This is a genomic window from Erythrobacter sp. EC-HK427 (assembly GCF_902498745.1).
GTDB lineage: Bacteria > Pseudomonadota > Alphaproteobacteria > Sphingomonadales > Sphingomonadaceae > Alteraurantiacibacter.
The window spans coordinates 1845414-2071020 of the sequence record NZ_LR701479.1 but is presented as its reverse complement, the minus strand read 5'-3'; the positions used below and the strand labels follow the sequence as shown (position 1 = coordinate 2071020).

The 225607-nt window shown below is 63.2% G+C and carries 227 protein-coding genes, 1 tRNA gene and 1 riboswitch (2 of these 229 only partly in view); of the genes, 97 read left to right on the top strand and 131 right to left on the bottom strand.

The window, feature by feature from the left end; all coding sequences use genetic code 11:
- Positions 1-327: the 3' end of an acyltransferase family protein gene (locus tag GC121_RS10175; RefSeq protein WP_151974174.1), read on the top strand. 864 nt of this gene lie to the left of the window's left edge; 327 of the gene's 1191 nt are visible here — the last part of the coding sequence; the start codon falls outside the window, past its left edge; the stop codon is at positions 325-327.
- Here GC121_RS10175 and putP read toward each other — a convergent pair.
- Complete coding sequence (gene putP / locus GC121_RS10170; RefSeq protein WP_151974173.1) at positions 322-1803, bottom strand: sodium/proline symporter PutP; 1482 nt, start codon at positions 1801-1803, stop codon at positions 322-324. The two genes, GC121_RS10175 and putP, sit on opposite strands and share 6 nt — an antisense overlap.
- Positions 1804-2089: 286 nt before the next feature.
- On the opposite strand from putP, the gene GC121_RS10165 reads away from it, so the two are divergent.
- Complete coding sequence (locus GC121_RS10165) at positions 2090-3853, top strand: cation:proton antiporter (protein WP_151974172.1); 1764 nt, start codon at positions 2090-2092, stop codon at positions 3851-3853.
- A gap of 82 nt (positions 3854-3935) precedes the next feature.
- Positions 3936-4757 (top strand): hypothetical protein, encoded by an 822-nt coding sequence (locus GC121_RS10160; protein ID WP_151974171.1) that lies wholly within the window; start codon positions 3936-3938, stop codon positions 4755-4757.
- Between the two features lie 18 nt (positions 4758-4775).
- On the opposite strand, the gene alaS is transcribed toward GC121_RS10160, so the two are convergent.
- From alaS to dapA, 15 genes are all read right to left on the bottom strand, one after another.
- A complete protein-coding gene (gene alaS / locus GC121_RS10155; protein ID WP_151974170.1) occupies positions 4776-7436 on the bottom strand; it encodes an alanine--tRNA ligase in 2661 nt (886 codons plus the stop codon).
- A gap of 80 nt (positions 7437-7516) precedes the next feature.
- The gene (locus GC121_RS10150; RefSeq protein WP_151974169.1) at positions 7517-8341 is read right to left on the bottom strand and encodes a class I SAM-dependent methyltransferase; all 825 of its coding nucleotides are present in this window, start codon (positions 8339-8341) and stop codon (positions 7517-7519) included.
- 199 nt (positions 8342-8540) lie between these two features.
- Positions 8541-9608 carry a recombinase RecA gene (gene recA / locus GC121_RS10145; protein WP_151974168.1) on the bottom strand — a complete coding sequence of 356 codons (1068 nt, stop codon included), beginning with the start codon at positions 9606-9608 and terminating at the stop codon, positions 8541-8543.
- 127 nt (positions 9609-9735) lie between these two features.
- Positions 9736-11346, bottom strand: a complete 1611-nt coding sequence (locus tag GC121_RS10140) for a DUF4139 domain-containing protein (protein ID WP_199857826.1) — start codon at positions 11344-11346, stop codon at positions 9736-9738.
- Positions 11347-11495: 149 nt separating this feature from the next.
- Positions 11496-13001 carry a DUF4139 domain-containing protein gene (locus GC121_RS10135; protein ID WP_151974166.1) on the bottom strand — a complete coding sequence of 502 codons (1506 nt, stop codon included), beginning with the start codon at positions 12999-13001 and terminating at the stop codon, positions 11496-11498.
- A gap of 199 nt (positions 13002-13200) precedes the next feature.
- The gene (locus GC121_RS10130; RefSeq protein WP_151974165.1) at positions 13201-13812 is read right to left on the bottom strand and encodes a phage tail protein; all 612 of its coding nucleotides are present in this window, start codon (positions 13810-13812) and stop codon (positions 13201-13203) included.
- A 34-nt stretch (positions 13813-13846) separates the two neighbouring features.
- Complete coding sequence (locus tag GC121_RS10125) at positions 13847-14452, bottom strand: phage tail protein (protein ID WP_199857825.1); 606 nt, start codon at positions 14450-14452, stop codon at positions 13847-13849.
- 17 nt (positions 14453-14469) lie between these two features.
- Positions 14470-15060, bottom strand: a complete 591-nt coding sequence (locus GC121_RS10120; RefSeq protein WP_234421195.1) for a phage tail protein — start codon at positions 15058-15060, stop codon at positions 14470-14472.
- Between the two features lie 146 nt (positions 15061-15206).
- Positions 15207-17672: a response regulator gene (locus GC121_RS10115; protein WP_151974164.1), complete on the bottom strand. Its 2466-nt coding sequence runs from the start codon at positions 17670-17672 to the stop codon at positions 15207-15209.
- Positions 17669-18253 carry a DUF2062 domain-containing protein gene (locus GC121_RS10110; RefSeq protein WP_339390185.1) on the bottom strand — a complete coding sequence of 195 codons (585 nt, stop codon included), beginning with the start codon at positions 18251-18253 and terminating at the stop codon, positions 17669-17671. Before GC121_RS10110 ends, GC121_RS10115 begins: the two co-directional genes overlap by 4 nt.
- A 115-nt stretch (positions 18254-18368) precedes the next feature.
- The gene (gene smpB, locus GC121_RS10105; RefSeq protein ID WP_151974163.1) at positions 18369-18851 is read right to left on the bottom strand and encodes an SsrA-binding protein SmpB; all 483 of its coding nucleotides are present in this window, start codon (positions 18849-18851) and stop codon (positions 18369-18371) included.
- Positions 18852-18900: 49 nt separating this feature from the next.
- Complete coding sequence (locus GC121_RS10100) at positions 18901-19320, bottom strand: plastocyanin/azurin family copper-binding protein (protein ID WP_199857824.1); 420 nt, start codon at positions 19318-19320, stop codon at positions 18901-18903.
- Positions 19321-19346: 26 nt separating this feature from the next.
- The gene (locus tag GC121_RS10095; RefSeq protein WP_151974161.1) at positions 19347-19670 is read right to left on the bottom strand and encodes a DUF5615 family PIN-like protein; all 324 of its coding nucleotides are present in this window, start codon (positions 19668-19670) and stop codon (positions 19347-19349) included.
- Positions 19667-19894, bottom strand: a complete 228-nt coding sequence (locus tag GC121_RS10090) for a DUF433 domain-containing protein (protein ID WP_151974160.1) — start codon at positions 19892-19894, stop codon at positions 19667-19669. The genes GC121_RS10095 and GC121_RS10090 overlap by 4 nt, the downstream gene beginning before the upstream one ends.
- A 41-nt stretch (positions 19895-19935) precedes the next feature.
- Positions 19936-20817, bottom strand: a complete 882-nt coding sequence (dapA, locus tag GC121_RS10085) for a 4-hydroxy-tetrahydrodipicolinate synthase (RefSeq protein ID WP_151974159.1) — start codon at positions 20815-20817, stop codon at positions 19936-19938.
- 78 nt (positions 20818-20895) lie between these two features.
- On the opposite strand from dapA, the gene GC121_RS10080 reads away from it, so the two are divergent.
- From GC121_RS10080 to GC121_RS10065, 4 genes are all read left to right on the top strand, one after another.
- Positions 20896-22839, top strand: a complete 1944-nt coding sequence (locus GC121_RS10080) for a lytic transglycosylase domain-containing protein (protein ID WP_151974158.1) — start codon at positions 20896-20898, stop codon at positions 22837-22839.
- Between the two features lie 314 nt (positions 22840-23153).
- The gene (locus tag GC121_RS10075) at positions 23154-23726 is read left to right on the top strand and encodes a hypothetical protein (RefSeq protein WP_151974157.1); all 573 of its coding nucleotides are present in this window, start codon (positions 23154-23156) and stop codon (positions 23724-23726) included.
- Positions 23727-23759: 33 nt separating this feature from the next.
- Complete coding sequence (gene greB, locus GC121_RS10070; protein WP_151974156.1) at positions 23760-24251, top strand: transcription elongation factor GreB; 492 nt, start codon at positions 23760-23762, stop codon at positions 24249-24251.
- Positions 24251-25903: a hypothetical protein gene (locus GC121_RS10065; RefSeq protein WP_151974155.1), complete on the top strand. Its 1653-nt coding sequence runs from the start codon at positions 24251-24253 to the stop codon at positions 25901-25903. The genes greB and GC121_RS10065 overlap by 1 nt, the downstream gene beginning before the upstream one ends.
- Here the strand turns inward: GC121_RS10065 and GC121_RS10060 are convergent.
- The 3 genes from GC121_RS10060 to GC121_RS10050 form a co-directional block, all read right to left on the bottom strand.
- The gene (locus GC121_RS10060; protein WP_151974154.1) at positions 25900-27060 is read right to left on the bottom strand and encodes a patatin-like phospholipase family protein; all 1161 of its coding nucleotides are present in this window, start codon (positions 27058-27060) and stop codon (positions 25900-25902) included. The genes GC121_RS10065 and GC121_RS10060 overlap by 4 nt on opposite strands.
- A gap of 96 nt (positions 27061-27156) precedes the next feature.
- Entirely contained in the window at positions 27157-28932 is a 1776-nt protein-coding gene (locus GC121_RS10055; RefSeq protein ID WP_151974153.1) for a flotillin family protein, read from the bottom strand.
- A gap of 42 nt (positions 28933-28974) precedes the next feature.
- On the bottom strand, positions 28975-29616 hold the full coding sequence (locus tag GC121_RS10050) for an OB-fold-containig protein (RefSeq protein WP_151974152.1): 642 nt from the start codon (positions 29614-29616) through the stop codon (positions 28975-28977).
- Positions 29617-29809: 193 nt separating this feature from the next.
- On the opposite strand from GC121_RS10050, the gene GC121_RS10045 reads away from it, so the two are divergent.
- From GC121_RS10045 to GC121_RS10000, 10 genes are all read left to right on the top strand, one after another.
- Positions 29810-30292 (top strand): hypothetical protein, encoded by a 483-nt coding sequence (locus GC121_RS10045; RefSeq protein ID WP_234421194.1) that lies wholly within the window; start codon positions 29810-29812, stop codon positions 30290-30292.
- Positions 30289-30699 (top strand): VOC family protein, encoded by a 411-nt coding sequence (locus tag GC121_RS10040; RefSeq protein ID WP_151974151.1) that lies wholly within the window; start codon positions 30289-30291, stop codon positions 30697-30699. Before GC121_RS10045 ends, GC121_RS10040 begins: the two co-directional genes overlap by 4 nt.
- On the top strand, positions 30699-31148 hold the full coding sequence (locus GC121_RS10035; RefSeq protein ID WP_151974150.1) for a hypothetical protein: 450 nt from the start codon (positions 30699-30701) through the stop codon (positions 31146-31148). Before GC121_RS10040 ends, GC121_RS10035 begins: the two co-directional genes overlap by 1 nt.
- Positions 31149-31243: 95 nt before the next feature.
- Positions 31244-32500 (top strand): 23S rRNA (adenine(2503)-C(2))-methyltransferase RlmN, encoded by a 1257-nt coding sequence (gene rlmN / locus GC121_RS10030; RefSeq protein WP_151974149.1) that lies wholly within the window; start codon positions 31244-31246, stop codon positions 32498-32500.
- Entirely contained in the window at positions 32497-33090 is a 594-nt protein-coding gene (locus GC121_RS10025) for a bifunctional 2-polyprenyl-6-hydroxyphenol methylase/3-demethylubiquinol 3-O-methyltransferase UbiG (protein ID WP_151974148.1), read from the top strand. The genes rlmN and GC121_RS10025 overlap by 4 nt, the downstream gene beginning before the upstream one ends.
- A 129-nt stretch (positions 33091-33219) precedes the next feature.
- Entirely contained in the window at positions 33220-33684 is a 465-nt protein-coding gene (locus GC121_RS10020; RefSeq protein ID WP_151974147.1) for a glycine zipper 2TM domain-containing protein, read from the top strand.
- Positions 33685-33831: 147 nt separating this feature from the next.
- Positions 33832-35895 carry an NAD(+) synthase gene (locus GC121_RS10015; RefSeq protein ID WP_151974146.1) on the top strand — a complete coding sequence of 688 codons (2064 nt, stop codon included), beginning with the start codon at positions 33832-33834 and terminating at the stop codon, positions 35893-35895.
- Positions 35896-35957: 62 nt separating this feature from the next.
- A complete protein-coding gene (locus GC121_RS10010) occupies positions 35958-36719 on the top strand; it encodes an SDR family oxidoreductase (RefSeq protein WP_151974145.1) in 762 nt (253 codons plus the stop codon).
- A 14-nt stretch (positions 36720-36733) separates the two neighbouring features.
- Positions 36734-37438: a cytochrome b/b6 domain-containing protein gene (locus tag GC121_RS10005; RefSeq protein WP_151975692.1), complete on the top strand. Its 705-nt coding sequence runs from the start codon at positions 36734-36736 to the stop codon at positions 37436-37438.
- A complete protein-coding gene (locus GC121_RS10000) occupies positions 37435-38205 on the top strand; it encodes a molybdopterin-dependent oxidoreductase (RefSeq protein WP_370513748.1) in 771 nt (256 codons plus the stop codon). Before GC121_RS10005 ends, GC121_RS10000 begins: the two co-directional genes overlap by 4 nt.
- Positions 38206-38211: 6 nt before the next feature.
- Here the strand turns inward: GC121_RS10000 and GC121_RS09995 are convergent, their stop codons facing one another.
- Positions 38212-38652 (bottom strand): DUF1801 domain-containing protein, encoded by a 441-nt coding sequence (locus GC121_RS09995; RefSeq protein ID WP_151974143.1) that lies wholly within the window; start codon positions 38650-38652, stop codon positions 38212-38214.
- Between the two features lie 93 nt (positions 38653-38745).
- Between GC121_RS09995 and GC121_RS09990 the strand changes: the two genes are divergently transcribed.
- The 4 genes from GC121_RS09990 to GC121_RS09975 all read left to right on the top strand — a co-directional run bounded on the left by GC121_RS09990 (position 38746) and on the right by GC121_RS09975 (position 44402).
- A complete protein-coding gene (locus GC121_RS09990) occupies positions 38746-40053 on the top strand; it encodes a cyclopropane-fatty-acyl-phospholipid synthase family protein (RefSeq protein WP_151974142.1) in 1308 nt (435 codons plus the stop codon).
- A 77-nt stretch (positions 40054-40130) separates the two neighbouring features.
- Complete coding sequence (locus GC121_RS09985; RefSeq protein ID WP_151974141.1) at positions 40131-41567, top strand: vanadium-dependent haloperoxidase; 1437 nt, start codon at positions 40131-40133, stop codon at positions 41565-41567.
- A 134-nt stretch (positions 41568-41701) separates the two neighbouring features.
- A complete protein-coding gene (locus GC121_RS09980) occupies positions 41702-42916 on the top strand; it encodes an argininosuccinate synthase (protein ID WP_151974140.1) in 1215 nt (404 codons plus the stop codon).
- An 880-nt stretch (positions 42917-43796) separates the two neighbouring features.
- Positions 43797-44402: a septal ring lytic transglycosylase RlpA family protein gene (locus GC121_RS09975; protein WP_234421193.1), complete on the top strand. Its 606-nt coding sequence runs from the start codon at positions 43797-43799 to the stop codon at positions 44400-44402.
- 13 nt (positions 44403-44415) lie between these two features.
- Here GC121_RS09975 and GC121_RS09970 read toward each other — a convergent pair whose 3' ends face one another.
- The 6 genes from GC121_RS09970 to uvrA form a co-directional block, all read right to left on the bottom strand.
- Positions 44416-45336 (bottom strand): hypothetical protein, encoded by a 921-nt coding sequence (locus GC121_RS09970; RefSeq protein ID WP_151974139.1) that lies wholly within the window; start codon positions 45334-45336, stop codon positions 44416-44418.
- Between the two features lie 73 nt (positions 45337-45409).
- A complete protein-coding gene (locus GC121_RS09965) occupies positions 45410-46165 on the bottom strand; it encodes a BglII/BstYI family type II restriction endonuclease (protein ID WP_199857823.1) in 756 nt (251 codons plus the stop codon).
- Positions 46162-46809, bottom strand: a complete 648-nt coding sequence (locus GC121_RS09960) for an MT-A70 family methyltransferase (RefSeq protein WP_151974138.1) — start codon at positions 46807-46809, stop codon at positions 46162-46164. Before GC121_RS09960 ends, GC121_RS09965 begins: the two co-directional genes overlap by 4 nt.
- Before the next feature lie 129 nt (positions 46810-46938).
- The gene (locus GC121_RS09955) at positions 46939-47127 is read right to left on the bottom strand and encodes a hypothetical protein (protein WP_151974137.1); all 189 of its coding nucleotides are present in this window, start codon (positions 47125-47127) and stop codon (positions 46939-46941) included.
- A gap of 53 nt (positions 47128-47180) precedes the next feature.
- Positions 47181-47525: a hypothetical protein gene (locus tag GC121_RS09950; protein ID WP_151974136.1), complete on the bottom strand. Its 345-nt coding sequence runs from the start codon at positions 47523-47525 to the stop codon at positions 47181-47183.
- Positions 47526-47602: 77 nt separating this feature from the next.
- A complete protein-coding gene (gene uvrA, locus GC121_RS09945) occupies positions 47603-50587 on the bottom strand; it encodes an excinuclease ABC subunit UvrA (protein ID WP_151974135.1) in 2985 nt (994 codons plus the stop codon).
- Between the two features lie 329 nt (positions 50588-50916).
- Here uvrA and GC121_RS09940 point away from each other — a divergent pair, with 329 nt between their 5' ends.
- The 5 genes from GC121_RS09940 (at position 50917) to GC121_RS09920 (ending at position 60974) form a co-directional block, all read left to right on the top strand.
- The gene (locus GC121_RS09940) at positions 50917-53406 is read left to right on the top strand and encodes a calcium-binding protein (protein ID WP_151974134.1); all 2490 of its coding nucleotides are present in this window, start codon (positions 50917-50919) and stop codon (positions 53404-53406) included.
- Between the two features lie 112 nt (positions 53407-53518).
- On the top strand, positions 53519-55708 hold the full coding sequence (locus tag GC121_RS09935; RefSeq protein WP_151974133.1) for a CAP domain-containing protein: 2190 nt from the start codon (positions 53519-53521) through the stop codon (positions 55706-55708).
- A 138-nt stretch (positions 55709-55846) separates the two neighbouring features.
- Positions 55847-58129 (top strand): FG-GAP repeat protein, encoded by a 2283-nt coding sequence (locus GC121_RS09930; protein ID WP_199857822.1) that lies wholly within the window; start codon positions 55847-55849, stop codon positions 58127-58129.
- A 33-nt stretch (positions 58130-58162) separates the two neighbouring features.
- Complete coding sequence (gene thpR / locus GC121_RS09925; RefSeq protein WP_151974131.1) at positions 58163-58702, top strand: RNA 2',3'-cyclic phosphodiesterase; 540 nt, start codon at positions 58163-58165, stop codon at positions 58700-58702.
- Positions 58703-58805: 103 nt separating this feature from the next.
- Positions 58806-60974 carry a M3 family metallopeptidase gene (locus GC121_RS09920; RefSeq protein ID WP_151974130.1) on the top strand — a complete coding sequence of 723 codons (2169 nt, stop codon included), beginning with the start codon at positions 58806-58808 and terminating at the stop codon, positions 60972-60974.
- 230 nt (positions 60975-61204) lie between these two features.
- On the opposite strand, the gene GC121_RS09915 is transcribed toward GC121_RS09920, so the two are convergent.
- From GC121_RS09915 to GC121_RS09900, 4 genes are read right to left on the bottom strand one after another with little or no spacing between them, the layout of a single operon-like run.
- Positions 61205-61942: an ABC transporter ATP-binding protein gene (locus GC121_RS09915; RefSeq protein WP_151974129.1), complete on the bottom strand. Its 738-nt coding sequence runs from the start codon at positions 61940-61942 to the stop codon at positions 61205-61207.
- A gap of 13 nt (positions 61943-61955) precedes the next feature.
- Positions 61956-62924, bottom strand: coding sequence for an iron ABC transporter permease (locus GC121_RS09910; protein WP_151974128.1), 969 nt, complete (start codon positions 62922-62924; stop codon positions 61956-61958).
- On the bottom strand, positions 62921-63736 hold the full coding sequence (locus tag GC121_RS09905) for an ABC transporter substrate-binding protein (protein ID WP_234421192.1): 816 nt from the start codon (positions 63734-63736) through the stop codon (positions 62921-62923). Before GC121_RS09905 ends, GC121_RS09910 begins: the two co-directional genes overlap by 4 nt.
- Positions 63737-63780: 44 nt before the next feature.
- Complete coding sequence (locus tag GC121_RS09900) at positions 63781-65670, bottom strand: TonB-dependent siderophore receptor (protein WP_151974127.1); 1890 nt, start codon at positions 65668-65670, stop codon at positions 63781-63783.
- 93 nt (positions 65671-65763) lie between these two features.
- A riboswitch (cobalamin riboswitch) is annotated at positions 65764-65952 on the bottom strand.
- 113 nt (positions 65953-66065) lie between these two features.
- Here GC121_RS09900 and GC121_RS09895 point away from each other — a divergent pair.
- The 13 genes from GC121_RS09895 (at position 66066) to GC121_RS09835 (ending at position 78823) form a co-directional block, all read left to right on the top strand.
- Positions 66066-67163: a cell wall hydrolase gene (locus GC121_RS09895; protein ID WP_234421190.1), complete on the top strand. Its 1098-nt coding sequence runs from the start codon at positions 66066-66068 to the stop codon at positions 67161-67163.
- A gap of 154 nt (positions 67164-67317) precedes the next feature.
- On the top strand, positions 67318-67626 hold the full coding sequence (locus GC121_RS09890; protein ID WP_151974126.1) for a hypothetical protein: 309 nt from the start codon (positions 67318-67320) through the stop codon (positions 67624-67626).
- A gap of 276 nt (positions 67627-67902) precedes the next feature.
- Positions 67903-68865: a malate dehydrogenase gene (mdh, locus tag GC121_RS09885; RefSeq protein WP_151974125.1), complete on the top strand. Its 963-nt coding sequence runs from the start codon at positions 67903-67905 to the stop codon at positions 68863-68865.
- The gene (locus GC121_RS09880; protein ID WP_151974124.1) at positions 68862-69350 is read left to right on the top strand and encodes a hypothetical protein; all 489 of its coding nucleotides are present in this window, start codon (positions 68862-68864) and stop codon (positions 69348-69350) included. The genes mdh and GC121_RS09880 overlap by 4 nt, the downstream gene beginning before the upstream one ends.
- Before the next feature lie 13 nt (positions 69351-69363).
- Positions 69364-70254 carry a succinate--CoA ligase subunit alpha gene (gene sucD / locus GC121_RS09875; protein WP_151974123.1) on the top strand — a complete coding sequence of 297 codons (891 nt, stop codon included), beginning with the start codon at positions 69364-69366 and terminating at the stop codon, positions 70252-70254.
- Positions 70255-70272: 18 nt separating this feature from the next.
- A complete protein-coding gene (locus tag GC121_RS09870) occupies positions 70273-73101 on the top strand; it encodes a 2-oxoglutarate dehydrogenase E1 component (RefSeq protein WP_151974122.1) in 2829 nt (942 codons plus the stop codon).
- 27 nt (positions 73102-73128) lie between these two features.
- Positions 73129-74385, top strand: a complete 1257-nt coding sequence (odhB, locus tag GC121_RS09865; RefSeq protein ID WP_151974121.1) for a 2-oxoglutarate dehydrogenase complex dihydrolipoyllysine-residue succinyltransferase — start codon at positions 73129-73131, stop codon at positions 74383-74385.
- 23 nt (positions 74386-74408) lie between these two features.
- Positions 74409-74735 (top strand): hypothetical protein, encoded by a 327-nt coding sequence (locus GC121_RS09860; protein WP_151974120.1) that lies wholly within the window; start codon positions 74409-74411, stop codon positions 74733-74735.
- A gap of 1 nt (position 74736) precedes the next feature.
- Entirely contained in the window at positions 74737-76155 is a 1419-nt protein-coding gene (gene lpdA, locus GC121_RS09855; RefSeq protein ID WP_151974119.1) for a dihydrolipoyl dehydrogenase, read from the top strand.
- Positions 76155-76976, top strand: coding sequence for a hypothetical protein (locus GC121_RS09850; protein ID WP_151974118.1), 822 nt, complete (start codon positions 76155-76157; stop codon positions 76974-76976). Before lpdA ends, GC121_RS09850 begins: the two co-directional genes overlap by 1 nt.
- Before the next feature lie 5 nt (positions 76977-76981).
- Positions 76982-77395: a VOC family protein gene (locus tag GC121_RS09845; RefSeq protein WP_370513767.1), complete on the top strand. Its 414-nt coding sequence runs from the start codon at positions 76982-76984 to the stop codon at positions 77393-77395.
- Between the two features lie 109 nt (positions 77396-77504).
- Complete coding sequence (locus GC121_RS09840; RefSeq protein WP_151974116.1) at positions 77505-78203, top strand: PepSY domain-containing protein; 699 nt, start codon at positions 77505-77507, stop codon at positions 78201-78203.
- Entirely contained in the window at positions 78200-78823 is a 624-nt protein-coding gene (locus tag GC121_RS09835) for a trimeric intracellular cation channel family protein (protein WP_151974115.1), read from the top strand. The genes GC121_RS09840 and GC121_RS09835 overlap by 4 nt, the downstream gene beginning before the upstream one ends.
- 9 nt (positions 78824-78832) lie before the next feature.
- Here the strand turns inward: GC121_RS09835 and GC121_RS09830 are convergent, their stop codons facing one another.
- From GC121_RS09830 to GC121_RS09640, 39 genes are all read right to left on the bottom strand, one after another.
- The gene (locus GC121_RS09830) at positions 78833-79678 is read right to left on the bottom strand and encodes a hypothetical protein (RefSeq protein ID WP_151974114.1); all 846 of its coding nucleotides are present in this window, start codon (positions 79676-79678) and stop codon (positions 78833-78835) included.
- Between the two features lie 93 nt (positions 79679-79771).
- Positions 79772-80386, bottom strand: a complete 615-nt coding sequence (locus tag GC121_RS09825; RefSeq protein ID WP_151974113.1) for a hypothetical protein — start codon at positions 80384-80386, stop codon at positions 79772-79774.
- A gap of 140 nt (positions 80387-80526) precedes the next feature.
- Positions 80527-82671: a prolyl oligopeptidase family protein gene (locus tag GC121_RS09820; protein WP_151974112.1), complete on the bottom strand. Its 2145-nt coding sequence runs from the start codon at positions 82669-82671 to the stop codon at positions 80527-80529.
- 204 nt (positions 82672-82875) lie between these two features.
- Positions 82876-84234 carry a serine hydrolase gene (locus GC121_RS09815; protein WP_234421189.1) on the bottom strand — a complete coding sequence of 453 codons (1359 nt, stop codon included), beginning with the start codon at positions 84232-84234 and terminating at the stop codon, positions 82876-82878.
- A 99-nt stretch (positions 84235-84333) separates the two neighbouring features.
- Positions 84334-84756 carry a 50S ribosomal protein L17 gene (gene rplQ, locus GC121_RS09810; protein WP_151974111.1) on the bottom strand — a complete coding sequence of 141 codons (423 nt, stop codon included), beginning with the start codon at positions 84754-84756 and terminating at the stop codon, positions 84334-84336.
- Positions 84757-84844: 88 nt separating this feature from the next.
- Positions 84845-85900, bottom strand: a complete 1056-nt coding sequence (locus GC121_RS09805; protein ID WP_151974110.1) for a DNA-directed RNA polymerase subunit alpha — start codon at positions 85898-85900, stop codon at positions 84845-84847.
- Positions 85901-86014: 114 nt separating this feature from the next.
- Positions 86015-86404: a 30S ribosomal protein S11 gene (gene rpsK, locus GC121_RS09800; protein WP_151974109.1), complete on the bottom strand. Its 390-nt coding sequence runs from the start codon at positions 86402-86404 to the stop codon at positions 86015-86017.
- 57 nt (positions 86405-86461) lie between these two features.
- Positions 86462-86830, bottom strand: a complete 369-nt coding sequence (rpsM, locus tag GC121_RS09795; protein ID WP_151974108.1) for a 30S ribosomal protein S13 — start codon at positions 86828-86830, stop codon at positions 86462-86464.
- Between the two features lie 296 nt (positions 86831-87126).
- Positions 87127-87675, bottom strand: coding sequence for an SRPBCC domain-containing protein (locus GC121_RS09790; protein ID WP_234421187.1), 549 nt, complete (start codon positions 87673-87675; stop codon positions 87127-87129).
- 30 nt (positions 87676-87705) lie between these two features.
- The gene (locus GC121_RS09785) at positions 87706-88791 is read right to left on the bottom strand and encodes an acyltransferase (protein WP_151974107.1); all 1086 of its coding nucleotides are present in this window, start codon (positions 88789-88791) and stop codon (positions 87706-87708) included.
- Between the two features lie 61 nt (positions 88792-88852).
- Entirely contained in the window at positions 88853-89503 is a 651-nt protein-coding gene (locus GC121_RS09780) for an adenylate kinase (protein WP_151974106.1), read from the bottom strand.
- Between the two features lie 74 nt (positions 89504-89577).
- Positions 89578-90942 carry a preprotein translocase subunit SecY gene (gene secY / locus GC121_RS09775; protein WP_151974105.1) on the bottom strand — a complete coding sequence of 455 codons (1365 nt, stop codon included), beginning with the start codon at positions 90940-90942 and terminating at the stop codon, positions 89578-89580.
- Between the two features lie 105 nt (positions 90943-91047).
- Positions 91048-91572 carry a 50S ribosomal protein L15 gene (rplO, locus tag GC121_RS09770; RefSeq protein ID WP_151975685.1) on the bottom strand — a complete coding sequence of 175 codons (525 nt, stop codon included), beginning with the start codon at positions 91570-91572 and terminating at the stop codon, positions 91048-91050.
- A 139-nt stretch (positions 91573-91711) separates the two neighbouring features.
- Complete coding sequence (rpmD, locus tag GC121_RS09765) at positions 91712-91888, bottom strand: 50S ribosomal protein L30 (protein ID WP_151974104.1); 177 nt, start codon at positions 91886-91888, stop codon at positions 91712-91714.
- A 5-nt stretch (positions 91889-91893) separates the two neighbouring features.
- On the bottom strand, positions 91894-92697 hold the full coding sequence (gene rpsE, locus GC121_RS09760) for a 30S ribosomal protein S5 (protein WP_151974103.1): 804 nt from the start codon (positions 92695-92697) through the stop codon (positions 91894-91896).
- On the bottom strand, positions 92697-93035 hold the full coding sequence (gene rplR / locus GC121_RS09755) for a 50S ribosomal protein L18 (RefSeq protein ID WP_151974102.1): 339 nt from the start codon (positions 93033-93035) through the stop codon (positions 92697-92699). The genes rpsE and rplR overlap by 1 nt, the downstream gene beginning before the upstream one ends.
- Position 93036: 1 nt before the next feature.
- The gene (gene rplF / locus GC121_RS09750; protein WP_151974101.1) at positions 93037-93570 is read right to left on the bottom strand and encodes a 50S ribosomal protein L6; all 534 of its coding nucleotides are present in this window, start codon (positions 93568-93570) and stop codon (positions 93037-93039) included.
- Positions 93570-93965 carry a 30S ribosomal protein S8 gene (gene rpsH / locus GC121_RS09745; protein ID WP_151974100.1) on the bottom strand — a complete coding sequence of 132 codons (396 nt, stop codon included), beginning with the start codon at positions 93963-93965 and terminating at the stop codon, positions 93570-93572. Before rpsH ends, rplF begins: the two co-directional genes overlap by 1 nt.
- A gap of 11 nt (positions 93966-93976) precedes the next feature.
- Positions 93977-94282, bottom strand: a complete 306-nt coding sequence (gene rpsN / locus GC121_RS09740) for a 30S ribosomal protein S14 (protein WP_151974099.1) — start codon at positions 94280-94282, stop codon at positions 93977-93979.
- Positions 94283-94307: 25 nt separating this feature from the next.
- A complete protein-coding gene (rplE, locus tag GC121_RS09735; protein ID WP_151974098.1) occupies positions 94308-94886 on the bottom strand; it encodes a 50S ribosomal protein L5 in 579 nt (192 codons plus the stop codon).
- On the bottom strand, positions 94879-95199 hold the full coding sequence (gene rplX / locus GC121_RS09730) for a 50S ribosomal protein L24 (RefSeq protein WP_151974097.1): 321 nt from the start codon (positions 95197-95199) through the stop codon (positions 94879-94881). Before rplX ends, rplE begins: the two co-directional genes overlap by 8 nt.
- Positions 95199-95567, bottom strand: coding sequence for a 50S ribosomal protein L14 (rplN, locus tag GC121_RS09725; protein WP_151974096.1), 369 nt, complete (start codon positions 95565-95567; stop codon positions 95199-95201). The genes rplX and rplN overlap by 1 nt, the downstream gene beginning before the upstream one ends.
- Positions 95568-95640: 73 nt before the next feature.
- Positions 95641-95943: a 30S ribosomal protein S17 gene (gene rpsQ / locus GC121_RS09720; RefSeq protein WP_151974095.1), complete on the bottom strand. Its 303-nt coding sequence runs from the start codon at positions 95941-95943 to the stop codon at positions 95641-95643.
- A gap of 10 nt (positions 95944-95953) precedes the next feature.
- A complete protein-coding gene (gene rpmC, locus GC121_RS09715; protein WP_151974094.1) occupies positions 95954-96160 on the bottom strand; it encodes a 50S ribosomal protein L29 in 207 nt (68 codons plus the stop codon).
- Positions 96160-96597, bottom strand: coding sequence for a 50S ribosomal protein L16 (rplP, locus tag GC121_RS09710; RefSeq protein ID WP_151974093.1), 438 nt, complete (start codon positions 96595-96597; stop codon positions 96160-96162). Before rplP ends, rpmC begins: the two co-directional genes overlap by 1 nt.
- Before the next feature lie 14 nt (positions 96598-96611).
- The gene (rpsC, locus tag GC121_RS09705; protein WP_151974092.1) at positions 96612-97307 is read right to left on the bottom strand and encodes a 30S ribosomal protein S3; all 696 of its coding nucleotides are present in this window, start codon (positions 97305-97307) and stop codon (positions 96612-96614) included.
- Complete coding sequence (gene rplV / locus GC121_RS09700; protein WP_151974091.1) at positions 97307-97684, bottom strand: 50S ribosomal protein L22; 378 nt, start codon at positions 97682-97684, stop codon at positions 97307-97309. The genes rpsC and rplV overlap by 1 nt, the downstream gene beginning before the upstream one ends.
- Positions 97684-97959 carry a 30S ribosomal protein S19 gene (gene rpsS, locus GC121_RS09695; RefSeq protein ID WP_151974090.1) on the bottom strand — a complete coding sequence of 92 codons (276 nt, stop codon included), beginning with the start codon at positions 97957-97959 and terminating at the stop codon, positions 97684-97686. Before rpsS ends, rplV begins: the two co-directional genes overlap by 1 nt.
- Before the next feature lie 6 nt (positions 97960-97965).
- Positions 97966-98802, bottom strand: coding sequence for a 50S ribosomal protein L2 (gene rplB / locus GC121_RS09690; protein WP_151974089.1), 837 nt, complete (start codon positions 98800-98802; stop codon positions 97966-97968).
- Positions 98803-98816: 14 nt separating this feature from the next.
- Positions 98817-99125, bottom strand: coding sequence for a 50S ribosomal protein L23 (locus GC121_RS09685; RefSeq protein WP_151974088.1), 309 nt, complete (start codon positions 99123-99125; stop codon positions 98817-98819).
- Positions 99125-99763: a 50S ribosomal protein L4 gene (gene rplD, locus GC121_RS09680; protein WP_151974087.1), complete on the bottom strand. Its 639-nt coding sequence runs from the start codon at positions 99761-99763 to the stop codon at positions 99125-99127. Before rplD ends, GC121_RS09685 begins: the two co-directional genes overlap by 1 nt.
- Before the next feature lie 3 nt (positions 99764-99766).
- Positions 99767-100534 (bottom strand): 50S ribosomal protein L3, encoded by a 768-nt coding sequence (gene rplC, locus GC121_RS09675; protein WP_151974086.1) that lies wholly within the window; start codon positions 100532-100534, stop codon positions 99767-99769.
- A 251-nt stretch (positions 100535-100785) separates the two neighbouring features.
- Complete coding sequence (rpsJ, locus tag GC121_RS09670; RefSeq protein WP_151974085.1) at positions 100786-101097, bottom strand: 30S ribosomal protein S10; 312 nt, start codon at positions 101095-101097, stop codon at positions 100786-100788.
- A gap of 322 nt (positions 101098-101419) precedes the next feature.
- Positions 101420-102610, bottom strand: a complete 1191-nt coding sequence (tuf, locus tag GC121_RS09665; protein WP_151974084.1) for an elongation factor Tu — start codon at positions 102608-102610, stop codon at positions 101420-101422.
- A gap of 93 nt (positions 102611-102703) precedes the next feature.
- Positions 102704-104836 carry an elongation factor G gene (gene fusA / locus GC121_RS09660; protein WP_151974083.1) on the bottom strand — a complete coding sequence of 711 codons (2133 nt, stop codon included), beginning with the start codon at positions 104834-104836 and terminating at the stop codon, positions 102704-102706.
- A 121-nt stretch (positions 104837-104957) separates the two neighbouring features.
- A complete protein-coding gene (gene rpsG / locus GC121_RS09655; protein ID WP_151974082.1) occupies positions 104958-105428 on the bottom strand; it encodes a 30S ribosomal protein S7 in 471 nt (156 codons plus the stop codon).
- 131 nt (positions 105429-105559) lie between these two features.
- Positions 105560-105931, bottom strand: coding sequence for a 30S ribosomal protein S12 (rpsL, locus tag GC121_RS09650; protein WP_151974081.1), 372 nt, complete (start codon positions 105929-105931; stop codon positions 105560-105562).
- Positions 105932-106550: 619 nt separating this feature from the next.
- The gene (locus GC121_RS09645; RefSeq protein WP_151974080.1) at positions 106551-107873 is read right to left on the bottom strand and encodes a hypothetical protein; all 1323 of its coding nucleotides are present in this window, start codon (positions 107871-107873) and stop codon (positions 106551-106553) included.
- Positions 107874-107894: 21 nt separating this feature from the next.
- Positions 107895-108791: a hypothetical protein gene (locus tag GC121_RS09640; protein ID WP_151974079.1), complete on the bottom strand. Its 897-nt coding sequence runs from the start codon at positions 108789-108791 to the stop codon at positions 107895-107897.
- Between the two features lie 498 nt (positions 108792-109289).
- On the opposite strand from GC121_RS09640, the gene GC121_RS09635 reads away from it, so the two are divergent.
- Positions 109290-109856 (top strand): hypothetical protein, encoded by a 567-nt coding sequence (locus GC121_RS09635; protein WP_151974078.1) that lies wholly within the window; start codon positions 109290-109292, stop codon positions 109854-109856.
- Here the strand turns inward: GC121_RS09635 and GC121_RS09630 are convergent.
- The 7 genes from GC121_RS09630 to GC121_RS09600 form a co-directional block, all read right to left on the bottom strand.
- Positions 109853-110677, bottom strand: a complete 825-nt coding sequence (locus tag GC121_RS09630) for a cyclopropane-fatty-acyl-phospholipid synthase family protein (RefSeq protein ID WP_151974077.1) — start codon at positions 110675-110677, stop codon at positions 109853-109855. The genes GC121_RS09635 and GC121_RS09630 overlap by 4 nt on opposite strands.
- Positions 110678-110758: 81 nt before the next feature.
- Complete coding sequence (locus GC121_RS09625) at positions 110759-111967, bottom strand: hypothetical protein (protein WP_151974076.1); 1209 nt, start codon at positions 111965-111967, stop codon at positions 110759-110761.
- Between the two features lie 86 nt (positions 111968-112053).
- Positions 112054-112575 (bottom strand): GNAT family N-acetyltransferase, encoded by a 522-nt coding sequence (locus tag GC121_RS09620; RefSeq protein WP_151974075.1) that lies wholly within the window; start codon positions 112573-112575, stop codon positions 112054-112056.
- Positions 112568-113092: a LuxR C-terminal-related transcriptional regulator gene (locus GC121_RS09615; RefSeq protein ID WP_151974074.1), complete on the bottom strand. Its 525-nt coding sequence runs from the start codon at positions 113090-113092 to the stop codon at positions 112568-112570. The genes GC121_RS09620 and GC121_RS09615 overlap by 8 nt, the downstream gene beginning before the upstream one ends.
- Positions 113089-113712: a cytochrome b/b6 domain-containing protein gene (locus GC121_RS09610; protein WP_151974073.1), complete on the bottom strand. Its 624-nt coding sequence runs from the start codon at positions 113710-113712 to the stop codon at positions 113089-113091. The genes GC121_RS09615 and GC121_RS09610 overlap by 4 nt, the downstream gene beginning before the upstream one ends.
- A 183-nt stretch (positions 113713-113895) precedes the next feature.
- On the bottom strand, positions 113896-114723 hold the full coding sequence (locus GC121_RS09605; RefSeq protein ID WP_234421186.1) for a zinc-dependent peptidase: 828 nt from the start codon (positions 114721-114723) through the stop codon (positions 113896-113898).
- Positions 114724-114751: 28 nt separating this feature from the next.
- Positions 114752-115540: a LysR family transcriptional regulator gene (locus GC121_RS09600; RefSeq protein WP_151974072.1), complete on the bottom strand. Its 789-nt coding sequence runs from the start codon at positions 115538-115540 to the stop codon at positions 114752-114754.
- Positions 115541-115698: 158 nt separating this feature from the next.
- On the opposite strand from GC121_RS09600, the gene GC121_RS09595 reads away from it, so the two are divergent.
- The gene (locus GC121_RS09595) at positions 115699-116979 is read left to right on the top strand and encodes a glycosyltransferase (RefSeq protein ID WP_151974071.1); all 1281 of its coding nucleotides are present in this window, start codon (positions 115699-115701) and stop codon (positions 116977-116979) included.
- Between the two features lie 127 nt (positions 116980-117106).
- Here GC121_RS09595 and GC121_RS09590 read toward each other — a convergent pair whose 3' ends face one another.
- A complete protein-coding gene (locus GC121_RS09590; protein WP_151974070.1) occupies positions 117107-118009 on the bottom strand; it encodes a hypothetical protein in 903 nt (300 codons plus the stop codon).
- Between the two features lie 73 nt (positions 118010-118082).
- Between GC121_RS09590 and GC121_RS09585 the strand changes: the two genes are divergently transcribed.
- The gene (locus tag GC121_RS09585) at positions 118083-120680 is read left to right on the top strand and encodes a M14 family metallopeptidase (RefSeq protein ID WP_151974069.1); all 2598 of its coding nucleotides are present in this window, start codon (positions 118083-118085) and stop codon (positions 120678-120680) included.
- Positions 120681-121021: 341 nt separating this feature from the next.
- Here the strand turns inward: GC121_RS09585 and apaG are convergent, their stop codons facing one another.
- The 3 genes from apaG to GC121_RS09570 all read right to left on the bottom strand — a co-directional run bounded on the left by apaG (position 121022) and on the right by GC121_RS09570 (position 124809).
- Complete coding sequence (gene apaG, locus GC121_RS09580; RefSeq protein ID WP_151975683.1) at positions 121022-121423, bottom strand: Co2+/Mg2+ efflux protein ApaG; 402 nt, start codon at positions 121421-121423, stop codon at positions 121022-121024.
- A 111-nt stretch (positions 121424-121534) separates the two neighbouring features.
- Positions 121535-123526, bottom strand: a complete 1992-nt coding sequence (locus tag GC121_RS09575) for a S9 family peptidase (RefSeq protein WP_199857821.1) — start codon at positions 123524-123526, stop codon at positions 121535-121537.
- A gap of 74 nt (positions 123527-123600) precedes the next feature.
- Positions 123601-124809, bottom strand: a complete 1209-nt coding sequence (locus GC121_RS09570; protein WP_151974067.1) for a PLP-dependent aspartate aminotransferase family protein — start codon at positions 124807-124809, stop codon at positions 123601-123603.
- A gap of 80 nt (positions 124810-124889) precedes the next feature.
- On the opposite strand from GC121_RS09570, the gene GC121_RS09565 reads away from it, so the two are divergent.
- Complete coding sequence (locus GC121_RS09565) at positions 124890-126164, top strand: glycosyltransferase family 39 protein (RefSeq protein ID WP_151974066.1); 1275 nt, start codon at positions 124890-124892, stop codon at positions 126162-126164.
- A gap of 387 nt (positions 126165-126551) precedes the next feature.
- Here the strand turns inward: GC121_RS09565 and GC121_RS09560 are convergent, their stop codons facing one another.
- From GC121_RS09560 to GC121_RS09535, 6 genes are all read right to left on the bottom strand, one after another.
- On the bottom strand, positions 126552-127712 hold the full coding sequence (locus GC121_RS09560; protein ID WP_234421329.1) for a glycosyltransferase family 2 protein: 1161 nt from the start codon (positions 127710-127712) through the stop codon (positions 126552-126554).
- A gap of 183 nt (positions 127713-127895) precedes the next feature.
- Complete coding sequence (gene leuB / locus GC121_RS09555; protein WP_151974064.1) at positions 127896-128954, bottom strand: 3-isopropylmalate dehydrogenase; 1059 nt, start codon at positions 128952-128954, stop codon at positions 127896-127898.
- A 1-nt stretch (position 128955) separates the two neighbouring features.
- The gene (locus GC121_RS09550) at positions 128956-129555 is read right to left on the bottom strand and encodes a DNA repair protein RecO (RefSeq protein WP_151974063.1); all 600 of its coding nucleotides are present in this window, start codon (positions 129553-129555) and stop codon (positions 128956-128958) included.
- Positions 129556-129582: 27 nt separating this feature from the next.
- Positions 129583-129828 carry an accessory factor UbiK family protein gene (locus GC121_RS09545; RefSeq protein ID WP_151974062.1) on the bottom strand — a complete coding sequence of 82 codons (246 nt, stop codon included), beginning with the start codon at positions 129826-129828 and terminating at the stop codon, positions 129583-129585.
- A 29-nt stretch (positions 129829-129857) separates the two neighbouring features.
- Positions 129858-130409, bottom strand: coding sequence for a TspO/MBR family protein (locus tag GC121_RS09540; RefSeq protein WP_151974061.1), 552 nt, complete (start codon positions 130407-130409; stop codon positions 129858-129860).
- A gap of 118 nt (positions 130410-130527) precedes the next feature.
- Positions 130528-131298 (bottom strand): TlyA family RNA methyltransferase, encoded by a 771-nt coding sequence (locus tag GC121_RS09535; protein WP_151974060.1) that lies wholly within the window; start codon positions 131296-131298, stop codon positions 130528-130530.
- 104 nt (positions 131299-131402) lie between these two features.
- Between GC121_RS09535 and GC121_RS09530 the strand changes: the two genes are divergently transcribed.
- The 4 genes from GC121_RS09530 (at position 131403) to GC121_RS09515 (ending at position 134440) form a co-directional block, all read left to right on the top strand.
- Positions 131403-131912 carry a hypothetical protein gene (locus tag GC121_RS09530; RefSeq protein ID WP_151974059.1) on the top strand — a complete coding sequence of 170 codons (510 nt, stop codon included), beginning with the start codon at positions 131403-131405 and terminating at the stop codon, positions 131910-131912.
- Positions 131913-131973: 61 nt separating this feature from the next.
- Complete coding sequence (locus GC121_RS09525; protein ID WP_151974058.1) at positions 131974-132492, top strand: hypothetical protein; 519 nt, start codon at positions 131974-131976, stop codon at positions 132490-132492.
- 393 nt (positions 132493-132885) lie between these two features.
- Positions 132886-133320: a hypothetical protein gene (locus GC121_RS09520; RefSeq protein WP_151974057.1), complete on the top strand. Its 435-nt coding sequence runs from the start codon at positions 132886-132888 to the stop codon at positions 133318-133320.
- Positions 133321-133363: 43 nt separating this feature from the next.
- Positions 133364-134440, top strand: a complete 1077-nt coding sequence (locus GC121_RS09515) for a branched-chain amino acid aminotransferase (RefSeq protein WP_151974056.1) — start codon at positions 133364-133366, stop codon at positions 134438-134440.
- 6 nt (positions 134441-134446) lie between these two features.
- Here GC121_RS09515 and GC121_RS09510 read toward each other — a convergent pair whose 3' ends face one another.
- Positions 134447-135118 carry a glutathione S-transferase gene (locus GC121_RS09510; RefSeq protein WP_234421185.1) on the bottom strand — a complete coding sequence of 224 codons (672 nt, stop codon included), beginning with the start codon at positions 135116-135118 and terminating at the stop codon, positions 134447-134449.
- On the bottom strand, positions 135069-136061 hold the full coding sequence (locus GC121_RS09505; RefSeq protein WP_151974055.1) for a rhodanese-related sulfurtransferase: 993 nt from the start codon (positions 136059-136061) through the stop codon (positions 135069-135071). The genes GC121_RS09510 and GC121_RS09505 overlap by 50 nt, the downstream gene beginning before the upstream one ends.
- A 314-nt stretch (positions 136062-136375) precedes the next feature.
- Here GC121_RS09505 and yghU point away from each other — a divergent pair, with 314 nt between their 5' ends.
- From yghU to GC121_RS09430, 15 genes are all read left to right on the top strand, one after another.
- The gene (gene yghU / locus GC121_RS09500) at positions 136376-137221 is read left to right on the top strand and encodes a glutathione-dependent disulfide-bond oxidoreductase (protein ID WP_151974054.1); all 846 of its coding nucleotides are present in this window, start codon (positions 136376-136378) and stop codon (positions 137219-137221) included.
- Between the two features lie 61 nt (positions 137222-137282).
- Positions 137283-137357 (top strand) — tRNA-Gln (locus GC121_RS09495).
- A 407-nt stretch (positions 137358-137764) separates the two neighbouring features.
- The gene (locus tag GC121_RS09490) at positions 137765-138718 is read left to right on the top strand and encodes a sigma-54-dependent Fis family transcriptional regulator (RefSeq protein WP_199857820.1); all 954 of its coding nucleotides are present in this window, start codon (positions 137765-137767) and stop codon (positions 138716-138718) included.
- A 174-nt stretch (positions 138719-138892) separates the two neighbouring features.
- On the top strand, positions 138893-139255 hold the full coding sequence (locus GC121_RS09485) for a DUF3467 domain-containing protein (RefSeq protein WP_151974053.1): 363 nt from the start codon (positions 138893-138895) through the stop codon (positions 139253-139255).
- A 4-nt stretch (positions 139256-139259) separates the two neighbouring features.
- Entirely contained in the window at positions 139260-143174 is a 3915-nt protein-coding gene (locus GC121_RS09480) for an N-acetylmuramoyl-L-alanine amidase (protein ID WP_199857819.1), read from the top strand.
- 22 nt (positions 143175-143196) lie between these two features.
- Entirely contained in the window at positions 143197-144294 is a 1098-nt protein-coding gene (locus tag GC121_RS09475) for a hypothetical protein (protein WP_151974051.1), read from the top strand.
- Positions 144291-144545, top strand: coding sequence for a hypothetical protein (locus GC121_RS09470; RefSeq protein WP_151974050.1), 255 nt, complete (start codon positions 144291-144293; stop codon positions 144543-144545). The genes GC121_RS09475 and GC121_RS09470 overlap by 4 nt, the downstream gene beginning before the upstream one ends.
- A complete protein-coding gene (locus GC121_RS09465) occupies positions 144542-145321 on the top strand; it encodes a hypothetical protein (protein WP_151974049.1) in 780 nt (259 codons plus the stop codon). The genes GC121_RS09470 and GC121_RS09465 overlap by 4 nt, the downstream gene beginning before the upstream one ends.
- Positions 145276-146820 carry a S8 family serine peptidase gene (locus GC121_RS09460; protein WP_199857818.1) on the top strand — a complete coding sequence of 515 codons (1545 nt, stop codon included), beginning with the start codon at positions 145276-145278 and terminating at the stop codon, positions 146818-146820. The genes GC121_RS09465 and GC121_RS09460 overlap by 46 nt, the downstream gene beginning before the upstream one ends.
- A gap of 74 nt (positions 146821-146894) precedes the next feature.
- Entirely contained in the window at positions 146895-148691 is a 1797-nt protein-coding gene (locus tag GC121_RS09455) for a hypothetical protein (RefSeq protein WP_151974048.1), read from the top strand.
- A 38-nt stretch (positions 148692-148729) separates the two neighbouring features.
- Positions 148730-149782, top strand: coding sequence for a hypothetical protein (locus GC121_RS09450; protein WP_151974047.1), 1053 nt, complete (start codon positions 148730-148732; stop codon positions 149780-149782).
- 31 nt (positions 149783-149813) lie between these two features.
- Entirely contained in the window at positions 149814-151238 is a 1425-nt protein-coding gene (locus GC121_RS15320) for a hypothetical protein (RefSeq protein ID WP_199857817.1), read from the top strand.
- Between the two features lie 13 nt (positions 151239-151251).
- Positions 151252-152544: a hypothetical protein gene (locus GC121_RS09440; protein WP_199857816.1), complete on the top strand. Its 1293-nt coding sequence runs from the start codon at positions 151252-151254 to the stop codon at positions 152542-152544.
- On the top strand, positions 152544-153494 hold the full coding sequence (locus tag GC121_RS09435; protein WP_151974044.1) for a hypothetical protein: 951 nt from the start codon (positions 152544-152546) through the stop codon (positions 153492-153494). The genes GC121_RS09440 and GC121_RS09435 overlap by 1 nt, the downstream gene beginning before the upstream one ends.
- A gap of 3 nt (positions 153495-153497) precedes the next feature.
- The gene (locus tag GC121_RS09430; protein ID WP_151974043.1) at positions 153498-154850 is read left to right on the top strand and encodes a hypothetical protein; all 1353 of its coding nucleotides are present in this window, start codon (positions 153498-153500) and stop codon (positions 154848-154850) included.
- A 3-nt stretch (positions 154851-154853) separates the two neighbouring features.
- Here GC121_RS09430 and GC121_RS09425 read toward each other — a convergent pair whose 3' ends face one another.
- From GC121_RS09425 to GC121_RS09405, 5 genes are all read right to left on the bottom strand, one after another.
- Positions 154854-155540: a TIGR02281 family clan AA aspartic protease gene (locus GC121_RS09425; RefSeq protein ID WP_151974042.1), complete on the bottom strand. Its 687-nt coding sequence runs from the start codon at positions 155538-155540 to the stop codon at positions 154854-154856.
- Positions 155541-155657: 117 nt separating this feature from the next.
- Entirely contained in the window at positions 155658-157028 is a 1371-nt protein-coding gene (locus GC121_RS09420) for an aromatic amino acid lyase (protein WP_199857815.1), read from the bottom strand.
- The gene (locus GC121_RS09415; RefSeq protein ID WP_151974040.1) at positions 157025-158395 is read right to left on the bottom strand and encodes a hypothetical protein; all 1371 of its coding nucleotides are present in this window, start codon (positions 158393-158395) and stop codon (positions 157025-157027) included. The genes GC121_RS09420 and GC121_RS09415 overlap by 4 nt, the downstream gene beginning before the upstream one ends.
- Before the next feature lie 175 nt (positions 158396-158570).
- Complete coding sequence (locus tag GC121_RS09410; protein WP_151974039.1) at positions 158571-159962, bottom strand: class II 3-deoxy-7-phosphoheptulonate synthase; 1392 nt, start codon at positions 159960-159962, stop codon at positions 158571-158573.
- 135 nt (positions 159963-160097) lie between these two features.
- On the bottom strand, positions 160098-163031 hold the full coding sequence (locus GC121_RS09405) for a pitrilysin family protein (protein WP_151974038.1): 2934 nt from the start codon (positions 163029-163031) through the stop codon (positions 160098-160100).
- Positions 163032-163146: 115 nt separating this feature from the next.
- Here GC121_RS09405 and GC121_RS09400 point away from each other — a divergent pair, with 115 nt between their 5' ends.
- From GC121_RS09400 to GC121_RS09370, 7 genes are all read left to right on the top strand, one after another.
- Complete coding sequence (locus tag GC121_RS09400) at positions 163147-163728, top strand: NifU family protein (RefSeq protein ID WP_151974037.1); 582 nt, start codon at positions 163147-163149, stop codon at positions 163726-163728.
- A gap of 45 nt (positions 163729-163773) precedes the next feature.
- Positions 163774-164367, top strand: coding sequence for a malonic semialdehyde reductase (locus tag GC121_RS09395; RefSeq protein ID WP_151974036.1), 594 nt, complete (start codon positions 163774-163776; stop codon positions 164365-164367).
- 20 nt (positions 164368-164387) lie between these two features.
- On the top strand, positions 164388-165008 hold the full coding sequence (gene tsaB / locus GC121_RS09390) for a tRNA (adenosine(37)-N6)-threonylcarbamoyltransferase complex dimerization subunit type 1 TsaB (RefSeq protein WP_151974035.1): 621 nt from the start codon (positions 164388-164390) through the stop codon (positions 165006-165008).
- The gene (locus GC121_RS09385; RefSeq protein WP_151974034.1) at positions 165005-165463 is read left to right on the top strand and encodes a GNAT family N-acetyltransferase; all 459 of its coding nucleotides are present in this window, start codon (positions 165005-165007) and stop codon (positions 165461-165463) included. Before tsaB ends, GC121_RS09385 begins: the two co-directional genes overlap by 4 nt.
- Positions 165464-165640: 177 nt before the next feature.
- Complete coding sequence (locus GC121_RS09380; protein WP_151974033.1) at positions 165641-166078, top strand: MucR family transcriptional regulator; 438 nt, start codon at positions 165641-165643, stop codon at positions 166076-166078.
- 137 nt (positions 166079-166215) lie between these two features.
- Positions 166216-166635, top strand: coding sequence for a Fur family transcriptional regulator (locus GC121_RS09375; RefSeq protein ID WP_151974032.1), 420 nt, complete (start codon positions 166216-166218; stop codon positions 166633-166635).
- Positions 166636-166645: 10 nt separating this feature from the next.
- Entirely contained in the window at positions 166646-167410 is a 765-nt protein-coding gene (locus tag GC121_RS09370) for a 1-acyl-sn-glycerol-3-phosphate acyltransferase (RefSeq protein WP_151974031.1), read from the top strand.
- A gap of 37 nt (positions 167411-167447) precedes the next feature.
- Here GC121_RS09370 and GC121_RS09365 read toward each other — a convergent pair whose 3' ends face one another.
- Positions 167448-167807: a hypothetical protein gene (locus GC121_RS09365; RefSeq protein WP_151974030.1), complete on the bottom strand. Its 360-nt coding sequence runs from the start codon at positions 167805-167807 to the stop codon at positions 167448-167450.
- A 108-nt stretch (positions 167808-167915) separates the two neighbouring features.
- On the opposite strand from GC121_RS09365, the gene miaB reads away from it, so the two are divergent.
- Complete coding sequence (gene miaB / locus GC121_RS09360) at positions 167916-169274, top strand: tRNA (N6-isopentenyl adenosine(37)-C2)-methylthiotransferase MiaB (RefSeq protein ID WP_151974029.1); 1359 nt, start codon at positions 167916-167918, stop codon at positions 169272-169274.
- Here miaB and GC121_RS09355 read toward each other — a convergent pair.
- Positions 169264-169929: a hypothetical protein gene (locus GC121_RS09355; protein WP_151974028.1), complete on the bottom strand. Its 666-nt coding sequence runs from the start codon at positions 169927-169929 to the stop codon at positions 169264-169266. The genes miaB and GC121_RS09355 overlap by 11 nt on opposite strands.
- Before the next feature lie 167 nt (positions 169930-170096).
- On the opposite strand from GC121_RS09355, the gene GC121_RS09350 reads away from it, so the two are divergent.
- From GC121_RS09350 to GC121_RS09330, 5 genes are all read left to right on the top strand, one after another.
- Positions 170097-171140 carry a PhoH family protein gene (locus GC121_RS09350; RefSeq protein WP_151974027.1) on the top strand — a complete coding sequence of 348 codons (1044 nt, stop codon included), beginning with the start codon at positions 170097-170099 and terminating at the stop codon, positions 171138-171140.
- 45 nt (positions 171141-171185) lie between these two features.
- Positions 171186-171476: a GIY-YIG nuclease family protein gene (locus GC121_RS09345; protein ID WP_151974026.1), complete on the top strand. Its 291-nt coding sequence runs from the start codon at positions 171186-171188 to the stop codon at positions 171474-171476.
- A gap of 41 nt (positions 171477-171517) precedes the next feature.
- Positions 171518-172012 carry an rRNA maturation RNase YbeY gene (ybeY, locus tag GC121_RS09340; RefSeq protein ID WP_151974025.1) on the top strand — a complete coding sequence of 165 codons (495 nt, stop codon included), beginning with the start codon at positions 171518-171520 and terminating at the stop codon, positions 172010-172012.
- A gap of 17 nt (positions 172013-172029) precedes the next feature.
- Entirely contained in the window at positions 172030-172986 is a 957-nt protein-coding gene (locus tag GC121_RS09335) for a hemolysin family protein (RefSeq protein WP_151974024.1), read from the top strand.
- Between the two features lie 88 nt (positions 172987-173074).
- Positions 173075-173953 carry a LysR substrate-binding domain-containing protein gene (locus tag GC121_RS09330; RefSeq protein ID WP_151974023.1) on the top strand — a complete coding sequence of 293 codons (879 nt, stop codon included), beginning with the start codon at positions 173075-173077 and terminating at the stop codon, positions 173951-173953.
- Between the two features lie 141 nt (positions 173954-174094).
- Here GC121_RS09330 and GC121_RS09325 read toward each other — a convergent pair whose 3' ends face one another.
- Both GC121_RS09325 and GC121_RS09320 read right to left on the bottom strand, forming a co-directional pair.
- Complete coding sequence (locus GC121_RS09325; protein WP_151974022.1) at positions 174095-175216, bottom strand: hypothetical protein; 1122 nt, start codon at positions 175214-175216, stop codon at positions 174095-174097.
- A 26-nt stretch (positions 175217-175242) separates the two neighbouring features.
- Complete coding sequence (locus GC121_RS09320) at positions 175243-175707, bottom strand: peptidylprolyl isomerase (RefSeq protein ID WP_151974021.1); 465 nt, start codon at positions 175705-175707, stop codon at positions 175243-175245.
- A gap of 114 nt (positions 175708-175821) precedes the next feature.
- Here GC121_RS09320 and mgtE point away from each other — a divergent pair, with 114 nt between their 5' ends.
- The 3 genes from mgtE to GC121_RS09305 all read left to right on the top strand — a co-directional run bounded on the left by mgtE (position 175822) and on the right by GC121_RS09305 (position 178371).
- The gene (gene mgtE / locus GC121_RS09315) at positions 175822-177240 is read left to right on the top strand and encodes a magnesium transporter (protein WP_151974020.1); all 1419 of its coding nucleotides are present in this window, start codon (positions 175822-175824) and stop codon (positions 177238-177240) included.
- A gap of 248 nt (positions 177241-177488) precedes the next feature.
- Positions 177489-177878 carry a DUF1489 family protein gene (locus GC121_RS09310; protein ID WP_151974019.1) on the top strand — a complete coding sequence of 130 codons (390 nt, stop codon included), beginning with the start codon at positions 177489-177491 and terminating at the stop codon, positions 177876-177878.
- Between the two features lie 145 nt (positions 177879-178023).
- Positions 178024-178371, top strand: a complete 348-nt coding sequence (locus GC121_RS09305) for a DUF4168 domain-containing protein (protein WP_151974018.1) — start codon at positions 178024-178026, stop codon at positions 178369-178371.
- A gap of 7 nt (positions 178372-178378) precedes the next feature.
- On the opposite strand, the gene GC121_RS09300 is transcribed toward GC121_RS09305, so the two are convergent.
- From GC121_RS09300 to GC121_RS09285, 4 genes are all read right to left on the bottom strand, one after another.
- Entirely contained in the window at positions 178379-179296 is a 918-nt protein-coding gene (locus tag GC121_RS09300; RefSeq protein ID WP_151974017.1) for a hypothetical protein, read from the bottom strand.
- A 73-nt stretch (positions 179297-179369) separates the two neighbouring features.
- Positions 179370-180044, bottom strand: a complete 675-nt coding sequence (locus tag GC121_RS09295) for a DsbA family protein (protein WP_199857814.1) — start codon at positions 180042-180044, stop codon at positions 179370-179372.
- A 2-nt stretch (positions 180045-180046) separates the two neighbouring features.
- Positions 180047-180934, bottom strand: coding sequence for an NAD(+) diphosphatase (gene nudC, locus GC121_RS09290; RefSeq protein WP_151974015.1), 888 nt, complete (start codon positions 180932-180934; stop codon positions 180047-180049).
- Entirely contained in the window at positions 180934-182178 is a 1245-nt protein-coding gene (locus GC121_RS09285; RefSeq protein WP_234421184.1) for a serine hydrolase, read from the bottom strand. Before GC121_RS09285 ends, nudC begins: the two co-directional genes overlap by 1 nt.
- A gap of 209 nt (positions 182179-182387) precedes the next feature.
- On the opposite strand from GC121_RS09285, the gene GC121_RS09280 reads away from it, so the two are divergent.
- Entirely contained in the window at positions 182388-182609 is a 222-nt protein-coding gene (locus GC121_RS09280) for a hypothetical protein (RefSeq protein ID WP_151974013.1), read from the top strand.
- Here GC121_RS09280 and GC121_RS09275 read toward each other — a convergent pair.
- Complete coding sequence (locus GC121_RS09275; RefSeq protein ID WP_234421182.1) at positions 182606-183652, bottom strand: A/G-specific adenine glycosylase; 1047 nt, start codon at positions 183650-183652, stop codon at positions 182606-182608. The genes GC121_RS09280 and GC121_RS09275 overlap by 4 nt on opposite strands.
- A 29-nt stretch (positions 183653-183681) precedes the next feature.
- On the opposite strand from GC121_RS09275, the gene GC121_RS09270 reads away from it, so the two are divergent.
- The 5 genes from GC121_RS09270 to GC121_RS09250 all read left to right on the top strand — a co-directional run bounded on the left by GC121_RS09270 (position 183682) and on the right by GC121_RS09250 (position 189872).
- Complete coding sequence (locus GC121_RS09270) at positions 183682-184299, top strand: DUF721 domain-containing protein (protein ID WP_151974012.1); 618 nt, start codon at positions 183682-183684, stop codon at positions 184297-184299.
- Positions 184296-184994 (top strand): thioredoxin domain-containing protein, encoded by a 699-nt coding sequence (locus GC121_RS09265; RefSeq protein ID WP_151974011.1) that lies wholly within the window; start codon positions 184296-184298, stop codon positions 184992-184994. Before GC121_RS09270 ends, GC121_RS09265 begins: the two co-directional genes overlap by 4 nt.
- A gap of 152 nt (positions 184995-185146) precedes the next feature.
- Entirely contained in the window at positions 185147-185896 is a 750-nt protein-coding gene (locus tag GC121_RS09260; RefSeq protein WP_234421180.1) for a thioredoxin domain-containing protein, read from the top strand.
- 20 nt (positions 185897-185916) lie between these two features.
- Positions 185917-189333: a chromosome segregation SMC family protein gene (locus tag GC121_RS09255; RefSeq protein ID WP_151974009.1), complete on the top strand. Its 3417-nt coding sequence runs from the start codon at positions 185917-185919 to the stop codon at positions 189331-189333.
- Positions 189334-189350: 17 nt separating this feature from the next.
- Entirely contained in the window at positions 189351-189872 is a 522-nt protein-coding gene (locus GC121_RS09250) for a hypothetical protein (RefSeq protein ID WP_151974008.1), read from the top strand.
- On the opposite strand, the gene soxR is transcribed toward GC121_RS09250, so the two are convergent.
- Complete coding sequence (gene soxR, locus GC121_RS09245) at positions 189869-190306, bottom strand: redox-sensitive transcriptional activator SoxR (RefSeq protein ID WP_151974007.1); 438 nt, start codon at positions 190304-190306, stop codon at positions 189869-189871. The two genes, GC121_RS09250 and soxR, sit on opposite strands and share 4 nt — an antisense overlap.
- A gap of 146 nt (positions 190307-190452) precedes the next feature.
- On the opposite strand from soxR, the gene GC121_RS09240 reads away from it, so the two are divergent.
- Positions 190453-190842 carry a VOC family protein gene (locus tag GC121_RS09240; RefSeq protein WP_151974006.1) on the top strand — a complete coding sequence of 130 codons (390 nt, stop codon included), beginning with the start codon at positions 190453-190455 and terminating at the stop codon, positions 190840-190842.
- A gap of 15 nt (positions 190843-190857) precedes the next feature.
- Here the strand turns inward: GC121_RS09240 and GC121_RS09235 are convergent, their stop codons facing one another.
- Together GC121_RS09235 and GC121_RS09230 are read right to left on the bottom strand one after the other, a co-directional pair.
- Complete coding sequence (locus tag GC121_RS09235) at positions 190858-192243, bottom strand: glutamate--cysteine ligase (protein ID WP_151974005.1); 1386 nt, start codon at positions 192241-192243, stop codon at positions 190858-190860.
- A 78-nt stretch (positions 192244-192321) separates the two neighbouring features.
- Positions 192322-193077 (bottom strand): 16S rRNA (uracil(1498)-N(3))-methyltransferase, encoded by a 756-nt coding sequence (locus GC121_RS09230; protein ID WP_151974004.1) that lies wholly within the window; start codon positions 193075-193077, stop codon positions 192322-192324.
- A gap of 39 nt (positions 193078-193116) precedes the next feature.
- Between GC121_RS09230 and ubiA the strand changes: the two genes are divergently transcribed.
- Positions 193117-194028, top strand: a complete 912-nt coding sequence (gene ubiA / locus GC121_RS09225) for a 4-hydroxybenzoate octaprenyltransferase (RefSeq protein WP_234421178.1) — start codon at positions 193117-193119, stop codon at positions 194026-194028.
- Positions 194029-194163: 135 nt separating this feature from the next.
- On the opposite strand, the gene GC121_RS09220 is transcribed toward ubiA, so the two are convergent.
- From GC121_RS09220 to GC121_RS09200, 5 genes are all read right to left on the bottom strand, one after another.
- Complete coding sequence (locus tag GC121_RS09220) at positions 194164-195522, bottom strand: isoprenylcysteine carboxylmethyltransferase family protein (RefSeq protein WP_151974002.1); 1359 nt, start codon at positions 195520-195522, stop codon at positions 194164-194166.
- An 87-nt stretch (positions 195523-195609) separates the two neighbouring features.
- Positions 195610-196974, bottom strand: coding sequence for a PQQ-binding-like beta-propeller repeat protein (locus GC121_RS09215; protein ID WP_151974001.1), 1365 nt, complete (start codon positions 196972-196974; stop codon positions 195610-195612).
- Between the two features lie 15 nt (positions 196975-196989).
- Positions 196990-197775, bottom strand: a complete 786-nt coding sequence (locus tag GC121_RS09210; protein WP_151974000.1) for a tetratricopeptide repeat protein — start codon at positions 197773-197775, stop codon at positions 196990-196992.
- Positions 197776-197888: 113 nt separating this feature from the next.
- On the bottom strand, positions 197889-199064 hold the full coding sequence (locus GC121_RS09205) for a glycosyltransferase family 4 protein (protein WP_151973999.1): 1176 nt from the start codon (positions 199062-199064) through the stop codon (positions 197889-197891).
- Positions 199061-199933, bottom strand: a complete 873-nt coding sequence (locus GC121_RS09200; protein WP_151973998.1) for an alpha/beta fold hydrolase — start codon at positions 199931-199933, stop codon at positions 199061-199063. Before GC121_RS09200 ends, GC121_RS09205 begins: the two co-directional genes overlap by 4 nt.
- A gap of 66 nt (positions 199934-199999) precedes the next feature.
- Here GC121_RS09200 and GC121_RS09195 point away from each other — a divergent pair, with 66 nt between their 5' ends.
- The 3 genes from GC121_RS09195 (at position 200000) to rarD (ending at position 203893) form a co-directional block, all read left to right on the top strand.
- Positions 200000-201403 (top strand): protein adenylyltransferase SelO family protein, encoded by a 1404-nt coding sequence (locus tag GC121_RS09195; protein WP_151973997.1) that lies wholly within the window; start codon positions 200000-200002, stop codon positions 201401-201403.
- 108 nt (positions 201404-201511) lie between these two features.
- Positions 201512-202930 (top strand): succinylglutamate-semialdehyde dehydrogenase, encoded by a 1419-nt coding sequence (gene astD, locus GC121_RS09190; RefSeq protein ID WP_151973996.1) that lies wholly within the window; start codon positions 201512-201514, stop codon positions 202928-202930.
- A 51-nt stretch (positions 202931-202981) separates the two neighbouring features.
- Positions 202982-203893: an EamA family transporter RarD gene (rarD, locus tag GC121_RS09185; protein ID WP_151973995.1), complete on the top strand. Its 912-nt coding sequence runs from the start codon at positions 202982-202984 to the stop codon at positions 203891-203893.
- On the opposite strand, the gene pyrC is transcribed toward rarD, so the two are convergent.
- Positions 203881-204918 carry a dihydroorotase gene (gene pyrC, locus GC121_RS09180; protein WP_151973994.1) on the bottom strand — a complete coding sequence of 346 codons (1038 nt, stop codon included), beginning with the start codon at positions 204916-204918 and terminating at the stop codon, positions 203881-203883. The two genes, rarD and pyrC, sit on opposite strands and share 13 nt — an antisense overlap.
- Before the next feature lie 102 nt (positions 204919-205020).
- Between pyrC and GC121_RS09175 the strand changes: the two genes are divergently transcribed.
- Positions 205021-205746: a folate-binding protein YgfZ gene (locus tag GC121_RS09175; protein ID WP_151973993.1), complete on the top strand. Its 726-nt coding sequence runs from the start codon at positions 205021-205023 to the stop codon at positions 205744-205746.
- A gap of 164 nt (positions 205747-205910) precedes the next feature.
- Here the strand turns inward: GC121_RS09175 and GC121_RS09170 are convergent, their stop codons facing one another.
- The gene (locus GC121_RS09170; RefSeq protein WP_151973992.1) at positions 205911-206507 is read right to left on the bottom strand and encodes a TetR family transcriptional regulator; all 597 of its coding nucleotides are present in this window, start codon (positions 206505-206507) and stop codon (positions 205911-205913) included.
- Between the two features lie 140 nt (positions 206508-206647).
- Between GC121_RS09170 and GC121_RS09165 the strand changes: the two genes are divergently transcribed.
- Complete coding sequence (locus GC121_RS09165; RefSeq protein ID WP_234421176.1) at positions 206648-207478, top strand: metal-dependent hydrolase; 831 nt, start codon at positions 206648-206650, stop codon at positions 207476-207478.
- 4 nt (positions 207479-207482) lie between these two features.
- Here the strand turns inward: GC121_RS09165 and GC121_RS09160 are convergent, their stop codons facing one another.
- From GC121_RS09160 to rplU, 3 genes are all read right to left on the bottom strand, one after another.
- Positions 207483-208031: a GNAT family N-acetyltransferase gene (locus GC121_RS09160; RefSeq protein WP_151973990.1), complete on the bottom strand. Its 549-nt coding sequence runs from the start codon at positions 208029-208031 to the stop codon at positions 207483-207485.
- A gap of 234 nt (positions 208032-208265) precedes the next feature.
- Positions 208266-208535, bottom strand: coding sequence for a 50S ribosomal protein L27 (rpmA, locus tag GC121_RS09155; RefSeq protein ID WP_151973989.1), 270 nt, complete (start codon positions 208533-208535; stop codon positions 208266-208268).
- Positions 208536-208548: 13 nt separating this feature from the next.
- Entirely contained in the window at positions 208549-208977 is a 429-nt protein-coding gene (gene rplU, locus GC121_RS09150; RefSeq protein ID WP_151973988.1) for a 50S ribosomal protein L21, read from the bottom strand.
- Between the two features lie 232 nt (positions 208978-209209).
- Here rplU and GC121_RS09145 point away from each other — a divergent pair, with 232 nt between their 5' ends.
- Together GC121_RS09145 and GC121_RS09140 are read left to right on the top strand one after the other, a co-directional pair.
- Positions 209210-209716, top strand: a complete 507-nt coding sequence (locus GC121_RS09145; RefSeq protein ID WP_151973987.1) for a hypothetical protein — start codon at positions 209210-209212, stop codon at positions 209714-209716.
- Positions 209713-210396: a Crp/Fnr family transcriptional regulator gene (locus GC121_RS09140; protein WP_151973986.1), complete on the top strand. Its 684-nt coding sequence runs from the start codon at positions 209713-209715 to the stop codon at positions 210394-210396. The genes GC121_RS09145 and GC121_RS09140 overlap by 4 nt, the downstream gene beginning before the upstream one ends.
- On the opposite strand, the gene GC121_RS09135 is transcribed toward GC121_RS09140, so the two are convergent.
- Genes GC121_RS09135 through GC121_RS09115 form a run of 5 tightly spaced genes read right to left on the bottom strand, consistent with a single transcriptional unit; the run spans position 210387 to position 212806 of the window.
- Complete coding sequence (locus GC121_RS09135) at positions 210387-210845, bottom strand: molybdenum cofactor biosynthesis protein MoaE (RefSeq protein WP_151973985.1); 459 nt, start codon at positions 210843-210845, stop codon at positions 210387-210389. The two genes, GC121_RS09140 and GC121_RS09135, sit on opposite strands and share 10 nt — an antisense overlap.
- Before the next feature lies 1 nt (position 210846).
- Positions 210847-211089, bottom strand: a complete 243-nt coding sequence (locus GC121_RS09130) for a MoaD/ThiS family protein (protein ID WP_151973984.1) — start codon at positions 211087-211089, stop codon at positions 210847-210849.
- Complete coding sequence (gene moaA / locus GC121_RS09125) at positions 211086-212087, bottom strand: GTP 3',8-cyclase MoaA (RefSeq protein WP_151973983.1); 1002 nt, start codon at positions 212085-212087, stop codon at positions 211086-211088. The genes GC121_RS09130 and moaA overlap by 4 nt, the downstream gene beginning before the upstream one ends.
- A 9-nt stretch (positions 212088-212096) precedes the next feature.
- A complete protein-coding gene (locus GC121_RS09120) occupies positions 212097-212438 on the bottom strand; it encodes a Rossmann fold domain-containing protein (protein WP_151973982.1) in 342 nt (113 codons plus the stop codon).
- Positions 212435-212806: a dihydroneopterin aldolase gene (locus tag GC121_RS09115; protein WP_151973981.1), complete on the bottom strand. Its 372-nt coding sequence runs from the start codon at positions 212804-212806 to the stop codon at positions 212435-212437. The genes GC121_RS09120 and GC121_RS09115 overlap by 4 nt, the downstream gene beginning before the upstream one ends.
- A gap of 162 nt (positions 212807-212968) precedes the next feature.
- On the opposite strand from GC121_RS09115, the gene GC121_RS09110 reads away from it, so the two are divergent.
- Positions 212969-213841 (top strand): DUF1499 domain-containing protein, encoded by an 873-nt coding sequence (locus GC121_RS09110; RefSeq protein ID WP_151973980.1) that lies wholly within the window; start codon positions 212969-212971, stop codon positions 213839-213841.
- A 27-nt stretch (positions 213842-213868) separates the two neighbouring features.
- Here the strand turns inward: GC121_RS09110 and GC121_RS09105 are convergent, their stop codons facing one another.
- The 11 genes from GC121_RS09105 to coxB form a co-directional block, all read right to left on the bottom strand.
- Positions 213869-214762 (bottom strand): class I SAM-dependent methyltransferase, encoded by an 894-nt coding sequence (locus GC121_RS09105; protein ID WP_151973979.1) that lies wholly within the window; start codon positions 214760-214762, stop codon positions 213869-213871.
- Positions 214762-216174 carry a threonine synthase gene (thrC, locus tag GC121_RS09100; RefSeq protein ID WP_151973978.1) on the bottom strand — a complete coding sequence of 471 codons (1413 nt, stop codon included), beginning with the start codon at positions 216172-216174 and terminating at the stop codon, positions 214762-214764. Before thrC ends, GC121_RS09105 begins: the two co-directional genes overlap by 1 nt.
- Positions 216175-216216: 42 nt before the next feature.
- Positions 216217-216843: an SURF1 family protein gene (locus tag GC121_RS09095; RefSeq protein ID WP_151973977.1), complete on the bottom strand. Its 627-nt coding sequence runs from the start codon at positions 216841-216843 to the stop codon at positions 216217-216219.
- A complete protein-coding gene (locus GC121_RS09090) occupies positions 216840-217196 on the bottom strand; it encodes a DUF983 domain-containing protein (protein WP_151973976.1) in 357 nt (118 codons plus the stop codon). The genes GC121_RS09095 and GC121_RS09090 overlap by 4 nt, the downstream gene beginning before the upstream one ends.
- A 7-nt stretch (positions 217197-217203) precedes the next feature.
- On the bottom strand, positions 217204-217734 hold the full coding sequence (locus GC121_RS09085) for a DUF3291 domain-containing protein (protein WP_151973975.1): 531 nt from the start codon (positions 217732-217734) through the stop codon (positions 217204-217206).
- The gene (locus GC121_RS09080) at positions 217734-218633 is read right to left on the bottom strand and encodes a cytochrome c oxidase subunit 3 (RefSeq protein ID WP_151973974.1); all 900 of its coding nucleotides are present in this window, start codon (positions 218631-218633) and stop codon (positions 217734-217736) included. Before GC121_RS09080 ends, GC121_RS09085 begins: the two co-directional genes overlap by 1 nt.
- Positions 218634-218700: 67 nt before the next feature.
- The gene (locus GC121_RS09075) at positions 218701-219291 is read right to left on the bottom strand and encodes a cytochrome c oxidase assembly protein (RefSeq protein WP_151973973.1); all 591 of its coding nucleotides are present in this window, start codon (positions 219289-219291) and stop codon (positions 218701-218703) included.
- On the bottom strand, positions 219288-219416 hold the full coding sequence (locus GC121_RS15785) for a hypothetical protein (protein ID WP_255478891.1): 129 nt from the start codon (positions 219414-219416) through the stop codon (positions 219288-219290). The genes GC121_RS09075 and GC121_RS15785 overlap by 4 nt, the downstream gene beginning before the upstream one ends.
- On the bottom strand, positions 219413-220378 hold the full coding sequence (locus tag GC121_RS09070) for a heme o synthase (protein ID WP_151973972.1): 966 nt from the start codon (positions 220376-220378) through the stop codon (positions 219413-219415). The genes GC121_RS15785 and GC121_RS09070 overlap by 4 nt, the downstream gene beginning before the upstream one ends.
- Before the next feature lie 150 nt (positions 220379-220528).
- Positions 220529-222253, bottom strand: a complete 1725-nt coding sequence (ctaD, locus tag GC121_RS09065; RefSeq protein WP_151973971.1) for a cytochrome c oxidase subunit I — start codon at positions 222251-222253, stop codon at positions 220529-220531.
- A 54-nt stretch (positions 222254-222307) separates the two neighbouring features.
- Complete coding sequence (gene coxB, locus GC121_RS09060) at positions 222308-223360, bottom strand: cytochrome c oxidase subunit II (RefSeq protein WP_151973970.1); 1053 nt, start codon at positions 223358-223360, stop codon at positions 222308-222310.
- Positions 223361-223561: 201 nt separating this feature from the next.
- Between coxB and pyrE the strand changes: the two genes are divergently transcribed.
- The 3 genes in view from pyrE to GC121_RS09045 are tightly spaced (at most 24 nt apart) and all read left to right on the top strand, a layout consistent with a single transcriptional unit that may run on beyond the window.
- Positions 223562-224140, top strand: a complete 579-nt coding sequence (pyrE, locus tag GC121_RS09055; protein WP_151973969.1) for an orotate phosphoribosyltransferase — start codon at positions 223562-223564, stop codon at positions 224138-224140.
- Positions 224137-225201 (top strand): serine hydrolase, encoded by a 1065-nt coding sequence (locus GC121_RS09050; RefSeq protein WP_234421175.1) that lies wholly within the window; start codon positions 224137-224139, stop codon positions 225199-225201. Before pyrE ends, GC121_RS09050 begins: the two co-directional genes overlap by 4 nt.
- A 24-nt stretch (positions 225202-225225) precedes the next feature.
- A protein-coding gene (locus tag GC121_RS09045; protein ID WP_151973968.1) for a pyridoxine 5'-phosphate synthase crosses the window boundary here: on the top strand, positions 225226-225607 show its 5' portion. 359 nt of this gene lie beyond the right edge of the window; the window shows 382 of its 741 coding nt (coding positions 1-382); it begins with the start codon at positions 225226-225228; the stop codon falls past the right edge of the window.

Below are 225607 nucleotides of genomic sequence, written 5' to 3'. Positions count from 1 at the left end.
CTGACAAGCGGAATGTCGATGCTGTTGCTGCTGGTGGTCGCCGGGCTGTTGCGCACCAAACTGGCACCTTTGCTCGCGCCGCTAAGCATACTGGGCGCGAATGCGATCCTTGCCTTTTCGCTCTCGATTGCCACCGCCGCCTTTATCGCGGTCCCGTTTGGATCAGGCGACACTCCCCAAACAATCGCAGATCGCGGCTTTGAATTCCTGTCGCAATTTATCGCCGATCCCTATCTCGCCTCGCTGGCCTTTGCCTTCAGCGCGCTTGCGTTTGTCTTCGCGTGCATCCTGCCCCTGCACAGGAAGGGGATACATTTGCGGTTATAGCGAGGCCGTTCGGGCGGCACTCCCCGTCGCCAAACTCACCCCCCAAATCGCCAGCCATGCGGCGGCGAACCCCGGAATGATCTCGTACACCCCCGGCCCGCCCATAAACGCCGCGTTCCAGCCGAGGGCGATCCACGCCATCACTACGCCCGCGCCCACAACCAGTCCGGCCACCGCGCCCGCGCCGGTCATGCGGCTCCATGTCAGCGACAGGATAATCAGCGGGCCGAAGGCAGCGCCAAAGCCGGCCCAGGCGTTGCTCACCAGCGCCAGCACGCCGCTATTCGAATCGCTCGCAATCACGATGGCCGCAAGCGCAACGATCACCGTGCTGATGCGCCCGACATTCACCGCTTCGCGCTCGCTTGCGTTCTTCTTCAGGAACAGGCGGTAGAAATCCTCGGTCAGCGAGCTGGAGGCGACCAGCAGTTGCGAGGAAATCGTGCTCATAATCGCCGCCAGCAGCGCCGCCAGCAGGAAGCCGGTGACGAAGGGGTGGAACAGCGTGTTTGCCAGCAGGATGAAGATCGTCTCGGGATCGTCCAGCACAATGCCCGGATTGCGCTCTACATAGGCGCGGCCCGCAAGGCCGATGCCGATCGCGCCCACCAGCGCCACGCCCATCCATGTCATCGCGATATTGCGCGCCATCGGCACCCCGCCAGCGCGCACCGCCATAAAGCGCACGATGATATGCGGCTGCCCGAAATAGCCGAGCCCCCATGTGACGGCCGAGAGGAAGCCGATCACGGTCAACCCGCCGAACATTCCCAGAAACTCCGGATCGACCCCCGCCAGCGTTTCGCGCATCTGCGAAATCCCGCCGCCGCCATCGCCATACAGGATCACCAGCGGCATGATGACGAGCGCGGTCACCATGATGATGCCTTGCACAAAATCGGTAAGGCTGACTGCCAGAAAACCACCAATCGCAGTGTAGGCGAGCACCACCAGCGCGGTGAGCAGCACGCCCGCCATATAGGGGCTGAGGCCCATGATCGTGCCGTCCAGAAACGTGCTTTCAAACAGCTTGCCACCCGCCACCAGGCTCGCCGCCGAATAAACCGCGAAGAACACCACGATGATGATCGCGGAGACAACGCGCAGCGCGGTCGCCTTGTCGGGGAAGCGGTTGGCGAGGAAGGCAGGAATGGTGAGGGCGTTGCCGTAATCGACACTCTGCTGGCGCAGGCGCGGGGCGACGACAAACCAGTTCACCAGTGCGCCTGCAAACAGACCAATGCCGATCCACGCTTCCACCAGCCCGCTCGCATAGAGCGCGCCCGGCAGACCGAGGAGTAGCCAGCCCGACATATCGCTCGCCCCCGCGCTCAGCGCCGCCACCGCCGGATGCAGGTTACGCCCGCCGAGCAGATAGCCTTCGCTATCGTCGCCCGAACGCTTCCACGCATATACGCCTATGGCGAGCATGAGGACGAAATAGAGGGCGAGCGCGATGATCGTTGGTGTCTGCATGGCCCCAAGCATAACGATGCACGCGGTGCTGGCTAGGGGGCGAAGGGTTTTTGCAAGGGGGTTGCGCGGCTGGCGCGGTGAGCGAACGCAAGTAAAGCCGCGCCACCGCCCGCGAAAAATCCTTTCCTACAGACAATCCAACATGGTGGAGCATTGCCATGGAAAAAAGCCTTTGCAGACAGAGCCCTTTTTGCTCCCTGGACTGTGTAACAGGTGTAACAGGTTCGGCAGCGCTCGACGCTTTCGCAGTTGCAGCAATGGCGCGCGCTGTGTGATAGGATAGCCCATGCACCACGCCGAAATCTCGCCGCTGATGTCTGATGCGCTGGTGATCCTTGGCGCGACCGGGATCATCATCCCGCTCTTCGCGCGCTTCCGGGTGACGCCGATCATCGGCTTCATCCTCGTCGGCGTGCTGGTCGGGCCGTATGGCCTCGGGCGGATGACGTTCGAATATGCATGGCTGTCCTACGTCACCATTACCGATCCCGAGCGGCTTGCACCGTTTGCCGAGTTCGGCATCATCCTGCTGCTGTTCAGCATCGGGCTGGAGCTGAGTTTCAACCGCTTGTGGCAATTGCGGCGGCTGGTCTTCGGCCTTGGTGCGCTAGAGCTGATCGTGATCGGCCTGCTGCTCGCTGCCGCGCTTTCGATGATGGGGCAGTACTGGACGGGCGCGCTGGCGCTCGGCCTCGCGCTTGCCTTCAGCTCGACCGCGTTGGTGCTGCCGATTTCGGGGACGAACACGCCGGTGGGCCGCGCCGCGCTCTCGATGCTGTTGTTCGAGGATATCATGATCGTCCCGATCATCTTCCTCCTCGGCGCCCTCGCTCCAACAGCGGGCGATGGCGGCTGGGCGGGCCTTGTCGATGTGCTGTGGAAGGGCGCGCTGGTGGTGGCGGTGATGATGGTTGCGGGCCGCTTCTTGCTGCCCCGACTGTTCGCGCAGGCCGCGCGCACCAAATCGCCCGAGTTGTTCCTTGCAGCCAGCCTACTGGTGGTGATCGGTGCAAGTCTGGCGACCGCGCTGGTCGGCCTCTCGCCCATTGTCGGGGCGCTGCTCGCGGGCCTGCTGATCGCCGAAACCGAATATCACACCGAAGTCGAAGGGATCATGGAGCCGTTCAAGGGGCTGGCGCTGGGCGTGTTCCTGATCACCGTGGGCATGGGGATCGATCTGACCACGATCTGGGACAATCTCGGCGTGATTGCCGCCGCCGTTGTCGGTGTGCTGCTGCTCAAAGCAGTGGTGACCGGCGTCCTGCTGCGCCTGATGGGCGCAAGTAGCGCCACGGCGACCGAGACCGGCATCCTGATGGCAAGCCCGTCGGAAACCTCGCTGATCGTGCTCACCGCTGCCTCTTCGGCATTGCTGATCCAGCCAGGCACCGCGGCGTTCTGGCAAATCGTGATCGCCATCGGGCTGACCGTCACGCCGCTCCTCGCCATGCTCGGCAAGCGGGTGGCGCGCTCGGTCGATCCCGCACCCTCGCTCGACCAGCTCGATGACGGGGGCGAGGTGCCGCGCGTGGTCATTGTCGGACTGGGCCGCGTCGGCCGGTTGGTGGCGCAAATGCTGCAACGCCACGATCAGCCCTATGTCGCCATCGATTCCGATCCCGATCTGGTCGAGCAAGCGCGGCGCGATGGCTATTACGCGATCTTCGGCAATGCGCTGCGCGAAGACGCGCTCGACAAGCTGGGGATCGCCAAGGCTCCGGCGGTGATCCTGACGATGGACGAACACATCCTCGCCCAGCGCATGGTGCGCAAATTGCGCGCCGCGCATCCCGAATTGCCGATCATCGCCCGCGCCCGCGACAGCTTCCATGCCGCCGAACTGTATCGCAGCGGCGCGAGTACGGCGGTGCCCGAAACGCTGGAAAGCTCGCTGCAACTCTCCGAAGCGGCGCTGGTTGATATCGGCGTGCCGATGGGGCCGGTGATCGCCAGCATCCACGAAAAGCGCGACGAATTCCGCGAACGCATCCAGCGCGAAGGCGCGCTCGAACACAAGCCGAAGCTGCGCACGAGCACCGAAGCGGGTTAGCTTTCGCGCCTTCGAACGGATGGTTCACCCTCGGTCAATCGCACGTATTGCACGGTTCACCGGACATCATAGGGGGAAAGTTATGATTGCCAGCACCATCCGCAAAGCCGCTGCCGCCGCAACAATCGCTACTGCCATGCTGCTGACCGCGACACCGGCGCACGCCTCGCTCAACGACCAGTACCAGTGCGACCGGGAGGGCGAAGGCTTCCTGATTGTCGAAATCCAGGCGCTGCGTCACGGCACCGCGATCCTCTACGACAGCCCGGCGCCGGACGCCGATGCGGTGCGCGTCACGCTGCGCGGGCGCGACAATGCGCAGGGCTTCCGCTTCGCGCAGGGCGAGACCGTGTTCGAAGGCTGGGGCCTGGAAGGCACGCTGGAATATGGTGGCAGCTATTACATCTGCCGGATGCCGATTCCCAACGAGCTGGTGGAGGAAGAGCCGCGCACCGCGCCCGGCATCGTGCTGCTCAACGACTGGTTGTGGCTGATGGCGCCCGACGTGGACGATGACAGCGTTCTGGAGTTCGGCGCGAGCAGCGCGGAGGCGTCTGCGGCCCTCTCACCCATACTCGGCACACCGACGGTCAGCGAAGCCCTCGCCGAATGCCCCGCCGGGCCGCTCACGTTTCTCAACTTCGACGGGCTGACGTTGCATTTCCGAGACGATGCGCTGGGAGGCTGGTCGATGGAATATGGCGCGCAGCCGCCGGTTTCGATCCGCTTGCTGGGCGGCGCGCAGCTGGGCGATACGATGGATCGCCTGCCCGAATGGATGCGCCCGATGCCGGAGTCCACACTGGGCGATGAGCATTACGGAGCCGGTGTGCACGCGCTTGCCCGCGACAATAGCAACCGCATCGGGTCACTGTGGGCGGGCATGGCCTGCGTGTTCCGCTAGGCGGGGGCGCCAGCGCGCTCAGGCCGAGACGCGCAGCACCGCTTCCTTGATCGCGGCAATGGCGCTGTCCGCCTTGTCGCCATCGGGCCCGCCGCCTTGCGCCATATCCGGACGGCCACCGCCGCCCTTGCCGCCCACCGCTTCGACACCGGCGCGCACCAGATCGACCGCGCTGATCGTGCCGGTCAAGTCGTCGGACACGCCAACGCCGACCGTCGCCTTGCCGTCGTTCACCGCGATGATCGCGGCAACGCCCGAACCCATGCGCTTCTTCGCCTCGTCAAGCAGGCCGCGCAGTTCCTTGGGATCCATCCCGTCGAGTACTTGCCCGCTGAAGGCAATGCCGCCGACATCCTCGTCCGCCGCAGCTGCCGCACCGCCGCCGCCACCCAGCGCCAGCGCCTTCTTCGCCTCGGCCAGCTCGCGTTCGAGCCGCTTGCGCTCGTCCACCAGCGCCGCCACGCGCTCCTCCACCTCTTCGGGCGAAGTCTTGAGCGTTGCGGCGACGGATTTGAGCGATTCCTCGCGGCCCACGACCCATTGGCGCGCAGCCTCGCCGGTCAACGCTTCGATACGGCGCACACCCGAGGAGACGGCGCTTTCGGAAACGATGCGGAACAGCGCGATATCGCCGGTGGCGCGCACATGGGTGCCGCCGCACAGCTCGACCGAGTAATTGCGCCCGCCCGCGCCGCGCCGCCCCATGGACAGCACGCGCACTTCCTCCCCATATTTCTCGCCGAACAGCGCCAGCGCGCCCGCTTCAACGGCATCGTCCGGGCTCATCAACCGGGTGACGACTTCCTGATTGCTGCGGATCTCGGCGTTCACTTCGGATTCGATCGCCGCGATATCGGCGGCGCTGAGCGGCTTCGGATGCGAGAAGTCGAACCGCAGCCGGTCGCGCGCGACCAGCGAGCCCTTTTGCGTCACATGGTCGCCCAACTGGTTGCGCAGCGCCGCGTGCACCAGATGCGTTGCCGAGTGGTTCGCGCGGATTTCATCGCGGCGACCCGCGTCAATCGCCAGATGCACCGTATCGCCTACAGCGATCTTGCCGCTGGTAATGGTGCCGTGATGCGCGTGCAAGCGGCCCAAGGGTTTGGACGTATCGGCGACCGCGATTTCCAGACGGTGATCGCCCGAAATCGTGCCGCTGTCGCCCATCTGCCCGCCGCTTTCGCCGTAGAATGGCGTCTGGTTGGTAAGCACGATCACGTCCTGCCCGCTATCGGCGGAGGGAACTTCCTTGCCGTCCACCACCAGCGCGACAACGCGGCCCTCGCCTTCGCTGGCGCTGTAGCCGGTGAATTCGGTCGCGCCCTCGCGCTCGGCAATGTCGAACCACAATTCGCCGTCTGCCGCGGCACCTGAGCCTTTCCATGCTGCGCGTGCCGCGGCTTTTTGCAACGCCATGGCGGCATCGAAGCCGTCCTTGTCCACGCCGATATTGCGGGCGCGCAGCGCATCTTCGGTCAGATCGTACGGGAAGCCGAACGTATCGTAGAGCTTGAACGCGGTTTCGCCGGGCAGTTGATCGCCCTCGGCCAGCCCGGCGCTTTCCTCGTCGAGCAAGCGCAGGCCCTTTTCGAGCGTCTGGCGGAAGCGTGCTTCCTCGCGTTCGAGTACTTCGGTGATCAGCGGCTGCGCGCGGCCAAGGTCGGGATAAGCCTGCCCCATTTCGCTCACCAGAGTGGGAACAAGGCGGTGCATCAGCGGCTTTTCCGCGCCCAGCAGATGCGCATGGCGCATGGCACGGCGCATGATCCGGCGCAGGACGTATCCGCGCCCCTCATTCGAGGGCAGCACCCCGTCGGCGATGAGGAAGCTGGTCGAGCGCAGGTGATCGGCGATCACGCGGTGGCTGGCGATGGTGTCTTCGGTGGCCTTGGACTTAAGCAAATCCTGGCTCGATTCGATGATCGTGGCGAAGGTGTCGGTCTCGAACACATTGTGCACGCCCTGCATGACAGTTGCCATGCGCTCCAGACCCATACCGGTGTCGATGCTGGGGCGCGGGAGATTGCCGACAATCTCGTCTGCTTCCTGCACGTGCTGCATGAAAACGAGGTTCCAGATCTCGACAAAGCGATCACCATCCTCGTCGGGCGAGCCGGGCGGGCCACCGGCGACAGCGGGGCCGTGATCCCAGAAGATTTCCGAGCACGGGCCGCAGGGGCCATCCGACCCCATGGCCCAGAAATTGTCCTTCGTAGGGATGCGGATGATCCGGTCTTCGGGCAGGCCGGCAATCTTGCGCCACAGATCGAACGCCTCGTCATCGGTGTGATAGACGGTGACGCTCAGACGGTCCTTCGCGAGGCCCAGTTCCTGCGTGACCATGCCCCAGGCGAGTTCGATCGCGCGTTCCTTGAAATAGTCGCCAAAGCTGAAATTGCCGAGCATTTCGAAGAAGGTGAGGTGGCGCGCGGTGTAGCCGACATTGTCCAGATCATTGTGCTTGCCGCCTGCGCGCACGCATTTCTGGCTGCTGGTGGCACGCGGTGCCGGAGGTGTCTCCATGCCGGTGAAGACATTCTTGAACGGCACCATGCCCGCATTAACGAACATGAGGCTGGGATCATTATACGGCACAAGCGGCGCGGAGGGTGTTACTTCGTGATCGTTCGACGCGAAGTAATCGAGAAAGGCGCGGCGGATATCGTTGGTCGAATTCATGTGAGCCGAGTTAGGCGCAAGAGCGCGTTGCGACAAGCCGAATGCGCGCATTACTGTAAGCGGATTGTGCGATTGGCGGCTTATCCTTTGCGGGCGGTGATGAGCCACATGGCTGCCGGCAGCGAGACGATGCCGCCGAAGCAATGCCGGGATAGCAGCTCGCGCAGCCGGGTGATGAAGCGCTCGCGGGCGGCGGGATCGAGTTCGGCGGCGGCGCGGGCGGCAGGGCCGATCTTCAGGAAATAGGCGACCGCCTCTTCCACGGGATCATCTCCGGCCCCGGCAATCATCGGCAGATCGAGCGGTTTGGCCGCGAAGTCCGCCCATCCGGCGGCGGTCAAAATGCCGCGCACCCGTTCGCTATCGGCGAAGGCGAACGGCCCCGGTGCATCGGCGGGCGCGGGTTCGGGCGCTTGCGGGAGCAGGCGGGTGATTTCGGTGAAGAAGGGATTGCGCACGCGCTCGCGGAAGCAGGAGAACAGCAGGCCTGCGCCTGATTGTGCCTGTCCGGCGAGATGCGCAAAGGCGGCGGCCGGATCATCGAAGAACATCACCCCGTGCCGCGAGATGATGAGATCGGGCGCCTTGTCGGGCGTTGCTGTCCACGCGGCAGCATCGCAGGCTTCGAAGCGGATGTTGGTAAGGTTTCCCGCGCGGCTGTTCGCGACGTCGACCAGCTGCAGGGAAATGTCGATGCCGGTGACTGAGACTTCAGGCCGCCCGCGCGCGATGGCGAGCGCCAACTCCCCTGCCCCGCATCCCACATCGAGCACGGTTTTGAAGCGGAACTGGCGGGTCGCGGCGAGGAGCTGTTCGGTGAGCAGCGAGAAGCTGCGGTCGGTGCGGCGCCATTCGGTTGCCCAGCTTTCGCCGGTGCGGCCTTGCCATTCGCTTGCATCGGTCATTGTCTTGTCCCTTCCTGCGCACCGCACTTGGGGGCGCTTAGGTCGGTTCGCGCGTGGAGGGAAGCACCAACGCGAAGAAGCCGGCTCCGGTGGCTGCTGCACCACCTTTGCCGGCTCCGGTTTCGCAAGGTCGGGACTAACCTGTTACACCTGTTACAGTGTCCAGAGGGAGAAACGCCCCCGCCCGCCTTCTTGAGGATCAGTCTTCGGAGTCCGCGTCCGGCCCCGCCATCATCTCCCCGGCGACCTCGTCGGTTTTGCCGCGAATAGCGGTTTCCAACTTGGCGCAAAGCTCTGGATTTTCCTTGAGGAAGGTCTTCGCGTTCTCGCGACCCTGACCGATGCGGACGCTGTCATAGCTGAACCACGAGCCGGACTTTTCGACCACGCCGGCTTTCACCCCGAGATCGAGAATCTCGCCGATCTTCGAAATGCCTTCGCCATACATGATGTCAAACTCGACCTGCTTGAACGGCGGGGCGACCTTGTTCTTGACCACCTTCACGCGGGTGGTGTTGCCGATAATATCGTCGCGATCCTTGATCTGGCCGGTGCGGCGGATGTCGAGGCGGACAGAAGCGTAGAATTTCAGCGCGTTGCCGCCGGTCGTGGTTTCGGGGTTACCATACATCACGCCGATCTTCATGCGCAGCTGGTTGATGAAAATCACCATGCACTTGGAGCGGTTGATCGAGCCGGTCAGCTTGCGCAGCGATTGCGACATCAGGCGCGCCTGCAGGCCCACATGGCTGTCCCCCATCTCGCCTTCGATTTCGGCGCGCGGCACCAGCGCGGCGACCGAATCGACCACCAGCACATCAATCGCGTTCGAACGCACCAGCGTATCGACGATTTCCAGAGCCTGCTCACCAGTGTCGGGCTGCGAGACGATCAGTTCGTCAATATCCACGCCCAGCTTCTTGGCATAAACCGGATCGAGCGCGTGCTCGGCATCAACAAAAGCGACTGTCCCGCCGCTCTTCTGCGATTCTGCCAGCACATGCAGCGCCAGCGTGGTCTTGCCCGAGCTTTCCGGCCCGTAAATCTCGATCACCCGCCCCTTGGGCAGGCCGCCAATGCCGAGCGCAATGTCCAGCCCCAGCGAGCCGGTGGAGATCGCCTCCACATTCATCGCTTCCTTGCTGCCCAGCTTCATTGCCGAGCCTTTGCCGAATGCGCGGTCAATCTGCGCGAGTGCGGCGTCGAGCGCCTTTTGACGGTCCACGTTGGATTCCTTCTCAACCAGCTTCAGGTTCGCACTTGCCATGACACGGCCTCCGTCGGTTCGCTAGGGGAACATTCCCACTGTCTACAGCGACGCTTGTACCGCCTTTGTTCTATAAGAACAAGAGTGGAACAGAATTTTTGTTGGATTGGCGCAATTCTGCCGAAAATTACTCGGTTACAGGCTGCGGAACGCGGGTTTGCCAGTCGAGTTCGCGCGTGCCGTTCGCCGGAATCCGCAGCTCGGTGATTCGCTGCCCGTCGCGCAATGTCGTACGCACGCCCTGCAGTTCCCAACCGGTCGATGCGCCCAGCTCCACCCGCACCGTCACCGGATGCGGATTGGCGTTGGTGAGCGTGAGGCGCATTCCAGACCATTGCCGCGCCCAGTTCGCATCGCCGAAATTGGCCCGCGAGGCGCAGGTGGCAAACACCTGGCTGCTCGCGCCCATTGGCACTTCGACGTCTTGTCCGGAGGCATAGTCGCGCAGTCGTTCCTCGCGGATCAGCAAATCACCCACGGGGCTTTGCTCGAACACGGCAATCGTGCCCGATGGCAGCGCAACGCCCAGCCCGCTTTCTGCATCATTGCGGGTTTCCAGCACCATGGCGACAGGCATGGGTGCAGGTTCGCCGCCCCAGCTATTGGGCTCGCAGCGGGTTTCATACACAATCTCGCCTTCGACATCCTCTTCGCGCAGGAACATCACCTGCTTTAGCCCTTGCGCGTTGACATCGACCGGAACGGGAATGCGGTAGAGTTTGAGATCGCCGAGGTTTTCCTCGCCCGCGATCACCGGCGGCGGCGCACCAGGCGGGGGTGGAGGTGGCGGAGGCGGAGAAGGCATCGCCGCCATCCGCGCACCCGTCACCGTAATCATATCCGCTTCGGCATAGCTTTCTTCAAAATAGTCATCATAGACCGGCACCGGCGAACCCGTCGCCGTGCTGCCCTGCGGCCAGCATTGCAGCCGCAGCGGCGCGGCATCGGGCGGATCGGCGAGACCGGCAAAATTGCTCACGATATTAAGCGTGCCCGCCACCGCCATCAGCTCGGCCCCGGCAAAACTCTGGCCGTTATCGTTGAGGATGGTGAGCCAGCTGGTCAGATCGAAGCGAATATCATCCGCCGCGCGCCCATCTTGCACGGTGGCGACGTAATCGGCCTGCCAGTCAAAACCCCAAGACAGGTAAGTGAGCGTGACCTGATAGGTGCCGCCCGCATCGCTCGCAGTGTCGATAGTGAACACGGGCTGCGCGGAAAGGCCTGCGGGGATGGAGTCAAAACTCACCCGCTCGGGCAGGCCGGAGCAACGCACCGCCTCGTATCCCGCGCCTGTTTGCAACACCAGCCCGCCATCGGCGCGGGTGCGGACAATCGCGTCCTCGCTTTCGGCAATGCCGGTTGCCGGATTGGTGCGGGTGATGGTGACGCGGTTGCCCAGCGTGCCATCCACCAAAGCGGCGGGGCTGAGCAGATCGGCGTTGCGGTTCTTCTCGATCGTGCCGCCGGGCAGGCCGGTGACGATGGCAGAGACCGCGATCATACCTTCGGACACGCCATCGAAACGGATGGTCGAGCGGCCCTGTGGCAGCGTGACGGTGCGCGTTTCGCTGATCATGGCAAAACCGCGCGGCCAGTTGCGCTGAAGCTGCTGCCAAGGCTGGCGATTGGGGTCGCGATACACCGTAACCGCGAGTGCTTCGGGGGCGGAGGCGGTGACGGTTTGGCGGTCTTGGGCTTGGGCCGGTGCGGCGAGCGCTAAAGAAAGCAGCGCCAAAATCCTCCCCCATCGGGGGAGGTGGCAGACGCGAAGCGGCTGACGGAGGGGGAATGTGGCAAAGGCGGGACTTCCCCCCTCCACCGCCTGCGGCGGTCCCCCTCCCCCGATGGGGGAGGATCGGGTTACGCGGAGCACCGCCCGCCCCCTTAGTACCGCGTCTCGTATGTCACGCGCACCACGCGCTCGCTATTGGCGGGGATCGTCACCTGATAGCGGCGGGTATCGAAATTGAGCTGTTCGCCGGGCAGATCCTCGCTCGTCACGCGGAAATCCTGGCCCCACCAATATTGCGCCAGCCCGCTTTGGGTCAGCTCCACCGTCACCGGCTCGGGCTTGGCATTGGTGAAGGTGTAGCGCATCGTCGTGCGGTAATAGGTAAGCGCGCGCTCCTCGGTGATTTCGCGCACAACTTCGCCGTCCTCGATCACGCGGTAGCGCGCGCTGCGTTCATATTCCTCGCCGGTGATGCGCTGGCGGTTCTCGACCTCGGCCTGCATGAACACGTCGAACGCATTGCCGGTGGTAAGCGCCAGCGTGCTGCCCATCGGCGTGTGGCCGATGCCGTTTTCGCCGATGAATTGCGGGTTGCCCTCGCGGTCGTTCTGGTAAAAGCGCACCGTGCCTGCGGGCAGCGCATCGCCCAGCCCGCCTTCGCTCGCCGAGCTGAAGCTGATCGCGCTGGAAGCGGGGCGGAAATCGCTGTCGTTCTGCAACCAGCCCGAACCGATCGAATAGATGCGCCGCGCGGGCACGCCTTGCACATCAAGGAAGCTCACCTGCTTGGTCTGCGCATTGGCAATCGTGGTGCGGCCTTCGATGGGGTAGAGATAGTAATCGCCCAGCCGTTCGCGGTCTGCCGTTTCGGTGCCGGGGCGCACCATATCGCGGCGCGGGCCTCCGCCATTATACCCGGCATTGGGATTGCCTGCGACCAGCAGCGTGTCAGCGTTATGGAAAGTCGTTCCGGTATTGTTGGTGAGCGTCACCCAGCCCTGCATATCCACCGTGCCGCGCGCTTCGTCGTACAAGGCGACGTAATCGCTCGTCCAGCCGAGGCCGGGGGTGAGATAGCGGATGGTGGCGGGGCGCGTGCCCGACTGGTTGCTGTTGAGCGTGACCGACAGCGTCGGACGGGCGCGCAAGTTGGGCGGCACTTCGTCAAACACCACGCGCACCGGCAGGCCGTCATCGCGCAGCACTTCGATCCGGTCGCCAATACGGATGACGACGCCGCCTGCAACCGAGAGAATCTCCGCGCGCTCGGTCGTCTCGACGCCGGTGGCAGGGTTGGTGCGGATGAGCGTCACCGTTTCGCCCACCGCTTTTTCCATCAGCTTTTGCGGGGTCAGCAAGTCGAAGTCGAAATTCTGCTCGACAATTGCGGTGCCGGCCGCGGCGAAGCTGAGGGTTTGCGGGCGGATTTGCGCGGAGACATCAGGAAATTCGATGCGGGTGGTGCCGCGCGGAATGTTGAGCTGGCGCACATCCTGCACCAGCGCCTGCCCGTTCTGGTAGATCGTCACCGCGACATCGCCCTGCGCGGTCTCGTCAGGATCGGGGAGCGACTGCGCGGCCGCAGGCACGGCGAGAGCCAGCGCGGTGGCAGCGAGCAGAGTGGCGGCAGACAGGCGCGTGCTAGTGCGAATGGTCATTTGAAGAATCCCTCCCAAGGATCGGCTGGCAGGCCGTGCTTGCGATACATTGTATCGCCCGCCTGTATGCCATCTGAATGGGAGAGTGGCGCAAGGTGGCACTACTAGCAACCGCCAATTGCGGGTGGCCTGAAACGCCAAGGGGCGCCCCAAGCGGAGCGCCCCTGCTGTGCCTTGATCGGCTTGCCTATGCGATCCGTCAGGAGCGCGGCGGGAAGATGCCCTGCGTAACCACGCAATATTGCAACACCAGGCTCGGCTGCAAAATGCTGTAGGGCTGGTTGCCGCCAACCAGATCCGACTGGATGGCATCGGCGGCCATCGCGTCACTCGTGGTAGGCTCCTGCACTTCCTCGTGCACATTGGTGGCAGAGCGCGCGAAATAGGCGTTGATCGGGTTGCGCGTGGTGGCGTTCACCCGGCTCACCCGCATGACCGGATTGTGCGAGTGCGAGGGCAAATTGGCGGTGCTGAGCGTGTTGCTCTCGGTACCGGTCATCTCCCCCTGGCTGCGGAATGTCAGGCCAGGCCCTTGGCCGACATGCATCGGCAGCCGCCCGCGCATATCCGGCAGGGCGAAAGTTGTTCGGCCATCGCCGCCATAGGTGGTGCCGAGCAGCGAAAACAGCGCGGTGTTCTGCGAAATCGGAATCAGTCCGCCGTTCGCAGGCAGGGTGTTGCGCGGGCAGAAAGTGTAGCCAGCTTCGTAAATCTCGCCGATGTAGCGATCCTGCGCCTTTGCCGGAGCGGATATCACCAGCAGACCTGTGGCGCAGGCTGCGGCGGCAAGAATGGTGTTCAGTTTCGACATAGTCGTTCCCCCGGAATTCTCTTACTGCGCGCAATCAATTGCGCGACGGGAAGATGCCTTGCAGCGCGATGCAATAGGTGATGACCGCCGTCGGCATCATGTTCGAAATGGCTTGCCCGCCGCCAACCGTGTTGGAGCTGATCGCATCTGCCGCCATCAGATCGCCTGTCGGTTCGGTTGTTTCCTCGAACACGTTCAGCGCCGAGCGTGAAAGATAGGCGTTGATCGGATTGCGCGTGGTCGCGTTCACCCGGCTCACCCGCATCACCGGATTGTGCGCGTGAGCGGGCATATTGGCGACGAGCAGCGTCGTCGTTTCGGTGCCGACCCGCTCGCCAAGATCACGCGGCGTCAGGCCATTGCCACCGCCGATACCCATGGGTGAGCGTCCGCGCAGATCGGGCAGCGCGAAGGTCGTTCGCCCGTCGCCGCCGAAGGTCGTGCCGAGCAGCGCAAACAGTGCCGAGTTCTGGCTAATCGACAGCAATTGCCCGTCGGTGCGAGCAGACCCGCGCGGGCACCAGTCATACCCTACCGGAAACAGCTCTCCGAGCACCTTTTCCTGCGCCTGTGCCGGTGCACCGAGGCAGAGCGTCGAGGCGGCCAGCGCTGCGCCTGCCATCCACATCTTGATTGTCATTGTCATGCCCCCCTGAATCAGCTGCGCGACGGAAAAATGCCGTACAGCACCATGCAATACCGGTTCACCAGAACCGGCTGGATGTTGCTTACCGGAAGATTGCCGCCCACATTTTGCGAGGAAATGGCATCGCTCGCCATGGTGTCCCCCGTGGTCGGCTCCTGCACTTCCTCGAACACATTGTCCGCCGAGCGCGCAAGATAGGCGCCGATGGGATTGCGCGTGGTCGCATTGACGCGGCTGACGCGCATTCGCTCATTATGCGTATGCGCAGGCATATTGGTGATCGAAATGAAGTTTTCTTCGCTCCCGAAACGTTGACCGACAACGCGCGGAGAGAGGCCCGGCCCCTGCCCCGAATGCATCGGCACGCGCCCGCGCATATCGGGCAAACCAAATGTGGTCTGCCCGTCGCCGCCGTAAATTGTGCCGATCAGCGCAAACAGCGCGTTATTCTCGTCAATCGAGAGCAACTGCCCGTTCAGCTCTGCTGTATCTCTCGGGCAAAAGTTCGCGCCCGTCTGCAAAATCTCGCCGATATAGCGGTCTTGCGCCTGCGCCGGTGATGCGGCCATCACCAGACCTGCAACCGAAGCCGCAGCGGCCAAACCAATGCGTTGCCGAAGTTTCCGCAAAGCCCCCTCCCACAATTTTCATGCGTCAGGCATACCCCCGCCGACGCTTCTTGAAAGCGCGGCCTATCAAACCTGAAATGTAAAGGCGAACGGATTCTGCAATGCGCGGTGGAGAACGGTCAGCTCTGCGCGCGCTGTCGCAACACGCCGCCCACTTTCTCGCCGATCTGCTGCACGCTGAAGGGCTTGGGAATGAAGTGCATATTCTCGATATCGATCTGGCTGCGCAGCTGTTCCTCGGCATAGCCGGACATGAAAATAATCGGCAGATGCGGGCGCAATTTGCGCACTTCGCGCGCCATCGCCGGGCCATCCATGCTGGGCATCACCACATCGCTGACGATCAGATCGAAGCGGTCGGGATCGTCGCGGAACGCCTCCAGCCCTTCATCCCCGTCACTGGCAGTGACGATGGTGTATCCCTGCCGCGCCAGCGCCCGTTCGGCGACCGCGCGCACCATATCCTCGTCCTCCACCAGCAGGATTGTCCCGCCGCCAGACCATTCGCGCGCCGCCTCCACCTGTTCGGCCTTCTTCACATCGTCTGCGGTCAGCTCGTGCACCGGAAGATAGATGGTGAAGCGCGCGCCCTTCACCTTGCCGTCCTGCCCCTTGGCGTTGCTTGCGAAAATGAAGCCGCCCGTCTGCTTGACGATGCCATAGACGGTGGAGAGGCCGAGGCCAGTGCCCTTGCCCTGCTCCTTCGTCGTGAAGAAGGGTTCGAACAGCTTGCCGATAATCGCCTGCGGAATGCCGCCGCCCGTGTCCTCGGCAATCAGCACGGTGTAATCACCTGCGGGAATGATCTCGCTGCCCATGCGGCGGATATCCTTCGCCTCGACCCGGCGGGTGGCGAAGGTGAGCGTTCCCGCCGCGCTTTCGCCGCCGCCGCTCGACTGGATCGCATCGCGGGCATTCACCGCCAGATTGATGATGACCTGTTCCAACTGCCGCGGATCGGCGCGGACATGGCCGAGATTGCGATCATGCCGGACGTTGAGCGTGATCTTCGCGCCCAAAAGCCGCTTCAACAGCTGGCTGACTTCGGACAATATATCGGGCAGCTGGATGATTTCGGGCTGCAAGGTCTGCTGGCGACTGAAGGCGAGCAATTGCCGCGTCAGGCTGGCCGCGCGGTTGGAATTGGCCTTGATCTGCTGGATATCGTCGTAATCGCTATCGCCAGGCGTGTGGCGCAGCAGCATCAGGTCGCAATAGCCGATAATCGCGGTCAGCACGTTGTTGAAATCATGCGCCACGCCGCCCGCCAGCTGGCCGACCGCCTGCATCTTGGTCGCCTGCGCCACCTGCCGTTTGAGCCGCGCTTCCTCCGATGTATCGGCAAGGCTCAGCAGCACTGCCGCCTCGCCCAGCCCGCGCACTCCGGCAAGCCCCAGGCTGACAGGATCGTCCGGCTCATGCCGCAACCGCACGGCGATGTCGCCCGAACTGGCCGGGCCTTTGCCAAAGCGGCGCACCGCATCGGACATGGCGGTTTTGTCCCGCGCCACCACCAGATCGCTGGGATAAGGCGGCAGCTCCTCGCTCTCCAGCCCCGCCGCGCGGCGGAAGGCGGGATTGGCGAAGAGGAAATGCCCGTCCCGGTCGGTCGCAGCGAGGCCCAGCGGGAGCTGTTCGAGCAGTGCCTGCAATTGCGCCGATTGCCCCTGCGGCTCGCTTCCGCCCCAGCCGCCCAAGCCGATACCGGCGTCGATCAGCAGCATGAGAGAGGGCGCTTCTGCTGCAGCCTTGCCCGGCACCCGCTCACGCGCGGCCTTTTCGGGATCGGCCAGCGGCACTTGCACCAGCGTTTGCGGCGAGCCCTTCTTGCCCTCGCGGGCGAAATAGATCCGTTCACGCTCGTCCGAGCGGAGCAATTGCACGAATTCCTGCCCCGACATCCGCGCGGTCTCGTCACCAAAGGCACGGCGGGCGAGCGCGGGATTGCCCGCCTTGATGACGCCATCGGGCGCGACCACCGCTGCGGCGATGCCCGCTGCTCCCAGCACCTTTCCCAGCAGGCCGCCGATCTGGGTGCCAATGGCAGCAAAGGGATCCTCGCGGATCACAGGGGCGATGCGCCAGATGAGATAATCCTCCGCCCGCCCGGCGCGCACCGCATCGGCTGTCCAGCTTTTGTCCTCATCGGCAATAGTGACCGCTTCGCCCTTGCCATCGCGCCACGCCGCACGGACGAGCCGGGTCAGCCGCTCGCTGCTGGTGCCATCCACCGGCAGGCTGGGCGGGCCATTGCGCGAGCCAAACCACACTTCGAACGCGGCATTGGCGCAGACGAGGCGATTGGCGCGGTCGGTGATTGCAATGGCGAGATCGGGCCGCTCGATCGCGGCAACCGTCACCGACCAGTCGGGGATATCGCCCACCGCATCGCCGGGAGCCTGCGCGGGTATCCGTCCGGCGACGAAAGCAACCAGACCCAGCACCACCAGACCGCCGGTAAAGGCGAGCGTCACCGTTGCGCTTTGCGCCGCGTAATGGATCAGCGCGACGCTGGCGAGCACCGCCGCAGCGACGGCCAAACCGTCCACCAGTCGCCGTGATTCTTGCAAATTGGCCAGATTCATTCGGCCGCTGGTAGCACCTTACGTGCAGCAGGTCGCCTGCTCCAGCGGCGGGCGACGACAAACCTCCACAGGAAACTTGTCAGCAGATAACCGATAGCCGCCGTTACCACCGACAAGACGACAAAGCCGAACGCGGTCACGCCGGCGGTTTGCAACCACCAGCCGAATTCCGCCCACCAGCCCTGTTCCAGCGCCGCCTTGGCATTGCCCATGGTCGTGGGGTCGATCTTCAGCGTAAACTGCCCCACCTTGTTCGCCACCACCAGCCAGAACGGCAGGGTGAAGGGATTGGTGACAAACGTAATCAGCGCCGCCGTCGGCACATTGGCCCGCGCGGGCAGCGCGAGGAAAGCGGCGAGGAAAATCTGTCCCAGCGGAATAATGAAACCGGCGAAAAGGCCGAGCGCAACGCCGCGCGGCACCGAACGGCGGTTGAACCGCCACAATTCGCTGCGGCCGAAGCGGTGGGCAATAGGCGCAAGATATTTGTTGCGGGCCATCTCGTCCCGCTCGGGCATTTTCGGCAAGCGCGCCGAAAGCCAGTTTTTCGCCCTGTTGATCATATATCCTGCGCGGCTCATACACCTTTGGTGTCTATTCGGTAGATGGGAATAGCCGAGCGGATAACAATGCGAGCTTAACGGAGCGGGAAAAAGTTCGACCTATGTCGAAATACCCGGTCGGCAAGGCGTCCGGTCAGCCCTTGTCGCGCATCAGCCGCGCTTTGTCGCGTTGCCAGTCGCGATCCTTGATCGTCGCGCGTTTGTCGTGCGTCTGCTTGCCCTTGGCCAGCGCCAGCTCCACTTTCGCGCGGCCCCGCCCGTTGAAATAGATGCTGAGCGGCACCAGCGTCATGCCTTTGCGCTCCACCGCACCCAGCAGCTTGTCGATCTCGCGGGCGTGCAGCAGCAATTTGCGCGGGCGTTTGGGTTCGTGATTGTGGCGGTTGCCGTGGCTGAATTCGGGGATGGTGGCGTTGACCAGCCAGACTCCGCCATCCTTCACCTCGGCATAGCTTTCCGCAATCGAGCCTTCTCCGCCGCGCAGGCTCTTCACCTCGGTGCCTTGCAGGGCCAGCCCCGCTTCGAAAACGTCCTCAATATGATAATTGAACCGCGCTTTGCGGTTTTCGGCGACGGTCTTCTGTTTGTCGAAAGTAGCGGGTTTCGGGCGAGCCATAAGGAGCGCGGATGTAGTGCGCGCTTGGCACGATGCCAAGGCGCAACTCTTACCGCACCACAATAGACCCGTTCATGCCGAGGATCGAATGCCCGGTATGCGTGCAATCGACATCATAGCCGCCCGCCGCCGGGATCAGCCGCAGCTCGACACTGGCATTGCCCGCCACTTCGATCAGCCCGTCGCGCACCAGATTTGCGCTGGCCTGCTCCATCTGCGCGGCGGCAAAAAAGCCCGGCGCGGAGAAATTGTGCTCGCCATCGGAGACATTGGTGAACACCAGCACCACCGGCTGGCCTGCCGCGAGAGTGAGCGTGCGCGGCTCGAAATCGAAATTGTCGAGCCGCACCTCGACCCGCTGCGCCTGCGCGAAACTGGCAGAGGCTGGCGCGATGCGCGGGGTGATGATCTGCGGAATGGCGCACGCTGTCAGCGCGAGGGTGGCGGTGAGGATCAATGCGGCTTTCATGGTATTTCCCTTTGTATCGCCCCGCGTCAGACCACTTCGATCAAATGTTCCCCATCGTCCAGCGCATTCTCGACACGCTCCCATCTCGGCTCCAACCATTCAATCAATGCGCGGTTGGTCGCGTTGCCGATCCGCAGCCAAACGACCCGCAATTCCGGATGGGTGAACCGCAACGCGAAATCATCGTCCTTGGTGACGAGTATCATCGCGTTTGCCACCGCATATCGCAGAACCTCTATATCGGGCGTAGCGCCGGGAAGGACTTGGGCCACATGCACCGCCTCATGCCCACGCTTCGCTAATCCCGCGCACAAACCCGGAGGCAATTGTGCATCGACGAGAAATTTCACGCCGCGTCTTTGACGATCCGGTGATCGACTGCGTTCGCTGCGTAGGCGAGGCACGCACGGATGTCCGCTTCCGTCAGATAGGGAAAGTCAGCAAGAATCTCGTCATGCGATGCACCGCCTGCCAACATTTCGAGCACATCGACAACCCGCACACGCGTTCCGGCGACAATCGGGCGACCGCCGCAAACTTGTGGATCAACAACGATGCGCTCGTTCTGGCTCATGTGGTGAAGTTGCCCATTCGGATAACACTTTGCAAGAACTGTCACCCAATCCCCGCAATCTCCATCGCCGCATCCACCGCCGCCTTTGCCGCGTCAGAACACTGGACAATCGGCAGCCGCACTTCGGGGGAGAACCAGTCGAACATCCGGCTCAGCGCGTATTTTGCGGGCGCGGGGGAGGCGTCGGCGAACATGGCCTTATGCAGCGGATAAAGCCGCTCGTTAAGCCCGCGCGCGGTCGCATAATCGCCGCTTGCCGCCGCCGCGTGGAAATCGGCGCACAGCTTCGGCGCGACATTCGCCGTCACCGAGATGCAGCCGACCTGCCCCAGCGCATAGCCCGCCAGCACCAGCGGATCATCGCCCGACAATTGGCAGAAATCCGGCCCCGCCCCCATGCGCTGCGTCACCACGCGCGAGAGGTCGCCGCTCGCATCCTTCAGCGCGATGATCCGGTCGGGAAAGCGCCGGTGCAGCTCGATCACTGTGTCCGGCAGGATATCGGTCACTGTCCGGCCCGGCACGTTATACAACACGATCGGCAAATCGGTGCGTTCGGCCAGATAGCTGAAATGCGCCAGCAGCCCCGCCTGGCTCGGCCGGTTGTAATAGGGCGCGACCAGCAGCAGCGCGTCGGCACCGGCAATCTGCGCTTCCTTCATATGCCACAGCGCCGTCTGCGTATCGTTCGAGCCTGCGCCCGCGATCACTTTGACGCGGCCCGCGGCCTGTTCGGCGCAAATGCCGATGACACGGTGATGCTCGTCATTATCCAGCGTCGCACTTTCGCCTGTCGTTCCGCAGGGCACCAGCGCGGAGGAGCCGCTTTCGATCTGCCAGTCGATAAACTTGCGATAGGCGTCTTCATCCACCTGTCCATCCTTGAAGGGGGTGGCGAGCGCCGGTATCGATCCTGAGAACATTCGTGGAGCCTTTCGCGTCCGCTGCCGTTAGACAACGGTATAATCCATTCAGCGCCTGATAAGGAGCGCCTGCCCAAAATGTCCAGCATGGTTCGTTATTCTCTGCTTTCCGCCGCCGCTCTGGCCGCCCTTGCCACCCCTTTTGCCGCCAACGCGCAGGATGCCCGCGTGTGGGACGAAAACCGCGCCAGCCTGCGCGCCGAGGGGCCGGGGCCGATGGCTCCGCAGATCCAGCGCTGGGAACGGCTGTGGGCCGACCGGCAGGCGCAATTGCCGTTCACGACCTATGCCAACTTCATCATCGAAAACCCCGGTTTTCCCGATGAAGCCACGCTGCGCGCGCGTGCCGAGCGGCGTCTGCGCGAGGAGTTTGTCGATCCCGCTTTGCTGATGGCCTTCTTCGCCGAAGTCGATCCAGTGACCAATTACGCCAAGGCGCATTATGCGCTCGCACTGATGGGTACCGATCGCGAGCAGGCGCAACGTTGGGCGCTGGAGGCATGGCGCGGCGGCGAGATGAGCCCCACTGCCGAAGCCTCGATCTACGCCAATTTCGGCAGCGGCTTCACCCAGGCGGACAATGATGCGCGGATGGACGCGCTCCTGTGGCAGCGCGAGCCCGATGGCGCGGCGCGGCAGATGGCGCGCGTTTCGCCCGATCGTGTGCCGGTGTTCGAAGCGCGGCTCGCCATTCTGCAAGGCGGCGACGGGGCGACCGCAGCACCGGGTGCGACCGGCGATCCGGGCTATCTCTACAATCGTAGCCGCGAATTCCGGCTGGAAGGCTCTCCGGGCAGCGCGGTGCGGCTGATGACAACAGCGCCAGCCCTCTCCGCCCTGCCCTTTGACCGTACCTTGTGGATCGAGGAACTTTTGAGCGTCGCCCGCGCCGCCAACCGGCAGGACAGCGTCCGCGTGGCGCAGCGCGCACCGCAAGCGTTTGCTCCGGGCGAAGACATTTCCGGCATGGGCTTCCAACTGCGCGACGATTACACCTCACTGATGTGGCTGGGGGGCACCAATGCGCTTTGGTATCTGGGTGACGGCGCGGCGGCGGCTCCGCTGTTCTACCAGTATGGCGCGGCAGCACGCACCAGCCAGACGCGGAGCAAAGGCTTCTTCTGGGCAGGCGAGGCCTACCGGCAAGCGGGCATGGTCGCCGAGGCCGAGCGGCATTACGAAATGGCCGCGCAATATACAGACCGGTTCTACGGCTTGATGGCGCTGGAGCGGCTGGGCCGCCCGATCCCGCCCTATGTCGCTGCCCCTGCGGGCGCACCGACCGAGGAGGAACGCCGCGCTTTCCAATCCGCCCCGATTACGCAAGCGACCGCCGAAGTCGCGCGCGATACCGAATGGGCGACCGGCATCCGCTTCTACCGCGCGATCTCCGATCAGGCGGAGACGGTGGGCGAGCATCTGCTTGTGGCCGAACTCGCCCGCGATATCGGGCGGCGCGATCTGGCGGTGAACCTGGCGGACGCGGCGGCAGCCGATGGCCATGCCGGGTTTACCCGCATTGGTTTCCCCACCTTACAGACGCCTCCCGGCACCAATTGGACGATGATCCACGCCATCGCGCGGCAGGAAAGCCAGTTTGCCGAAAACGCCATCAGCCATGCGGGCGCGCGCGGGCTGATGCAATTCATGCCCGCCACCGCGCAGGAGGAATCGCGCCGGGCGAATATGTCCTATTCGCCGAGCCGCCTGCTGACCGACTCCGAATACTCGATGCAATTGGGCAGCAACCATATCGAGCGGCTGATCGCCCAGTATAACGGCAGCTACCCGCTCGCCATCGCCGCCTACAATGCGGGGCCGGGGAACGTGAACCGCTGGCTGCGCGAAAACGGCGACCCGCGCGTGACCGGAGACTGGCTGCGGTGGATCGAGGAGATCGGCTTCTTCGAGACCAAGAATTACGTCCACCGCGTGGTGGAGAACGCCGTGGTCTACGAACACCTCTACCCCGAAAACGCAACCATGGGCCGCAGCCGGCTGGTGAGCGATTTCTTGCGGTGAGGTTGGGGGGACTGCATTCGCTTGCGATTGCAGCCCTTTCGCTGGTGCTTGCCTCTTGCAGCAAAGCGCCAGCTGACACTGGGCCGCCAATCGAAAACCAAGCGGAACCGGCGGGCCTTCCACAAGGCGAACGACAGCCTCGCAATTGGGAGTTCGTGGAGGTCGATCTCAATGGCGATGGCGTTCCAGAACGCCTTCAGCTCGCTCGTGGCCCGGGAGGCTGCGGCGCGACGGGTGCCTGCACTCTTCTGATTTCGACACGCACGGAAGCCGGATACACTGAAATAGGTCGACACCCCACAGTTCGCCCTTGGGTGACTCTGCTTGAAAGCGAGAGCAACGGATGGCGCGATCTCGGATATGTCGTAAAGGCGGATCCGGAAACGCATTATCACGGCGTGATCGCATTGAATGGCCATCGCTACCGCATGCGCGAGACCGAGAGGCGCATCGATTGGAGCGCGCCTTTTGAGGGCCAATTGCTCTTTGATCGGTTGGATGGGTGGTCGGATGATGCTGGCTCTGATGTTCGCGACTTTCTGGCCGAGCAGGGGTTCTCCGGACCGCTCAACGGGCGCGAGCAAATCTATGAGGCCGGAGTTGTCCAAGCGGGGACTGACGCTTATAATATTTACACCTTTCGGGGCGTGCACCAGCCAGTACCCGGTGGTGTCGATCACGGCGTCAACAAGATACTCGTCTTGCGCAATGGCAACGAGTTTTTGGGGCAGTATTCGGTCTCGATGCCCTCGGCGTGCCAAGTTAGCGGGAGGCTAGTCGAATGCAGCACCGGCTCACCGCCAAGCACATTCGAATTCACAGCGGACGGCCCCCCAGCCGAAATATGGTTTGACGGAGAAGCCGTGCCGTTTGAGCGCGCCAATTGAACATTTACGGCTACGACCGCTATAGCTCCGCCCATGCCCTCCCCCGACAAAACCAACCCCATCACCCCTGCTGGCCTCACCGCATTGAAAGCGCGCTACGATCACCTGCTCGGCACCGAGCGGCCCGCGATTGTCGAGATTGTCAGCTGGGCGGCGGGAAACGGGGATCGGTCGGAGAACGGCGATTACCTCTATGGCCGCAAGCGGATGCGCGAGATTGACCGCGAGCTTTCCTTCCTCGCCAAGGTGATGAAGCACGCGAAGGTGGTCGATCCGGCGCAGCAGCCGGACAAGACCCGTGTCTTCTTCGGCGCAACCGTCATCATCGCGGACGAGGATGACACCGAACGCACACTCACCATCGTGGGCGACCGCGAACAGGACGCGAGCGCAGGCCGCGTCGGCTGGTCCAGCCCCATCGCCCGCGCCCTGCGCGGCGCGGAAGTGGGGGATTTGCGCGTGGTGAGACTTCCAAGTGGTTCAAAAGAATGGGAAGTGGTCGGGATCAGCTATCCGGAGGTGTGATGCGCGCTTTGATTCTTGGCCTGCTGGCTCTTTTGCTTCCGGCTTCCGCCCTCTCGCAAGAAGCCCGCTTGCCGATTGCCGCAGTTACGATTGCGCCAGCCGGTGACGATCTGCACGTTACGATCACGCTGGAACAGGCGGTGCAGCAGCTGCATTTCGACCCTGCCGATGTTCTGCGTGATGATGCCATGCACATCGAAACGCCCGGACTTGCCTATGCCGACAATGCCATCACCGGCAATGCGCCGTTCGACCGCGTCGAATTCCGGCTGGTTGAGGATCTGACCGAGCGGGACGCGAAATATCCGCCCTTCTACCGCATCGGCAAAGGGCGGCTGCTCTATGCGCAAACGGTATATCCCGATCTTGCCGCGTGGGACGTGACGCTGGAACTGGCCGGAATGCCCGAAGGCTGGACACGCTGGCCCGAAGCGCCGCTGCCTCAAGGCTATCTCTTCCTCGGCCCCGAAAGCATGGTGGTTGAACAAGGCGGCGTCCGCTTCGTGTTCGACGGCAATGGCGACGCTGCTTTCGAAGCGGAAATACGCGAGATGGTGTCGCAGTCCATCGGGCTGCTTGTCGATACCTTCGGATCGCCTCCCGCCAGCCCTCCATTCGTGGCGACCAGCATTATCGCCTCGGACCGCAGCTTCTCCACCGGAGACGTGACGAGCGAGGCCATGATCGGCCTGCGCTTTATGGGCACCGCGCCCGATCCGACATCGCGGCGCGCGCTCGCTTCCACCCGCTCGCTGATCCTGCACGAAGGGGTGCATTTCTGGAACGGCGGTGTCGCAATGTTCGCGCAAGGCACGCCGCAATGGCTGCATGAAGGCGGGGCCGAATATATCGCCACGCTGGCCGTATGGCGGCTGGGGTGGAGCGACCGTGCGCAGGTGCAGGGCACCTTTGCGAGCTGGCTGGATCGCTGTCGCACGGCGCTCGGCTGGAATGACGAGGTTGCATTGAACGATCTGTCCTTCATCCCTTCCAATATGCGCTATAGCTGCGGCCCGCTGCTGCATCTGCTCGCAGAATTGTATCAGGGAGAGGCAGAGTCCGGTCCGGGCGTCGTGCAAATGTGGCGGGAGACGGTCGGCAATGCCGTGGGCAGCGGCACCGGCGAATACACGCTGGACGACTGGGTCGCAGCATCAGGCGATGCGAGCTTGCTCGATCGCCCCGCCCTCGCCGCGATCCTTGCCACCAGTGGGGCCGAGCGCTGGGATACGGTCGATGCCGAAATGCGACGGATGGGCGTGGTGATCGAACCGCAGACCAATGCGCCGCTGCGCGCGCGGACCGCGCTGATGTTCCTGATCCGCAGTCAGTGCACCGCACTGGCGGAAGGCGAAGGCTATGGCTTTTACTCGGGTGCGGAGTCCTATCGGCTAGACACCCCGGCGGGTTGCGGACTGCTGGCGGGCGGGCCGGTGATCGGCACGCTTGGCGGGCGGCCGCTGACCGCGCTGACCGCCGAGGATTATGCCCATCTCCAGGCGCTGTGCGAAGCGGGCGAGCCGGTGCCCCTCGGCGTAGTGGATGGTGACCCAATCGAGGTGCCTTGCCCGGGCGACCTGCCAGAACCAGCGACGCAACCGGTCATCACCGGATTGCCCGACATTCCCGCCTTCCAAGACCCTGCCACCTAACCCCCAAATATCTCCACCCCGCCCTCGCCGCGCATTCTGGCGCCTTCGGGATTGGTACAGTCATAGGTGATGATCCCGCGCGCCTCGCTATCGCGCCCGGCCCACATCTTGTGGGTTAGCGAGTGGCGCATATCGGCGGCGCCGGTATCCCAGTGTTCGTTCACGCTGGCGCGGCTGAATTCGTAATCCTTGGAATAGCTTTCGTGCTCCTCGCGCCGGTTGATGAGCAGCATGATCCGGATCGCGCCCGGCCCGGCAATCGCGGTGAGCGCCTGGATATCAGGATCCTCGCGCAAGGCCTTGGGCAGCTTCTCGGCCAAGCGGCACGCGGCCAGCCGCAGCGCTTCCAATTGCTGCGCGGCATCGGTGTTGAAGCGGGTGCGACTGGAATAGCGGATATCCTTTTCGCGCTGCAGCACTTCGGAAATATCCTGCGGCATCGCCCCGCGCGCGTGGAACAGATCGACCTGGTAGATCGTCATGTCACACCGGTCTGCCTCGTCGAGCACATATTGCAGCGGGGTGTTGGAAACGAGACCTCCGTCCCAATAGGGCTCGCCCTCGATCATCACCGGCGGGAAACCCGGCGGCAGCGCGCCGCTCGCCATGATATGTTCGGGGCAGAGCCGTTCTTTGGTTGAATCGAACCAGCGGAAATTGCCCGTCAGCACGTTCACCGCGCCAAGGCTCACCCGCATGGGCGAGGCGTTGAGCCGGTCAAAATCGACGAGTTCCAGCAGCGTTTCGCGCAAAGGCGCGGTGTCATACATGCTGATCGCGCTGTGCATCGCCTGTTGCTTGGGGTTGAACCAATTGTGCGGGCGGAAAAAGCCGGGTGCGCCGATCACCGCGACCGTATTGGCGGCGAGTTCGTTAAACCAGCGGCGCGCGGGGCCGTCTGCCACCGGCGGCAAAGCGAGCAATTCGCTGCTCACCCTGTCCCAGAAGGCACGCAGGCGCGGCAGGCGCTGCTCAGGCGCATTGCCCGCGATGAGCGCGGCGTTGATCGCGCCGATGGAAATACCCGCGACCCAATCGGGCTCCAGCCCTTCGCGGTGCATTTCGGCATACATACCAGCCTGATAGGCTCCCAATGCGCCGCCGCCTTGGAGGACGAGGACGTGCGGGGAGGACGGGGTTGCTGCGGGTTTGGCCATGGCGGGCTTACTGCCCCAAGCCATGGTGCAGTGCAAAGCAAAAGGCCTGCGAGGCGCGAACCCCGCAGGCCTTTTCATGCGCTTGGGAGGAGGCGATTACTCCGCCGCTTCGGCACCCTTGGGCTTGCCTTTGGCTTTGCGATCATCCCCCACATTGGCCGCGGCATTATCCTGCGCGAACAGGCCGGGCGATTGCGTCTCGTCGGCAATCGCGGGAGCGGGCTCGAACCCGGTATTCGCCACGCCCAGAGCCGCGCCTTCGACTAGCTGGCCGAGCGATGCACCGGTGAGGCCCAGCTCCTTCATCAGCCCGTCGAGCACCGGGGCCTGCGCACGGTAAGCGAGCGCGGCGGCCACCGCGTCATTGGCAAGGTTGCCCGAACCGCCGCCCGCGCCGCCGGTCGAACCAGCCGCGCCGGTACGCTGGGTGAGGCCATCGACCTGCACGATCTTGATCGAGTCGATCGCTTCCATCGGCTTCGCGCTTTCGCGGATGACTTCGGGCAGCACTTTCAAGAGCGCCAGCTTGGTTTGCAGGCTGATCTGCTCCATCGAGAGGATATTCGCCGCCTCGTTCACCGCGCGCTGACCGGCAGCTTCGACTTCGAAGCGCACCCTTGCGGCTTCGGCGCGCAGCTTCTCGGCATCGGCCTCGCCTTGGGCTTCGAATTTGACCGCTGCGGCGCGGTTGGTGGCGGCGTCCTTCTCGGCCTCGGCTTCCACCTTGATCTTGATCGCGTCCCGCTCGGCGACCTTGGCCGCTTCGATCAGTTCGATCTTCTTTTGCCGCTCGGCAATCTCGCTTTCGCGCGCGGTGGCCACCTGTTCTTCTGCCGCGACAGCTTTGGCCCGCGCTGCGTCTGCCTCGGCCTTGGCCTGGCTTTCTTCGCGCGACTTGTTCTGCACCGCTATCTGCTGTTCCTGCCGGGCGATTTCGAGCGCGCGCACCTGATCGATGCGGGCCTCTTCCACCAGCCGGTCGGCCTCGATCTGCTGCGCATCGACCAGCTTCTTGGCCTCGATCTTGGCAGCATCGGCCTCGCGCTGGCGTTCGGCCTGCTGGCTGGCGATTTCGGCCATTTGCGCGGCGCGGCGGATTTCCACCTCGCGCTCTTGCTCCAACCGGGCGTATTCCTGATCACGCTTGATCTGGAAACTCGCCTGATCCGCCTCCAGATTCTTCGTTTCCATCTGCACGCGGGTGTCCTGCTCGATATCGTTGCGCAGCTTCTTGCGCGCTTCGATTTGCTCGGTCAGCTTGGTGAGGCCTTCGGCGTCAAACGCGTTGTTGGCATTGAAGTGTTCGATGCTCGTCTGGTCGAGCCCGGTGAGCGAGACCGATTCCAGTTCCAGCCCGTTCATCGCAAGATCGTTGGAGGAGACCTGCTGCACCTTCTGCACGAAATCGGCACGCTGTTCGTGCAACTCGTTCATCGTCATCCCCGCCGCGACCGAGCGCAGCGCATCGACGAACTTGCCTTCGACCAGATCCTTCAGCGCCTCGGGCTGCATGGTGCGCTGGCCAAGCGTCTGCGCCGCCATCGCGATGGCTTCGGCATCGGGCTTCACGCGGACGTAGAATTCTGCCTTTACGTCAATCCGCAACCGGTCGAGCGTGATCAGCGCTTCCGCGTCGCGGCGCACCACCGGCAGCACCAGCGTGTTCATATTGACGGGCATGGTTTCGTGGAGGACCGGCAGCACCAGCGCGCCGCCATTCATCACGACCTTTTCGCCGCCCATCCCCGTGCGCACAAAGGCGATTTCCTTTGAAGCGCGACGGTAGAGCTTGATGAGAAAGGTGAGGAAAGAAATCACCAGGATGACGACAACCGCAATCCCGATAAGCCCCAAGTCTAGCAGATTTTCCATGTCGTCTCCTTGTTCACATCCATCTTTGCGCGGCGAGCGCGCCTATTCGACCGGGGCCAGCTTGCGATCAGCCAGCGGCACCCCGAAAAACACTTGCCCCTCGCGGCGGACGAGCAGCACCTGGTCGCCTGCGGGGATGACACTGCCATCCTCGTGCGGCTCGACCATGACATAATGCGCGTGACCGAACCGGTCGCGCACTTTCGCCCGCGCGGGCGAGCCCTTCGCCGCGCGTCCATCCGTGATCTGGCCCCGCTTGCCCAACAGGCTGTCGAGCCCGACGGCGGTGGTTTCATCCTGCGGCATAATCCGGCCGAGCGGCCGGACGATCACCGATGTGGCAGGCACGGCGGCCCCGCCCGCAACCAGCGCAGCGAGCCAAGGATAGAGCGGCGATCCGGTCAGATCAGCGGCAAAGGCCTGCACGCCCAGCCCGATCATGCCAAAGCTGGCGAGCAGCACCATCAGCCACGCAAAAAACGGCACTTTGCCCAGCCCCAGCAAGGTGGTGATCGCACCGCCAAGGCCGGCACTGGTGGGATCGGCAATGGCACCGTCCGCATCAAGATCGACATCGCCGCCGACGTCGAAATCACCAAGCCCGATAAGCTGCAACAGGCCGAGCAACAGCATAGCCCCCAGCGCGATGGCGAAGGGCAGGTTATAGTCGGCAAACAGGCTCATCTCTCCACTCGCCGCTTGGAATTGGGGCCAAGGGCGCCTTTCATTTTGCGGGTTTTCTAGGAGAACCCCCTCCGTTCCGGCTGATATAGGTGAAAGGTCGGAATTTTTCCAGAATAACCGGACTTTGCCGGTACGATTTTTGTCCGATTTTGAGGGATTCACAGTGCAGGCTTTATGCGCCTATATAAGAGGAATGCTTCGCTGGATTGCCCCTGCCTTCGCCTTGGTCGTCTCCGCACCGCTGCTGGCGCATGGCGTGGACCGCGAGAGTCTGGGCGTGTTCGGCGATTGGGGCGCGTTCCGCGATAGCGACGTGCCGCGCTGCTACGCCATCGCCGAGGCCGAGGGGCGCGGCGGTGCCTTCGCCACCATCAGCACATGGCCGCGCCAGAATGTCCGCCAGCAAGTCCATTTCCGCTTGAGCCGCAGCCTCGCCAGCGATCCGCGGATGCAGCTTGCGATCAGCGGACAGCGGTTTGCGCTGTCCGGCAGCGGCACCAATGGCTGGGCGGAAAATGCCGCCGCCGATGCGCGCGTGGTCGCCGCCATGCGCTCCGCCAGCAGCCTGAGCGTCAGCGCCACCGACACACGCGGACGACGCTTTACCGACCGCTACAGCCTCGACGGCGCGGCCACCGCGATCGATGCGGCAGCAGTGGGGTGTGCGAACCGATGAATAACTCCAGACCCGACATCACTGGCCTCAGTTTTGTCCTCGCCGTGCCCGATGCGATGGCGACCGCACGCTGGTGGGTCGATGTGATGAAATTCGATGCTCTGCGCGATTTGGGTGGCTGGGTTTTCGTCCGGCGCGGCCGCTGCACGATCATGCTCGGCTCCTGCCCCGATGCGCCTCCGGTGCCCGAACTGGGTGACCACCAATATTTCGGCTATATCGAGTTCGACGATATCGATGCCTATTTCGCCGAAATAGACCGCGCGAATGTGGACATTCTCAAGGAACCCCGCACCGAGGAATGGGATATGCGCGAATTCGCTGTGCGCACGCATGATGGGCACCGCGTGATGTTCGGGCAGGATCTGATGGCGCGGCCTTTGAGCGGCAAATCGGCGAGTGGCTAATGGATGGGTTTGCAACCATGCATAGGATTTGGCTGATTCCGCTGCCTCTCTTAATTGCGCTGACGGGGTGTCAGTCCGAACAAGATCGGATTGAGGAGTTTCAAATATTCTGTCGTGCCAACGCTTCGACCACCGTGCATGAACCAACTCTTTGGGTCGAATTTATTGAGTTTCTGAAGACAGATAATAAGCGGATCGGCATTCCAAATGGCTCGCCAACGGTGCTTACAACATCTTATGAATATGATTTCGATTTATTTGACATCCCCGAGGACGATGATCAGAAGAATAAATACGCTCCTCAGATATTAAATATTTCAAGAGATGGCGTGCTTTTTGTAGAAATTATTGATTTTGAAGCTATATTATCAGAGGACTTGAATTATAGCAGGTCCACGACCTGCACAAGTGCGACGCCCGAAGTCTATTTTGGCTGGAACCTTTATTAATTTGGGAATGTCCAGCGCAGGTGTTGCCGCGTCCCCGCGCTCCTGAATTGCGCCTCTGGCAAAAGCGCGCGCCCTCGCCTATATGCGCGCCTCCCATGACCAATACGACCCTGATGAGCATTCCCGGGCAGATTGACCCGGTTCCCGTGGCGCGTGACATCACGCCGCGTGCCGATGGCCGCGTGGATCTGATCGGTCTGCCCAAGGCGCGGATTGCGGAGCTTTTCGAGGAAGCGGGGCTCGGCACACGGCAGGCCAAGCTGCGTTCCAAGCAGGTGTTCCACTGGCTTTACCATCGCGGCGTCACCGATTTTGACGCGATGACCGATATCGCGAAGACCATGCGCCCATGGCTGGCCGAGCGGTTTGTCATCGGTCGCCCCGAAGTGGTCGAAGCGCAGCATTCCACTGACGGCACGCGCAAATGGTTGCTCCGCACGGCGGACGGGCACGATTTCGAAATGGTCTTCATCCCCGATGCGGATCGCGGGACATTGTGCGTGTCGAGCCAGGTCGGCTGCACGCTCAATTGCACCTTCTGCCACACCGGCACGATGCGGCTGGTGCGCAATCTCACGCCGGGCGAGATTGTCGGCCAAGTGATGCTCGCCCGCGATGCGCTGGGCGAATGGCCCAAGGGCAATATGAAGTTCGATTTTGGGGCGGACCTCGATGATGCCGAAGATGAGGGTCACTACACCTCGGACGGCCGCCTGCTCACCAATATCGTGATGATGGGCATGGGCGAGCCGCTGTATAATTTCGACAATGTCAAAGGCGCGCTACAACTGGTGATGGATGGTGACGGCCTCGCCCTGTCCAAGCGCCGCATCACGCTTTCCACCAGCGGCGTGGTGCCGATGATGGATCGCTGCGGCGAGGAAATTGGGGTCAACCTCGCGGTCAGCCTGCACGCGGTGACGAAGGATATCCGCGACGAGATCGTTCCGCTCAACCGGAAATACGGCATAGAGGAGCTGCTGCAAGCCTGCGCCGATTATCCCGGCGCCAGCAATGCGCGGCGCATCACGTTCGAATATGTGATGCTGAAGGACAAGAACGACAGCGACGACCACGCGCGCGAACTCGTCCGGCTGCTGAAGACCTACAAATTGCCCGCCAAGGTCAATCTGATCCCCTTCAACCCGTGGCCCGGCGCGAATTACGAATGTTCGACGCCCAAACGGATCAAGCGCTTTTCCGACATCGTGTTCGAAGGCGGCATCAGCGCGCCGGTGCGCACCCCACGCGGGCGCGATATTGACGCAGCCTGCGGGCAGTTGAAGACGGCTGCGGAGAAGAAAAGCCGCGCGGAGCGGGATCGGGAAGCGGCTGAGGCGGCCCAAGGGTGACCGACCCCGCCACAATTGCCTTCTACGAAAAATCTGCGCCGCATTACACGCTCAGCTTCGGGCAAGCGCCTTCCCGCGATCTCGACGCCTTCCTCGACCGGCTTGCGCCCGGCGCGCATATACTTGAACTCGGTTGCGGCGGCGGGCGGGATGCGGCGCGGATGATCGAACGGGGTTTTGCGGTGGACGCGACCGATGGCGTGGCGGCGATGGTGCGCAAGGCCAATGAAAGCTTCAGCCTTGGCGCAAGGCACATGCGGTTCGACCAAATCGACGCCGAGAACGCCTATGACGCCGTGTGGGCCCATGCCTGCTTGCTGCACGTTGCGCGCGACGATCTGCCCGACATCCTTTCCCGCATTCACCGGGCGCTCAAACCGGCAGGATTGCACTACGCCAGCTTCAAACTGGGAACGGGCGAAGGCCGCGATTTGCTTGGCCGGTTGCACAATTTCCCCGCTGCCGACTGGGTGCGCGAACGCTATGCCGCAGCCGGGTTCGCGCCGGTTGGCGAGCGGATTTGGGAAGGCGAAGGGGCCGACGGCACCGTGCGCGACTGGATCGCTGTGACCGTCCAGAAGCTCGGCTGATCGCGCGCGAACAACAGCTTGTCCCTGAACCTGCATTCCAACGAACCGTTCATCTGCGGTTGTGAAAAACTGAACGATACCTCGTTTTACATCAGCACGGGCTGATCGAAGCGAAAGGAGATTGTTCACATGAAAAAGACCTTCCTAGCTCTCGCCGCCGCCACCACGCTGGCGATCCCTGCTGCGCCGGCGATGGCGCAGGGCGGACCGCCTGCCTGGGCTCCGGCCTATGGCTATCACAACGATGATCGCGGGTATGACCGCTATGATCGTTGCGACCGTTACGAGCGCCGGCGCGACCGCCGCGCTTGCCGCCGGGACCAGCGCCGCCACCGTGTCTATGACGATGACGGCCGCTATTACGAACCGCGCCGCGTGCGCCGGGGTGACCGCGTGTGGCAGGGCCGCGACGGGCGTTATTATTGCGAGCGCGAGAACGGCACCACGGGCCTGATCATTGGCGCTGCCGGTGGCGCGCTGATCGGGCGGGAGATCGATGGCGGGCGTGACCGCACCGTCGGCACTGTTCTGGGCGCCGCGCTGGGCGGTTTGCTCGGCCGTGAAATCGACCGCGGCGATGCGCGCTGCCGCTAAACCCCGGGCGCTGCGGATGCTGCGGTAACCGTCAGCAGGGTTGCCGCGAATACCCAAGTGTCCCTGAAGAAGCGCCGTCGCTCTCCCCCTTCGGAGCGGCGGCGTTTTGTTTGGGATAGCGCAGATTTCTGCGCTATGGGCGGCCTTATGAGCGCCAAGACCCATCCGTTCTTCGATATGCACACGCATGGTTTCGTGCGTGTCGCCACCGCCACCCCGCGCAGCCGCACGGCTGATGTGCGCTACAGTGTGCAGGGGATCATCGAGCAGGCGGAGGCGGCCCATGCGGGCCATGTAGATCTGCTGCTGTTTCCCGAATTGTGCGTATCCTCCTACGCCATCGACGATCTGCATATGCAGGCGGCGCTGCTCGACGCGGTCGAGGCGGGGATCGAGACTTTGCGCAAGGCGAGCGAAGCGCTCACCCCCGTGCTGGTTGTCGGCGCACCGCTGCGGCGCGGCGGGCGGGTCTACAATTGCGCGCTGGTGATTGCGCAGGGCGAAGTGCTGGGCGCGGTGCCCAAGAGTTTCCTGCCCAATTACCGCGAATATTACGAGAAGCGCTGGTTTGCGCGCGGCAATGCCTGCCGCAATCTCTGGCTGAGCGTTGCGGGCGAGGAAGTGCCGTTCGGGGTCGATCTGATCTTTGCAGCGGACAACCTTCCCGGCTTCACCTTCGGGATCGAGATTTGCGAGGATTTCTGGAGCCCCACCCCGCCCGGCACCATGGCGGCTTTGGCGGGCGCAAATATCCTGCTCAATCTCTCGGCATCCAACATCACCATCGGCAAGGCGGACGAACGGCATTTGCTGTGCCGCGCCTCCTCGGCGCGCAATGTCTGCGCTTATGCCTATTCCGCGAGCGGCTTTGGCGAGAGCACGACCGACCTCAGCTGGGATGGCCAAGGCATGGTCTACGAACTGGGCGATCTGCTGGTCGAAAGCGTGCGGTTCGAGCTGGAGCCGGAGCTGTGCGTAACCGATATCGACACGCAGCGTATCCGTAACGAGCGGATGCGGATGGGCACGTTCAACGATGCGGCGGAGGATGCGGGCCGACCTGAAGACAGTTACCGCGTGATCGGGTTCGAACATGACCACACGCCGGGCGATATCGGCCTCGTGCGCGCCATCCGCCGCTTCCCCTTCGTCCCCAACCGGCAGGATAAGCTGGACGAGGATTGTTACGAGGCGTTCAACATCCAGGTCGATGCGCTGATGCGGCGGATGCAGGCGACGGGCACGAAAGCGCTGGTGATCGGCATTTCGGGCGGACTCGACAGCACGCACGCGCTGATCGTGGCAGCAAAGGCCTGCGACACGCTTGGCCTGCCGCGCACCACCATCCGCGCCTATACCATGCCGGGTTTTGCCACCTCGGATGGCACCAAGGCCAATGCGTGGAAGTTGATGCAGGCCTTCGGCGTCACCGCCGAGGAAATCGACATCCGCCCTGCCGCCACGCAGATGCTCACCGATATGCAGCACCCCTTCGCCGATGGCGAGCCGGTGCATGATGTGACCTTCGAGAATGTGCAGGCGGGCCTGCGCACCGATTACCTCTTCCGCCTTGCCAACCATCACAAGGGCTTTGTGATCGGCACGGGCGATCTGTCGGAGCTGGCGCTGGGCTGGTGCACCTATGGCGTGGGCGACCAGATGAGCCATTACGCGGTCAATTCGGGCGTGCCCAAGACGCTGATCCAGTATCTGATCCGCTGGTGCACGCGCACCAACCAGTTCGACGCGACCTGCGATGCCGCGCTGGAAGCCGTGCTCGCCACCGAAATCAGCCCCGAGCTGGTGCCCGCCGGTGCCGACGGCGCGATCCAGAGCACCGAGAGCATTATCGGCCCTTACGAGCTCAACGATTTCTTCCTCCACCACACGATCCGCTGGGGGCAGAAGCCCAGCCATATCGCCTTCCTGTGCTGGCACGCTTGGCGGGATGCCGAGGCAGGCCTGTGGCCGCACGCCTTCCCCGATGAAGGCAAGAACGCGTATGATCTCGCGACGATCCGCAGCTGGCTGGAGAAGTTCGTGCAGCGCTTCTTTGCCTTCAGCCAGTTCAAACGCAGCGCGCTACCCAACGGCCCCAAAGTCAGCGCAGGCGGCGCGCTCTCCCCGCGCGGAGACTGGCGCGCGCCGAGCGATGCGGTAGCCGATGTGTGGCTGGAAGATTTGCGCGCCAACGTGCCCGAAGGCGAGTAGCGCGAGGCGCGCTGGCCCCAAGTCCGGCTTGCTCCGGCCGCGTCGCGCTGTAGGGTGGCCGCATGTCAGCCAAGTCAGTCCTCGTCACCGGCGGCGCCAAGCGCGTCGGGCGCGCCATTGTCGAACGCTTTGCCGCAGCGGGGTGGCACGTTGTTATCCATTACAACAGCTCTGCCGAAGCGGCAGAGGCGCTGGCCGCCAGTCTTCCCTCTGCACAAACGATCGGTGCCGATCTCTCCAGCGTCGACGCGGGACGCGCCATGGTGCGCGAACTGGCGGAGCAGCTTCCTGACTGGCGCTGCCTCGTCAACTGCGCATCAATTTTTGAACCCGACGATGTAACCGGACTGGACGCTGCGACGAATGCAGCCGCTATGGGGATCAATGCAACCGTTCCTGTTGCTATGGCGCAAGCCTATTTCGCGCATGGTCGCAGCAATGCGGGGCGGCGCGTGGTGCAGGTGACTGACCAGAAGCTTGCCAATCTCAACCCCGATTTCTTCAGCTACACGATGAGCAAGGCCGCCGCCGATATCGCCGCACAGATGATGGCGATGGCGTTTCACGGCGATGACCGCGTCTACACGCTCGCGCCCGGTGCCATCCTGCCGAGCCATGACCAGACGCCGGAAGAGGCACGGCGCAGCCATTTGCTCAACCTGCTTGTGCGGCAAACGGGCGCTGACGAAATCGCCGATGCGGCGCTGTTCCTTGCCGAGGGGCCGCTGGCTTCGGGGCAGAATATTACCGTCGATTCGGGCCAGCACCTGCTGCGCCAGCCGCGCGACGTGATTTACCTTGATCGGGAGGGGAAAGGCGCATGAGCGATGCTCTGGTAATGGAACCGACGGGTGGCGATCAGGTCACCACCGCCAAGCCCAAAAAGCGCCACGCGCTCAGCACAAGGCTGTGGCATTGGGCCAATGCCGCCAGCATCATTATCCTGTTTATGAGCGGCCTCAATATCTCCAACGCGCACCGCCGCCTGTATTGGGGCAATGACGGTTTCGCGCCCGAAGATGCCTGGCTGGAAGTGCCGCGTTTCCCCGGCTGGGCGACAATTCCCGATCATTACAACCTCGCCGCCGCGCGCGACTGGCATATCGTGTTCGCGCTGGTGTTTGCCTTCGGGCTGCTCGCCTTCATGATCGCCTCGCTGATCAACGGGCATATGAAGCGCGACATTTTCGCCCGCGCGAAGGAGTGGAGTCCGGCGAACATCTGGACGGACATTCGCGAGCATCTCAAGCTCAATTTCGAACATGGCGAGGGCAAGTATAACATCTTGCAGAAGATCGCCTATGCGGGCGTGATCCTGATCCTCATTCCGCTGATGATTGTCACCGGCATGGTGATGAGCCCCGGCATGGAAGCCGCGTGGCCGTGGATGACCGACCTGTTCGGTGGCCGCCAGAGCGCACGAAGCCTGCACTTTATCGCCGCGTGGCTGCTGTGCGGATTCCTTGTGCTGCACCTCGTGCTGGTGCTGCTCGCAGGGCCGATCCACCAGATCAGGGATATGATTTTCGGGGGGAAGGAATGATGCAGCGCCGCAATTTCCTCGTCGCCGCCGGTGCCGCTTTCCTTACCGGGTGCACCGAAATCGGCAAGACCGACTGGTTCGGTAAGATCGCCCAAGGCGCGCAAAACTGGCATCGCGGCCTGCACCGCGCGCTGGGCGGCGGGCGCATCCCCATGGCGCCCGAATATGATCGCAGCGCCATCTCGTCCTATTTTCGCGGCAATGGCAATCTGACGGTCGATAGCGACGCCTATCGCGAGGCCTTGGCTGCGGGCTTTCCCGATTGGCGTTTGACAGTCAGCGGATTGGTGGACACCCCTCTCAGCCTCTCGCTGGAGGATATCCGTGCCCTGCCCCAGCGCACGCAAGTCACCCGCCACGATTGCGTCGAGGGCTGGAGCGCGATCGGCGAATGGACGGGGCCGCAGCTTGCGCAGATTCTGGACATGGCGGGCGTGCAGGAAGGCGCGCGGTTCGCTGTCTTCCGCTGCGCCGATTTCACCATGCGCGGCCCTGCTGATAACCGCCGCCGCGTGGATTACTACGAAAGCTGCGACATGGATGATGCGATGCACCCGCAAACCATCGTCGCGCATATGCTCAATGGCGAGGCGCTACCCGAACGCAATGGCGCGCCCTTGCGGATGCGGCTGGAGCGGCAGCTGGGTTACAAGCAGCCGAAATACTTGACCGGTATCGAACTGGTCGCGAGCCTTGATGGCATCAATGGCGGCCAAGGCGGCTATTGGGAGGATGTGGCGGGCTATCAGTGGTATGCGGGGATTTAGGGTTCGCTACAGGAGCGGATACACCCGCCCCATGGCTTCCCAGTTTACCCGCACCAACTCCTCCAGCACGCCCAAGTCCACATCGGCGAGCTTGTTGATGTAGAGGCAGCTTTTGCCGCGCGAATGCTTGCCCAGTTTCGCCAGCAATTCCTCGTTGCGCTGCGCCGTCAACTCTTCGCAATAGCCGCCCATCAGATACAGCGAATGCTTGGCACTGCGCGGGGAAAAGCCGGTGCGCAGGAAGTCTCCCTCGCGCCCGGTCTCGTAGCGGTAGTGGTAGGTGCCATAGCCGATCATCGTCGGCCCCCACATCTGCGGCTCCTCCCCCGTCACGCGGCGGAACAGCGCGTCGAGCACCTTCGCATCAGCGCGTTTGCCGTCATGCGCGACTGCTTCGATAAACGCCTCGACCGCCATGGCGCTAGGCTGGGTGATATTTCCGTTCATGGGGAAGAGTGTAGCGCGCAATTGACTCTGCAGCAAAGCATCCGCACACGAGCGGTTTGAATTGAACACAAATCTTCAGGGGACGCAGGATTTATGTGGTTGCTCGACAAGTTGCTCAAGCGTGTCATCAAGAATGGCAAGCTGGTCATTACCGACCATGACGGCAAGGTTTACGAATATGGCGCGGGAGGCGAAGTCGAGGGCGGCTATTCGGAGCCGATGCACGTCCGCCTCACCAACCCGAAGGCCGCGATGCATATCGCCCGCTATCCGCAGCTGGGCACGGCAGAGGCCTTCATGTGGGGCTGGATGGACATTGTCGAACCGCATGATCTGCGCGACCTGATCCTGTTCTTCACCGCCCAGTCCAAGGCCATTGGCGATGCCGCGATCCAGCCGCAGAGCAAGGCCAAATGGCTGACGCAAAAGGCGATTGCCAAGGCCGACAGCATCAACCTGCCGGGCAAGGCGCGCAAGAATGCCGAGCACACCTACAATCTCACCCGCCGCCTGTATGAGCTCTTCCTCGACGAGGATCGCCAATACACGATGGGCTACCACCGCAGCCTCGATGTCTCGCTCGAACAGGCGCAGCTCGACAAGAAGGCGCATCTCGCTGCCAAGCTGAATATCACCGCCGAGAACGGGCCCAATATGCGCGTGCTCGATATCGGCTGCGGCTGGGGCGGTTTCGCGCTCTATCTCAACCGGATGTATGGCTGTGAAGTGCTGGGCGTGGCGCTCGCGCCCGACCAAATCGCCTTCTGCAAGGAGCGCGCAGCGGAGGCGGGCGTGTCCGACAAGGTGAAGTTCGCGCTGATGGATTACCGCGAGGTACGCGGCGAGTTTGACCGGATCAGCTCGATCGGCTTGCTCGAACACGTCGGCACGCCGCATTACCCGCAGTTCTACGAGCACACCGCCAAGCTGCTGAAGCCCAAGGGCGTGATGCTGAGCCATGCCTGCGGCCGCGCAGGGCCTCCCGGCTTTACCGACGCCTTCACCCGCAAATACATCTTCCCCGGCGGTTACATTCCTGCCCTGTCAGAGCTCATTACCCAGTCCGAACAGTTCGGCTGGCAAGTGATGGATGTGGAAGCGATGCGCTTCCATTACTGCCACACGCTGGAAGAATGGTACAACCGCACCGTCATGCACAAGGACGAACTGGTCGAGATGTATGACGAGCAGTTCTACCGGATGTGGCTGTTCTACCTCGCCGGGGCAGAGCAGGCCTTCCGCAATGGCGGGCTGGTGAACCACCAGATCGTCTATGTGAAAGACCGCACAGCCCTGCCGATGACGCGCGACTTCATGTACGAAGAAGAGCGCCGCCTGTTTGCGATGGAAGAAGCCCCGAAATGGCACCTTGATCCGGCATTTAAGGAAGCGGCGGAGTAGGCACGCACAGGGGGGAAACAGTGCGCATCAAACGCCGGACTTTGCTCAAAAGCGGTGCTTTCGGACTGGCGGCTGGCATGCCGTTTATGGGAGCCGTCGCCGCGCGCGACCCGGCGGTGCGGGTGCGCCATAGCGGAACGTCGCTCGCGGTGCCCGATGCCTCGCTCGCCTATCGCTGGACGAATGTGCTGCTCGACACTGCGGCGGTCGATGTGCGGCAATATGGCGCGCGGCCCACAGTGCTGGCGCGGGCGATGGGGATTGTCGTCTCCGCCATGTATGAGGCGTGGGCTGCCTATGACGATAGCGCGCAAGGCGCATGGTTCGGCACACGGCTGAAACGTCCGGCGAGCGAGCGCAACCGTTCCAATCAGGAAGAGGCGATCAGCTATGCGGTCGCCCACGCGCTGCGCGATGTCTATCCCGAGAGCGGCTCGGCCATCAGCGCGGCGCTGCTCGACTTCGGCTACGATCCGGATGGCGCCATTCCCAACGCCGTTACCCCGGCGGGCATTGGCACGTTGATTGGCGAGACGATCACCGGCGAATGCCACCGCGACGGGGCTAACCAGCTCGGGGACGAGCCGGGTTCGAGCGGCAACGCCTATTCGGATTACACGCAGTATAATCCCGTCAACCCACCCGACCGTATCCTCCACCCTGATCGCTGGCAGCCGATTACCTTCCGCTTTCCCGACGGCTCCACCCGCGCGCCGGGCTTCCTGACGCCGCACTGGTACCGCGTGAACACCTTTGCGCTGACGTCGTCCGACCAGTTCCGCGCCCCGCCGCCGCCGCTGGTGGGCTCGAACGAATTGCTCGCCGAGGTGCAGCAGGTGCTCGATTTCAACGCCGGGCTGACCAACGAGCAGAAGGCCATTGTCGAATTCATGCGCGACGGCCCCGGCTCGACCGGCCAGTCGGGCCACTGGCTGCGGTTCGCGCAAGACGTCTCGCGCCGCGACCGCAATGGGCTGGACGATGATGTGAAGCTGTTCTTCTCCGTCGGCATGGCCGCGCATGATGCCTTCATCGCCGCATGGGATACCAAGCGGCATTATGACAGCGCCCGCCCGTGGACGCTGGTGCGCCATTACTTCGCGGATCAGACCATTCGCGGCTGGGGCGGTCCGGGCAGAGGCACGATCGAACTGCCGGGCAGCGAGTGGTATCCTTACAGCCCCTACGAATTCGTCAGCCCGCCCTTCCCCGGCTATGTCTCCGGCCATAGCGCGGTGAGCGCCTGCTGCGCCGAAGTGCTGCGTCTGGTAACCGGCGACGATGAATTCGGCGCGGAGCTGACGCGTATTCCCGGCGAGATTACCGAGCCCGAGGCGCTGGGCGAGGAAGTCCGTATGGTGTTGCCGACCTTCACCGCCACCGCCGACATGGCGGGCATTTCGCGCATCTATGGCGGCTACCATATCGAGGCGGACAACCGCGAAGGCCTGCTGATGGGCCGCCGCGTCGCCGCCGTTGTGCATGACAGGGCGCAGGAGCTGTTCGGGGTGTAGCGCAATGCTCGCCGTGCGGGCTTTGCGAGCCGCTGGGCCAACAACCGGTTTCCAAAGAGTCTGGCCGCACATGATTGCAGCGCGCCGCGCCCCCTGCTAACCGCGCCTCCGCATTCAACAGGAAGCCCTTGCCCATGTCCGATATCAAACGAGTTGTCCTCGCCTATTCCGGCGGTCTTGATACCAGCGTCATCGCCAAGTGGCTGAGCGTGGAGCGCGGGCTTGAGGTTGTCACCTTCACTGCCGATCTGGGTCAGGGCGAGGAAATCGAACCCGCGCGCGCCAAGGCCCGGGCGATGGGCATTCCCGACGAGCACATCTTTATCGAGGACCTGCGCGAGGAATTCGTGCGCGATTTCGTCTTCCCGATGATGCGTGCCAATGCGCGGTATGAAGGCGATTATCTGCTCGGCACATCGATTGCCCGCCCGCTTATCTCCAAGCGTCTGGTCGAGATCGCGCGCGAGACCGGCGCCGATGCCATCGCCCATGGCGCGACCGGCAAGGGCAATGACCAAGTGCGGTTCGAACTCAGCGCCTATGCGCTCAATCCCGATATCCGCGTGATCGCTCCGTGGCGCGAATGGGATCTGACCAGCCGCACCGCGCTGATCGATTGGGCGGAGAAGCACCAGATCCAGGTGCCGAAGGACAAGCGCGGCGAAAGCCCGTTCTCGACCGATGCGAACCTCCTCCACACCTCGTCCGAAGGGAAGGTGCTCGAAGACCCGTGGGAAGAGGTGCCCGACTATGTCTATTCGCGCACCGGGCATCCGGAAAGCGCGCCCGACACGCCCGAATATATCACCGTGGACTTCGAACGCGGTGACGGCGTAGCGCTGAACGGCGAGTCGATGAGCCCCGCCACGCTCCTCACCACCCTCAACGATCTGGGCCGCAAGCACGGCATCGGGCGGCTCGATCTGGTAGAGAACCGCTTTGTCGGCATGAAGTCGCGCGGGATGTATGAGACCCCCGGCGGCGAGATCTACGCCCGTGCGCATCGCGGGATCGAGCAGATCACCTTGGATCGCGGCGCGGCGCATCTGAAGGACGAGCTGATGCCCAAATATGCCGAGCTCATTTACAACGGCTTCTGGTTCGCGCCCGAGCGCGAGATGTTGCAGGCGGCGATTGACCTTAGCCAGGAGAAGGTCAGCGGCACCGTGCGGCTGAAGCTCTATAAGGGGCAGGCATCGGTTGTGGGCCGCAAGTCGCCCAACTCGCTCTATTCCGAAGCGCACGTAACGTTCGAGGACGATGCGGGCGCTTACGATCAGGCCGATGCGGCGGGCTTTATCAAGCTCAACGCCCTCCGTCTGCGGCTGCTCGCCAAGCGCGACCGGTAAGCGCGGGGCCGCGAGACTGCAGCAAATGCGAGTCATTTGAGTCACTTCGCGCGGCCAATCGCCACAAAATCGCAGCCGGTTTCACCCGATACGGTGAGCCGTTGACTTATCCACTCTTGTCCACTGGCATTCCGGCCAAAAGTGGATAAGTGCACGCTCGCGCCCTTGCCCGACTCGGTCCGCAGGCGCATTCTCAAAACATCGAAGACGGAAACAGACCGCCACGAAGAACCGCCTGCCGGTTCGGACACAGGGGGAAGCGGAAATCGACGACGCGATGATGGCATCGTTCCTTGTGGAGGAATGGCGGACGAAAGGTCTCCTTCGGGAGAGCGGACAGAAACCGGACTGTTGAGACAAAGAGCAGCGATCAACGGATAGGCCGGATGTGGAAACCGGCGTCGAGGAAACGGAAGCACTGAGGTGCGGAAGGAGCCGCTTGAGACGCCAGCGAAAGCATCCAGTCTCGGAAACGGCGGGAAGCGCAGCTGAGAACCTTCGGGAGCTCGCAGCGTGGAAAACCGGATCCGGCACCGGCGCGAGCGCCGGGCGACATATTCGGCAAGGAACCGGGCCTTCGGGCAACGACCGGACGAAGAAACGCCAGGCGATAAGCATCCCTTCGGGGGTCCACCGCCGGTGAGAGTGGGGTCGGCAGCAATGCCGGCCCCATTTCTCCTTTCCGGCCCCCTTTTCGCCCCCTAATCCCGAGTCCGGCGCGAAAACCGCTGTTCTGACCCCTCCCGCTCTGTGGCCAAATCGGCATTCCGCCGCGTTTCCGGCCCCGATTTCCGATGAAGCGAGCTGCAGCAGCGACGGGCTGCGTGTTACATTTGGGGTCGTTTACCATTCGCCTGTATTGGCGCCTCCCATGAACGGGATGGAACCTCTCCGCACGCCACGCGCCAAGCGGTTGCGCGCCAAGGGCCGGGCCTCGCTCGCCCTCGCTGCGCTGGCGCTGCTGGGCGCGGCTGGCGTCGGGCAAGCGCAACAGTCGCCGCAACAGGCATCGCAGCGCGCGCCGCTCGCCGCCACCCACTCCGCGCCTGCGGGTGCGCCGGTGTTCACCCCCAGCCCCGAAGCCGCGTTTGAAGAGACCTTCGCCCGCTACGCCGATCCGGGCGCGGTGGCGATCCCTGCCCACGCGGTCGACATCGCCACGATCGAGCCCGCCACGCCCCCCGCCGCAGAGGCGCTCGGCAGCGGGGTTGCCTCCTATTACGGCCGCCAGTTCCACGGCCGCCGCACCGCCAATGGCGAGACGTTCGACATGAACGCGCTCACCGCCGCGCACCGCACCCTGCCCTTCGGCAGCCGCGTGCGGGTGACCAATACCGGCAATGGCCGCAGCGTGATCGTGCGCATCAATGATCGCGGGCCGTTCACCCGCGGTCGCACGATTGACCTGAGCCAAGCCGCCGCGACCGAGATCGGCCTGATCCAGCGCGGCCACGGCACGGTGCAGCTCGAACTGCTGCGCGACTAGGCCAGCCCGCGCTCTACCGGCCGGACGGGGACGGGCCGCATCCGGCATCCGCCACCAGCCCCTCCGCCTCGCGGATCGGCTCTGCTGCACTATCCTCCTCCGCTTCCCATGGCGTATCCTCGTCATCCCACAGATGCGCGGTGAACCACTGCTGGCGCTCCTGCTCGAACGCGGCGAGCTGCTTCATCGTGATCGCACGCTCTTCCTCAGGGCTCTTGGCTAACTCGTAGGGCCAGAAGGGCGTATCCAAGGGCCGTTCGCAGTCCATGCAATGCACCCGCTCGTCCAGATCGCACGCCTCGCACAGCCCGAAGTCGCTGTCTTCGCAGACAGGCCGCTGCTGGCACCGCCCGCAAAGCGCCTCCGCCTCGTGACAGGGAGGCGCGGCGCCCGCCCCTCCAGAGGCCGAACCTGTTACACCTGTTACAGTGTCCTGTGAGGAAACCGCGTCCGCATCCTCCGCCGCGATCACCGCCGCCAGATCCTCGCCGCGTTCAAGCGCATCGACCCAATCGTCGAGCCGCGCCTGATCCGCCTGCAGATCGGCGCGCTCGGCCATTTTGTCGAGCCGCGCGAGATGGGCGAGCAGCAGGCGGGAATCGTAGCGCCGCCGCCGCGCCACCTCCTCCCCGTGATAGAACACCGCCTCCTCCACCCCGTTGATCGCCCGGTCCGCCAGCTCCGCCTCCGCATGGACCCGCGCCGCGAGCAGCGCCGCATCCCACGCCCGCGCAAAAGCAGCCGAGCGCCGCCGCGCGCGATAGGCCGTCATGCGAGCGATTTTTGCGTGCGCGCAGGCGATGGAGACATTGCCGACCAGCTGGAGACTGGCAAGGAAAGCGCCTTGCAGCGCGGGCGTGAGGATCGGCTCGGGGCCGGGACGAGCGTGCTCGGCTTGGGGCTGCGGCTGGTCGATGGTGATGAGGGCGTTCATATGCGTGTGTGTCCTTGCGTGGTTCTGGGGGAACCGCGCAGGGAGGCATATTTGGGGGGGTGTAGGAAAGGGGCTAGTCTTCAACGCATTCAGGTGTGATGCCAATGGCTAAGACCGGACACCCACCGTTTCGACCTGCGTCCAATCGGTAGAGCAGCTTGCCCATCCATGTCGTTGAGGCGCCAAATTTCTTGTAGACGTCTGCCGTTCCCTCCTGCCCGTCCTTGGTGAGGACTTTTCCAAGCCCGCGGAGGAAAGACGTGTCGATCGACGACCCGCGAGTTAACACTACGCCCACATCAATTGCCCCTGCCTCATAAAAGGCTGAAAAGGCATAGAGATCCCTGTCATAGGTTTGGTCTTTGCTGTTCCATTCAAGATCCAGCGCTACACGACCCTTCAGGAAATCAATCCGGTGACCGTCTAGAAAGCCGTCGCGGACGTATTCTTCGAGAACTGAATTCTTCTTTTTTGCGTGCAGTAGTTTCACATGAAGGTCGGCAGTAATGCGGGCTTCTCTCCACCCTTCCTCTTCGGTGAAAATCGTGTCGACATACTTGGCGATAGGCCCTTTGCTGCCACCGGGGATTCTTATAAGATCCTTCGAAATGCTGAACTTAGTCAAACCTTCGATAATATCTGAGAATTGTTCAGGAAAGCCAGACGCTAGAATGGTAGCTGCATTTCGATAGCTAAATATCTCGAATTTTTCTCGCAGCGCCTGTGGCATAACACTGGCCACAACTGTGTCCAAATCTGCCCCTCTACCGCTCGACACATCGTCGTCACGGACAGCAGAATCCATCGCTTCGTCGGTTTTTGCAGTCATTCGGCGGCGACACTCAGCGCGCTATTGTAAGAATAAGTATCCCAGCTCGGGCGATAGGTCTCATCAGCTTGATTGCCCCACACTGTCCACTCCTTGCGGGCACCACGGCTGAACAACTCCAAACGTGGCCCCCAACTGCAATCCTCGATAATTTTGTACTGTTCGTCCGGCTTCCGGCTGTGTTCACGCTTGCGGGACTGGATCATGTTAACCTGACTGCGCCCTGGAGCGAGGGTACGCACGTCCTTACCGCGCACACCGAAGAGCAACAATTCAGTGACGTTCCTAAAATAGAAACCGACACCTCGTCCATCTGAACCACCGTCCTTGCGGACCTTGTGCCAAACAATGTTAGAGATATACCGGAATCCCCACTCATCCATCACACGTAGACCATCTGGCAACAATGCGTTGGGAACCCAGAGATATAAATGAGACCTGTCCGCCGCGACATCTTTGACTGGAAGATCGCAAATCTCGTCGAGGGTCATCGTACCATATCGCGATAACCGCTTATGCTCCGGAGCAACTTTCCCGGTCCGATTTTGGAACTGCCAAGGCGGATCAGCCAGAATTGTGCCGAATTGCCGCCCATTGGCGGTTCGAAGCAGGTCAATTCCCGCATCTGATTCTGGTTGGAACATAAGGTGATCATACTCACAAAAGTCGCCCTAAGTCAACGTGAGCGAGACTGATTATCCCAACTTCACTTCCGAGCTCGATCAACCTGAGGGGCATATTGCGCCCGGTACATTTGCTGTCTCACTCCACCCTCACCACTCCCCGCCAGCGTCCTTGATCGCTTGCAGCAGCGCGCGCTTGCTTTCAGTGCGGTTTGTCCCTGCGTTGCGCGGGGGATCGGGCAGGCCAAGCTCGGCCTTGCGCGCGGCGATGCGGCGGCCGAATTCGCCCATGCGAATGACCTGCTCTTGCGGCTTATCCGGTGATGTCTTCGACGCCATATCTGCCTGCGCTTTCCTCGCGGATGCGGGGCATATACGGTATGTCGAGGCCTTCACAAAGACATGAGGAACGACTGCAACGCTGAAGGACTATCGAACCCAAAATCGAAGCCATAGCGTGTCGCCTTCTTCCCTGTATTCTGGCGAAGGTCGAACGAACGCATGTTCGAGTTATGGTAGGGCTTTGATAAAGGCTTAGCCCGTCGCACCCCTTGCATTCCTGCCAATTTGGCAATGCTCGGCCCATGCCTGCCATGAATAACGAGTGGGTGGTCTGTCCCGCCCACTTTCACATAGACTGCTTCTGATTTCTGGCGGTATTCAATCAGCTTCTTGGTGGCGTGGACTTTCACAAAACCCGCCAAAACTAGCCCGCTCTCGATCGCAGATTTGTCCATGTAAGTTCCTTCCGCCGCAACTGTTCCGTACCAGAAAAGAAGCCTTGCCCCGGATCAAGTCCGGGGTGACGGTAGAGCTACGGCGCACCCCGCTCCAACATCGGCTTCAGATACTGCCCCGTATAACTCCCGCTCACCCCAGCGACCTCCTCCGGCGTCCCCTGCGCAACAACCTCACCCCCGCGCACCCCGCCATCAGGCCCCAAATCGAGCACCCAGTCGGCCGTCTTGATCACATCCAGATTGTGCTCGATCACCACGACCGAGTTCCCCTGGTCCACCAGCCGGTGCAGCACTTCGAGCAGTTTGCGCACATCCTCGAAATGCAACCCCGTAGTCGGCTCGTCGAGGATATACAGCGTCTGGCCGGTCGAGCGCCTCGACAGCTCCTTGGCCAGTTTCACCCGCTGCGCCTCTCCGCCTGACAGCGTCGTCGCCTGCTGGCCGACCTTCACATAGCCCAGCCCCACCTCGTTCAGCATATGCATTTTGTCGCGGATGGGGGGGACGGCCTTGAAGAAGCCTTCCGCGTCCTCGATCGTCATGTCGAGCACGTCGGCAATCGAGTGGCCTTTGAACTTCACCTCCAGCGTTTCGCGGTTGTAGCGTTTGCCGCCGCATTGCTCGCAGGTCACATAGACATCGGGCAGGAAGTGCATTTCGATCTTGATAAGGCCGTCGCCGGAGCACGCCTCGCACCGCCCGCCTTTCACGTTGAAGCTGAAGCGGCCGGGCTTGTATCCGCGCGCCAGGCTTTCGGGGAGGCCCGCAAACCAGTCGCGGATCTGGGTGAAGGCGCCGGTATAGGTCGCGGGGTTGGAGCGCGGGGTGCGGCCGATGGGCGACTGGTCGATCTCGATCACCTTGTCGCAGAATTCGAGGCCGGTCACCTTGTCATGCGCGCCCGCGATCACCCGCGCCCCGTTCAGCGTGCGCGCGGCGGCGGCGTAGAGCGTGTCGATGGTGAAGGAGGATTTGCCGCTGCCGGAAACGCCGGTGATGCAGGTGAAGGTGCCCAATGGCAGGCTGGCGGTGACGTTGTTCAGGTTGTTCGCCCGCGCGCCGTGGACGGTCAGCTTGTGGCCGTTGCCCTTGCGGCGCGTCTTCGGAACCGCGATTTCGCGCCGTCCGGTGAGGTAATCGGCGGTGAGGCTGTGTTTGGCCTTGAGGATTTGCTTCAGCGTCCCCTGCGCCACCACCTCGCCGCCGCGCACCCCCGCGCCGGGGCCGAGATCGACGATATGGTCGGCCGCGCGGATCGCGTCCTCGTCATGCTCCACCACGATCACCGTATTGCCGAGATCGCGCAGGCGTTTGAGCGTTTCGAGCAGCCGGTCGTTATCGCGCTGGTGGAGGCCGATGGAGGGCTCGTCGAGCACGTAAAGCACGCCGGAAAGGCCGGAGCCGATCTGGCTGGCGAGGCGGATGCGCTGGCTCTCGCCCCCTGATAGCGTGCCGCTGGTGCGATCCAGATTGAGGTAATCCAGCCCGACATTGTTGAGGAAGCCAAGCCGCTCGACAATCTCCTTCAGGATGGCGCGGGCGATCTGGTTCTGCGTGTCGGTGAGCTTGGCGGGCAGCGCCTCGAACCATGCGAGCGCGTCGGAGACGGAAAAGCGCACCGGGCGGCTGATGTCCGTCCCGTCAATCTTCACCGCCCGCGCCTTCTCGTTGAGGCGCGCGCCGCCGCAGGTCTCGCACGGCTGCGCGGTCTGGAACTTGGAAAGCTCCTCCTGCATCCACGCGCTTTCGGTCTGCGCGAGGCGGCGGTTCAAGTTGCCGATCACCCCTTCGAACGGCTTTTCCACCGTGTAGCTTTTGCGCCCGTCCTTGAAGGTGAGCGGCACGCGGCGGCCTCTGGTGCCGTAGAGGATGATGTCGCGATGCTCTTCGGACAGCTGGTTCCACGGCGTGTCGAGCGCGAAGCCGAACTCCGCCGCCAGACTGCCGAGCACCTGCATATAATAGGGCGATGGCGGGTTGGACTTCGCCCACGGCACCACCGCGCCCTTCTTCAGGCTGAGCTCCTCGTTGGGGACGACCAGCTGCGGATCGAACAGCTGCTTCTCGCCGATCCCGTCGCAGGTCGGGCACGCGCCCTGGGGGGAGTTAAACGAGAACAGCCGCGGCTCGATCTCCTCAATGGTAAAGCCGGAAACGGGGCAGGCGAACTTTTCGGAAAAGACGATGCGGTTGGGGGGGATGCCGGCGCCTTTCATGCCACTCCCCTCCCGCTTGCGGGAGGGGTCGGGGGAGGGCGTGTCAGATGCGCCGCCGGTTACAGGCCCTCCCCCGGCCCCTCCCGTTTCCGGGAGGGGAGATTGCAGTGCCGCCACCGTCCCATCCGCCAAATCCACATAGGCCAGCCCCTCGGCCAGTTTCAGCGCCTGCTCAAACGAGTCCGCCAGCCGCGTCTGCAAGCCGTCCTTCACCGCGAGGCGATCGACCACCACTTCGATGTCGTGCTTGAACTTCTTGTCGAGCGCGGGCGCGTCTTCAATCGCATACATCTCGCCATCGATGCGCACGCGGGTGAAGCCGGCCTTCTGCCATTCGGCCAGCTCGCGCCGGTATTCGCCCTTGCGCCCGCGCACCACCGGCGCGAGCAGATAGAGCCGCGTGCCCTCGGGCAAGGCCATCACCCGGTCGACCATGGTGGAGACGGTCTGCGCTTCAATCGGCAGGCCGGTGGCGGGGCTGTACGGCACCCCCACCCGCGCCCAGAGCAGGCGCATATAATCGTAAATCTCGGTAACGGTCGCCACGGTGGAGCGCGGGTTGCGGCTCGTCGTCTTCTGCTCGATGGAGATCGCGGGCGAAAGCCCGTCAATATGCTCGACATCGGGCTTCTGCATCATTTCGAGGAACTGCCGCGCATAGGCGGACAGGCTCTCGACATACCGCCGCTGCCCCTCGGCATAGATCGTATCGAAAGCGAGACTCGACTTGCCGGAGCCCGAAAGCCCGGTGATGACGATCAGCGCATCGCGCGGCAATTCAATATCGACACCCTTGAGATTATGCTCGCGGGCACCTTTGACGGTGATGTGGGTAAGAGCCATGGCGGGTCACTTGGGGCTTGGCTGGCGCTGAGTCCAGAGGGGCTGATGGGGGTGTTGGGCGTGACGTAGCCGAAGCGGCGATGTTCTGCAAATGTTCGAGCGCGGCCTGAGTCGCGTTTTCCCCTGCCCCCCCCTGTCGCATTTCGCCAAGCCCCCCGCCCGCGTCCCGTTTAAGAACGCCCGCACCAGCCTAGCGATTGGGGCTTTTGCCTATGCCCGGTCGATGATAGGCTTGCGCCATTGTCCGCCCGCGCATTGTGCCTTCCGGCCACGCAGCGCACGCGGGTTACCGGCTTGCCCTTGTGCGGCGGCCATGTGGGGGAAATGTCATGTCGATTACGCCGACAACCTGGTTGCAGGAATTCATCACCAATCTCGTCACTGCCAATAATCAGGCCAATCCGCGCGTGGTCGCGCTGGCCAACGGCAATTTTCTGGTGGTGTGGGAGGATGATTCCAATCCGGTGGGCGGTGGCGCCGGCACCGACATTGTCGGGGTGATTTTCAACGCGCTGGGGCAGCCGATCACCGGATCGCTGTTCCTGAACAATTTCTTCGGCTTCTCGCGCAATGAAGTGCTCAACTCGGTCGCGGCGACACCCGATGGCGGTTTCGTGATGGTCTACACCTTCCCGAATGCTGACGACACCGATCTGATCTTCGGCATTTATGATGCGACAGGCTTTCGCACTGTCGGGGACTTTGCCGTAAACGACTCTGCGGGGAACGGATTGACCTACTCCAACCCCAACGTCGCGGTGCAAGCAGACGGCAGCTTCTTCGTCACCTTCATCCGCGATGACGGCACCAACCAGGATCTCGTGGGGCGCAAATTCACCTCCTTCGGCACGCAAGTGGACAGCGAAGTGGTGATGCGGGAAGACGGCTTCTCGGGCAGTGCCGATAACGAAAACATTGCCGAGCCGGATACCATCGCGCTCGCCAATGGCGGCTTTGCGACGGTCTATACCGAGAACGACACGTTCGGCGGATTCAACCGGCGCACGGTCGAATTGCGGCTGAGCAATGCCAATGGCACCAATGGCGCGCTGGTCAACAACATCTCTTTGCCCGATGACGGCGATGACGACAGCGGCCCGCGGATCGTGCAACTGGCGGATAACCGCCTGCTGATCGCGTGGGTGGAAAGCGGCGACATCCGCGGGCGCATCCTGAACGAGAACGGCACCTCTTCGGTGCCCGAATTCAATATCACCAACAACACCACGCTTAATTTCAGCACCATCGATCTGGTCGCGCTGGAGGATGGCGGGTATTACACGGTGTTCCGCGACGATACCGTGGGCCGCCTGCTCGGCGTGCGCGGGTTTAACGGCAGCCAGCAGGGCGTCACCATCATCATCAGCAATGATGCCGACGGGGTGGGCGGCGATATCGGCGATTTCTCCGCCAGCCTCACCACCGACGGGCGCATTCTCGTGAGCTGGGAAAACGGCGAGATCTACACCGAAATCCTCGATCCGCGCCTGTTCAACACCGCGATCACCGCCGATCCGGGCGATGGCCAGATCACTGACCGGCAAGCGACCGACAATACCCTCAACGGCTCCGGTCTGGATGACATCCTTTACGGGCTCGACGGAAGTGACGTCCTCATCGGCAATAATGGCAATGACACGCTCGACGGCGGCACCGGCAATGACGAGATGATTGGCGGACTGGGCAACGATACCTATTTCATCGACAGCATCGCCGACATTGTGACCGAACTGCCCGGCCAAGGCACCGACCGGCTCAACACTGCAATCAACCTCAACCCCTTCGGCACCCGCTACGCCAATATCGAGGTGTTCGCGCTGATCGGCAGCGCGATTGCGATTCACACGACCGACAATGGCGAAACGATCTTCGCCAACCCGACGCTGGGGAGCCGCATATTCGCCTATGGCGGGGATGATACGATCAATGGCAGCGTCGGCAATGACCGGATCTTCGCCGGCAGCGGTAACGACACCATCTTCGGCGGCGGCGGTAATGATGTTATCGACGGCAATGCCGGTGCCGACACGATGACGGGCGGGGCCGGGAACGACAATTACTTCGTCGACAATCTGGGCGATGTGGTGATCGAGTTCGCCGATGAGGGCACGGACTTTGTCCGCTCCTTTGTCGACTTCACGCTGGGAGAGAATATCGAGCTGTTGCGCCTCGCGCTCACCGCCTCGGTCGGCAATGGCAACGCGCTCGACAACACCATCGTCACCGCAGGCGGCGCGGCAACGCTGCGCGGGTTTGACGGGAATGACAATATCCGTGGCAGCCAGTTCAATGACATCATTCAGGGCGGACGCGGTAACGACACCATCAACGGCCTCAGCGGTGCCGACACAATCGATGGCGGCTCGGGCGATGACGAGATCAAGGGCAGCAACGGCGATGATATCATCGATGGCGGCACCGGCAATGATACGATTTTCGGCGGCAAGGATAACGACACCATCACCGGTGGCGCGGGCCTCGACACCATGCGCGGCGATATCGGCGCGGATATTTTCGTCTTCGATGACGGCCATTTCTCAGGCCTGACCGCAAGTACCGCCGACACGATCACCGATTTCGACCAGGCCGAGAACGACACAATCGATCTTTCATTGGTCGATGCCATTCTGGGCGGCGGCGATGACGCCTTCACCTTCATCGGCAGCGGCGCGTTCAGCGGCACTGCGGGCGAAGTGCGTTTCGAACAATCGGGCGGTGTCACCATGATTTTCATGGACACCAACGGCAATGGTAATGCCAATCTGGCGATCGCGCTGACGGGGCTAATCAATCTGACCGAGGCGGATTTTATCCTCTGATCCGGCTGGCCGGGCCGCTCGCCTTAACCTTGCCTTCTAAGGCGGTGTTCATCTTGTCGCGGCAGTGACTTTGCCGCACTATAGGTGCGCGTGACACGATGAGGCATTCCCGATGAACCCGACGCCGCAAGAGCAGCTGTTTCTCGAATTGATCAACCGTCTGCGGATGGATCCGCATGGCGAATACGCCCGGCTGACCACGGCGGAGGTGCTGGCGGAAATCCAGGGCGCGCTCAATTTCTTCGGGGTCGAGCTGAGTTCGTTTCAAGCGGCTATGCTCGCCTTTGCGCCGGTCAATCCGCTGGCGTGGAACAGTGCCCTCGCCCTCGCCGCGCAGCGCCACAATGACGAAATGATCGCGGCGGACACGCAAAGCCACCAATTGCCCGGCGAATTGGGCCTCGGCGCGCGCATCACCGATGCGGGCTACACCAACTGGTCGCGGCTGGGGGAGAATATCTACGCCTATTCGGATAGCGTGGTCTACGGCCATGCCGGATTCGTGGTCGACTGGGGCTTCGATGACGAGGATTTCGACGGCAACAACGTGCGCTATAACGACTGGCAGACGCGCGGCGACGGTATCCAGGATCCGGCGGGGCATTTGCTCAGCCTGATGAATGCCAATTTCACCGAAATCGGCATCGCGGTGACCGCGGAGACCAATTCCGCGACCAGTGTCGGCCCGCTGGTGGTGACGCAGGATCTGGGCACGCGCTTTGGCTATCAGGCGCAATTTGTCGGCGTTGTCATCAACGATACCGACAATGACGATTTCTACGATATCGGCGAAGGCATGGGCGGCGTAACGGTGACGCTGACGGGCACCAGCGGCACCTTCTCCACCATGACGTGGGATGCGGGCGGCTGGCAGATCGCGGTGCCTGCGGGCACCTATGACATCGTTTTCTCGGGCGGCGGGCTGGTCGGCACGATCACGGCTTCGGCGACTTTGGGCACGGCAAACGTCAAGCTGGATGTCGAAGCCGCAGATGCGGTGGACACGAGCAATGTGCAGAACGGGACGCCCGGGGTCGATACATTAAATGGCGGGGCGGGTGTTGACGTCCTCAACGGGCTTGCGGGCGATGATGTCCTGTTCGGCTTCGGCGGCAACGACACGCTCGACGGCGGGCTTGGCATTGACGACATGACCGGCGGCGCGGGTGACGATAGCTTCTATATCGACAGCGTGTTCGATGTGGTGCGCGAGCTGGCGGGCGATGGCACTGACCGGATTTACACCAGCATCAATCTCAACCCCTTCGGCAACCGCTACGCCCATGTCGAGAGCTTCGCGCTGATCGGCAGCGCCACCGCTTTGCACGGCACCAATAATGGCGAAGAAATCCTCGCCAACCCGACGCTCGGCAGCAGGCTGTTCGGCTATGGCGGGGCAGACACGCTGGTGGGCAGTATCGGCGCGGACAGACTGTATGGCGGCCTTGGCAATGACACGCTCCTTGGCGGTGCGGGGCGCGATCTGATCGACGGCCAGGCCGGCGCGGACGATATGCGCGGCGGTGCGGATAACGACAATTACATCGTGGACAATCTGGGCGACACCGTGACCGAGAACGCGGGCGAAGGCACCGACACCGTGCGCGCCTTCGTCAACTTCACGCTGGGCGACAATATCGAAAACCTGATCCTTGTCGGCGGTGCAACACAGGGCGATGGCAATGGCCTTGCGAATGCCATCTACGCCAAGAGCCCGGGCGCCGTGCTGCGCGGCTTTGGCGGAAACGATTTCCTGCGCGGCAGCCAGGGCGATGACACGCTCGATGGCGGGGCGAATAATGACACGATCAACGGGCTTGGCGGGAACGACCAGATTTTCGGCGGATCGGGCAATGACGAGCTGAACGGCAGCCACGGCAACGACACGATCGATGGCGGCTCGGGCGACGACACAATCTTCGGCGGGCGCGACAATGACACGATCATTGGCGGCATCGGCAAGGACACGATGCGCGGCGACATTGGCGCAGATGTCTTCGCGTTTGATGACGGACACTTTGCCGGGCTGACCACGACGACAGCTGACCGCATTACCGACTTCGACCAGCTCGAAGGCGACCGGATCGACCTCTCGCTGGTCGATGCCATCACCGGCGGCGGCGACAATGCCTTCACCTTCATCGGCGCGGCAGAATTCACCGGCGTGGCAGGCCAGCTCCGCTTCGAGCAATCGGGCGGCGTGACGATGGTGTATATGGACACCAATGGCGACATGACCGCCGACTACGCCATCGCGCTAACCGGCCTCATCACCCTGACCGAGGCGGATTTTGTGCTGTGATAGCACACGCCGGATTGTGACAAGGTTTGTCACTGGACAGCGGCGCGTGTAAAAACCAAACATCCCCCCCACTGATGCGGCGGGCGCTTTCCGATGACCGGACGCCTTCGCGATCGCGCATTTTCGGGGGTTACCAGCATGAGCTTTCCTGCAAGCATCGACCTTTCCACACTCGACGGGCAAAACGGTTTCACCATCAGGGGTATCGGCTCAGGTGACCGTGCGGGCTTCTCGGTCAGCAACATCGGCGACGTCAATGGCGATGGATTCGACGATTTCATCATCGGGGCTTGGGGCGGGGACGCAGGCGCTACCGATAGCGGCGAAAGCTATGTCGTGTTTGGCAAGGCGAATGGGTTTACCTCTGCCCTCGATCTCTCCACGCTTGATGGCTCCAATGGTTTCCGCCTCGATGGGATCAATAACAGTGATAATTCCGGCTACTCGGTAAGCGGTGCAGGCGATATTAACGGCGATGGGTTCGATGACATCATCATCGGGGCTCAGGATGGCGACGCGGGCGCCACTGATTCCGGAGAAAGCTATGTCGTATTTGGTAAGGCCAGTGGTTTTACCGCTGCGCTCAGTCTCTCCATGCTTGATGGCACCAATGGCTTTCGCCTCGATGGAATCAATAGCAGTGATAGTTCCGGCCAATCGGTGAGCGGGGCCGGAGATGTTAATGGCGACGGGTTCGATGATATTATCATCGGGGCTCGGGGGGCCAACGCGGGTGAGACCGGTTCCGGACAGACCTACGTAGTGTTTGGTAAGGCCAGTGGTTTTACCCCTGCGCTCAGTCTCTCTGCCCTCGATGGCTTTAATGGCTTCCGCCTCGATGGGATCGATAACAGCGATAGTTCCGGCTTTTCGGTGAGCGGTGCAGGCGATGTTAACGGCGATGGATTCGATGATATTATCATCGGGGCTTTTCGCGGAGACGAGGGTGGTCTCGATTCCGGGGAGAGCTACGTTGTATTCGGCAAGGCCAGTGGTTTTACAGCTGCCCTCGATCTCTCCTCGCTTGATGGCTCCAATGGCTTCCGCCTCGATGGTATAGATACCATTGATTTTTCTGGCATTGCGGTGAGCGGCGCCGGCGATGTGAATGGCGATGGATACGATGATATTATCATCGGGGCTCATTTCGGAGACGCAGGCGCTACCAATTCCGGAGAGAGCTACGTTGTATTCGGCAAGGCCAGTGGTTTTACAGCTGCCCTCGATCTCTCATCGCTTGATGGCTCCAATGGCTTCCGCCTCGATGGTATAGATGCCAATGATCAATTCGGTAGGTCGGTGAGCAGTGCCGGCGATGTCAATGGCGACGGCTTCGATGATATTATCATCGGTAGTTTTAGTGGTGACGCAGGCGCTACCGATGGCGGCGAAAGCTATGTGGTGTTTGGTAAGGCCAGTGGTTTCACCGCTGCGCTCAACCTCTCCACGCTCGATGGTTCCAATGGCTTCCGCCTCGATGGAATCGGTGTCAATGATTTTTCCGGCTGGGCGGTGAGCGGTGCCGGCGATGTGAATGGCGATGGCTACGATGATATCCTGATCGGCGCATTTGGTGCCGATGCTTCAACCGGCGAGGCCTACGTCATCTTCGGCCGCACCTCCAACCAGACCGAGGGCACGCCCGCGACCGACGACAACCTGCTCGGCGGGCGCGGCAATGACCGGTTGAACGGCTATGCCGGGAACGACCGCCTGAACGGCCGTGACGGCGATGACATCATGGCGGGCGGTGCAGGCGACGATCTCTATTTCGTCACCAATACCGGCGATGTGGTGATCGAGCTGGCGGATGAAGGCGATGACACCGTCACCTCCTCGCTCAGCTATACGCTCGGCGAACACGTCGAAAACCTGCGGCTGCGCGGCGATGCGGCGGAAGGCGTGGGGAATGAGCTCGACAACTCAATCGTCAGCGTGGCGGTCGGCTCGACGCTGCGTGGTTTGGGCGGGAACGACTATCTGCGCGTCAGCGATGGCGGCGGAAGCCTGTATGGCGGCGATGGTGACGACACGCTGATCGGACGCAATGGTGATGACTGGCTTTCGGGCGGCGCGGGCTTCGACAACCTGCGCGGCGCGCAAGGGGCCGATACCTTCGCCTTTGCCGATGGCGACTTTGCCGGGCTCACCGTGCTGACCGCAGACCGCATCGCGGGTTATCGCTCGGCGGACGGCGACAAGATCGATCTTTCGGCGGTCGATGCGATCCTCGGCGGCGGCGATGATGCCTTCACCTTTGTCGGGGCGGCCGAGTTCAGCGGCACCGCGGGCGAGCTGCGCTGGGAAGTCGATCGCAACCAAACGATGCTGCTGATGGACATCGATGGCGATGGCGGCGCCGATCTCGCCATCCGCGTCAACGGCCTGCACACGCTGACCGAAGCGGACTTCATCCTCTAGCCTCGACTACGCAATCTGTGCCAAAGGCAGCGAATGTCCCAGCGCCGCCTGTTTGTCGCCCTGCGCCTGCCGGAAAGCGTGTGCGATGCGCTGCTCGATACGATGGAGGGCGTTGCGGGCGCGCGCTGGCAGGATGCGGATAATCTGCATATCACGCTGCGCTTTATCGGCGAAGTTGAACGGCATCAGGCTGATGATGTGATAAGCGCGCTGGAGAGCGTGCCTTTCCGCCCCCTCCCTGTCGCCATTGACGGCATCGGCCATTTTGACGGGGCGAAGCGCGCCAAGGCGATCTGGGCCGCAGTAACCCCCTCGCCCGCGCTCACCGAATTGCAGCACAACGTGGAAATGGCCTGCCGACGCGCAGGACTGATGGCAGAGACGCGCAAGTTCATCCCCCACGTCACCCTCGCCCGGCTCAATTCCGGCAGCGCAGCGATTGGCGACTGGCTGGCGATGCACAGCCGCCTCAGCCTTGGCCCGTGGAGCGCCGACAGCTTCGCGCTGTTCGAAAGCGATCTGACGCCGCAGGGGCCGCTCTACACGCAAATCGCCAGCTTTCCCCGGCGCTAGTGCTTGGCAGCGGGCGTAGCGCGTTCTAGAACGCTCCGCAGAACGGCGTCCGGTCGCTTGAGGAACGCCGCAACACAAGAGAGAGAAAGACGAGGCCGCCCTCATGAAATCGCGCCTGCTTGCCAGCACCACGCTGGCCTTCGCCCTGACCGCCTGCGCCACCATGCCGGAGAGTGACATGAATGTGACCCCGCCAATGGCCGAGATCGCCTATGATCCCGAGATCCCGGTCGCCACCAGCATCTTTGCCGAGCCGTCCCCGCTCTATATGCACGCGCCGCAATTCGACCAGGTTGCCGACAGCGCATGGCAGGGCATTATCGAGGAAGCGATTGCGATCCGCCTCGCCGAGGTTGAAGCGATTGCGAACAATCCCAACCCGCCCACTTTCGATAACACGCTGGTGGCGATGGAGCGTTCGGGCCAGGTCTTCTCGCGCAGTTATTCCGCCTTCAGCCAGATTGTCGGCGCGAATATCAACGATACGATTGCCGATGCCGACGCCGCGCTCGCCCCGCAGATCGCGGCGATGAGCGACAGCATCTATCTGAACCCGCAGCTGTTCGAACGCGTCCGCACCATTTACGACAACCGTGCCGCCATGGCCATGACGCCCGAAGACGCGATGTTGCTGGACATCTACTATAACGAGTTCGTCCATCGCGGCGCGCAGCTTGGCCCTAATGCGCAGACCGAATTGCGCGCGATTAACGAGCGTTTGTCGACGCTCTCCTCGCAAATCTCCCAGCTGATTACGCAGGGGCAGAATGCGGCCGCCATCGTGGTGGACACCCGCGAGGAGTTGGCGGGCCTGTCCGACGGGCAGATCGCGGCTGCCGCGGCTTTGGCGACCGAGCGCGGGCATGACGGCAAGTTCATGCTCACCGTCAGCAACACCACCGGCGTGCCGATGCTGTCCCAACTCCACAACCGCACCACGCGCGAGCGGCTGCACCGTGCGAGCGTTGATCGCAACCAGTCGGGCGAAACCGCGACGCTGCCGATGATCCGCGAGACCATCGCCCTGCGCAACCGCCGCGCGCAATTGTTCGGCGAGCCGACACACGCCAACTGGCAGATGTATGACCGGATGGTCAGCGATCCGCAGCAGGCGATCGGTTTCATGGCCGACATGGTGCCCGCTTTGCGCGCCACGCAGGAACGCGAAGCCGCCGTGTTGCAGGAACGGCTGGAGCAGGACGGGCATACGTTCGAGCTCGCCGCATGGGATTGGCCCTATTACGCCGAAATCGTCCGGCAGGAACGCTATGCGCTTAATAACGAGGAAATCCGCCAGTATTTCGAAGTCGACCGCGTGCTCGAAGAGGGCGTGTTCTACATGGCCGGAGAGCTTTACGGCCTGACCTTCGAAAAGCGCGACGATATCCCGACCTACCACCCCGATGTGTCGGTCTACACCGTGTTCCACGATGGCGAGCCGATTGCGCTGTTCTACTTCGATCCGATGCAGCGCGATTCCAAGCGCGGCGGGGCGTGGATGAGCAATTTTGTCGAACAGAGCCATCTGCTCGGCCTGCGCCCGGTCGTCACCAATACGCAGAACATCGCCCCGCCCGCGCCGGGTGAGCCGCGTCTGGCGACGTGGGACGATGTCGAGACGATGTTCCACGAATTCGGCCACGCGCTGCACGGCATCTTCGCCGACCAGCCCTATCCGTCGATTTCGGGCACCAACACCGCGCGCGACTGGGTGGAATTCCCCAGCCAGTTCCACGAGAATTTCGCCGCGCTGCCCGAAGTACTGGAACGCTATGCGCGCCACCACGAGACGGGCGAACCGATCCCGGCCGAACTGGTTGAAGCGATTGGCCGCGCCAGCCGCTTCAACCAGGGCCACGGCTTTGGCGAAGTCATCGCCGCCAGCCTGCTCGATATGGAATGGCACTCGCTCGATCCCAGCGAGCCCGCACCGACCGATGTGATGGCTTTCGAAGCCGAAGCACTGGAACGGATCGGTCTGCGCCACGATCTGGTGCCGCCGCGCTATCGCACGCCGTATTTCCGGCACATTTTCGAGCATGGATATGATTCGGGCTATTACGCCTACACCTGGACCGAAATGCTGCATCACGATGCCTACAGCTATGTTGAGGCCAATGGCGGCATGACCCGCGCAATGGGCGACCGGATCGTGGCAACCTTCCTCGGCCAGGGCCATTCGAAGAGCTACGAACAAATGTTCCGCGACTTCACGGGGCGCGATCCGCAAGTCGAGCCGCTGCTGCGGGCGCGTGGGTTGCTGGCGGAGTAGGGTTTACGGTTCGCACGAAGACCACGAAGACACGAAGGGGGCGGTGCTTGGCATCGCCCCCTTTCTTTGCGCCGCAGGCAATCGATAATTTCGCGCAGAGATCGCAGAGAGCACAGAGTTTTTTTTGGCCACGACCCTCCGCGTTCCCTGCGGACTCTGCGCGAAACATATTGCGCCTACGGCGCGTGTGTGTGCCACATCTTCGTGGCTTTGTGTTCTTCGTGTGAACCCTAATACACCAGCGCCCGAGCGCCCTCTTCGCCGATCCAGTGCGCATCGACGCCCCACACCTCTCGGATGGTGCCGCCGGAAAGCGCCTCTTCCGGAATGCCGTCCGCCACCAGCCGCCCTTTGTCGAGCACCAGCACGCGGTCGGCGTGGTTCATCGCCAGCGCCAGATCGTGCAGCACCAACACCACGCCGCAGCCCGCCTCGGCCTCGCTCCGCAGCACACGCAGCATCGCCAGCTGGTGCGCCAGATCGAGCGCGGCGAGCGGTTCGTCGGCGAGGATCCATTGCGGCTGGCCCGCCAGCACCCGCGCCAGCAACGCCCGCGCCTTCTCCCCGCCCGACAGCGTGGAGACGGGACGATGGGCGAGGTCATCCAGATCGCAAATGCCGATCGCTTGCCGCACTTCCGCCTCGCCCGCATCGCGGTGCGGCAGGCGGCCCAGCGCCACCAGATCGCGCACCGCCACATCCCACGCGACTTCGCCCGTTTGCGGCAGATAGCCGATGTTGCGCGCGCGGGTGAGCGGATGCATCGCGCCCACCGGCTTGTTGCTCAGGGTAACGCTGCCCGCAGCGGGCTCCATCAGATGGGCCAGCGTTGAAAGCAGCGTCGATTTGCCAGCGCCATTGGGGCCGCAAATCGCGGTGATATCGCCGGGGATCAGCGACGCGGTGACGCCATCCAGAATGGCCGTGCCGCCACGCTCGACCGTAAGACCTTCGCAAGCGAGAATCATAACCAACCTCCGCTCATGCTGAGCCTGTCGAAGCACGCATCCGCAACAGCAGCAGCAGGAAGAACGGCGCGCCGATCAGGCTTAGCGCGATGCCCAGCCGTAGCTCGGTCACCAGCGGCAGGATGCGGCACACCACATCCGCCACCAGCACCAGCAGCGCGCCTGCCAGCGCCGATGGCACGATCAGGCTGGAAGGGCGCTTGTCGGTGAGCGGGCGCACCAGATGCGGCACGATCAGGCCGACAAAGCCGATGATCCCCGCAACCGCCACGCCGCTGCCCACGGTGAGGCCGGTGCCCAGCACCATCGCCCACATCAGCCGCTTGGGATCGACCCCCATCGAGCGCGCCGCCGCCTCGCCCAACGTCATCGCATCAAGTGCGCGGCCCACTCTCCACAGCACCAGCACGCCCGCCAGCGTCAGCGGCGCGGCGAGCTGCACATCGGCCCAGCTGCGGTCGGTCAGCGCGCCCATCAGCCAGGTGACAATGCTGCTCATGGCGAAGGCATTGGGGGCAAGGCTGATGGCAAGGCTGGTCAGCGCGCCCGCAAGGCTCGCAATCATCATGCCCGCCAGCGTGAACAGCGCGATGCCATTGGCAGGGCTGGCGGTGCGTCCCGCGATCAGCGCGAGCAGCGCCATCGCTCCCGCCGCGCCCGCCAGCGCCGAACCGGTCAGCAGCAGGTTCCACGACACGCCAAATGTCAGCGCCATCACCGCGCCCAGCGCCGCGCCCGGCGCAATGCCGAACAGGCCGGGATCGGCGAGCGGGTTGCGTAAATAGCCTTGCATCGCCGCGCCCGCCGCGCCCAGCCCGCCACCAATCACCACCGCGAGCACCGCGCGCGGCAGGCGCAATTCGGCGAGGATCAGCGCGGCATTGGGCGTGCTCGCCGGGTCAAGCCACACGCGCCCCGCTAGCAGCGAAAGCGGGATGGCGAGCGCGAGGAGGCCGCCGAAAATGAGAGTGGCGCGGTTCATCCTGCTTGCCGCCTAATCTCGCCGAGGCGCTCCAACGCGCGCGGAATGGTCGGCCCGCCGCAATACAGCAGCGCGCTGTCGAACGTGGCGTAACGCACCCCGTCCAGCGCGCCGAGCACCGGGTGCGTCAGCACCCGCTCGCCGCCCGAAGCAAGGATCAGCTCTGGCGGATCGGCCAGCACCTGTTCCAGCGGCAGGTAAGCGCCCTGCCCCAACCCGCGCGCGGCGGAGTGGCTGGTAAAGCCCGACTGCTCCAGCAGCGCGAACGCGAGCGAGCCCTCGCCTGCAACGATGCCGCCATCCTGCCAAAGCAGCGTGGCAACCGGCGCGGCATCGCTGGCGGCATTGTCCCACGCCGATTGCACTGTGCCCGCCAGCAGCGCAGCCCGCTCCGGCGCGCCAACCGTCTCGCCCAGCAGAGCGATTTGCCCCAAGCTGTCCTCCAGCGAGGACACCATGCCCACCGAAACGATGGCAACTCCCGCCGCCTCCAGCGCTTCTCGCGTTGCAGGGGCAAGGAAAGTGTCGGCCACAACGATATCGGGGGCGAGCGCGAGCACTTCCTCCACCGTGCCGCCGGTGGCCTTGTATTGCAGCGCGTCCGCCAGCACCATCGAGGTGGCGCCGGGATCGTGGCTGTAATGCGAGACAGCGAGCAATTGCCCGGGCGCGGCGACCTCGTGCAGGATCGCATCGGCGCAGGGGTTAAGGCTGACGATTGTGGGGTGGGTAGAGGCACGCTCGGTTTCCAGCGCCCCTCCACATCCCGTCATTCCGGCGAAGGCCGGAAACCAGAGCAGGCGCAGCGCCATTCTGGTTCCCGGCCTGCGCCGGGATGACGAAGGGGTTGTGGGCATCAAAGCGCCAACCTCGCCCCGACAAACGCCACCCTCCCGCGTGTCGCGTAACCGGCGGCCGTCTGGTAATCTGTGTCCCACACATTCTCGACGCGGCCGTAGAGTTGCACTGCGTCGGTCACATCATAGGCCACGCGGACGGTGAGGACTTCATACCCGTCGAGCGGCACGAAATTGCCCGCATCGTCGAAACTGTCCGACACAATCCGCATATCCGCGCCCACTGTCAGCGCATCGACGGGCGACACATCCGCGCTCAGCGTCAGCGCATGGCGCGGGCGGCGGGCGAGCTGGTTGCCGGTGTCGCGGTTCTCGGCATCGGTAAAGGCATAGGCCGCGCCCAGCACCACGCCGCTCACCGGACGCGCGCGAAATTCGGCTTCGACGCCCTGTGCCCGCGCGCTGGTGATGTTGTCGTACGTACCGAAGGGGCGGTTGTCGCAAATCGGATCGCTCGAACCAAAGCAGCCGACGAAGGCGATCTGGTCTTCGGTATCGCGGCGGAACAGCGTCACCGCGCCAAAGACATTGCCCGAAGCCCGCTCGCCATAGGCAAGCCCGAGATCGAAGCTGGTTGCGCGTTCGGGTTGCAACGCCGTGTTGCCGAAATCGCTGAACAGCTGGAACAGGCTCGGTGCCTTGAACCCTTCGCCCACGCTGGCGCGCAAACGCCAGTCGGGCGCGACTTCGTAGCTGAGGTCTGCGCCGAAGCTGACTGCGCTGCCGAAATCGGCATGGTCGTCCACCCGCGCGCCGATATGGCCGGAGATCCCGCGCCACTCGATGCCTGCCTGCGCATAAGCACCGAAAATCCGCGTGTTATTGCCGGAATCGAACAGCGTTTGGTAACTTGTCCACTCGTTCTCCGCGCCGAAATTGACGATCAGCGGGCCGATGGGCCGCCATTCGCCGCGCAGTGAAACGCGGTCGGAGCGGCCATCGCTGGTGAAGGTCTCCGCGCCTGTATCGTCGAGATTGTCGCGCGAGGTGTCGGCGAAGCTGTAGGCGGCTGAGAGGAACAGTGGACCGCTGTCATACACCGCGCCTGCCGAGCCGAAGGTTTGCGCTGTGTCCTGCGTCTCGCCCGAATCGGCGAGCGTGAAGGCGGGTGCAGGGAAACCGTCGATGTCGAGCTCTCCCTCGGCATGACGGATGCGGGCGAAGAATTCGAGCTCGTAGCTGGCATAGTAACGGCCATGGCCTTCCAGCGCCCATTGCGCGAAACCGTCCGGCTCGGTGCCACTGGCGGCGGCGGAGAAGCCGTCGGTGCGGGCATAGCTGGCGGAAGCGCCAAGGAAGCCGATATCCTGATCGCCCACGCCCCCCGATGCGGCGGCGGTGAGGCTGTCATCGCTGCCATATTCGATAGCGCCCGCAAGGCCGGTGTCGGCGCGGGTCGAGGCGACGATCACCCCGCCCAGCGCGTCCGATCCCCAGATGGTGGAATTGGAGCCGCGCAGGACTTCGACCTTGGCGAGGTTGGTGGAAAGCAGATTGCCGAAATCGAACCCGCCCGAGGGCGATGCCGGATCGGCCACGCGAACGCCGTCGAGAATGACGAGCACTTGCTCCGCCTCCGCGCCGCGCAACCGCACGCCCGTCTGCGCGCCGAGCCCGCCGGTACGGCTGTAGGTAAGGCCGGGGACGCGTTCGAGCACGCGCGGCAGGTCGGGGCCTTGCAGCGCGGCGATCTCCTCTTCGCCGATTACGGTGATGGCTTGGCCCGAATCCTCGATTTCGGTGCGGGTGCCGGTGGCGGTGACGGTAATGGTCGCCTCGTCCAACGCCGGGTCGGCCAAGGTGACGGTGTCGAACTCATCCTCCTCCTGCGCCATCGCAGGCGAGGCTATCGCCACCAGAGAAACACCGATAAACAGATATTTAACCACAAAACCTCCTATCACAAGCGAACGTCGCCTATGACGGAAGCCAGCGCGGGATTGCGCTTCGTCCGAATGCGTCCGGTACACCCCGCCCGGCAGCAAAAGCGACCGTCACCCGGCAGGTCTCCTGGCTCCCGGATCATCGCTTGCCGCCCGCCTTCCCGCTCCAACAAGCAGTGGCATATCGGGCGAAAGCTCCCCGGTCACAGTTGCGGGGGCAGCGCGGGATTTGAACCCGCTTCCCTCTTAGGTTCGATCGCTCGAACAACCCGTGACGATGCCTGCCCTTAAGTTGGTATCATGCGCGCTGCAAGCCTTGCCATGCATTAACCAATGTCCCGCCATGACACGCGCGGCGATGCGCAAGTGTTTGGCAAGGACTATGCCTGTATGGGGCAAGGGTGGAACACGTTCCGATCACCATCCCCGAATCTCCCCGTCGGGATTTTCGTACCCGCCGCGCATCCCCGCGTGAGCGGATGCAGGGCTTTGCCAAAAAGGCGGGCGTGTTGGCGCTGGCGATTGCGGTTCCGGCGATTGCCGCCAATGGCGCGCCGGGGTTTTTCTCCGGCGGAGACGAGGCGGAACTGCCCTATCTGATGCCGTTCGAAACGCCGGGAGAGAGCTTTCCCGGTTCCGCCTTCTACTACCTCGAAGAGTCCCCGCAACTCGTCGAAAACGATGCGTGGGACAGGCCCATCCAGGTGATCGGCGGGGCGGGCATTCTCACCGATGATAGCGAGGACGCCGCCAGCGCGCTCGCCAATCTGCCGCTTGCCGCCACCCCGCTGCGCATTCGCGGCAGCGATCAGGATCACGCCCGCGCGCAGCAATGCATGACGCAGGCGATTTATTACGAAGCGGCGAGCGAAAGCGATGCGGGCCAGCGCGCAGTAGCGCAGGTCGTGCTCAACCGCGTGGCGCATCCGGCATACCCGAACACGGTGTGCGGCGTCGTGTTCCAGGGCAGCGAGCGGCGCACCGGATGCCAGTTCAGCTTTACTTGCGATGGCGCGCTCAATCGCCGCCCCTCTGCGGCTGGCTGGGCGCGCGCGGGCCGCCATGCGCGCGAGGCCTTGGCGGGCGTGGTCTATGCCCCCGTCGGCACGGCGACGCATTACCACACGCTGGCGGTCAACCCCTATTGGGCACCGACGCTGGAGACGGTGACGGTGATCGGCTTCCATATCTTCTACCGGATGCCGGGCAATGCCGGGCGACCATCGGCCTTCCATTCGCGCTATGGCGGCGGAGAGCCCGCACCGCAGCGCGCCCGCGCCGCGACGCAGGAGGCACCTGCGCTCGATGTGCCGATCGATATGTCGCAATATGCCCTGCCCGCCGCGCCTACTGCTGCCGCTCCGCGTCCGCAAACGCCGGGTACGCAGCCGCAAGCCCAGGCTGCACCTGCTGAAGAGCAGCGCAGCGATATCCTTCCGCAAAGCGGCAATGTGCGCGAGGAATATGCCAATAGCGGGCGCTGGATAGAGCGCGACTAAACGCGACGTGAAGCGGCCGCGCACCCGTAGGCAGTTCTAAAGATCGCGGAAACCATTGTGCAACACGCTTGCTTAGCAGGTGCATTTTACAAGTGGGTACAGTCGCTAATCGCGCCTGTTGATTGCCAATTTGAACACCGGAACTCCGCCTCCCATGTCCATCCGCTTTGCCGCTTCCCGCACCAAACGCTCGGTCTGTATGCACCGCGAGCTGGTGCGGATGCTGTCGCTGGTTCCGGCCAACGACAATGGCCATGCGGTGCAGCGCAACGTGATGGATGCAGCCCTGCGGCACTTTGCCGAGCACGGCATTGCCGCCGCGCAGAACGCCCGCGAACAGGCGATTCTGGCGGGCAAGGCGGGCGAGCGCGAGCTGTTCGAATACTGGCTGGAAATCTGCCGCGCGCTTGACCGGCGCATGGCGCGCCAGCTTGATCCGGTGGACAGCACCGGCCGCCGCTGAGCCGCCCGCCTTCCCTACGCATCATTGCCGATAGCTTTCGCGTCACCGCGCCGTCATTCTGGCGGCCTATCGCCGTGCATGAAAGCCGCGCCACGCGGCCTCAAATGCTATTGAAAACCATTATCATATCATTAGACTTTTTGATGGTTGCAATGGGTTTCCACCCCTTCTAGGGCTGGCCGAAACACGCTGCATCACCGCGCCGGGCGCATGGTGAATTGTGGCAGAACTAACGTGGATGCGCCCGCAGGCAGCTGAAGGACAACAGGCTTACCCATGGCACGCAAAAAAATCGCGCTGATCGGCTCCGGCATGATCGGCGGCACCCTCGCCCACCTCGCCGCGAAAAAGGAAATGGGCGACATCGTCCTGTTCGACATTGCGGAGGGTATGCCGCAGGGCAAGGCGCTCGATCTGTCGCAGTGCGGCCCGATCGAAGGCTTTGACGCGAAGATCACCGGCACCAATGACTATGCCGATATTGCCGGGGCCGATGTGGTGATCGTCACCGCCGGTGTGCCGCGCAAGCCGGGGATGAGCCGCGACGATCTGCTGGGCATCAACCTGTCGGTGATGAAGGCCGTGGGCGAAGGCATCAAGACCCACGCGCCCGACGCGTTCGTGATCTGCATTACCAACCCGCTCGATGCGATGGTCTGGGCGCTGCGCGAATTTTCCGGCCTGCCGCATAACAAGGTGGTGGGCATGGCTGGCGTGCTCGACTCCGCGCGCTTCGCCACTTTCCTCGCCTGGGAATTCGGGTGCAGTGTGAAGGACGTGAACGCCTTTGTGCTGGGCGGCCACGGCGATACGATGGTTCCGGTGCTTAGCTATTCGACGATCAACGGCATTCCGGTTGACGACTACGCCAAGATCAAAGGCGTTCCGGCAGAGCGCCTCGACGAAATCGTAGACCGCACTCGCAAGGGCGGCGGTGAGATTGTCGGCCTGCTCGGCAATGGTTCGGCCTATTACGCCCCCGCCACCAGCGCAATCAGCATGGCCGAAGCTTATCTCGGCGACCAGAAGCGCATCCTGCCCTGTGCAAGCTATGTCGAAGGCAAGTATGGCCTCGACGGGCTGTATGTCGGCGTGCCCACCGTGATCGGCGCAGGCGGCACCGAGGAAGTCATCGAAATCGAACTGTCCGACGAAGAAAAGAGCAACCTCAAGGTTTCGACCGACGCAGTCGAGGAACTGCTTGAGGCTTGCAAGGGGCTGGATGGAGATCTCGCGTGAGGCTGGGCAAGCTCGTTGCAGCCCTCGGGTTATCTGCCTTGGCGTTCCCGACGACTGCCAATGCTCAGGAGTTTCGATCAGGCGATATCTTTGCGCCGTTTGTCCTCATTTGCCTTCAGAATGTGGGCGATAGCGAAGCTCAATTGGATGCAGCGCGAAGTCTAGAAAGTGTTACAGAGCCCCAATCGGTCTGGACGCTTCTCGAAGAAACAACAAGCGGAAGCAGGACGCTACTCACCTTTGAGAGTGCATTTGTCGAGGTATCAAGTAGCCTCTGCTCCTTCGGCTCCGAAGTAAGCGCCGATGTAACTCGCGAAGTCTTCGTAGAGGGCCTCACCGAAATTTTCGGTGGGATGGAGCCAACACCGAGAATCGGCAGCGATGAGGTTTCTTGGATGGCAGGCATCGGCGGAAATCCGGTTATGATTTCTGCCGACCTGATCCAGCGCGAGCAAAGCAACTACGCCCTCCTCAAAGTTCAATAGTCGGAGCAATCAATTGTCCATCCTCGTAAACAAAGACACCAAGGTCATCACGCAAGGGATGACCGGCAATACCGGCACGTTCCACACGCAGCAGGCGCTCGATTACGGGACGCAGATGGTGGCGGGGGTGACGCCGGGCAAAGGCGGCTCCGAGCATCTCGGCCTGCCGCAGTTCAACACGGTGCGCGAGGCGGTGGAAGCCACCGGCGCGACCGCGAGTTGCATCTATGTGCCGCCGCCCTTCGCAGCAGATGCAATCCTCGAAGCGATCGAGGCCGAGGTCGAGCTGATCATCACCATCACCGAGGGCGTTCCGGTGATGGACATGATTACCGTGAAGCGCGCGCTCACCGGCTCCAAGTCCCGCCTGATCGGCCCCAATTGCCCCGGCGTGCTGACGCCGGACGAGTGCAAGATCGGCATCATGCCGGGCAAGATCTTCCAGAAGGGCAGCGTCGGCGTCGTTTCGCGTTCGGGCACGCTCACCTACGAAGCGGTGCACCAGACCACCGCCGTGGGCCTTGGCCAGTCTACCGCTGTCGGCATTGGCGGCGATCCGGTGAACGGCACCAACTTTATCGACGTGCTCGACCTGTTCCTCGACGATCCCGAAACCAAGTCGATCATCATGATCGGCGAGATCGGGGGTTCTGCGGAGGAGGAAGCTGCGGCATTCCTTAAGGCGGAAGCGGCAAAAGGGCGTTCCAAGCCGGTCGTCGGCTTCATCGCCGGTCGCACCGCGCCTCCCGGCCGCCGCATGGGCCACGCGGGCGCCATCGTTTCGGGCGGCAAAGGCGGCGCGGAAGACAAGATCGCAGCGATGGAAGATGCGGGCATCCGCGTCTCCCCCTCGCCCAGCGAACTGGGCACCACACTGGACGCGCTGCTGAAGGAGCTGGCGTAACCGCTAGCGAGAACCGCCATGGGTAACGAACCGAAAAACTTCCTCCCCGAACTGCCCGGACAGGACGGGCCGCAAGCGGGGCCGAGCTGGAGCAATCCGCGCTGGCCGCTCACCGACGACGCGGCAGACCGCGATGCGGCGATGGATCCGACCGATATGTTCGTCGCGGTGCAGCAGGCCGCAGCGGCAGCGGGCAAGCCAACCGACAAGGCCAGCATCGAAGAAGCCTGCCGCCAGTCGGTGCAGGCCATGCTGCTGATCCGGCTTTACCGTGTGCGCGGGCATCTGGCGGCCAATCTCGATCCGCTGGGCCTCTCGCATCCCGAAGTCCCTGCCGAGTTGACGCTGGAATGGCACGGCTTTGCGGGGCAGGAGGCGAAGGAAGTTTATGTCGGTGGCGCGTTCGGGTTCGAATGGGTCAAGGTCGGCACTCTGTTCGAAGTCCTGCGCGCCACTTACTGCGGCGATGTCGGCCTCGAATATATGCATATCGCCGATACCGAGGAACGGCGCTTCCTGCAGGACAAGTTCGAAAAGCCCGAAGATACGATCAGCTTCACCCCCGAAGGCAAGAAGGCTATTCTGCAGGCCGTGATCCGCGGCGAGGAATACGAAAAGTATCTCGCCAAGAAATATGTCGGCACCAAGCGCTTCGGCCTCGATGGCGGCGAAGCGATGATCCCGGCGCTGGAAGCGGTCATCAAATATGGCGGCAGCACGGGCGTGCGCGAGATCATCTACGGCATGGCGCACCGCGGGCGGTTGAACGTGCTCGCCAATGTGATGGCCAAGCCTTACCGCGTGATCTTCCACGAGTTTTCGGGCGGCTCGGCCAATCCCGATGATGTCGGCGGTTCAGGCGATGTGAAGTACCACCTCGGCACCAGCACCGACCGCGAATTTGACGGCATCAAGGTGCATATGAGCCTCGTGCCCAACCCCTCGCATCTGGAAGCCGTAAACCCCGTCGTGCTCGGCAAGACGCGGGCGCAGCAGGCGTTCCGCGACGATCTGGACGCGCATGAGCAAGTGTTGCCCGTGCTTATCCACGGCGATGCGGCCTTTGCCGGGCAAGGCGTGGTGTGGGAATGCTTCGGCCTGTCGGGCGTGCGCGGCTATTCCACTGGCGGCTGCATCCACTTCATCATCAACAACCAGATCGGCTTCACGACCTCGCCCAAATTCGCGCGGTCTTCGCCCTACCCGTCCGACGTGGCGAAGGGCGTACAAGCGCCGATCCTGCACGTGAATGGCGATAATCCGGAAGCGGTGACATTCGCCTGCAAGCTCGCGATTGAATACCGCCAGCGGTTCAAGCGCGATATTGTGATCGATATGTGGTGCTATCGCCGCTTCGGCCACAATGAAGGCGACGAGCCCAGCTTCACCCAGCCGCTGATGTATAAGGCAATCCGCAACCATCCGCGCGTGTCCGAAGTCTATTCGGAACGGCTGCTGGCCGAAGGCGTGATCGAACCGGGCACCGCGCCGGAAATGCGCGATGAGTTCATCGCGCAGCTCGATGAGGAATTTGAAGCGGGCAAGAGTTACAAGCCCAACGAAGTCGACTGGTTCGCCGGCCGCTGGAGCGGACTGCACAAGCCCGCCGATCCGGAAACCGCACGTCGCAATGCGGAAAGCGGGATCGAGCGCAAACTATTCGACAGTCTTGGCCGTACGCTGACAACTGTGCCCGAGAAAGTCACTATCCACAAAACCTTGCAACGTGTGCTCGATGCCAAGGCGGCAATGTTCGAGACCGGCGAAGGGTTCGACTGGGCGACGGCCGAAGCGCTCGCTTTCGGCAGCCTCGTATCCGAAGGCTACGGCGTGCGCCTTTCGGGGCAGGATTCGGGACGCGGCACCTTCAGCCAGCGGCACGCGATCTGGGTCGATCAGAACACCGAAGCAAAATACATCCCCCTCACCACTCTGCCGCATGGCAAGTTCGAGGTGTATGATTCCACGCTGAGCGAGTTCGGCGTGCTTGGCTTCGAATATGGTTTTGCCATGGCTGATCCCAAAACGCTGGTGTTGTGGGAAGCGCAGTTCGGCGATTTTGCCAATGGCGCGCAGATCATGATCGACCAGTTCATCGCCGCAGGTGAAGCAAAGTGGCAGCGCGCCAACGGCCTCGTGATGCTGTTGCCGCACGGTTATGAAGGGCAGGGGCCGGAGCATTCCTCTGCCCGTTTGGAACGCTTCCTGCAACTCTGCGCGAACGACAATATCCAGGTCTGCAACATCACCAGTCCGGCGAATTACTTCCACGTTCTCCGCCGCCAGATGATGCGCCCGTTCCGCAAGCCGCTGGTCATTATGTCGCCCAAGAGCCTGCTGCGGCACCCGGAGGCAAAATCGGCAACGAGCGACTTCCTCAACGGCAGCAGCTTCAAGCGCATCCTTTCGGACCGCAAGGACATTGCCGATGCCAAGGTGCGCCGCCTTGTGCTTTGCAGCGGCAAAGTCGCTTTCGATCTGATGGAAAAGCGCAATGCCGAAGGTCTGGACGATGTCTCCATCGTGCGGATCGAGCAGCTTTACCCCTTCCCCGGCGAACCGCTCGCCGTGCGCCTCAAGCGGATGGGCAATCTGCAAGAGGTCGTCTGGTGTCAGGAAGAACCGCACAATAATGGTGCGTGGTTCTTCGTGCAGAACCGCATCGAGGACGCGCTGACCGCCGCCGGGCACAAGGGTATGCGCCCGGTTTACGCGGGCCGCGACGAAGCCGCATCCCCCGCCACCGGACTTGCAAGGCGCCATGTCGAACAGCAGGATGCGCTCATCGCCGATGCGCTGGGCCTGTCGGGGCGCGTCTCCGGCAATGCCAAGCGCGCCAAGAAATAATCACAGGACGCCAAGGAAAACAGTCACATGGCAACCGAAGTTAAAGTTCCCACTCTCGGCGAAAGCGTTACCGAGGCCACTCTTGGCGAATGGCTGAAGCAGCCCGGCGATGCGGTCGCCGCTGACGAGCCTATTGCCAGCCTCGAAACCGACAAGGTCGCGGTCGAAGTCCCCTCGCCTGTCGCCGGAGTGCTCGGCGAACACAAGGTCGGCGTGGGCGACACAGTGGAAGTCGGCGCGATTATCGCGATTGTTGAAGAAGGCGGCGCGGCTGCCAAACCCGCCGCTGCCCCTGCTGCTGCTGCCAAGCCTGCCGATGCCGGAAGCGCCGCGAAGAGCGAAGCTGACGACACCGCTGCGGTCGATCCCTCGCTCACCATGTCGCCTGCCGTGCGCCGTGCGGTGATCGAACACGGGGTCGATCCCACCACGATCAAGGGCAGCGGCAAAGACGGCCGCCTGACCAAGGAAGACGTGATCGCCGCCGCCCAAGCGAAAAGCGCGGGCAGTGCTGCTCCGGCAAGCGCACCCGCACCCGCACCCGCACCCGCTCCCGCGCCCGCCCCTGCTTCGGCAAAGGGTGAACGCCGCGAGGAGCGCGTCAAAATGACGCGGATGCGCCAGACCATCGCCAAGCGGCTGAAAAGCGCGCAGGACAATGCCGCGCTGCTCACCACCTTCAATGATTGCGACATGACCGCCGTAATCGCAGCGCGCGAGGCCTATAAGGACGTGTTCGCCAAGAAGCACGGCATCAAGCTGGGCTTCATGTCGTTCTTCGCCAAAGCCGCCGCGCTGGCGTTGAAAGACGTTCCGGCAGTCAACGCCTATATCGACGGGGACGAGATCGTGTATCACGACTATGTCGACCTGTCGGTGGCCGTCAGCGCGCCCAATGGTCTGGTGGTTCCGGTCGTGCGCAGCGTCGATGCGATGAGCTTTGCCGAGATCGAACTCGCCATCGCCGATTTCGGCAAGCGCGCCAAGGAAGGCACGCTTACGATGGAAGACATGACCGGCGGCACATTCACCATTTCCAATGGCGGCGTGTTCGGATCGCTGATGTCGACCCCGATCATCAACCCGCCGCAGTCTGCTGTGCTTGGCCTGCACCGGATTGAAGATCGCCCTGTCGTCCGTAATGGCGAGGTTGTGGTGCGCCCGATGATGTATCTCGCGCTGAGCTACGATCACCGCATCATCGACGGGCGCGAGGCAGTGACTGCGCTCAAGATCATGAAGGAAGCGATCGAGGATCCGATGCGGATGCTGATCGATCTGTGATGTGCGATAAAGGAACCCGGCCCGTGCTGAAGCAAATGACTCTCCTTGCCGCTGCAGCCTTAGCGCTCACCGGCTGCGATGCCGCCACGCAGATGGCGGGCGATGCGGTGGAGGCGGAAATCCGCAATGCCGTCGTCCTGCAATGCCAGGAAATGTCGCAAAGCGCAGGGATCGTGGCAGACCGGGTCGCGGGGGTTTGCGAATGCAGCGCCGATGCGTTCCTGAACGATCCTGACCTGACAGCGGACGACATCAGCCGCGAGAATATCGAAACCATTGTCAATGAATGTGCGACAAGTGCCGCACCTGCGGCAGAAGCCTCTGCCGACGCGACGCCAACGGAGCAATAACGTGGCCGATCACTCCTACGATTACGACGTCCTCATTATCGGTGCCGGCCCCGGCGGCTATGTCGCGGCTATCCGCGCGGCGCAGCTCGGGCTGAAGACCGCTTGCGCCGAAAGCCGCGAGACGCTGGGCGGCACCTGCCTCAATGTCGGCTGTATTCCGTCGAAGGCCATGCTCCACGCATCCGAATATTTCGACGCGGCGGCGAATGGCACGATGGCGGAAATGGGCATCGAGGTCACACCAAAGCTCAACATGGAGAAGCTGCACGGCCAGCGGCTCGATGCGGTGAACGGGCTGACCAAAGGCATCGAATTCCTGTTCAAGAAGAACAAGGTCGACTGGAAGAAGGGCCATGCGCGCTTCGTGGATGCGCACACGGTCGATGTGGGCGGCGAGACCGTCACCGCGAGGGAAATCGTCATCGCCACCGGCTCCTCGGTCACGCCGCTGCCCGGCGTCGAGGTCGACAATGCCAAGGGCGTCGTGGTCGATTCCACTGGTGCGCTGGAGCTGGAGAAAGTCCCCGGCCACATGGTCGTGATCGGCGGCGGCGTGATCGGGCTGGAGCTGGGCTCGGTCTGGCGTCGGCTCGGCGCGAAGGTCACTTGCGTCGAATATCTCGACCAGATCCTGCCCGGCATGGATGCCGATGTGCGCAAGGAATCGCAGCGCATTTTCAAGAAGCAGGGCATTGAATTCAAGCTCTCCACCAAAGTCACCGGCGTATCCGTGAAGGGCAAGACCGCGACGCTGACGCTCGAAGCCGCTGCGGGCGGTGATGCAGAAACGATGGAAGCCGATTGCGTGCTCGTCTCGATCGGCCGCAAGCCCAATACCGATGGGCTGGGCCTTGAGAATATCGGGCTGGAAACAAACGCACGCGGCCAGATCGAAATCGACCACGAATTCCGCACCGCTGTCGCTGGCGTGCGCGCCATCGGCGATTGCGTCCCCGGCCCCATGCTGGCGCACAAGGCCGAGGATGAAGGTATCGCGGTCGCCGAATGGATCGCAGGCGAGACGGGCATTGTGAACCACGATGTAATCCCCAGCGTCGTCTACACTCTCCCCGAGATCGCCGGTGTCGGCCTGACCGAGGAACAGGCCATCGCCAAAATGGGCGGCGACAAGGCGAAGGTGAAAGCGTTCAAGTTCCCGATGGCGGCCAACAGCCGCGCGAAGACCAATCACGAGCCCGACGGTTTTGTGAAAGTCATCGCCGAAGCTGAGAGCGACCGCGTGCTGGGCGTGTGGGCGATTGCCTCGGTTGCCGGGACAATGATCGCCGAAGCCGCACTCGCGATGGAATTCGGTGCGACCTCTGAAGACATCGCCTATACCTGCCACGCCCACCCGACCCATGCCGAAGCCTTGAAAGAGGCGGCAATGGGCGTGCAGGGCAAGCCGATCCATATGTGATGCAGCTGTTGCGGAACCGCCTCCCCGCCATCGCGGCGCTGGCGGTTCCCGTTGTCGCGGGCGCGGTGTGGATGAGCATCGGCGGCGCGCCGTCGCATTACGCGCTCACCAATCTGGCCGTCCTCGCCGTCATGGCGCTGTGGGTGGCCGTGGGTCGCGGGCCGCATACGCCGCCGAGCCGCCATATCCTCGCCATCGTGTTGCTGCTGGTCATGCTGCTGCCGCTGACCGCGGGAGAAGCGGTCAATTCGGTGACGGGGCAGGACGTGAAGCGCTGGGTGCAGATCGGGCCGCTGGGCTTGCATACCGGCATGATCGCTCTGCCCCCGCTCGCCGTGCTGGCCGCGCGCAACCGCAAGCTGGGCGCGCCGATCCTCTTCGCTGCGCTCCTCGCCGCCTATTTCCAGCCCGATGCCGCGACCGGCTTTGCCATCACCTTTGCCGCCATCGGCATCCACCACGTGACCAAGGACTGGCGCATGGGCGGCGTAGTGGTGATCGGCTTCTTCGCCTCGCTGGTGATGGCGGTGCGCGGTGAAGTTCCGCCGCAGCCCTTTGTCGAGCGGGTGCTGGTGCAGGCGGCAGAGCAGAACGTCGCGCTCGCTTTGCTGCTGGCCGCCGCGCTGGCAGCCAGTTTCGCGCTGATCCTGTTCGCCAGCCATCTCAGCCGCGAGAAGCGTTTTGCGCTGGCGGGCGCGCTGTTCGGCTTTGCGATCATGGCGATGATGAACAGTTACCCGACCCCGCTGATCGGTTATGGCGCAGCGCCGATCATCGGATTCGGCCTCGCACTCGGTTTGAAGAAGGTTCCGCAGCGATGACCACCATGCCTCCCTTTCACCTCGCTTTTCCGGTCGATGATCTGGACGCGGCCCGCGCTTTCTGGGGCGGCGTGATGGGCTGCGCGGAGGGGCGATCCTCCGACCACTGGATCGATTTCGACTTCTACGGCCACCAGATCGTCGCCCATCTCTCGGGCGCGGCGGGCGACCGCGCGAGCAATGCGGTGGACGGACATGACGTGCCGGTGCCGCATTTCGGCGTGGTGCTCGATATGGCGCAATGGCAGGAACTTGCGGGCCGCCTCGCCGCCGCCGGAACCCGCTTCGTGATGGAGCCGACCATCCGCTTCAAAGGCCAGGCGGGCGAGCAGGCGACGATGTTCTTCCGCGATCCGGCAGGCAATGCGATCGAGATGAAAGCCTTCGCCGACCGCGCGCAGCTGTTCGCGAAGGACTAGCGCCAGAAATTTCGTCATTGCGAGGAGCGCAGCGACGCGGCACTCCAGCAACAACGCTTGGACTGGATTGCCACGGCGACTTTGTCGCCTCGCAATGACAAGGAAAATGATGACCCGCTCCAAACTCATGCGACTGTTCGCCAAATGGCACATCTGGCTCGGCTGGCTGGTCGGTGTGCCGGTGCTGATGTGGACGGTGACCGGCCTTGTAATGGTCATCACCCCTATCGAGGAAGTGCGCGGCAACCATTTGCGCGTCGAGATCGAACAGGCTCCCTTGCCCGCCCAACTCGTTTTGCCAGACATCCCCGATGCGGGATCGATGGAGTTGCGCGCCGTAATGCAGGGGGACAGGCCCGTGTGGTTCGTCACCGATGCAGAAGGCAACACCGCCCGCTACGCCGCCGATGGCACCGGCGCTGCCATCGCGGAGGCGGACGAGGCCTATGCCCGCGCGCTGGTGGCCGAACGCATCATTGGCGGCGACAATACGGTGGCTTTCGAAGCCTTTGGAGCGGACAACCCGCCGTTCGATTTCCGCCGACCCGTTCCCACCTGGCGGGCGACTTTGGAGGACGGGACGCATATCTATATTGATCGGACCACAGGCGAAATCGCTGCCATCCGCACGCGCTGGTGGCGGGTGTTCGATTTTATGTGGGGCCTGCACATCATGGATCTGCAAACCCGCGAGGATACCAGCCACCCGATCCTGATCCTGTTCGCTGCCTTGGGCGTGATCGGATCGCTGCTCGGCTGCGTGCTGATGTTCCGGCGACGCAAATCGCGGATCAGGGGCCTGACATGACCCCGCAAATTCTCACCCCGCTGCTCGATGTGCTCGACATCGTCGGCGTGGCGATATTTGCATTGTCCGGCGCTTTGCTCGCCGCCAAGGAACGGCAGACTTTCGTCACGATGGTGTTCTTCGCGCTCTTCACCGGCGTGGGCGGCGGAACGGTGCGCGATCTGCTGATAGATGCGCCGGTGTTCTGGATTCGCGACCCGTGGATCGCGCTGGTGTGCTTTTCCACCGCGCTGCTCGCCTGGTTCACGCCAACGCGGTGGTGGGACGGAAAGCTGCTGGAATATGCGGACGGGCTGGGGCTTACCGCCTATGCGGTGCTGGGTGCGGCCAAGGCGCTGAGTTATGGCGTCCCGCCCGTTCCGGCGGTGATGATGGGCGTGGTGACCGGCTGCGTGGGCGGCATTATCCGCGACGTGGTGGCGGGCAGGCCGTCGATCATCATGGGGCCAGAGCTTTACGTGACCGCCGCGGCGCTTTCCGCACTGCTCTGCGTGCTGGGAGACGCGTTGGGCCTGTCGCGCGAGCCGGTGTGGATCGTCGCCGGGCTGGCAGGTTTCATTCTGCGCGCCGCCGCAATCCGCTTCAAGCTGGGCCTCCCCGCCTATTCACGCGAGGCCTGAGGCGAGACCTTAGTCGAGATCGGCGCGGGCGGTTTCGTAACCCTCTTCGTAACTGGCCTCGTAATCCTCCTCGCCGGGCAGCGGGCCTCCGGGATAGGCAGGCTGCGGGCCGTCTGCCTCTTCGGGCACCAGCGGCGCATCGCCGCGGCGATAGGTGTATTCGCTCTCCGCCGGCGTGACCGTCGCCGCGCGGGCGCGGGCATAGTCGGCATCGCTCCATTGCGTGCCAGCCGAGGCCGATGCTTGCCCCTGCGAATAGTCCTCGCCGCCGAAATCGACGCTGCGGATGCGCCCGTCATTGTCGATCCAGCAATTCCAGCCTTCGCCGCTGGTCAGCACGCCTTCGACGCGCCAGCCATCGGCGGTGCGCCGCGCGCTGGCAACATAATCGACCCGCGCATCCCCACGCTCGACCTGCTCCACGCACATATCGGCAGCATTGGCGATGCCAGTGCTTTCGTAGTCGCTATTACGATCACGGCTGCGGCGATCCGCATCGCGATCCCGCTCGTAATCGTAATCCCGGTCGTAATCACGATCCCGCCGGTCGCGCCGGCTATCATCGCCATCGGTCGCATCAACAATCGTCGCCAGCGCGCCGAGGATCAGAACACCCGTCACCACATCGCCCAGATCGACCCCGCGCCGGTCATGGCGGCGGCGATAGCGGCGCGTCCACGGATCGGCATAGGCGTTCCATTCGGAGCCGGTCACGCCGCTATCCGCCAGCGTAGCTGTCAGCGCGGCTGCGCCCTCTGTAGCGGGCACTTCGGCGGCTTGCGCCGGAACCGCGCTGATCACGAGAGCGCCTGCGAAAGCGGCAAAACCAACCAGACGAAACTTGACGAGGGCCATGCGACCTTTCCCCTGTTTGCGATACTCTGCGCGCACGACTAGGCGGCCCAGGCTGACACCAGCCTGAACCGCCCATTTTTTCATGTCGCCTGTTTAGAGGCCGCGGATGCCGCTGAAGTCGAGTTCCGAAATCCGCCCGTCACGGCTGACGTCGCATTCGAAGCGGCCTTCTTCCCAGCCGTCATTGCGATTGCCACGACGGTAGTTATTGCCCCAGCCGTCGCGCACCGCGATCCGGCCCTTCACCTCGAAGCCACCGCGCTCGCGGTCAACATCGTAGATTTCGTAGACCTCGGCGCGGGCACCGGAGTAACGCTGGGCACGGCGTTCGGCTGCTTCGACGCAACGCTCGACCGCGCTCCGCGCATTCAGGCCGCGATCGTAGCCCCGCCGGTCATCGCGGTAATCGCGATCATTGTAACGATAGTCCCGATCGCGCGAACGGTAATCATTGTCGCGGTAACGGTAGTCGCTGTCGCGATAACGGTCATCGTCGCGGTAGCGCCGATCATCATCATCGTCCCCGGACAGGATGACAGCGGCAAGACCGCCGAGAATAACCGCGCCGGCGATCACCTCGCCTGCGGACAGTCCGTCATCACGATCATGATGGCGATCCTGCGCTGCGGCGGGAGCTGCCGCGGCCATGGCGCCGGCCGCAACAGTGGCGAACGCACCCTTGGCCAAGGCTTTGGACATGGTTTTCATAAGGCTTCTCCTTCAGTGACCGACGGCACCCTTGCCATCGATATAAAGGGGTCTACCGAATCGCCCTTGAGCCGAGTCTGAACTCGCCGGTTGGCTGGCATTCAGGAAACAAGGTCATTTCCTGAATGCCCAAACCAGCCCTACTCGGGCGCTTGCAGCCCCGTCCAATAGCCCAGGAAGCTCAGAATATCCGCCGCTTCCTCGATCGCCTTGTCAGTCGGTTTGCCCGATCCGTGGCCTGCGCGGGTTTCAATCCGGATCAGTTGCGGCCGCTCGCCCAGACCAGCTGCCTGCAAAGCCGCAGTGTATTTGAAGCTGTGCCCCGGCACCACGCGGTCATCGGTGTCCGCCGTCGTCACCAGCAGCGCGGGATATTCGGTGCCCGGCTGGATATTGTGATAGGGCGAATAGGCGCGCAGGATGCGCCAGTCTTCCTCGCGGTCGGGATAGCCGTAATCGTCCACCCAATAGCGGCCAGCGGTAAACTGGTCGAAACGCAGCATATCCATCACGCCCACCGCAGCATTGCCCGCCGCGAACAGATCGGGCCGCTGGTTGACCACCGCGCCCACCAGCAATCCGCCGTTGGAGCCGCCCTGGATCGCGAGCCCGTCTTCCGGCGTGATGCCTTGCGCGATCAGATGCTCACCCGCAGCGATGAAATCGTCGAACACGTTCTGCTTGTTCGCGCGGCGGCCGCCATCGTGCCAGGCGCGGCCATATTCACCGCCGCCACGGATATTGGCCATAACGAAGGCACCGCCCGCCTCGACCCATGCCAGGCGGCTGGGCGAGAAGCCGGGAGTGAGCGAGATGTCGAACCCGCCATAACCATACAGCAGCGTCGGCACCGCCTCCCCGCTCGCCGCCACATCGGCACGGCGCACGAGGAACATCGGCACCCGCGTGCCATCGCGGCTTTCGTAGAATTGCTGCTCGACCACGAAATTCTCCGGGTCGAAGCTGACTTCGGGCGCGGCAAACGTGCTCGTTGCGCCCGTCGCCACATCATAGCGGTAGATCGTGCCCGGACGGTTGAAGCTGGAGAAGCTGTAGAAAGTCTCGCTCTCGGTCGGCGAACCGCCGAAGCCGCCCGCGCTGCCGAGGCCGGCAAATTCGATCTCGCGCACCAGCTCGCCTGCGAGGGTCATCACATAGGCGCTGGAGGAAGCATCCTCCAGATATTCGACAATCAGATGCCCGCCGACCATCGACGCGCCGTTGATCGGCTGCTCGCGTTCGGGGACGATTTCGGTCCAACCTGCGGCGATATTGTCCATGTCGATGGACACGATGCGATAGAGCGGCGCGTCCATATTGGTGGTGAAGTAAAGCGTGGAGCCGACGCTTTCGATCAGGTTCCAGCTATGCTCGAAGCCGGTGACGAGCGGGATCGCTTCCCAGCCATTGGTCTCGCGCGCTTCGAGGTCGATCATGTGGATTTCGTATCGCGAATCGGTGCCGGTGGAGGAGACGATTGCCATCCACCGATCATCATCGGTCACACCCGCGCCGTGGCCGCGTTCGGGATAGTCGGGGGTAGAGAAAACCAGCTGGTCGGCGGATTGGTCAGTGCCTAGCGTGTGGTAATACACCGCCTGGTTGTAATTGAGCGCCTGGAAGTCCTCGCCCTCCTCCGGCTCAGGGAAGCGCGAATAGGTGAAGCCTTCATTGCCGACCCAGCTGAGGCCGGAGAATTTCACCCAGCGAATCTCGTCGCCGATATGTTCGCCCGTCGCCACATCGAGCACGCGCACGATGCGCCAGTCGGTGCCGCCATCCTGCACGCTGTAGAGCAGCTTCGTGCCATCGGGCGAAGGCACCCAGCCGCCGAGCGCGGTTGCGCCATCGTCGGCCCACGCGTTCGGGTCGATCAGCAGCTGCGGTTCGCCATCCAGCCCGTCCTGATAATAGAGCGGCGACTGGTTTTGCAGGCCGGTATTGCGGGTGAAGAAATAGCGGTTGCCGCGCGCCACCGGAATGCCCATGCGCTCGTAATCGGTCAGCTCGGCTATGCGGGTGTTGAAGTAGTCCTGCATCGGCAGATTTTCGAGATAGGCATCGGTGACAGCGTTTTGCGCCTCTACCCAGGCGGCGACTTCGGGGTTGTTGCGCACATCATCTTCAAGCCAGCGATAGGGATCGGCCACCTCCTCGCCAAAGATCGTTTCCACGACATCGCCCGTGCGGGTTTCGGGATAAGCGGGCGCGCTCATATCCTGCGCGTTAGCAGCCGGAGCGATAATGGCGACAGCCGCAACGGCGGCGAGAAGATGACGGTTCATTGGGCCTCATGGGGTAGATGTGTGGTCCGTAGTTGCGCGGTATAGTTGGCGATGAAACGGGTGCGATGCAAGCTCGTCCAACGCACATCCCCTACTTCCCGCTCACCCTGAGCTTGTCGAAGGGTTGGCCTTCACGTGTGGACCTGCGCCAGAAGAAAGAGCGATGCTTCGACAAGCTCAGCATGAGCGGAATTGAGGGAAGGCCTATTCCCCCAAGGCCGCCAGCACATCGCGGGTGAAGGCCTCGATATCAAACCCCGAGCCACCCGCCGGGTCTTCCCCGCGCCGCACGATCACGACATCGCGGCTTGGAATGACGACAATATACTGCCCGCGATTGCCCGCCGCGACGATGGTGTCGGACGGGATGCCCTCGCTATTGTTCATCAGCCACCAGCCTGCGCCATACCCCCAGCCATTGCCTTCGGGCTGCGGGCCGGAGGGGGTGGAGACATACTCCACCCAACCTTCAGGCAGGATGCGTGTGCCGTCCGGCAGGACGCCATCGTTGAGGTAGAGCTGGCCAAGAATGGCTAGATCCCAATCAGTCGCCCAAACTTGACTTGAGAGGATGTAATTGCCGCGCCAATCCGTCTCGGCCACCGCATAATCCATGCCAATTGCGTCAAAAAGATCAGCGGGAGGGTGGTCGTCAAACGTATGTTCGATTGCCTGAATGGCAGCCAGAGTGTCGTTATTCGCATAACGGAAGACTGTTCCCGGCTCATTCACGAGCGGCCAATCCAGTGCGACTTCATCGACAGTTGCCCCACCGAAATAAAGCGCATCCGTGCGGTTTCCCGCTGTGTCCGAGTATCGCCCGCTCGCCATTCGCAGCAATTGGTCAATCGTAATCTCGTGGCGAGGATCACCACGATTTTCGCCTAGACCGGCGCTGTCGCTTACATCAGCATCTCCGCGATAGACCGCTGCACCGATCAACGTTGCCGCAATGCTCTTTGCGACCGACCAAGTGCGCTGCGGGACGGGGCTGGAACGAAAACCAGACGCCCTAAGCACGAGCTCCGTTTCACCGTTCAAAATCACGATCACCGATGTAGTGCGGGAATCGGCCCCATAGGTTGAGCCGTCGAAAGCCGCGTCGCCAATTTCGTACATTGTATCTTCGAATGAATAATCGGCTGAGTAGACAATTATCCGCTCATTCGGCGCGAACCATCTGTTATTCACCGGCTCATCAGCCCAAATCGGCAAGACAACACATCCATTGTCGGGATCATGGCGTGCAAACCGTGGGAGTGAATTTTCCGCCCACTCAACTGACACGTGACTGATGCGTCGATCTTCCGCCCGAACGATCTCATAAGGGAGTTCCTCCACAATCCCGTTCAACGGCGACTGAATTCCCGCAAGCTCCCACTCCATCACGCTTTCGGGCGTGCGGGTGGCCCCGTTGCGCTCCGCATTCGCAATAGCACTGCACAGGAACATCGCCTTGTATCCCGCCGCCAGCGCGCGGTCATAGCGGCTTTGGAGATCGCTTTGCGAGAGGCTCTGCGCAGTGGCGGGAGCGGCGAAGAGCAGCGTGGCGGCTGCGAGCATTGTCGTGCGGATCATGCCGCGCACTCTGCCAGCATTCGCGCAAAAGAAAAGGGCCGCCGGATCGTGTCCGACGGCCCCTTTCGTCCTCTCCCGAAACGCTTAGGCGGCTTCGTACTCGTCCATCTCGCTCATATCGGGGCCGCTGTCCTGACCCTTCGCCTCTTCGTCACGGTCGACGAGTTCGATGATCGCGATGGGGGCAGCGTCCGAGGCGCGGTAGCCGGCCTTGATGATGCGGGTGTAGCCGCCTTCGCGGTCGGCATAACGCTCTGCCAGAACGTCGAACAGCTTCTTCAGCTGCGTTTCGTCCATCAGGCGGCTCTGCGCCAGACGACGGTTCGACAGCCCGCCACGCTTGGCGAGCGTTACCAGCTTCTCGACGTAAGGACGCAGTTCCTTCGCCTTGGCAGTGGTGGTGGTGATCTGCTCGTGCTTGATCAACGCGGCAGCCATGTTGCGGAACATGGCGGTGCGGTGCTGAGACTTGCGGCTGAGCTTACGGCCGGAAATACCGTGACGCATTATTCTATACTCCAGTTCGTAGGGGGCCCGTATGAGGTAGCCCGATGCAGGCCGGAAGAAGGGGGCCGGCCCATGCCCCGTTTGGCTATTAGCCGAGCAGTTCCTGCTCCAGCTTCTTGGCCATTTCTTCGATGTTCTCGGGCGGCCATCCGGGGATGTCCATGCCGAGGCGCAGGCCCATGCTGGAGAGCACTTCCTTGATTTCGTTCAAGGACTTGCGGCCGAAATTCGGGGTGCGCAGCATCTCGGCTTCGGTCTTCTGCACCAGATCGCCGATATAGATGATGTTGTCGTTCTTGAGGCAGTTGGCCGAACGCACCGACAGTTCCAGCTCGTCGACCTTCTTGAGCAGGTACCGGTTGAGCTGGTTGGTGTCCGATTCCTGCGGCTCTGCAGCCACACCGATCATGGTGCCCTGCGGCTGCGGGATGCCGTCTTCGAAGTGGACGAACAGCGTCAGCTGGTCTTGCAGGATGCGCGCGGCATAAGCCACCGCGTCTTCCGGCGTGACCGTGCCATCGGTTTCGACCGTCAGGCTCAGCTTGTCGAAGTCGAGTTCCTGACCCACACGGGCGTTCTCGACCTTGTAGCTAACCTGCTTGATCGGCGAATACAGGCTGTCGACCGGGATCAGGCCGATCGGCGCGTCAACCGGACGGTTGGCCACGGCGGGGGCATAACCCTTACCGGTGTCGGCGGTCAGCTCCATATTGAGCGTGGCGCCTTCGTCCAGATGGCAGATCACGAGATCCTTGTTGAGGACTTCGATATCGCCCGACACGGCAATGTCACCGGCCTTGACTTCGCCGGGACCGGTGGCGGAAAGCTGCAGGCGCTTGGGCCCTTCGCCTTCCATCTTGAGCGCGATCTGCTTCACGTTGAGCACGATGTCGGTGACGTCTTCACGCACACCGGCGAGCGACGAGAATTCGTGCAGCACGTTTTCGATCTTGATCGAGGTAATGGCCGCGCCCTGCAGGCTGGCGAGGAGCACGCGGCGCAGCGCGTTGCCGAGCGTCAGGCCGTAGCCCCGCTCCAGCGGTTCGGCAACGAAAGTCGCCTTGCGCTTCTTGTCCGTGCCTTCCTTGATTTCGAGAGAGTTGGGCTTCTTCAGTTCCTGCCAGTTCTTGGTATTGACGGACATGGACTTCCCCTAAAGGTGTTTTGTGGCGCAAAAGCCGCGGGGTGCGAAAACCGCCGCGGCCGATGCGATGACTGTGGGTGCGTCAGGCCGGTTGCCCGACGCGGCAGACTTCGATCAGACGCGACGACGCTTGGACGGGCGAACGCCGTTGTGCGGGATCGGCGTCACATCGCGGATGCTGGTGATGGTGAAACCCACCGCCTGCAGCGCGCGCAGAGCACTTTCACGGCCCGAACCCGGGCCCTTGATTTCGACTTCCAGCGTGCGGACGCCGTGTTCGGCGGCCTTCTTGCCAGCATCGTCAGCGGCGACCTGCGCGGCGTAGGGCGTCGACTTGCGGCTGCCCTTGAAGCCCATCATGCCGGCGCTCGACCAGCTGATGGCATTGCCCTGCGCATCGGTGATCGTCACCATGGTGTTGTTGAAGCTCGCATTGACGTGCGCGACGCCGCTGGAGATGTTCTTTTTGTCGCGGCGCCGGATACGGCCTGGTTCGCGTGCCATTGTCTGTGTTCCTCGTGTCTCGAAGAGAAGGGAAAAGCGCGGGGGAAAATCCCCGGCTTACTTCTTCTTGCCGGCGATCGGCTTGGCCTTGCCCTTGCGGGTACGGGCGTTGGTGTGGGTGCGCTGACCGCGAACCGGCAGGCCCTTGCGGTGGCGCAAGCCACGATAGCAGGCGAGGTCCATCAGACGCTTGATGTTCATCGCGGTGTCGCGACGCAAATCGCCTTCCACCGTGAGATCAGCATCAATGGTTTCGCGAATCTGCAGCACTTCGGCGTCCGACAGATCCTGCACGCGAGTCGCGTGATCAATGCCCAGCTTGTCGACGATCTTGCGCGCCGTCGTGGGGCCGATACCGTGAATATAGGTGAGCGCGATAACCACGCGCTTGTTTGTGGGGATATTTACCCCGGCAATACGAGCCACTTAAATCTCCATGCTCCACAGGGGTTTAGGCAAATTCCGATGCATCGGAAGGGCCACCCCTATCTCATCGCTGTTACCCACCGCAGCTCACAATCAAATTGGCAGATTGGCGCGCAACAGGCTGCCGCCAATCTATAAATTTGCTCGCAATGCTACGAATGAACGGCGCAGATAGGGTGATTCACAGCCTACGTCAACAGGCGAAAGCGCGCAGGTGGAGAACCACTGCCCGCTTGCGTGCGACCGTCTTGTTCCAACCCTTATAGCGCCGCGTCGCGCGCTAGTCAAAACGGGCGTTAGCCCTCGTCCAATTCGCCGCCGAGACGCCCAACCAGACCGCCCAGAAATTCGCGCTGCACATTGTCCACAATCGGCGCGAGCATCTCCAGATCGATGCGCGAATGGCCGCCGGTTACGTAATCCCACTGGATACGCGTGCCCTCCCCTTCGTCGGCCAGCGTGACGGTCAGCGTGCCTGCCAGACCTTCGGATTGCAGCGGGCCAAGCGAGCCGGACATCCGCAGCACGCTGCCGGGGATCACCATCACCACGCGCATATGTTCGACAGAGCCTGCGGGCCAGCCATCGGTGGCGGGGATCGTCTCGCAAAAGCAGCCGCCCGCTGTGGCCTCAAGGCGCAGATTGGCCGGATTGTCAGACCATGTGTGCGCCCACCAGTTTTCCGGATGCACCAGCTCGCGCCAAACCTCGGCTCGCGGCGCGGCGACGATGGCGCTGTTGGACGAGGCGAACCCGTCAGCATCGCCCGATACGGTTTGCGCTGTTGCCGGGGTTGCAATTGCGCAAGCCAAAGCCAGCGCGCCTGCGTTCATTATCGTCTGCATCGCTTTCCCTCCGAATTGTCCCGCGCCGTTCTAGGGCGCGCCGGCCTGCCGGACAATATCCTCGGCGCCCTTCGCATCCGCCCTTGCCCGCACCTTGTCGCGGATTTTGCTCACCGCCGGATCGATGCCGTAGACCGAAACGCTGCACAGCAGGAAAAGCACGACCATCGCCGGCCCGAAATTCATCAGCCCTTCAAGATGCGGCCCTTTCACTCCGCGCCCGAAGAGCACGATCGAGGCAATTGCCGCAGCCTGCCAGTGGAGCAGATAAACCGGATAGCAGAAGTCACCCAAACGGGTGTCGAGCTTCTTCCATTTGGGAGCCAGCTTCAGATTGAGCAGGCAGATGATGATCCCGGCCGACATGAAAGCGTTCAAACCGTTGAACACCTCGCGCACGCGCCACCAGTCGCGGCCATAGAGGATCGTGAACACGAGTACCGCAAACATGATCGCCCAGCGCAGCAGCACCAGCGACGGCAATGTCCATTTCCAACGGGTGATCTGCGCGGTGAGATAGTCCTTGTAGTGATAGGTCATCGCGCCAACCGCAAAGGGCAGGCTGCCGCCGATCAGCGAACCGTAGACGCTGAGCATACCCCAATTGAGCAGATAGGCGGTGCAATTGTAGGCAAAACTGGCGAGGAACCACACCCAGGTCAGCCGCTTGTCGCGCGACAGGCCCAGCCCGATCAGCGCGTAAAACAGCAATTCCACGGTCAGCGCCCATGTCGGCGGGGACAGGCGCGGGATCACCGATATGGGATTGGGGTCAGCATAGATCATGCTGACGTTCTGGAACCACTCCCACCCGTTGGCAGGCATGGTGAAAGCGACGTTGAGCGACGACATCGTCGCTTCGCCGAACACCAGAATACAGATCACCGATACAAGGCCCGCATACCAGAAATTGGGATGCAGCCGCAGCACGCGGTTGAGCGCGAAAGCGCCGAACCCCTTGGCGCTGTAACCATAGGTCTTCTGCATGATCATCGTCATGAGAAAACCGGACAGGGTGAAGAAGGAAACGACCGCGAAGGGCCCGAGGATCGGGATCAGGAACAAGTGGTTGATCACCACTTCGAACGCCAGAATCAATCGCCAGAGCCCGAACATGAATCCCCCGTGATTGAATCAGAGCTCCGGATGAGAACCCCGTGCGCAGCGCGCCAGCCTCTTAGGCCGAAGCGAGCACCTTCTCAATCGCCTTTGTCACGTCGCCGATCGCCGCCATGCCGTCCACCCGCTGCACGATGCCGCGTTCTTCGTAGATCGGCAGGATCGGTGCGGTTTTGGCGCGGTATTCGGCCATGCGCGTGCGCACGGTTTCCTCGGTATCATCAGGGCGGCGCTTGAATTCGGTGGAGCCGCATTTGTCGCAGACGCCGGCGATGGCGGGCTGCTTGTGGCGGTCGTGATAGCCCGCGCCGCAATTGGCGCAGGTGAAGCGGCCGGTGATGCGATCAACCAACGCGTCCTCGTCCACCCCCAGTTCGATCACCACGGCCAGCTTACGGCCATGCTTTGCGAGGATTTCATCCAGCGAATGCGCCTGCGCTGCGGTGCGCGGATAGCCGTCGAAAATCGCGCCGACATCGTCGCCCATCTCGCCCAGCTTGGTGTCGATCATGGCAGAAACGATCTCGTCCGAGACCAGCTCGCCTGCATCCATCACCGCCGCCACACGGCGGCCCAGCTCGGTATCCGCCTTGCGCGTTTCGCGCAGCATATCGCCAGTCGACAGCTGGAGCATACCGTGATGCTCGACCAGCACGTTCGCTTGCGTGCCTTTGCCAGCGCCGGGAGGCCCGAGAAGAATGATGTTCATGATGTGACCCGAACCCCCGTCCACTATAGGCCCGACAGTTTTCGGCCCGTTCTCGTTAAGCCAGCGATGCTAGCCTAGCGCATCCGGCCCTTCAACTTAGCCTTTTTGATGAGATCACCATACTGGTGCGCGAGCAGGTGCGACTGGATCTGGCTGATCGTGTCCACCGTCACGTTGACGACGATCAACAGGCTGGTGCCGCCAAGGAAGAGCGGGATACCCGTCTGCGCAATCATGTATTCGGGCACCACGCAGACAACCGTCAGATACAGCGCGCCGACAACGGTAATGCGGGTAAGCACATAATCGAGATATTCCGCCGTCCGCTTGCCAGGACGAATACCGGGAATGAAGCCGCCATTCTTCTTCAGATTGTCCGCGGTATCTTCCGGATTGAACACCACGGCGGTGTAGAAGAAGGCGAAGAACATGATGCCGATAGCGTAGAGCAGCATATAGAGCGGCTGTCCGTGCTGCAGATATTGCAGCGTCGATTGCAGAACCTGCCCGGTCGTGGTGCTCTGGTCGATCGAATTGCCCGCGAACTGCGTGATCGTCAGCGGCAGCAGCAGCAGCGAGCTGGCGAAGATCGGCGGGATCACACCGGCGGTGTTGAGCTTCAGCGGCAGGTGCGAACGGTCTGCCTGCATCCCGCCGCGCTGCGTCGCGCGCTTGGGATACTGGATCAGCAGCCGTCGCTGCGCGCGCTCGAAGAAGCAGATCACGAGGATCAGCGCCACGATCATCACTATCAGCAAGCCGATCACCACGCCGCTGATCGAGCCCGAACGGCCACCTTCGAAAAGGTTCGCGGTAAAGGTCGGGAACTGCGCGACAATGCCCGCCATAATGATCAGCGACACGCCATTGCCGATGCCGCGGCTCGTCACCTGCTCACCCAGCCACAGCAGGAACATGGTGCCGCCAACAAGGTTGATCACCGCGACCACCTTGAAGATGAGACCGGGGTTCACAACCGCCTGCAAGCCGCTCTGCGCGCCATAGGCTTCGAGGCCGCTGGCGAGGAACCAGCCCTGGATCGCGCACAGGAACACCGTGCCATAACGGGTATACTGGTTCAGCTTCTTGCGCCCCGCCTCGCCCTCTTTCTTGATGGCAATCAGCGAGGGATGCAGGGCTGCGGCCATCTGCACCACGATCGACGCGGTGATGTATGGCATCACGCCCAGCGCGATCAGGCTCATCCGCTCCAGCGAGCCGCCGGAGAACATGTTGAACATATCGAGGATGCCGCCGCGCGTCTGGTCATACAGCGTTTCCAGCACGGCGGGGTTCACACCCGGCAGCGGCACAAAGCTGAGGAAACGGAACACGATCAGTGCCCCGATGGTGAACCAGATACGCTGCTTGAGTTCGGTCGCCTTGGAGAAGTTGGCGAAGCTCAGCGTGCTTGCAATATTATCGGCGCGTGAAGCCATGATACGTGGGTAATCCTGGTGTTGACGCCGGTCCCTCCCGGCTCAGGAGAGGTAGATAGGGAGGCGCGGGCGCGATGTCGAACCCGCGCTCCCTGTTTTTTGGTTTTATCCGGCCTTCTTGGCCTTGTTGGCCGCAGCGCGCTCGGCCTTCTTCTCGTGCTCGGGCTTGCCCTTGTCGAGAATCTCGACCTTGCCGCCAGCCTTCTCGACCGCAGCCAACGCGCCCTTCGACGCACCGGCAACGAGGAAAGTCAACTTGGCCGTGATTTCGCCCTTGGCGAGCAGACGTACGCCATCCTTGCCACCGCGCGCAACTCCAGCAGCCTTCAGCGCGGCATGATCGATGGTGGCCTTGGCATCCAGCTTGCCATTGTCGACGAGCTTCTGGATCTGGCCGAGGTTCACTTCGGCATAATCCTTGCCGAACGGGTTGTTGAAGCCGCGCTTCGGCAGGCGCATGTGCAGCGGCATCTGGCCGCCTTCAAAGCCCTTGATCGACACGCCCGAACGGCTCTTCTGGCCCTTCTGGCCGCGACCGGCGGTCTTGCCCTTGCCCGAGCCGATACCACGGCCGACGCGAATGCGACCCTTGCGGGCGCCTTCGTTGTCACGGATGTCATTCAGTTTCATAGTCTTGCACTCGCTGTAGTTTACCCCGGCGAACGCCGGGGCCCATTTGCTTAGCCCTGGAATGCGCGCGCGGGGCATTCCGGATTCCGGCCTTCGCCGGAATGACGGGAAGGGACGGTTTCCCTTCCGCCACTCATGTTCAGTCCACAATCTCCACAAGGTGCGAGATCTTGGCGACCGCGCCGCGAACTTCAGGGGTATCCTGCCGTTCGACAACCTTGTGCATCTTGTTCAGCCCAAGACCGATCAGGATCTTGCGCTGGTTCTCCGGACGGCGGATCGGCGAACCGATCTGCTTGATCTTGATAGTTGCCATGTCGATTACTCCGCAATCGCTTCAGCGTCGGCCTTCGCCTCGGCTTCGCTCGCGCCGCCACGGCCCAGCAGGTCGGCAATCTTCTTGCCGCGACGCTGTGCGACCGACTTCGGCGAAGACTGGTTGCCCAGACCGTCGAAAGTGGCGCGGATCATGTTGTAGGGGTTGGAGGTGCCGACCGACTTGGTCACCACGTCCGCAACGCCCAGTGCTTCGAACACGGCGCGCATCGGGCCACCGGCGATGATCCCGGTGCCGGGAGGTGCCGAGCGGACAACCACGCGGCCTGCGCCGAAGTGGCCGGTGCCGTCATGGTGCAGCGTGCGCCCTTCCTTGAGCGGAACGCGGATCATCTTCTTCTTGGCAGCAGCGGTTGCCTTGTTGATCGCTTCGGGCACTTCGCGGGCCTTGCCATGGCCGAAGCCGACGCGGCCCTTGCCGTCACCCACCACGACCAGCGCGGCGAAACCGAAGCGCTTACCGCCCTTCACCACCTTGGCGACGCGGTTGATGTGGACGAGCTTTTCAATCAGCTCTTCACCGCCATCATCGTCGCCATCGCGGCCACGGCGGTCATCCCGACCGCGGCCCCTGCCGCCATCACGACCACCGCCGCGATTGTCGCCACGGCCACCGCGACCACCGCGCTGACCCTGGGCACCTCTGGCGCGACCTTCGTCACCCTGAGCAGCGTCCTGGTTGGCGTGAGCCTCGGTCTCAGCAGTGGTCGGCGTGGGCGTGGCGCCCGCGTTATCCACCACAGCTTCGGGAGTGGTTTCTTCGGTGTTGTTGGTTTCGTCAGCCATCATCAGAACTCCAGCCCGCCTTCGCGAGCGGCATCGGCCAGCGCCTTGACGCGACCATGGAACAGGAACCCGCCGCGATCGAACACGACAGAGGTCACGCCGGCCTTCTTGGCAGCGGCGGCAATATCCTGGCCCACCTTGGCAGCGGCTTCGACATTGGCACCCTTGCCACCCAGCGTGTTGGCAGCAGCCACGGTGCGGCCATCGGCATCGTCGATGATCTGCGCGTAGATGTGCTGACCGGTGCGGTGCACGGACAGACGCGGCTTGCCACCGGCACGCTTGCGCAGCGCGGTGCGCACGCGGCGACGACGACGTTCAAAGAGAGAAAGCTTTGCCATCTTACTTCTTCTTTCCTTCCTTGCGGAAGATATATTCGCCGCGATACTTCACACCCTTGCCCTTGTAAGGCTCGGGCTTGCGCCATTCGCGGATCTCGGCAGCGAACTGACCGACCTTCTGCTTGTCGATGCCCGAAATTTCGACCGTGGTCTGGTCGGGCGTGTTGACCGTCAGGCCTTCGGGAACATCGAGATCGATGTCGTGCGAGAAACCGAGCTGAAGCTTCAACTTCTTGCCCTGCGCCTGCGCACGATAGCCGACGCCGGTGATTTCCAGCACCTTCACGAAACCTTCGCTCACCCCGTCGACCAGGTTCTGCACGAGCGTGCGCTGCATGCCCCAGAACTGGCGGGCCTGCTTGGTCTTGTTGATCGGGTTGACCTGGATTTCCTCGCCTTCGATCTTGTATTCGATCAGATCGAACATGGACATGGAGAGCTCGCCCTTGGGGCCCTTCACGCTCAGCACGCCATTTTCGACCTTGGCGGTGACACCTGCCGGAATCGCGACCGGCTTTTTACCGATGCGGCTCATCAGAACACCTCCGCCAGCACTTCACCACCGACATTGTCATTGCGCGCTTCGTTATCCGAGAGCACGCCCTTGGGCGTCGAGACGATGGTGATGCCGAGGCCGTTGCGCACCATCGGCAGTTCTTTCGAACCCGAATAGACGCGGCGGCCCGGCTTGGACACGCGGGCAATGTGCTTGATCGCAGGCTCGCCCTCGAAATACTTCAGTTCAATCCGCAGCGCGGGATGCTTGCCGGTGGTGTCTTCGCTGTAGCCACGGATGTAGCCTTCGCGCTGGAGCACTTCGAGCACGTTCGCACGCAGCTTCGACGCGGGCGAGAGGACGGAGTCCTTCTTCGCCTGCTGGCCGTTGCGGATACGGGTGAGCATATCACCCAGGGGATCGGTCAGAGGCATAGTCTAATTCCTCACCAGCTCGACTTGGTCACGCCCGGGATCATGCCCTTATTGGCGAGATCGCGGAGTTCGATACGGCAAAGGCCGAACTTGCGGTAATAGCCGCGCGGGCGGCCGGTGGTGTTGCAGCGGTTGCGAACGCGCGTCGGGTTCGCATTACGAGGCAGCTCGGCCATTTTCAGGCGCGCCATAAGACGCTCGGTATCATCGAGCGACTCATCGTCGGCAATTGCCTGCAGCTTCGCGTATTTCGCGGCATACTTCTTGACGAGAGCCTTACGCTTCTCGTTCTTGTTGATGGAACTCAGTTTCGCCATTGGACTTAAGCTCTCCTAAGCGGCTTCACGCCGCTTCCTTGTCTTCGGCCTGCTCGGCCGGGAAGGGGAAACCGAAGAGACGCAGCAGTTCGCGCGCTTCTTCATCGGTCTTCGCGGTGGTGGTGACGATGATATCCATGCCACGCACCTTTTCGATCCTGTCGTAGCTGATCTCGGGGAAGATGATCTGCTCCTTGATGCCCATGGCGTAATTGCCATTGCCATCGAACGAATTCGGATTGAGGCCACGGAAGTCGCGGATGCGCGGCATCGCAATCGTCACCAGACGATCGAGGAATTCGAACATCCGGTCACGACGCAGATTGACCTTGCAGCCGATCGGCATGCCGTCGCGCAGCTTGAACTGGGCGATCGACTTCTTGGCCTTGGTAATCACCGGCTTCTGGCCGGCAATCAGCTGCATTTCCTCAGCGGCCGTCTGGACCTTCTTCTTGTCCTGGCTGGCTTCGCCCACACCCATGTTGAGCGTGATCTTTTCCAGCTTGGGCACCTGCATCGGGTTGGCGTAACCGAACTTCTCGGTCATCGCCTTCACGATTTCAGCCTGGTACTTCTGCTTCAGGCGGGGGGTATACTCAGCCATCGATAGTCTCCCCGGACTTGACAGCGACGCGCACCTTCTTGCCGTCCTTCGTTTGGAAACGGACGCGGGTGGGCTTGCCATCCTTGGGATCGGCAATAGCGACCTTGGAGATCGCAAGCGGAGCGGGAATGCGGTCGATGCCGCCCTGCGGGTTCGCCTGGCTCGGCTTGCGGTGGCGGGTCATCACATTGACGCCTTCCACCAGCACCTTGCCATCCTTCGGCATGACCTGCTGGACAGTGCCGGTCTGGCCTTTGTCCTTGCCGGACAAGACGACGACAGTGTCACCCTTCTTGATCTTTGCAGCGCCCATCACAGCACCTCCGGAGCGAGCGAGATGATCTTCATGAAGCCCTTGCCGCGCAGTTCGCGGACAACCGGGCCGAAGATACGCGTGCCGATCGGCTCTTCGTTCTTGTTCACGAGAACCGCGGCATTGCTGTCGAAACGGATCACGCTGCCATCGGGACGGCGGACATCCTTGCGGGTACGCACGATCACCGCACGGTGAACGTCACCCTTTTTCACACGCGCACGCGGCTGGGCTTCCTTTACGGAAACCACGATCACGTCCCCGACACTCGCGAACCGGCGCTTCGAGCCGCCCAGTACCTTGATGCACTGGACGCGCTTGGCGCCGCTATTGTCCGCGACGTCGAGATTGGATTGCATCTGGATCATCGATCCGGTTCCTTCTCATTGGCTTGCCGAGACACCCAAAATCGACTGGGGCCCGGCAGTTCCTAACGTCAAATTACTCGGCGTTACCCGGAGTGGCTTCTGCGACATCGAGGTTGGCTTCCACAGCCTGCCCCTTGCTGGCGACGAGACGGTCGATCACCGTCCAGGTCTTGGTCTTGGAGATCGGTTTGGTCTCCTCGATGCGAACCTTGTCACCCACGACGTATTCGTTCTTCTCGTCGTGCGCATGATACTTCTTCGACCGCTTGATGATCTTGCCGTACAGCGGGTGCTTCACCCGGCGTTCGACATTCACGGTGACAGTCTTGTCGGTCTTGTCGGAGGTGACAATACCGGTGAGAATACGCTTCGGCATCGTTTGCTCCTTATGCTTTGACCGCTGCAGTGGCGCGTTCGCCCTGAAGCGTCTTGATCTGCGCGATCTCGCGGCGCACCTGCTTCACGCGGGCGGGGCCTTCAAGCTGGTTCGTCGCAGCCTGGAAGCGCAGATTGAACTGCTCTTTCTTGAGCGCAACGAGCTGCTCTGCGAGCTGGTCGTCAGTCTTCGTACGAAGGTCTTCCATAGAAGCCATTACTTGTTTCCTCCAAGATGCGAGGTGTCACCCAGACGGGCGATAACCTTGGTCTTGATCGGCAGCTTCATGGCTGCACGGCTGAAAGCTTCGGCGGCCAGCGGGCCGGGAACGCCGTCCAGCTCGAACAGCACGCGGCCCGGCTTCACGCGAGCAGCCCAGTATTCGATCGAGCCCTTGCCCTTACCCTGACGCACTTCGGCAGGCTTCTTCGACACCGGCACATCGGGGAACACGCGGATCCATAGACGGCCCTGACGGCGAATGTGGCGCGTGATCGCACGACGGGCGGCTTCGATCTGGCGCGCAGTGATACGCTCCGGCTCGAGAGCCTTGAGGCCATAGGAGCCAAAGTTCAGATCGGTACCGCCCTTGGCGTTGCCATGGATCTTGCCCTTGAAGGCCTTGCGGTACTTGGTTTTCTTCGGTTGCAGCATGTTATCTACTCACCTCAACGTGCCGGACGGACGCCGGACGTCTGCGATTCCATCATCAGGCGGTCTTGCGCCGTCGGATCGTGACCCAGGATTTCGCCCTTGAAGACCCACACCTTGATGCCGATGATGCCATAGGCGGTCAGCGCCTCGGCTTCGGCATAATCGATGTTGGCGCGCAGTGTGTGCAGCGGCACACGGCCTTCGCGGTACTGTTCAACACGGGCGATTTCTGCGCCGCCGAGGCGGCCGCCGCACATGATCTTGATGCCTTCGGCACCCAGACGCATGGCAGACTGCATCGCACGCTTCATCGCCCGGCGGAACGCCACGCGACGGATCAGCTGGTCGGCAATGCCCTGCGCAACGAGCTTGGCATCGACTTCCGGCTTGCGGATTTCGACGATGTTCAGCTTCACTTCGCTGGCAGTGATCTTCGACAGTTGGCCACGCAGCTTTTCGATATCTGCGCCCTTCTTGCCGATGATCACGCCGGGGCGTGCCGCATAGATCGAGACGCGGCACAGCTTGGCCGGACGCTCGATCACGATCTTCGAGATCGCAGCCTGCGGCACGGTCTTCGTGATGAACTTGCGGATCTCGATGTCTTCCTTGAGCAGCTTCGCATACTCGCCACCTTCGGCGTACCAGCGGCTGTCCCAAGTACGGTTGATCTGCAGGCGCAGGCCAATCGGATTGCTCTTATGACCCATTACGCTTCCTCCTGCTCGCGCACGACGATCCGCAGCCGGCTGAACGGCTTGAGGATGCGCGTCGATTTGCCGCGACCGCGCGTGGCGAACCGCTTCATGGTAACCGACTTGCCGACGCTCGCCTCGGCGACGACAAGCGCGTCGACGTCGAGATCGTGGTTATTTTCCGCATTGGCGATGGCCGAAGCCAGCACCTTGCTGGCGTCACGTGCCATGGCGCGCTTGGAGAAAGAGAGGATGTTCATCGCCTCTTCCGCCTTCTTGCCACGGATCAGCGCAGCAACAAGGTTCAGCTTCTGCGCCGAACCACGGATCGTGGTTGCCACAGCCATTGCTTCATTGTCCGCGACGCGGCGGGGTGATTTCGCCTTGCCCATTATCGCTTGCCCTTCTTGTCGGCGGCGTGGCCGGGGAAGGTGCGCGTGGGCGCAAATTCACCGAGCTTGTGGCCAACCATCTCTTCGCTCACCGAGACGGGGATGAATTTGTGGCCATTGTAGACGTTGAACGTCAGACCAACGAAATCAGGCAGCACAGTCGAACGGCGCGACCAGGTCTTGATCGGCTTGCTGTTGCCAGCTTCCTGTGCTTCCTGCGCCTTCTTCAGCAGGTGAAGATCGACGAACGGACCTTTCCAGACGGAACGTGCCATTAGTCCTTACCTCTTCTTCTTCGCGTGACGCGAACGGATAATCATCTTGTCCGTCGACTTGTTCTTGCGGGTACGGGCGCCCTTTGTCGGCTTGCCCCACGGGGTCACCGGGTGACGGCCACCGCTGGTGCGGCCTTCACCACCACCGTGCGGGTGGTCAACCGGGTTCTTGGCGACACCGCGCGTCAAAGGCTTGATGCCCATGTGACGGCGACGACCGGCCTTGCCCAGGTTCTGGTTCTGGTTGTCCGGGTTCGAAACCGAGCCAACCGTGCCCATGCAATCGGCGCGCAGGTAACGCTGTTCGCCGCTGTTGAGACGGACGATCACCATCCCGCGGTCACGACCGACGAGCTGCACATAGGTGCCTGCCGAACGGGCGATCTGCCCGCCCTTGCCCGGCTTCATCTCCACATTGTGGCAGATGGTGCCGACCGGCATCTGGCCCAGCAGCATGGCGTTGCCCGGCTTGGTGTCGGTCTTTTCACCAGCGACGATCTTGTCACCGGGAGCCAAACGGTTCGGCGCGATGATGTAAGCGAGTTCGCCGTCATCATACTTCACCAGCGCGATGAAGGCGGTGCGGTTCGGGTCGTATTCCAACCGCTCCACGGTGCCTTCAATGTCCCACTTGCGACGCTTGAAGTCGATGAACCGGTACTTCTGCTTGTTACCGCCGCCCTTGCCGCGCGAGGTAACATGGCCCTTGTTGTTGCGGCCACCGGTCTTTGTCATGCCCTTGGACAGCGACTTGACCGGACCACCTTTGTGGAGGCCAGTCTTGTCGACGAGAACCAGCGCGCGACGCGCGGGGCTGGTTGGTTTGTAGTTCTTGAGTGCCATTTCTCTCTAGCCCCTCAGATACCGCTGGTGACGTCGATGGAATCGCCGTCCTTCAGGGTAACGATCGCCTTCTTCAGGTCGTTGCGCTTGTAGGGCTTGCCCTTCCAACGCTTTGTCTTACCCTTCACGTTGAGGGTGTTCACGCCCGTGACGCTGACATCAAAGATCGCCTCGACGGCTTCCTTGATCTGCGGCTTGGTCGCATCGCCCGCCACCTTGAAGACCACTGCGTTGTTCTCACTTAGCAGGGTGGCCTTTTCGGTGATGTGCGGCGCCAGCACCACGTCATAGTGACGCGCATCGATTGCTTGCTTCTTGGCCATTACTTAGCACCTCCCGCCAGGGCGAAACGCGCCTCCAGCTTGGCGACAGCATCCTTGGTCAGGACAAGCGTGTCGTGGTTGAGGATGTCGTACACATTGGCACCGGCAGCCGGGAGGACGTTGACGCCCACCAGATTGCCCGAAGCCTTGCGGAAGCTCGCGTCAACGCTTTCACCGTCGATCACCAGTACCTTGCCGTTCCAGCCATTCTTGCCGAATGCTGTAGCCAGCGCCTTGGTCTTGGCGTCCTTCAGTTCCAGGCTGTCAACGATCACCAGACCGTCCTTCGCCTTCGTGCTCAGCGCCATCTTGAGGCCGAGTGCGCGGATCTTCTTGTTCAGCGACGGGTTGAAGTCACGCTTGCGCGCGCCGTGGGCCTTGCCGCCGCCGATGAAGATCGGAGCCGAACGGGCACCGTGGCGAGCGCCGCCGGAGCCCTTCTGCTTGCCGAACTTCTTGCCGGTGCGGGCAACGTCGGAACGCTCGCGCGTCGGACGGGCGGTCGCGCGGCGGCTTTCCAGCTGCCACGTCACGACGCGGTGCAGGATATCGGCACGCGGCTCCACACCGAACACGGCATCGTTGAGCTCAACGTCGCCGGCGGCCTTGCCGTCGATTTTCTGGACCTTCACCTTCACGGATCAGCCCTCCTTGTTTTCGTCCGACGCCGGAACGGCATCGGAAACGTTGGTCTGTTCAACCGGAGCAGCCGCTTCGGGAGCGGGCGCCGAGGTATCGAGCAGCGCGCCGGGGAACGGAACACCTTCGGGAAGGGCAACCTTCACCGCGTCCTTCACCAGCAGCCAGCCATTCTTCGCGCCGGGGACGGAACCCTTGACGAAAATCAGGCCGCGCTCTGCATCGGTGCGAACCACTTCGAGGTTCTGCTGCGTGCGCTGACGGTCACCCATGTGACCGGCCATCTTCTTGTTCTTGAAAACCTTGCCCGGATCCTGGCGGTTACCCGTCGAACCGTGCGAACGGTGCGAAATGGAAACGCCGTGCGATGCGCGCAGACCACCGAAGCCCCAACGCTTCATGGCACCGGCAAAGCCCTTACCGACCGTGTGACCGGTCACGTCGACCATCTGGCCGGCGACGAAGTGGTCCGCCGCAATCGTCGCGCCAACGGGAAGCAGGCCATCTGCATTCTCGACCCGGAATTCGGCGACCTTTTGCTTCAGGCCGACTTCAGCCTTGGCGAAAGCTTCGCGCTGCGGCTTGTTGACATTCTTGTGCTTGGCAACGCCCGCGCCGAGCTGGACGGACCAATATCCGTCACGCTCTTCGGTACGATTGCCTGTGACCTGGCACCCTTCCAGCGAAAGAACGGTCACGGGAACGTGACGTCCATCCTCCTGGAACATGCGGGTCATCCCGACTTTCTTAGCGATCACGCCAGTGCGCATCACGCAAACTCCTTACAGAGGCACCTGAAGGCCCATCCCCCAGGTGCATGACAGCCCGAAATGTTCGATACATCGCCCGTCCGGGCTGAAATGCTCTCGTGGCCACCGGGCCATCCGAGCGAGACGGGAGACGCAGCCCGGATAAATCCGGCGGTATCTCTTTGTGTCGCCATCCCGGCCGAAGCAGGGATCGCAGGCCGATACGTTCGACCCGACGTTGTCGCCCCCGCCTTGGCGGGAGCATCACCCGCTTACGCGAGCTTGATTTCCACGTTCACACCGGCAGCAAGGTCGAGCTTCATCAACGCATCGACCGTCTGGGCGTTGGGCTGCACGATATCGAGCAGCCGCTTGTAGGTGCGCACCTCGAACTGCTCGCGCGACTTCTTGTCGACGTGCGGGCCGCGGTTCACGGTGAATTTCTCGATACGCGTCGGCAGCGGAATAGGACCACGAATAAGCGCGCCAGTGCGCTTTGCAGTGTCAGCGATCTCGCCAGTTGCCTGATCGAGCACGCGGTGATCGAAAGCCTTCAGGCGAATACGGATATTCTGTGCGTCCATGTTCCAACTACCAATGCGAAAGAGCCAAGGAATTCCGGCCCAATAGCCAAAACCCCAAAACAAAAAGGCTCGCCCCGCTCTGCCCGGTTTCCCGTCAGCGGGCGGCCTTCCCAGTAAATTTCGTTTCGGGCGAGACGAATCTCGTCCGGTACGGAGGCGCGTATACGGAGCGGACCTCCATCTGGCAACCCCTCAATTGAAGGTTTCGTCCCCAGCCTGCCCGGCTGTGGCACCGGGCGGAAATTGCGCTTCCAAAAAAGCGAAGACCCGCCCTTCCAGTGGGAAGGACGGGTCTCGTTTCAATACCCCGAGGGGCAGTGAATTAGTTGGTGATCTTCGAGACCACGCCCGAGCCGACGGTGCGGCCGCCTTCGCGGATAGCGAAGCGCAGGCCTTCGTCCATGGCGATCGGAGCGATCAGCTTGACGTTGATCGTCACGTTGTCGCCCGGCATCACCATTTCGGTGCCTTCGGGAAGGATCACTTCGCCGGTCACGTCGGTCGTACGGAAGTAGAACTGCGGACGATAGTTGGCAAAGAACGGCGTGTGACGGCCGCCTTCATCCTTCGACAGAACGTAGACTTCTGCACTGAACTCGGTGTGCGGGCTAACCGAACCGGGCTTGCACAGAACCTGGCCACGCTCGACATCGTCACGCGCAACACCGCGGATCAGGGCACCGATGTTGTCGCCAGCCTGGCCCGAATCGAGCAGCTTGCGGAACATTTCGACGCCGGTCACGGTGGTCTTAGAGGTGTCCTTGATGCCGACGATTTCGACTTCGTCGCCAACGTTCACAATGCCGGTTTCCACGCGGCCGGTCACAACCGTACCACGACCCGAGATCGAGAACACGTCTTCGATCGGCATCAGGAAGGGCTTGTCAACCGGACGGTCGGGCTGCGGGATGTGCTCGTCGACGGCTTCCATCAGGGCAATGATCGAATCCTTGCCGATGTTATCGTCACGGCCTTCGAGAGCGGCCAGAGCCGAACCCTTGACGATCGGAATGTTGTCGCCATCGAAATCATAGCTCGACAGCAGTTCGCGCACTTCCAGCTCAACCAGTTCGAGAATTTCTTCGTCGTCGACCTGATCAACCTTGTTCATGTACACGACCAGCGCCGGCACGCCGACCTGACGGGCGAGCAGGATGTGCTCACGGGTCTGCGGCATCGGGCCGTCAGCTGCGTTCACCACGAGGATCGCGCCGTCCATCTGCGCGGCACCGGTGATCATGTTCTTCACATAGTCAGCGTGGCCCGGGCAGTCGACGTGGGCGTAGTGACGCGCAGCGGTTTCATATTCGACGTGTGCGGTCGAAATGGTGATGCCGCGCTCGCGCTCTTCGGGAGCCTTGTCGATGTTGGCGAAATCAACCGCTTCACCGCCGTTGACTTCGGCCATCACCTTGGTGATCGCAGCGGTCAGCGTGGTCTTGCCGTGGTCGACGTGACCAATGGTGCCGATATTGCAGTGCGGCTTGTTCCGCTCGAATTTTGCCTTTGCCATTTTCTCTTTTAACCTCTGTCTAAAATGAAATTTCTGCGGGGAGAGAGTCGGCACCCGCTGAAACAGGCGCCGCCCCTAGCCTTGCTTGCCAAGTTAAGCAAGCTTCTCCTTGACCTCTTGCGCCACGTTTGCCGGAACTTCGTCATAGTGGCTGAACTGCATCGTATACTGGGCACGGCCCTGGGTGAACGAACGCAATTCGTTGACGTAACCGAACATATTGGCCAGCGGCACATTCGCCTCGACAGCCTGTGCGTTACCGCGCGTGTCGGTGCCCTGGATCTGGCCACGACGGCTGTTGAGATCGCCGATGACGTCACCCAGATAGTCTTCCGGAGTGACGACTTCCACCTTCATGATCGGCTCAAGCAGCTTGATGCCGGCCTTTTCGGCCACTTCCCGCATCGCGCCACGTCCGCAGATTTCGAACGCGATCGCGCTCGAGTCCACATCGTGATAGGCGCCGTCGGTCAGGCGGATGGTGAAGTCGATAATCGGGAAGCCGACCAGATGGCCGCTTTCGGCCTGCTCGCGCATACCCTTTTCGATGGCGGGGATATATTCCTTCGGAATGTTACCACCCTTCACTTCGTCTTCGAAGACGATACCCTGGCCGCGTTCGCCCGGAACCACCGTCACCTTCGCGCGGCCGAACTGGCCCGAACCACCCGACTGCTTTTTGTGGGTGTAGTCCACATCCACCGAACGGGCGAGCGATTCGCGATAGGCCACCTGCGGCGCGCCGACATTGGCTTCGACCTTGAATTCGCGCTTCATGCGATCAACGAGGATGTCGAGGTGAAGCTCGCCCATGCCCTTGATGATCGTCTGGCCGGATTCGTGATCGGTGCTGACGCGGAAGGAGGGATCCTCGGCAGCCAGGCGGTTGAGCGCGACGCCCATCTTTTCCTGGTCGGCCTTGGTCTTGGGTTCCACCGAAAGCTCGATCACCGGCTCGGGGAATTCCATCCGCTCCAGAATGATCGGCTTGGCCGGATCGCACAGCGTATCACCGGTGGTGGTATCCTTCATACCCGCCAGCGCGACGATATCGCCCGCGAATGCCTCTTCAATGTCCTCGCGGTTGTTGGAGTGCATCAGCAGCATGCGGCCGATCTTTTCCTTCTTGTCCTTCACCGAGTTGAGCACGGTGCCCTTTGCCAGGCGGCCCGAATAGATGCGGGTGAAGGTGAGCGAGCCGACGAACGGGTCGTTCATGATCTTGAAGGCCAGCGCGGCGAAAGGTGCCTCGTCGCTCGACGGACGCTCGTCCTCGACATCGCTATCGGGCAGGACGCCCTTGATCGCGGGCACGTCCAGCGGCGACGGCATATAGTCGACAACGGCATCGAGCAGGGGCTGCACGCCCTTGTTCTTGAACGCCGAGCCGCACATCACGGGCACGAAATCGCGCGCCATGGTGCCCTTGCGGATCAGCCGCTTCAGCGTTGCGACATCGGGGATGTTGCCTTCGAGATATTCCATCATGACTTCGTCGTCCTGTTCGACAACGGTCTCGATCAGCTTCTCGCGATATTCGGCAGCCTTGTCGGCCATGTCATCGGGGATCGGGAAGTGGTTGTAGGAAGCGCCCAGGCCTTCCGATTCCCAGATGATCGCGCGGTTGCCGACGAGGTCAACAACGCCCTGCAGCTGGCTCTCTGCGCCAATCGGCAGATACAACACCAGCGGCGTCGCGCCGAGGCGGTCGATGATCGACTGCACGCAGTAGTAGAAGTCGGCACCGGTGCGGTCCAACTTGTTGATGAAGCACATCCGCGGCACGCCGTACTTGTCGGCCTGGCGCCATACGGTTTCGGACTGCGGCTCCACGCCGGCGACGCCGTCGAACACGGCAACCGCGCCGTCGAGCACGCGCAGGGAACGTTCCACTTCGATGGTGAAGTCCACGTGGCCGGGGGTGTCGATGATGTTGATGCGGTGCTTGGGCATATCCGCGCGCAGATCGTCGGGCGAGGCCATCGGGTCCATCGCCGGATCTTCTGCGGTCCAGAAGGTCGTGGTGGCAGCCGACGTGATCGTGATCCCGCGCTCCTGCTCCTGCTCCATCCAGTCCATCGTCGCCGCGCCATCGTGCACTTCGCCGATCTTGTAGGATTTGCCGGTGTAGTAGAGGATACGCTCGGTCGTGGTGGTTTTGCCGGCATCGATGTGCGCCATGATGCCGATATTGCGATAACGCTCCAGCGGATATTCGCGGGCCATGTTAATTCCTTAACGGTTTGCGGGGGACGAAAACTCGCGCCCCATATAGTCAATTGTGTGACCGCTTGAAGACCGGGCCCCAAAGCCCGGCCTTGCAAGCATCACGCCGTGCCAGCGCCGCTTACCAGCGGTAGTGGCTGAAGGCGCGGTTCGCGTCCGCCATGCGGTGCGTGTCTTCGCGCTTCTTGACGGCGTTGCCACGGTTGTTGGCCGCATCCATCAGTTCGCCCGAGAGACGCGCCGACATCGTGGTTTCGGCACGGCCGCGCGCCGCGGTGATGAGCCAGCGGATGGCCAGCGCCTGCGCACGTTCGGGACGCACTTCCACCGGCACCTGATACGTCGCACCACCGACACGGCGGCTGCGCACTTCGACCTGCGGCTTCACATTGTCGAGCGCGGTGTGGAACACCTCGACCGGATTGGTCTTCGCCTTGGCTTCCACCGTATCGAGCGCGGTGTAGACGATACCTTCGGCAACGGCCTTCTTACCGTCCAGCATCAGGTTGTTCATGAACTTTGACAGCACCTGATCACCGAACTTGGGATCAGGCAGGATTTCCCGCTTTTCGGGACGACGACGACGTGACATTTTCTTGTCTCCAAAATCTCAAATTCGTCAGCCCGGACTTGATCCGGGCCAAGGCTTACTTTTTTCACGCGGCGCGCTGGGAAAGTGAGCCCTACCCCGCATCACGTGCGGGGCGACGAGAAAAAACCCGCTTACTTCGGACGCTTGGCGCCGTACTTCGAACGGCTCTGCTTGCGGTCCTTCACGCCCTGCGTGTCGAGCACGCCGCGCAGCACGTGGTAACGCACACCGGGAAGGTCGCGCACACGGCCGCCGCGGATCAGCACCACGGAGTGTTCCTGCAAGTTGTGGCCTTCGCCCGGAATGTAGGCGATGATTTCACGCTGGTTGGTCAGACGGATCTTCGCGACCTTGCGCAGTGCCGAGTTCGGCTTCTTCGGAGTCGTCGTGTAGACGCGGGTGCACACACCACGCTTCTGCGGAGCGGACTGCATCGCGGCAGACTTGCTCTTCTTGACAATCGGCTGGCGCGGTTTGCGCACAAGCTGGTTAATAGTCGGCATAGTTTCTCTTCACCGTTTGTGTGGGTGTTGGGGACTTAACCCCCGAACCCCGACCGTCCTGAGCCTGTCGAAGGACTGCTTTTTCTTCCGGCCCCGCGCGAGGCTCAAAAAGAAGTGCAGCCCTTCGACAGGCTCAGGGCAGTCGGATGAATGGGACGAAAAGACCCTTCACCCGTGAATGGCGCTACCGGCACCGGATGGATTGCATCGGGATCGTGCATCTCGACCGCTAGTCCTGCGCCTGTCGAAGGGCGTACCCTTGCGACACAGCGCAGCGCGAAAACCTGCACGAGCCTGAAACACTCCACCCGGATGCGTTCGAGCACCGGGTTACTTTGACGGCCGCCCGAGCATTTCGCGAGAAATGCGAACCCCGGGAAGCGCAGCTCTGCATCACAGACCTGATCCGGGGCCGCTCGCCTCACGCTCTACCCCAATAGAAAAGAGCCCCACGCAGATGCGAGGAGCCCCGGGACATAACCGGCAATGTTCAGCTCTATTTGCCCAAAGCCACGCCAAGCGCGCCTCGGATGCGAGGGCCCTTAGTTGGATTTGGGTGGGGGGTCAAGGGTGTGGACCCAGATCGCGAGATCAAGAAAGTTGTACTACTCGTTAGACATTACGTTGCTAGGAGTAGTGCAGGGTCGACACGCCTCGCGTCCAGAAAAAGCGGACGCCATTCAACTTTTCTCCCATTAACCTCCACAGGCCCCGCCAACCAAAGTAGCGGTAAACAAACCTTGGGAACGCTTCTCTGAAACGCCAATGTCGATGCAAATCCTCCTCCACCAAGGCAGAACTTCTCAGCACCCGCAAGATAGTCGTCATCTTGCCGACTTTTTTTAAACCAATGAGCGACCAATTGCCTTCCAATATCCTTAGCGACAGCTCGCGCGTCATCAATGTCCTCGCTCCAATCTTGCGGAGTCCTAAAGACGCCCTGAACAACGTGTTTGTGCAACCCCTTGAAGAACTCTTCCGGCTCTATGCCCCTGCCAAACTGTTCTTCATCGGGCAGCGCTAAGGAAAGAAATCGCTCAAGGCGTGCCTCACCAGCTTCTACGGAAACAATTCCACTCAGTCCCAACTCCCGGATTGCTTGTCGGACAACAAGTAACCCAAAATCAGTAGCGACCAGAAATTTGAGCCGAATCGGAGTTTTGAGATCCGTTGCCTTGATGGCACGCAGCCGCTTGATCGTTTCACTACCGCTCCACAGCCCGTCCTCGTAAATCACGATTTCATCAAATTCGGCGTCCGGAACGATAACTTGTCCTTCAGCAAACTTGATACCATGGACAGCTTCCTCCGGTAAATCATGCGAGAGCTGATCCTTTACACTTATCCAGCTGCCCCCATGATCGCCATCATCAATGTAACAATGAAGTAGCTTTAACCCATAGGCATCTTGTGACTTAGGCCGAAACGGCTGTGCCCCATCATCAAAACCAATTACTTCGAGTTGCATTGCTATGCGCCGACCAAGGTAACCTATATCGAGTTCGAAAAACTGTCCGCACCACTTGTCCAATGGCGTACATTGGCCCAAAAACTTCCCCAACTGGGTCTCGGCATACGTCCTCCAGTGATAGCCGAGTTTCTTGAGTATGCGGTCGAGTTTATCCAGAACCCTTTGCTTTTCCTGAAGATAGAAGTTCGCAAGCTCGCTGCCACCCTCTTCCCAGCGATTTCGGAGTTTTTCATGGGACGTTCTGGTCGTTCTCAGTATGAGCAGATGACTTTCTTCGCGATCAGCACCGGAATCATCGATTAGGTCACTGACTTTCTTCGCGGCTAAAGTGACATTGTCGATTCCGAATGCTTCGTCTTCGAGGATTACGACATTCTTGCGGTAACAGGGGATCACGTCTCGGACCACGCGGTCGCGAAACGAGGCAGCATATTCTGCGGGTGTAACAACAAAGATTTTCGCCTCAGCCATCAGGCAGCCAATCTCAGCTTTTTAGCTTCGCCCCTCAAGCGCATCCAAGACCGCGCCAAACGGAACCTGAATAGCTCTCAAATGATCACTGCTCATGTTGGCAAGTATTTGCTGCAAAAACAAGCGCTTGTCGCTAAGGGCGTGGTTTGGCTTCGATCCCAGGTGGACGATTTCGTTCCTGCCCTTTTCGGCATTCGCCCTTTCGGTCCTAATTTCCTTCTCGTCTTGTTGGAACATTGCATTCTGAGAAGCCATCAACTGATGCGCAACGGCAGCCCATCTACTCTCATCGAGCCCCACGTTTTCAAGCCTTTGCAGGAGAAGCTGGCGAAAAGCTATTCTCCGGAATCTTCCCCAAGAGCCAGCTCTTCCGGCAGCTCTTAAGCTTGTGATAAAGTCGTCATACGAGGCTCCATCCTCAATACTCGTACCCAGATCATCTCGCACTTCTTCTGGCAGCGAATCTACAAATTCAGCCCGGATTTGACTGTGCTCTGCATCACTCGCACGCTGTATCCGCTTGTGATTGTCATCAATTTGAGGTTCTTTGGATGTTATCAGAACGCCATCGCTCAAGCGCACAAAGAGATGATTGATCGAGCTCGGGCTTACAAACGCCTTCCAGATATTTGGGTCATCGACTTCAGGAGGCGCTTCCACGCCTTCGCCGATTCCGTATAGTTTATCCCCGCCTTGATGCCCAATTTGCTGCACGTACGGGCTGAGATGTGCTTCGATGAATTTCGTTAGAGCTCCAGGGCCCGTAGGCATTTCGACAACTTGGCGGATATCAAGTCCTGGCGCAGCGTCGGTAACGATCCGATGAATGACCGCGCCGGTTTTGTATTGCCCCTCGTATTCAGCGAGAGCCTTCTTGATTTTTGCCAAGTTTTCTTTGATACCTGAGTCTTCTGCCATAGCTTGCTCCTTCAAAGGTAGTAGCGGGCCTACAAACGCAAACCCGCTACCCTATCCTGTGAACACGTCAGTTCCAGTGAACCAACGAGGAGCTAGCCAGCATGGGCCTCATCCCATGTCTGCGTCGAATCCAGAGGGCACCGCATGATCCGACTGTTGGCGAAATTTGTGCCCGATAACCGTGTAGACCGCCCAAAAAAAACAAGATCTTAATTCAATGAAAGCCGATTTCGAATCGGCCAAGTCGCTTTGGAACGTGTCATGGCTATCGCCAACTGGTCCCTATGAGCTAGTACCAGAATACTGGGAAATCAAGCTCGTTCTATGAGATCAGGTAATGGTTTCTTAGGAATTCCACATTTTGAGATTGCAAAGAACTTCTAACCCTCTTTCCTACACCCCCTCCCCCGTGCTCCCCCTCGGCGCATGACGCACAAAAACCTCCCCGCCCGCCAATCCCGCAAGCCTCGCGCCACTCCCCGTCAAGCCACGTCCTATATGGCCGCGCAACCTGCGCCGCCGCTCGAACGCAACCATCCGTTGCTCGACTTTGCGCCCTATCTCCACAAGGCGCCGCGCAAGAATTCCATCACCCCCACCAAGCAGCGCCGCTTTGTCGCAGAGCTTGCCGCCACCGGCATTGTCTCCCATGCGGCGATGAAAATCGGGGTCTCGATGGAGGCGCTGTACAAGCTGCGCAACCGGCCCGGCGCGGAGGGGTTCAAGGCGGCGTGGGATGCGGCGGTGGATATGGGGATCGACCGGCTGGAGGCGGGCGCCCTCGCCCGCGCGACCGACGGCACCGAGGTGTGGCGCTATGATCCGGGCGGGCAGTACTGGTTCAGCGATGGCGAGCGCAAGCATAACGAGAACCTCGTGATGTTCTTCCTGCGCAATCGCCGTCCGGAGAAATACGCCGCGCAGCTGCGCCCCGGCCACCCCGTCTACGAACGCATCCGCCGCGAAGTGCTGGGCGATCTCGTCACCCAAGCGCAGCGCAACGAGGCGGGATTGCTGGAAAAGCTGGCGGAGGAGATTGCGGGGTTGGGGAAGGGAGAGGGTTAGCGGGTGGCGCTCCACCCCTCGCCCGCGTCATCCGGCACGAAGCGGCCCTCGCCCACCCGACCGGCAAAGCTGCGCGCGCCGTCCTCGAACAATACGGTCAGCCGCATCGCCTCGCCTTCGAGCACGCCGGTGACGGGGACGCTGCTGCCGTCCGCCAGTGTTGCGGTGCCGCGCACGTCCTGGTAATGTTGCACCAGTGTCAGGCTGATGCTTGCGCCGCCCTCCGCCAGCACCCAGTCGCCGCCGACCTTGGCGGGGATGATCCACGCATAGGCCTCGTATCCGGCCACGCGGCGGGTTTCGTCGGGCCGCCAGTCGCCCATGTCGAAGCGGTTGGAGACGACGCGCGCGCCGGGGCGCAGCTCGGCCAGCAGGCGCGGGCGCAGGCGCAGATTGACCTCGGGCAGCAGGAACATGGTGACGACATCCGCCTCGGCCAGCGGGGTGTCGAACAGGTCCTGCTCGGCAAAGGTCAGGCGGTCTGACAGGCCAAGCCGCGCGGCGGTGCGCGTCGCTTCGGCCACCAGTGCGGGATCGAGATCGACGCCCAGCCCGCGCGCGCCGCGATCCTGCGCGGCGGCGATCAGGATGCGCCCGTCGCCCGTGCCGAGATCGATCACGTAATTGCCCTCGCCCACTTCGGCCATCTCCAGCATCGCCTCGACCATGCTGGTGCGGGTGGCGACATAGGGCACGTCGAGCGGCGGGGTCAGGCCGAGCCGCTGGCGCATGGCGCTGGGATCGAAGGCGTAGGCCACGGCGAGGAACAGCCCCACGCTCACCACCAGCGCGGCGACGGCTTTGGCGATCAGGCGCAGCATCGCATCAGGGCTCCTGCCGATACAGGAAGGGCGAGGTTGCCCCCGCCCTTCACATTGCTTTGATGGGTTGCGGGTGGCGCGTTACCAGTCCAAAGCCTCGGCAGCTGCATCGCCCTCAACGTCAAAGGTGAAGCGTTCGGCCAGCCCTTCGGTGATGGTCAGAGTGTAGGCCCCGCTCGACCCGCCAAACCCCTGCACGCGGATGCGCAGCATATCGAGCATTCCGGGGTGATCGTCGAGCACACTGAGATCAATCGGCAGCAGCGAATCGAGCGTGCCCGAACCGTCATCATCGGACAAGACCGACGCCCAGCCGAGCGGGGTTTCGAAGCCGACTTCGATAAACGGATCGATCGCCCCGCCGCCGAAGGCAGGATCATATTCTGCGCCCTCGACCGCGTTCATGCGGATGGTGATGTGCCCGTTGCCGCGACGGATCGCGCGCTTGGCATCTTCGCTCAGCATATAGTCGATGGTGCCGGGCAGCATCGCGTTTTCTTCCCACGGCACGCCCAGTTCGCCCGTGGCGGTGTCGTTGAAGCCGATCACCTGCAGCGGCAGCTGCGGGTCGGGCGCCTCGCGCCGTTCGCGCACCCGCAGCGTGTATTCACCCGCGCTGGCGGCGAAACCCATTGCGGCCACGGTGTAAGTGCCCGCTTCGCCAAAGGTATAGCGCAGCAGCGAGTTCAGGCCCTCGCCCCCATCATCGTCATACATGATCGCTTCGCCGCTCGGATCGCGCAGTTCGAGATAGGGATCGAGCTCGCCTTCGGATAGCATCGCCACTTCGATCATGTCGCCCGCGCGCGCGGCGAAGGTATACTCCACCGACTCGCCCGAAGGCACGGTGCCCATCACGGTCGAGCCGTAGGTGATCGGGCCGGGAGCGGAAAATTCGCTGGTGGTCATCACCAGATCGAAAGTGCCGCCAAACTGCTCGCCTTCCATGGCGAAGGCGGCATCGAAGCTGTTGACTTCGATCACGATATTGACGCCGCGCTCGCCGCCCGGAATGCGCACACGCGAATTGAAGCCTTCGCCGCCGTCATCGTTCTCGGCGATCATTTCGCCGGTTGCGGCGTTGGTTACGGCCACCACCGGATCGAGATCCGACGTCGAAAGAACGTCGATCACCATCACCGAATTGGCGGGCACCGAGGCATTGAAAGTGCGCGGCGCGCTGTTGATTTCGCCCTGCACCGTTTGCACTTCCTGCGCCGCGGCGGCGGCAGGCATCATAATGGCTGCTGCACCGATCAGCAGTGCTGCTTTATTGAATCCGAATCGCATGATGTTACTCCCCCTTTGAAAATGAGATTGCCCTGTTGTTACCGCTGGTAACAGTCTCTGGCTAGCACCGCGAATCTGAATCAATCCTAGTCCGGCCATTCATCTGCCAGAAGGCCCCAGAGCCAGGTGTCGCACCAGCCGATATGCGTTTTCATCGCCTGGCGGATATGCGCCTCCCGCGTGAAACCGAGGCTAAGCAGCAGGCGGCTGGAAGGCGTGTTGCGCGGATCGACATCGCCCCAGATGCGCTGGTATCCCTCTTGGCGGAACAGGTGGGTGATAAGCGCGGAGAGGCACTCGCGGGCAATCCCCTGCCCTTCATGCCCCGGCACCATGATGTAGCCGATCTCAGCCACCTGCTCCCCGCGCTCGCCGACAAACAGCCGGAACACCGGGGCTCCGCCTGCGTGCGGCACCGCGACCCAGCTGCGACCCGCCTTGGTGTGGAGTAGATAGTCCCGCAGCACCTCCCTGTCGGTGAACGCCGCGCAAGACCAATAGCGCATATGGTTGTCGCTGGAGAAAGCGGGCCAGAAGGTGTCGACATCGGCCTCCAACGGCGGGCGGAGGGTGAAGCGGGGGGTGGTGAGGGTTGGGCTTTCAAGCATCGCCCAGCTCGATCAGATCGTCGAAGAACTGGCTGAGCAGGCCGTGGCGCGAGGATACGCCGGATTTGGCGTAAATCGACGTTAATTGCGCCCGCACCGTGCCTTCCGCAACATTGCGCAAGCGGGAAATCTCCGCAGTCTCGAACCCTTTGAGAGACAGCAGCGCGACGTCCGATTCTGCCGCCGTTAGCTTCCATTCTTCAAAGCGCGCCTGCAATTGCTCCGCCAGTGCGCCGCGGGCAATTGTTAGCGCCTCGGCATCGCGGCGGGCGCGCTCGACCATGTACCGTGTGTGATAGGCACCTGCCACCACTCCGGCGAGCAGGGCGAAGGCGATCGCCGCCTCGCTGATCACGTGCCATCCCCAGCCATCCTCGGCAATATCGACCACGGCATCCGCGAGGAAGAAAATGGCCGCCACCGCCTGCACCACCACGACACCCGCGACCAGCGTGACGCGCCGGTCGCCCAGGGTACGCCCCGCTGCCCGTTGGCGTGGTTTCAGTGGTGTGCTCATCGTCCTCCCGGAAGCATCGCGGTGACAGTCCGGCGACCGCTGCGTGCGGTTTCCAGTGCTACCCCGCCGATATGCAGGAAAATCAGAATGTAGAGAAGGTTCACCGCAATCTCGTGCACTTCTTCGAAGATTTCCTCGCCTTCACCCTCTTCGCCGCCTTCGCCATATTCGTCGTGTTCGCCCTCACCCTCCTCTTCCTCGCCTTCGCTCACGAGCTGCGAGACGCTGACAGGGGTGGTGATGGCAGGCGGCGCGCCAGCCATGGCGATACCGCTGCCGATAACTACCAACAGGCACGCCCACAGCGCATAGGCCATCAACGCGCCGAGAGGGTTGTGCGAGGCGTGCGCTTCCTTGCGTCCGGCGACAATGTCGCGGGCATGGCCCAGCGCGGCGACGGGATTGGGCGGGAAGGCGCTGAAACGGGCGTTGGCAGAGCCGATTAGGCCCCACAGCAGGCGCAACGCAATCAATGCGGCGAGGAAATATCCGGCATAGATATGAGCGATCGATCCCTCGCCCACGATCAACGCATTGCTCACGATCACCAGCGCGACTCCCCAATGCGTCAGCTTGACAATGGGATCCCATTTGCGGACGGGCTTTGCAGTGTTTTCCATGGTGCTTCTCCGGTTGGAACAGTCACCGGACAATGCGCCCTTATCGCGAGCGGGGTCGATTGGAGTCGCGCTTATGGGGCGGCAGTAAGCAGATGCTTATGCGGCCTTACTTGGCGGGCTGCATCGCCTTCCCCGCTCGACCTGATCCTGTCAAAGCCAGAAGAACAATTGGCGCCGGGACGTCTACCAATCCGCCGGATCAAGCGCGTACAACTGCGCCAGCTGCGCATACAGCGCAGGCTCATGCTCGCGCATCGCCCTTGGTTTCTCGAAGAAAGTCACCGTCGCTTCGGCGAAAAACTCCTGGTGATTGGTTGCGCCATAGGGATCGATCAGAGTCGGATGCGCACGCTCCAGCCGTTCGACATGGCCATGATAGGCATCGAGCATCGCCTTCTCCCACCCAGCATAACCCTGTCCCTTGCGCAGGATCGGAATGCCATTGGTGTGGCCGGTAAGCGCATCGAGCTGGTGGGCAAATTCGTGAATGACGACATTGTGCCCGTCGTCCGGATCGAGCCCGCCTTGCAGTGCGTGATCCCATGAGAGGACGACCGGCCCCCTGTTCCAGCTTTCGCCAAGTGATCCGACATCGCGCTCGTGCACGACAAATCCGTCATGGTCGCTCCGGCCTGTGAGAAATCCCGCAGGATAGACCAGCACGGTGCGGAGTGTCTCGAACCACACCGGGCTGTTGACCACGAGCAAGCAAGCCTGCGCGGCGATAGAAAGCCGCATTTCTTCCTTGATTTCCAGACCGCCATTGCCGTGGAAAGTGACCTGATCGAGGAACAGGTTGATCCTGCCTTCGAGACTTGGTCGCAAGTCTTCCGGCAATCGTTGAAGCATCGGCACAAGGCGTGCCAGCACTGCACGTTGCTCCTCGGTCAGCGGCGTCGCCAGCAACCGCGCCCGCTTCCGCCGCCGCGCGAAAATGCGATAAATGAGGACTGCTGCAACCAGTACGATCAACGCTAGCAGGTGCCAGAGAGTGATCGGCCAGAGGCTCATTGCGAGCTGCCCGTCGGGATCAACCCCGTCACCCCGCCAGAAACTCCACCAGCGCCTTCACCTTTTTCTGGCGCCATTGCGGGCGCGGGGCGAGGAGCCAGTAGGCGCGGCGGCAATCGACTTCCTGCTCCAGCTTTTTCAGCCGGCCGTCCGCCAGCGCCTCTTCCACCAGCGGCATCGGCAGATAGGCGCGGCCCAGCCCTGCCAGCGCGGAGGCGAGCGCCTGACCCGAATTGCCGACGTGGAGGCCTATCGCGGCGCCTTCGGGCGGTTCGTAGGTCGGCCAGCTGATCCAGCTGTCGGGAGCGCCGGTCGCGGCGACGCAGACCTTGCAGCCATGCGTCAGCTGCACGCCTTCCATATCGCCCGGCCCATCAACCAGCCGCACCGCCAGATCGAGATTGGTCTCGGTGAAATCCGCCAGCTCGTCATCCGCCAGCTGGAAGCGGATATCCGGATTGGCAGCGCGGAAGGCGGCCAGTTTCGGCGCGAGCCATTGGGCGTAAAATTCGCGCGGCGCGGCAATCGCGTAATGGCTGCTCGCCTGCCCCGCCTGCATCGCCTGCACGCTTTCCTCGAACCGCAGGAAGCCTTCGCGCAATGGGTCGAGCCCCGCGCTCGCCTCGTCGGTCAGCTCCAGCCCTTTGGAGGTGCGGCGGAACAGCACCACGCCCAGCACATCTTCCAGCGCGCGGATTTGCTGCCCCACGGCGGCGGGCGTCACCGCCAGCTCGTCTGCCGCGCGGGTGAAGCTCAGGTGACGCGCGGCGGCATCAAACACGCGCAGGGCGTTCAACGGAAGATGGGTGCGTTTCATGGCTGGGGGAGGCATTTAGGGCGCGGCGGCGCGGGCGGCAAGCACGCTTGCGCCTTACGACATAGTGATACTGGACAAGGGCGCGACCGTTCCTATATTCCGCCGCACCGAACCTTCTTCATCTTCCGGTAAGGTTACTCCGGACAGGCAGCCTCCCTATGATCGAACCCCTTGCGCCGCTTGTCGTTTGCGACCTTACGCAAAGCTACTCGCCCACCGGCGCCGGAGGCATTACCACCTATCTTCGCCGCAAGAAGCAGTTCGTGCTGGAACACACGCCGCACACGCTGATCCAGATTGTGCCGGGGCCGAAAGACGCGGTGTTCGAGGAAGAACGCTACAAGCGCATCGAAGTGGGTTCCGATCTGGTCAAAGGCAGCCCCAATTACCGCTTCATCCTGCGCACCGGCGCGGTGCGGCAGGTGCTGGAAGAACAGCGCCCCGACATTATCGAGAGCCTGTGTCCGTGGCTGCTGCCGTGGACCGCGATCCGCTATCGCCGCGCGTTTCCCGAAACGACGCTGGTGGCGGGATACCGCACCGATTTCCCCAATGCGCAGGTCTACCGCGTGGCGCATGACCTCTACGGCCCGAAGGTCGCCAGCTTCGCCCGCTGGCTGATCCTTGGCTATGCTGAGGTCATGTACCGCGAGTTCGACCAGGTCTATGCCATTGGCGAAAGCGGCAAGGGCGTGCTGGAAAGCCGCAAGATCAAGGATGTAAAACTGCTCGATCTCGGCATCGATTCCCAGCGTTTCCATCCGCGCCACCGCAACGAGGCTGCACGTGCGGAGATGGGGCACACCGGCGACGGGCCTCTGCTGCTCTATGCTGGCAGGCTCGATGCCGAAAAGCGCCCCGAAACTTTGGTGCGGATGATGGATCACCTGCCCGATGATCTGGGCGCGACTTTGGTGCTGCTCGGCGAAGGGCGCGGCGAGGCGCGCATCCGCGAGATGGCGCAGGGCAAGCGGATCACCATGCCCGGCTATATCGACGATCGCGACCTGATGGCACGCGCGCTGGCCTCGGCGGATATCTACGTCTCGGGCATGGCGGACGAGACCTTCGGGATGTCGGTGCTCGAAGCGCAGGCGAGCGGCCTACCGGTGGTGGGCGTCGCCAGCGGGGCGATGCCCGAACGGGTGGAGCCCGGCACCGGCCTGCTCGGCCCGGTGGAGGATGATGCGGCGATGGCGCGCAACGTGCACGATGTGTGGAACGGCGATCACAAGGCGATGGGCGCAGCAGCCCGCGCGCTGGTGGAGCGGCGCTATAGCTGGGAAAAGACCTTTACCGAGCTGTTTCAGGACATTTACCCCGCCGCGCAGGAAAAAATGCGCGAACGGCGGCGGCTGGCGCGGCGCGATTACTGGACGCACCACATCACCCGCCCCTTCGGCGACCGCAAGGGTGCGGGCACTTTTAGTCCGGGCTGAATAAACTCCCCTCCCCGTGGGGAGGGGCCAGGGGTGGAGGTTCCACGCCGATTTGACGCCGTACCCCCATCCCAACCGTAGGCGCTGCGCGCCGTCTGCGACTCCCCCTTGGGGGAGGGCTTTTCAATTACGCGGCAGGCGCGCGTCCCGCCTTCAACAAATCGCGGATATCCCCTCGCAGCAGGACAATCCCCACCACCACGTGCGCCGCCACCAGCAGCGCGGCGGTGAGCGCCATGGTCGCGGCGATCAGCGGCTGGTCGGGCAGCAGCAGCACAGCAAGGCCGGCAAAGATCAGATCCTTGCTCGACACCAGCGGCAGGCGGGTCACCAGCTGGCGCAGCGTCGCGAGATAGAGCCACCAGACCAGCGGCACATCGGGCACGATCAGGCTCCACATTACCCCTGCCAGCAACACCTTGGCGATATTGCGCGCCAGATGGATCGCGAAAATCGCCAGCGCCTTGGCCCGAGTGATCGAAAACACCTGTTTGCGCACGAGCAGGATCAGCAGGCTGACGCCGATCACCACCGCCAGACTCCAGAAAATCTCCCCGCGCCCGCTCGCCAGCAAGTCGTCGCCCATTTGCGGCCAGAGCATCACCAGCAGCGCGACCATCGTCGCATTGCCGGCAAAGGCAGAAAGGATCGCCACGTCCTTCACCGCGGCAAACGGCGTGGTGCCATGATATTCGGGAATGCGCCGCTTGGCCCAGGTGTAGAAATAGGCCTCGCCCAGATAGCCGACCACGATCTCGTTGAAGACCTGCTTGCGCGATGTCGCCGCCAGCGCGCCCTTGCCCACCGGCCAGATCTGCCGGAAAGCGAACCAGTCGCCCAGCGGCGCGCCCATATAGAACGCAGCGAACACCAGCCAGAACAGCGGCGAAGACGGCAACAGCGCGCCAATCTCGTGCCAGTCGAGCTCCAGCAGGGTCATCCCCACCACCACTGCCATCACCAGCGACAAACCGATCGAGAAGAACGTCAGCAGGCGGGTGTGCTTGGGGGGAACGGGTTCGGCTGACATTCTCGCGCAGACTTTGGCTTGACGGTTACCGCACATGGCCACACAAACCGCGTTTGCCAACTCGGAGTCCTGCATGATCCGCGCTTTTCTTGTCTTTTGTGCAACACTGCTCGCCCTGCCCGCAGCGGCTTCGGCCCAGAGTTTCTTTGGCGGAGACTTCGATCCCGCGATCCCGACGCTGGAGCAAGTTGCCGGCCATCGCAGCGGAGAGCAAATCACGCGCCCCGAAGTGCTGATCGACTATATGGAGGCGCTGCAAGAGGCCGCGCCCGACCGGGTGCGGATCGTCGAATATGCGCGCAGCTGGGAAGGCCGCCCGCTGATCTACGTGGTCATTTCCGGCCGCGAGAACATGGCGCGGATCGACGCGATCCAGGCCGATATGCAGCGCATCGCCAATGGCGGCGCACCGGGGCCGGACAGCGTGCCCGTGACATGGCTCGCTTACAGCGTGCATGGTGACGAAATCAGCGGATCGGATGCCGCGCTGGTGATGGCCTATCACCTACTCGCCGCGCGCGGGGATGACCGCGTCGATACGATCATGCGCAACAGCGTGGTCATCATCGACCCTTCGCAAAACCCCGACGGGCGCGCGCGCTTCACCAATTCCTATTACGCGCAATTGGGCATCGCTCCCTCGGCAGACCGCGCCACGGCGGGGCCGGACCAGCCGTGGCCGGGCGGGCGTTTCAACCACTATCTGTTCGATCTGAACCGCGACTGGTTCGCGCTCACCCAGCCCGAAACGCGCGGCAAGGTGACGGCGGTGGCGGCGTGGAACCCCGTGGTGCTGGCCGACGTGCACGAAATGGGCGGCGACCAGACCTATTTCTTCCCGCCCAGCGCCGATCCGTTCAACCCCTATATCACCGCGACGCAGCGGCAGCGGCAGGGCCTGCTGGGGCGCAATATGGGCGCGATGCTCGATTCCTTGGGGGAGCCCTATTACACCCGCGAGGTCTTCGACGCTTTCTACCCCGGCTATGGCGACACGTGGCCGACATTAAACGGCGCGATTGCCATGACCTTTGAGCAATCCTCTGCCCGGGGCCTCGTGTGGGAACGCAGCAATGGCGAAATCCTCACCTATGGCGAAGGGGTGCGCAACCATTTCGCCACCTCGCTCTCCACCGCCGAGACGGTGGCGCGCAATGCCGATATGTTTCTGGAGGATTACGCCAGCTACCGCCGCAGCGCCGCCAATGGCGCGGTGGGCACCGGCTATTTCGTGATCGACTTGGCGAACCGCCGCTGGAACGCCGAGGCTTTGGGTCGCCGTCTGGTGCATCAGGGCATCGCGGTGGGCCGCGTCGATGGCAGCGCCACGGCTTGCGGGCGTTCCTATCCGCAAGGCTATCTCAGCATCTCGATGCGCCAACCCACCGCGCGGCTGATCCGCAGCCTGCTTGACCGCGATGTGGAGCTTCCCGCCGATTTCATCGCCGCGCAGGAAGCACGCCGCGCCAGCGATCTGCCGCACGAAATCTACGACACCACCGCATGGTCGGTCGGCCAGATGAGCGGGCTCGATATCACCGAATGCGCTGCGGCGAGCGCGGGAACGCCGGTCAGCGCCGATTCGCCGATCAGCGGGCAAATCGCCGCCGCCGGAGCCTTCGGCATCGCGGTGCCGTGGACCGATAGCGGGCAAGTGCGGCTGGTGGCCGAAGCCTTGCGCGCGGGGCTGAAGGGCCGCTCGTCCGACACCGCCTTCGCCGTGGGCGGCGAGACCTTCCCGCGCGGCACGGTGGTGTTCACGTTGGCGGAGAATGACGGCTCGCTCGACCGGCTGGTCGAGCTGGCGCAGGAAATCGGGGCGGAAACCCGCCCGCTCGATTCGGGCTGGGTCGATGATGGCCCGAACCTTGGCTCCGGCAGCTTTGTCCTGCTGACCGCACCCACCATTGGCGTGGTGTGGGATGGAAATATCTCCCCGCTCTCGGCGGGCGCGACGCGCTATGTGATCGAACAGCGGCTGGGCCTGCCCACCGCGGCGGTGCGCGCCGACAATCTCGCCCGTGCCGATCTTTCCGGTTTCGACGTGATGATCGTGCCCGACAGCTACGGCGTCGGCGGCAGCGAGCGTGCGGCGCTCACCCGCTATGTGCAGGGCGGCGGCGTGCTGGTGGCCTATGGCGATTCGCTCGCGGCCTTTGCCAGCGGAGACGACGCGCTGTTCGCCACGCAAAGCGAAACCGTGCTGGGCGGCTCTCCCGACGCGGACGAAAAGACCGGCCCCGCGCCAGGCACCGCGATTGCCAGCGAGGCCGAATATCGCGATCGGATCGTCGATCCCACCCGCCGCCCCGATACGCTGCCGGGCGCGCTGCTCAACACGGTGGTGGATGGCGAGAGCTTCCTTGCCGCCGGTTATGACAATGCCCCGCCCACGGTGTTTGCCGATGGCTCGCTGATCCTGACCCCACTCAGCCTGTCCGACGGGGTGAATGTGGTGCGCTATGCCGATGCCGCCAATCTGGTCGCAGCGGGCTATGTATGGGAGGAAAACCGCCTGCAGATGGCTTACAAGCCCTATATGATCGCGCAAAGCAGCGGCCGCGGGCTGGCCATCGGTTTCGCTCATGATCCCGCCGTGCGCGGATATTTGGACGGGCTTGATCTGCTGCTGGCGAATGCGGTGATGGTGGCGCCCAGTCGCATTCGCTAGCGCGAACGCTTATTTTTTGTTTTTCGCTCGCCCATCCGGGCGAGCGTCCTCGGTGCCGTTCGCTCCGCCGGGACTGCGTTCCGGCTGCGCGGCACCTGCGGGTCGCGCTGTGCGCTCGGTCGTTCGCTTGTGCTCACGATTGCTGAGCTCCGCTCGTCCTGTGCCTGTCGAAGGACGCAAGCGCCACGCCAGCGTCCTTCGACAGGCGCAGGACGAGCGGATTGGGGGCGTATTTGGCCTAGAATGGTCTCGTTGCCGGTCAGGCAACGACAGCGCGCGACCGCGCGCCGCCCGTTAGGGCGGAAGCCTAAGGGGCCGGATGGCCCCGCCGGCTCTTGAGGCTAAACAGAAGAATCAGCAGGCGCAGCGAGCGGAAAATAGGGAATAGCCACCTCGAACATCTCTCCGCCAGCATCGATGAAGGTATAGAACCCCTCCATCGCGCCCGCATTGGTCGTCAGCTCGCATCCCGACACATAATCATGCGCCTGCCCCGGCTCCAGCCGCGGGGTTTCGCCCACCACGCCTTCGCCATCGACGATGTTCACCATCCCGTTCGAATCGGTGATCCGCCAGTGCCGCGTTTTCAACTGCACTGCATCCTCCCGCCCGTTCTCGATACGGATGTGATAGACCCAGAACCAGCGCCCTGCCCCCACGCGCGATTGCTCGGGCATGAAACTGACCGCAACACGCACGGTCACCCCGCGCGTGATAGCGACGTGCTGGAACAGGGACTGGATCGCGTTGGTGACCATACCGGCCAAAGTAGCGCGAATCCGCACACTCACAAGAGGGCTTTGGTCGCATTGCGGCAAGCTGTTGCACGCGCGCCGAATTGGTCACTGGCGAAATCAATCGGCGGGGTTGTGTTCCGCAAGGAAGGCCAGCACAGCATCGTAATAGGCCTGCTCGTCCTCGGGATTCCAGAAGCCGTGCCCCGATTCCTCCAGCACCAGTGTTTCTATCGGAATATCGGCCCGGTTTGCCCGGCTCACCATCAGCTCGAACTGGCTGAAGGGCACCCGAGTGTCCTCTTCGCCATGCACCAGCAGCAATGGACGGGTCAGACGGCTGACCTGAACGGCGGGAGAGACGTCGTCGAGATCGAACGACGCGGCATCGCCCTCCACCCTGTCCCAGTGCCGCCCGCGCTCGCGGGGAAACAAATAGTCGCCATCATGCGCCAATTGTCGCTCGAAATGCATCACGCCGGCAAAGCTGACCGCGCAGCGATAGATTTCGGGATTGCGGATCACGCCCCAAGCCGCAGCGTAACCGCCATAGCTCGTGCCGATGATGCACACACGCTCGGGATCGACGATCCCTTCGGCCACCAGATGCGCCACGGCGTCGTCCAGATCGTCCTGCATCGCCCGCCCGATCTGTCCGTGGCCAAGCAACTCAAAGCTTTCGCCATAGCCGCCCGACCCGCGGAAATTGGGTTGAATCACGGCATAGCCGCGGTTGGCCAGCAGCTGCACCTGATCGTCATAACTATCCCAGTCGCGGATGCCGTAAGGCCCGCCATGCGGATGTACGATCAGCGGAAGCCCGCGTGGCTCCCGCCCTCGTGGCAGCGTGAGGTAGCCATGGATCGAAGTGCCATCGCGCGCAGTGTAGCGGATCGGCTGCGGCGCAGTGAGCGCGGCGGCAGGTACGCCGGGGCGGTATTCGGCGAACAATTGCAGGCTCCGCTCGGCAGGCGTAAACACATAAAGCGCACCCGGATCGGCCGGCCCCGATTGCAGCACGAGCAGGCGGCTACGATCTTCGGCAATATCGAGAATGGTCACCGCTCCGCCCGGAAGTGCGCGCCCTAGCTGATCGCGCCAGCGGCGGATTTCCGGATCGATCCATTCGCGGCGAAATCTCTCGCCGGCATAGGCCACGGCGATGGGATTATTGGCGGCATCGAAAGTGACCGAGGACACATCCTCGGTGGTGGACTGATAGATGATTTCGCCCGGCTCCCCGGTGGCGAAATTGAATTCCATGAGCACGCGGCGCTCGCCTCCCGGCGGAACGGCGATGGAATAACCGGTATCGCTGCCCGCCCGCAGGCCCATGAAGTCCCAGGTTTCCAGCGCTCCCTCTTCGTCGACCCGCGCCTGCGCGACCGTATCCCACCGACCATCCTCACCGGAACGGTAGCGCATTCCCACTGTCCTTGCGCCCCGCGCGCCAAGGCCGATGCGGACGACGCCAGTGTTATCGGTAATCCAAGCGAATACGGACTGGCTGCGCGTATGGTAACGCTCGCCGCGAATTTCGTCTTCTCGCTCTTCGGAATCGAAGTTGAAGCGCCAGACACCCGGCTCCTGCCCCCAGCCCTCCGCGATCGAGACGAGCACGTAGGAACCGTCTTCCGCATAATGCAGCACATCGTCGGCATCGAAGCTCATCCGCTGGAGCGTGAGCGGGCGGAACCGGTGGTCTGCGATATCATATGCGATCAAGCGGCTGAACCGTGCATCATACCGCGAATCGGTGCCCATAACCGAAAACAGCATGCGGTCGTTGGTCACCCATTCGAACCACTTGAAATCGTCGGGCTCGCCAAGCAGCAGGCCTCCCACAATTTGCAAGTTCGTAGCGTCGAAGATGCTCAGATAGAGCTGGTCCTCGCGCTCGACTGTCATTGCCAAACGACTGCCATCAGGCGACAGCTGGGCGCTGCTCAGCTCTGATCGCCCCGCAAAGGCCGATGTGGGAATTTCCGGCGGAATGCCGTCCTGCTGCTGCATCGCGCTGATATCGACCTGCGCCTGAGCGTGTAATTGACCCGGCAACCCGCATGCCGCCAGCCCGGCCAGCACCATGAAGAGCTTGCGATACCCCCACATAAGTGTCCCTCCTTGCGATAGAGGAAGCATATGCAAATCAGCGGCTTGGGCAAGCCCTGATCGAAGGTTTGGGGCTAAATCCCCACCTTCCCCAGCGCCCGATCCAGATCCTCGATCAGATCAAGCGGGTCTTCCAGCCCGACATTGATGCGCAGCATCCCGTCGGCGATCCCCGCCTCCGCGCGGCCTTCGGCGCCCATGTTGTAATGGGTGGTGCTGGCCGGGTGGCACATCAGCGTTTTGGAATCGCCGATATTGTTGGAGATATCGATCAGTTCGAGCGCGTTGCACAGCGCCATCGCCTGTTCCTGACCCTTGGGAGCAAAGAAAGCGAAGATAGGCCCGGCGGCCACCATCTGCTTCTGCGCGAGCGCGTGCTGCGGATGGCTCGGCAGGTCGGGGTGGAGGACGCGCAGGCCCTTGTCTTCAAGGAATTGCGCGACTTGCAGCGCATTGCGGCTCTGCGCCGTCGCGCGCAGCGGCAGCGTTTCCAGCCCCTTCATCACCACCCAGGCGTTGAACGGGGCGACAATCGGGCCGGTATTGCGCTGGAAAGGGCTGAGATATTCGTCGATCCATGCACGGCTCGCGCACACCGCGCCCGCCATCACCCGGCCCTGCCCGTCCATCAGCTTGGTGGCGGAATAGGCGACCACATCCGCGCCGAAATCCAGCGGCTTTTGCAGCACGGCGGTGGCGAAGGCGTTGTCGACCACCGTGGTAATGCCCTTCGATCGCGCCAGTCCGCAGACGAATTCCAGATCGACCAGATCCATCGTCGGGTTGGCGGGGGTTTCGAAGAAGAATGCCTTGGTGCCCGGCTGCACGGCGGCTTCCCAAGCGGCATTGTCCGTCCCGTCCACCACCGTGTGGGTAATGCCGAAGCGGTTGAGGACATTGCTCAAAATCCACCGGCACGAACCGAACGCTGCACGGCCCGCCACCACGTGATCGCCCGCGCTCAGCATACACAGTAGCGAACTCGTCATCGCCGCCATCCCGCTCGCCTGCATCAGGCACGCCTCTGCCCCTTCAAGCGCAGCGATGCGGTGCTGCGCCATCTCGACCGTCGGGTTCTTGAAGCGCGAATATTGCATCCCTTCGGCCTCGCCCGCGAAGCGCGCGGCGACTTCCTCTGCCGAATCATAGGTAAAGCCGCTGGTGAGATAGAGCGCCTCGCTCGTCTCCCCATGCGCGCTGCGCCAGGTGCCCGCGCGCACCGCCTGCGTGGCGGGGCGCCAGCGGGCGATAGCGGCGGGATCGGTTCCGGTGGTCTTTTTCATATCGCGGCGAGTGTTAGGGGCGCAAAGCGGCTTTGCCAATTGCTCTTGCGATAGCAGCGCATTAACGGTGCAATCCTCGCATGACCGACATTCCCGATCATCCCCGCGATCCCATTGCCCTCAACGTCGCCATCGCGCTGGCGTTCTTCGCGCTGTGCCTGGTGCGGCTGACGGTGCCCGCCTCGCCCTATTTTGACGAAGTGCACTATTTGCCTGCCGCGCGCGCCGTGCTCGATTTGCAAATGGCGACCAATGTTGAGCACCCGCCGCTCGCCAAGCAGATCATGGCGCTGGGCCTTGTGCTGTTCGGGGACGAAGCGCTGGGCTGGCGCATTCTGAGCGCGGTGTTCGGCACGCTGGCGCTGTTCGCCTTCATGCGCGCGATGTGGTTCGCCAGCCAGACGCGGATGGTGAGCCTGCTGACCGGCTTTTTCGCCGCGACCAATTTCCTGCTGTTCGTTCACTCCCGCATTGCGATGCTGGATGTGTTCATGGTCGCTTTCGTGATGGTCGCGTTCTGGATGTTTGCCGGGGCCGTGCGCGAGAACGAGACGGGGCGCTGGCGGCTGGTCGTGTGCGGCATGGCGTTGGGCTGCGCGATGGCGAGCAAGTGGAACGCGATACCGCTCGCGGTGCTACCCGGCCTCGCCTTCTTCGCCGCGCGGCTGGCTTCGGGCAGGCGGCGCTTCCTCACCTCGCGGCGCGGCTGGCCGGTGGCGGGGATTTCGCTGTGGGAGGCAGGCATCTGGCTCGGCGTGCTGCCGCTTGCGGTCTATGGCGCCACCTATTGGCCGTTCCTGTTCTGGGATGTGCATTCCGGCAACCCGACCGGCCTGATCGACCTCCACCAGTCCATGCTCGAGCTGCAAAAGCAGGTGCTGGAGCCGCACCCGTACGAGAGCGTGTGGTGGCAATGGGTCGCGAATGCGCGGGTCGTCTGGTATCTGTACGAGCCGATCGACGGGGCGCAGCGCGGGGTGATGCTGATCGGCAATCCGGTGACGATGTGGTTCGGCGTGCTGGCACTGGGCTGGTGCGTGTGGGCGGGCTGGCAACACGGCCGCCGCGATGCGATTGCGCTGGTGCTGATGTATGTGGCGAGCCTCGCCCTGTGGCTGGTCGCGCCCAAGGCGTCGCAATTCTACTTCCACTATTTCCTGCCGGGAATGTTCGTTTCCGCGGCGCTGGCGCTGGCGGTGGAATGGCTGTGGCAGCGAGGCGAGCGGCTGGTGCCATGGGCGCTGATCCTCGGCGCGGCGGGGTTTTTCGTGTACTGGTTCCCGATCCTGACCGCAGCAGAGCTGAGCAATGAGCAGGCGTTCCTGTGGTGGGCCTGGACGGAGGGGTGGCGGTGATAGAGCCTATCGAGCACAGGATCGCAAACCGTGGTGAAAGGCTAGCTTACGTCGCAATCGAACCATGGCCTCATTGCTTCGAGTTAAAACCCGGCGAGGTGCTCTCTTTTGTTTGGACACCGAAGGCCGGACTACCCGCTCTCGAGACCGACTATGATCCTAATGGTGATCTTACAGTGTGGCCAAATGGAGAGATGGACGACCGAACAATAATGATTGATGGTAAGCCGGCCTTGGATCGAAGCTGGAAGTTCGAACGAAATCAGCAATCTTCCTGATCCCGTTCGTGCTAAGCCTGCCGAAGCACGAATTTGCAGCGGGAGCGATTTCGTCCTTCGACAAGCTCAGGACGAGCGGGTTTGGGGGATTGGCCCGTGGTGCGTCAGACTACCTAAACCGCCCCCACACAAACTTGCTCGACAGCGCATAGTTCCACACGCTCGCGATCACCACGCCGACCAGCGCCGCCACCCACCAGAGTACGCCCTGGTCTTCAAGCACCATCGCAACCGCGACATTGGCAAACGCGCCAACCGAGCACGCGCCGCAGAATTTCAGCCAGCCCCAGAAGAAGCCGTCCGCGCCTTCGATCTTTTTATCGCGATAGGTCAGCAGGTTGTTCAGCCAGAAGTTGAACGTCATCGCCACCATCGTGGCAATGGCCTGCGCGAGGCCGAAGCCCACGCTGTCCGGCCAGTAAATCGCCGCCAGCACCGCCATATGGACGAACACGCCCAGCCCGCCGACCATGCCGAACAGCACGAAGCGCGTCGGGATCCAGCGGCCGAAATAGCGTTCGACCAGACCGCCCACGAAATCGAGCACCACGCCGTGATCGAGCTTGGATTCGCCAGCGAGGCGTTCTGCGAATTTCAACGGGAATTCCTTTACTCTAAGGCGCGGCTCGGCGGTCGCGAGAATGTCGAGCATGATCTTGAACCCTATGCCCGAAAGGTTTTCAGCCTGTTTACGCAGTTGCTCGGTGCGCAGCAGGAAGAACCCGCTCATCGCGTCGGTCAGCTCGGTGCCGGTCAGCTTACGCGCCAAGGCGTTAGCGATTTTGGAGCCGCTTTCGCGCCCTTTGGAAGACAGCCCGTCGGCATTGCCGCCGACCGCGAAACGGCTGGCATAGGCGAGATCATATTCGCCCGATTTTACGCTCTCGAGCATTTGCACGAGCAGCTTCGGGTCATGCTGGTGGTCGGCATCCATCACCGCGACGTAAGGCGCGGCGGTTGCACACATTCCCTCGATAGCGGCGCTGGCAAGGCCGCGGCGGCCGATGCGCTGGATCACGCGGATGCGGCTGTCGGTGCGGCCGATACGGCGCGCTTCCTCGGCGGTGCCATCGCGCGAATTGTCGTCCACGAACACCGCTTCCCAGCCGGAGGGGCCCAGCGCCTCTTCGAGCCGCGCGACCATCGGGGCGATATTTTCCTTCTCGTTGAGCGTGGGCAGCACGATGGCGAGCTCCAGCGGCGCATTGTCGCGCGCTTTCGCCAGTGCAGTGGCAGCTTCAACGTGGCGGTGCAGTTCGTTCAAACTCATATCCATGCGTTCAGGCGTTAGAGCGAATTGTTAACCATAGGGTTACCGAGAGACAAAAATGCGGCGGAGCCGCCATCAAAGTATTTGCGCTCGCAGAGGCGCGGAGGCGCAGAGATGTTGCGCAACCCCTCTGCGCCTCCGCGCCTCTGCGAGCGTGAAAAATGTATAGCGCCTGCGGCGCTGTTAAAGCTGCTCAAGCACCGCATTGCCAATCTCCGCCGTGCCTGCGGTGCCGCCAAGGTCGGCGCCCAGCACGCCGTCCTCCAGCGCCTGCGCCACGGCCTTTTCGACCCGCAACGCATCCGCCTCGCGGCCCAGCGAGTGGCGCAGGAGCATCGCCAGCGAGAGGATCATCGCCATCGGATTCGCCTTGCCCTGCCCGGCAATATCGGGGGCGCTGCCGTGGATGGGTTCGTACATTCCGAAGGTGCCATAATCGGTCTGCCTCTCGCCCAAAGCCGCGCTGGCGAGCAGGCCGATCGAGCCGACGCACATACTCGCCTGGTCAGAGAGGATATCGCCGAACAAATTGCCGGTGACGATTACATCAAACTGGCCGGGATTGCGCACCAGCTGCATCGCGGCATTGTCGACATACATATGGCTGAGCGCGACATCGGGGTAGTCCGCCGACACGTCGACAATCACATCGCGCCAGAGCTGGCTCGTTTCGAGCACATTGGCCTTGTCGACGCTGCACAGCCGACCCTTGCGCCCCCGCGCGGCGCGGAACGCGGTTTGGGCGATGCGGCGCACTTCGCTTTCGGCGTAGGACATGATGTCATAGCCTTCGCGCTCGCCGCTTTTCGTCGTGCGCATTCCCTTCTCGCCGAAATATACGTCGCCATTCAGCTCGCGCACGATCAGCACGTCAATTTCGCGGGCTACTTCGGGCTTGAGCGCGGACATATCCTCCAGCCCGGCAAACATCGTCGCAGGGCGAAGATTGGCGAACAGGCCGAGATGGCTGCGCAGGCCGAGGATCGCCTGTTCGGGACGCAAATGCCGCTCCAGATTGTCGCAAGCCGGATCGCCCACCGCGCCGAACAGAACACCGTCAGCGGCCTTCGCCATATCGAGCGTTTCCTGCGGCAGCGGGTGGCCGTGCCGCTTATAGGCAATGCCGCCGACATCGCCTTCGAACACCACCAGCCCCGGCAGATCGAGCTTCGCCAGCACGCGCCGCGCCTGCTCCATGATTTCGGGGCCGATACCGTCTCCGGGAAATAGCGCGATTTTCATGTCAGGTGATCCGTTGCAGCAGCTCTCTTAACCTCGTGCGCGCCGCCATAACGTCTCCGCGCCGGTCGGCAAGCAGGTAGTGCTCCAGCGGCTCGCCAATCGTGTCCATCGCTTCGATCACTTGCGCCAGCTCGCCCTCGGGCCGGCCACCCGCGCCGCCATAGCCGAGCTCGCGCAGCAGCAGCGCCTCATACCCGACCAGCGCCGAGGCCCAGCCGCGTGCCGAGGGCGCGTGGCAGACCGCGTCGAGCACGCCGCCCAAAGCCTCATAGAGCGTCGGATAAGGCTGGCGTTCGGGGAGTGCGGTGGCGGTGAGCGCGGTCACCCAGCCAATGGCGGCGGCAGGCAGGGGTTCAGCGAGCCAAGGCCCGCGAGACGTGACGAGTTCGACCTTGGCGAAGGGCAATTGGCTGTCGGATTTGGCGGAAAGCTGCACTTCCACCGCATTGCCGGGAATCACCACCGGGCGCAGGTTCCGCCCCCGTCCGCCCGCGACATAACCCGCAACCAGCCCGTATTCCGCCGTCAGAAAGCGCCCGATAACCGCCGTTTCGCCATGCTGGCGGGCGGAAAGGAGGATCGCAGGGGCGCGGATGTGCATCGGCGCACCCTCAGGGTATCGGGAGGCTTACTTCGCCTTGGCTTCGAGAGCAGCTAGGCGGGCTTCGAGGACTTCCAACTTCTCCCGCGCGGCAGCCGCCATGTCTTTCACCGCGTCAAATTCTTCGCGGCTGACGAAGTCCATACCGCCCATCGCCTCCCGCATCCGCTCCCGCGCCTGCTCACGCGCTTCACGGCCCATCCCCGCCAGCGTCCCCGCAGCGGAATTGGCGATTTTGACGAAATCGGCGATGATCTTGTTTTCGCTTTGCATGGTGGGAATGTGGTACCTCCGCGCCGGAATTACAACTCAAACGTCTGCACCGCGCCCGTGTTGTCCAGCCCCGAGGCGTCGGGGTTAAGCACCCAGAACTGCCAGTTGAGCACGGTCGCGAAGAAAATCCAGGCGAGGTAGGGCAGCATCAGCAGCCCGGCCCATTTGCGCACTTTGAAGAACAGCACGGTGGCGATCACCGCCAGCACGTCCACCGCCAGAATGATATAGAACGCATAGCCGATCTGCTGCTGGCCGAAGAACATCGGCGACCAGGCGAGATTGGCGGCGAGCTGTGCGAGGAAAGCGAGGATCGCCAGGCCGCGCATCCGCGATCCCCACGCCGAACAGACAAAGGCAAAAGCCAGCCCGATCATCGCGTAGAGAATGCCCCAGACGATGCCGAAGGTTGCAGGCGGCGGGAAAATGGCGGGCTTGTCCAGCGCCTGGAACCACGCACTGTCCGCATCACCGCCCAGCCGCCCGGCGACGAAACCCAGCAGCACTACCAGCGGGACGAGAAACAGCGCCCAGCGGATCAGGCTGGCGCGCAATTGTGCGGGGGAAGCTAAGCGGTTCATTCGGTTCCCACAATCTCTTCGATTCGTCTGCTGCGCCTTGTGGCGAGCCGCAGCGCCAAGGGCAAGCGCCCCGGCACCGCCTGTCCGCAAGCTGGACTGGCCATGCGCCCAAATGCGGCTATGCGCACTTGCCTCGCACCGCATGGACAAGGAATTCGACATTGCCCTCGGTGCCGGTGATCGGGCTCTCCGTCAGCCCTGCAATCCGCCAGCCAATTTCCTCCAGCCATGCGGTCACTTCGTTGCACACGCGCAGGTGCAGCGCCGGATCGCGGACAATCCCGCCTTTGCCCACTTCGTGCTTGGCGACTTCGAATTGCGGTTTGATGAGCGCCACGACCCGCGCATCTTGGGCGGCAAGCGCGAGCGGCACTTCGAGAACCTTTGCCAGCCCGATAAAGCTCGCATCGCACACCACCCAGTCGCACGGGCGGTCGATAATTAGCGGGGTCAACGCGCGGGCATTGGTCTGTTCGAGCACGGTGATGCGCGCATCCTGCCGCAATCGCCAGTCGAGCTGGTTGGTGCCGACATCCACGGCAAAGACGTGCGCCGCGCCGTGATGCAGCAGCACTTGCGTGAAGCCGCCGGTGGAGGAGCCGATATCCATCGCCACCGCGCCTTTCGCATCCAGCCCGAAATGTTTGATCGCGTGATCGAGCTTCATCCCCCCGCGCCCGACCCACGGATGATCGCGCCCGCGCACCTCCACTACCCAGTTTTCGGGAATCTGGTGGCCGGGTTTGGCAATCCGCTGCAACTTGCCCGGCTCGCCCGCAAACACGAGCCCCGCCATCACCAGCGCCTGCGCCCGCGTACGGCTCTCCGCCTCGCCGCGCTGGACAAGCAATTGATCGATCCGTGAGCGAGGAGGCTTGCGCTCGGCCATGCGGGTGGCGATAGGGGCGTTGCTCCCTCGTCACAAGATTCAAGGTGAAGACCGTGCTTCGACAAGTGCCCCTCCGCTGCCTCCCGCTGTGTGCCGCCACCGCCATGCTGATGGCCTGCAACCAGAGCGCAGACGAACCCGCCGCCACGCCGCAGCAGGCAGAGGCGGCAGCGCCCGCTCCCGTGCTCACCACCGCCCCGACGCCAACAGCTGCGCCAGACGGCACCGCGCTGGTCGCGGGCGTGTGGGCGATCAGCGAAGACGGCGAAGGCGCGCGCGCGCTCTATGCCGAGGAAGGCCTCTCGCCGTCGCTGCAATTGGAGTGCCCGCGCGGCGCCTTTGCGGTGACGCTGTTCGTCGCCAATGGCGCAACCGAACCGCAGTCATGGCGGCTCGATGCGGGCGGAGAGGCGGCGCGGATCGATCTCGCCCCGACGACGCAGCCCGCACAGGGCCTGTCCGCCGCCGTCGACCAGGGTCTCGGCATCATCAACGCCTTGGGGGCCGACGGGCAGTCCTTCACGCTTACCGCGCCTGATGGCCAGCGGCTGCAATTTCCCACCAATCCAGGCATTCGCCGCGTGATCGACGCTTGCCGCTTTGTGACGCATTAGGAGCATCGCCATCACCCCTTCCCTCTTCCTGCGCACCGCTTCCTGCATCGCCTGCACCCTGATGCTCGCAGCTTGCATTCCGCCCTCACCCGAGCCGACGCCTGCTCCAGTACCCGCTCCGTCGCCTGCGGCAACGGCGGCACCCGCGCCCGCCCCGACGCCGGTCGCTCCGGTGCTGGAAAACTGGATGGACGCCCCCGCATCGCGCGGCGACTGGACCTATGTGCGCCAGACCGGCGAGACGCTCGCGGTGTTCGGCACCGACCGGAGCGCGGGCGGCGTGGCGCTTATCATCCGCTGCGATCTGGCGACGCGGCGTGTCGGTATAGCCCGCGCGGGCAGCGTGAGCGGTCAGGTGCAGATGCTGGTGCGCACCGAAACGCAGGAACGCGTTCTGACTGCAGGCCCGGCCGACGGCCCCGCCCCGCTGGTCGCTGCCGAATTGAGCGCCAGCGACGCGCTGCTCGATGCCATGGCCTTTTCGCGCGGACGCTTCGCAGTGGAAGTGCCTGGCGTTACGCCGCTCTACGCCCCGGCCTGGCCGGAAATCACCCGCGTGGTGGAGGATTGTAGAGGATAAGGAAATTGAGCGGAGCGGCTCTCTGACCAGACGCTCTATTCTGACTGTGAAAAAGAATAATTCAAGGCTTGTTTTGTGCGACTCGCTGACTCATTACTGTACCCAAGACCCGCGAAGCCCGCAGGTCTTGGCCCCCGGTGATACGAGGCGGCCTGGCTCTAATAGCGCGAAAGGAGGTGATCCGATGTCTCATGGTTCAGCAGGGAGGTCGGTGAAGACCCATGCGGAGCATATTCGGTAATCTTTTGTCGCCGAGTAAGGCTTCGTGGGCGGTCTAACTGACCGCTGACCATGCGGAGGCCAGTTCTACCGAGGTAGAGCTGGCCTTCTCATTTTGTGGGGTTAAGGCAAGTGATTGCACTGCTATCACAGAGTGGCTAGTCGGATTGCGTTATGGCACCTGATCCTGACTTTGTTCTCGATGGGCTTTCGATCTGGATCGAGGGACGGGAGTTTCCGGATTCCGACGACTTTTGGGATGGCAACTGGCTGCGTGTGAGAGCGCTGATGCTTACACACGGTGCACGGGTCGAATGCACAGGCCCCTTCCTCCGCAACAATGATCTTCTCAAGTTCCGCAATTCATTGTCGGAGGCTCACGCAAAAACAGCAGGCACCTGTGTTCTGGAGAGTTTGGAATACAATCTGCGTATCGAGTTGGCGGTAAATCCGTTGAACGGCCAGGTGTCTGGCATGATCGCTATCACGCCAGACATTGTCTTGCAAAAGCACGAATTCGATATCTCGCTCGATCAATCACATTTTCCCAACCTCATCGCTTCCTTTGATGCAATCTTGGAACGATTCCCAATCATCGGCTCGCGATAAAGCGCCCTTGCCTCGCCCCGCGCCGCGTCCTAATCGCTCCCCTATGAATTTCGAGCATCTTCCTCACCCGGCACCCGTCCCTGCCGACACCCGCGATTCTGCCATCGCCGATCCCGGTTTTGGCAAGCTGTTCACCGATCACATGGTCAGCATCGACTATGACGAGGGGCAAGGTTGGCACTCCGCCACGCTCGGCCCGCGCGGCCCTATCGCGCTCGATCCGGCGGCGAGCGTGCTGCATTATGCGCAGGAAATCTTTGAAGGGATGAAGGCCTATCGGCTAGCCGATGGCACCATGGCGCTGTTCCGCCCGCAGGCCAATGCCGCCCGCTTCAACAAGAGCGCCGCGCGGCTTGCCATGCCCGCGATCCCCGAGGAGCTGTTTATCGAAGCCGTCCGGCAGCTCGTACTCAAGGACCAGGACTGGTTCCCCAGCGTAGATGGCGGCGCACTGTATATCCGGCCCTTTATGTTCGCGACCGAGGCGTTTCTGGGCGTGCGTCCGGCGAAGCAATACAAGTTCCTCGTGATCCTCTCGCCCGCCGGAAACTACTTCAAGTCAGGCTCCCCCGCCGTCAGCGTGTGGGTGAGCGATTACACCCGCGCTGCCCCCGGCGGCACGGGCGAGGCGAAATGCGGCGGAAATTACGCGGCGAGCCTCGTCCCCACGGGCGAAGCCTTTGCCAAGGGCCACGATCAGGTGGTGTTCCTTGATGCAGCGGAGCGCAAATGGATCGAGGAACTGGGCGGCATGAACCTGTTCTTCGTGTTCGATGATGGCCGCATGATTACCCCGCCTTTGCGCGGCACGATCCTGCCCGGCATCACCCGCGACAGCATCCTCACCCTCGCGCGCGAGCAGGGGCTGGATGTGGCCGAGGAGATGTATTCGATCGACCAATGGCGGGCCGATGCGGAAAGCGGCAAGCTGGTCGAAACCATGGCCTGCGGCACCGCTGCCGTGGTGACCGCGGTGGGCAAGGTGGCGAGCCATGACGGCGAGTTCACCATCGGATCGGGCGGCCCCGGCCAATTGACCGGCGCGATCCGCGAAAAGCTCGTCGGCATCCAGCGCGGGACGGTGGAAGACACCCATGGCTGGGTGATGAAGCTGGGTTAGAGTAGCTTAGAGCGCCATTGCAACCGGCGCATTCCCCTCCCGCCACGGCTCCTCCCGCTGCATGATCGTGGCAAACAGCGTGCTCGCCAGATGCCCCGCCAGCCAGCTTTGCAGATGCGGCAGGTCGAGCGCGTCGAACCATGCGCGGTCGTGGTTGGCGAATTGGCGGATGAAGGGGAAGATCGCAATATCGGTCAGGCCGCGCCGGTCGCCCGCTAGTTGGCCCTGCCCCGCCAACCGTTCCTCCAGCACGCGCAGGAATGCCTCACCCCGCGCGCGGTGCGGCAGCGGGTCGCAGTCGTTGTAGCGCGTCGGGTACTTGTAGTGGTCGAGCGCGGCTTTGAACGGGCCGTCATTCTCCGCAACCAGCGCCGCGTCTTCGCGCGCCAGCCAGCCTTCGGGATCGTGGCGCGCCAGCACCCAACGCATGATCGCCACGCTTTCCTCCAACACCGTGCCATCGCAGAACACCAGCACCGGCACCGTCCCCTTGGGCGAGGCGTCGAGCATCGCTTGCGGCTTGTCCGCCAGCTTTACCTCGCGCAATTCGCAGGCCGTCCCGCTCACCACCAGCGCCATCCGCGCGCGCATCGCATAGGGGCAGCGGCGAAAGCTGTAGAGCACCGGATCAGCCATTCGCGTCGTCATCCGCAGCATCATCCCCATCGTCCACCTCATGCCGCCCGACATGGGCCTCGCCGCGCGCGGCCGCCAGCCGCTCCTGCCGCTGCCGTTCGCGGTAGGAGGCGCGCTGTTCCTCGCTGCGTTCGGCATAGCAGGCAGGGCAGCTCACACCTTCCTCATAGTGCGCGGAGGCCATGTCCTCGCGGCTCACCGGACGGCGGCAGGCGCGGCACAGCCCGTGCTCGCCTTGCACCAGCGCGTGACCGACGCTCACCCGCTCGTCGAACACGAAACACTCGCCGCGCCAGAGGCTGCTTTCCGGGGGGATGCTCTCGAGATATTTGAGGATGCCGCCCTTGAGGTGATAGACCTCCTCCACCCCCTCCTTGGCGAGGAAAGCGGTCGATTTCTCGCAGCGGATGCCGCCGGTGCAATACATGGCGACCTTGGGGGCTTTGCCTTCGCCAAGCAGCTTGGCGCGCTGGTTACGGAACCACGCGGGGAAGTCGCGAAATGTCGGCGTTGCGGGGTCGATCGCGCCTGCGAAGCTGCCGATGGCGACTTCATAGTCATTGCGCGTGTCGATCACGATGGTGTCGGGGTCGGCGATCAGCGCGTTCCAGTCCTCGGGCGCGACATAGGTGCCTGCGTGCTCGCGCGGGTCGAGATCGGGCTCGCCCATCGTCACGATCTCGCGCTTCAACCGCACTTTCATGCGGTGGAAGGGCGGCTCCAGAGCGGCGGAGTATTTGACCTCTATGGCCGCGCAACCGGGCAGCGCTCGGATGTGTTCCAGCACCGCACCAATCCCCGCAGGCGAACCGGCAATCGTCCCGTTGACTCCCTCCTGCGCCAGCAGCAGCGTGCCCTTGACGCCGTTCTCCTCGCACACGCCGAGCAGCGGCGCTTTGAGCGCAGCCGGATCCTCAAACCGCGTGAACTGGTAAAGCGCGGCAACGCGGATCGGTGCATTGGTGGCGGGCGGGGTATCGGGCATGGCGCACCCTTTAGCGAGACGAGCCGTCTGCGGGCAACCTGTTACACCTGTTACACAGTCCTGAGGAAGAAATTCCAAGGCGTGACCGGGCACCTGCGGGCGCGCAGTTTTGGCAGTGCAAGTGCCGGTTCTGGCCGAGGCTGTGTCCATGACTTCGCCAGCAGCACATCGGGCTGGTTGTAGGAAAGCGTCGCTCTGCTTCGCAAAGGCGGAAAGCCGCGCTTGAAACGCCCCAAGATTTGCCTTGTTTGCACCGGCGCGGGTATCGCCCCATCTGGCGGCGAGATTTCCTCCCTCCCGTCTGGAGCCCTGCGATGACCGATCACACCTACACTCCGCCCAAAGTCTGGCAGCCGTCCGAAAACGGCGGGCAATTCGCCAATATCAACCGCCCCACTGCGGGCGCGCGGTTCGAGCGGGAGCTGCCGCAGGGCGAGCACGCCTTCCAGCTCTACTCGCTCGCCACGCCCAACGGGGTGAAGGCAACGGTGATGTTCGAGGAGCTGCTCGAAGCCGGATATGCCGACGCTGAATACGACGCATGGCTCATCAATATCAGCGAGAGCGACCAATTTTCGAGCGGCTTCACCGCGCTCAACCCCAATGGGAAGATCCCGGCTTTGCTCGACCGCAGCGGCGAACGCGAAGTGCGCGTGTTCGAAAGCGGGGCGATCCTGCTGCATCTGGCGGAAAAGTTCGGGGCTTTCCTGCCCACCGATCACACCCGCGCCGAAGTCTTGAGCTGGCTGTTCTGGCAAGTGGGCAGCGCGCCCTTTATCGGCGGCGGCTTCGGCCATTTCTACGCCTATGCGCCGGAGAAATACCGCTACCCGATTGATCGTTATGCGATGGAAACCAAGCGGCTGTTCGATGTCGCCGACCAGCGGCTGGCGGAAGGCCGCTATCTGGGCGGAGACGATTACACCATCGCCGATATCGCCGCCGCGCCGTGGATGATCCCGTTCACCGAAGGCACGATCTACAACGAAGCAAAGAACTTCCTCGCCATCGACGAATACGAAAATGTCGCACGCTGGGCAAAAGAGATCGCCGCGCGCCCGGCCTTCAAACGCGGGCGGCTTGTCAACAAGAGCTGGGGCGAGGAAAGCGAACAGTTGCGCGAACGGCACTCGCCTGCGGATTTTGCCGGGAAGCTGTAATCCTGCCCCAAAGCCACCGCTTGCGTCCCGGCAGATGGCCGCTATATGGGCGTTCCTCTGCTGGGGTGTAGCCAAGCGGTAAGGCATCGGTTTTTGGTACCGACATTCGCAGGTTCGATCCCTGCCACCCCAGCCAGTTTTCCTCCCGCCAGCCTTTGCCATCTCCAACCCGCGACTCGCGTGGCGAAGCGATTCGCGAGGCATTTGTCGCATCTCTACAAATCGACTCCGAAAAATCGTATAAGTATATGATTTTGGCTTATTAGTAGAAATGCGGCAAAAGTGCCGTCAAGCCCCAAAATCCGCTGAAGATGGTAAATTTCGGGCGATGATCTGCCCCTAATTCGCGATGAACGCTGTAGTGTTAACGCAAGGGGAGGAATACACTTGTCCACGGTCGTTTCGAGATCGGGCGGCGGAAGCCAAATTCCGCCATCCGGAAGGGGACGCAAGGCTCTGCTGGCGGCGCCATTACCGTTGCGCCGGATCAGATCATAAGGCGGTGGCAGGGCCGCGTGTTTGACTTGGCTGCGAGGGCCACAAGTGAACGCTGCGCTCCATATTTCTGTGCAGGATCTGATCGGATCGAGCGTCCAGATGATGGACTTGCGCAGCTATTTGCCCAAAGTTGCCGCAGCCCAGGTGCCGGTGTTGATCCAGGGCGAAACGGGCACCGGCAAGGAGCGCGTCGCCGCGCTGATCCACGAACTTGGGCCGCGCCGCGACAAGCCCTTCGTCGCCGTCAACAGCGCCGCCCTGCCCGAACATCTGGTCGAATCCGAATTCTTCGGCCACGCCAAGGGCGCGTTCACCGGCGCGCTGGCCGATCATCCGGGCAAGTTTCTCCAAGCCGATGGCGGCACGCTGTTTCTCGACGAAATCGGCGAGATGAGCCCTGCCACGCAAAGCAAGCTGCTGCGCACGCTGGAGACGGGCGAGGTAACGCCGCTTGGCTCTACCCGCACGCACAAGGTCGATGTGCGGGTGGTGGCGGCGACCAATGAGGATCTGGACGATTGCGTCGCGCGGGGCACTTTCCGTGCCGATCTGTTCTACCGCATCAATGTCGCCCGGCTTTGGGTCGCGCCCTTGCGCAGCCGCACCGATGATATCGAGCCGATCCTCGCGCATTTCATCGACGGGCTGAATCGCCGCTATGGCCGCCATGTCGAAGCGCCCGACAGCGCTCTGCTCGATGCGCTGCACGACTATGACTGGCCGGGCAATGTCCGCGAGCTGCGCAATTTTGCCGAGGCGCTGTTCATCGATCCGCCCGAACACCGCCCGGTCTATCTGGACGATCTGCCCGATGGCTATCGCCGCCTGTTCGCCACGCACGAAGTGACGCGCCTGCCCGAGCGCGAGCAGATTATGGAAGCGTTGCAGGAAACCCATTGGAACAAGGCGCAGGCGGCCAAAAGGCTCAACTGGTCACGCATGACGCTGTATCGCAAGCTCGACAAATACGCGATCGGAGACGAAGAGCCCGAAGCGTAATGCTGCCAGTGTAACACGCGACACGACTGTGACACCTGCGCTGTAACCTGTGACACAAGCGGGGCGATCCGGACGCAGCGCCTTCACCCAAGAAACCCCGCAAATCCGCCATTCCCATGCAATTGGCACGCCCCCTGCAATCTCCATCGGAACAACCGATAGGAGAGCTGCATCATGGCAACTGGCGGAAATGGTTTGCGCGAACGGGCGGCGCCGATGGCGGCCTATGCGAACTATTTCGAGATCGGCCATAATGCGGCGGAATTCCTGATCGATGTCGGGCAGGTCGAACCGCAAAGCGGCGATATCCGCCTGTCGAAGCGGATCGCCCTCAGCCCCACCCACGCCAAGCTGTTGTCGCGGATGCTCGGCGACAGCGTCGATCGTTTCGAGCGCGACCACGGCGATATACCTGACCTCGCCGCCCCCGATGTCACGGGCGATTTCGGCCTGACGAGTCCCGAAGAATTCGAGCGCCGCGCCGCCGATGCGCGTCGGCGTGCGCTCGCTCAACACTCCGATCCTGCAAAGAGGTGATCCGATGAAAGCCCAGATCCGTCCCAACCGGCTCGATATCAGCGACCGTTTCCCGCTGGCGAGCTTCACCATCCATACCGATGGCACACCGCGCCAGGCGGAAATCGTGGTGGCAACATCGCCCGATCTGTTCACCAGCAAGGAAGGCCGCAGCCGGTCAACCTTCTTCACCACGCGCGAGCAAGGCGTGCTTTCCCTGCCCCGCGCCGAAGCGGTCTACACTTTGCCGCCCGAAATACTCGCGCGCTTCACCGATGCCGACCGGCTGTGGTTTGGTCTTGCCACCGCGCCTGCGGGATCGGGCGACACCGGCTGGAGCGTGGATGTCCTGCCGACCGGCTCCAGCCCCTATATCTCGCTGTCCGGCCTGACCGACAGCGCGATGCGGCGGGTGCGGATGTTCCCGCGGCGTGCGGGAAATGCGGCCTATGGAGACGGGCAGAGCGGCGTGCGCCTGACCTGGGCTGGCGATGCCGCTCAGCCGGGAATGCAGCAGACAGGCGGGCAACCGCAGACGCCGGTCGCACCACCTGCCGCGCCTAGCGCAGGCACACCGGGCGGAGCGGCTGCGCCCGCCGCTCCGGTTCCCTATGACGATGGCTTCGGCCCGCTGCCGGCAAGCAGCGCCGAACCCGCGCCCCCGCCGCCTATTGCTGAAACTCCCGTTGCCGAAGCGCCCGCTGCGCAAGGCCTCACCGCCGATACCGAGCGCGACCGGCTGGACGATCAGGGCGTTGAAGGGCCGGTGGTGGACGATCAGCCTGCCGCCACTGCTGCGGCCTTTACCGGTCGCCCGCGCGCACTGACGGCTGCCGAATATGCCGGTGTCACCCGCATCAAGCCGTCGCCCAACTATTCCAACGGCCGCGCCGGGCAGGTGATCGACCGCATCGTCATCCATATCACCGATGCCGGGCAAACACCCTATGTCGGCGACTGGTTCACGCGCGAGGAAGCCAATGCCTCCTCGCATTACATGGTCGACCAGAACGGTGATGTGCTGCAATTCGTGCGCGAGCAGGACACCGCCTGGCACGCGGGCAACCGCACCGCCAACCGGCGCAGCATCGGGATCGAACACGTCGCGGTGAAGCAGGGCGGCGCCACCTATGGCCGCACGCACTATCCGCACACCCCGCCAAGCGAAGCCGAATATCGCGCCAGCGCCAAGCTCGTCGCGCATTTGTGCAAGAAATATAGCCTGCCCGCCAACCGCACGACGATTGTCGGGCATAGCGAAATTAACACCAGCACGTCCCACACCTCGTGCCCCAACGGCGCTTGGGACTGGGATGCCTATATGCCGCTGGTTGCGGAGGAATTTGCGCTGGTGACCGCGCAAAGCCTCGGTGTGGTGCCGGTGCAGGCGCTCAATCTGGATGCGGTGCAGCTTTCCAACGAAGGGCAGGCTGTCACCCCGCCCAGCACCGAAACCTATTCGCAGATGCGCAGCATTGCCATTCAGGCGATGCTCGCGGTGAATCCATCGCTCCTCGGCTTCGTCGTCGGTGCCCGCGCGGCAGCCGAACTCGGCGGCGTATCGGTGGGCATCGGCCCGCAGGTCAATGCCGGACTGCTGGGCGGTGCGGGACTGGGAGCGGGGCTGATCTTTGCCCCCGGCAATGTCATGGGCGCGTATGGCGGGGCGGAAATCACCGCCGGTTTCATCGCCGGGATCGGGGCCAATTTCCAGCTGACCGTCCTCAAGGGCGGGATCGACTCGTTCCGCGGGATCGCCCGGGCGGTCGGCATTTCGGGCGGTGAAGGAGTCACCGCAGGGGCCGCTGCAATCTTCAACGATGCCGGCAGCTTTATGGGCGTCAGCCTGCAAGTGGGCGTGGGTGTGAGCCTGACGCCGCTGGAAATCTTCACCAGCGTGCAGCGCTCGGTGGCAACCCAGCTTGGCATGGCCATGGCCTTCAGCAATGAACAGGAAGCGATGGCCGCAGGGCTGAGCGGCGGGAACGACACCTTCGAAATCAAATACCGGATGTTCATCCCCTCGCCGATCATCGCAGGGCTCCCGCTGATCGGCGATTTCGGCGGTGACGGGCGCGGTTTCAGCTACAGCGCGGGCAGCAGCCGGGGCGAAATGTCTGCCATTGTCGAGGTGACACCGGGCGGCGGGATTGCCGCTGTGCGCAGCATCCGGCGGCATTGGGAACCCTCCACCGCTTACGACCGCGACGAAACCGAAGCGGTCAGCGGCAAGCCCGATTGGTGGAAGCAGAAAAAGCACTCCGGCGTGCGCCCCACCAGCAGCCGGGGCCTCACCGTCAGCGATTCCAATATGCGCATTTATCGCGGCGCACCCGGCACTTTCCGCAGTGTCTTCTCGATGACGAGCAATTCCTCGCCGGTCACGATGATGGCATCGGGCAACAATGTGCTGGTTCCCGGATCGCCCAATATCGATGCCGATGTGACGATCTACTTCCGCCGCAATGCAAACGGGCAGGTGGAAGTGAAGGCCATGGGCGACCATGACGGCTTCCCGGCGCACGAAATCTACGTCAACGGTCAGAGGATCCACCATTACGATCCGGTGGCCCATGGCGGCACGCCCAATTCGCTGTTCCCGCCAAGCGACCGCGATGTCGATACCAGCTGGACAATCGTGAGCCCGCGCACCAGCAGCGGCCAGTCCTATGACAGCTATGGCATGGCGGACACCGGCTATGGCACCTTCGGCGGAGCGTTTTCCGGCGGCCAGTCGAAAACGATCAACTGGGACAGCGTGCAGCAAATTGCGCAGCCGACCAGCCTTAGCTGCTGGGCGACGTCCGCCGCGATGGTGATCGGCTGGCGGGACGATCAGAGCGTCACCCCGCAATCTGTTGCCGACATTGCACGGCGCAGCATCAAGCGCGCGATTGCGGGCGAGGATTTTGACGATCTCGCCGCCGAAATCGGCCTGACCTACGAACCGGCACAAAGCCTGCCGCCCGAAGAATGGTTCGCGCTGCTGGAAAGCAAGGGGCCGCTTTTCGTTGCGGAGATTCCCGGCAATTCGGGCCATGTCGTGGTCGTCACCGGAATGTATAATGATGGCGGCAACTGGTTCGTGCGGGTCACCGATCCGTGGGATATGGTTGTGGGCAGCAATGGCCGGCCCGCAGGGCAAGTGCCCTCCACCCACGCCACCGGCAGCCGCTACATCCTGCCGTTCATGGACTTCATCCGCGCCTATGAAGCCGCTGCACCGCACGCCGTGGTGCAGGTGCTCCATGCCAACGGGACGCATGGCAAGACGCCCAATCGCGGCAGTTCGACCCCGCCGGGCTACGCCATGGCCGATGCTGCTGCGCCTGCGCCAACACCTGCTTCGGCCCAGGCACCCGCGCCCGTACCCGTCCATGCACCCGCCCCCGCACCCGCTCCGGCTGTCATTGGCGGCACGGTGGAACCGCACCAGTTCGGCCCCGATGTCACGGTGACGCGGCAAGTGCTCGACAAGGGCAAGCGCCGCTACGAGCTTGCCCAGCTTAAAGGCTTCGTGCAGCCGCAAACCGGCTATCAGGCCAATGTCGATGCGCAGCGTGCCGCGCCGATCCAGCTCGGTGACTGGCCCTATATCGACGGCGCCAATGGCCGTACCCATGCAGGCATCGCCATTGACTGGTCGCATAAGGGCGGCGCGGTCGGCAATATCGGCATCACGCCGCTGGACGGTGCTTCGCCCGATGGCTGGAATATGCAGGTGCTGGCCGATCTGCTGCCCGGCTCTCACGGCCCGGGCAAGGCGCAGGTCAGGGTCGAGGTGGTCACACTCTTCACCAAGGATGGCGAGGAAGAACAGGTCGCCGTCAGCGAAGTGACGCTGAATGGCGACGGCCAGCACACGATCCGGCACGATACCGATAATCGCAGTGCCGCAGGCCACCAGCCGCCTGCCACGCCCGAACCGGTCCAGAGCTGATTGCGCGAGGGATTGCACCGCCATGGCAAGGCATATTCCTCCCCCTCCCGGCAGCGCGGGTGCATCACCGATGCACGCGCCGGTGGAGGCCATGTCCGGCAGAGACGCCTTTGGCCGCTCGATCGGCGGCGGCAGCACAGGGGGCAGCTCTGGCGGATATGGTAGCAGCGCGCAGCCCGCATTCGGGGAGCCCGCTGGCGGCGCGGTGTCCCCGCCGAAGGAAAAGGCGGTCGATGCGCTGGGCCGCCGCGCCGGCCAGCTTTCGGACGAAATCGACTTTCCCGCCTTCGTCGCCTCGCTGGTGCACGGCACTTTCGACGCGATTGTCGACAGCTCGATCCGGCAGACCGAATCCTTTGCTGAACTGGTTTCGGCGGTTTCCAAGCCGCTGGATGATTTCACCCGCGATAACGTCACCGAAGGGCAGACCCGCGGCTGGCTGGTGGAGCAATATCCCGACGATCTGACGCTGGTCGACGATGGCAGCGGCAGCATGAAGCTGGCTCCCTATATCGCGCCGGGGCGCGAAGAGGCCGAAAGCTCCACCGCGATGCGCGATTACGGGCTCGAAGGCTCCCCGGTCGATACCGAGGCGCTGGAGAACGAATTGCTCCCGCTCGCCCGTCGCCGCATGGCGCAGCAGCGGCTGTCGACGCTTTCGAACATGGTGCTGATGGGAATGCAGCGCGTCGTCGTGAAGGACGGCATGATCGACACCTCGCTGCGCTTCCGCGCCGCCGCGCGCGACCGGGCGGCGGTAACCTATGCCACCGGCGGCGATGCCACCACGCCGCAAAACCAGTGGGGCGCGCGCGGCACCCAGCAAGCGGCGGTGAAAGTCGCGACGGTCGACGTCAACGCGCAGTCCGACACCCAATTGCAGGCCGATATCCAAGGCAAGGTGCGGATCAATTTCGCCAGCGATTACGTCCCGCTCGAACGCTTTGTGGACGAAGCGCAGCGCGCCCTGCTCGAACGCCACAGCCGCCGCGCGGACGCCACGATTGCAGCCGCGCGTGCGGTCCAGACGCTGCCGCCCACACCTGCTCCGGCACCCGCACCGGCCCCAGACCCGGCTCAGCAAGTCGCGCCCGCTCCGGCAAGCGAGAGCACGCCATGATGCTGCGCCGCCCCCTCTCCGCCCTGCTCAGCGAAGTCGCCGAAGGCGCGGCAGAGGGTGCGCGCGGCGCGCCCGTGGCCATCCGCGAAATCGAGATGGAAATGCCCGTCGAACTGCGCTTCGACCACTCCGGCGGAGAAATGCAACTGCTCGGCGATGTCCCGCTCTTCATCACCCGCACCGCCTTCGACGCCCCGCCCTCGCGGCTGTTCGTGCGCTGGGCAGCCGAACCAGCAGGAGACGGCGGATGAGCGACCGTTCATCCCTCCGGCTCGAGGATTTTATCCAGGCCGTCCAGTCGCAGCTCGACAAGGCGCAGGCGGCGATGGCGATCAAGGCGCGCAATATGAACCTGCCGCTGACCTTCGCGATCAAGGACATCAATCTCGATCTGCGCGCGCATATCGAATTTGCGAATAGCGAAATCCGCATCCGCCCGGCTGCGGCGGGGGAAACCGATGCGAGCGTGTTCCACCTCGTTTTCACCGCCATCACCCGCCCCGCCATCGAAGAAAACGCCATCGCCCTGTCCAATGATCCGGACGACCAGTCGCTGGACGAGCTGGAGGACGAACTGACGCTGGATGAACGCCGCCGCCTCGAATGGGCGGGGATCCAGACCGTCCGGCAATTCCAGGATGCGCAGGACAGAGGCACGGTCAGCACGATCGGCCGCGTCACCAATCTGCCGGTAGACCGGCTGCGCAAGGCGCTGGAGCGTGCCAGCGCGCCGCAGGTGCAGATGGTCGAACCGGTCGCGCCCGACCGGCCCGAAGGCCCGCCGCTGCTGCGGGTGACTGGCCGCAATCTGCTGCGCAAGGGGCACTTCCCGCAGGTGAAGATCGGCAACCGTCCGGTCTCGATCCTCAAGTCCTCGTCGGGAGAGCTGCTGCTCGCCCCCGCTGACGACCAGTGGGCGGGCGAGCTGTCGGTCGAACCCGCGCCGCAAACCGCCAGCGCGATGGCCTTCGACCTGTCCGAATGCGCGCCGCTGATCGCCACCCCGAAGGCGGAGGTGATGTCATGATGACGAGCAATGCCCTCTCGCTGACCGAACCATGGAGCGCCGAAGGCGACCGGCAATATTCGCTGCCCGATACGCTGCTGGTAAAGCTCTCGCTTGGCGAAGCGCCGCGCGACATTCCGGTATTGCGCGATGTCACGCGCCGGGCGCACGCTGCCGCGACGTCCATCGACGGCGGACCGATTGACCGGATCACCAGCGAAATCGCCGGCGGTTTCCGCGCCGTGCGGCTGCACGCGGCGGCCGGCAACGCGAACGAAACCGGCAAGCGGCATCACGGCTTCGATGCGATCGAGGAAGTCACCGGCGTGGCGCGCACGCTGGCGCTGCGGGTGCCCAATGGCACGCCCATCGGCGCGCTGTGCGAAATCCTGCGGCAAATCCCTACGGTCGAAACCGCCAGCCCCAACTATCTCACCACCACCCCGTTCGACATCCAGGCCCCTGCCGGCGGCTTCGGCGATGACGAGGTGCACCGGCTCCACGCGATGGTCAATGCAAGCCAGGCACTGGCGCACGAACCGGGGGACGAAGGGGTGCGCGTCGGACTGATCGATAGCGGCATCGCCAGCGGCCACGCCGAGCTCGCCCATGCGTTCCAGGCGGGATACGATACCGTGCGGCTGGATGACGGCGCGGTGGCGGCAGGCGTTACGCTGCTGGGTGACCACCGCCACAATGACAGCAATCCAGCAGACGATCATGTCGGCCACGGCATGGGCTGCGCAGGGATCATCGCCGCGCGTGGGCTCAATATCCCGCGCGGCCTTGGCGGAGCGAGCCGGATCCTGCCGATGCGCGCGCTGGCCGCTGCGCAGCTGCCCGGCAAGGGCAAGGCCGTGGGTATCGGCGCGCTGAGCGATCTCGACATGGCGATGAAACTGGCGGTCGATCTGGGCGCGAAGGTCATCAATATGAGCTTCGGCACTGATGATGCCGCATTGTCGCCCAACAGCCCCAAGCCGCATCAGGACATTGTCGATTATGCCATTGCGCGCGGCTGCATCCTGATCGCGGCAAGCGGCAATAACGGGCAGGAGACGCGCTACTGGCCCGCCGCCTATCCCGATGTCATCGCGGTCGGCTCGGTCGAGAGCGACGGCGCCATCTCCGGCTTTTCCACCCGTGGCGGGCACGTAGCGCTATGCGCGCCCGGCAGTAGGGTGCTGACGACGTCGATCAGCGGATACCAGCACGCCACCGGAACGAGTTTCGCCGCCCCGTTTGTCTCGGCGACTGCAGCGCTCCTTGTAGCGCGAGCGCACAGGCGGGCGTTTCCGGTCAATGCCGCGCTTGCCAAACGACTGATGATCGCCAGCGCCCGCCCCTTTGCCAGGGAGAACCCCGGCGGCTGTGGCAGCGGCGTGCTCGATGCCCATGCGGCGCTGCTCGCGCTCGACCGCGAGATCGACAGCGTGCTCGACGAAAAGCCCGAAGACGATGCGCCGCGCGCAGCCGGGGAGCAACCGGCGTCCAACCGCGGAGGCGCCGATGACGGATGATCGAACGCCCCCCTAAACCTCTCAAACATAACCCTAATTCATAAGATTACAGCAATTTATCAAGGAGTAAGACAATGGCCCGTATCCTTCTCAACACCCGCTTCTTGGACGTGGCGAAGCGCGAAAATGTGGCTTCGGCACAGCTCCTTGACGAGCGCGCAAAGCTCTCCCGGCTGGCCGATGACAAGAAGCTGACGTCGGCGCAGGAAGCCAAGCTGGCAGAGCTGGACGCGATCGAGGACGAGCGCGTCAAGAGTGCCAAGAACAACAACAAGCACACCGAAGTGCTCGATCCGCTGTTTGTGGCAACCCGCACCCTGCTCAACGCCAACAAGCTGCTGCCCGTGCCCCTGCGCTCGCAGGAAAACGGGATCATGGGCTTCGACACGAGCAAAACCTCCGATCCGGCCAACCCGACCGCCGAAGAGAGGGAATCGCTGATCAAAACGGCGCTGACCTTCGGCTTGCTCCAAGCCGAGGGCGCGGTGCCGCCGCCGGTCACGGTGGTCGGCCAGCAATCCGGCACCACCGGCGTAAAAGCCAGCGGCACAGCGCATGGCAAAACGCTCTATCCCGACGAAGGCAGCAAACGCTACGCCGAATTCACGCAGGAATTCTTCGAAGCGGTCGGCGAAGCGGCCAGCTATGGCCAACTGGCAGAGGACGTGTTCTCGATACTCTCGCTGGAAGGCGATCCCGACGGGCCGGGTGGCGACACTTACGAACCCGTCGTCGATGCTGAGGAGTTCGCCAAGGTTCTGCGCGGCCTCAAGGATCGGGGTATTCATGTAACCGTCCCGCAATTGCGGCGGCGGGTCAATGAAGTGCTCGACGAGATCCAGAATGTCGGTTCGCGCGACAGCATTGCGCTCACAGGCATCGAACTGCCCGATCTCGACAATCTGGCCGACCAGAACATCGTGCGGGAAAATATCCGCGTGATGGGCCCGATGATCGTTTCGGCGATGTTCGAGGAGCTGAAGGTCTTCCAAGTGGTCGACCGGATCGTCGAACAGTTCCAGCGCGGAATGCTGCCGGTCGGCTCCGGCTCGGCCGGGCGGCTGCTCTACAATTACTGGCGCGAGGCACCGAACCGGATGTCGGAGCAGGAACGGCGCGATTTCCAGACGATCACGCTCGGCGTTCCGGGCGGCAATCCCAACGCGCTGGTCAATCGCGATTTCAACGATCTGTGGATCCGCTTCGTCTCGTCCGTGTCGTCCTATGTCCGGCAGAACGATGTCGATACCTTGTTGCGGTCGTCCGTGCCCGGATCGATCAGCCAGCAACAGGTGCGCAAGGCTGCGCGCGATCTGGCCGCGAACCTGACGCTGCATGGCTACGGCATGGCGCATTACGCCGCGCGCGAAATCCAGGCGCAGGTGTCCTTCGTGATCAAGCTGCTGCAAGATAAGGAGATTCTTGCGGCCTACGGCGCGCGGGATATGTGGCAGGTGATCGACCACGTGGCGACCTACGATCTCGGCGGCGCCAAGACGAGCTCGCGCTATCGCACGCTGGCGACTTGCGGCACTATCATTATCGAATGGTTGGCAAAGCGCGCCAAGGAAATCAGCAAGCCCACCGGAATGCTGATCAATCTGGCCGAGGTTCGCAGCCCGATCGAGGAACTCAATCACCGGGCCACGGTCAATCCCAGCGATTACGACCTCGTCAATGCCTGCGAATTGTGGCTGGCCGATACCGCCACCAGCGATAGCCAGATCGAAGAGCTGTCGCAGCCGCGCGAAGCGCCGACCACCACCAGCAAGCCGATCCCGATCCCCGCCATGGCGCAGGATATGCTCGATGGCATGGGCATCGGTCTCTCCAATAACGCGGGCAGAGGCATGATGTGGACGCGGCACTGATCGCAGCCTCCACACTCTAACAGGAAAGGAATACCGTCATGAGCTATTTCGCTCCCACGGCCGAACCGCTGATGCACAAGGTGGAACGGCGCCTGCGCCGGGCCGCCCAGCGGATTGGGACGACGGACCCGGTGCCGTCGATTACCGACCTGCTGCGCCGCACCTTCCACTATCCCGATGGTGATCCGCGCTATGGCCGTAACGCTTTAATGCCGATGGCCGCACCGTTCGAGCCCAGCTTTTCGGAGCTACAACCGAACATCCTGCGCTTCACCATCGAACCGCTGCCGCCCGAGGCATCGGGGATCGACCGCCGCAACGAATCGACCCGCGAAATGCGCCGATTGCTCGGCCAGAATATCGGCAGCGATGCGGTGTACTGGTTCGACCGGGCAAGCGAACCCTTTCGCGGGATGAGCGCGCGCGGCTCGCTCGATTACGGCGCGTTCTTCGGATCGTCCTATGATCGAGACGGGCTGTATTCGTCCAAGGTCTATTACGAGACCAATGGCGACGGTGCGACGATCGACCAGCTGCCCGCCGGCCTGTTCCGCACGGTACAGGTGGTGACGCAGCTGATCCCCGGCTTGAAACCCTTGTTCACCACGCTGGCGGCGGAACGGCAATCGGGCTCACAGCGGCTGACCTTTGCCGCAACACAGCCGCTCAGGCTCGCCGATTTGCAGCCCGCGCTCGATGCGCTCGGCCTCGGCCACCGCTTGCCGGGCATCATGCAAACGGTCGGTCTGGTGCTCGGCGGGCGCTTCGATCTGCCTGCCAATGCGGCGCTGCTCGCCTTTGGCGAAGGCCCGGGCGGCCCCGATTTCGAGCTGTATCTGCTGCTGGCGCATATCCCCGATGTGCCACCCGCCTTCCTCAGCCTGCTGACCATGGGACTGGCCGAACGCCCGCGCAGCCTTGCCGCGCTGGAGCGGTGGATGGGCGCCTTCACGCCCGAAGACGAGCACTGGCCCGGCCGCTTCTCGATCATCAGCCTGAAGACCGACCGCCATTCGCCGCCCCGCGTCAGCCTCTATTTGCGCCCGGTGGAATTCGAACTGCACGCCGAGGCCCTGCCTTCGGCAGCCTGAAGCGCGTCCCCTCTCTTGCAAAGGTTCTGTCATGACCAGTATGTCCCCGCATCCCGTCCCGGCCGCCATGGCAGAGCCGCAACCCGCACCCGAAGTGCGTGCGGCAGTGGCCGACGTCCTGCAGAAATCCCCCGCGTTCCGGGCGATGAATGCGCAAGACCAGCGGGCGATTGCCAAGGCCACCGCGCAAGTGGCGGGCTATCTCGCGCAGCCCGAAGGGATCGACGGGCGCGCAGTGGGCGGCGTGGTGCCGCAGGGAATGGCCGCCAACGATCCCGCTGCGCCCGCGCAGGGAATGTTCTTCGGCAATGACAAGTCGGCCGATGAAGCGAGCTGGGACGAGCGGCGCGCTGCCGTTGATGCCATCGGCGAAGGCAAATTCCGCGCCGATGCCGCCCGCGAAGGCGCGGCGGTGGCGGGGGAATTGCTCAACCAGGTGAAATTCCCCGATTTCGTCTCCGGCCTGATCGAGGGCGTGTTCTCTTCCATCACCAAAAGCTCCATCGAGCAGATGGAAGCATATCAGAACATGATCGCCAATGTGGCCAAATCGCTGAAGCAGTACATGGACGATCACGTCACCATGAACCAGGGGCGGGACAATCTGGTCGACCAGTTCCCTGACCTTTTCGAAATCGGCAGCAGCGGCGACGGCTTCGGCGATTTCAGCGGCAGCTTGGCCGATGGCGACGATTTGTTCGGTGACAGCGGCGCAAGCGCGGAACCGCGCCTCAAACTGCGCGAAGGCGTGGATGAAAGCGCAGCGCTGTCAAAGATCAACAACACGCTCACTTTCGAGGACGGGAACCTCAAAAGCCTCGACCTGTCGGACGAGAATGTCGAGCGCGCGCTGGTTGAAAACAGCCGGATGCAGCTTGCCCGCCAGCGCCAGCAGCTGATGGCCAGCATCGTGCTGATGGGGATCAACCGCATCGTGGTGACCGACGGACGTATCTCGGCCAAAATCAAATATGATGTCCGCACCTCGGATCGCCTGTCCAAACGCCGCAGCGCTTCGGCGATGGATTATGCGCGGGATCGCTGGGGCAATGTCCAGAAAAACCGCAGCAACGAAGGCGAGTATGAAAACAATTCCTCGACCTCCGGCAAGCACGGCACCGAGGAATACAGCGCCGACTGGTTCGCATCGGGCAATTACAAATATGAAGAACGCCCGATCATCACCGCCAGCACGATGGCGGCCGAAACGCAGGACGCGGGGATGCAGGCCAAGATCGAGCTGCAAGGCGCGGTCGATGTGAATTTCAAATCGGACTACCTGCCGCTCGACCAGATGGCGACGCCGGGGATGATCGCGGCGATCCAGGGCAATGCCAAGCCGGTCGATCCCAATGTCGTGCCCAGCCCGCGCGGTGCGCCCGCCCCTGCTGCGGCAACGCCTGCGCCCGCAACCACAGCCCCCGCCCCCGCGCCGGTAGCGGCTCCCGCCGCATAAGGAGCACTGCGCGATGTCCGTTTCCCTTCCCCCGCCCGCCATCGCCAAGCCGCAGAGTGCGGCGCTCGCGACAACCAGCGCCGAGGCGATTGACGCCACGCGCCCGCAGGTGCGCGACGCGCTGCTCGCCGCGCCCGCTTTCTCGGCACTATCGGATGCTGAACGCGCGCAAATTGCAGCGAATACGGTGAAGGTCGTGAGCTATATGACCGACCCCGACGGTGTGCTTTCGGAAACGGGGCAGGCCATGGCCGCGCCGCCGCTCCCACTGCCAACTGCCGCGCCAGCATCGGCCCAGTCCGCACCGGTGGCCGAAGCCATGCGCGAAAGCGCGACCGAGGCGACCAAGCGCCGCCTGTCGGGCAAGCAGGGCTTTGCCGGGCAGGATTTCGAGGCGGGCGCGGTGCGGCAGGGGGTCGAGCAATTCGGCGAAATGGTGCAGAAAGTCGACTTCCCCAAATTCGTCGGCGGGCTGATCAAGAACGTCTTCCAAGCCATCGTCGAAAGCTCGATCGAGCAGATGCGCGCCTATGGCGAATTGATCGCCAACGTCTCCAAATCGGTCGACCAGTTCATGGCGGACAATATCACCGAAGCCTCGGGCCGCGATTATCTCGCCGACAAATACCCCGATGTGATGGGGGTCAATACGGGTGGCGGCGGCTTTTCGGACGGGTTTGCCGATGCCGATCCGGCAAGCGAAGAAGCGAGCAAGCCGGTGCTCGAAGCGACCGGCGAGGATGCCGCCGTCCGGCTTGCCGAAATCAGCAAGCAGATGAACGTCAATCCGCCGGTCACCGATCTGTCCGATGCCAATGCCGAATTGCGGCTGGTCACCGCGGCACGGCTGGAAATGGCCAAGAGCCGCCAGCAATTGCTGTCGTCCATGGTGATGCTGGGGATCAACCGCATCGTCGTGACCGATGGCTCGATCAACGCCAAAGTGGTGTTCGATATGCGCGCTTCGGACAAGGCGCAGCGCACCTCGCGCGCCAGTATGCACGACCGCGAGGCGCAGAAATACACCCAGTCGGCGAAGGCCGAATATGGCAGCTGGTACACGCCCTATTCCGCCAGCGCGAGCTTCACCGGTCAGCAGGAACACGTCGCCACGGTCGGCTCTGCGGTGGACGAAAACAGCGAATCCAAGGCGGAGGTCAAAGCGCGGCTTTCCGGCGATGTGCGGGTCAATTTCAAGAGCGATTTCCTCCCCATGGAGAAAATGGCGACGCCGGGCATGATGTCGGTCATCCAGGGCAATTCATTGCCCTTCGATCCCAACCGGAAGGAAGAGGCGACGTCGTAATGGCCATGCAGATCACGCCCGTTGAAGATGCCACCATCGATGCCGCGCTGCGCAAAGGTGCGCATCTGGTCGCGCAGGCCACGGCAACGGGGCTGGCCTTTGCCTTTGACGAGCTCGGCCATATCGATCTGCCCGCCGACAGCGCGTTGCAAGTCGACAAGGCGCAGCTACGCGCGCTTGCCTCGCTCTATCTTGCCGCCGAGCTGGAGCCTGCGGGCGTCATTCCGGCGGCCGAAGCGCTGGCGGGACTTGCGGGGAGCAGTCTCAACATAGCACTGGGCCCGGTGCGGCCGCTGGTCGGCGAGTTCTGGGAGAAGCGCCGCCAGCGTCCCGACGAGGCCGAGCGCAACGCCTTCTTCGCGCGGCTTTATGGCACGTCATCCGGCCCGCTGACCGCCGGCGTGGATCGCAATACGCTGTTCGAAGACCGGATGCTGACCCTGTGCGAGGCGCTGATTGCGCTCAATGGGCAGGCAGGGGGACAATATGGCGGGTTTACCGGGCAAGCCCGCGTCCGCTCGGCAGCGCGCAAACTGCTCGCCAATGTGCTCGGCGCGAGCGGCGGCATCACCGCGTTTTTGGCAGGCGAGATTGTCGCGACGCTCAAATCCGCCTTCGCCATTCTCGGCCATCCGCATTTGCGCGGCCAGTTTGGCGCGCGCAATATCTGGGATGTGGTGGCGGCCATCTTCCGCCTGTCCGGGCGGCCGATGCTGGTGCCCTCTGCCTATATCCGGCGGGGCAAAGCGGGGATGACAATCCTTGCCTGGCTCGCCGAAGCTGCCGAGACGCTGGAGAGCAATGCGCCGCTCGTCCAGCCGAGCGATCCGGTGATCGGCGCGGCGACCGAATGGATCGAAGCGGTGCTGGAAATCGGTGAAAGCGTGGCACAGGTCGGGCCGTCGGCGCCTGCCGCACGGGCATCGCCCTGGACGCAGATCGGGTATTGAAGCGTGACGGCGGCGGCCCCTCCCGGCCAGACCGCGCGCGGCGATGTGCGCGAAGGCCTGCGCGATGTCCTGACCTCGGCACACGCGTTCAATGCGCTGGAACCGGGGACACGCAAGGATATCGCCCGCGCGCTGGTGAAAATCGGTTCGACCGCGCTCGATCTGGCGGAGGAGGAAGAGCGCGCGGTCAAACCCGTCCGCCCGCGCCAGCCGCTTGCCGTGGCGCAGTCGCAGCCCGGCTTCGGCGCGGCGACCGACCGGCTGGCACAGACGACGCGCGATACGCTCAACGCCGTCTCTTTCCCGCGCTTTGTCAGCGAGCTCATCACCGGCGTGTTCAAGGCGATGAACGATTCGAACCAGCAGCAACTCACCGCCTTCGTTGACCTCATCAAGAACGTCGCCGCCTCCACCGAAGGCTTCGCCGATGCCAATATCGGCAATGGCGGGGCGCGGACGTGGCTGGCGGAAACCTTCCCCGGCTCCTTCGCCATCGAAGGCGGCAGCGACCCCGAATTTGACCGCCCGCAGGATATGAGCCCCGAAGACCGCGCCGAATGGGAAGCCGAAAATGCGGCAGAGCAGCAGCTGGTGCTCGTCTCCGGCGGCACGTTTCCGTCCGAAGGCGCGCTGCGCAGCGCCTTGGGTCTGCCCGAAGGCCAGTCCATCCCCACCGGCGATCCCGAAAGCCTTGTGCCGCTGGCGCGCTCCGCCCTCGCCCGCAACAAGCAGCAAATGCTCGCCACGATGGTGCAAATGGGCTTGCAACGGATCGTCATCGAAAGCGGGCGGCTCAATGCCTCGATGCGTTTCCACGTCGATACGTCCAGCGTCGCCAACGAGGACAGGGGCTCGCAATTCGATATGCGCAACACGGTGGAAGCGGGCGCGAATGCTTCGGTGGGGCCATGGGGGGCGTCGGCCAAGGTGCAGAATACAATCGGTTTCGTATCGACCAACCGCGCGCAGAACAGCGAGGAAATCAATACCGAGCTCGACCTCGACAGCGGGGTGGAACTGATTTTCCGCACCGATTATCTGCCGCTGGACAGGCTGGCGGGCGGCGAAGCGCGCGAGCGGATACGGGTCAATGCGATCAATCCGGAAGCCGAGGCCACGCGGATCGATGCCGCGCGCACCGCCCGTGCCGAGCGGAGGGAGACCGACCGCACCGCGCGGCGCGACCAGCTCGATTCGCGGTTGCAAACGCCCGAAGCGCCCGCGCCGATGACGCCTATCGAGGTGCCGCAGCCGCAAACGCCGCCGAGTGACGGATCAAGCGCGGATAGCAGTACGGCAGCCCCTGCTGCGGAAGAGCCAGCAACCGCAGCCGATCCGGCGGCCGCCGCGTCCTGATCGCTAGCCCCCGCTCTCCTGCGAGAGGTCGAGCGCAGGCTGCGGGTGGTGGGGCACCAGAATCAGCTCGCCCCCTTCGATCCGCACCGAGGCGAGGCGCGAGAGCAGGTTCATCCCGATCACATTGGTTTGCCCCAGCCCCGGCGCGATGACCGCATCGAGATCGCGCGCGATGACATTGCCGAAGCGCATCTCGCCGATGCTGGTGGTATAGGCGGCGGCGACGCCGTTGGCAGTGTTGAGCCGGATGGGGAGCCCGCCTTCGCGCGGCTCCAGCCCAGCCGCCGCTGCGGTTTCTTCGGACACGGCGGTCAAGGTTGCGCCGGTATCGACCAGAAAGCTGGCGCGGTGGCCGTTTATGGTGGCGTCCAGCCAGTAATGCCCGTCCACGTGCTGCGCGATGCGGGTTTCCTGCCCTTCGACAATTTGTTCGGGATAGCCCAGTTGCGGCACCGCCAGCGAAAAGCGCGGATCCATCCGCGACAATTGCAACACGACGAGCACCAGCACGCCCATCAGGCACAGCGTGCTCGACACTCTGAGCACCCGGCCCACTAGGGGCAGCCGCCCGTTCACCAGCGAACCGACCAACCCGGCAAACATCGCCACCAGCGCCGCAATCAGCAGCAGTGATTTGTCCAAAGCGCGGATCGAATGCGCCAACTGGTCAAAGACGGGAGCGAAATCCATGTGCCCTATATAGCAGCTGTTTCAGGCTTTGCGATGAACCTGCCACAAAAGTCAGGGTGCCCAAAGTCAGGGCGCCCAAAGTCAGGGTGCGCTGCGCGGGATGGCGGCCACGCGCGCTTACGGCACAGGCGAAGGCAAGTCGTCTGCGCCAACATCCAGAGTTCTCCATTGCGCCAAGGCGTCGGCAATTGTGCGCCCATGGCCTTTGAACGACACTCCGGTGCCAGCAATGTTCTCGCCAGCATCGCCGAGCTCGCCAATCCGGCAGGCACAGGCCCATTCAATGGCCAGAATTTCTTCCACGAGGCCGGCCAGTTCGCGGGTTTCGCACGCAAGGCTGCTGCCATGCGTCCAGAAGTCCTCGGTGCCGTATGATGTGCTTCCGCCTGATCCGAAAATGCGGGTTGAAAAACGCTGGCGTGCATATTCGAGCTTTGCTTGGGCCAGTTTCGGCCACTGGATCAGGCCTAGCGGGCGGGCTGCCGTGGCCGCATCTGGAGCGGTGCCGGGCACTTTGCCGCTCAGCAGGAATTTGCTGCGCTCGACCGAACTCCAGGCGAGCATCAGGAGCGCTTCGATCAACGCGCTGTTGGCAATCGCCACACCGGGCGCCAGAAATGATCCGCTGGGCACGTGAAGCTGCTGCTTCGGGCAAAACAGCGGGTTGCCCGATGGCAAAGCCAATCGATCGTCGATCGCCTGCGCCAATCGTTCGACCGCATCGTACACATTGCCCGCAATCTCGGTCACGCAGCGCAAGGTCACCGGATACTGGTGCGCCATGGCAGAGTGGGCGGAGAGCTTCTTGTCGAAAAACGCGATGAAGCCCTGCGCATGGCGAGTGCGCGGTTTTCCCGGTTCGCGGAAATGCTCCGCCCCCACGCCGAGCGCCTTGAGGCTGGCCAGCAATGTCAGCTGGAGCCGTTTCAACACCGGCTCCAGCTCGACAATTAGATGCGCGGCAAGGCCCAAATGCACAAAGACGCCGTTAATCAGCCCCAGCGCTTCGCCGCGCTGCAAGGGCGGCTGATCCGTTTGGCGGGCCAGAACCGCTTTGGCCCAATGCGCTGCGGGGATAACGTCCCCGCAGGAATAGGAAGCGGTTGCGGGGATTTGCGGATGAAAGCCCGGATCCTCGAAAGCGGCCAGAATGGCCTTGTAGCTCTCGCCACCCAGAATCACGCCATCCGCTTTCAGGCTGAATATCTTGGCGAGCGTGATCGCGCGGCACGCCGACCGATCAAGCCAAGGCTCCGAACCGATACTGTGGTTTTCGATCAAATAGGATTCGAATTCGAAACCCTCAGCCCGCGCGGTGGCGTCAAGATGGCCGACCAGCGTATTGGTTCCGTAAATCGGCACGGTAGAGCGGTCAGCATAAGCGGAAAACGCTGCATAATGCTGTGCGATGGCTGTCGACCGTTCATGCGCCCAGCCGGGCAAAACGCCCGCTTGCAGCGCGCCGATGAATTCCCGGATATCGTTCATCGGATGTCCCTTTTGAAGAAAATCCATGCGGGAATGGCCAGCAACACAAGGATTGCGGTGATGTTGAAAACCAGATCGAAGGAGGTGGCATGGGCCAGATCGGTCACGCCGTAAACCGGATCGGTGTTGCCCTCCGCGGTGTGAACATCCTGCGAATACCAGTAGATATTGTGCACCAGAGAGACAATCTCGATTACGCCAAGCAGGAGGATCGCCACGCTGCTAACCCGCTGTGAAACCGCCGAATTGGCCAGCGCCATGCGCGAAAGCCGTTCTTTGATAACCGCCGATTTGGTGTCGATCGCTTGCACCAGATCGGGCATCGTGAAGCTGTTGGCGATGTCATCGAAGATAGCCCGGTTGCGATCTTGCAGGCCGTTCTGGAAATCGGCGAATTCGCTGCTCGTTTCTGCCCGGAATATCTCCAGCCGGTCGAACACCCGGTTGTAATCCCGGAAGGAGCGGGCGCTGCTGGATGCCACGACCGAACGATACAGGCGACGCTGGGCACTGCCGATGATGTCGACCAGACAATAAAAATGCTGCACCGCGCAGCACAGGGCGATGTAGTTTTCCGGCTCCTCGAACCTCTCCAGCACCGTGTTGCCCCACCCGACCGAATAGCCCTTGGTGTTGGCCACTGCACCGGCCCGCAAGGCCGGGCGGATCAGTTCCCGTTCGTGCAGGGTGCAACTGGAGAGATCGAAAACGCGGTGCGCCCACATCAGGGATGATCGCGACGGGTCCCACACCGGATAGTCGGGGGTGGAAATGTCTTTGAAGGCGACAAATTCGCGTGGCCGCTTCAGCAATGTCCGGCGGTGGGGCCAAAATTGCGGATCGGCTTGCACAGCCAAAAACCGGCGCAGATAGGGTTCGATGGCGACGGTCTGCAATACAGCGGCAGCTTCTGCCGCGTAATGCGTGAGGTAGCGTTCCAATTCGCCCGGCGTGCGGGCAAAGCCGGTGATCCGGTCGGTGCGCACGAAAAGATGGAGCACGACGATGGCCAGCGTGTTGTCGAAAATCTGGATCTGCGCGCTTTCGATCGCCTGCGCGCCGCACTGGTCTTCGGTCAAACGCGCTTCGACCTGCGCTTCCAGCACAGACGCGCGCTCTCCGGCAAAATCTATGCGCACCAGCGGCTCCGCAAACCAGGTGCCATAGTCGGCATCGAGGCTGGTATATTTGGTAAAGTCCGTCTCGACATCGGCGCGCTTATCGGTGGTCATCGTGCTGCAGACACTATCGCCGGACGTCTCGCAAATATGCTTCAGCAAGGCGGAAAACTGGCGCGGATGCGCATGGGCCAGTTCGGTGTCGAGATTGATCAGGGTGCGGATCGGGGCAATGAGAGCTACGTGCACGCGCGCAACCTCCTGGAGGCATCCGCCCTGCGGATTACTGGTGCACAAACCTGCAACATTGCGGCCAACGCATCATCCCGAAAAGAAACCCGACAAGCAAGTTCTCACCATGGGGCAGACCGGCCTTAAATGAAACCCCTTGCTTGCCAGAGCCTTGCTTGCGTGGCCTTGACCATCACGCCGCCTGCCGCTTGCTTTCCGACAATTCGCGGTTGAGCATTTCGGCGAGCAGGAAGGCCAGTTCCAGCGATTGCGCGGCGTTCAAACGCGGGTCGCAATGGGTGTGGTAGCGGTGGTTCAGCCCGGCATCGGTGATCGCCACCGCGCCGCCGGTGCATTCGGTCACATCCTGCCCGGTCATTTCCAGATGGATGCCGCCCGCATGGCTGCCTTCGGCGCGGTGCACGTCGAAGAAGCCGCGCACTTCGGCAAGGATGCGCTCGAACGGGCGCGTCTTGTAGCCGCTGTCTGCCTTGATGACATTGCCGTGCATCGGATCACAGCTCCACACGACCGGATGCCCTTCGCGCTGCACCGCACGCACCAGCGGCGCGAGGCCTGCTTCCACCTTGTCGTGTCCGAAGCGGCTGATGAGCGTGATGCGCCCCGGCTCGCGCGCGGGGTTGAGGATATCGAGCATCTCCAGCAGCGCATCGGGCGCAAGGCTCGGCCCGCATTTCATGCCCAAGGGATTGTTCACCCCGCGCAGGAATTCGACATGGGCGCTATCGAGGAAGCGCGTGCGGTCACCGATCCACACGAAATGCGCCGAGCAATCATACCATTCGCCGGTCAGCGAATCCTGCCGCGTCATCGCCTCTTCATAAGGCAGCAGCAGCGCCTCGTGGCTGGTGTAGAAGCTGGTCGCCTTCAAATGCGGATCGCCTTCGATATCGACCCCGCAGGCTTCCATGAAATCGAGCGCTTCGCCAATGCGGTTGGCGATGTCCTGATATTTCTCCGCCCACGGGCTGCGGCCCATGTAATCGAGCGTCCAGCGTTGCACCTGCCGCAGATTGGCATAGCCGCCCCCGGCAAAGGCGCGCAGGAGATTGAGCGTGGAGGCCGCCTGCGAATAGGCGCGCAGCATCCGTTCGGGATCGTTGCGGCGCGATTCGGGCGTAAATTCAATGCCGTTCACATTGTCGCCGAAATAGCTCGGCAGCGTCACTTCGCGCCCGTCGAGAACCTGCGTTTCGGTATCGGAACTGCGCGGCTTGGCGAACTGGCCTGCCATGCGCCCCAGCTTGATCACCGGCATTTTACTGGCGAAGGTCAGCACCGCCGCCATTTGCAGGATCACGCGGAAAGTATCGCGGATATTGTTCGCGCTGAATTCGGCGAAGCTCTCCGCACAATCGCCGCCTTGCAGCAGGAAGGCCTCGCCTTGCGCGACCTTGCCAAGCTCGGCTTTCAGCATCCGCGCTTCACCGGCAAAAACCAGCGGCGGGAACCCGGCCAGCGTCTGCGTCGCCCGAGCGAGCGCCGCTTCGTCTGCGTAAGCGGGCAGGTGCTTTGCGGTGAAGCGTTCCTGTCTCCAGCTATCGGGTGTCCAATTCTGTGCCACGTCGTTTTTCCGTACAATTTCCGTTAGTCAGCAAGCATCCCCGGCGGAAATAGGGTGTCACAAGTGCCGGGGAAGCCCCGCACTTACGCCCGCCTTTGCTCGCAAGCAAAGGTTACTTGCGAAATTACACGATGGCTAACGCCCGACATTGGTCGCAGCCGCAGCCCCGCCGCCGGTTTCGGGCAGCACCTGCAACTGCCAACCCGGCTGCGCCAGATAACGCTGCGCCAGCGCCTGCATTTCCTCCACCGTCGCCTCGTCATAGTCCGAGTAGATGCTCGGCAGATAGGCCAGCCGGTTGGGATCGAAAGCAGCTCCCGCCAGCTCGCGCAGCCAGAAGGTGTGCCCCGTTTGCGCGCGGGTGAGGAACTGGCGGGTCGGCTCCACCGCACGTTCCAGCTCGTCCTGCGTCGGGCCGTTCGCCGCAAGATCGGCGGCGATGGCCTGCGCTTCGGCGAAGAACACCGGCGCCAAAGCAGGTTCGATCTGCACCAGCGCGAGGATCACCCCGCCGCTGTCGATGTCGAGCGGCCAGTTGGACGTGGCGAAAGGCGCATAGGATGCGCCCGCGCGCTCGCGCAGATTGTCGATCAGCCGGTTGTTAAAGATCTGCGCCAGCAGGTCGAGCTTGCGCGCTTGCACGATCCCTTCTGACCCACCGCCGGTGGGCCACGCCACCAGCGCGGCGGCCTGATCGCTGTCGCCGGTATGGGTGAGCGTGCGCGGCGCGCCGCCTTGCGCGGGGAAGCCGACCCCGCGTGCGGCGATTTCTGCCGGAACCGGCTCGCGCCGCTCCATTGCCCCGAAGGTGCGCCCCAGCGCGGCAATCGTTGCCTCTGTGTCGATATCGCCGAACACCAGCACTTCGATCTGTCCCTGCGCCAGCAGCCGTTCCCACACCGCGCGGAAGCCCGCGGGTGTCGCCTGCTCCAGCTCGGCGGGTGTGGGGGTGGCATAGCGCGGGTCTTCGCCGCGCAGCAGCCAGTCGAGATCGCGGTTGAGCACACCGTTGGGGTCTTGGTTATAGCTGTCATAGGCCAGCCGCGCCGATGCCCTTGCGCGCTCGACCGGAGCCGGATCCCAGCTCGGCATCGCCAGCTTGGCGGCGAAGAGATAGAGCTGCTCTTCAAGGTCTTCCTGCCGCGTCAGCCCCTGGAAGGTGAAGGCGCCATCCTCGATAGAAAAGTCGAACCCGACTTTGAGATCGGCAGCCAACCGGTCGAGATCGTTCTGGTCGAGCGGGCCGATACCGCTGTTGAGCAGCGCGGCGGGCGCGAGTTCAGCATAGATCGCCTCACCTTCCTCGAACGCCTGCCAGCCCGCACCAAAGCGGACGTGCACGGTGACGCGGCCGGGCTCGTTATCGCGGTCCATAATCAGCGCGCGCACGCCATTGGCAAACTGGATGCCCTGCACGCCCAGCACGCCCAAGGGGCGCACGCTGACCGGCTGCGCGGGCGTGCCGATGGGCGGCAGGTCGGCAAAGTTGATCGCCTCGCCATCGTCGCGCGCGCCGGCATTGGCCAGCACCGGCGTTTGCAGGGCGCGGCGCAGATCGGCAACACTCACATCGCGCGGCCCCGGCGCCAGCGCGACGGCGCGGATGACTTCGCCTTCGAACAAAGCCTGCGTGGCCGCCAGCACATCGGCGGGGTTGAGCTGCGGGCTGAGCGCGCGGTACATTTCGAGGACGTTTTCGGGCGCGGTCACCGCCTCGCGGATATCCACCGCCAGCAGGATCAGATCGGCCAGTTCGGAACCCGACTGGATATCGGCCTGCCCGACCATGTCCGAAAAGCTGACATCGACCATCGCGGCAATCTGGTCGATTTCGGCCTGCGAGGGCGGCTCTGCCAGCGCATCGGCGATCACCGCGCGCACATCTGTTAACGCGGCTTCCCAGTCATCGGTGAGCGGCGTGACGGTCACGAAGGTTGCATCGATCGAGCGGCCGATTTTCTGCCGCGCTGCGCCCGCCGAGAGGTATGAGCCGCCCGCCCGCGCTGCGTTTTCCAGCCGCAGATTGATGATCTGGAGACCGATAGTGCTCAACATATTGCCCTGATTGTATTCAGGGCTGTCGAACACCGGTTCCCACGGGCGGACAATCGCATAGGTCATCGCGCGCGGCAGGCCGGGTTCGACCACCACCGCCACTTCGCCCACCGGATTGGCCGGATCGGCTTCGGCAGGCGCAACTGGCCTGCCGAAATCGGGCGCGGGGGTGAGCGGGCCTTCGCCCTGCCATCCGGCGAAATGCCGTTCCACCGTGCTTGCCAGCACCAGCGGATCGGCATCGCCGACCAGCACCACGACCGCGTTTTCCGGACGATACCAGCGCGTATGGAAGGCCTGCACCGCCTCCGCCGTTGCGCCCTGCAAGGTCTCGACCGTGCCGATGGGGCTGCGGTTCGCATAGGGTTGCCCGGCAAAGAACACGGCAGACGTCGCATCCGAAATGCGCCGCGCCGCCCCTGCCTGCTCGCGCCGCTCGCTCAGCACGATGGGCACATCCTGCGCCAGGTTTCCGGCGGACAAAACGGGCGCAATCACCATGCCCGCAAAGCGCCGCACGCTGTCATCCAGCGTGGCGCGGTTGGCATTGGGCAGGTTGAGATTGTAGCTGGTCGAATTTGGCGTGGTGCGCGCATTGGTATCGAAGCCGAAGCTCGCGCCCAGCCGCTGGAAATGCGGGATCGCCTCACCGGGGCCGAATGTGGCACTTTCGCGAAACACCATATGTTCGAGCAGGTGCGCAAAGCCGCGCTCGCTGTCTTCCTCGTGCAGCGAACCGGCATCGATATGCACGCGCAGGCTCATCTGGCACGGCGGCACGTCATTCTGCCGCACGGCATAGCGCAGGCCGTTGGGCAATTCGCCGAACAGCCACTGCTCGTCCACCGGAATGCTGGCATTTTCGTACAGCCACGGATTGTCCGACTGGAGATAAAGCGGCGCATCCTCTGCCCCCGCTTCGATGACACAGTCGTAGTTTTGCGCCAGCGCCGGAACAGGCGCGAGCAGAGCAAGGGGGGCGAAAGCGAGGAAAGCGCGCAGGATCTTGGGCATGATGTGCACCTGATAGCGCAGGAATGAAGGCTTGGTGAATGGTAACTATGATTCCTGCCAGCAAAGCAAATATTGCTTCCTTGCCGCTTGGCCACCGCGCCCCTAAATACCACCTATGTTTATCGAAACCGAAACCACACCCAACCCCTCCACGCTCAAATTCCTGCCGGGCCGCGAAGTCATGGCCAGCGGCACGCGCGATTTCGCCTCGCCCGAGGAAGCCGCCGCCAGCCCGCTGGCGCAGACCCTGTTCGATACAGGCGAAGTGACGGGCGTGTTCTTCGGCTACAATTTCATCAGCGTAACCGCCGCCCCGGGCGTGTCATGGAGCGACCTGAAGCCACAGGTAGTTGCTGTTTTGCTTGATCATTTCGTGTCCGAAGCACCGCTTTTCGCTGGCGGCGATGCCAGCGGGATTGCGGTTCCGGCCGAAGACGAAGCGGGCGAAATCGGCAACGACGAGGGCACCGAAGATATCGTCGCGCAAATCAACGAGCTGATCGAAACCCGCGTTCGTCCCGCCGTTGCCAGCGATGGCGGCGATATCCGTTATCGCGGTTTCCGCGACGGGGTGGTGTTCCTGCAAATGCAGGGCGCGTGCTCGGGCTGCCCCAGTTCGACCGCAACGCTTAAGCACGGGATCGAGGGACTGCTGAAGCATTACGTGCCCGAAGTGAAGGAAGTGCGCGCCGCCTGACCGCGTCGCCCTGCATGATCCTTCTTCCAACGCGGAGCCTTTCCGATGACCGACACCCTCTCCGACGCTGCCCTCGATCTGATTTTCCGCGAAGCGCGCAGCTACAACGGCTGGCTCGACAAGCCGGTGAGCGAGCAGCAAATCCACCAGATTTACGAACTCATGAAAATGGGCCCGACCTCGGCCAACCAGCAGCCGGGGCGTTTCGTCTGGGTGCGGTCGGAAGAGGCCAAGCAAAAGCTCGCTGATTGCGCTTCGGACGGCAACAAGGACAAGATCCTCGGCGCTCCCGTCACCGTCATCATCGGCTATGATCTCGATTTCCACGAGCAGCTTCCCTGGCTCTTCCCGCATACCGACGCGAAAAGCTGGTTTGCCGGGGACGAGAATACGCGCCGCGAAAGTGCCTTCCGCAATTCGGTGCTGCAAGGCGCTTATCTGATGATCGCCGCTCGCGCTTTGGGCCTCGACTGCGGGCCGATGTCGGGTTTCGATCAGGACGCCACCACCCAAGCCTTCTTCGCCGACCAGCCGCGCGTGCGTGCCGACTGGCTGTGTTCGATCGGCTATGGTGACCGCGCGAGCATTTTCGACCGCAGCCCGCGCCCGGAATTCGCTACCTTTAACAAACTCGCCTGACCGTCTAACGCGCGCAGGCGATGCGGTTACTGGCAATAGATTGCGCGACCGAGGCGTGCTCGGCGGCCCTGTTTGACGGCACTGTCCGTATCGATGGGCGGTGCGAAGTGCTGGGGCGCGGCCATGCCGAACGGCTGGTGCCGATGATCGCGGAATTGCCCGATAAGGGGCGCGCGGACAGGATTGTCGTTTCGCTTGGCCCGGGCAGCTTTACCGGCGTGCGGATCGGCATTGCAGCAGCGCGCGCACTGGGGCTGGCGTGGGGCGCGCAGGTGCTGGGCTATCCGACGCTTGAACTCGTCCGCGCCCGAACATGGCAGCCCATGCCGCGCGCGGTCACGGTCTGCATGAATGGCGGGCATGGCGAGTATTTCGTCCAGAACTTCGCCGCCGGCGGCAGCGCGGAGGACGCGGTGCAATCGCTCAGTCCAGCAGAGGCCGCAAAAATTGCCCGGCACAAGGTGATTGCTGGCAATCGCGCGCAAGAGCTGGCTGACCTTATCGGCGACAACCGCCTCGCGCTCAACCTGCTGCCCGATGCCAATTACGCGAACCTGCTCCACGAAACCCGCCTGACGGCTGACCTCACTCCGATCTACGGACGCGCACCCGATGCCAAGCCGCAGGTAACGCGGCCATGAGCGACGATCCGGTCGACGCCATCATGGCGGTGATGCAGACCGCCTTCGATTCCCGCTTTGGCGAGGCGTGGACGCGGCGGCAGGTTGCCGATGCGCTCCTCTCTCCGAGCACGCATTTTCTGCTGTTCGGGCAGGCCGAGGGCGAGCCGCTCCGTGCCGCGCAGACCACCGGCTTCACCATGTCGCGCCATGTGGCGGACGAGGTGGAACTGCTGCTGATCGCGGTGCGGCCCGATTGCCGCGGGCAAGGCTTGGGCCGTTCTATCATGCAGCAGTTTCTGGCCGATGCCTACGAACGCGGAGCGCGCAAGGCCTTCCTTGAAATGCGCGCGGGCAATCCTGCCGAACATCTGTATCGCACCTGCGGTTTCCAACAAATCGGTGTTCGCAAAGGATATTATCGCGGCGCAGTTGGCGGGCCAATCGATGCGATTACTTTTGGCCAGACGATCTGATTAAAGTAAACATCCGCTAACCGGCGCGATTACCGCAACGCACTTCGTCGAAAATCTCTGGTAAACTGCCTAGGAAACCCTTGCCCCGCCTTCGGCAATCGGCCAAAGCGCGCACCAACCGTTCTCCAAGTATAAGGAACGGGCAATATTAGGGTTCGCAAGGTCATAGAGGTGACAATGGAAAATACACAAACCGAAACCAACGAAATGCTCATCACGCTGACGGCCGATATCGTTACGGCGCACGTGGCGAACAACAATGTCGACGGGGAAACGCTGCCCGCGCTGATCCAGAACGTCTACGGCGCGCTCGCCACACTTGGCCAGCTTAGCGTCGTCGAGGAAAAGCCCGTACCGGCGGTGCCGATCCGTTCCTCGGTGAAGAACGAGTACATCGTCTGCCTGGAAGACGGCAAGAAGATGAAAATGCTCAAGCGCCACCTGATGACCGCTTACGGCATGACTCCGGAAGACTATCGCGAGCGTTGGGGCCTGCCCGCCGACTACCCGATGGTCGCCCCCGCCTACGCCGAAAAGCGCCGCGAACTGGCGAAGAAGATCGGCCTTGGCCGCAAGCCCGGCCAGACGCGCGGCCGCAAGAAAGCGGCGAAGTAAACGCGCCATTCGATAAGCCTGTCCCGAAGGTTCCTCGGGGCGGTGCTTGAGTGAAACGCCCTGCGCCTTTATGGCTGCGGGGCGTTTTCCTTTTACGGCCCCTTGCGGTTGCAGCAGAAGCAGGCAAATACAGCACAATGATCGATCTCGAAGCTCTTTGCGCCGAACGCGGCCTGCGTATCACCGATCAACGGCGGGTGATCGCCAAGGTGCTGTCCGAAAGCGACGATCATCCCGATGTCGAAAAGCTGCACGAACGCGCCAGCGCGGTCGATCCGAAAATTTCGATCGCCACCGTCTACCGCACCGTGCGCCTGTTCGAAGAGGCGGGCATTCTCGACCGGCATGATTTCGGCGACGGCCGCGCGCGGTATGAACCCGCACCCGAAGCGCACCACGATCATCTGATCGATGTGGAAACCGGCAGGGTGGTCGAGTTCGTCGATCCGGAGTTGGAAGCGCTCCAGCGGCAGATTGCCGAAAAGCTGGGCTATCGCCTCGTCGACCACCGGATGGAGCTCTATGCCGTGCGGCTGGACCGCGAAGAGAAAAGCTGAGCGCACCCCTATGGCGCCATCGATCCCCTACCCCACCGCGAAGATTTCGCCGCCGGGTTACGTGCTGATCGGGTTCCGCCTGATCCTGATGCTGCTTCTGCTCATCGTCTGCGTGCCCTTGCATTATCTGTGGAAGCTGCTCGGCCTCGACCGGATGTGGCCGCGCGTCTTCCTCACCTGCGTCGGCGCGGTTGCGGGAATTCACCTTCGGCGGCGCGGCAAGCGGGTGCCCGGCGCGCTGCTGCTCGCCAATCATGTGACGTGGATGGACATTCCGGTGCTCGCCCAAGCCGCCAACAGTGCCTTTGTCGCGCATGACGGGCTGGCCCAGTTCGGCCTGCTGAAATGGCTGTGCGAGATGAACGAGACAGTGTTCGTCGCCCGCCATGATCGCAGCAGTGTCGGCGAACAGAAAGAGGCCGTGCGCGCCGCAATGAACCATGGCGGCACGTTGACGCTGTTTCCCGAAGGAACGACTTCCGACGGGACAGGCCTGTTGCCGTTCAAATCCTCCCTGCTCGGCGCGCTGGAGCCGCTGCCCGAAGGCGCGGTGGTGCAGCCCGTGCTGATTGCTTACGAGGATGTGCCCGACATCAGCTGGATCGGCGAAGAGGCGGGGCTCGACAATTTCAAGCGCATCCTCGCGCGGCTGAAACCGGTGCGGGTGGATGTGCATTTCCTCGCACCGCTGGCTGGAGAGGCGCTAAAGAACCGCAAGACAATGACCGCAGCGGCGCAAAGGGCAATTGCGGGGGAGATGGCGAGCAGTCGCTAAAACCCGCGAAGCGGAGATTGGCTCAGGCAAATACACCTCAGATAAAGAAGGAGTGGAGCGCGGTCACCGGCAGGCCGATGGCCATGATTGCGATGCTTCCCCAGCCGATCATCGCGCTTTCCCGCTGCCGTTTCGCGGCACCCAGCGTCAGCACGATTGCCCCAAGTGCGCCGCAGCCCCAGACGAGTGCCAATGCGGGGTAGGAGCTGTCGAAAGCAACAAAAAGCCCGACGGTAAATATCGCGAAAACGAAGCCGATGATCAGCTGCGCCATTTCGCTTCCTACAAGGATGAGGAGGTTGAGAAGGATGAAGGCGACGATCAGCGATCCCCAGACCTTGGCGGCGGAGGAGGTCTCGATCGGGTTGCCGTTTTCGAAATCGTCAAGATAGGCCATCGCTTGGGACTTAGTTGCATTTTCTTGCAATTGCGTTTGCACGACAAACTCGGACTATCCGACCACGATTGAACATGCAGGGACTTTCGCTTAAGCGCCCTCCCCATCATGAAACCGACCGACACTCCCCAAGGGGCCCCGCGCACTTACCGGGTCAAAAGCTTCGGCTGCCAGATGAACGTCTATGATGGCGAGCGGATGGGCGAATTGCTTGAGGCCAAGGGCATTACGCCCGCCGCCGACGGCGAGGATGCCGATCTGGTGGTGCTCAACACCTGTCATATCCGCGAGAAAGCAACCGAGAAGGTCTATTCCGATGTCGGGCGTCTGGTGAAAGCCGGGCGCGCGGCGGGCAAGAAGTCTATGATCGCCGTCGCAGGCTGCGTCGCGCAGGCCGAGGGTGAGGAGATCATGAAACGCTCGCCCGGCGTTGGCATGGTGGTCGGCCCGCAGGCCTATCACCGCTTGGGCGACATGGTGGACCGGGCGGCGCGCGGCGAACGCTCGACCGACACCGATATGCCCGAAAACAACGCCAAATTCGGCGCGCTGCCCGCTCGCCGCAGGGTGTCGCCCAGTGCGTTCCTCACCGTGCAGGAAGGGTGCGACAAGTTCTGCACCTATTGCGTGGTTCCCTATACGCGCGGCGCGGAAATCTCGCGCCCCTACGCCGAACTGGTCGAGGAAGCGAAGCGTTTGGTGGAAGCGGGCGCGCGCGAGATCACGCTGCTCGGCCAGAATGTGAATGCGTGGCGCGGCGAGGACGACAAGGGCCGCAGCACCGGCCTTGACGGGCTGATCAAGACGCTCGCTGCCATCCCCGATCTGGCGCGCATCCGCTACACCACCAGCCACCCCAATGACATGACCGACGGCCTGATCGCCGCGCATGGCGAGGTCGACAAGCTAATGCCGTATCTGCACCTCCCTGTGCAGAGCGGGAGCGACCGTGTGCTCAAGGCCATGAACCGCAGCCACACGGCGGAAAGCTATCTCAAACTGCTCGACCGTTTCCGCGCGGTGCGCCCCGATATCGCATTGTCGGGCGATTTCATCGTCGGCTTCCCCGGCGAGACCGAGGCGGAGTTCGAGGACACTTTGCGCATCGTTGACGCGGTGCGCTACGCCGCCGCCTTCAGCTTCAAATACTCGCCCCGCCCCGGCACGCCCGCCGCCACGATGGACGGCCAGATCCCGGTGGAAGTGATGGACGAACGCCTGCAACGCCTGCAAGCCGCGCTGAACCGCGACCAGCTCGCCTTCAACGCGGCGAGCGTCGGCAAGACCTGCGACGTGCTGATCGAGCGCAAGGGCCGCAAGCCCGGCCAATGGCTGGGCAAATCGCCCTGGCTGCAATCGGTGTTCTTCGATAGCGAACTGGCCATCGGCGACATGGTGCGCGCCGAACTGGTCTGTGCCGGGCCGAGTTCGTTGCAGGGCCGGTTGCTGGAAACTGTTACGGCATAGGAACCGGGTGAATCGGGCTGGCCTCGGTCAATATCGGGACACCCAATTGGTCGGCTGCAATTTCGGGCTGCATAGTCGGGTTGAGCGGATATCTCTCGCCATCAAACCGCATGATGACATGATGACACGGGGTAATACCACCGCCGCAGACGAAAATGGTCAGGTCGCGCCAGCCATTGGTGGTGCTATCCAGCACCGTGATTGGTGGTCGGGCTATTGTTGAGCCTGAGATCTTGCTGAACCCGTTTTGGTTGTCGCCATAGACACGAAAACTGCATCCGCCTGAGCCGCAAAACATCGTCGAAAGAACAAGTATCTCGTTTCGCCCATCATCGTTGAGATCGATTTGCCCGCCAAGGAAACCGGGAGTCCAATGACGCTGTAAGTTCTCGCTGACCTGCTGATCGATTCCGTCAACTTCAAGCGCTGCAATTGCAGCAATCTGCTCCGCTGAAAGTGCAAAACGTTCGTCGGGTTCTCCATGGCGCCCGGCCCGATCCAATTCGACCTGCGGAGCACCAAACACGGTCCCGTCTGGGTCTGGGCCTTCCCAAACCTCGGCTCGCGACGAGGTCGGGCTGGCATTACTGTTTGCCGGAACGTCCGCGCCGCAGGATGCAGCCAACATTGCAAGTATTGGAACAGCCAACCGCATTATAACCCCCGCTCTCTCACGCTAGATATCATGCCAGCTTACGCCACTGGCCTGAATGACAAGTGGATGACTTTCCACCGCCAACCGCGCCCCGCCCGCTTGCCAGTCGCGCTGTGGCGCTTACATTCGCCATGTAAGACCAGCGAAAGGACTCGGCTCCCACCCACATGGCTCGCAAAGCTCACCGGAACGGCACCCACGCCGCCACCATCGCCCATCCCGAAACCCGCCACGACCATTCGCGGCGCGCACGGATCGAAATCGGGTTTGACGAACAGGCTGTGCTCGGCGCGCTCTTCGGGCAGTTTGACGCCAATCTGGTGCAGATCGAAAACCGGCTGGGCGTGTATATCGCCGCGCGCGGGGACAGGGTGGTGATCGAGGGCGTGGCGGATGATGTGGCGCGGGCGCGCGATGTGCTTGTCAAAATGCACGAAAAGCTGGTGACGGGCGAGGAACTGGATGCAGGCGCGATCGATGCGCTGATCAGCATGGCGGATGAACCGACGCTGGAAGGCATTATCACGGGCGATGCCAAGGCTCCGCCGATCATGATCCGCACCCGCAAGAAGACGATCACGCCGCGCAGCGCGATGCAGGCCGACTATATGCGCCAGCTCGCCAGCCGCGACGTGATCTTCGCGCTCGGTCCGGCAGGCACGGGCAAGACCTATCTGGCGGTGGCGCAGGCGGTCAGCCAGCTGATCACCGGTTCGGTGCAGCGCCTGATCCTCTCGCGCCCGGCGGTGGAGGCGGGCGAAAAGCTCGGCTTCCTGCCCGGCGACATGAAGGAGAAGGTCGATCCGTACCTGCGGCCGCTCTACGATGCGCTGTATGATACGATGCCGCCCGAACAGGTCGAGCGGCGGCTGGCCAGCGGCGAAATCGAAATCGCCCCCATCGCCTTTATGCGCGGGCGGACATTGGCCGATGCCTTCGTCATTCTCGACGAAGCGCAGAACACCACGAAGGAACAGATGAAGATGTTCCTCACCCGCTTCGGCCAGAACAGCCGCATGGTGGTGTGCGGCGACCCGAGGCAGGTCGATATCCCCGGCGGCGACCGGATGAGCGGCCTCGCCGATGCGGTCGAGCGGCTCGAAGGCGTCGAGGGGATCGGCGTCACGCGCTTCACCGTCGCCGATGTGGTGCGCCACCCGATCGTGGGGCGGATCGTCGAGGCGTATGAGGGCGAGGATGCCCTACCGTAACTCTCGCTCGTCGTCCCCGCGAAAGCGGGGATCCCGCTTTACTTCATGACAGGCGGTTGGGTGTATATGATGAGCGACCGGTATCGCGGCGGCATCTACACCGGCGTTACGGCCACTCTCGCGCAACGTGTGACCGATCACCGCGAGGGCAAGGGGTCAAAGTTCGTTGCGAAATACGGCTTCAATCGATTGGTCTACATGGAATGGCATGACCGGATCGAAGAGGCGATTGCGCGCGAGAAGGCGATCAAGAAATGGCGGCGCGCATGGAAGATCGAATTGATCGAAACAATGAACCGCGATTGGGATGATTTGTATGAAAACCTCAACACTTGAGTTAGCGGGGCCCCCGCTTTCGCGGGGGTGACGATTAGGGTATGAACCTCGAAATCGACATCGAAGACTGGCCCGAGGGTGATTGGGAAGCCCTCGCCGCCTCCGCTGCTTTGGCCGCTGCTCAGGTCACGCCGGAACTGGCGAACCCGCGCTTCGTCACCAGCGTGCTCTTCACCAGCGACAGCGAGGTGCACGGACTCAACCGCGAATGGCGCGGGAAGGACAAGCCGACCAATGTCCTCAGCTTCCCGATGCTGGAGCGCGAGGAGCTGGTGCATCTCGATCCCGATGAAGGCCCGCCTGAAATGCTGGGTGACATCGCGCTCGCTTACGAGACCTGCGCCCGGGAAGCCGCCGACAAGGGCATCGCGCTCAAAGACCATGCCGCGCATCTCGTCGTCCACGGCCTGCTCCATCTCGCCGGTTACGATCACGAAACCAGCGAAGCCGATGCCGAGAAAATGGAAGCTCTCGAAGTGAAGATACTTGCGCTTTTGGGCATTGCCGACCCATATAGCGGTTCCCACGCGGCATAAGGACAAGCGACAGGGCTATGCCCGACCCAGATTCAAGCGACGGCTCCCCCACGGGAGAAGCCGAGAGTAGGAGCGAAAACGGCTCCGGTGGCGGATTGTGGAGCGCGATCCGCAGCCTTATCAAAGGCGATGACGGCCCCTCGCTGCGCGAGCAGCTGGAAGAGGCCATAGACGAGCACGAGGACGAAGCCGCCCGCAATGGCGGCGCGGAAGCGCCCGGCACGGGGGATTTGTCCGCGTTCGAGCTCACCATGCTGCGCAACCTGCTGCATTTCAGCGATCACGATGCCGACGACGTGGCCATCCCGCGCGGCGAGATTATCGCGGTCGATATGGCCGCCAGCTGGGACGAGATGGTCGCGCTGTTTGCTGAGCACGGCATTTCGCGGATGCCCGTCTATCGCGAGCAATTGGACGATGTGATCGGCATGATGCACATCAAGGATGTGTTCGTCTATCTGGCCAACAAAACGCCGCCGCCGGAGGATTGGACAACGCTGATGCGCCAGCCGCTCTATGTGCCGCAGGCGCGCGGCGCCTTGGACGTGCTCGCCGATATGCGCTCGCGCCGGACGCACCTCGCCATTGTGGTGGACGAGTTTTCGGGCACCGACGGGATCATCACCATCGAGGATCTGGTCGAGGAAATCGTCGGCGAAATCGAAGACGAGCATGACGAGGCGCCGACCGAGCAGATCGTCGAAATCGCACCCGGCATCTGGGATGCCGATGCCCGCGCCGAACTGGACGATGTGGCCGAAAAGGTCGGTGATCCGGCGCTCGCCGAGATCGAGGAAGCGGTGGATACGCTCGGGGGCCTCGCCTTCGTGCTGGCGCAAGGCGTGCCGCAACCGGGCACTGTGCTCGATCACCCGTCGGGCTGGCGGCTGGAAGTCACCGGGGGCGACGAGACGCACGTCACCCGCCTGCGGCTGCACGCTCCTGCACCCGAGGATTCCGACGAAGACGAATAGGTGGCGCAAAATGGTGCAACGCAACAGAATTTTGCCCGCACTGCACAATTTCGCTCGACAGCCGCGCGATTGATTGGAACAAAGGGGAATGCGCCGTCTACCGCCCCTTCGCGCCCTGGAGGCCTTCATTCGGACGGTGCGGCTCGGCTCGGCAAGGGCCGCGTCGAACGAGCTGGGCCTTAGCCCCTCGGCGCTCTCGCGGCGAATCAGCAATCTGGAAGATTTCACCGGCAAGAAGCTGTTTTCCCGCTCTGGCCAGACCATGCGGCTGACCGATGAAGGGCGCGCGTTCTACGACGCAGTTGCCCCGCATCTGGAGGCGCTGGCCGCCGCGGTAGAATCACAAAGCGAGAATGTGCAGCTGATGCGCCTGCGGCTGGGCGTGATGCCCCTGTTCGGAACGCAGCGCCTGTTCCCGCGCCTGGGCGAATTGCGCGCCAGCCATCCGCGCCTGCATCTCGATATCGACACCGGCCCGCATCTGGTTGACCGGGTGGGCGATACGCTGGATGCCGCCATCCTGCTCACCACCGAACCGGATCCCAATCTCTACGGCGTGCAGCTCGACCAGAACACGCTCCACGCCATCGCCAATGCCGATATCGCTGCCGAGCTGGGGGATACGCCCGATGCCGCCGCGCTGGCGAAGCAGACCTTCCTCGTCCACACCGATATGCCCAAAAGCCTGGAGGCTTGGAAGACGGCGCTGGGTATCCCGGGGATGCAGCCGTCCGCGATCGACCATTACGATTCGGGCCAGCTGATTCTGGAGGCCGCCGCGCAGAAAATCGGCATTGCCATCATGCATGATGACCATTTGAAGCGGAACAACGATCCGCGGCTGGCGCGGTTGTATGATGTGCGGGTGGAAAGCCCCTATTCCTACTGGTTCATGTGCCGCCCTGCCGATCTGGAAGCGCGGCCAGTGCGCATTTTCCACGATTGGCTGATGAAGGCGGGACTTTAAGAGCCTGCTCAAACAGCCCAATTTCTCCCCTCCCCTTGGGGAGGGGTTGGGGGTGGGGGTTCCACGCCAGTTAGGCCGAACCCCCATCCCAACCCTTCCCCAAGGGGAAGGGCTTTCTTGGGCTCAATATGGAGCGGGACATTAATCCGGATAAACCGCGTCGAGCTGGGCCTGCACCAGCGCTTCGCCAAGGTCGACCACCCGCTCGGCGCAGGCCGTATCGGTCAAGCCGAGACAATCGACCAGCGCGACCATCTGCCGCACGCCATTGCGCCACCATACAACTTCGACTTTCGCGCCGAGCAGCGATGACACGTCAACACGGTATCCCGCGCGGATGCCGTAAATCGGTTCGAGCACGTCCGACTGGCGCAGGGCCGCATCCACCGCCCGCGCCAATCCTGCGTCCTCAACATAGGCGCTAACCGGAACCCCGACGGGCGCATCGTCCAGTTCGCGCGGGGAGCGCGCATCGCCCTGCGCTTCGGGCCGGTCGACGCCGGGATTGGCGCGCAGCGAAAGCCGCGCCTCCGGATCGTCGAAGGCGGCAATCCACGTGAGGCAGTCGGCGAGATTGCGGATCGAATGGTCGCGCCTCGGGTCAAAGCCCGGCTGGCACTCGAGCGAAAAGGTCACATCAGGCGGCGCGTTACCGAGCGTGCGCAGCGAGGCCAGCCAGTCGCCGCGCTCGGTCACCGCCGTGCGGTCAAACGCATCGTCGCGAAAGCCGGTGAAGCGCGGGGCGTTGTTGAACACGAGCGAGCGGGTGACGTAATCGCCCGCATCGCTGATCGGATGGTCGGTCACATGATGCGCGATCCCGCCGCCCAGCGAATGGCCGGTAACAGTCAGCATCGCGCCCTCGCCCCCGCCCTCCTGCATCTGCACAAAGACCTGCCGGGCAGACGTCAGCCCGCGATCATTCTGCAAGCCGACGATATTGCCCAGCACCCAGTCGGCGGCATTGGGCTCGGTGCCGCGATAGGCGATGATCGTTTCGACCAGCGTGTCCCCGTCATACCGGTCGAACACCACGAAGTCGTAACCCACCGCATCGGATGGCAGCGGCTCGCGCTGCACGATGTCGCCCGGCAGCGTGTAGCTCTCGTAATCGAGATAGGCATTGCTCGACAGCTGCGCGTAGAGCCAGCTGCGCTGTGCGAGCGCGCGGGTGTCCGCGTTCCAACCTGCGACCGGATCGCTGCCGCCCCGGTCAATGGGAGTGACGGTGGTGCAGCCGCCCGCAAGAGCGGCTGCCCCCATTGCGGACGCCAGAGCGCCCGCGCGGATCAAGCCACGCTGGCTTTCACGATTTTGCCCGGGGTGGCGGGCGGCTCGCCCTTGGGCAGCGCGTCGATATGTTCCATGCCGCTCTCGACCTCGCCCCAAACGGTGTATTGCCGGTCAAGGAAGCGGGCGTCGTCAAAGCAGATGAAGAACTGCGAATTGGCGCTGTTCGGGTCTTGCGTGCGGGCCATCGAGCAGACGCCGCGCACGTGCGGGGTATCGTTGAATTCCTGCGCCAGATTGGGCTTGTCCGATCCGCTCATCCCGGTGCCGGTCGGATCGCCGCCCTGCGCCATGAAGCCGGGGATCACGCGGTGGAACACCACGCCATCGTAAAAGCCTTCCTTGGCCAGTTCGGTAATGCGGGCGACGTGGTTGGGCGCGACATCGGGCCGCAATTTGATGACCACATCCTTGGCCTCCCCGTCTCCGGTATCGAGCGTGAAGGTCAGCTTTTCATCGGCCATTTGGCATTCTCCTTTGGGTGTTGCGCGTGGATATAGGGGACTGCGGGCCAATGTCACCCCGCCAAAGCCGGTTCGCTGCTTGCTTTTGCCCGCCATCTGCATAGACCGCTCCCCATGGCCGATACCGATCTGCGCGAACTGGATGCCGACACGCCCAATCAGGGCGAAGGGGCGCAGTTTGACGAGGAGAACCGGTTGCGGCCGCAATTCGTCCGACAAGTCATCGACAGTCTTGATGACGACAATGAAGACAGCACTTACGACCTCGTCGAACCGCTGCACCCTGCCGACATTGCCGACCTTTTCGAGCTGATCGAGCGCGAATATCGCGGGCCACTGGCCGCCGCCATCACTGATCTGATGTCGAGCGAAGTGATTGCCGAGCTCAACGACTATGTGCGCGAGGACATGGTGGAGGCGCTGCCCGCCGCCGCCATCGCGGGCATTGTCGAACAGCTCGATACCGATGACGCCGTCCAGCTGATCGAAGACCTCAACCAGGCCGACCAGCGCGCCATTCTGGCCGAGATCGAAGCGGAAGACCGCGCCGCCATCGAAACCGCGCTCGCTTATCCCGAGGAAACCGCCGGTCGCCTGATGCAGCGCGAGCTGGTGGCCGTGCCCGAAAGCATGACGGTGGGCGACCTGATCGACTATCTGCGAAAGAACGACACGCTGCCGACCGATTTCTGGGAAGTGTTCGTCGTCGATCACCGTTACCACCCCGTCGGCACCTGCCAGCTTTCGTGGATCATGCGCACCCCGCGCAGCGTCGCGCTGGCGGATGTGATGCAGCGAGACCAGACGCTGATCCCGGTCGATATGGACCAGGAAGAAGTCGCGCTGCGCTTCCAGAAATACGCGCTCATCTCTGCCGCGGTGGTGGACGAGAACGGGCGGCTGGTCGGCCAACTGACGGTCGATGACATCGTCCACATCATCCAGGAAGAAGCGGACGAGGACGTCATGCTGCTGTCCGGCGCGGGCGATGGCGACATTAACGAGCCGCTGCGCGATGCCTATTCCGCGCGCGTGCGCTGGCTGATCGCCAATCTGGGCACGGCAGTCGTCGCATCCTCGATCATCGCCTTCTTCGGCGCGGCCATCGAGCAGCTTGTCGCACTCGCCGTGCTGATGCCGATTGTCGCCAGCATTGGCGGCAATGCGGGCACGCAGACCATGGCGGTTACGGTGCGCGCTATCGCCATGAACCAGCTGACTGAATCGAACACCGGGCGGCTCGTGCTGCGCGAACTCAAGGTCGCGCTGATGAACGGGGCGACCATCGCGGTGCTGATCGGCGCGGCCACCGCGCTGATTTTCACCCCGCCACTGGGCGCAGTGATTGCGGCGGCGATGGTCATCAACATCATCATATCGGGCATGGCGGGCGTGCTGGTGCCGGTGGCGTTCGACCGGATGGATCAGGACCCGGCGGTGGCCAGCAGCGTGTTCGTCACCATGATTACCGACTCGATGGGCTTCTTCGCCTTCCTCGGCCTTGCGGTGGCGAGCGGTTTGGTGACGATGTGACTGTTGCACATCGCGCAACCTGATACACCTGTTACACAGTCCTGGGGCAAAGTTTTTGGCCGGGCAAAGTGCGGCAAGAAGGCCCGGATCTGTTTGGAATCTGGTCGTGTTGCGCATTGATAAAGGGGTTTCACACCGGTGCGCGTGTAGGAAAGCCCCTGCACACTTCACGCCTAGACCTGGGCGAGCAAGCCATACCGCCACAAGCCGACCTTGAGACCCGCGTGCCCACGGCCCACATACTCCCCATGCCACTCCACCTGACCAAGATCGCCTTCGGCGCGCAGTCCTTTGCCGATATCGAGAGCTGGTATGCGGGCCGCCGCAGCCCGTTTCTCACCACCCGCTATCGCCCGACGCGGTGGGAGGAGTGCATCGGCGGCTCGCTCTACTGGATTCACGAGCACAATATCGTTGCCCGCTCGGTCATCACCGGTTTCAGCCAGACCGATACCGGCCGCTGGCGCATCGAGTTGGAGCCGCGCCTGATCCGCGTGATGCCGCGCCCCAAGCGCGCGCATCAGGGATGGCGCTATCTGAAAGGCGAACCGCCGCGCGATTTGACTGAGGGCGAGGAGACAGGCGACATCATTCCCGGCAGGCTCGCCGGAAAGCTGGAGCGGTTGGGCCTGATTTAAGCGCATATCGCCATCCGCCGTGGCGCAGGCAGGACGGACGGAGCGCGCAAGGCCAGCCCAGCCGTCGCCGCTTAATCCTGCCTAAAGGTGCGCTCTGCTATCCGCTCACGCGAACGCTGCAAGACGGCGTTGTGAAAGGATATTTATGAAGTTTGTCGCCACCCTCGCCGCCGCTGCCGCGTTTGCCATCCCTTCGGCTGTCGCCGCGCAGGACGCACCGGTAACGCAGGAGGCTCCGGCTCCGACGATCAGTGTTTCGGACACCGAGCTGACCGAGTTTGTGACGGTTGCCATCGAGACGCAGGCCATCCGGAGCAATACGGATATGGCTGAAGCGGACAAGCAGGCTGCCATGCTCGCGATCATCAACGCGTCCAGTATCACCCCCGCGCGTTTCACCGCGATTGTCGAGGCGATCCCCAACGATCCGGCGTTGCAGCAGCGCGTGCAGGTCGAAGTTGCCGAGCAAATGGCGCAGCGCCAGACCCGCTAAAGCGGGTTCAGGCGCCCGCTGGCGGCTGCTCCGGACACATCAGCGTCAGCACTTCGGCGTCGAAATCATAGGTGATGCTGGCGCAATGGCCGATTGTGTCCATGCCGATATACATGCGTTGGCGCGGCATATCGCCGGTATTGGCGGTGACCACGATCTCGTCGGGATCGGGCGCTTCTTCGGAAATGCTGTCGGCATTGCCATGATCGGCCACGCGCACGGCGATATTGCGGATTTCCAGCTCGCCGAGGAATAGAGGCTGGCTCAATGTGAGCGTGCGTACCGGCCTGTCGACAAGATAGAGCACCGGAATCTCCCGCGCTTCGCCGGTGAAATAACCGCCGCGATCCTCGGCAATAATGCGCCCGCCGGTGGCGCTCACCAGCGTTTCCGGCCGGTCGAAGCTGAAAGCGACATGGATCGGCACGCCGCCCGCTTCGAGCACGGTGCCCGTCAGGCTGCGCCCCATGCGCACTAGCGGATAGGTGAGCGCACGATCACCCGGCGCATCGTCGCGCAGCCGCAACACGACGCGTTCCTGCGGAAAATGGCCGGGGCTCACAACACCATCCGCGCCTTCTACCACCTGGATATCGCTATACGCCGTGCGGCGGCGGAAGGTGCCGCCCTGCATCCGGTAGCGCACCGTATCGGTACTGAAGGGCAATTCGGTGGAACCGATGACATAGACGAAGCCGAACATGCTAGGCTCCAGCCCCAGCCGTTCGGCAGTATCGCCGTTAACCGTCACGGCAGACACGGCATCGGGCGCAATCAGCATCCGCACCGGCTGATCGTTGATGGTAATGTCAACCGGCTCGCCCGCGCGCGCTTCCAGCGTCAGCTCCTCCAGATCGACCCGCTGGGCGTGGGCTGGATAGGCCGCAAGCGTTGCGACAGCGGCAAGAAAGGCGGTCAATTTCATGGATTTTCGCTCCCCGGAATATGTGAAGGCGAGCCATGCCAAACGCGCCTGAACGCACAATGTATTGGGCAGTCTAAGCCGCTGCTTCCCGCGCGGCAATCTGGCGGAAGGCGTCGACCAGCGCCTCGGGTGGCTGCGCGCCTTGCAGCGCGTATTTGCCCGCCACCACGAAGGTCGGCACGCTGGAGAGCCCTGCCTCGCGCGCGCGGCCCTGTTCCACCCGCACCGCCATTTCCAGCGTCGGATCGGCCAGCGCCTCTGCCGCGCCCTCGGCCCAGAGCCCTTCGACGCCGCCCGCAATCTCGCACAACACCGCCGAATCGGAGACATTGCGGCGCTGGCGGAAATGCGCATCGAACAGCGCGAGCTTGAGCGCGGTCTGCGCCGCTTCGCCCCGATAGGCGAAGGCCCAACGCAGCAGCTTGTGCGCGGCAAACGTGTTCCACATCATCGGTTCGGGCGCTGGACTTTCGCCGCCGGTGTAATCGAGCGGAAAGCCCGCCTCGCGCGCGGCATCGCGCATCTTCGCCACCGCTGCGCGGGCATCCTCGGGCGGATAGCCGTAGACGCTTTCCATCCGGTGTTGCAGCGTGGTGCCCGCTGGCGGTATATCGGGATCGAGTTCGAACGGCATCCAGCGCAAGGCCAGATCAAGTTCGCCCGCCAGCATATCCCGCGCCTTGGTGAAATGGGCATAGCCCACCGCGCACCACGGGCACATCACATCCGACCAGATATCGACCTGCATGGCTATTGCCCCTCCTCCAGCCACCATTCGAGCAATGTGCGGGCAATAGCCTCACGCGGCGGCGGGAGGAAGCTGGTGGACTCGCGGCCCTTGGCCACGGCCTCTTCGCATTCGGCGCGGGTGAACCAGCGCACGTCTTCCAGCTCGGTTGTGTCGATGGTGATCGCCGGATCATGGGCATAGCCGTGGCAGCCGATCATCAGGTTGGAAGGGAACGGCCAGGGCTGGCTGGCGACGTAGGACACATTGCGCACCCGCACGCCCGCTTCCTCCCACGTTTCGCGCGCCACCGCCTCCTCGATGCTCTCGCCCGGCTCGACAAAGCCCGCGAGCGCCGAATAGGCACCCTTGGCCCAATGCGCGCCGCGCCCCAGCAGGACGGAGCCCTGATGCTCGACCAGCATGATGGCGACAGGATCGGTGCGCGGGAAGTGCTGCGCGTTGCAGCCTGTGTGGGTGCATCCGCGCTGCCAGCCACCCTTGGCCAACGCGGTCGGTGCGCCGCAATTGGCACAGAAACGATGGCGCGCGTGCCAGTCGGCAAGGCTCCTCGCGCCGGCATAAATCGCCAGATCGCGCGGCGGCAGCGCCATCACCAGCGCGCGGTTCGCGCCCTGTTCGTAAGCCGGGCGGGTGTCGCCTGCCTGGGGCACAGGGACGAATAGCGGCACCCCGTCCTTCAGGCCGAGATAGATGCGCTCACCCTCCCCCGCTTTGGCGAGCGGCGTGTAGGTCAGCCCTGCATCGCCCATTACCGGGATCAGCCCGTCCATCGCCAGCAACACCGCATCCGCCCGCGCTGCCGCGGCGGCAAGGCGCGCGGGATCGGCGCGGGTGTGATCGTCACGGTCTATGCCATGACCGGTCAGTGCAGGCGTGCGCAGCGCCATCAGGATGCGGCCATCGCCGTCCAGTCCTGCAACACGATGCGCGGGAATTGCGCCTGCACCTGCAGGCTTTCGGCAGGCATATATTGCGTCATCAGCGTCATCCGCAGCTCCAGCCCGGTGTGCACCATGCCCACCGTGCCCGCCGCGCCCGCCCAGCCGAACAGCCCCGCGCTCTCGCCCGTGCCAACCAATCCGCCCGCGCCAAAGCCATAGCGGTTGCCTTCGGTGGTGAACTCGCCGCCGCTCACCAGCGTATCGGGGAAGAGGTTGCCGGTGGCGATCCGCACCGTCTCTGCCTCCATCACCCGCGTCCCTTCGATCACTCCGCGCCCGACCAGCATCTTGAGGAAACGGTCATAATCGCGCGCGGTCGAAACCAGCCCCGCGCCGCCATAATGGAACACCGGCTCCTGCAAATAGACCGACTGGCTTGCCGGATCGAGCGGCAGCGGCATCCCGCCCATCAGGAAGTAGTTCGTGGTGAGGCGCGAGACATCGGCGCGCGGCACGCGGAAGCCGGTGTCGCTCATGCCGCAGGGGGTGAAAATGCGTTCCTGCAGGAAGCTGGCAAAACTCTGCCCGCTGACCAGTTCGATGACATAGCCGAGCAGATCGAGGCTGACTGAATAGCTCCACCGCCGCCCCGGCTGGAGCACCAGCGGCAGCGTGGCCAGCCGCTCGGCAAACTCAGCAAGGCTGGGAGCCATATCGACATCGAAGAAGGCGCGGGCCAGCTCCAGATTGCTGACTTGCCCCGGCGCGAGGCCAAGGCGCATATATTCGCGCTGGATCGGCCCCTGTTGCACCACGTTGTAACCCAAACCGGCGGTGTGGGTCAGCAGGTGGCGGATGGTGATCTGCCGCTCTGCCGGTTCCAGATTGTCACGCGTGATCGGCCCGTCATATTGGCGCTGCACCTGCATATTGGCGAATGCGGGGATGATATCGGCAAGCGGCGTGTCGAGCGTGATCAGCCCGTCCTCCACCAGCATCATCGTGGCGATGCCGGTGACCGGCTTGGTCATCGAATAGATGCGGTAGATCGTGTCCTGATCGACAACGCCCGGCTGCCCGAAAGCGCGCGGCCCGCGCGCAACGTAATCGGGCGCTTCTTGCTGCCGGCCGACCGCCGCGATCATATTGGCGACCTGCCCGCCGCGCACATAGGTATCGATCCAGCGCGCCAGCTCCGGCCAGTTCTGCGCTGCCTGCGCGAAAGCCGCTTGGCCAAAAGGAAGCCCCATGGCCGCAGCCCCCGCGCCAAACATGGCGGTGCCACGCAAGGCCGAACGGCGGGACAGAGGAGTTGCAAGAAGCGCGTGAGACATGGGGAAAGCTCTCCAAAGATCGTTTGTGGCGGGATAGCACGCGCTTTCCCGGCTTCAACCTCGGTAAAGACGACCAAGGCTGAATGGTGCTTGAAAATGCCTACTGTGTTATTTATGTAAAACACATGATGAACATCCTCGCTTTCCTTATCGGCCTGCTCTCGCTCGTCATCGTCATCCCGGCGCAAATCCCGTTTCTCGGCGCGCTCAACTGGTTCGCCCTGCCGCTGATCGTGGTGGGCGTGGTGATCGGACAACTGTCGAGCAGCAATAGCGGTCGCAATTTCTGCCTCGTGGTCGGCCTGATCGCCGCCGTGCGCCTGATGCTGGGCGGCGGGATTTTCTAGGCGCTGACGATCCGCGCAGCCTTCGCAAACAGCGTAGGCAGGCCTGCGTCTTCGATCGTCTTTACCGGCCACCACTCGCCCTTGCCTTCGGGCTGGGTCGAATCTCCGGCATAGGCCACTACGCTTAGCTCAAAGTCGAAATGGGTGAAACTGTGGCGGACGACGCCCGCCGCTCTCCACGCGCCTTGCAGCGGAGGCTCGCCATGGCCGTCGCCCTTGGCTGACCAGCCGTCATCGGGCAGGCTGCGCATTCCGCCGAGCATTCCGGTGCCGGGGCGTTGGACAAGCCAGACCTCGCGCCCCGTCTCGCCGCCCTCTTCGCCAGCGCGCTCGATCCAGAAGGCGGTGCCCGTGCGTTTGGGCTTGGCTTTCTTGGCAGCCTTCACCGGCAGGCGCAGCGGATCGCCGCTCGCCCTGCCCGCGCAATCCGCGCTGAGCGGGCAGAGCAGGCATTTCGCATCGCGCGCGGTGCAGATCGTTGCGCCCAGATCCATCATCGCCTGCGCGAAGTCTCCGGCGCGAGTATCCGGCGTGATTGCATCGGCCTGTGCGCGGATAGCCCTGCGCGCCCCCGGCAAAGGCTCGGCAATCGCGAACAACCGCGCCACCACCCGCTCGACATTGGCGTCGACCACCACCGCCCGCTCGCTAAAGGCAATCGCGGCAATGGCGGCCGCTGTGTAGTCGCCAAGCCCGGGCAGCCTCTTCAGCTCCACCTCGCTGCGCGGAAAACCGCCCATCCCGGCCACGGCCCGCGCGCATTTCACCAGATTGCGGGCGCGCGAGTAATATCCCAGCCCCGCCCACGCCGCCATCACCGCCTCTTCCGGAGCCGCCGCCAGAGCCGCCACGTCGGGCCATGTCGCCACAAACTTTTCGAAATAGGGTTTCACCGCCGCGACGGTCGTTTGCTGGAGCATGACTTCGGACAGCCAGACGCGATACGGCTCCATCGGCGGCGCACCGGGCGGCGCGCGCCAAGGTAAAGCGCGCGCATGGGCATCGTACCAGTCGAGAAGTGTGTCGGATATGGTGGCGGTCACGCGGCTCCTATGGCATGGAGCCGATGCTCATGGAACGTGATGATCCACCCAAACCGGGGAAGCCTGCCCCCAAAGCTGCTGCGAGCAAAGCGGGGGACAGCCCTGCGAACAACAATGTCCGCCGCATCGGCTCGGCGCGCAAGAGCAAGGTCAAGCCTTACGAACGTCCGCGCGGCGGTCCGGCCAAGCAGGTATCCGACCTGGTGCCGCAAATCGGCCGCGCCGCCTTTCGCCGCTTCGGCTTTGTACAATCCTCGGTCGTCACCCGCTGGCCGGAGATCGTCGGCCCGATCCATGCCAAGGTCTGCGCGCCCGAGGCGATCCGCTTCCCGATAGGCGAGAAGAGCGATGGCATATTGCAGCTCGTCGTGCTGCCCGCCCATGCCCCGCTGATCCAGCACGTCCTCCCCGAGATCATCGAACGGGTGAACCGCTTTTTCGGTTACAAGGCGGTGGCCAAAATCAAGATGCGGCAAGGCGCGGTTCAGCCGCCATCTGCTGAAGGCAGGCGCGCGGCTCCGCCTTCGTTGAAGCCCATTCCGATGGACCTTGGCGAAGGCTTGCGCGATATCGGCGATCCGGAACTGCGCGCCGTGCTCGAATCACTGGCGCGCTCGGTCGCGCATAAGGAGGAACAGGACCAATGATACGCTGGGCATTCGCGGCCATCGCCGCGCTGGCCGTCACCCATGCGCCCGCTGCCGCGCAGGACTGGAACACAGTCTACGAGCAAACCGCACAGGGCCACCGCATCGGCTTTCCGGATGCGGAGATCCAACTGATCGAGTTTTCCAGCTACACCTGCCCGCATTGCGCCAGCTTCGAGCAGGAGAGCGAGGCCGAGCTCAAATATTTCTACGTGCATGAAGGTCTTGCCAGTTTTGAAGTGCGGCATCTCATTCGCAATATCGTGGATGTCGCCGCCGCGATGGTGGCCGAATGCGGGCCGGACGAGAACTTCTTCGGCAATCACCGCGCGCTGCTGGTGACGCAGGCTGACTGGCTGGCGCGCGCACAGGCGCTCACCCCCGCACAGCAGCAACGCTGGAACAGCGGCACCGTGCCTGCACGACTGCGCGCGATTGCCGATGATCTGGAATTTTACGAGCTGATGGAGCCGCGCGGCTATTCGATCACGCAAATCGACCAATGCCTGAACGATCCCGCCCGCGCCGATGCGCTGGTGGCGGCATCGCAGGCCAATGCGGCGGAATATGACGTGCCCGGCACGCCTGCCATCGTGCTCAACGGCACGCTGCTGGAAGGCGTGCACAGCTGGCCGCGCCTGCGCGAAGTGTTGATCGCCCTCACCACACCGCCGGAGGTGAATATCTTCGACTGATACGGATGAAAGAGGGGGACAAGCCTGTGCAAAAGCGCCGATATCCGGCCCCGCGGCGCTTTCCCCATTGTCCCCCCTCTGTCTAACCTAGCCAATCTTCAAATCCCGGGCCAAAACCGGGGCCGCCAATTCTGACGGAAAGTATTTTGACCATGAAGCGCACCACTCTTGCCCTTTTTGCCGCGCCGCTCACGCTGGCGCTTGTTGCCTGCAATGGAGACGATGCCACGGGCGAAGTCGCGGCAGGCGAACCCATCGCCGATATCGCGCCGCCCGAAGGCGTGGCGCAGTGGCGCGATGTGGTTTCGGTCAGCGAGTATGATGGTTATGTGCTGGGCAATCCCGATGCGCCGATCAAGGTCGTCGAATATGCCTCGCACACCTGCCCCGCTTGCGCCGCCTTCAACAATGAAGCGGCAGAGGCGCTGAAGACCGAATATGTGAATTCAGGCGTCGTCTCCTTCGAACTGCGCAACATGGTGCTCAACATTTTCGACCTGACTTTGGCGAGCCTTGCCCGCTGCGGGCCGGAAGAAACCTTCCACCCGCGCGCCGATCAGGTGTGGCAGAACCTCGGTGCATTGCAGCCGCAGATCCAGCAGGCGGCTGTCACCTTGCAGGAGCAGGGCGACGTCCCGGACAACCAGCTTTACATCAATATCGCCGATGCTGCCGGCTTCTTCGACTTCTTCGCCGCGCGCGGGCTGGGCCGTGCCGAGGCAGCAGAATGCCTTGCCGATGGTGCAGCGGTGCTGGCTGTGGGTGAACGCTCGCAGCAGCAGGCCGAAGAATTCAACGTGACCGGCACGCCCACCTTCTTCGTCAACGGCACGCGAGTGGACGGCATCAGCTGGGCCGAGGTTGAACCCGTGCTGCAGCGCGCGGGCGCGCGCGACCAGTAAGCGGGGAATCGGGACGAAGGATGGAGTTCCGCAAACTTCGCCTCTCGGGCTTCAAAAGCTTCGTCGAACCTTCCGAATTGCGGATCGAGCCGGGGCTGACAGGTGTTGTCGGCCCCAATGGCTGCGGCAAATCGAACCTGCTGGAAGCCATCCGCTGGGTGATGGGCGAAAACTCGCCCAAGAGCATGCGATCCGGCGGGATGGAAGACGTGATCTTCGCCGGAACCGCAGGCCGCCCGCCGCGCGATTTCGCCGAAGTGGTGCTCTATGCCAAGGACGATGACGGCGAAGACTTGGATGTTATCCGCCGGATCGAGCGCGGCGCAGGCAGCGCCTACCGGCTGAACGGGCGCGATGTGCGCGCGAAAGACATCTCGCTGATCTTCGCCGATGCTGCCACCGGCGCGCATTCGCCCGCTTTGGTGAGCCAGGGCAAGATCGCGCAAGTGATCGCCGCCAAGCCGACCGAGCGGCGCATGATGCTCGAAGAAGCGGCGGGCATTGCGGGCCTCCATGTGCGCCGCCGCGATGCCGAAAGCAAACTGCGCTCGACCGAGAAGAACCTCGAACGGCTGGAAGATCTGATGGCGGGGCTGGATTCGCAAATCCAGTCGCTGCGGCGGCAGGCCAAGCAGGCCGAACGCTACCGCGCCTTGTCTGACCAGATTCGCGTCGCCGAAGCGCGGCTGCTGTTCGCCCGCTGGCGCGATGCGGCAGCGGCGGCAGAGTCCGCGCGGGCCGAGGCAAAGACCGCCGATGCCAAGGTCGCCGAAGCGCAAGAGGCAGCCAAGGCAGCGCAGTCAGCCCAGCACGCGCTCGCCGCAAAGCTCGCCGAATTGCGCGACGAACTCGCCGACCGGCGCGACGATACCAGTGCACACGGGCACCGCATGGCCGCCCTCTCCAGCCAGTTGGAAGCCGCCGAGCAACGGCTGCGCGATCTCGACCGGCAACAGGCGCGGCTGGAGGAAGACAAGTTCGAAGCCGACCGCATGACGCAGGACGCGGCGCAGGCGCTCAAAGACCTCGAAGCGGCACTGGCTGCGGGAGAAAAGGCGCTGGCGGAGGACGAGGCAGCGCGCCCCGCTCTCGAACGGCGGCTGGAGGATGCCGAACGCGCCAGCCGCGCGGCCGAACTCGCGCTGGCCAAGGCGACGGCAGACCACGCAGGGGTCGAAGCCGAATGGCGGGTGGCGCAGTCCGAAATCGCGCAGGCGCAGGCGCGGCTGGAGCGGCTGGAGGGCGAAGCGCGTCGGCTCGCCACGCAGCGCGAGGAGCTCATCGGCGCGCGCGATCCCGCAGAGGATTTGGCCGCAGCTCAGGCAGCGGCAACGCAAGCGACCGCCATGCTCGAATTGCGCCGCAGCGAAAGCGATGCCGACCGTGAGCGCAAGGACGCCGTGATCGCAGCGCGCGACGCGGCGCAGGAAGCCTTTGCCGCCGCCAAGGCCGAACTGGCGGGTGTCGAGCGCGAATTTGCCGCGCTGGAACGCGACCGCGCAGCGCGGGCGAAGCAGCAGGCAAACCGCTCGGGCCGTGCGGTTGCGATTGACCGGGTGCGGGCTGCTCCCGGCTTTGAACGCGCGCTGGCGGCGGCTCTGGGCCGCGATGCCCGCTCGCCCTTGGGCGCAGCCGACGGCGAAGGTCGTTTCTGGACGGGCACCACCCCGCCTCAGCCCGTGGCCGACTCGCTCGCGCATCAGGTCGGTGATTGCCCGGCGGAACTCGCCGCGCGACTGGCTCTGGTGCACGTCGCCGATACCGATGACGGGCGCGCGCTCGCCCCCGGCCACTGGCTCGTCACGCGCGATGGCGCGCTGCGGCGGTGGGACGGTTTTGTCGCGCGCGGCGAAGGCGGGGCGGAAGCCGCACGGCTGGAAGCGGAGAACCGCTTTGCCGAACTCGCCGAACACGTCCCTACCCTGCGCGCCCGCGCTGCCGAGGCCGAGGCCGAAGTGGCCCACGCGCAAAACGCCTATGCGCAAATGCAGCAGGCGCTGATCGAGCGCGACCGCGCGATTGCCGCCGCTATCGAGGCAGAACGCACCGCGCTCCGCCGTGTCGACCAGGCCGAGGCGGCTGTCGAACAAATGGCTGCGCGGCTTGAACAGATCGCGCGTTCATCCGGCGAACTGGCAGACCAGCGCGAGGGCGCGGAACGTGATCTGGCAGCGGCCAAGGCGCGGCTGGCCGACCTGCCCGATCCCCAAGCAGGGCGCGCGGTGCTGGAGGCGGCTCGGGCGAAGAATGAGGCAGCGCGGGAAAGCGCGCAGGCGGCGCAGGCGGGGCTAGCAGCGCATGACCAGTCGCTTGCCGTGCTGCGCGAGCGGGTCGCCACCCAGCGCGCCGACCGCAAGAGCTGGCAGGCCCGCGCAGGTGATGCGGCATCGCGGCTGGCGGGAATGTCCGCCCGGTTTGACGAGATTGCCGAGGAGCGCGCGGTCGTCGCCGCCAAGCCCGAAGGCCTGATGCGCGAGATTGAAAGCGGCGAAGCGGTGCGCGCGCGGCTGGGCGAGGAACTAGCGAAGGCCGAGATGGAGGTGCGCGAGGCCGAGGCGCTGGCGCGCGCGGCGGATAGCGCGCTGGCGGAGCTCAACGAAGCGCTCTCCACCGCCCGCGAAGCGCGCGCCACGCTCGCCGCACGGGCGGAGAACGAGGAGAACCGCCGCGAGGAAATGGCGCGCATTTCGGGCGAGCGCTTCCAGTGCCCGCCCCCGCTGCTGCCGGGCCGCTTTGAATTTGCCGAGGATGCGGTGCGCAATTGGGGCCTCGAAAGCGAAGAGATGGACCGGCTGGTGGCGAGCCGCGAGCGGATCGGCCCGGTGAACCTCGTCGCCGCCGACGAACTTTCGCGGATCGAGGCCGAACACGGCTCCAGCGCGGCCGAACAGGCCGAACTGGCCGAGGCGGTGCACCGGCTGCGCGGGTCTATCGGCAATCTGAACCGTGAAGGCCGCGAGAGGCTGCGCGCTGCATTCGAGGAAGTGGACGGCCATTTCCGCAAGCTCTTCACCCGCCTTTTTGATGGCGGGCAGGCGCATCTGGCGCTGGTCGATTCGGACGATCCGCTGGAAGCAGGGCTGGAGATTTACGCGCAGCCGCCGGGGAAACGTTTGCAGTCCTTGAGTTTGCTGTCTGGGGGTGAACAGGCGCTAACCGCAACCGCGCTTATCTTTGCCCTATTTCTAACCAATCCGGCACCAATTTGCGTGCTGGACGAAGTCGACGCGCCGCTCGACGATGCCAATATCGAACGCTTCTGCGACCTGCTCGACTCCATGGTGCGCGAGACAAACACCCGCTACCTGATCGTCACCCACAACGCCGTCACCATGAGCCGGATGCACCGCCTGTTCGGCGTGACGATGGTGGAGAAAGGCGTGTCGCGCTTGGTGAGCGTGGACTTGGGGCAGGCGGAGGCGCTCGCGGCGGAGTGAGGCACCTTTTCTCACCATTGCTGCTCTTGCTGGCCGGCTGCGGTGCGGCGGAGCAGCCGGAGTGGATCGAGTTGACCGCCGCCTACGGAATTGAAGCGTCATCGCAAGGGGAGAGAGACCAACTGCTTCGCGTCTTCGAGCGCGTTGCGGAGACCGAAGGTCACCACATGGACGCTGCCACCGGACAGGAACTTGCATTGCAAGCGGACGTGTATGAGCAATCGATCAAGGCGTGCATTTGGGTTGGTGAAGACGACGAAGAAATGCTCGCCTGCGCGCAGGATTTTGAAGAGCGACTTGGTCTTGTGTTTGTAACTTTCTATCGCGGAACCGAGCCGCAACGGAATCAGGCCTTTCGCCGCAGACTGCTCGACGAGTTGCAGACTGAATTTGGGCAACTGCCCAGCATTCCGCAAATGCCCAATGGGGCGTTGCCGCTTGCAGAAGACCTGATACTCGAAGACGGAAACTATGCGGTGAGCGAAGAAAACAGCCAGAAGTATGAGGCGCGTTCGGAAGGAACGAACACCTCGCCCTAATCCAAAACCGCCCTAGGCCCCGGCCCCCTCAGCCCCAGCTTGTCGTCCTTGTTGTACAGCCGGCACTTCTCCAGGCTCAAACAGCCGCAGCCGATGCACTGGTCGAGCTGGTTGCGGGTGCGGGTGAGGAGTTTGATTTTGTTGTCGATCTCGTGCCGCATCGCGCGGCTGATCTTTTGCCAGTCGGCCAGCGTCGGGTTGCGGCCTTGCGGCAGGCGGGAGAGGTGATCCTCGATCTCGGCGAGGCCCAGCCCCAGCTTCTGGGCAATCAGGATAAAGCTCACCCGGCGAATATCGCCGCGCAGGAAGCGCCGCTGGTTGCCGCTGGTGCGGATCGGATCGAGCAGGCCCTTGTCTTCATAGAAGCGCAGCGCCGAAACGGCGACGCCGGTGCGCTTGGCGAGATCGCCGATCGTGATGAACTTCGTTTGCATCGCGCCTGCCCTAGCGAAAAATCTTCAACAAAAGCTTGACCTCACCTTAACTTGAGGTTGCATGAGTGTGCAAGTCGCGATTCACGGCGGCGCAGATAGGCGCACCTGTAGTGAATATTATCAACGCTTTATACAAAGGACTTGCCATGCAAAATCACCCCGCAACCGCCGGATTCATCGAACACGTGAACCTCACCGTCAGCCAACTCGACCGTTCGATTCGGCTGTTTGAAGACCTGCTGGGCTGGCACTTGCGCCTTCGCGCGCCGCACGGAGAGAGCGGCGAATTTGCCCATGTGGGGAGCGAGACGAGCTATCTCGCGCTGTGGTCTGACGGCGCGGATCACGCTGGCCAGAGCAAGGGCAAGCCGATGAACCATGTCGGCTTGCAGGTCGCCGATCTCGACGCGGCGGATGCGGTGGTGCAGCGCCACGGGCTCGAAACCTTCAGCCACGGCACCTACGAACCCGGCCCGCGCAGCTTCTATTTCTTTGACTGGGACGGGATCGAATTTGAAGTGGTCAGCTATTCCTGATCATTTTCAAAGCGATCAGAAGCTTTCCTCATACACGCGCGAAATGTCACCGCCCCATTCGCCGTGATATTTGTCGAGCAGCAATTGCGCGGGCACTTTGCCGCTCTCGACAATCTCGCGCAACGGGCTGAGGAAGCCGCTTTCATTGTCGCCCATCGAATTGAGCGCGGCGCGCGCGACGAGGCCCTGGTGCGCGATGTCGAGCACTTCGCGGGCCAGATCTCGGAGCGTGCGCCCGCCCGGAATGGCGGCGGCAAGGCCTTGCGCGGGCACGGCGTTGCGCAGCGCCTCGCGCTCTTCCATCGACCAATGCTCGACCAGCGCCCACGCCGCATCGAGCGCGCCCTGATCGTAGAGCAAGCCCACCCAGAAGGCGGGCAGCGCGCAGATGCGATTCCAGGGGCCACCATCGGCGCCGCGCATTTCGAGGAAACTTTTCAACCGCACTTCGGGGAAGGCAGTGGAAAGGTGATCCCACCAATCACTGGCCGTCGGCAATTCGCCCGGCAGCGCGGGGAGTTCGCCCCGCATAAAGTCGCGGAAGCTCTGCCCGGCAGCGTCGATATAGGTGCCGTCACGATAGACAAAGTACATCGGCACATCGAGCATATAGTCGACATAGCGTTCATAGCCGAAGCCGTCCTCGAACACGAAAGGCAGCATCCCGGTGCGCTGCGGATCGGTGTCCGACCAGATGTGGCTGCGATAGGAAAGGAAGCCGTTGGGCTTACCCTCGGTAAAGGGCGAGTTGGCGAAGAGGGCGGTGGCGAGCGGTTGCAGCGCCAGGCCGGTGCGGAATTTCTTCACCATATCCGTTTCTGACGAGTAATCCAGATTAACCTGAATGGTACAGGTGCGCAGCATCATGTCGAGCCCGAGGCTGCCCACGCGCGGCATATGGCGCATCATGATGGCATAACGCTGCTTGGGCATCACCGGCAGCTCTGCGCGGGTCTTGTCGGGCCACATTCCGAGGCCAAGAAAGCCGACCTCGCACGCCTCGCCCACTTGTTTAACCTGCATCAGATGGCGGCCGGTTTCGGCGCAGGTCTGGTGCAGCGTTTCCAATGGCGCGCCCGACAGTTCCAGTTGGCCTGCCGGTTCCAGACTGATCGTCCCGTCGCTGCCCGACATGGCGATGGCGTTCACGCTGCCATCCGGCCCCGCTTCCTCCACCGGCTCCCAGCCAAATTCGCGCATGGCCATCAGGATGTCGCGGATACCCCCCGGCTCGCCATAGGACGGCGCGTGATAATCGGAGGTCTTGTAAACCAGCTTTTCGTGCTCGGTGCCGATGCGCCATTGCGCCTTGGGCTTCTCGCCCTTCGCCATCGGCGCAATCAGTTGATCGCGGCTTTCGATCCGCGGTTCCTCGCCTTCGCTGGCTTTGCGCGTGCTCATACCTGCTCCCTCAAATCGCGGCGTGTGTAGCCGACCCGTAGCAAATCGCCACCTGCTTTTTCGTCGGGTGCAACCGGCCTATGGTGACTGCCGCCAATCGCCGGCAATGCCCATCCACAGCGAAAGCGCGGCAATCGCGGCGGTTTCCCCGCGCAGTATTCGCGGGCCGAGGCTGACGGGTTTCGCCATCGGATGCGCGCGGATGGCCGCCCGCTCGGCATCGTCAAAGCCGCCTTCGGGGCCGATCAGGATGGCGGCAGGGGTGCCGTGCGCGGCAAAGGCATGGCCCGCAGGCTCTCCCCCCAGTTCATCGGCGAAGAACAGCGCGCGGCTTTCCGGCCAATCGCGCAGCAGCACCTCCAGCTTCGTCACTTCGCCCAGTTCGGGCAGCGCGGTGCGCGCGCATTGCTCGGCCGCCTCGGTGACGATCATCCGCGCGCGATCGGGGTTGAGCTTGTCCGCCACGCAGCGGCGCGTCAGTACCGGCTGGATGCGGGCGACGCCCAGCTCCGTGGCCTTTTCCAGCACCAGATCGAAGCGGTCTTTCTTGAGCAGTGCGGGGCAGAGCACCAGATCGGGCACCGCCTCGCGCGGGCGCAAGCGATCCTTCACCGCCAGCGCGACCTCGCGCTTGCCCGCGGCGATCACTTCGCTTGTCCATTCGCCGGTTTGGTCGTCGCACAGGATAACCGCATCCCCTTCCCCCACGCGCATAACGCGGGCGAGGTAATGCGCTTTCGGAGCATCCAGAGTGATCTGCACGCCCTCGCCCAGCGGCTGTTCAACAAACAGGCGCGGGGCGGATCGTGGCGGCCAGGCGGGGGTAGCGGGCATGGCTATGCACTTGGGGCAAGCGGCGCTAACAGGCAAGCCGTGACAAGCGAAACCATCACGCCCGACACCGAGCATCGCAGCCTTGCCGAGCGCCTGCCGCAGCCCCTGCGCGACTATGCGCTGCTGGGGCGGTTTGACCGGCCCATCGGCTGGTGGCTGCTGTTCTGGCCCTGTGCGTGGAGCGTGTGGCTGACCGGTGCGGGCGCGCAATGGGCGCTGGTTGCGTGGCTGCTGCTCGGCGCGATTGCCATGCGCGCGGCGGGCTGCGTGTATAACGATATCGTCGATGCCGATCTGGACAAGCAAGTCGCGCGCACCGCGCTGCGCCCGATTGCCAGCGGGCGGGTGAGCAAACGCGCGGCGTGGGTGTGGCTCATCGGCCTGTGCCTCATCGGCCTTGTCGTGCTGCTGCAATTGCGGCTGGAGGCGCAATTGGTGGCGCTGGGCAGCCTCGCCATGGTCGCTGCCTATCCGTTTATGAAGCGCATTACCTGGTGGCCGCAGGCATGGCTGGGGCTGGTGTTCAACTGGGGCGCACTGGTCGGCTGGATGGCCCTGCGCGACGACAATCTGGCGGTGATGCTGGCGCTGTATGGCGGCGCGGTGTTCTGGACGATCGGCTATGACACGATCTACGCGCTGCAAGACCGCGAGGATGATGCGCTGGTCGGCATCAAAAGCTCGGCCCTGCGGCTGGGCGGGCGGGTGCAGGGCGGAGTCGCGCTGTTCTATGCGCTGGCTGTGGGTCTGTGGGCGCTCGCCTTCTGGTGGCTGCGGAGCGATCCGGTAGCATTGCTCGCGCTGGCGCCGGTCGCGCTGCATCTGGCGTGGCAAGTCATCACGCTCGATCCGGCAGACCCAGACAATCCCCTCGCCCGCTTCCGCTCGAACCGCTGGGCGGGCGCGCTGATGGCGACGGCGTGTTTCGTCGCGGGGAATGCGGGGGCGTAACGCGGCGAAGCCTCAGCAATGTCGTCTCGCGCAGAGATCGCAGAGACCGCAGAGAGGTGATTGCGACTGCCTCTGCGCTCTCCGCGATCTCTGCGCGAAATGCTTAAGGTGCTTAAGGGCGCCTCCGGCGCGGGGTCACTCCGCCGCTTGCGGTTCCAGCCGGCCTTGCCCTTTGCGCGGGTTCGCCCAGCGCAGCAGCTTGGCCAGCCGGGCGGTCAGGAGCCCGTGTTCCTGCATCCAGTCGTAATATTCGCGGTATTTCGGGTCTTCGGCGAGCAAATGCGCCTCTTCGGTGCGGGCGCGCCAGTAATAGATGGCGCTGACCAAGGCGATAAAAACCGTGTTGCGGATCATATCGACATAGGAATCGCTGGTGACGAGGAAAGGCATGGTGGAGCACCACCAGAACAGGTTTTTCGAGACATAGGCCGGGTGCCGGGTGAAGCGGTACGGTCCGCTCGTAATCACCCCGCGATAGGTGAGGTTGGAAAAGCGGATGCCGAAGGCCACCGTCGCCCACGCATAGATGCCGGTGAGGAACACCAGCCACGCCGCCCAGATCCACAGCAGCACCGGATAATCGGCAAACCAGTACGCCCAGTCCGCCGTGTTCACGTCATATTTAATGATATTGCCGAGCAGACCCCAGGCGAGCGGCGGATAACAGGCCAGCGCCGCGATCCAGCCGCCAAGAAACGGGTTGCCGCTGCGGATATGCGCGTCGAGCGGGCGGAAGGTCAGCAGGTACCCTACCGTGCCGATCTGCACATCGATCACGAACAATATCTCGAACAGGAACACGCCGAGCAGCACCGGATTGGCCCACAGCTCCGAGGTCTGCGTCTCCACCACGGTCTGGAAGCCGATGGGGATGATCGAGATCATGAAGGCAGTGAAGAAGCCCTTGATGATCCAGCTGCGCCAGTGATGCTTCACTTCCTCGAAATCATAGGCATCGCGCCCGATCAGCATCGCCCCGAAATGCCATGTGTGGTCGCGCGGGTTTTTCAGCACGCGGTCTGTCCACAGCACATAGGGGACGCTGAGGATCACCAGCGGCACCACCGCCGCGCCGAGCACCTGCATGGCGAAGAGATACTGCCCTTCCCAATACCAGCGGCCAAGGCAGTAGAGCCCGCCGATGATGAACCATGTCGCCCACAGGCCCGCCAGCTTGGTGATGGAGATGTCGATCACCGCGTCAAGCTTGCGCGGGTTGTCCCAATCGATGCCGGTGCTGGGGTTGCGGTGCACCTTGTCGACGAAGACCGACCACGCCGCCATCGCGCCGCCGGTCAACACCATGCACAGCATCGCCGAATAGGGGCCGGAGAGCGGGCCGCGATCGACTGGATAGCCGAACGCCGCCGAAATCTCCGGGAACGACCGGGCAAACAGGATATAGCCGATCAGGACGGCGAGGCCGACCAGCCCGACCATGGGCGATACATCGCTGGCCGGGGGCCGCGAAGGGGTGGGCGAAGGCGCGCTCATTACCCGCCCGCTCTAGCGCGGAACGGTTAAAACCTGCGTAACGGCAAAACGCCGCGTCCCGTCGCGGGACGGCCGATTGCGGAAGCGTTACCGCCAGGCGGTGATGCGGCCGCTATCGTCGAGGATATACAGCGTGTTGTCCGCCACCACGGGGGGCAGCGAGACACCGGCATCAAGCTCGGTAAAGTCCGCCGCCGTGCCGGTCATCACATCGACCGAACGCACCACGCCGCGCGAGCTGGCAATCCACAGGCGGTTGCTGGCAAGCACCGGCCCCGTCCAGAAAATCGGCCCTTCGCGGTCTTCGACATCGCGCCACTGGTCAAGCTGCGTCATCCAGCGGATGCGGCCCGTATTGCGCTGGATCGCCAGCAGGCGCGAATCGTCGGTCAGGGTGAACACCCATTCGCCGGAAATGGTGGGGGTCGAAATCCCCGCCAGCGTCAGTTCCCAGATGCGTTGGCCGGTGAGCAGTTCATAAGCGGCCATGCGCCCGCCCTGCCCCAGCGCGTAAACGCGGCCCTGGTCGATAATCGGATCGGCATCGACATCGGTCAGCGTGCCCACGGATGTGCTGATCGAGGTGCGCGAAAGCGCGTCCGACCACAATTCGCGGCCGTTCTCGTACCGGTAGGCAACCAGTTCGCCGCTCGAAAAACCTGCCAGCAGCGTGCCTTGGCCAGCCGCCGGAGCGGCCACGCCGAACACGCCCTGCTGGCCGATGGCCGCCGCCTTTTGCCAGACCACAGCCCCGTCATCGGCATTGAGCGCGATTATCTGATTGTTCTGGGTCATCACGAATACCGAGTTGAACGCAACAGTCGGTGATCCGCGCAGCGGGCCTGCGGGCTTGACCCGCCAGATTTGCTCGCCCGTGGCAGCGTTCAGCGCCACCACATCGCCCACGCCATTGGTGGCATAAATCCTGCCTCCGGCATAGCTCGCGCCGCCACCAAAGGTTGCGTCCTGCAAGTCGCCCGTAACTTCAATTTCATGGCGCCAGCGCACCGCGCCGGTCTGCGCATCGAACGCGTGCACCGTCGCGCCGGTATCCACCGCGAAAACCATCCCGTCGGCCACTACCGGAGCGGCGGCGAGGCGGCGGGTATTGGTCGTGCCCGCAATCGAAGCCGTCCACGCGCGGACAGGGGCTGCCGAAAGCGTGCGGTGGCCCGACACCTTGGCCGCATTGCCGCCCGCCTGCTCCCAATTGGGATTGTTCTGCGCCGGAGGCACCACCACGGCGACATTTGCCAGCTCTGGATCGGCGACGATTTCGGTCGCGATGCGCGAAAGGATCGGCTGGCGGTTGCCCAGCGTAGGGGTTTCCGGATCGTCACTCCCGCCGCCGCCAAGGCCCAGCGTGCTGCACGCCGCGAGCGCGCTGCACGATGCGAGCACCAGCGCGGCGCGCCAGGTGCGGAAAGGGGCGGGAATGATCAATTTCGTCATGCTGTTTCCGTATTTCTATTCGACCAGTTCGACGGCCGGTTCACCGCGTGTAGGCTCTGCGCCTCCGGTAATTTCATCAAGCGCCGCATCGACATCCTCGATAGCATCAAAGCCGATCAGGCCTGCAAGCTGCCGCGTGCGGGCGCGCAGCGATTCGGGAACGTCCTCGTTCTGCGCGATGGCAACGAGCAGCGGCCCTGCCTGATCGCGCTTGTCCTGCGCCAGATAGGCGTGCGCGACGAGTTCGCCCGCGCTGCCAAAATAGGGATTGCTCGCCTGCGCCATCGGCCCCAGCCGGTCGATCACTTGCTGCGGATCGAGATTGTCCCAATTTGCCGTGACCGAGCGGATGGCTGCGATATCGCGCACCTCGGCGGGCAGATCGGCATTGTTCGCCACACGGTCAAACAATTCCACCGCCAGCTCGGTATTGCCGTTCTGAATGGCGATACCAGCGCGCGTCAGCGCTGCCATCGCCGCATGGCCGTCCGTCCCTTCGGACAGCGCGGTAAGATCGGCATCGGCTTGGTCAAGATTGCCCGCTTCCAGCTCGTCAATCGCCAGCACCAGCTCTTCCGACTTGGCTTCCAGCGCCGCTTCGCTGCGCGATTGCCAGATCAGGTAGGCCCCAAAGGCCAGCAGGCCTGCCAGCAGCACGCCGCCAATAGCAAAGCCGTATTTCTTGGCGAACGTGGTCGCCTGATCCTGACGGACAGCTTCATCCACCTCGCGCATGAGCATTTCCTGCTCGGCATCAGGGCGCGGAGCGGGGGCGGGAGCGGGGATAGGTTCTTTGGCCAAGGGTCTGGTTCTAGCGTTTTGTGGACGATCGGGCTGCGCTGTTAGGCGGTAACGGGGCGCATTTCAATCGAAGAGGCAAGACTGTCCACCCGGCGCTGAATGCGCGATGAAGGCTAGTCACCGTCACCGGCATCATCGGACGCGGCGGGCTTGGCGTATTTCTCCATCAGACCCCAATACAGCGCCTTGTACCGCTCGATCATTTTGCCTTCGTCATATTCGGCGCGCGCCTTCTGGCGATTGGCCTGCCCGATGCGTTTGCGCTCGGCAGGTTTGCCCGCCAGATCGACCAGCGCCGCAGTCAGCGCCGCGCCGTCGCCTGCATCGACCAGCAGCGGCCCGTTCTCGCTGGCGACCATCCGCCCGATGTCGCCCACGCGCGGCGCGACCACCGGCAGCCCCGCCGCCATCGCCTCCACCACCGAAATGGGGAATTGCTCGGACTGGCTGGATAGCGCGAAGATATCGAAATGGCCGATCAACTTCTGCGGTTCGGCGACAAAGCCGGGCAGATGCACGCGGTCTTCGACGCCCAGCCGCTCGGCCTCGGCGAGCAGCGCATCGCGCTCCGGCCCCTCGCCCGCGATCACCAGCTGCCATTCGGGCGGCAGGTACGGCATCGCCCGCACCAGCAGTTCGAGCTGTTTGACGGGCCGCAAGCCGGCGAGCGAGCCGAGCCAAAATTCGCCCTTGCGCTTCAGCAGCTTGGGCAGAATGTCGCGCTTGGGCGGCGCGGCATAGGCGCGGGTGTCGATCCCGTTGGCGATCCGCCGCACGCGCGTGCGCGGCTGATCCCACACGGTAAGCGCGATGTCCTCCAGCGTGGCCGACGGCACCACCATCGCCGCCGTCCGGCCCAGCGCGATGCGGCGATACCAGTTGCGGCGCTTTTTCAGCCGCTTGGCCTCGTCCTCGTTGAACCCGTCTTCGTGGTGCACCAGCGGCGGCAGCTTGAAGCTGTCGGCAAAAATCGTGTGCGCCATTACCGCGTCGATCGCGCCCCAATTGTAGGTGCAGATAAGGTCGTAACCCGCCATCGCCTTCGCCAGCTTGGCCAGACGGCCTGGCGTCGGCGTGCCCGATAGCGGCGGGAATTTGGGCCAGCGCACGGAATTGCTCCGCCCGATCAACTGCGCCGCGCCGCGCTTTTCCAGATCACCCGACACAATAGCATGCTCCGCCGCCTTGCCCCAGGCATTGATCAGGCGGACATTGCGTACTTCCTTCCCACCTGCATCGAAGGTCGAGTGCAGATGCAGGATGCGGGGACGATCGGCCTTGCGGCTCATGCGATTTTCTCCAGCAAAGCAGCGATGGCCGCTTGCGCCACAGGTTCTTCCAGCGTCGGCACATGGCCGACGCGCGGCACGGTGACGCCAACAAATTGCGGCAATTCCTGCGCCATCTTGGCAAAGGTCTCTGGCGAGAGAATGTCCGACAATTCGCCGCGCAGCCCCAACACCGGAATGTCACCCAGCGCGCGCAGCAGCGGCCACATATCGGCAGGCTCTTCGCCCACAGGCGCGAATTGTTCGGCGATCTTCATGTCATAATCGAAACTGATGCGCCCGCTATTGCTCACCACCATTAGTCGCTTGGCGAAGGTCAGCCAGTCATGGACGCCGAAATCGGGATAGATATGCGCGCTCGTCTCCTGCATCGCGCGCGCCGCGTGCATCCAGGTGGGGAAGCTGCGCCCGTAACCGACATGGTCGCGGATTTTCGCCAGCCCCTCCTCCTCGACCACCGGGCCGATATCGTTGAGGATCGCGGCGACAAAGCGACCGGGATGCAGACGCGCCATCAGCATGGTGATGATTCCGCCCAGCGAGGTGCCGAAGGCGACCACCTTTTCGAGCTTCAGATAATCCAGCAGCGCCACGATATCGGCAACATAGGTGGACGTCACATAGGTTGCGGGGTCTTTGGCATAATCGCTTTCGCCCCGCCCTCGCAGCTCCACTACGATCACCCGCCACTCGCCCGCAATGGCATCGGCCACCGGCTCGAAATCGCGCGCATTGCGGGTGAGGCCGGGAATGCACAGGATCGGTGGGCGGCCATCGTCTTTGGCATCACGCCCGGCATAGTCGCGGTAATGCAGCGTCAGCTCGTCGCTGCTTTGCCAAGTGCCGTCGGTATAGGCCTTGTCGCCCAATGCTTGTTCCCCGCGAAATGAAGGCCGCGCTTGGCAAGCGGGGCTGTGCGCGGCACTAATGCCGCCATGCGCGCCGAACCGCAACACTCGCCCTATCGCCCCGATCCGGAAATCACGCAAATAGCGGGATTTATCGGCGATACCGTGCAAGCGGCGGCGTTTCCGGCCCACGAATTGCGTTTCCGCAACCGCCGTTGGGACGCAGCCGTGGGGTTGGATGACCTCACTGATGCGGAATGGACGGCGCATTTCGGGCGGTTCGAAGCCCTGCCCGACAATCTCCCCGCCCCGCTCGCGCTGCGCTATCACGGGCACCAGTTCCAGGTGTATAATCCCGAGATCGGCGACGGGCGCGGGTTTCTGTTTGCGCAAATGCGCGATGGCGCGGGTCGTCTGCTCGATTTGGGCACCAAGGGCAGCGGGACGACGCCTTACAGCCGTGCAGGCGACGGGCGGCTGACGCTGAAAGGCGCGGTGCGGGAAATTCTCGCCACCGAAATGCTCGAAGCCTTGGGGGTCAACACCTCGAAGACCTTCTCGGTTGTCGAGACGGGCGAGGAATTGTGGCGCAATGACGAGCCCTCGCCCACCCGGTCGGCGGTGCAGGTGCGGCTGAGCCACGGGCATATCCGCGTGGGCACATTCCAGCGGCTGATGGCGCTGGAGGAGCACTCGGCACTGGCCAAGCTGGTCGATTATTGTCTGGCAACCTATCCGGGGCCGGAAGCGCCTGCGGATGCGCCGGGGCGGGAGGAACCCGCCATCCGGCTGATGCACCAGGTGACCGAACGGCTCGCCGATCTCGCCGCCAGCTACATGGTTGCGGGCTTCGTCCATGGCGTGCTCAACACCGACAATATGAACATTTCGGGCGAGAGTTTCGATTACGGGCCGTGGCGCTGGCTGCCGCAATGGGACCCCGGTTTCACCGCTGCCTATTTCGACCATGGCGGGCTGTATGCCTTTGGCCGCCAGCCCGAAGCGATCCGCTGGAACCTCGCGCAATTCGCCATTGCTTTGCGCCCGCTCGCCGAATCGGCACCGCTGATCGCCGCGCTCGACCGGTTCGCACCGCTCTATGGCGCAGCGATGATGCGGCGCTTTTGCTGGCGGCTGGGGGTGGAGCAGCAGGGGCCGGAGAAAGACGCCGCGCTGGTCGAAGCGGCCGAGACAGTAATGACGCAAGCGAAGATCGGGCCGGACGCTTTCTTCCACCGCCATCGCGGCGGGCGCGGGGCCGATGGTGTGCTGGCTGAGGCGCTGGAAGGCTATCGCGCTACCGAGCAAGCGGATGATTACTGGCGCGACGCTCCGCCCGAATCGCTGTTGATCGACGAGGTCGAAACACTGTGGAGCGCGATTGCCGAACGCGATGACTGGCAGCCGCTGCACGACAAGGTCGCCGCCATCCGCGCGCTCGGAAACGCGCTGGGTGAACCGCCCACGCCCGCCGGACATACGCGCGATTAGCGAGCAGACTTAACCCCGTTTTCATTTTACATATCAGTCTGCCCTTTGCGCCTTCGCAATAAGATCGTTAGTGAACGCAACCAGTTTCGTTTCGAAAGCAGTTTCTCCTTGGCCGCAGCCCAGACCCTTGTTTCCTTTGAACCCGCCACCGGCGCCGAGCTTTGGCGCGGGGAGCATGGCAATGTTGACCGGATCGTGGCCACCGCGCGCAAAAGCTGGGCCGCATGGGCCGCATCGCCGCTCGCGACCCGCATCGAACTGGTGCGCCGCTTCTCCAACGAAGTGCTGAAGGATCAGCAGGAATTTGCCGAGCTGATTGCGCGCGAGACGGGCAAGCCCATGTGGGAAGCGCGCACCGAAGTCGAAGCGGTGATGGCCAAGGTGGAGATTTCCGTCCGCGCCTATGCCGAACGCACCGGCCAGCGCAAGCTCGACAGCGCGCTGCAAGGCTCGGCCGCGCTGCGCCACAAGCCGCACGGGGTGATGGCGGTGCTGGGGCCGTATAACTTCCCCGCGCATCTGCCCAACGGACATATGCTGCCTGCGCTTATCGCCGGGAATGCGGTGATCCTCAAACCGTCCGAAAAGACTCCGGCGGTCGGTGCGAAGCTAGTCGAACTGTTCAACCGCTGCGGCATTCCCGAAGGCGTGGTGCAATTGCTGATCGGCGGGCCGGAAGAAGGCAAGGCACTGGTCGCGCATCCCGATGTCAACGGCGTGCTGTTCACCGGCTCCGCGCAGGTCGGCATTGCGATCAACCGCAAGCTGGCGACCGAGCCGGGCAAGATCGTCGCATTGGAAATGGGCGGCAACAACCCGATGGTGGTGTGGGACACGCCCAAGATCGCAGATGCCGCGGCGCTGATCGTCCAATCGGCCTTCACCACGGCAGGCCAGCGGTGCACCGCTGCGCGGCGGTTGATCGTCAAGGACACGATGTATGACGAGGTGATCGGCGAGGTCCGATCGCTTACCGACCGGCTGATCGTCGGCGCTCCGTTTGACGAGCCTGCGCCCTTCATGGGCCCGGTGATCGACAATGCGACGGCTGACCAGCTGACTGAGAGCTTCCTCTATTTGCTGTCCAATGGCGGCAAAGCGATCCGCCATATGCGGCGGCTGCGCGAGGATCTGCCTTTCGTGTCGCCCGCGATCATCGACACCACCGCCATGGCCGACCGGCCCGATGTGGAGCTGTTCGGGCCGCTGCTGCAGGTGATCAAGGTGAGCGATTTCGACGAAGCGATTGCCGAGGCGAACCGCACGCGCTTTGGACTTTCGGCATCGCTGGTGGGCGGCAATCCGCAGCAATATAACCGCTTCTGGGCGAATATCCGCGCCGGGATCGTCAACTGGAACCGCCCGACCAATGGCGCATCCTCTGCCGCTCCGTTTGGCGGGATCGGCTTTTCGGGCAACCACCGCCCGGCGGCGTTCTACGCGGCGGATTATTGCGCCTATCCGGTCACCAGCACCGAAATGGAGCAGCCGCGCGCCAGCGTGGGCGTCGGTTTCAAGGGCAGCTGACCGCAGCAGCGCGCTTGCGCCGCGCCCGCCCCTCGCCTACCGCCCCGCGCGATGACGCCAGCCCCTGCCACCGCCGAAACGAGCCAGGGGCAGGCCTTTGCCTACGCCCTTACCGCCTACACGATATGGGGGCTGCTGCCGCTGTATCTGGTGTTGGTGAAAGACGTGCCGGCGGTCGAATTCGTCGCCTGGCGCACGCTTTTCACCCTGCCGGTGTGCCTGCTGCTCGTCCTGCTGATGGGGCGTGGCGCCGAACTGCGGCAGGTGCTGCGCAGCGGGCAAGTGCTGCGCATCCTCTTCTGCACGGCGGCGCTGATCGCGGTGAACTGGCTCGGCTATATCTGGGCGGTGCAGAACGGCTTCGTGTTCGCGGCGAGCCTTGGTTATTACATCCTTCCGCTGGTTAGCATGATGATCGGCGTTGTCCTCCTCAAGGAGCGGCTCTCGGCGATGCAATGGAGCGCGGTGGGCCTCGCTGCCATCGGTGTAAGCGCGCTGGCAGCGGGTGCGCCGACAACGTTGTGGGTGAGCCTGCTGCTCGCTTTCTCCTTCGGCATTTACGGCCTGCTGCGCAAAACCGTTGCTGCCGGGGCGCTGGTCGGGCTGACTGTCGAAGCCGCTATCCTCTTCCCGATTGTCGCGGGCTATCTGCTGTGGATCGAAAGCTCCACCGGAACCGCGCTGGGGCGCGACGCGCTGGAAACCGCTGCGATAATCGGCGCTGGCGTCGTCACCGCAACCCCGCTGCTGTTCTTCGCCACTGCCGCGCGGGCCTTGCCCTATTCGGTGATCGGCCTGATGCAATTCCTCGCGCCGACTATGATGTTCGTCCTCGGCCTGACCGTGTTCGGCGAGGAATTGCGGCTGGCGCAGCTCATCAGCTTTATCGTCATCTGGAGCGCGGTTGCGCTGTTCAGCTGGGATCTGTTCCGCAAATCGCGCAAGCCCGCTCAGCCCGCGTAAGTCCACCCCAATGTCTGTCCGGCGTGGAACGGCACGATCTCCTCGCCCGCTGCACTGAGCATTTCGGGCACGACGCAATCGCGCTTTTCCAGCGTCACCGTCTCCGCATTCACCGTCAGGCCGTAGAAGGCGGGGCCGTGGAGGCTGGCAAAGCCTTCGAAATGGTCGAGCGCGCCCTCTTCGTCGAACACGGCGAGATAGCTTTCCAGCGCGAAGGGTGCGTTGAATATCCCTGCGCAGCCGCAGGCGCTTTCCTTGGCGTGGCGGGCGTGCGGGGCGCTGTCGGTGCCGAGGAAGAACTTCGGGTTGCCGCTCGTCGCCGCCTTGCGCAGTGCCAGTCGGTGCTTCTCCCGCTTGGCGACGGGCAGGCAGTAATTGTGCGGCCGCATCCCGCCCACCAGCATGGCGTTGCGGTTGATGTGCAGGTGCTGCGGCGTGATCGTCGCGGCGACATTGGGGCCGGAGGCTTGGACGAATGCCACCGCTTCCTCGGTGGTGATATGTTCGAACACCACTTTGAGCGTGGGCAGATCGGCCAGCAGCGGGCGCAGCACTTGCTCGATGAACACCGCCTCGCGGTCGAAAATGTCGATGTCCGAATGCGTCACTTCACCGTGGACGCATAGCACCATGCCGATGTCCGCCATCACTTCGAGCACGCCGCGAATATTCGCCACATCGGTTACGCCGCTGTCCGAATTGGTGGTCGCGCCTGCGGGGTAGAGTTTGCAGGCGGTAAACACGCCCTCGGCAAAGCCGCGCCGCACTTCTTCGGGGTCGAGATTGTCGGTGAGGTAGCAGGTCATCAGCGGCTCGAACGCTAAGCCAGATGGAACCGCCGCGCGAATACGCTCGCGATAGGCGCGGCCTGCCTCCACCGTGGTGATGGGCGGGGTGAGGTTGGGCATGACAATCGCCCGGGCAAACTGCCGTGCTGTGTAGGGCACCACATCGCGCATCATGTCGCCATCGCGGAAATGCAGGTGCCAGTCGTCAGGGCGGCGGATTTTGAGAATTTTTGTCATTTTTACCCGAGTGACCAGTGATAGTTGGCGCCCTTGCCACACACGGAGCGTGTAGGACAGGGGCGCTTGCACACCAGCCATCGGAACACCACTTTGCAGCGCATGACAATGGGCCGTTTGACCAATCGCGCGGTGGTGCGCGTTTCGCCGCTGGAGCCAAGCGAGGATGCTGCCGCGTTCCTGCAAGGTCTGCTTACCAATGATGTGACGGGGGACACGCCCGCCTATGCCGCGCTGCTGAGCGCGCAGGGCAAGACCTTGTTCGATATGCTGGTGTGGCGCGACGGGGCGGACGTGCTGCTCGACTGCGAGGCCGCTTTGGCCGAGGAACTGGCGAAGCGCCTCTCGCTCTACCGCCTGCGCCGTAAGCTGGCGATTGCGGTGGACGAGGCTCTTGGCGTGTTTTGGAGCGATACGCACACAGAAGGCTTCACCGCCGATCCCCGCCTGCCCGCGCTCGGCAATCGCCGCATCGGCGCGGCAAGCGAGGACGCGGCGGTGGACGACGCCTATCTGGCGCACCGGCTCCAACTGGGCGTGCCGGAGGGGCGCAGCGACATGGGCGATATCCTCTGGCTGGAAACCAATGCGGTCGAGTTGAACGGGGTCAGTTTCACCAAGGGTTGCTATATCGGGCAGGAAAACACCGCGCGGATGAACTGGCGGAGCAAGGTCAACCGGCGGCTGGTGGTGGTTCCGCTGGCGCTCTCGCAAGAGAAGCGGCGCAAGGTGGAGTATCCGCAGCTCGGGCTCGGGGTCGATCACTTGCGGGTGGAGGATATTCCGGCGGATCTGGTGCCGGGGTGGATGGAGCTGACCACCTCCTAAACCCGTCCGTCCTGAGCCTGTCGAAGGACTGCTTTTTCTTTAAGCCCCGTGCGAGGCTCAAAAAGAAGTGCAGCCCTTCGACAAGCTCAGGGCAGTCGGTATTTGGGTCGGAGGCTCAATTTCGTTCGAAAGGCTCAACACGCACGGGTTTCCCTTGCAAGGACCTAAACCCGCACCCCGTTCTTCACAAAGGCGGCGATCAGCATTTCGGTCGCCCGTTCGCGCACCACGCTGCGATTGACGGTGAGCGAATCGGCCAGCTGTTCGCCCACCAGCGCATCGCCCAGCGCCAGCAGCACCAGCGTGAAAGTCGTCTCGTGCATCGCGAGATCGGTGCTGTCATGCTCTTCTTCGGGGCGCAAATCGTGCACCAGCGTGTGAATCGTCTCGATAATCGGATCGAGCGCGTCTTCATTGCCCGATGCCAGCATCCAGCTTGCCAGCGCGCCGCCGCCTTCGCGTCCGAAGGCATCGAAAGTGAGATCGACGACCTCGCGCGGGGAACCGATTCCGGCGCGGGTCGCCCGCACCGCATCGGCAATCGATTCGCAAACGGTGCCCGCGAGATGCGCCGCCAGCTGCTTCTGCAAGCCCGCCGCGCTGCCGAAATGGTGCAGCAGATTGGCGTGGGTGCGCCCGATTCGCGCCGCGACTGCCTTTAGCGTCACCGCCTGCGGCCCCGCCTCGATCAGCAGCGCCCGCGCGGCTTCGAGCGCGGCGGCGCGGCTTTCCTCGGGGCTCAGGCGCTTTCTTGTTGACATACGTGTCAGTTACCTATTAACAGCAGTGTCAGTTCACGGATGCCACTCTGTGACGGGAAGACCAGTGTGATATAAGGGTCCACGTTATGACTGCCCATGCCCGCTTGCAAGCCAGCACACCTGACCACCACCAGCTAACCGTGCGTGATCAACGCTTTGCCCGTGGCCAGCGGCGCGAGCGCGGGGTCGATCCCGTCGCCGCCGCCTGGTTTGCCGCGCTTTCGGCCAGTTTCCCGCGCGGCGAGGCGATGTTTATCGATGCCGTGCGCCAGCACCGCGACGGTGTGCCGGAGAAGCTGGCAGAGGAAATCCGCGATTTCATCAAGCAGGAGGTCAATCACAGCCGCGAACACCTCGCCTTCAACCGCGCGGTGGAGGAAGCGGGCTATGACCTCACCCATATCGATGCGCGGGTGAAAAATCTGGTGGCGATGACGCAATCGCTGCGACCGATTGCGCAGCTTGGCATTACCTGCGCGCTCGAACATTTCACCGCGATTTTCGCGCACGAATTTCTCACCAACCGCGACGAGCTGACGCCCGCCGGGATCGGCGATATCGATCTGTGGCTGTGGCATTCGGTGGAGGAGATCGACCACAAGGCGGTGGCTTTTGACACCTTCCTCCACGCGACGCGCGACTGGTCTGCCTTCAAGCGCTGGCGTTTCCGCTGCCTGCTCATGCTGATTGTCAGCATCCGCTTTACCCGCAACCGCTCCACCGATGCGATCGAGCTGATGCGGCAGGACGGGATCGGCACATGGGCGGCGCGCTGGAAGCTGTTCGCCTATCTCGTCTATTCACCCGGCCTGCTGCGCCGCGTGGCGCGCAACTGGCTGCGCTATTTCCGCCCCGGCTTCCACCCATGGGATCATGATGACCGCTATCTGATTGCCGGGTGGGAAATGGAGCAGGCAGGCCGCGCCTCCGCTGGAGCGCACGACCCGCAACGCGCCCCCGCCGCCGCCTGATCGCTCAGGCCGCAGCGGGGTGATAGCTGGCGCAGTCTTGACCCGCCACCCGCACAAAGCGACGGCATGGAACCTGCGCGCCGCCGCGCCCGGCGCTGCGCATCGGGCGGATCTCTCCGGTATCGGTGAAGCCCAGCTTGCGCAGCACGCGCCCGCTGGCGGGATTGTCGATGAAATGGCCTGCCGCCATGGTCTCTATACCCAGCGCGTCGGTCGATTCGAGCACGCCGCGCCCGGCCTCGGTCGCGAAGCCGCGCCCTTCCCATGCCTTGCCGATCCAGTAGCCGAGTTCATAGCCGCCATCCGCTGACAGATCATAGCCGATCAGTCCGATAACCGGAGCGCCCTTCGCTTGGGGAAGGGTGATCGCGAACCTGTGCCCTTCGCCGTCATTCGCTTTCGCGCAGAATTGGCGGGCATCGTCCTCGGTATAGGGCCACGGTGCGCGGGCGAGATTGCGGACGACATTTTCATCCGCAATGCCGCGATACACGTCGCGCCAGTCTTCGGAAAACACAGGCCGCAGAAACAGCCGCTCGGTACGCATGAACATCGGTCTTCTCCCTCGGATACCGGCGAGCGCCTCCATTGCAGGCCGGTGTTGCAATAATGAGTCTGGCAGACTGCAACTTTGTTGCGCAGTGCAAAAAATGCGGCGGCCAGAGCCATGCGGGGGAAGGAGAATCAAAAAAGGAGACGGGGCGGCCCCATCTCCTTCCAGCTTTCCGGATTTTTGAGCTCCGGAAGGGGCCATCCCGGTGGACGGCCCCTTTCGCGGATCGTCCGATTACTCGGCAGCTTGCGCCATAACGTCGACAGAGACGTATTTGCGGCCCAGCTTGCCATCGTGGAAGCGGACTCGGCCCGCTTCGAGCGCGAACAGCGTGTGGTCCTTGCCCATGCCGACATTGACACCCGGGTAGAACTTCGTGCCGCGCTGACGCACGATAATATTGCCCGGAATCACTTCCTGGCTGCCGAATTTCTTCACACCAAGGCGGCGACCGGCTGAGTCGCGACCGTTACGCGATGAACCGCCTGCTTTTTTATGTGCCATGGTCCGTCAGTCCTTACTTCGTGTCAGTCTTCTTGGCGGCGGCCTTCTTGGCCGGTGCCTTCTTTGCAGGAGCCTTCTTGGCTTCCGCAGCCGGAGCGGCATCGTCAGCCTTGGCCGCAGCCTTCTTCGCAGGCGCCTTTTTGGCTTCGCCCACAGCCGTGATGCGCAGCAGCGTCATCTGCTGGCGGTGACCGGCCTTGCGGCGATAGTTGTGGCGGCGACGCTTCTTGAAAACGATCACCTTTTCGCTCTTCGCCTGGGCGATGACTTCGGCCGAAACCGTGATCTTCGAAGCGTCCGCAAAGTCGGCGCCTTCGCCGGCCAGCAGAACATCGTCCAGCACGATCGTTTCACCGGCATCACCTGCCAGCTTTTCAACCGCGATTTTGTCTCCGGCGGCGACGCGATACTGCTTGCCGCCCGTGCGCACTACTGCGAACATGGTGCTATAATCCGTTTATCTGGTGTTCCCGCGCCCGACCCGGAAGCAATCCACGCCGGGGCAACAACAAAAAGGGCGCCCGAAAGGGCACCGTCAAGAGCGACGCCGTTAGGGTATGCGCCTGCCCCTGTCAACCGCGAGATGGCGTTCGGGCCGCGCTTTTTCTGTCCCTTTTTGCCGATCCCCGCTTTTGCTGGAAATCGCCGGACGCACACGATAGGGTTGCCCCGCAATGAAGCAAGCCCGTGTCCTGGTCCACCTCGCGAGCATTGCAGCACTCACCGCGTGCGCAGCGCCTGCCGAAGACTATCCCTCCCTCGCCATCCGCGATGCGGAGCGGTTTGTCGGCAGCATGGCCCCAGCCGAGGCGCGCGCCTACACCCCCGCCCCCTTGCCTGCCGATACGCTGGCGCAAATTGCCGAGCTGGAACGCCGCGCGCTGGCCGCGCATAACGGTTTCCTCGCTGACGAACCGCTCGCCCGCCGCCGCAGCAATGCCGCGCGCGGCAGCAGTCCGGGCAGCGAAAGCTGGGCGCAGGCGCAAGTCGCCATAGCGGTGCTGGAAGGCCATCGCGGCGATTTGATGATCGCGCTCGCCGATCTCGACCGGATCTATGTCGATACCTCCAGCGCGGGGGAGGCAATTGCCGGTGTCGAGGAGGCGCGCGACGGGATTGCCGGGCTCTTGCAGCAGGAGAACGCTGTGATTAGCGAACTGCTCGCCACGGTGCAGCCATGACCACCGCTTGCGCCGAATGCCCCGTCCGCGACAGCGCCGCCTGCGCGGTGTTGACCGAGGCCGAGCGCGACGAACTCGCCCGCGCGGGCCACACGAAAAAGCTGGCGCGCGGCGAAACGCTGTTCAGCGCGGGCGACGAAAACTCGGCCTGCGCCACGCTGGTCAGCGGCGCGCTCAAGGTCACGCAATATGATGCCGAGGGCAATGAACGCATCCTCGCGCTGATTCACCCCGCCGGGTTTGTCGGCGAATTGTTCGCTCCCTTCCCGCAATATGACGTGGTGGCGCTGACAGCGTCGAAAGTCTGCCTGTTCGCGCGCGGCGATATGGAGCGCGCGCTGGGTGCTTATCCTGACCTTGCCATTGCGCTGTTCCGCCGCAGCCAGGAAGATCTGCACGCAGCGCGCGATCTGCTGGCGCTGGGGTCGGGCCGTAGCGCGGGCGAGCAGGTGGGCGGGCTGATACTGGCGCTGGCCCGCGCGGCGAGCGATACCTCGTGCCACCCCGCACGCGAGTTTGATCTGCCGCTGACGCGCGGGGAGATGGCCAATATGCTCGGCCTGACCATCGAAACGGTCAGCCGCGCGCTGTCCGCGCTGGAGAAGACCGGCGCGCTCAAGCGGAGGGGAACGCGCGGGATCGAGCTGGTCAATCCGGCGCAATTGAGCGGCTACGCCTGAGGCGATTGCCAGCGCGCCAGAGCAGCGTAATCATCCGCGCGCGGTTCGATCCAGTGCCACTCCCCGCCGCGCTGCTCGCGCTTCCAGAACCAGCTTTCGGCTTTCAGATGGTCCATGCAGAAGTCCACCGCGTCGATGGCGGCGCGGCGATGCAGGGCGGCGGCTGACACCAGCACCACCGGCTCGCCAGGATACATCACGCCGGTGCGGTGGAGCATGAGCAGGCCCATCAGGCCGAATCGCGTGTTTGCCCGCTCGGCCAAAGCCTCCATACCGGGCAGGGTCATGCGCGCGTAGTGGAGCAGTTCGAGCGCCTCTGCGCCTTCTCCCCCTCGCACTTCGCCGACAAAGGTGCACACCCCGCCCAGCCCCGGATGGGCATTGGTGAACGGCCCGATCATCGCGCCCGGATTCATCGGGGCATCGAGCAGACGGACGGTAATCGCCATCTCAGCCTCCGCTCACCGGCGGGAGGAAAGCGACTTCGCTTCCCGCTGCGGCATGGAGCGCGGTCTTGTCCGCCAGCAGCACGCCATCCACCGCGATTCGCGTGGTGTCGGCGGCGATGGCGGATTGCAGACCGGGTTCGAGCGCGGCGAGCAATTGCGGCCAGTCGAGCGGTGCGGAGACTTCGCGCTCCGCCGCTCCCGCAAGGTCGGCCAGCTTGCCGAGGAAGACGAGAGTGACGGTCATCCCCCTGTCACCGACATATGCCGCGCGAGCGCCGGGCCTTCGCCCTCGGCGATGCGGAAGTGGTGGCGCTCGGGCTTGATCTGCATCGCAGTGTCGAGCGCTTCAGCGAGCCGCGCTTCGGGCGCATCGGAACGCAAGGCCTCGCGCAAATCCACCTGCTCCGCCCCGCCGAGACAAGCGTAGAGCTGCCCCGTCGCGGTCACGCGCACGCGGTTGCAGCCGGCGCAGAAATTGTTGGTCAGCGGGCTGATAAAGCCGAGCCTGCCGCCCGTCTCTTCCACCCGCACATAGCGCGAGGGGCCGCCCGTGCTGTCGGGCAGGTCGGTGAGCGTAAAATGCTTCTCCAGCGCGGCGCGCACCGCCGTGAGCGACAGGAAGTGGTCGACCCGCTCGCCTTCCACTTCGCCCAGCGGCATGACTTCGATCAGCGTCAGATCATGGCCATGCTCATGCGCCCAGCGGATCAGCGCGGGGATTTCGCCCTCGTTCTGGTCTTTCAGCGCCACGGTGTTGATCTTCACCCGCAAGCCCGCCGCGCGCGCTGCGGCAATGCCGTGCAGCACCCGCTCCAACCCGTCACGCCGCGTGAGCTGTGCAAACAGAGCCGGATCGCGTGTGTCTAGGCTGACATTGATCCGCTCAACACCCGCCGCTGCAAGGTATTCGGCATAGGTCGCCAGCTGCATGGCATTGGTGGTGAGCGTCAGCTCGTCCAGACCGTTGCCGAGCTCGCGCCCCAAAGCGCGCACCAATTGCATGACATCGCGCCGCACCAGCGGCTCGCCGCCAGTGAGGCGGATTTTGCTGATCCCGCGCGCGATGAAGCCCTTCGCCAACACCTCCAGCTCCTCAAGGCTGAGCACGTCGGCCTTGGGCAGAAACTGCATCCGCTCGGGCATACAATAGGTGCAGCGCAAATCGCAGCGATCGGTCACCGAGAGGCGCAGATAGGTCACGCGCCGGTCGAAACGGTCGATCAGGGGCGCGTGCTGGGTCATGCAATCCTGTTAGCGGGAAACGGGCGTCCCGTCATGCGTCACAGCGTCATTCGTCGTGAAGACCTGTCCGGTTACGCCGGGCGCGCGTTCGAGGAAGGCCACCGTTTCCTCCACCGCCGCCACATCCATGCCGACAACCGCGTTCACCCGCCCCGGCACAGCCTCGCGCGCCAGCTCCTCGACCATCGCACGGCGCCAGCTATCGTGCGGATGGTCCGCCGGATCGAACAGGATGACGATATCGGCGGGCAAAGCCGCGCGGATTTTGGGGAGGAAGCGGGCGGCAAATTCCGCTGCGGCATCGAGCGGCTTTGCGGGCAGGCCGCGCGCCATCACGCGCTGCGCGCTCAAGCCGGACGCTCGCGGGTGAGCGTGATACCAATTTGTTCGTGGCGTTCGGTCAGCGCCAGTTTGACGATCTTGACCTGCACTTCCTCGATCCGCACGTCCTGCGCAAACAGCGTTTCGCAGATGTGATCCGCCACCGCCTCGATCAGCTTGTAATGCCGCGTGCCCAGCCCGACCGAGCAGGCATCCTTCAGATCCATGTAATTCTTGCTCTCGTCGAGCGGGGTTTCGGGATCGTAAAAGGGCAACGATTTCAGCCGCGCGCGCACGGTGAAGCGCAAAGGCTGCGGCTTGCCGGTCTCCTCGGAGAAGATACCGGTGTACACATCATGCTCGAAATCGACGAGCTCGAGATAAAGGCTGTCGGCCATAGGCTTTGCGCCCTTACAGCGCGGGCGCGGGTTTGCAAGCGGTGTTGGCGGGCGGGACGGAGCCGTGCTGGCGATTGACGCGGAACCCTTGCGGGGCCAAACCCGTTGGCGAAGAACGCGATACAGCAAAACATAAAGCAGAACATTCAGGGGAAGCACGCCATGGCCGATACGCCAGAGAACACCACGCCCGAAGCGACCACACACGATACTACGTCGCCCGAAGCAACCACGGCAGGCATTCAGCCCGATGCGTCTGCTACCGAAGCGGTCGCGCCGGAACTCGCTGCGCAAGGGCCGTCGAAGCTCACGCGGTGGATCGGCAATTTCACCCATGGCGGCGCTGTTATCATGCTGGTGATCGCGTTCGGTTCGCTTGTCTTGGCCCGATACGACATCATCGACAAACTGTCCGGCTTTCGCGGATTTATGATGACGATGTATCCTTTCGCGGCCTTGGCCGTGATTGCGGTGATCGGCATCGCTATCGGGATGCTGCGCAAGCGCGGCGCGGGTTGGCGCAACCCCTTGGCGCTGGTGCTGTCAGTGGTCATGCTCGGCGTGTTCTACACGCAGGTGATTGCCCCCGCCCGCAGCGCACCCTTCATGCACGATATCAGCACCGATGTGGACGATCCGCCCGCATTCCAGACGTTGACCCTGCGCGAGGACAATCTGGATGTGCATGACGGCGATATCGAGGCGTGGCGCTCCGCACACCGTGAGAGCTATCCCAATATCGAACCGGTCATCATCAACAAGTCGCCCGAACTGGTGATCGCCGATGCGCACGCTCTGGCTGAGGCACGCGGCTGGGAGATTGCCGAATATTCGCCCGCAGCCGGTCGGTTGGAAGCGACTGCAACCGCAGGCTTTATCCGCTTCTATGATGACGTGATTGTCGAAGCCACCCCGATTGCCGACGGGTCAACCCGCGTTGATATGCGCAGCGTCAGCCGCGTGGGCGGGAGCGATCTGGGCTATAACGCCGCGCGGATCGAGGCGTTTCTGAACGATTTGCGCGCGTCCAACTAGCGGGCCTTCGCGCGCCCAGAGCGGGGGTCAGGAATTGGACCAGCGCGCGAAAATAGCGGTCGGCAACAGACGGCCCGCTTCGCTGTCTTCCCGCACGGCCAGTTCGCCATATTCCACGCGCCCGGGCAGATCGGCGAAGGCCTCGTCGAGCAGCCCGGCGATGGCGAGCGCATTCATCCGCACGGCGTAGACGGTGAGAAACAGGAAGCGGCTGTCGGCATCGAGCAATTGCCGGCAATCGCCAATCAGGCCGGGGAGCGATTCTTCCAGCCGCCAGGTCTCGTTCTTCGGCCCGCGCCCGAATTTGGGGGGATCGAGGATGATCCCGTCATAGCGGTTGCCGCGCCGCACTTCGCGCGCGGTGAACTTGCCCGCATCGTCGATCAGCCAGCGGACGGGCTTGTCGTCCATCCCTGAAAGCGCCGCGTTCTCGCGCGCCTGCGCCACCGATTTCTTGCTCGCATCGACATGGGTAACCGGCCCGCACGCGCTCAGCGCCAGCGAGCCGACGCCGGTGTAGCCGAAGAGGTTGAGCGTCTGCGCGTCTTCGCGGCCCGCCAATTGCCCCCGCATCCAGTCCCACACCGGAGCCATATCGGGGAAGAACCCCAAATGGCGGAACGGCGTGCATTGCGCGGTGAAGGTTACCTCGTTCCATTTGAGCGGCCAGCCTTCTGGCGGAACATCGCGGGTGAAATGCCAGCGCCCGCCGCCATCCTCGTCACTGCCGGGAATGAACTCGCCATGCGCCTGCCACCCGGCCTCGGGGAGGCGCGGTTGCCACATGGCTTGCGGTTCGGGTCGGATGAAGCGGTAGGGGCCGTAGCGTTCGAGCTTGCGGCCATTGCCCGAATCGATCAGGCCATAATCCGCCCACGGTTCACCCGCCATGATGATGGGCTGGGGGGCAAGATCAGCCATCAGGCGCTCTGCGTCGCCCGCGCCGTCACGTAATCGCGCACCGCGGCATAGTCGCCCGGCAGCGAATCGTAGCGTTCCTCGCGCTCGAACAGATCGCCTACCCGTTTGGGGAGCGCGGGCCGCGCGCCGGTCGCCCGCTCCACCGCGTCGCGGAACTTGGCCGGATGCGCGGTGGCGAGCGTTACTACGGGCACCGCAGGGTCGACTCCCACCTCGCGCGCGGCGTGCAGGCCAATCGCGGTGTGCGGATCGATGATCTCGCCATAATGCGCAGCGGCATAGGCCATCGCCTGCGCCATTTGCGCCTCGTCCACCCGCGCACTGGTGAACAGCGCCGCCGCGCCCTGCCGCTGGGCGTTGGTGAGCTGCATCGCCTTGGTCGCTTCGAACCCGCGCATCTGCTCCGCCAGCGCCGCGCCATCGCGCCCGCCTTCGCAGAACAGCAGACGCTCGAAGTTGCTGGAGACCTGAATATCCATGCTCGGCGCGGCGGTGGGGGTGACGTGGCCCGCCGAATAGTCGCCGGTGGAGAGTGCGCGGTGGAGAATGTCGTTCACGTTCGTGGCGACGATCAGCCGCTCGATCGGCAAGCCCATTTGCGCCGCGACATAGCCCGCGAACACGTCGCCGAAATTGCCCGTCGGCACGCTGAAGGCGACCTTGCGCTGCGGCGCGCCCAGTTGCAGCGCGGCGGCGAAGTAATACACGACCTGCGCCATCAACCGCGCCCAGTTGATCGAATTGACCGCGCCGATGTGGAAGCGCCCCCCGTGCGAAGAGGCCAGCGCGGGATCGACGAACATCGCCTTCACCATCGCCTGCGCATCGTCAAAGCTGCCGCTAATGGCGATATTGTGGACGTTGGGGGCGAGCACGGTCGTCATTTGGCGGCGCTGCACATCGCTCACCCGGCCTTCAGGGTGGAGCATAAAGATATCGACCCGCTCGCGCCCCGCCACCGCATCAATCGCCGCGCTGCCGGTATCCCCGCTGGTCGCGCCGACAATCGTCAAATGGCGGTCGGATTTCTCAAGGAAATGCTCGAACAGCCGCCCGAGCAATTGCAGCGCCACGTCCTTGAAGGCGAGCGTCGGGCCGTGGAACAGTTCGAGCAGCCAGTGCTGCTGGTCGAACTGGGTGAGCGGGGTGACGGCATCGTGCGAGAAACGGCCATAGGCGCCTTCGCACAGCGCGCGCAGCTGCTCTTCAGTCAGCGATCCGGCGGTGAACGGTGCCATGACCCGCACGGCGAGTTCGGCATAGGGCAAGCCCGCCATCGCGGTGATCTCGCCTTCGCTGAAACGCGGCCAGCTTTCCGGCACATACAGCCCGCCATCGCTGGCGAGCCCCGCCAGCGTGACGCCTTCAAAATCGAGCGCGGGCGCGCTGCCTCTGGTGGAGATATATTTCATTGTGGCGCGCGTTAGCGTTGCGAATGCTGCGCGGCAAGCAAGCTATTCTTGCCCACCCGCGCCCTTCCGCTTGGCGCGCAGCTTGCTGCGCAGCGCGAAGCCGTAGATCAGCAGCGCGGTGAGCGCGAAGAGGAACCACTGGCCGGCATAGGCGAGGTGGTTGTTGGGGATGTCGTTGGGGTCGGGTTGGGCGGAGGGTTCGAGGCCTGCAAGCGGCGGGTCGGCGACCAGTTTGGCAAAACCTTCACGATTGGGAGCGATACGCCCCCTCACTTCACCGCCTTGCCAAGCGGGAGCGTTCGGGCTTTCTGACCAGCCTATCTGGACGTATGCGGTGCGATCCGCGCTAGGCGGACCGTTGTTGATTCCGCAAAGGAAAATATGCACGTACCCGGAGCGGCCACTCTCGCTGCGGCCAGCTACGGAACGGGGCTGGCTGGAAAACGCGCAATCAATGCGGCTCTGCCGATAGAGCACGGACTCAGCGGCAGACTGCGACGCCACAGGAAAGGTCACCAGTTCAGTGTCGGCGATTGCCGCCTCATACCGCGCCACTAGCGCATTCTTCTCGTCCGCCCGCCCCAATTGCCACACGCCGAGCGCGATCATGGTAGCGACGGCGGCCAGCACCACGATCGTCGGGAGCACGGGAACATCACGCCATGTCATTGCGGGCCGCTCCCGTCGATGCGGTGTTCTTCGGCGCTGCGGTTGTATTCGGTGGTGAGCAACCAGCCTTTCGCCAGCCGCAAGCCGCCGACCACGCCGAGCAGGATCAGCGGCAACCACAGGATTACGTGCACCCACCATGGCGGTTCGAAAGCCAGTTGCACCCACAGCGCCAGCGCAACCACCACCGCGCCCACGATCATCGTCAGAAAAGCCGCCGGGCCATCGCCAACATTGAAGGTCGTATAGTCTAGCCCGCAATTCTCGCACCGGTCGGCGAACTTCACCGGCCCTGCAAACAGCGCCCCCGCCTTACAGCGCGGGCAGCGTCCTTCAAATGCGCGGCGGTCCATCACGCCCTCAGGCGTTCCCCATGCACCAAGGATCAGGCTTGTGATCGACTGGCGGCCCTTCCATTCCCGGAGCGGGGAAGCGGCTTTTGAAAGTAAAGGCCAGCGGCGTTGGCCCTTCCTGATCGAGTAGCCATAATTTGGCCAGCCCGTCATTTACCGTGGGCCGGGTTCCCGCCGGGATCCACCAAAGCGCCTGATAGGCGCCATCCATACGGGAGAAATACTCGCGGCGTCGCGCCATAACTGGCGTATGTGCGCTGCGATAGACGAAGTCGAACAGCGCATCCGCGTCGCGCCACACTGTCATGTTGACAGCAAGCAACGGATCAGTCGAGTAGCGGATATCCATTGCATGGCCCGTCTCGTCTTTGAGCCGCCACACAAAGCCCGGAGAGGTTTCTGCCAGCGCGTTTATCCGGTCAAGCGCATCGAAAAATGGCTGGACTCGCGGATCGCCTTGGGGCGCTATCAGCCGCCCGATATTGATCTGCGCGAGATGCCAGCCGTTCTCCGGCGCGTCCCGATAGCGCTCTGCCATTAGTGGACCTCTGCGCCCCAACCGCCCCAAACGTAAACAGCGATGAAGAGGAACAGCCACACCACGTCAACGAAGTGCCAGTACCACGCCGCCGCTTCGAATCCGAAATGCTGCTTGGGCGTGAAGTGGCCCTTATAGGTGCGCACGAGGCAGACGATCAGGAAGATCGTGCCGACCAGTACGTGGAAGCCGTGGAAGCCGGTCGCCATGTAGAAGGCGCTCGAATAGGTGTTCTGGCCGAAGTTGAACGGTGCGATGCTGTACTCGTAGGCCTGGATGGCGGTGAACAGCGCGCCCAGCAGAATGGTGAGCCACAGGCCCTGCTTGAGGCCTTCACGGTCACCATGGATCAGCGCGTGGTGCGCCCAGGTCACCGTGGTGCCCGAACACAGCAGGATGATCGTGTTGAGCAGCGGCAGGCTGAAGGCGTCGAGCACTTCCATGCCTTCCGGAACCAGCGACGCGACTGCGCCTGCGGTGCCGGTCAGCAGCTCGGTTGCCTGCTCCGGCGTTCCGGCGGCAGAGACGCGCAGCGCATCGGGGAACAGGGCGAAATCGAAAAACGCCCAGAACCAGCCGACAAAGAACATCACTTCCGAAGCGATGAACAGGATCATGCCGTATCGCATATGCAGCTGCACCACCGGCGTGTGGTCACCGCGCTGCGCTTCGTTCACGACCTTGGAGAACCAGCCGAAGAAGGTGGCGATCAGTCCGGCAATGCCGAGGCCGAGCACAACCGGCCAGAAACCGAACTGCGCGGGCGCGTCTTCGGTCGCGGGCACATGGTGCATGAAAAACACCATGCCGGTGGTGAAGATAACCGCCGACATCGCGCCGATCAGCGGCCAGATATCGGGATCGAGAATGTGGTAATCGTGGTTCTTGGCGCCGGCCATGGGACTGTCCTGATCCTTGGTGTTTATGCCCTGCCCTTAATGCCCGCAAACGCGCGGGTCTAGGGGCTTAGCTGTCATTGTCCGTCGGGTTTCGTGAGGTGGTGGATTCGTGGAAGGTGTAGCTCAGCGTGATCTGCTCCACCCCTTGCATATTCTCGTCTTCCAGCGCGCGCGGGTCGATGAAATAGAGCACCGGCATCCGGATTTCCTCGCCCGGTTGCAGCGTCTGTTCGGTAAAGCAGAAGCACTGGATCTTGTTGAAATAGCGCCCCGCCTGCTCCGGCTCGACATTGAAGGTCGCGGTGCCGGTGATCGGGCGGTCGGAGGTGTTGCGCGCGGTGTAGAACGCCATATCGCGCTGGCCGATGGTGACGGTGTCGGTCACCTGCACCGGCGTGAATTCCCACGGCAGATCGCGCGCGGTATTGGCATCGAAGCGGATCGAATATTCGGGCGCGCCCGCCTCCAGACCGAGCATCGAGGCAAGCCGCGCTTCGCTTTCGCTGGCGACCTGCGTGGTGCCGCCAAAACCGGTGACGCGGCAGAACAGATCATACAGCGGCACGGCAGCAAAGCCGAGGCCGAGCATTCCCAGCGCCAGCGCAAACATCTGGGCCATCGTCTTGCGGTTGCGGGTGTCGAGCGTTTGCGTCGTCATTGCTGGCCAATCCGGACAATCGTGATGGCGTAGAAAAGCACCACCATCGCCAGCAGCACAAGGCCGAACACGGCGTTGCGCGATTTGCGGCGGCGGAGGAATTCCTTTTCCTCTTCGGGCGTCATGCGATCACTCCCCATTGTGCCAGCACACGATCAAGCACCAGCGCGCCGAACAGGACGAAGAGATAGAGGATGGAATAGGCAAACAGCTTCTTTTCCGGCTTCATCCCGTCGCCCTCAACGCTGCGGCGCAGGCCGATAGGCACGGTGAGCGCGAGGAAAATGCCCGATAGAATAAGCGCCGAAATGCCGTAAATCGCGCCTGTTTCCCCGATCAGCCAAGGCGTGACGCTGAGCGGGAGCAGCAGTGCGGAGTAGACAAGGCTCTGGCGGCGGGTGGAAACTTCGCCTGCCGCGTTGGGCATCATCGGGATGTTGGCCGCAGCGTAATCGGGCTTCACCCACAGCGCCAGCGCCCAGAAATGCGGCGGCGTCCACATGAAGATGATCGCGAACAGCAGCACCGGCATCCAGGTAACCTCGCCCGTCACCGCGATCCACCCGATCAGCGGCGGGAACGCGCCAGCCGCGCCGCCGATGACGATGTTCTGCGGGGTGCGCGGCTTCAGCCACATAGTGTAGATGACGACGTAGAAGAACACGCTGAAGGCAAGGAAGGCGGCGGCGAGCCAGTGGATCGCCAGCCCCATCACCATTACGCTGAAACCCGACATGGCGAGCCCGAAATCGCGCGCATCCTCGCGGCGCAGCTTGCCCTGCGGCAGAGGGCGGGCCGATGTACGCTTCATCTTCGCGTCGATATCGGCTTCCCACCACATATTGAGCGCGCCTGCGCCCCCGGCGGCCAGCGCGATGCAGAGGATGGCGGTGAAGCCGAGCACGGGGTGGATGTTCCCCGGCGCGGCAAGCAGGCCGCACAGGGCGGTGTAAACCACCAGCCGCATGACCTTGGGCTTGGTCAGCGCGAAGAAGTCGCGCCAGTCCGCCGGCATGGCAACAGGCACAGCGGCCGGACTAACGGCAAGCGCGACCTGATCGACATCCTTGGCAGTTGTGGCTCTCATCTTCCAATCTCCCCCCTCCTTTTCAAAGGAGGGGTCGGGGGTGGTTGTGCGACCGTCAGGTCGCATTGCGTTCCCGCACCACCCCACTGCGACTAGGCGGCAAAGCCGCCAAGTCTCGTTGCCCCTCCTCTGAAGAGGAGGGGATATGCATCAAGCGGTTGCCGGCTTCGCGCTGATATGGTCGTTCGCATCGTGGTGGTCTTCGATCACCGGCAGCGTTTCGAACTGGTGGAACGGCGGCGGGCTCGACAGGCTCCATTCGAGCGTCGTCGCGCCTTCGCCCCAGTAATTGCCTTCCGCCCGGCGACCGGCAACCAGCGCGTAGCCGATATTGACGAAGAAGATCACCATCGAGGCAGCCATGATGAGATAGCCGTAGCTGGCGATCTCGTTCCAGTAGGCGAACGCCTCGTTAAAGTCGGGGTAACGGCGCGCCATACCCTGCACACCCAGGAAGTGCATCGGGAAGAAGATCACGTTCACGCCGATGAAGAACACCCAAAAGTGCAGATGGCTGAGCATCTCGCTGTGCCAGCGGCCGCTCATTTTCGGGAACCAGTAATAGAAGCCCGCGAAGATCGAGAACACCGCGCCCATCGACAGCACGTAGTGGAAGTGCGCCACCACATAGTAGCTGTCGTGCAGGTTATCGTCGATGCCGCCATTGGCCAGCACCACACCCGTCACACCGCCAACGGTGAACAGGAAGATGAAGCCCATCGCCCATACCATCGGTGACTTGAAGGTGATCGAACCGCCCCACATGGTCGCGATCCAGCTGAAGATCTTGATGCCGGTCGGCACCGCAATCACCATCGTGGCGGCAGTGAAGTACATCTTCACGTTCACGCTGAGGCCGACCGTGTACATATGGTGCGCCCACACGATGAAGCCGACCACGCCGATGGCGACCATGGCGTAGGCCATGCCGAGATAGCCGAACACCGGCTTGCGGCTGAAGGTCGCGATGATCTGCGAGATCATGCCGAAGCCCGGCAGGATCATGATGTAGACTTCGGGGTGGCCGAAGAACCAGAACAGGTGCTGGTAGAGCACCGGATCACCGCCACCCGCCGGATCGAAGAAGGTCGTGCCGAAATTGCGGTCGGTCAGCAGCATGGTGATGGCAGCGGCCAGCACCGGCAGCGCGAGCAGCAGCAGGAAGGCGGTGACGAGCACCGACCACACGAACAGCGGCATCTTATGCAGCGTCATACCCGGCGCGCGCATATTGAAGATGGTGGTGATGAAGTTGGTCGCGCCAAGGATCGAGCCCGCGCCCGCAAGGTGCAGCGAGAAGATCGCGAAGTCGACCGCAGGGCCTTCCGAACCCGATGTCGACAGCGGCGCGTACACCGTCCAGCCCGTGCCTGCCCCCAGCACGCCGCCCGGGCCACCGGGGACGAACATGGAGAACAGCAACGAGATAAAGCCCGCCACGGTCAGCCAGAACGAGATATTGTTCATGCGCGGGAACGCCATGTCCGGCGCGCCGATCATAAGCGGCACAAACCAGTTGCCGAAGCCGCCGATCATCGCGGGCATCACCATGAAGAAGACCATGATGAGGCCGTGCGCGGTAATTAGCACGTTCCACATATGGCCCTGCTGGTCGAAGCTGGAGCCGTCACCGCCCATCGCGTTCACCAGTTGGCCCATGATCTGCAGGCCCGGCTCAGCCAGTTCCCAGCGCATGAAGCCGGAAATCGCACCACCGATGATCCCCGCGATGATCGCGAAGATCAGATACAGCGTACCGATATCCTTGTGGTTGGTCGACATGAACCAGCGGGCGAAGAAACCCGGCTTGTGATCGGCGTGCGAATGCGCGTGATCGTCGTGATGGGCTTCAAAAGCTTCGGCAGTAGTAGCCATGATTTGCGGACCTTGCTTTGTATTTCGTCGTCGTAATTCGGTTCGGGCTGCGTCTTACTCGGCAGCAGGCACGGCTGCTTCGGCGCCAGTGACAACCGGAGCCTCTTCAGCAGCGGGAGCCGGAGCCGCAGCAGCCGCCGCTTCCGCAGCGATCTGCTCGCGCGTCTGCCCGCCCTGCGCCTGCACCCAGGCGTTGTAATCTTCCATGCTGCGCGCTTCGATCGCGATCGGCATATAGCCGTGGCGCGAACCGCACAGTTCCATGCACTGGCCGTAATAAATGCCCTCTTCCTCGATCAGCAGCATCCGCTCGTTGATGCGGCCCGGCACAGCGTCGAGCTTGAACCACAGCGAAGGGATGGCGAAGGAGTGGATCACATCCGCACCATAGGTCTGGATGCGCAGCGGCACGCCCACGGGCACGACCATGCGGTTATCGACCGCGAGCTGGAACGGCTCACGAGTGTCCAGCGCTTCTTCGGCGGTCAGCATGTTCGAGATCACTTCGAAGCCGCCATTGTCGGTGTATTCGTATCCCCAATACCACTGGTAGCCATTGGCCTTGATGGTGATGGCGTCTTCCGGCGGGGTTTCATACTGGCGCGCCAGCAGCGTGATGGAAGGTACCGCAATCACCACAAGGATGATAACCGGCACAACCGTCCAGATAACCTCGATCAGCGTGTTGTGGCTGGTTTTCGACGGAACCGGATTGGCGCTGCGACGGTAACGCACGATCACCCACAGCAGCAGGCCGAGCACGAACAGGCTGATGACGGTGATAATCGGCATCAGCAGGTAATTGTGCATATCATGCGCGAACTGCCCGTCGGCGGTGAACTGCGGCTGGAAATCGATCCCGCCCGCTTCGGGCTGGCCCTTGATCATGTCGGCACCGAAATGCTCGAACGCGGGCGCTTCTGCCGCCACTGCCGCTTCGTCAGCAGGCGCTGCTTCGGTGGCGGGAGCGGTTGCGGTTTCCACCACCGCTTCTTCCACCACGGCGTCCTGTGCGGTCGCGAGCGCGGGCGCTGCAATCATCGAGAATGCTGCCAGCATCATAGCGAGCTTTTGCAGCGGGGTGCGGGCGAAGTCGCCGAACGTCATACCAAAGGTCTTCCCATTATCGTTCCCGGGTCACCACACCTGATAGCAGCCCGTACGCGGTGGACTAATGCCGCGTTTGGCGCGCCTATACGCATGGTTGCCCCGTGCCTCAAGCGCCTCTAGGGACTTTTTTCGACAGGGTCTATGCGGCCCTTTGTCCCAGCTTGGCAAAGTCAGGAAAAGGCAGGAGCTTTCAGCAGCATGACGACAGACGAGGTTCTTGCCGAATTCCGCGCATCGGGCGCACTGCTGGAAGGGCATTTCAAGCTCTCCTCGGGCCGCCATAGCGGGCATTATCTGCAATGCGCGCGGGTGCTGATGAACCCGCATCGGGCCGCCCGTCTGGCAGAGGCGCTGGCGGCGAAAATCCCCGGCGAGATCATCGATTCGCTCGATGCCGTGGTGTCGCCAGCGATGGGCGGGCTGATTATCGGCCACGAAATGGGCCGCGCGCTGCATCTAGATGCGATGTTCCTCGAACGGCCCGACGGCGTGTTCCACCTACGCCGCGGCTTTGCATTGCCCGAAGGCGCGAAAGTGCTGATGGTGGAGGACGTGGTCACCACCGGCCTTTCCAGCCGCGAGGCAATCGCCGCCGTGGCGCGCGAAGGCGGCGAAGTGCTGGCGGAGGTGGCGCTGGTCGACCGCTCGAACGGCTCCGCCGATCTGGGCGTGCCCTTCTTCCCGCTGATCGACATCGACTTCCCAACCTATGCGGCGGACGAAGTGCCGGCAGAACTGGCCGCGATAGAGATTACCAAGCCGGGGAGCCGGAAGTGAACCTACCCCGCACCCTGCCCCTCGCCGCTTTGCTCGCTGCGGCGCTGGCTGGTTGTGCGACGCCAAACCTCGGCTCCTTCGAAACGCAGGACGCCGATGCCCGCGCTTACGCCGTTCTGGTTGAAAGCGGATTTGCCGGCGATGCCGCCTTCAGTGTGCCCGGCAAGCCGGACACCATCTATTACGGCCCGACCGAGCCGGAAGAGGCCGCCACCCGCACGGTCGAGGGCTGGCCATGGGCATCCGTCACCAAGCAGGTGATCGCGGTTCTGGTTATGCGCGAAGTGGAAGAAGGCACTTTTTCGCTGGGGAGCGACGTTGGCCAGTTCGTGCCCCGATTGCGCGGACGGGAGATCTCGGTCGAAGACCTTTTGCGCCATCGCAGCGGACTGCCCAACCCGGATGATACCGCACCCGATGCCAACGGCTTCCCCTCCTTCTACACTAGTTCCGGCGACCCGCTGGCATTCTGCACCGGAAGAGGCGAGGCGCCTGCGGAAGGGAGCTGGGTCTACAACAACTGCGATTACGTCGTGCTTGGCGCGCTGCTGGAGGCGGCGACCGATTCCAGTCTTGATCTGTTGCTGGCGCAGGGGGTGGGCCTCGACTCCGGTTGGATCAACACCGGATTTTTCGAGCGCGGGAGCGAACGGCAATTCGCCGCGCGAACCGATCTCGCCGCCAGCCGCATTGCCGGATATGGCGCGGCAGCAAGCCTCGTCGGCCCGCTCGACGACATGCTGGCCTTCGACCGCGCATTGATGGACGGCACATTGCTGGGCGCAGAATGGCGCGAACGGCTGTGGGAAGGCGACCCGGCGCTCGGCTACATGGCGCTTGGCCAGTGGTCGTTCGAAGTGCCGTTGGCGGGTTGTGATATGCCGGTGCGGATCATCGAACGGCGCGGCGGAATCGCCGAATACCAAGTACGCAACGTCATCTTGCCCGATCTCGGCATCGCGGTGGCCATCGCAACCGACCAGCCGGACTTCGACTTCGGCGAAATCTGGACGGGGGCAGGCCCCATGCACGATACGCTTGCCGAATTGGCTTGCCGCTGAGTTTGCTATAGGGGCGCGCGCGCTATGACCAACTTCCTCCGCCTCGGCGTCAATATCGATCACGTCGCCACCATCCGCAATGCGCGCGGCGGGGATCATCCTGATCCGGTTCGCGCGGCGCAGATTGTGGCGGCGTGCGGAGGGGACGGGATTACGGCACATCTGCGTGAAGACCGGCGGCATATCCGCGATGACGACCTGAAGCGCATCCAGGATGCGACCGATCTGCCGCTCAATCTGGAAATGGCGGCGACGCGCGAAATGCTCGCCATTGCGCTTGCCCATCGCCCCCACGCCGCCTGTATCGTCCCCGAGAAGCGCGAGGAGCGCACGACAGAGGGCGGACTGGACGCGGCGGGGCTGGACAATCACCTCACCTCCATCGTCGGCCCGTTGCAGGATGCGG

What these genes read in the sequence shown, in the direction of transcription:
- putP (WP_151974173.1), bottom strand. Translation starts at nt 1,803, where the DNA reads ATGCAGACACCAACGATCATCGCGCTCGCCCTCTATTTCGTCCTCATG.
- GC121_RS10165 (WP_151974172.1), top strand. Translation starts at nt 2,090, where the DNA reads ATGCACCACGCCGAAATCTCGCCGCTGATGTCTGATGCGCTGGTGATC.
- GC121_RS10160 (WP_151974171.1), top strand. Translation starts at nt 3,936, where the DNA reads ATGATTGCCAGCACCATCCGCAAAGCCGCTGCCGCCGCAACAATCGCT.
- alaS (WP_151974170.1), bottom strand. Translation starts at nt 7,436, where the DNA reads ATGAATTCGACCAACGATATCCGCCGCGCCTTTCTCGATTACTTCGCG.
- GC121_RS10150 (WP_151974169.1), bottom strand. Translation starts at nt 8,341, where the DNA reads ATGACCGATGCAAGCGAATGGCAAGGCCGCACCGGCGAAAGCTGGGCA.
- recA (WP_151974168.1), bottom strand. Translation starts at nt 9,608, where the DNA reads ATGGCAAGTGCGAACCTGAAGCTGGTTGAGAAGGAATCCAACGTGGAC.
- GC121_RS10135 (WP_151974166.1), bottom strand. Translation starts at nt 13,001, where the DNA reads ATGACCATTCGCACTAGCACGCGCCTGTCTGCCGCCACTCTGCTCGCT.
- GC121_RS10130 (WP_151974165.1), bottom strand. Translation starts at nt 13,812, where the DNA reads ATGTCGAAACTGAACACCATTCTTGCCGCCGCAGCCTGCGCCACAGGT.
- GC121_RS10125 (WP_199857825.1), bottom strand. Translation starts at nt 14,452, where the DNA reads ATGACAATCAAGATGTGGATGGCAGGCGCAGCGCTGGCCGCCTCGACG.
- GC121_RS10115 (WP_151974164.1), bottom strand. Translation starts at nt 17,672, where the DNA reads ATGAATCTGGCCAATTTGCAAGAATCACGGCGACTGGTGGACGGTTTG.
- GC121_RS10110 (WP_339390185.1), bottom strand. Translation starts at nt 18,253, where the DNA reads ATGAGCCGCGCAGGATATATGATCAACAGGGCGAAAAACTGGCTTTCG.
- smpB (WP_151974163.1), bottom strand. Translation starts at nt 18,851, where the DNA reads ATGGCTCGCCCGAAACCCGCTACTTTCGACAAACAGAAGACCGTCGCC.
- GC121_RS10100 (WP_199857824.1), bottom strand. Translation starts at nt 19,320, where the DNA reads ATGAAAGCCGCATTGATCCTCACCGCCACCCTCGCGCTGACAGCGTGC.
- GC121_RS10090 (WP_151974160.1), bottom strand. Translation starts at nt 19,894, where the DNA reads ATGAGCCAGAACGAGCGCATCGTTGTTGATCCACAAGTTTGCGGCGGT.
- dapA (WP_151974159.1), bottom strand. Translation starts at nt 20,817, where the DNA reads ATGTTCTCAGGATCGATACCGGCGCTCGCCACCCCCTTCAAGGATGGA.
- GC121_RS10080 (WP_151974158.1), top strand. Translation starts at nt 20,896, where the DNA reads ATGTCCAGCATGGTTCGTTATTCTCTGCTTTCCGCCGCCGCTCTGGCC.
- greB (WP_151974156.1), top strand. Translation starts at nt 23,760, where the DNA reads ATGCCCTCCCCCGACAAAACCAACCCCATCACCCCTGCTGGCCTCACC.
- GC121_RS10065 (WP_151974155.1), top strand. Translation starts at nt 24,251, where the DNA reads ATGCGCGCTTTGATTCTTGGCCTGCTGGCTCTTTTGCTTCCGGCTTCC.
- GC121_RS10060 (WP_151974154.1), bottom strand. Translation starts at nt 27,060, where the DNA reads ATGGCCAAACCCGCAGCAACCCCGTCCTCCCCGCACGTCCTCGTCCTC.
- GC121_RS10055 (WP_151974153.1), bottom strand. Translation starts at nt 28,932, where the DNA reads ATGGAAAATCTGCTAGACTTGGGGCTTATCGGGATTGCGGTTGTCGTC.
- GC121_RS10050 (WP_151974152.1), bottom strand. Translation starts at nt 29,616, where the DNA reads ATGAGCCTGTTTGCCGACTATAACCTGCCCTTCGCCATCGCGCTGGGG.
- GC121_RS10045 (WP_234421194.1), top strand. Translation starts at nt 29,810, where the DNA reads ATGCTTCGCTGGATTGCCCCTGCCTTCGCCTTGGTCGTCTCCGCACCG.
- GC121_RS10040 (WP_151974151.1), top strand. Translation starts at nt 30,289, where the DNA reads ATGAATAACTCCAGACCCGACATCACTGGCCTCAGTTTTGTCCTCGCC.
- GC121_RS10035 (WP_151974150.1), top strand. Translation starts at nt 30,699, where the DNA reads ATGGATGGGTTTGCAACCATGCATAGGATTTGGCTGATTCCGCTGCCT.
- rlmN (WP_151974149.1), top strand. Translation starts at nt 31,244, where the DNA reads ATGACCAATACGACCCTGATGAGCATTCCCGGGCAGATTGACCCGGTT.
- GC121_RS10020 (WP_151974147.1), top strand. Translation starts at nt 33,220, where the DNA reads ATGAAAAAGACCTTCCTAGCTCTCGCCGCCGCCACCACGCTGGCGATC.
- GC121_RS10015 (WP_151974146.1), top strand. Translation starts at nt 33,832, where the DNA reads ATGAGCGCCAAGACCCATCCGTTCTTCGATATGCACACGCATGGTTTC.
- GC121_RS10010 (WP_151974145.1), top strand. Translation starts at nt 35,958, where the DNA reads ATGTCAGCCAAGTCAGTCCTCGTCACCGGCGGCGCCAAGCGCGTCGGG.
- GC121_RS10005 (WP_151975692.1), top strand. Translation starts at nt 36,734, where the DNA reads ATGGAACCGACGGGTGGCGATCAGGTCACCACCGCCAAGCCCAAAAAG.
- GC121_RS10000 (WP_370513748.1), top strand. Translation starts at nt 37,435, where the DNA reads ATGATGCAGCGCCGCAATTTCCTCGTCGCCGCCGGTGCCGCTTTCCTT.
- GC121_RS09995 (WP_151974143.1), bottom strand. Translation starts at nt 38,652, where the DNA reads ATGAACGGAAATATCACCCAGCCTAGCGCCATGGCGGTCGAGGCGTTT.
- GC121_RS09990 (WP_151974142.1), top strand. Translation starts at nt 38,746, where the DNA reads ATGTGGTTGCTCGACAAGTTGCTCAAGCGTGTCATCAAGAATGGCAAG.
- GC121_RS09985 (WP_151974141.1), top strand. Translation starts at nt 40,131, where the DNA reads ATGCCGTTTATGGGAGCCGTCGCCGCGCGCGACCCGGCGGTGCGGGTG.
- GC121_RS09980 (WP_151974140.1), top strand. Translation starts at nt 41,702, where the DNA reads ATGTCCGATATCAAACGAGTTGTCCTCGCCTATTCCGGCGGTCTTGAT.
- GC121_RS09975 (WP_234421193.1), top strand. Translation starts at nt 43,797, where the DNA reads ATGGAACCTCTCCGCACGCCACGCGCCAAGCGGTTGCGCGCCAAGGGC.
- GC121_RS09970 (WP_151974139.1), bottom strand. Translation starts at nt 45,336, where the DNA reads ATGAACGCCCTCATCACCATCGACCAGCCGCAGCCCCAAGCCGAGCAC.
- GC121_RS09965 (WP_199857823.1), bottom strand. Translation starts at nt 46,165, where the DNA reads ATGACTGCAAAAACCGACGAAGCGATGGATTCTGCTGTCCGTGACGAC.
- GC121_RS09960 (WP_151974138.1), bottom strand. Translation starts at nt 46,809, where the DNA reads ATGTTCCAACCAGAATCAGATGCGGGAATTGACCTGCTTCGAACCGCC.
- GC121_RS09955 (WP_151974137.1), bottom strand. Translation starts at nt 47,127, where the DNA reads ATGGCGTCGAAGACATCACCGGATAAGCCGCAAGAGCAGGTCATTCGC.
- GC121_RS09950 (WP_151974136.1), bottom strand. Translation starts at nt 47,525, where the DNA reads ATGGACAAATCTGCGATCGAGAGCGGGCTAGTTTTGGCGGGTTTTGTG.
- uvrA (WP_151974135.1), bottom strand. Translation starts at nt 50,587, where the DNA reads ATGGCTCTTACCCACATCACCGTCAAAGGTGCCCGCGAGCATAATCTC.
- GC121_RS09940 (WP_151974134.1), top strand. Translation starts at nt 50,917, where the DNA reads ATGTCGATTACGCCGACAACCTGGTTGCAGGAATTCATCACCAATCTC.
- GC121_RS09935 (WP_151974133.1), top strand. Translation starts at nt 53,519, where the DNA reads ATGAACCCGACGCCGCAAGAGCAGCTGTTTCTCGAATTGATCAACCGT.
- GC121_RS09930 (WP_199857822.1), top strand. Translation starts at nt 55,847, where the DNA reads ATGAGCTTTCCTGCAAGCATCGACCTTTCCACACTCGACGGGCAAAAC.
- thpR (WP_151974131.1), top strand. Translation starts at nt 58,163, where the DNA reads ATGTCCCAGCGCCGCCTGTTTGTCGCCCTGCGCCTGCCGGAAAGCGTG.
- GC121_RS09920 (WP_151974130.1), top strand. Translation starts at nt 58,806, where the DNA reads ATGAAATCGCGCCTGCTTGCCAGCACCACGCTGGCCTTCGCCCTGACC.
- GC121_RS09915 (WP_151974129.1), bottom strand. Translation starts at nt 61,942, where the DNA reads ATGATTCTCGCTTGCGAAGGTCTTACGGTCGAGCGTGGCGGCACGGCC.
- GC121_RS09910 (WP_151974128.1), bottom strand. Translation starts at nt 62,924, where the DNA reads ATGAACCGCGCCACTCTCATTTTCGGCGGCCTCCTCGCGCTCGCCATC.
- GC121_RS09905 (WP_234421192.1), bottom strand. Translation starts at nt 63,736, where the DNA reads ATGGCGCTGCGCCTGCTCTGGTTTCCGGCCTTCGCCGGAATGACGGGA.
- GC121_RS09890 (WP_151974126.1), top strand. Translation starts at nt 67,318, where the DNA reads ATGTCCATCCGCTTTGCCGCTTCCCGCACCAAACGCTCGGTCTGTATG.
- mdh (WP_151974125.1), top strand. Translation starts at nt 67,903, where the DNA reads ATGGCACGCAAAAAAATCGCGCTGATCGGCTCCGGCATGATCGGCGGC.
- GC121_RS09870 (WP_151974122.1), top strand. Translation starts at nt 70,273, where the DNA reads ATGGGTAACGAACCGAAAAACTTCCTCCCCGAACTGCCCGGACAGGAC.
- odhB (WP_151974121.1), top strand. Translation starts at nt 73,129, where the DNA reads ATGGCAACCGAAGTTAAAGTTCCCACTCTCGGCGAAAGCGTTACCGAG.
- GC121_RS09850 (WP_151974118.1), top strand. Translation starts at nt 76,155, where the DNA reads ATGCAGCTGTTGCGGAACCGCCTCCCCGCCATCGCGGCGCTGGCGGTT.
- GC121_RS09845 (WP_370513767.1), top strand. Translation starts at nt 76,982, where the DNA reads ATGCCTCCCTTTCACCTCGCTTTTCCGGTCGATGATCTGGACGCGGCC.
- GC121_RS09840 (WP_151974116.1), top strand. Translation starts at nt 77,505, where the DNA reads ATGACCCGCTCCAAACTCATGCGACTGTTCGCCAAATGGCACATCTGG.
- GC121_RS09835 (WP_151974115.1), top strand. Translation starts at nt 78,200, where the DNA reads ATGACCCCGCAAATTCTCACCCCGCTGCTCGATGTGCTCGACATCGTC.
- GC121_RS09830 (WP_151974114.1), bottom strand. Translation starts at nt 79,678, where the DNA reads ATGGCCCTCGTCAAGTTTCGTCTGGTTGGTTTTGCCGCTTTCGCAGGC.
- GC121_RS09825 (WP_151974113.1), bottom strand. Translation starts at nt 80,386, where the DNA reads ATGAAAACCATGTCCAAAGCCTTGGCCAAGGGTGCGTTCGCCACTGTT.
- GC121_RS09820 (WP_151974112.1), bottom strand. Translation starts at nt 82,671, where the DNA reads ATGAACCGTCATCTTCTCGCCGCCGTTGCGGCTGTCGCCATTATCGCT.
- GC121_RS09815 (WP_234421189.1), bottom strand. Translation starts at nt 84,234, where the DNA reads ATGCTCGCAGCCGCCACGCTGCTCTTCGCCGCTCCCGCCACTGCGCAG.
- rplQ (WP_151974111.1), bottom strand. Translation starts at nt 84,756, where the DNA reads ATGCGTCACGGTATTTCCGGCCGTAAGCTCAGCCGCAAGTCTCAGCAC.
- GC121_RS09805 (WP_151974110.1), bottom strand. Translation starts at nt 85,900, where the DNA reads ATGTCCGTCAATACCAAGAACTGGCAGGAACTGAAGAAGCCCAACTCT.
- rpsK (WP_151974109.1), bottom strand. Translation starts at nt 86,404, where the DNA reads ATGGCACGCGAACCAGGCCGTATCCGGCGCCGCGACAAAAAGAACATC.
- GC121_RS09790 (WP_234421187.1), bottom strand. Translation starts at nt 87,675, where the DNA reads ATGCAGACGATAATGAACGCAGGCGCGCTGGCTTTGGCTTGCGCAATT.
- GC121_RS09785 (WP_151974107.1), bottom strand. Translation starts at nt 88,791, where the DNA reads ATGTTCGGGCTCTGGCGATTGATTCTGGCGTTCGAAGTGGTGATCAAC.
- GC121_RS09780 (WP_151974106.1), bottom strand. Translation starts at nt 89,503, where the DNA reads ATGAACATCATTCTTCTCGGGCCTCCCGGCGCTGGCAAAGGCACGCAA.
- secY (WP_151974105.1), bottom strand. Translation starts at nt 90,942, where the DNA reads ATGGCTTCACGCGCCGATAATATTGCAAGCACGCTGAGCTTCGCCAAC.
- rplO (WP_151975685.1), bottom strand. Translation starts at nt 91,572, where the DNA reads ATGAAACTGAATGACATCCGTGACAACGAAGGCGCCCGCAAGGGTCGC.
- rpmD (WP_151974104.1), bottom strand. Translation starts at nt 91,888, where the DNA reads ATGGCAACTATCAAGATCAAGCAGATCGGTTCGCCGATCCGCCGTCCG.
- rpsE (WP_151974103.1), bottom strand. Translation starts at nt 92,697, where the DNA reads ATGATGGCTGACGAAACCAACAACACCGAAGAAACCACTCCCGAAGCT.
- rplR (WP_151974102.1), bottom strand. Translation starts at nt 93,035, where the DNA reads ATGGCAAAGCTTTCTCTCTTTGAACGTCGTCGTCGCCGCGTGCGCACC.
- rplF (WP_151974101.1), bottom strand. Translation starts at nt 93,570, where the DNA reads ATGAGCCGCATCGGTAAAAAGCCGGTCGCGATTCCGGCAGGTGTCACC.
- rpsH (WP_151974100.1), bottom strand. Translation starts at nt 93,965, where the DNA reads ATGCCTCTGACCGATCCCCTGGGTGATATGCTCACCCGTATCCGCAAC.
- rpsN (WP_151974099.1), bottom strand. Translation starts at nt 94,282, where the DNA reads ATGGCGAAACTGAGTTCCATCAACAAGAACGAGAAGCGTAAGGCTCTC.
- rplE (WP_151974098.1), bottom strand. Translation starts at nt 94,886, where the DNA reads ATGGCTGAGTATACCCCCCGCCTGAAGCAGAAGTACCAGGCTGAAATC.
- rplX (WP_151974097.1), bottom strand. Translation starts at nt 95,199, where the DNA reads ATGGGCGCTGCAAAGATCAAGAAGGGTGACACTGTCGTCGTCTTGTCC.
- rplN (WP_151974096.1), bottom strand. Translation starts at nt 95,567, where the DNA reads ATGATCCAGATGCAATCCAATCTCGACGTCGCGGACAATAGCGGCGCC.
- rpsQ (WP_151974095.1), bottom strand. Translation starts at nt 95,943, where the DNA reads ATGCCGAAGCGTATTCTCACCGGTATTGTCACCTCCGACAAGACCGAC.
- rpmC (WP_151974094.1), bottom strand. Translation starts at nt 96,160, where the DNA reads ATGGCTTCTATGGAAGACCTTCGTACGAAGACTGACGACCAGCTCGCA.
- rplP (WP_151974093.1), bottom strand. Translation starts at nt 96,597, where the DNA reads ATGCTGCAACCGAAGAAAACCAAGTACCGCAAGGCCTTCAAGGGCAAG.
- rpsC (WP_151974092.1), bottom strand. Translation starts at nt 97,307, where the DNA reads ATGGGTCATAAGAGCAATCCGATTGGCCTGCGCCTGCAGATCAACCGT.
- rplV (WP_151974091.1), bottom strand. Translation starts at nt 97,684, where the DNA reads ATGGGCAAGGCGAAATCACCCCGCCGCGTCGCGGACAATGAAGCAATG.
- rpsS (WP_151974090.1), bottom strand. Translation starts at nt 97,959, where the DNA reads ATGGCACGTTCCGTCTGGAAAGGTCCGTTCGTCGATCTTCACCTGCTG.
- rplB (WP_151974089.1), bottom strand. Translation starts at nt 98,802, where the DNA reads ATGGCACTCAAGAACTACAAACCAACCAGCCCCGCGCGTCGCGCGCTG.
- GC121_RS09685 (WP_151974088.1), bottom strand. Translation starts at nt 99,125, where the DNA reads ATGGCCAAGAAGCAAGCAATCGATGCGCGTCACTATGACGTGGTGCTG.
- rplC (WP_151974086.1), bottom strand. Translation starts at nt 100,534, where the DNA reads ATGCGCACTGGCGTGATCGCTAAGAAAGTCGGGATGACCCGCATGTTC.
- rpsJ (WP_151974085.1), bottom strand. Translation starts at nt 101,097, where the DNA reads ATGGACGCACAGAATATCCGTATTCGCCTGAAGGCTTTCGATCACCGC.
- tuf (WP_151974084.1), bottom strand. Translation starts at nt 102,610, where the DNA reads ATGGCAAAGGCAAAATTCGAGCGGAACAAGCCGCACTGCAATATCGGC.
- fusA (WP_151974083.1), bottom strand. Translation starts at nt 104,836, where the DNA reads ATGGCCCGCGAATATCCGCTGGAGCGTTATCGCAATATCGGCATCATG.
- rpsG (WP_151974082.1), bottom strand. Translation starts at nt 105,428, where the DNA reads ATGTCACGTCGTCGTCGTCCCGAAAAGCGGGAAATCCTGCCTGATCCC.
- rpsL (WP_151974081.1), bottom strand. Translation starts at nt 105,931, where the DNA reads ATGCCGACTATTAACCAGCTTGTGCGCAAACCGCGCCAGCCGATTGTC.
- GC121_RS09645 (WP_151974080.1), bottom strand. Translation starts at nt 107,873, where the DNA reads ATGGCTGAGGCGAAAATCTTTGTTGTTACACCCGCAGAATATGCTGCC.
- GC121_RS09640 (WP_151974079.1), bottom strand. Translation starts at nt 108,791, where the DNA reads ATGGCAGAAGACTCAGGTATCAAAGAAAACTTGGCAAAAATCAAGAAG.
- GC121_RS09635 (WP_151974078.1), top strand. Translation starts at nt 109,290, where the DNA reads ATGGCCGCGCAACCTGCGCCGCCGCTCGAACGCAACCATCCGTTGCTC.
- GC121_RS09630 (WP_151974077.1), bottom strand. Translation starts at nt 110,677, where the DNA reads ATGCTGCGCCTGATCGCCAAAGCCGTCGCCGCGCTGGTGGTGAGCGTG.
- GC121_RS09625 (WP_151974076.1), bottom strand. Translation starts at nt 111,967, where the DNA reads ATGCGATTCGGATTCAATAAAGCAGCACTGCTGATCGGTGCAGCAGCC.
- GC121_RS09620 (WP_151974075.1), bottom strand. Translation starts at nt 112,575, where the DNA reads ATGCTTGAAAGCCCAACCCTCACCACCCCCCGCTTCACCCTCCGCCCG.
- GC121_RS09615 (WP_151974074.1), bottom strand. Translation starts at nt 113,092, where the DNA reads ATGAGCACACCACTGAAACCACGCCAACGGGCAGCGGGGCGTACCCTG.
- GC121_RS09610 (WP_151974073.1), bottom strand. Translation starts at nt 113,712, where the DNA reads ATGGAAAACACTGCAAAGCCCGTCCGCAAATGGGATCCCATTGTCAAG.
- GC121_RS09605 (WP_234421186.1), bottom strand. Translation starts at nt 114,723, where the DNA reads ATGAGCCTCTGGCCGATCACTCTCTGGCACCTGCTAGCGTTGATCGTA.
- GC121_RS09600 (WP_151974072.1), bottom strand. Translation starts at nt 115,540, where the DNA reads ATGAAACGCACCCATCTTCCGTTGAACGCCCTGCGCGTGTTTGATGCC.
- GC121_RS09595 (WP_151974071.1), top strand. Translation starts at nt 115,699, where the DNA reads ATGATCGAACCCCTTGCGCCGCTTGTCGTTTGCGACCTTACGCAAAGC.
- GC121_RS09590 (WP_151974070.1), bottom strand. Translation starts at nt 118,009, where the DNA reads ATGTCAGCCGAACCCGTTCCCCCCAAGCACACCCGCCTGCTGACGTTC.
- GC121_RS09585 (WP_151974069.1), top strand. Translation starts at nt 118,083, where the DNA reads ATGATCCGCGCTTTTCTTGTCTTTTGTGCAACACTGCTCGCCCTGCCC.
- GC121_RS09575 (WP_199857821.1), bottom strand. Translation starts at nt 123,526, where the DNA reads ATGTGGGGGTATCGCAAGCTCTTCATGGTGCTGGCCGGGCTGGCGGCA.
- GC121_RS09570 (WP_151974067.1), bottom strand. Translation starts at nt 124,809, where the DNA reads ATGAAAAAGACCACCGGAACCGATCCCGCCGCTATCGCCCGCTGGCGC.
- GC121_RS09565 (WP_151974066.1), top strand. Translation starts at nt 124,890, where the DNA reads ATGACCGACATTCCCGATCATCCCCGCGATCCCATTGCCCTCAACGTC.
- GC121_RS09560 (WP_234421329.1), bottom strand. Translation starts at nt 127,712, where the DNA reads ATGAGTTTGAACGAACTGCACCGCCACGTTGAAGCTGCCACTGCACTG.
- leuB (WP_151974064.1), bottom strand. Translation starts at nt 128,954, where the DNA reads ATGAAAATCGCGCTATTTCCCGGAGACGGTATCGGCCCCGAAATCATG.
- GC121_RS09550 (WP_151974063.1), bottom strand. Translation starts at nt 129,555, where the DNA reads ATGCACATCCGCGCCCCTGCGATCCTCCTTTCCGCCCGCCAGCATGGC.
- GC121_RS09545 (WP_151974062.1), bottom strand. Translation starts at nt 129,828, where the DNA reads ATGCAAAGCGAAAACAAGATCATCGCCGATTTCGTCAAAATCGCCAAT.
- GC121_RS09540 (WP_151974061.1), bottom strand. Translation starts at nt 130,409, where the DNA reads ATGAACCGCTTAGCTTCCCCCGCACAATTGCGCGCCAGCCTGATCCGC.
- GC121_RS09535 (WP_151974060.1), bottom strand. Translation starts at nt 131,298, where the DNA reads ATGGCCGAGCGCAAGCCTCCTCGCTCACGGATCGATCAATTGCTTGTC.
- GC121_RS09530 (WP_151974059.1), top strand. Translation starts at nt 131,403, where the DNA reads ATGCTGATGGCCTGCAACCAGAGCGCAGACGAACCCGCCGCCACGCCG.
- GC121_RS09525 (WP_151974058.1), top strand. Translation starts at nt 131,974, where the DNA reads ATGCTCGCAGCTTGCATTCCGCCCTCACCCGAGCCGACGCCTGCTCCA.
- GC121_RS09520 (WP_151974057.1), top strand. Translation starts at nt 132,886, where the DNA reads ATGGCACCTGATCCTGACTTTGTTCTCGATGGGCTTTCGATCTGGATC.
- GC121_RS09515 (WP_151974056.1), top strand. Translation starts at nt 133,364, where the DNA reads ATGAATTTCGAGCATCTTCCTCACCCGGCACCCGTCCCTGCCGACACC.
- GC121_RS09510 (WP_234421185.1), bottom strand. Translation starts at nt 135,118, where the DNA reads ATGAGGTGGACGATGGGGATGATGCTGCGGATGACGACGCGAATGGCT.
- GC121_RS09505 (WP_151974055.1), bottom strand. Translation starts at nt 136,061, where the DNA reads ATGCCCGATACCCCGCCCGCCACCAATGCACCGATCCGCGTTGCCGCG.
- yghU (WP_151974054.1), top strand. Translation starts at nt 136,376, where the DNA reads ATGACCGATCACACCTACACTCCGCCCAAAGTCTGGCAGCCGTCCGAA.
- GC121_RS09485 (WP_151974053.1), top strand. Translation starts at nt 138,893, where the DNA reads ATGGCAACTGGCGGAAATGGTTTGCGCGAACGGGCGGCGCCGATGGCG.
- GC121_RS09480 (WP_199857819.1), top strand. Translation starts at nt 139,260, where the DNA reads ATGAAAGCCCAGATCCGTCCCAACCGGCTCGATATCAGCGACCGTTTC.
- GC121_RS09475 (WP_151974051.1), top strand. Translation starts at nt 143,197, where the DNA reads ATGGCAAGGCATATTCCTCCCCCTCCCGGCAGCGCGGGTGCATCACCG.
- GC121_RS09470 (WP_151974050.1), top strand. Translation starts at nt 144,291, where the DNA reads ATGATGCTGCGCCGCCCCCTCTCCGCCCTGCTCAGCGAAGTCGCCGAA.
- GC121_RS09465 (WP_151974049.1), top strand. Translation starts at nt 144,542, where the DNA reads ATGAGCGACCGTTCATCCCTCCGGCTCGAGGATTTTATCCAGGCCGTC.
- GC121_RS09460 (WP_199857818.1), top strand. Translation starts at nt 145,276, where the DNA reads ATGCGCGCCGCTGATCGCCACCCCGAAGGCGGAGGTGATGTCATGATG.
- GC121_RS09455 (WP_151974048.1), top strand. Translation starts at nt 146,895, where the DNA reads ATGGCCCGTATCCTTCTCAACACCCGCTTCTTGGACGTGGCGAAGCGC.
- GC121_RS09450 (WP_151974047.1), top strand. Translation starts at nt 148,730, where the DNA reads ATGAGCTATTTCGCTCCCACGGCCGAACCGCTGATGCACAAGGTGGAA.
- GC121_RS15320 (WP_199857817.1), top strand. Translation starts at nt 149,814, where the DNA reads ATGACCAGTATGTCCCCGCATCCCGTCCCGGCCGCCATGGCAGAGCCG.
- GC121_RS09440 (WP_199857816.1), top strand. Translation starts at nt 151,252, where the DNA reads ATGTCCGTTTCCCTTCCCCCGCCCGCCATCGCCAAGCCGCAGAGTGCG.
- GC121_RS09435 (WP_151974044.1), top strand. Translation starts at nt 152,544, where the DNA reads ATGGCCATGCAGATCACGCCCGTTGAAGATGCCACCATCGATGCCGCG.
- GC121_RS09425 (WP_151974042.1), bottom strand. Translation starts at nt 155,540, where the DNA reads ATGGATTTCGCTCCCGTCTTTGACCAGTTGGCGCATTCGATCCGCGCT.
- GC121_RS09420 (WP_199857815.1), bottom strand. Translation starts at nt 157,028, where the DNA reads ATGAACGATATCCGGGAATTCATCGGCGCGCTGCAAGCGGGCGTTTTG.
- GC121_RS09405 (WP_151974038.1), bottom strand. Translation starts at nt 163,031, where the DNA reads ATGCCCAAGATCCTGCGCGCTTTCCTCGCTTTCGCCCCCCTTGCTCTG.
- GC121_RS09400 (WP_151974037.1), top strand. Translation starts at nt 163,147, where the DNA reads ATGTTTATCGAAACCGAAACCACACCCAACCCCTCCACGCTCAAATTC.
- GC121_RS09395 (WP_151974036.1), top strand. Translation starts at nt 163,774, where the DNA reads ATGACCGACACCCTCTCCGACGCTGCCCTCGATCTGATTTTCCGCGAA.
- tsaB (WP_151974035.1), top strand. Translation starts at nt 164,388, where the DNA reads ATGCGGTTACTGGCAATAGATTGCGCGACCGAGGCGTGCTCGGCGGCC.
- GC121_RS09385 (WP_151974034.1), top strand. Translation starts at nt 165,005, where the DNA reads ATGAGCGACGATCCGGTCGACGCCATCATGGCGGTGATGCAGACCGCC.
- GC121_RS09380 (WP_151974033.1), top strand. Translation starts at nt 165,641, where the DNA reads ATGGAAAATACACAAACCGAAACCAACGAAATGCTCATCACGCTGACG.
- GC121_RS09375 (WP_151974032.1), top strand. Translation starts at nt 166,216, where the DNA reads ATGATCGATCTCGAAGCTCTTTGCGCCGAACGCGGCCTGCGTATCACC.
- GC121_RS09370 (WP_151974031.1), top strand. Translation starts at nt 166,646, where the DNA reads ATGGCGCCATCGATCCCCTACCCCACCGCGAAGATTTCGCCGCCGGGT.
- GC121_RS09365 (WP_151974030.1), bottom strand. Translation starts at nt 167,807, where the DNA reads ATGGCCTATCTTGACGATTTCGAAAACGGCAACCCGATCGAGACCTCC.
- miaB (WP_151974029.1), top strand. Translation starts at nt 167,916, where the DNA reads ATGAAACCGACCGACACTCCCCAAGGGGCCCCGCGCACTTACCGGGTC.
- GC121_RS09355 (WP_151974028.1), bottom strand. Translation starts at nt 169,929, where the DNA reads ATGCGGTTGGCTGTTCCAATACTTGCAATGTTGGCTGCATCCTGCGGC.
- GC121_RS09350 (WP_151974027.1), top strand. Translation starts at nt 170,097, where the DNA reads ATGGCTCGCAAAGCTCACCGGAACGGCACCCACGCCGCCACCATCGCC.
- GC121_RS09345 (WP_151974026.1), top strand. Translation starts at nt 171,186, where the DNA reads ATGACAGGCGGTTGGGTGTATATGATGAGCGACCGGTATCGCGGCGGC.
- ybeY (WP_151974025.1), top strand. Translation starts at nt 171,518, where the DNA reads ATGAACCTCGAAATCGACATCGAAGACTGGCCCGAGGGTGATTGGGAA.
- GC121_RS09335 (WP_151974024.1), top strand. Translation starts at nt 172,030, where the DNA reads ATGCCCGACCCAGATTCAAGCGACGGCTCCCCCACGGGAGAAGCCGAG.
- GC121_RS09330 (WP_151974023.1), top strand. Translation starts at nt 173,075, where the DNA reads ATGCGCCGTCTACCGCCCCTTCGCGCCCTGGAGGCCTTCATTCGGACG.
- GC121_RS09325 (WP_151974022.1), bottom strand. Translation starts at nt 175,216, where the DNA reads ATGGGGGCAGCCGCTCTTGCGGGCGGCTGCACCACCGTCACTCCCATT.
- GC121_RS09320 (WP_151974021.1), bottom strand. Translation starts at nt 175,707, where the DNA reads ATGGCCGATGAAAAGCTGACCTTCACGCTCGATACCGGAGACGGGGAG.
- mgtE (WP_151974020.1), top strand. Translation starts at nt 175,822, where the DNA reads ATGGCCGATACCGATCTGCGCGAACTGGATGCCGACACGCCCAATCAG.
- GC121_RS09310 (WP_151974019.1), top strand. Translation starts at nt 177,489, where the DNA reads ATGCCACTCCACCTGACCAAGATCGCCTTCGGCGCGCAGTCCTTTGCC.
- GC121_RS09305 (WP_151974018.1), top strand. Translation starts at nt 178,024, where the DNA reads ATGAAGTTTGTCGCCACCCTCGCCGCCGCTGCCGCGTTTGCCATCCCT.
- GC121_RS09300 (WP_151974017.1), bottom strand. Translation starts at nt 179,296, where the DNA reads ATGAAATTGACCGCCTTTCTTGCCGCTGTCGCAACGCTTGCGGCCTAT.
- GC121_RS09295 (WP_199857814.1), bottom strand. Translation starts at nt 180,044, where the DNA reads ATGCAGGTCGATATCTGGTCGGATGTGATGTGCCCGTGGTGCGCGGTG.
- nudC (WP_151974015.1), bottom strand. Translation starts at nt 180,934, where the DNA reads ATGGCGCTGCGCACGCCTGCACTGACCGGTCATGGCATAGACCGTGAC.
- GC121_RS09285 (WP_234421184.1), bottom strand. Translation starts at nt 182,178, where the DNA reads ATGGGGCTTCCTTTTGGCCAAGCGGCTTTCGCGCAGGCAGCGCAGAAC.
- GC121_RS09280 (WP_151974013.1), top strand. Translation starts at nt 182,388, where the DNA reads ATGATGAACATCCTCGCTTTCCTTATCGGCCTGCTCTCGCTCGTCATC.
- GC121_RS09270 (WP_151974012.1), top strand. Translation starts at nt 183,682, where the DNA reads ATGGAACGTGATGATCCACCCAAACCGGGGAAGCCTGCCCCCAAAGCT.
- GC121_RS09265 (WP_151974011.1), top strand. Translation starts at nt 184,296, where the DNA reads ATGATACGCTGGGCATTCGCGGCCATCGCCGCGCTGGCCGTCACCCAT.
- GC121_RS09260 (WP_234421180.1), top strand. Translation starts at nt 185,147, where the DNA reads ATGAAGCGCACCACTCTTGCCCTTTTTGCCGCGCCGCTCACGCTGGCG.
- GC121_RS09255 (WP_151974009.1), top strand. Translation starts at nt 185,917, where the DNA reads ATGGAGTTCCGCAAACTTCGCCTCTCGGGCTTCAAAAGCTTCGTCGAA.
- soxR (WP_151974007.1), bottom strand. Translation starts at nt 190,306, where the DNA reads ATGCAAACGAAGTTCATCACGATCGGCGATCTCGCCAAGCGCACCGGC.
- GC121_RS09240 (WP_151974006.1), top strand. Translation starts at nt 190,453, where the DNA reads ATGCAAAATCACCCCGCAACCGCCGGATTCATCGAACACGTGAACCTC.
- GC121_RS09235 (WP_151974005.1), bottom strand. Translation starts at nt 192,243, where the DNA reads ATGAGCACGCGCAAAGCCAGCGAAGGCGAGGAACCGCGGATCGAAAGC.
- GC121_RS09230 (WP_151974004.1), bottom strand. Translation starts at nt 193,077, where the DNA reads ATGCCCGCTACCCCCGCCTGGCCGCCACGATCCGCCCCGCGCCTGTTT.
- GC121_RS09220 (WP_151974002.1), bottom strand. Translation starts at nt 195,522, where the DNA reads ATGAGCGCGCCTTCGCCCACCCCTTCGCGGCCCCCGGCCAGCGATGTA.
- GC121_RS09215 (WP_151974001.1), bottom strand. Translation starts at nt 196,974, where the DNA reads ATGACGAAATTGATCATTCCCGCCCCTTTCCGCACCTGGCGCGCCGCG.
- GC121_RS09205 (WP_151973999.1), bottom strand. Translation starts at nt 199,064, where the DNA reads ATGAGCCGCAAGGCCGATCGTCCCCGCATCCTGCATCTGCACTCGACC.
- GC121_RS09195 (WP_151973997.1), top strand. Translation starts at nt 200,000, where the DNA reads ATGCGCGCCGAACCGCAACACTCGCCCTATCGCCCCGATCCGGAAATC.
- rarD (WP_151973995.1), top strand. Translation starts at nt 202,982, where the DNA reads ATGACGCCAGCCCCTGCCACCGCCGAAACGAGCCAGGGGCAGGCCTTT.
- pyrC (WP_151973994.1), bottom strand. Translation starts at nt 204,918, where the DNA reads ATGACAAAAATTCTCAAAATCCGCCGCCCTGACGACTGGCACCTGCAT.
- GC121_RS09175 (WP_151973993.1), top strand. Translation starts at nt 205,021, where the DNA reads ATGACAATGGGCCGTTTGACCAATCGCGCGGTGGTGCGCGTTTCGCCG.
- GC121_RS09170 (WP_151973992.1), bottom strand. Translation starts at nt 206,507, where the DNA reads ATGTCAACAAGAAAGCGCCTGAGCCCCGAGGAAAGCCGCGCCGCCGCG.
- GC121_RS09160 (WP_151973990.1), bottom strand. Translation starts at nt 208,031, where the DNA reads ATGTTCATGCGTACCGAGCGGCTGTTTCTGCGGCCTGTGTTTTCCGAA.
- rpmA (WP_151973989.1), bottom strand. Translation starts at nt 208,535, where the DNA reads ATGGCACATAAAAAAGCAGGCGGTTCATCGCGTAACGGTCGCGACTCA.
- rplU (WP_151973988.1), bottom strand. Translation starts at nt 208,977, where the DNA reads ATGTTCGCAGTAGTGCGCACGGGCGGCAAGCAGTATCGCGTCGCCGCC.
- GC121_RS09145 (WP_151973987.1), top strand. Translation starts at nt 209,210, where the DNA reads ATGAAGCAAGCCCGTGTCCTGGTCCACCTCGCGAGCATTGCAGCACTC.
- GC121_RS09140 (WP_151973986.1), top strand. Translation starts at nt 209,713, where the DNA reads ATGACCACCGCTTGCGCCGAATGCCCCGTCCGCGACAGCGCCGCCTGC.
- GC121_RS09135 (WP_151973985.1), bottom strand. Translation starts at nt 210,845, where the DNA reads ATGGCGATTACCGTCCGTCTGCTCGATGCCCCGATGAATCCGGGCGCG.
- GC121_RS09130 (WP_151973984.1), bottom strand. Translation starts at nt 211,089, where the DNA reads ATGACCGTCACTCTCGTCTTCCTCGGCAAGCTGGCCGACCTTGCGGGA.
- moaA (WP_151973983.1), bottom strand. Translation starts at nt 212,087, where the DNA reads ATGACCCAGCACGCGCCCCTGATCGACCGTTTCGACCGGCGCGTGACC.
- GC121_RS09115 (WP_151973981.1), bottom strand. Translation starts at nt 212,806, where the DNA reads ATGGCCGACAGCCTTTATCTCGAGCTCGTCGATTTCGAGCATGATGTG.
- GC121_RS09110 (WP_151973980.1), top strand. Translation starts at nt 212,969, where the DNA reads ATGGCCGATACGCCAGAGAACACCACGCCCGAAGCGACCACACACGAT.
- GC121_RS09105 (WP_151973979.1), bottom strand. Translation starts at nt 214,762, where the DNA reads ATGGCTGATCTTGCCCCCCAGCCCATCATCATGGCGGGTGAACCGTGG.
- thrC (WP_151973978.1), bottom strand. Translation starts at nt 216,174, where the DNA reads ATGAAATATATCTCCACCAGAGGCAGCGCGCCCGCGCTCGATTTTGAA.
- GC121_RS09095 (WP_151973977.1), bottom strand. Translation starts at nt 216,843, where the DNA reads ATGACATGGCGTGATGTTCCCGTGCTCCCGACGATCGTGGTGCTGGCC.
- GC121_RS09090 (WP_151973976.1), bottom strand. Translation starts at nt 217,196, where the DNA reads ATGGACCGCCGCGCATTTGAAGGACGCTGCCCGCGCTGTAAGGCGGGG.
- GC121_RS09085 (WP_151973975.1), bottom strand. Translation starts at nt 217,734, where the DNA reads ATGGCAGAGCGCTATCGGGACGCGCCGGAGAACGGCTGGCATCTCGCG.
- GC121_RS09080 (WP_151973974.1), bottom strand. Translation starts at nt 218,633, where the DNA reads ATGGCCGGCGCCAAGAACCACGATTACCACATTCTCGATCCCGATATC.
- GC121_RS09075 (WP_151973973.1), bottom strand. Translation starts at nt 219,291, where the DNA reads ATGACGACGCAAACGCTCGACACCCGCAACCGCAAGACGATGGCCCAG.
- GC121_RS15785 (WP_255478891.1), bottom strand. Translation starts at nt 219,416, where the DNA reads ATGACGCCCGAAGAGGAAAAGGAATTCCTCCGCCGCCGCAAATCGCGC.
- GC121_RS09070 (WP_151973972.1), bottom strand. Translation starts at nt 220,378, where the DNA reads ATGAGAGCCACAACTGCCAAGGATGTCGATCAGGTCGCGCTTGCCGTT.
- ctaD (WP_151973971.1), bottom strand. Translation starts at nt 222,253, where the DNA reads ATGGCTACTACTGCCGAAGCTTTTGAAGCCCATCACGACGATCACGCG.
- coxB (WP_151973970.1), bottom strand. Translation starts at nt 223,360, where the DNA reads ATGACGTTCGGCGACTTCGCCCGCACCCCGCTGCAAAAGCTCGCTATG.
- pyrE (WP_151973969.1), top strand. Translation starts at nt 223,562, where the DNA reads ATGACGACAGACGAGGTTCTTGCCGAATTCCGCGCATCGGGCGCACTG.